A 230,686-nucleotide genomic window follows, 5' to 3' on the forward strand; every position below is an offset into this window, starting at 1 on the left:
AGCCGCCTGCGTTGCCAGTGGTTTGCATGCCCAGCTTGCGGGCCGAATAGCTGCTGAGGAAGTAGCCCTCGACACGGCCTGCATCCACCACGGTGCGGGCCTTGACGCGCACGCCTTCGTCGTCAAACGGCGAGCTGCCTTTGCCGCGCTTCACAAACGGGTCTTCCAGCAGGTTGATGTGCTTAGGGAAGATTTGCTGGCCCATCGAGTCCAGCAAAAACGTGCTCTTGCGGTACAGCGCACCGCCGCTCACGGCCTGCACAAAGCCGCCCAGCAGCCCGGCCGCCAGCGGCGACTCGAACAGCACCGGGCACTCTGTGGTGGGGATCTTGCGCGACTTCAGGCGGCTCAGGGCGCGCTGGGCGGCATAGCGGCCCACGGCCTCGGGCGAGGCCAAATCTTCGGCGCTGCGCATCGAGCTGTACCAGGAATCGCGCTGCATGCCGCTGCCCTTGCCGGCAATCGGCGCGACAGACAAGGAATGCCGCGAACTGGCATAACCGCCGCGAAAGCCGTTGGTGTGGGCGCTGAAGAAATGCGACTGCTGCGCCGACACGCCCGCGCCTTCGCTGTTGGTGATCTTCTTGCTGGTTTGCAGGGCTGCGGCCTCGCACTCCATCGCGATCTGTGCAGCCTCTTCGCTGGTGATGGCCCAGGGGTGGAACAGGTCCAGATCGTCATGGCGCTTGGCAATATTCTTGGCATCGGGCAAGCCGGCAAACGGGTCTTCGGCGGTGAAGCGGGCAATGTCATAAGCCGCTTTCACCGTTTGCTGGATGGCGGCTTTGGAGAAGTCGGAGGTGCTGGCGTTGCCCCGGCGCTTGCCCAGGTAGACGGTGATGCCGAGAGATTTGTCGCGGTTGCGTTCCACTGTTTCCAGCGCGCCCTTGCGGACTGAGACGCTCAGGCCGCAGCCCTCGGAAGCCTCGGCTCCGGCGTTGGTGGCACCGAGTTTTTTGGCATGCGCCAAGGCGCTATCGACCAGTTCTTCAAAGAAAGGGCGGCTATAGGCAAAGCCGCTGTCGGGGCCACGGTGGGCGCTGGTGACGGTGGAATCAGGTTTTTTCATGTTGGCGGCTATGATACTTGCCACGCAGCCCCCTCTGCTGCACCCCCATCGGATACCCCGCGCACCGCGCGCACAACTCTAAAAACCATGTCACGCAAACTCACTAAAGGCTACTACGTCCAGGGCAAATTCGTTGCCGAAGGTAGCGAACTGGACATCCAGCTTAAAGCCGAACTCAAGGGCACCGATGCCTCCAGCCGCACCGACCTGAAAAAAGAAAGCGACGAGCTGCAAGCCCTAGGCGAAAGCCTACTGACCCTGCGCCAAGACCTGTTTACCAAGCTGCAACTGGGCGAAAAGCTGCATGACGCAGTGGTCGAATCCAAGCGCATCACCAACTTTGAAGGCAAGCGCCGCCAGATGCAGTTCATCGGCAAACTCATGCGCAAGCAAGAACCCGAAAAGCTCGAAGAAATCCGCGCGGCGCTCAAAGTGCAGCAATTCGGCTCGGCGCAAGAAAACCTGGCCCTGCACAAGGCCGAGACCTGGCGCGACCGGCTGATCGCCGAAGACGCCGCTGTGGGCGAGTGGATCGCAGCCTTCCCGCAAACCGACTCCCAGCAACTGCGCGCCCTGGTCCGCCAGGCCCGCAAAGACCTGGTGCCCGAAAAGCCCGGTGCCCTGCCCCGCCACGGCCGCGCCTACCGCGACATCTTCCAACTGGTGCGCGAGCACCTGGCGGTCACCGATGGCCCCCTGAACGACGGCGCAGTGGAATCCGACGAAGAATGAGCGCATTCGACTCCGTCAAAATCGGCATCGTCTCCGTCAGCGACCGCGCCAGCAGCGGGGTCTACGAAGACAAAGGCCTGCCCGCCCTGCAAGACTGGTTGGCGCGGGCCTTGAAGAACCCCATCACCTTCGTCCCCCGCCTAATCCCCGACGAGCAAGCGGTCATCAGCGCCACCCTGGTCGAACTGGTCGATGCAGGCTGTAGCCTGGTCCTGACCACCGGTGGCACCGGCCCCGCCCTGCGCGACGTGACTCCCGAGGCCACGCTGGCCATCGCCCACAAAGAGATGCCCGGCTTCGGCGAGCAAATGCGCCAGATCAGCCTGCAGTTTGTGCCCACCGCCATCCTGTCGCGCCAAACCGCCGTCATCCGCGACCGCAGCCTCATCATCAACCTGCCCGGCCAGCCCAAAGCGATAGCAGAGACGCTGGAAGGCCTGCCCGCCCTGGGTAAGCCCGGCATCTTCGCGGCGGTGCCGTATTGCATAGATTTGATCGGCGGGCCGTATCTGGAGACGGATGAGGCAGTGTGCAAAGCGTTTCGGCCCAAGTCGGCGCTGCGGGTAGCAGGCTAAATGCACATCCAAAAAATCGCCGCCTTCTCCGACGGCAACACCGGCGGCAACCCGGCGGGTGTCGTGATTTCTGCCGCATTCCCGCCCGATGCCGACATGCAGCGCATCGCCGCCGAGGTGGGCTTTTCAGAAACCGTGTTTGCCACGCCAATAGCAAACGGTTTCCGTGTGCGCTACTTTTCACCCGAAACCGAAGTGCCGTTTTGCGGCCACGCCACGATTGCGCTGGGCGCGGCGCTGGCCTTGCAACAGGGCGACGGCGTGTTTGCCTTGGCGCTGAACCACGCCCAGATCACCGTCGAAGGCCGCCGCGATGGGCCTACCGTGGCCGCAGCACTGCAATCGCCACCCACCCGCAGCCAGCCTGCGCCCAGCGCGCTGGTGGATGCCGCGCTGGCCTTGTTCGGCTACGCGCACGCCGACCTCGACCCGCGCATCCCGCCCGCCCTGGCCCACGGCGGGGCCGACCATTTGGTGCTGGCACTGACCACCCGCGCCGCACTGGCCGCCATGCACTACGACCTGGCGGCGGGCCGCACGCTGATGCAGGCTGCGGGCTTGACGACCATCGTGTGGGTGTTTGCTGAAGCCGTACAGCGCCTGCACACCCGCAACGCCTTTGCCTCTGGCGGCGTGCTGGAAGACCCGGCCACAGGCGCTGCCACGGCCGCGCTGGCGGGCTATTTGCGCGACATCGGCTGGCCGCACGGCGGCGCGATCGACATCGTGCAAGGGGAAGACATGGGCATGCGCTCGCTGCTGCGGGCCGAGTTATCGAACACGCCAGGCGAATCGATCCGTGTGTCGGGGTCGGCGCGGGTAATGAGCAACTAATTTGCTATTAGAAAAATAGCTGCATGTGATGGAAGATCCCGCAGCGACTGCCCATTTCGGCTGTGGAGTTGCGGGGGCCATCCTCCACCACACCGGGTTACAGGCAGTCGGTGTATGTGTATGGCGTGGCTACAGGTCTATCGCTACAGCCCCTACTTGCCCACCAACTGCGTAAATTTCTCAGCCTCAAAACACTCGGTGCGGGCTGCATCGCAGGGCACGCAATCGGGTGGGGTTTGGTGGGTGGCCGACAGCTTCTCGATGGCCTGCCACAGCAGGGCAATCTGGTGCTCCTGGCTAGAGGCGTTGTCGATCAGGCCGCGCATGGCTTCGCCCAGAGGGTCGCCTTCGGGGGTGATGCCATAGGCCGAGAAGCTCGGGGTGGCCATCGCGGCATCGCCCATCGCACCATCCTTTGGACCGTCTTTGGGCAGGATGATGCGGGCCGGAATGCCCACCGCCGTGGCCCCGGCGGGCACGGGTTTGATGACCACCGCGTTGGAGCCGATCTTGGCCCCGTCGCCCACGGTAAAGCCGCCCAGCACCTTGGCCCCGGCGCTGACCACCACGTCGCGGCCCAGCGTGGGGTGGCGCTTGGTGCCCTTGTACAGAGAGGTGCCGCCCAGCGTAACGCCCTGGTAGATGGTGCAGCCGTCGCCGATTTCAGCGGTTTCGCCCACCACCACACCCATCGCGTGGTCGAAGAAAACCCGCTCGCCCAGCTTGGCGCCGGGGTGGATTTCAATGCCGGTAAACCAGCGTGCGCAGTGGGAAATAAAGCGCCCCAACCACTTGAGGCCGTGGTGCCAGCACCAGTGGGCCAGGCGGTGCAGCACCACCGCGTGCAGGCCGGGGTAGCAGGTCAATACCTCCCAGGTGCTGCGGGCAGCGGGGTCGCGGTCGAGGATGCAGCGGATGTCGGAGCGCAGGCGTGAAAACATGGTTGCAGTCTATTCGGTTGGTGCAGGTTTCGTTTTGTCCGCCAACTGGGTAATGGTTCTGGCGATGCCGCGCAGCAGCTGGATTTCTTCTTGTGCCAGTTGGGCGCGGTTGAACAGCTGGTTCAGGCGCGGCATCAGTTTTTTGGGTGCGGCGGGGTCTAAAAATCCGGCCTCGGTCAGGGCCTGCTCCCAGTGGCCCAGCATGCCGCCCATCTGCTGTGCATCGGCCAGCACCGGGGCGGTGGTAGCGGCCTCTACGCCGTAGCCGCCCAGGGCCATGCGCCACTCGTAGGCGATGAGCTGCACGGCGGCAGCCAGGTTCAGCGAGCCGAAGTTCGGGTTGGTCGGAATGCTCAGCGCCACGTGGCAGCGGTACACATCTTCGTTGGCCATGCCAAAGCGCTCGCAGCCAAACAAGAACGCAATGCCCTCGGGTCTTTTTAATGCCAAATCGGCCTCTAGCGCATATTCCACCTGCGCAGGCAGCTCTCTTTTTAAGAGTGACTCGAAATGCGGGCGCGGTGTGGTGGTGGGCGGGCCGAAGTCGCGCGGGGTCATCGCCGTGGCGCACAGGTGGTCTACGCCGTCGAGTGCTTCGTCCAGGGTGGCGACGATGCGGGCGTTGTCCAGCACGTCCAGAGCACCGCTGGCGCGCTGGATGGTTTCCAGCCGGCGCAGCACATTCGGCCAGCGCGGATCGACCAACACCAGGTCGTCAAAACCCATGACTTTCATGGCGCGGGCAGTAGCACCCACATTGCCAGCGTGGCTAGGTTGGATCAGAATAAAACGGGTTTTCATGGGCAGCAGGGCAGGCGGGTAAAATCCGTCGATTGTCGCTGCCCGCATCGTCTGGCTGCTCTTCATTTGCTCTTACTCACAATCTATGGCGCTCCCAAACTTACATCCGATGCTCAACGTGGCCGTCAAGGCCGCCCGTGCCGCTGGCAATATCATTAACCGTGCGGCACTGGATGTCGAAGCGGTGCGTATCAACCAGAAGCAGATCAACGATTTCGTCACCGAAGTCGATCACGCGGCTGAGAAAATCATCATCGAGACGCTGACCACGGCCTACCCCGGCCACGGCATCTTGGCGGAAGAATCGGGTACAGAGTTTGGCGCCAAAGATTCCGAGTTTGTGTGGATCATCGATCCGCTCGACGGCACCACCAATTTCATCCACGGCTTTCCGTTCTACTGCGTCAGCATCGCGCTGGCCGTGCAGGGCAAGATCGAACAAGCCGTCGTCTTCGACCCCACCCGCAACGATTTGTTTACCGCCACCAAGGGCCGTGGCGCGTACATGAACGAGCGCCGCATCCGTGTTTCAAAGCGCGTACGTTTGAACGAATGCCTGATCTCCACCGGCTTCCCGTTCCGCCCCGGTGACAACTTCAAAAACTACATGGGCATGATGGGCGACCTGATGCCCAAGCTGGCCGGCATCCGCCGCCCTGGCGCAGCGGCCCTCGACATGGCCTATGTGGCTGCCGGTTTTACCGATGGATTCTTCGAGTCCGGCCTGAACCCTTGGGATGTGGCCGCAGGCTCGCTGCTGATCACCGAAGCCGGTGGCCTGGTGGGCAACTTCACCGGTGAAGCCGACTTTTTGGAACAAAAGGAATGCATGGCCGGTAACCCCCGCGTGTACGGACAGCTGGTGTCGGTATTGGGCAAGTACAGCAAGTTTGCCAGCGCTGGCGAAAAGGCCACCCTGCGCCAAGCCGCAGCGGTGGATACGCCGGATGCCACTGAGCCCGTTGAATCCGTAGCGCCGGTCGCCCCCAAGAGCGAAGACGCGCCGTTTTAACCTTGATGTTTTAGGGCGGCCAAGGCGGCTTGCGTGCGCTGGGCCACCTCGCGCTCCATATAGCCGCTCTGGTCACGCAAGAAGTCGGCAAAGGCCTTGAGCGCCACATGCGCTTTCACCCGCGCCAGCACGATGGACGGGCTGATGGGCTTGGTAATGTAGTCGGCCGCACCCAGCGCCAGGCCCTTGGTTTCGTCTTCCACCTCGGACTTGGCGGTGAGAAAAATCACCGGAATATCGCGGGTAGCCGGCTCGGCCTTCAGGCGGCGGCAGACCTCGTAGCCATCCATGTCGGGCATCATGATGTCGAGCAAGATCAGATCGGGCGGCGCGTCTGAGTTGGCAATCCGCAAGCCTTTTTCGCCGTTGTTCGCCACCTTGACTTTGTAGTGGTCCTTGAGCAACGCGCTCATCAAGGACAAGTTGTCCGGGGTGTCGTCTACCACCAGGATGGTGGTGACCGGCTTGTCAACAAAAAGGCTTGGAGCGTCCTGGGGCATGGCAGATAAGGGCAGGTAGAAAAAAACAAAAGCATACCCGCGTTTGCAGGTTTGTAAGCTTATGTTTCAAACGCCCTGCCCTGCCAGCGATCACACCGGCTCTGGCAACCCGCTGTGCAGGGACCGGGTGATGGCCAGCCCGATGCGGGTGGCTTCCAGCGCGTCGGACAGGGTCAGGCTCAAAGGCTGCACGCCCCGGCAGGCGGCCACAAAAGCCGCCATCTCGGCCGCAAAGGCAGCTTCAAAACGCTCGTAAAAATCGCCCAGCACCGCATGCCGCACGCCCAGGCTGTCGCTGCGCACCACACGGTCACGGGCGGCATGCTCGCCCACCAGCAGCTTGCCTGCGGTGCCGATGATTTCGGTGCTGGTTTCGTGCCCATGCGCCATAGTGCGCGAGGCGTACAGCACGGCTTTGGCGCCGCCTTCAAATTCGACCACCGCCAGTCCGTTGTCTACATCGCCAAACTCGGCCAATGCCGGGTGCAGCGCGTTGGTGCCGGTGGCAAACGCCCGCAGCGCCTTGGGGCGACCCAGCATCCAGCGCGCCAGGTCGATGTCGTGCACGCTGCAGTCCATGAAGATACCGCCCGAGGTGGGCGCAAACCGCACAAAGAAACCCTCGGGGTCGTTCTGGTCGCAGGTTTGGCTGCGCACCAGAAACGGCTTGCCGATCTCGCCCGCCGCCACACTGGTCTGGGCGCTCACATAGCTCGGGTCAAAGCGCCGCACAAAGCCCACCATCGCCACCTGCGCCGGGTGTTGCTCGGCCACGGCCAGCACGCGTTCGCAGTCGTCCAGGTTCAGCGCCAGTGGCTTTTCTATAAACACATGCTTGCCAGCCTGCAAGGCCGCGATGGCCTGGTTGGCGTGCAAAGACGTGGGCGTGACCAGCACCACCGCATCGATGTCCGGGTCGGCGATGAAAGCATCAAAGTCTTCATACAACCGCCCCACCCCCAGTTGCTCGGCGGCAAAAGCCCGCTCGCTGGCGACCGGGCTGCAGGCCGCCAACAGCGTGCAATGGCGGGTGCGAAAAGCCAGGGCCTCCGCGTGCCGTTGGCCCAGCCGGCCCAGACCGGCAATGCCTATCCGCAATGGTGCAGCCATGGCTTAAAACAGAACGGGTTGGCCGCTCAGGCAGCTTTCAGCGGCCGCATCGGCCAGCTTCTGGGCCGCCACGCCATCAGCGATGGTGGTTTTGAAAGGCGCGCCAGTTTGCAGGCATTCAAAGAAATGCGCCATTTCCAGCTTGTAGGCTGCCGCGTAGCGTTGCAGGAAGAAGGCTTCTGGCTTGTCGGCACGGATGCCCGTGGCATCCCACTGCACGACTTCGGTTGGCGTGTGGTTGCCGCATTGCAGCAGACCGGCCGAGCCCAGCACTTCGAAGCGCTGGTCGTAGCCATAGGCGGCGCGGCGGCTGGTGTTGATCTGGCACAGGCGACCGGACTGGGTGCGGATGCTGACGGCGGTGCTGTCCACGTCGCCCAGGGCGGCAATGGCCGGGTCGGTCAGCACCGAGCCGGTGGCGCTGAGCCACACCGCTTCGTCGCCGTCGGCGCACAAGATCCAGCGGAACACGTCCAGATCATGGATCAGCATGTCGCGGAAGATGCCGCCAGAGGCCTTGATGTAGTCGGCCGGGGGCGCGCCGGGGTCGCGGCTGGTGATGATCAACATTTCGGGCTTGCCGATATCACCGGCGGCCAGGCGGCGGTGCGCGTCGTTAAAAGTAGGGTCGAAACGGCGCTGGAAACCAATCATGCAGGCCACACCGGCGGCCTTGACGGCTTCGGCGCAGGCAATGGCGCGGGGCACCGACAGATCAACCGGCTTTTCGCAAAAAATATGCTTGCCTGCGGCAGCGGCCCGGGTGATGAGGTCGCTGTGGGTAGACGTGGACGAGCAAATGGCCACGGCGTCAATGCTCTTGTCGGCCAGCACGGCTTCGATGGTGGACACATTCGCACCGTACTTTTGCGCCAGCTCATCGGCCGCAGCGGGCACCGGGTCGCACACGCTGTGCAGCTTGACACCGGTCAGTGCGGCGATGTTGGAAGAGTGGATACGGCCAATGCGGCCAGCACCGAAAACAGCAACGTTTTTCATAGGGTTTACAGACAAATTGGAAAAAGAAAATCGCACTATACGGGGATTTTCGATGGACGAAAATATTTTTCTAAAAAAATTAAAAATCGAATTTTGGTTCAAGGTAAACCCTAGGAATTGACCATAAATGGTCAAAAAATGCGCTGCCAACCGGCGCTGGCCTGTCTACAGTGGCACCCAGCAAATCCCCACCACCTCGGAGACACACCCCACCATGACATCCCACACCGCCATCCCTTTTTCGATCAACCGCATCAGCGCCCCCCGCATCCCCTTCGCCACATTCGCCGCAATGGCCAAGCGCCTGGGCGTGGGTGCGATTGAGATCCGCAACGACTTGCCCGAGGCTGAAATGGTCAACGGTGCCAAGGCCGCCGACATCGGTGCCGCAGCCAAAGCCCAGAGCCTGACCATCCGCTCCATCAACGCGCTGCAACGCTTCGAGCAGTTCGACGCCAAGCGCCTGACGGAGGCGCAAGACATGGTGGCTTACGCCGTAGCCTGCGGTGCCGAAGCCCTGGTGCTCTGCCCCACCAACGACCTGCGCGACCACCGCAGCGCCGACCAACGCCACCTCGATCTGGTGGACGCGCTGACCCAGCTCAAGCCGCTGCTCGACCAAGCCGGTCTGGTGGGTTTGGTGGAGCCGCTGGGCTTCGAGGAATGCGCCGTGCGCCGCAAATCGCAGGCCGTGCGCGCGATTGAGCAAATCGGCGGCAGCAAAACCTTCAAGCTGGTCCACGACACCTTCCACCACCATCTGGCGGGTGAAGGCCTGTTCTACCCCGAGCACACCGGCCTCATCCACATCTCCGGCGTGGAAGACACCGCCCTCGCTCCCTCCCAGATGCGCGACAGCCACCGCGTGCTGGTGGGCGCCAATGACCGGCTGGGCAACGCCACCCAGCTCAACACCTTGTTGAACGCGGGCTACACCGGTTTTGTGTCGTTTGAGCCGTTCGCCGAAGAAATCGCCGCCGCAACGGAAGCCGACATCGCGCAGCAACTGGCCGCCAGCATGGCCTACCTAACCCAAGCCGTAGCCGCCGAGCGCCAAAAAGAAGCGCAAGCCGCCTAATTGCATTTGCATGGCTCCTTCCCCCTCCGGGGGAAGGTTGGGATGGGGGCCGGGTTTAATTGCCAGCCCCCACCCCGCCCCTCCCCCGGGGGGGGGAGAGCGTAAAACCAGACCGCTCGCTTGCCTCTACAGTGCGGGCATGCCCGACATACCCGCCCCCCGTAAAAAATCCAGCGCCCGCTTCATCGACATTGCGGCGCTGGCCCAGGTCAGCCCGGCCACCGTCAACCGGGTGCTGAACGACCGGGGCAGCGTCTCCACCGCCACCCGCGAAAAGGTGGTCCGGGCGGCCCAGCAACTCGCCGTGCCGCGCCTGATGCCCGACATCCACCGGGGCCTGACCCGGCTGGATGTGGTGTTTGCACGCAGCCAAACCCCCTTCTTCCAGCGCATGGAACTGGCCTTGCAGCGCTTCATGCCCCTGCTGGACCGGCGCATCGTGGTGCACCGCCACAGCTTTGCCCCCGGCGACGACGCAAACACCGCGCAGTTCATCCGCCAGCCCCCGCACCCCCGCCACGGCCTGCTGCTGGCGGTGCACGACACGCCCGAGCTGCGCGCCGCTGTGCAATACGTCAGCCAGCAAGGCGTGCCGGTGGTGACGCTGATGAGCGACATCAGCGACCCGAGCGGAAGCAATAACGCCCCCCGTCTGCACTACGCGGGCATAGATAACCTGCACGCGGGCCGCACAGCCGGGCATTTCATGGGGCGGCTAGCCGGTAAAACAGGAAGGCTGCTGGTGCTGACCAACGACCTGCACTTCCGCGCCCACCGCGACCGCACCGCCGGATTTATGGACGTGGTGCAAGCCACGTTTGGGCAACTCAGCAGCACGCCCGCCATCCCCTGCCATGACGACCCCGACCAGGTCTACCAGGCCGTCGATGCCGCCCTCAGACTAGGCGATGTGGCGGGTATCTACCACAGCGGCGCGGGCTCCATCGGCATCCACCGCGCCTTGCTGCGCCACGGCCGCGCAGGCAGTGTGGTGTGGATTGGGCACGAACTCAGCGACGAACACCGCACCTGGCTGACCGAAGGCACGATGGACCTGGTGATCGACCAAGACCCCGACGGCCAGGTCTTATCCGGCATGCAGCACCTGCTGTTTCAAACCAAATGGCTGGCCCAAAAGCCCCCCGGTGGACCGAATGAATTTCGCCTGTTTTGTGCAGAAAACCTGCCCAACCAGCGGTATTTGCCTGCCAGCTAGACTCAAAGCCTCCCCAACATCAATAATAAAAAATCGTAAGCATTTGATTTATATGGATAAAGAAGAAAAACCACAACACACGCCGATGATGCAGCAGTACCTCGCCATCAAGGCCGAGCACCCCGATACGCTGGTCTTCTACCGCATGGGCGACTTCTACGAGCTGTTTTTTAGCGATGCCGAGCGCGCCACCGCCCTGCTCGACATCACCCTGACCAAGCGCGGCCACACCGCTGGCGTGCCGATTCCCATGTGCGGCGTGCCCTTCCATGCGTTGGAGGGCTATCTGGCCAAGCTGCTCAAGCTGGGCGAATCGGTGGCGATTTGCGAGCAAGTGGGCGAAGTCACCGGCAAGGGTCCGGTAGAGCGCAAGGTGGTGCGCGTGGTCACCCCCGGCACGCTGACCGATGCCGAGCTGCTGTCCGACAAAACCGAATCCGTGCTGCTGGCCATCCACCAAGGCCCGCGCAACACCTGCGGCCTGGCCTGGCTGAGCGTGACGCGCGCCGAAATCCACCTGGCCGAAGCAAGCAGCGACGAACTGGAAGCCTGGGTCACCCGCATCGCCCCTAGCGAACTGCTGCACAGCGCGGATGTCAGCACCAGCCTGGAGCAACGCATCCAGGCGCTGAAACGCGCTGCATCCGGCGTGGCCTTGTCCACCACCGCCCGCCCGGCGTGGCAGTTCGATGCCGCCCTGGGCCAGCGCAAGCTGCTGGAGCAACTGCACGCCGCCACCCTGGCCGCCTGGCAGGCGGACGATCTGCCCCAGGCCCACGCAGCGGCGGCCGCCTTATTGACCTTTGCCGAGCACACCCAGGGCCGCGCCCTGTCGCACGTGCAAACCCTGCGGGTGCAAAAGGGCGATGCCAGCATCCACCTGCCCCTGAGCACCCGGCGCAACCTGGAGCTGACGCAAACCCTGCGCGGCGAGGACAAACCCACACTGTTCTCGCTGCTCGACACCTGCAGCACCAGCATGGGCAGCCGGGCGCTGAAGCGCTGGCTGCTGGAACCCCAGCGCGACCGCAGCGAGGCGACATTGCGCCTCGAAGCCATCGCCACCCTGCGCGAAGCTGGGCACGGCCAGCGCCTGCGCGAGCAGCTCAAGGGCAGCGGCGACGTGGAGCGCATCAGCGCCCGCATCGCCCTGCGCCAGGTGCGCCCGCGTGAACTGGTGGCCTTGCAGTACACGCTACAAAAAGCAGAGCTACTTGTGCAGGCAGTACCTGCGCAATCGGCACTTTTGGCCCAAATTTCTGCGGCCCTGCACCCACCCATTGGCTGCGCCGCCCTGCTGCAACACGCCATCCTGGACGAGCCCGCCGCCTTGGTGCGCGACGGCGGCGTGATCAACCGGGGTTTTGATGCCGAGCTGGACGAGCTGCGCGACATCCAGACCAATTGCGATGCGTTTTTGCTGGACCTGGAAACCCGCGAAAAAGCCCGCACCGGCATTGCCAACCTGCGGGTGCAGTTCAACAAAGTGCACGGCTTCTACATCGAAGTCACCCAGGGCCAGATCGACAAAGTGCCCGCCGACTACCGCCGCCGCCAGACGCTTAAAAACGCCGAGCGCTTCATCACCCCCGAGCTCAAAGCCTTTGAAGACAAAGCCCTGAGCGCCCAAGAACGCGCCCTGGCCCGCGAGAAATGGCTGTTCGAGCAGGTGCTGGATGCCTTGCAGGCCTTTGTGCCGCGCCTGAGTCAACTGGCCTACGCGCTGGCCGCGCTGGACGTGCTGTGTACCCTGGCCGAGCGCTCGTTGACGCTGAACTGGTGCGCCCCGGTGTTTGTCAAAGAACCTTGCATCGCCATCGAAGGGGGCCGCCACCCGGTGGTGGAAGCCCGGCTGGCTGAGACCAGCAGCGCCAGCTTCATCGCCAACGACACCGCCCTGGGCCACCGCCAGCGCATGCAGATCATCACCGGGCCCAACATGGGCGGCAAATCGACCTACATGCGCCAGGTGGCCACCATCGTGCTGCTGGCCAGCATGGGCAGCTATGTGCCCGCCAGCGCCTGCCGCCTGGGCCCGATTGATGCCATCCACACCCGCATCGGCGCAGCGGACGACCTGGCCAACGCGCAATCCACCTTCATGGTGGAGATGACAGAGGCCGCGCAAATTCTGCACAGCGCCACATCCCACAGTCTGGTGCTGATGGACGAGATTGGCCGGGGCACCTCCACCTTTGACGGCTTGGCGCTGGCATCGGGAATTGCCGCGCATCTGCACGACAAGACCCAGGCTTTCTGCTTGTTTGCCACCCACTATTTCGAGCTGACCGAGTTCCCGGCCAGCCACTTTGGGGCGGTGAACATGCACGTCAGCGCCGCCGAGGCGGGCCGCGACATCGTCTTCCTGCACGAACTACAGCCCGGCCCCGCCAGCCGCAGCTACGGCATCCAGGTAGCCCGGCTGGCGGGGATGCCCGCAGCGGTGCTGAACCACGCCCGCCACACCCTGGCCGCGCTGGAAGACCACGCGCTAGGCAGCCAGGCGCAGGTGGATTTGTTTGCGCCGCCGCCCGCTGCGGAATTGGTAGCACTCAGCGCTGTGGAGACGGCGCTGGAGGCCATCAACCCCGATGCACTGAGCCCGCGTGAAGCGCTGGAGGCGTTGTATAGGTTGAAGAAGCTAAGCGAGGCTGGCGCAGCTTAAGAAGAAAAAAGGAATGTCCCTCTGACAAGGGATACTTACCGACACAAAAGCACTGCCTGGAAATCAGCAATAGCTCATAAATTCACCAGGCAAATCAAGCCACCAAACCGACAAATGCCATGCAAATCAGCTCATTGCGCTTAGAAAATTTTCGCTGTTTCGCCGCACTTGATGTCAAGCTGCATCCTCAAATGACCGTTCTGGTTGCTGAGAATGGCCAAGGTAAATCGACGTTACTGGATGCCATTCGCATCGGACTGTGGCCATTCGTCAGCAGCTTCGATTTGGCACGCAATGCTTTTAACGACCCCGGCAATTCAATTGCGATTGACGACGTTCATTTACTCCGGCTGGCTACTGGAGACATGGCACGCCAGTTACCTTCTCGTATTAACGTGACCGGAGACTTTGGTTCCGGGTCTGAAACAACTTGGGGGCGCTACAGGGATAGCGAGGGCAAACTGACTAAAACGAAGGATGAAGGCAAAACTAGCTTTATGAAACAGTGGGCAGGAGCCGTTCAAGAGCAAATTCGTGATCCCCAACAGCCTACGCTCGACCTTCCCGTATTCGGCTACTACGGCACGGGGCGGCTATGGGCGCAAAAGCGCCTTACTGAAAATTTAAAAGGCAAAGACGACACACAAGAATCCGATTTCTATGTGCGCACGTTTGCCTACCTCAATTGCCTCGATCCAGCATCCTCATACAAACATTTCAAAGAATGGTTTATCTGGGCGTTTACCAGCTACCGTGAACAGCAAATCAAACAACTAGAAAAACAGGCGATTTCGCCTGACTTACAAACAGCACAGCAACGCATTCAGGTGATTCAAAGGGCTATCGACGGCTTTCTGCGTACAGCCACTGGCTGGCACACGCTGGAATACAGCATCAGCCACGAAAAGTCTCTGGTCATGCACCACGACCAACAAGGCACGATGGAAGTTGACTTGTTGAGTGATGGAATTCGCAGCATGTTGGCCATGGTGGGCGACATTGCGTACCGTTGCATCAAGCTAAATCCACATTTAGGGGTTAACGCAGCCCTTCAGACCTACGGCATTGTGCTCATCGACGAAATAGACATGCACCTACACCCGCGATGGCAACAGATCGTCTTGGGCCAACTGCAAGAAATTTTTCCCAAAGTGCAGTTCATAGTAACAACACACAGCCCGCAAGTACTGACCAGTGTCGATGCATCTTGCATCCGTCTGCTGCAACAAGAAATTGCCCAAGACACCAGTAAAAAAACAACCGTTGTGAAGTCCATCACCCAGCAAACCAGAGGCGTTGCCAGCTCCGATGTGTTGGCCGCCATCATGGGGGTTGATCCCGTTCCCGATGTACCAGAAGCACGTCAACTTGCGGCATACCATGCCCTTATCCAGCAGAACCTCCACACATTGGAAGAAGGTCTAGAACTGCGGGAAAAACTGGATCAGCATTTCGGAAAAAGCCATCCCGCCATGCTCGATTGCGATCGCATGGTCCGTCTGCAAGCATTCAAGCAAAAACTGCCTTTGCCTAAAGGAGCCGATTGAATGCACAAGCTGCAACGAGACCCCAATCCACCGGCGTGTCTGGGTCGCTATCGCTACGGGGTTAACCACTGGGGAATGGAAAGCCCCACCCCTGCGGAACGCGGGGAAATATGGGAAAAACTCAATGCCATGCAAGGCCACCGATGCGCCTATTGCGAAGCCACCATTGATGTAGGCCATCACCACATAGAGCACTTCCGGCAACGCTCTAGGCATCAACAAGGCACGTTCAACTGGAGCAACTTGTTTGGTTCATGCGAGCGCCCCAACACCTGCGGCGACCACAAAGACACGTGTGGACCCTACCAGCACACAGACCTGATCAAGCCAGACATTGACGACCCGGATGACTTCTTTGTATTCACGCCAGATGGCTCTGTGAGTCCCAAGGCGAACCTATCAGCCGCACACCACCGACGGGCTACTGAAAGTATCCGCATCTTCAAACTCGACGGTGCACTACGCCAGATTCGCAAAGCTACAGTGATGGGCTATGTCCAAATATTAGAAGTCTGGGCCGAATATGAAAATTATTTCGAGTCATCCGAATGCCAGCCCTTGATCGAACTAGAACTGAAACAAGAACTTGCCGCCACAGAGAATCTGCCTTTTGCTACAGCCATACGGCATGTACTTACCCGACAAACTTGATGGCAAGTTGATGCCTAAAAATTACAACCTGCCGTACCGCGTGCCGCAAACCGCCTCGTTTTAAAACTCCCACAGAAAGCCCAAAATGACCTACTGCGTAGCCATCAAACTCAATGCCGGGCTGGTCTTCCTGTCCGATTCCCGCACCAACGCCGGGCTGGACCAGATCAGCACCTTCCGCAAGATGATCGTGTATGAGAAGCCGCAAGACCGCTTCATGGTGCTGCTGTCGGCGGGCAACCTGAGCATCTCGCAGTCGATCCGCGAGATCTTGCAGATCGAGCAAGTCAAAGAGCACGAGGACAGCGAACCCATCACCATCTGGAACGCCAAAAGCATGTTCGACGCAGCACGCGTGCTGGGTGCTGCGGTGCGCCATGTGTACGAACGCGACGCAGCGTCCTTGCGCCAGGCCGGGGTGGAGTTCAATGTGTCCATGGTCTTCGGCGGCCAGATCAAGGGCGAGGGCATGCGTTTGTTCCAGGTCTATTCGGCCGGCAACTTTATTGAGGCCACGCCCGAAACCCCGTACTTCCAGGTCGGCGAATCCAAGTACGGCAAGCCCGTGCTGGACCGCGTGATCACTCCCACCACCCCACTGGACGAGGCCGCCAAGTGCGCGCTGGTGTCGATGGATTCCACGCTGAAGTCCAACCTGTCCGTCGGCCTGCCGCTGGACCTGGTGGTCTACGAGGCAGACACCTTCCAGACCGACAAGATCGCCTGCATCGACGAGAACAACCCCTACATGAAGATGCTGCACGGCAGCTGGGGCCAGAAGCTGCGCGAGGTGTTTGACAGCATCGAAGATCCGATGTGGAACGGCGAACACACCGAAGTGCCGCTGATGGTGCAGTCCGCCAAAGGCAAGCCGCTGCGCAAGATCACCACGCCGCAAGAAAGACTGATTTGAGGCAACCTGGGTGACTGACCTCGGCCAGTCCGGCATCCACAATGCCCGCATGCCGCTGATCATCTTCACCCACGCCAACAGTTTCCCCGCCACCACCTACCGCGTGCTGCTTGAGAGCCTGCGCGAGCGGGGCTACACGGTGGAGGCGATCGACAAACTGGGCCACGACCCCCGCTACCCGGTGACCAACAACTGGCCGCACCTGGTGCAGCAGCTGGCCGACTTTGCCACCGAGGCCGTGGCGCGGCACGGAAAACCGGCGTTGCTGGTTGGCCATTCGCTGGGGGGATTCCTCAGCCTGATGGTGGCCGCCCGCCACCCGCAGCTGGCGCAGAGCGTATTGCTGCTGGATTCGCCCATCGTGGGCGGCTGGCGCGCCACCACGCTGGGGGCCTTCAAACGGGCCAAGATGGTGGAAGTGGTGTCGCCCGGCAAGATCAGCCGCAGCCGCCGCCAGCACTGGGCCGATGCCGCCGCTGCGCTGGCGCACTTCCAGGGTAAAAAAGCTTTTGCCCGCTGGGCGCCGCAGGTTTTGCAGGACTACATCACCTTTGGCACGCACAACACCGACGGCCAACGGGTGCTGGGCTTCGACCGGGCGGTAGAGACCGCCATCTACAACCACTTCCCCGACAACCTGGAGCGCCTGCTGCACCGCCGCCCGCTGCAATGCCCGGTGGCTTTTATTGGCGGTACCCATTCCGCCGAGATGCGCCAGATCGGCATGGCCCTGACCACCAAAATCACCAAAGGCCGCACCATGATGCTGGACGGCAGCCATCTGTTTCCGATGGAGAAGCCTCTGGCCACGGCGGCGGCGATCGAAGCGGCGCTGCGGAATATGGCGATTTAAGTGGCTTTGGGGGGCACGCAGCCTGCCTGGGCCTCACTGCTCCCCGCCAAAACCGGTTTTTGCGGTGCGGATGCAGGACCAGCGGGTGAAACTGGCACATAACCATCCCCCACAAGCTGCTTGTTTCTGAGGTTGATGTACGGATTGAAAAACTGGTTCGCCGCCAGTGCGTCGGTACCCACATTGACGTTCAGAGTAGACATCACATGGTCCATGCTCTCCAGGCCGCCCACTAGGCTGCACGCGCCGTGGTAGACCACCGCGTCGGCAATGGCACGCTCCACGGAATAGTCTTTTTCGTCGTACTTGCGGGCGCACTGCATGGCATCGGCAATCACCCGGCGCTTCAAGACAATGCCCTTGGCGATCACGTGGGCGGCCATGTCGGCGTAAAAATCCTGGTTATGTTCGGCGCGCACACCGCTGGCCGCACCAGATACCGCAGCCCAGTTGCCCGCAGCCCGGGCCCCGGCGGCCACACTGCCCGCCGCTCCGGCTAATACCGAAGTAAGCCCATAAAAAAAGTTGGCATTGGATTGCTTGCGCTTGAGTACGGTCTTGTACTCTTCGCACAGGTCGTTAGACACTATGATCAGCCGGTCCTGGATACGGTTGCGCTCGTACTTCAGGTCTTTGACCGGCACGCCCGATGTGCTGTCGAGTAAGCCTCGCATCTTGGCCAATGCGGCTTCAAACTCGTTGGGAAAATTCTCTTTTTTGAGTGCCTCGGTAGCAGCCGACTCTTGTTTGGACGCACCGTTGGTCACCAGTGAAATCAAATCCACCTGCTCAATCGGCTGCGTCACCAGCCCACCGGGGCCGAACTTCGACACCGTACTGTCTCGCATGTTGGGCACTAATTCCGCGCACCCGGTGAGCAAGCCCACCCCCAGCACGCAGCTTGAAAGCAAAGCGGTTTTCATGGCAACTCCTGGTTGAGATTAAATAAGACACAACACCGCCACAGCGGGTGCAGTCCAATTTCAATCCAATACCGGGGTTGCCGCATCCCCTAAACGATGGATGGTTCGTTCAACTCCGCGCCAGCAAAGGCCCCAGATCCGCCAAACCATCGATAAACGTCACCCGCTGCGCCACGTCCACCGCCATGCCCTCGCGCGGGTGCAGGCTGAACACCTGCATGCCCGCCGCCAACCCCGCCAGCACGCCGGGCAGGCTGTCTTCGACCACCGCGCAGTGGGCGGGTGCCACGCCCAGAGCCTGGGCGGCGTGCAGAAACAGGCCGGGGTGGGGTTTGAAATGGCCCACCTCGTAGGCGCAAAAAATACGCTCGCCCAGCAAGGGACGCAGGCCGGTCAGGCCCAGGGTCAGCTCGACCTTTTCACGCGGGCCGTTGGTGGCGACGCAAAACGGGATGTGCAAGCTTTGCAGCAAGGCCAGCGCGCCCGGCAGCGGCTGCAGGCCCTGGCGGAAACGGATCTCAGACTGCTGGCGCACCTGCGCCGTCAGGGCGGCTTCAAAACCCGGTGCCTGCGCGGGCAGCTGGGCCGTAATCCAGCCAATGCAGTCGGCCATGCGCGCACCGCGAAACCGCTGGTACGCCTCGGCACGGGTGAACTGCACGCCGTGGGCCGCCGCCAGCGTGTGCAGCACGTCCATGCCTGGCTCTTCGCTATCGACCAGCGTGCCATCGGCATCGAAAATAACGGCGTGGATGGGCATGGCTAGTCGGCCCACACCACCAGCCCGCTCCAGGCGGTGGCCAGCACCACGATGCCGAAGGCGATGCGGTACCAGGCGAAAGGCACAAAGTTGTGGGTGGAGATGTAGCGCAGCAGCCAGCGCACGCACAACCAGGCACTGAGGAAGGAAAACAGCAGGCCCACGGCGAACATGGGCGCGTCGGCCATCGACAGCAAGGCGCGCTCTTTATACAGACTGTAAGCCCCGGCCCCGACCAGCGTGGGGATGGCCAGAAAGAATGAAAAATCGGTGGCCGCCGTGCGCGACAAGCCCATCAGCATGCCGCCGATGATGGTGGAGCCGCTGCGGCTGGTGCCGGGGATCATGGCAAAGCACTGCACCAGGCCGACTTTGAGCGCATCCAGCGCCGTCATGTCGTCCACGCGGTGCACGCGGGTGGCCGAGGGTGCGCGCTTTTCTGCCCACAAAATGATGAAGCCGCCAATGATGAAGGTGCTGGCCACCACCACCGGGGTAAACAAATGCGCCTTGATGGCTTTGCCAAACAACAGGCCCAGCACCACGGCGGGCAAGAAGCCGATCAGCACGTTCAGCACCAGGCGGCGGGCGTTTGGCTGGGTGGGCAGGGCCAGCACGGTGTCGCGGATTTTTTGCCAGTACACCATGACCACCGCCAGGATGGCCCCGGTCTGGATGGCGATGTCGAACACCTTGGCCTTGGCGTCGTCCATCCCCAGCAAGGCCCCCGCCAAAATCAAATGCCCGGTGCTGGACACCGGTAAAAATTCGGTCAGCCCCTCGACGATGCCCATCACGGCCGCCTTGATCAGCAAAATGGTGTCCACGCGCTCTCCCTTAAATATAGTTCTAGAGATTATCCCTGTGCGGCATGGCAGTCCGGGCAGTGCTGGATGCAATCACGTATCTTCATAAAACCACGCACATTCCATACCTGCCCGCCATATGCGGCATGCAGAATTCAAGGCCGTCCACCGCCCCGCCCGCTGATCTTCAGATGAAATTTATTTTCCGCTCGCCGACCTTTTGGGTCCTGCCGGTCGTGTGCAGCCTAGGCTTGCCCACACCCGTCCATGCAGCCCCCCGCACGGCATCCAATCAGATCACGCTGGATTTTTACAACGCCGATATCGAGGGGGTTGCGCGGACCCTGGGTGTGATCACGCACCGCAACATCGTGGTGGACGCACGCGTCAAAGGCACGCTGTCGCTCAGCACCGAAACGCCGGTCACACCCGCACTGGCCTGGGAGCATTTCTTGGCCGCATTGCGCATCCAGGGTTACACCGTGGTGGCCACGGGCGGGCTGTACAAAGTCATTCCAGAGGCAGACGGCAAACTCCAGTCGGATACGCTGTGGGCCGATCCCGGCAAGCTGCGGGGCGAGCAGATCGTGACCGAGATCTTCAAGCTCAGCCATGAAAACGCCAACAACCTCGTGCCCGTGTTGCGGCCCTTGATCAGCCCGAACAATGTGATCAACGTCAACAGCGGCAACAACTCGCTGGTGATTACAGACTACGCCAACAACCTGGGGCGGCTGCGCACCATCATCACCACCCTGGATACGCCCAGCGCGACCGATGTGGAAGTCATGCCTTTGCAGCACGCGGTTGCGGCCGATATCGCATTGACGGTGCGCCGCCTCACGGAGTCCGCCAGCACAGCGCCCAGCGCCGCCACGGCCAATGCCGCCACGGGTGCGGCCACAGCAGCCCCCAGCACGGCCACCGGCAGCACGGCCTCCATCGTGGCCGATAGCCAAAGCAATAGCCTGCTGGTCCGGGCACAGAATCCGGTGCAACTGGGCTTCATCCGCGCGCTGGTGGCCCGGCTGGACCGCCCCCGGGAGAACGCCAACGTCCGGGTGGTCTACCTCAAAAATACGGATGCCACCCGGCTGGCCCAGGTTCTGCGGGCCGCATTCCCCACCGAAACCACCGGCAACAACAGTGCCAGTAGCGGCAGTTCCAGCCAGGCAAGTGCCGCCCGGAGCAGCAGCGACAGCAGCGCCAGCAGTAAGGAATCGGCCCAGTCAACCACCCCGGTGGTGGCCGCCGCGCAACCCTCTACCGGGGGCGGCATCCAGGCCGATCCGGCCAGCAACGCGCTCATCATTACCGCCCCCGAGCCCCGCTTCAAAGAGATGCGGCAGATCATTGAGCAGCTCGATACCCGCCGGGCGCAGCTGTATGTGGAGTCGCTGGTGGTGGAGGTAGATGCCAGCAAAAGTGTCGATTTGGGCATCCAGTGGGCCAAGATATTCGACATCAGCAGCACTACCACGCTCACGCTGGGCACGGTGGCAACCGCCTTGGAGTCGATGTCGGGAACCAATATTTTGTCTACCGCCAACGTGGTGACGCTGGACAACGAAGAGGCCAAGATCGTGGTGGGCCAGAACGTGCCGTTCATCACCGGCTCGTACACCAGCACCAGCAGTAGCAGTAGCAGCCCGTTTCAGACGGTAGAGCGCAAAGACGTGGGCATCACCCTGCGCATCAAGCCGCAAATTGGCCAAAACGGCAATATCCGTATGGCGATCTACCAGGAGTCGTCCTCGGTGGCCTCCACCAGCAGCACCCTGGGGCCGACCACCAACAAACGCTCGATTGAATCGTCGGTGATGGTCAACGACGGCAAAATTATTGTGCTGGGCGGACTGATCGAAGACAGCGCCACGGACGATGCCTCGCAGGTGCCCGGTGCGGCTGACCTCCCCTGGCTCGGGGCTTTGTTCCGCAGCCTGAGCCGGACCCGCAAAAAGACCAATCTGATTGTGTTTTTGCGCCCCCGGATCATGGCCGACGACACCGCCAGCAGCGCCGTCTCATGGGACCGGTATGACTACATGCGGGCCCAGCAACAGGCCTTGCCAGCGCAGATTCAGCAGCTATCGCTGGAACCCCAGCGCCCCTTGATGCCGCTATTGCAATCTATAGAAAAATAGCCACCAGCGCATATGGAGAAAGCGCAAGCAGCTATTTTTTAGATAGCACCCTTACCCATTACTTGGCAGCTGCCTTGGTGCAGGTGGTGGTGACTACCGGGGTGGTCGCGGTAAAGCTGGCGGTTACCGCCTTGGCCGCATCCATGCTCAAAGTGCAGGTACTGGTGCCGCTGCACACCCCGCCCCAGCCGCTGAAGCTGGAGCCCGTGGCGGGCGTGGCCGTCAGCGTGACGCTGCCATTGGTGGCAAACGGTGCCGTGCAACTGCTGCCGCAGCTGATGCCTGCGGGCGACGAGCTGACCGTGCCGGAGCCATTGCCCAGCATGCTGACCGACAGTGGCACCGAGACCACCGGGTTCAGCCAGGTGCTCAGTTTGGCGTTGTAGGCGGTGTCAAAACGGCCGTAAAAATTAGTCTCCGTCGGGGCCGTGCAACTGGAGCCGCCGCCATACAGCTGGCCGATCAGATAGTGGCTGCTGCCGCTGGTCTGGAACACTGGGGAGCCGCTGCTGCCCTCCTCGGTCACGCCGCTGGTGTAGCTCACGTTGATAAAGGTTCCGTTCGTGGCGGTGGCGGTATCACAGCTAAATTTGCGGGTCAGCGGGTTCAGCGCCGTGCATGTGCGGTAGTCGGCAACCGTCCCGGTGCTGATTTTCTGCAAATCGCCTTGCGGGTGGTGCAGACCTACCACCGCCGCACCCACTGTGGGTGCCGTCGCCCCCGCCGTGACCGACCAGCCCGCATACACCGCCCCGGTGGGCGGCATGGTGGCCAGCCGCATGAACGAGGTGTCGGTGTTCGAGCTGGCGTACAGCAGGGTGGCCCCGCCGGACAGGGTTTGGCTGCCGGTATTAAGAGTGCCGCTATTGCAGCTACTGGCGCGGTAGAACCAATGGCTCTCCAGGGTCGAGGCCACGGTTTGTGCGGAAATGCAGTGGTTGGCGCTCAAAAAATACGGGCTGCCGCTGGCAGCGGTATCGGCCACCAGCGCACCCGAACACAGGTATGAGTTGCCATCGGTCTCTACAAAGGTGATCTTGGCCACCGCATTGCTCTCGGCCGTGTGGCTGCTGGTACACGACACATCCACCTCGCAACTGCCCGCAGCGCCGATCCCCGTGGTGGCTTTGCCCGCATTGCCGGATGTGGGCGAGGCATAGATGTGCGCCAGACGTGGCACGGCGATTTGCACGCCGTCGGTGGGGGTATTGGCGGGTAATTCGATCTCCAGCGTGGCCTCGGTGCCCTCAACCATCGGGGTCCAGAACATGCGCGCGGCATCGCTGCTGTCGCCTGCGGCCAGATTGCGCTGCACCGTGGCCAGCACCTCTTGCGCGGCCACCGTGTAGGCCGTGCTACTACCCTGGGTATAGACCCGCAGCGTGGCCGTAGCGGGCAGGCTGCGCACCAGCACGCCCAACCGCAGCCCGACTGCGTCGCCAGCGTCGATGCTGATGGCGGCCACTTGGCCGCCCGATACGCTTGTCTGCCAATCCAGCACGGCCAGCGTGCCCGCCACGGTGGCCGTCTGTATCAAATCGCGGGCCAGGCCGATCTGGCGCGGCACGCCCACGGTGTCGGTTTGCGCGGCAGCGGCCCGGCTGGCGGCCAGCGAGAGGGCCCCCAGGCTGATACTGGCGGTGCGCACCTGCTGGCCCGGGCGCAACTGGATGGGCGACACCTCGGTGCCCGGCCCACGGCGCATGGACTCGGCATGTGCTGCCAGGCCATCGCCAGCGCCCAGCACGGCGGCCTTGGCCGCCACCGTGCTGGTATCGGCGGCGGAAGTTGCGCACGCGGTGGTGTCGGAACTGCCGCCATCACTGCCACCACCACACCCCGCGACCGCACCAGCCACCACCAACACGCTCCCAAATATTCGCAGCATAGATCCCTCACATTCACAGTTTTTCCACATCATATCCAGCCCTGGTGTTGCCCCGTCAGGCATGCCGCAAAGCGGTAATCGGCTGCAAACGCGCCGCCCGCCGCGCCGGGTAAAAGCCAAAAAACACGCCCACCGCTGCCGAGAAGCCCACCGCCAGCGCCACCGCTCCCCAGGTCATGCTGACCTGCCAGCCCGCCCACTGGCCCACGCCCCAGGTGGCGGCGGCCCCCAGCAGCACGCCCACCGCCCCGCCCAGCAGGCTTAAAGTAACCGCTTCGACCAGAAACTGCACCAGGATGTCGCGCCCGCGTGCGCCCACCGCCATGCGCAGGCCGATCTCGCGGGTGCGCTCGGTCACGCCCACCAGCATGATGTTCATGATGCCAATGCCGCCAATCAGCAGGCTGATACCCGCCACGGCGGCCAGCAGCAGGGTCATGGTGCGGCTGGACTGCTCTTGCGCCTCCAAGATTTCACTCAGGTTGCGCAGGGTGAAGGTGTCGTCGGCGCTGTCTTGCACCTTGAAGCGCTGGCGCAGCAGCTCGCGGATGTTTTCCTCTGCCACCTGCATGCTTTGGCCCTCGCGCACCTTGACGTTGATGGCCCAGACCCGCTTCACATTGCCCGGCGAGCCGCCTTGCAGCCGGTTGCGGAAGGTGGCAATCGGCAGCACCAGAATGTCGTCCTGGTCTTGCCCCATGGAGTTTTGCCCTTTGCGGGCCAGCACGCCGACGATCTGCACCGGCACGGTGCGTACCCGCACAAATTGGTCGATGGGATCGGCATCGCCAAACAGCTCTTGCGCCACGGTCTGGCCGATCAGCGCCACCTTGGCCGAGCCTTGCAGCTCGGCATCTTCAAACACCCTACCCGCCGCCAGCGGCCATTCGCGGGCCTCTAGATAGTCGTTGTTGGTGCCAAAGACGGTGGTGCTCCAGTTGGCGTTGTTGGCCACCACCTGGGCGGTGGTGCGCGAGGACGGTGCGGCCACCTGCACCTCGGGCACCTCGGTCTGGATGGCGGTGGCATCTTCTTCTGTGAGGCGGCTGCGGGTCTGCGCGCCCTGGCGCACGCCCGCCGCCGTGGCCCCACCGGGCAGCACCAGCATGATGTTGGAGCCCAAACCCTTCATCTGCTCTTGCACCCGGTCGGTGGCACCCCGCCCCACTGCCACCATCGTGATGACCGCTGCCACGCCGATGATGATGCCCAGCATGGTCAGCAGGCTGCGCAGCGCGTTAGAGGCCAGCGCCCGCCACGCACTGCGCAGCGCCGCCACCCCGTTCATCCGCGCGTGCCCCCTGTCTGGCTCCCTCCCCCGCCGGGGGAGGGTTGGGGTGGGGGCACTGCCCCCCGAATCCTCAACGATCTGCCCATCCTTAAACACCAGCTTGCGCCGCGCCCAGGCCGCCACATCCGCCTCGTGCGTGACCAGCACCACGGTGATGCCCTGCCCGTTCAATTCGGCCAGCAAATGCATGATTTCATCCGAGGTCTGGCTGTCCAGCGCGCCGGTGGGCTCATCGGCCAGGATCAGCTGCGGCTGGTTCACCAGGGCCCGCGCAATCGCCACCCGCTGCTGCTGCCCGCCAGACAGCTCGGCGGGCGTGTGGTTCATGCGCTCGCCCAAGCCCACGCGCTGCAAGGCGGCGCTGGCCCGCTCCCGGCGCTGGGCGGCGGGCACGCCAGCGTAGACCAGCGGCAGCTCCACGTTTTCCAGCGCGCTGGCACGGGGCAGCAGGTTGAACTGTTGGAACACAAAGCCGATGCGCTGGTTGCGGATATGGGCCAATGCATCGGCATCCAGGCCCTGCACAGCGGATCCGGCCAGGGTGTAGGAGCCGCTGGTGGGCGTATCCAGGCAGCCCAAAATATTCATCAGCGTGGACTTACCCGAGCCGGAGGTGCCCATGATGGCCACAAAGTCGCCCTCGGCCAGCTCCAGCGACACGCCGCGCAGGGCATGCACCACGTCACCGCCCATGGCGTAGCTTTTGCCCAGGTCAACCGACTGGATCAGCGCCATTAAAAGGGCGCCTTGGGCGCAGTGACACGGGGTGCACCGGTGGTTGGGTTGCCGGTGATGACGGCCGTGCCGTCTTTCAACGCCGCATCGGGATGGATCAACTCGGTGCTGCTGCCGTCGGTAATGCCCAGGCACACGGGGGTGGGCACGGGTTTGCCCGCAGCGTCCAGCAGGTAGACCCGACCCTTGCGCACCGGATTTATAGAAATAGTGCCGTTAGCGCAGGTAGCACCTGCGGTAGTAGCTACATTATTTATAGCATCTGTAATGCGCATGCGCAAAGCCGCATTGGGCACTTTGAGCACCTCTTGCCGGGTGTCGGTGACCACCCGCACATTGGCCGTCATGCCCGGCAGCAGGCGGCCGTCGGCATTGGCAAAGCGCACCACCGCCACGTAGGTGACCACATTGGCCACGTTCAGCGCGGCTTTGCGCACCTGGCGCACCTCGCCCTCAAAGGTCTGGCCGGGGAAGGCATCCACCGTGAAATTGGCTTTTTGCCCCAGCTGGATGCGGCCCACGTCGCTCTCGTCGATGCTGGCATCGACCTGCATGTCGCGCAGGTTTTGGGCGATGACGAACAGCTCGGGCGACTGCAAACTGGCCGCCACCGTCTGGCCGCGCTCGATGGCCCGTTTGATGACGATGCCGTTCACCGGCGAGGTGATGCGGGTGCGCCCCAGGTCGATGCGGGCCTGGCCCAGCACCGCCTCGCGCTGCGCCACGTTGGCCTGCACGGTCTTGGTTTGCGCCTCGGTCACGCTGAGCTGGGCCTGCGCCAGCTTGAGCAGTTCGCCGCTGGTGTTGACCAGGGCGCGGGTGCGGTCTACCTCGCTTTGGGCGATGAACTGCTTATCCGCCAAATCACGCTTGCGCTCGAAGTCGCGCTGGGCCTCGGCCAGATCAACCTGCGCCTTGGAGATGGCCGCCCGGCTGGCCGCCACATTGGCCTGGGCCATCAGCACGGCGGCGCGGGCCGCGTCCACATCGGCCTGGGCCGAGCGCACGCGGTACTCGAAGGTTTCGGGGTCCAGCATGGCGATGAGCTGCCCAGCCTTGACCTCGTCGTTGAAGTCGGCAAACAGCTCTTTGATCTGCCCCGACACCTGGGTGCCCACCGACACCTGGGTCACCGGGTTCACCGCCCCGCTGGCCGCCACCGTGGCCAGCAGCGGGCCGCGTGCCAAGTGGGCGGTGCGGTACACCGGCAGCTCTGCGGCCCGGTGCTGCCACCACCACCCGGCACCGCCGCCCACGGCCAATATGGCTGCCAATCCCCAAGCCCATGTAGTCATTTTTCGCATGGGGGCGATTGTAGAAACAGGTGGTTACAAAATGCCGCGTGGGGTTACCCCGGACATTTTCAAGGCCGCCGAAACACCGTGGGCTGCTTGGCCCAATACACCGATTCCAGCCGGTCCAGCCGCACCGTGCCGCCCGTGGAGGGCGCGTGCACAAACCGGCCCTCGCCCACGTAGATGCCCGCATGTGTGGCCGCGCCGCGCGGGGCAAACACCACCAGGTCGCCGGTGCGCACGGCATCCAGGGGCACGGCCTGGCCCCAGCTGACCAGCGATGCCACGGTACGCGGGGCGGCAATGCGGGCGCGGGCCTGGTAGACATGGCCAATCAGGCCGCTGCAATCAAAGCCCGAGGCAGGCGTATTGCCGCCAAAGCGGTACGGCGTGCCGACCAGGCTGATGGCGTACAGCGTCACGTCATTGGCCTCGTCGATAGACAAGCGCGCGGGGCCGACTGTGCTGGGCGGGGAGGTGCCCGATAGCGGCACGGTAGAACACCCCACCAGCGTGCACAACAGCGCCAGCACGGTGGCCGCCCGCACAACAGGGCGAGGCAATTTAAATAGCAAGGGCATGCTCCAGACAGTTACTTTTATGCATGTAGAGAGGGAGAAAACCGCGATGGAACGACTGCACCACCACAGGATGGTCAAGCCTCCAGCGACTTATGTCTTTTTAGCCATATCAGATAGCGAGATATTTAGTATTGTGATCGTTGCCCGAAGTGTAGAAACTTAACGCATAACAAACTAGGAGACATACAACATGATTAACAGGCGACATTTACTGGCCACGGGCACCTTGGGTGCGCTGCTTCCCACATTGGTGAAAGCACAGACTTTTCCATCCAAACCTATTCGTATCGTCGTTCCATTCGGAGCGGGTGGCATTGCGGATCTCACCGCGCGGGCTGTCGCAAGCAAACTGGGAGAAGCTCTGCACCAAGGCGTGATTATTGACAACAAGCCTGGTGCGGGCGGTGTGGTGGCCGGTGAAGCCGTGGCGAAGTCTGAGCCCGACGGGCATACGCTCCTGCTCATGAGCAACGGCACAGCGGTGAGTTCGGGGCTGTTCAAGTCCTTGCCGTTTGATGCGCAAAAAGATTTCGCACCGGTCATTACGCTGGGTTTTTTCGACCTCGCCGTGCTCATCGCTGCCAACAGCCGTTTCAAGTCGATGCAGGAAATGCTCGCCTACGCAAAAGCGAATCCAGGCAAATTGAATATCGCGACGATCAACATCGGCAGCACGCAGCATCTGGCTGCCGAGCTGCTCAAGACCAGTGCCGGGGTGGACTTCCAGGTCGTGCCGTTCAACGGCTCACCCGCTGTGCTCACCGCCTTACGCGGAGGGCAAGTGGATGCGGTAGTCGAGATTCTTGGGCCGATGATGGGCCAGATATCTTCCAAGGCGGTTCGCCCGCTGGCGGTCATGGGTACCAACCGCGCATCTTTGCTCGCAGATGTACCTACGATCGCAGAGAGCGGGGTGCGTGGGTTTGATGTTGCGTCGTGGAATGCGCTCGCTGCACCGGCCCGCACGCCCCCCACCGTGCTCGCACTGCTGAATCGCGAGGTCAACAAGGTGCTGGGCAATGCCGACCTGCGCAAGCAGTTGGCAGACCTGAACGTAGGCCCCGCAGGGGGTACCCCTGAGCAATTGCGCGACCTGCTGGCATCGGAAATCCGGCGCTGGTCCGAGGTCATTACGCGCGCCAACGTACCCCGCCTGTAGACCCATCCGCCCCATTCGATCTATACCGCGCTGCCAAGGCCCGCCAGATGAATTTTGCTACTTAATTTATAGCAAAAACAAAATCCCGGCCACCACCGTGGGCAGCGCCGCCCCGGCCAGCAAACCCAAAGCACCGATCGACTCGTCGTTGAAACCCTTGCGCAGCAGCGCCACCCCGGCCGGGTTGGGGGCGTTGGCAATCACCGTTAAGCCGCCGCCGGCCACAGCGCCAGCCACCAGCATGTACTTGGCCGGGTCGCTGATGCCCTCGATCAAGGACCCCAGATAGGTCAGCGCGGCGTTGTCGGTCACCGCCGTCAGGCCCAGCGCGCCAAAAAACAGTGCCGTGGGGGCCAGGCTGGAGACGATAGGCTGCAGCCACCACTGCTGCATGCCGCCCAGCACCACCAGCCCGGCCAGAAAAAAGCCGACTAGCAGGCCCTCTTTTAAAATCAGCGGGCTCTGGTGTAGTTTATAGGCCTCGGTGTAGCCGATAAAAAACAGAAACAGACCGATAAACACCACCGGATGGTGGGCAAACACCACCACCCCGGCCAAAAACCCCAGGTGGATCAGGCTCACCAGCAGCGGCACCGGCCGGGCTGCCACCGGCTCGGCCGCAGCCGTGGTGCGCAGGTGCGCACGCAGCAAAAACACCACCACGCTGGCGTTCACCAGCACCGCGATGCAGGCGCGCCAGCCAAAGGTGCGGGCCATGAAAGCGCTGTCCCAGCCCCACACCGTGGCCACCATCAGCACCGGCGGCGCGGCGTACGAAGTCAGCGTGCCGCCCACCGATACATTTACAAACAGCACGCCCAGGGCGGCGTATTTCAGCCACTCGGGCAGGCCAGGGCGGAACACCAGCGGGGCCAAAATCAGCGCCGCCAAGGTCATGGCCGCCGGTTCGGTGATCAGCGAACCCAGCAGCGGCACCAGCGCCAGCCCCAGCCAGGCCATCGCCAGCGGCGTGGGCAGCGGCAACGCGCCGGCCACAGCGGTCAACAGCTGCTGCACCAGCGCCAGCACCGGGCGCGAGGCGGCCACCACCATCACCACAAACACAAACAGCGGCTCGGTGTATTGGCGTGACTCGGCATAGGCCAGCGCCTCGGCCCCGCTGCCCAGCAGTGCCATCACCACAATCAGCACCAAGGCCCACAGGCCAAACACCACCTCCACCTCGCCCAGAATGTGGAACAAATCGGCATGGCGCGGATGCCGGTGGGCCAGGGTTTCAAACCACTTGGCGGCAAAGGTGTGCAGCAGCGCCAGCCCGAACAGGACAGCGGCGGCAAGTTGGACGGTGGTGGCGTGCATGGGATGTGGCAAAGAGTCAGCGGTGGCACATTGTCACGCACGCCGCGTACTCCCGGCAGACGCTGTATCTGCGGCCAGGGCAGGCCTAAGTCCAGAAAGACAAAGTACGGACTCCGCCACCATTGACAATCTTTCTGCCTGTATATTCCTCAGCCAGACCAAAGCTGCGTCTTCTGTGCCAGCCGAGGTCACGGTCAAAACAAAAAATACAAACAGACAACACAAAGCAATGACTTTAAAAAGATCCAAAACCCTGGATGTTTTTCGTGGCCTGCTGTTCGTACTTATGTCGAACACGCATGCCCTGTCGTTGGTCGGCATCAGCCCATCGCACTGGTTTTTTAGCGATATGTGGTTGCCCAACGGTTGGGCCACGGTGGTGTATGTGGTGCTCTCGGGATACGGCATTGGGTGGATCTTCTCGGTGCGGCATGCGCCCGCCATGTATGCGCCCCGATTACGCCATCGCAGCGGCGTAATTTTGGTGGTAATGCTGCTCTCCAATATCCTATTTGCCGCTATCAAACTGGCGCTGGACGGCGACATTTCGCCCATCTTCCATGGGAGCTGGTGGATCGGCTTCATCACGCTGGCATCGCCCTGGTCCATCTCTGGCGTGTTGCTGCCCACCGCGCTGGTCTTGCTGTGCGCACCGACCATGATCCAACTGTGCCGCACCTGGCCTTGGCAAACCTTGGCCGCATTGCTGCTGGCCCACCTGGCTGTCAGCGTCTGCGCGCTGTTACTGGGCACCTCGGCCTATGCCAGCAATTGGGCCGTGCGCGTCTTTTTGCGCGAAGGCCTGGGCGGGTTTCCGGTGCTGCCGTTCTTACTGACCGGCTGCATTGGCTGCTGGCTTGGCATCCAGCGCCACCGCAACGAAACGGTGTGGCTGGTCTGCATCGCCCTACTTTTGCTGCTTCAGCTTGGCGTGTATGCGTCTAGTTTTGCGCCGCCCTCCGACTACGCCAGCATTTTCCGCAGCACACTGGGACCGGTGGGCAAATTTGCCTGGCTTTTTCTGTGTGCAGGGCTGCTGGCACGCTCAGGCTTCAAGCCGCTGGTTTTGCCGATAGCTCTGATCGGAAAATTCGGTTTAACCACCTTTGTCATGCACCGCGTTTTTCTACAGGCACTCAGCACCACGATGGGGGGCTTAGAGCTGAACGCACTGCCCGCAGAGCTGCGCTACGCCACCATCTGGATCGGCACCATCGCCCTCACCTGTGCCATGTGCGTATTTTTACAGCGCCACCATAACCGGGCCGCGTCCCTGCGCCGCCCCCCAGCGCCCGTGCTGGAGCAAGACAACTATTTCACCCGCTGACTTGCACGGACTTGGGCAGCAGGAGTCTGTTCACACTGCCTACCTGTATGCGGGTGGGCAGTGAGCCACCCAGGCCGGTATCACACAGCCAACGAAGGCAGCAGAAACTTCTTCTTGAACACATCGGCAGGCACCGGTCGACTGAACAAAAAGCCCTGCATTTCATCGCAACCCATCAAGCGCAGCAGGCGGGATTGCTCCTCGGTTTCCACGCCTTCGGCGACCACCTTGAGTTTGAAAGCGTGGGCCAGGTTGATGATGGTGGACACCAGGGACAGCCCCTGCGGACCGGTGACCATGTCCACCACAAAGGTGCGGTCGATCTTCAGCGTATCCACCGGCAGGCGCGACAACTGGCCCAGCGACGAGTAGCCGGTACCAAAGTCGTCGATGGCAATCGTCAGCCCCATAGCGCGGATGGCCAGCAAGGTAGCGCTGCTGCGCTGCACGTCTTCCATGATCAGGCTCTCGGTGACCTCCAGCTCAAGGCCCTGCGCCACCAGCGGGTCGGTGCCAATCACCGCCTCCACGGCGGCGACGAAGTGGCGGTGGCGCAGTTGCAGCGGCGACACGTTGACGGCAATCCGCACCGGCTCCAGGCCCGCCGCGCGCCAGCCCTTGTAGTCCTCCATCGCCTTGCGCAAAGCCCACAGGCCGACTTCATAGATCAGGCCGGTCTCTTCCAGAATGGGGATGAAATGCCCCGGTGGCACCAAACCATTTTTCGGGTCATTCCAGCGGATCAGGGCTTCGGCGCTGGTGACTTTGCCGGTGACCAGATCCACCTTGGGCTGGTAATGCAGCACGAACTGCTCTAGGTCCAGAGCGGTGCGCAGGCGACTTTCCAGCTCCAGCGCGGCGGCCACCCGGGTGTCCATTTCCGGCGCATAAAACATCAGGTTCTCGGCCGATTCTTTGGCCCGTTTCAGGGCCGATTCGGCATTGCGCAGCAGGGTTTCGGCATCTTCGCCGTCCAGCGGGTACAGCACCACGCCCGCCTTGCCTGCGATGCGCAGGTCCGCACCCTGCAACCGGTAGGGCTGGGCGAAGCATTCGCGCAGCAGTTGCTCCAGCTCCAGTGCCACGCGCCCCACATCACGCGGCCCCTGCAATACCACGCCAAAGCAATTGACCCCCACACGCGCCGCAGCCTCCAGTGCCACACTGCTGGTGCGTATGCGCTGCGCCAGCTGCTTGAGCAAATCGTCGCCAACCGCGCGGCCCAGGGTGTCATTGATGGCCCGGAAGCGCTCGATATCGACCAAGGCCAGCGCTAGGCTGCTGCGGCCACCGTCGAACATGCGCACATGCTGGCTCACGTGTTCCAGAAACAGCGTGCGGTTGGGCAGGCCGGTGATTTCGTCGTAATAGGCCAGGTAGTTGAGCTTGTCGGCCTTTTCGATGTGGTCCAACGCAAAGCCGATGTCACCCGCCAGCTCGGTCAACAGCTTCATCTCCTCAGCGTCAAAAAACCCGGTCTCGTCGCTGTACAGGGCAAGCACACCCACCACCGTGCCGTTGACCAGCAGGGGCAATACGGCCATGGCACAAATCCCCTGGTCCATGTGCGCCTTCAGGTACTGGCTGCCGGAGAAGTCCTTCATGTCATTGAGCACCACAGGCTTCTTTCCCTTGATGGCCCGCACGGTCATGGAGTTGGCGTGCTTGGCACCGTCCTGCAACGAGAAGCTGTCTTTGATATAGGCCAGAAACTCCGGCGCCACCCCCGCCGAGGCGATGGGCAAAATCTGTAGCGCCTCCCAGTCGGTTACACCGATCCAGGCCATCTTGAACTGCCCCAGTTCAACAGCAATGCGGCAAGCGTCCGGGAACAGCTCGTCATGGTTGCGCACACGCACAATCAGGGCGTTGATGCCGCTGAGCACGGCGTACACGCGGTTGAGCCGCTTGATCCGCCGTTCGGCCGCCCTTTGGTCGGTAATGTCTTCCCCAATGCTGGCGGTGCCCACCACTTCGCCGGCCACCGAGCGCAGCAGCGTATGGTTCCAACGGATCAACCGGAGCACACCCTGGCGGGTCTGGATTTCGCTTTCAAAATGGGCCATGCCCGGCTGGTTGCCCAACAGAGCCGCAAACCGCTTGTGCGCGGCTTCCAGTCCGTGGGTTACAAAGATGCTGAAAAAATTGCGGCCCATAACCTCTTCGCGCTGCCAGCCGGTCAGCCGCAACAGGTAGTCGTTGCAGTAGGTGATGCGCCCCTCGCAGTCCAGCATTTGCGACACCAGTTCCAGGTGGCCCAGCATGTCGTTGAAGCGGCGGTTGCTCTCCACCAGCGCTTCCGCCGCACGCTTGCGCTCGACCACTTCCGCCTCCAGTCGCTCGGCATGCACCCGGGCCTCCATGTAGAGGCTGCCGTTCTCGAAGATCCGGCCGACTTGCGCCGCCAGAATGGTCACGATCTGCTCGTCTTCGTCACTGAAATCGACCGCCCCCAACTTATCCACCAGGCACATCCAGCCGTAGGCGTAAGACAAGGACACCACCGGCGCAACCAAGCTGGCATACAGCGCTGGATAGCCCGGTGGCAGCCCCACTGAGGTGGGGTCGCCTTCGGCACAACGGATGCGGCGGGCCCGGCGCTGGGCACGCACCTGGCCGAGCAGGCCCTCGTCGATACCGGGGCGCGGCAGCGCGTTCAGCAGTGCGGCATCAATGCCGCTGGTAAAAAACACGGCCTCGGCCTGGTCCTTGCCCTGCACGCACAGCAGCACGTACTTGGCCCCCATCAGGTCGCGCGCCCCCCGGCACACCTTGTCGAGCAGCACCAGCGGGTCGTGCTCCGAGGCTAGGTGCAAATTCAGATCGGTCAAAGCGGCCAGGCGCCGGTTGGTGCCGCGCAGGTCCTCCAGCTTTTCAGACAGCTTGTCGCTGACCAGCGCATGTGGGCACGGTCAAAATCTAGCGTGTCCGGCACCGTCAAAGGCGGGGGTGGGGGCATGTGCGCCAAAGCCTGGGCAATCGCCAGCAAAATCTCTTCGGGCTCGCAGGGTTTGACCAGCACCCGCAACACACCGCAGGACTTGGCCAGGTTGCGCGCCTCACGCTCGTGGTAATGCGCGCTGTAAAAAATTACCTCGGTGGCGGCGCACAGGGGGTCGGCACGCAGCTGGCGCACAAACTCGTAGCCGTCCATAGTGGGCATCAAAATGTCCGAAATCACCAGATCCGGGCGCGATGCACGCACCAGCGCCAAAGCCTGGGCACCGTCGGCGGCTTCCAGCGGCTGGTGGCCGCCATGGCGGATCAATGCCACCAGCAGCTCGCGGTTTTCAGCCAGATCATCCACAACCAGTATTTTTGCCATGAACCATTCCGTAGGAGTTAGGTGCCTGATGGGCCTAGGGCCCGGAGCCCAGGCGGCAGGAAGGCCGCGATCTGTTCTACAAAAATCTCGGGAGTGATGGGTTTTGTCAGATAGTCGTCGAATCCTGCAGCCAGCGCGATATCACGGTCGCCGGGCATGGAAAAGGCGGTCACAGCAACCACGGGCACCACACGCCACAGCGGGTTGCTGTGCAAGCGCTGCACCACTTCATAGCCATTGAGCACCGGCATCTGCAAATCGCAGAGCACCAGGTCCGGGTGTTCGCGCAAAGCTATTGCAACACCCGCGCCACCGTCTGCCGCTTCGAGCACGGTATAGCCCTGCCGGTCCAGCAGGTAACGCACCAGTTCACGGCTGAACTCATCGTCTTCTATCACCAGGATGCGTGTGGGCATACGCTACTCCAAGGGGAGTTCAAGGGTAAAAATACTGCCTTGCCCGACCATGCTGCGCACTGCGATGTCCCCGCCCAGCTCCTGGGCTAGCTTGCGGCTCAAATGCAGGCCCAGGCCGGTGCCTTCATATCGGCGCCGGTCGGCGGCTTCGAGCCTGGAAAAGGCCTCGAACAAATGGCCCTGGTCGGCCACGGGAATCCCGGGGCCGGTATCTTCCACGCTGATACGCAGTGCCTGGCCGTGCGCGCCCAGGCAGGGCTCCAGTTGCAGGCAGACCCGCCCATGCTCGGTAAATTTAATGGCATTGCCAAGCAGGTTGATAACGATCTGGCTCAATGCCCGGCGGTCGGTGTCCAGGGCCAGTTTTTGCGGTGCCAGCCGCAGCGTGAACTCCAGCCCTTTTTTCTCGGCCTCGGGCCGCAGGGTCGCGGCTATTTCTTCCAGCAGGCTCTGGCAATCCACCCGCTCCCGCGCGGGTTCAAACTTGCCAGCCCCCAGCTTGGACAGATCAAGCAGATCGTTGATCAAAGACAACAAGTGGCGGGCGCTGGTCTGGACGATGCCCAGCTGCTTGTCCTGCTCTTCGTTGAGCGGGCCAGGCAGCTTCATGCGCAAGGTGCCGGTGAAGCCGATGATGGAATTCAGGGGCGTGCGCAGCTCGTGCGACATGCTGGCAAAGAACCGGTCCTTGACCAGCGCGGCACTTTCCAGCTCGCGGTTTTTATCGTGCAAGGTTTGCTCGAAGCGCTTGCGCTCGGTCACGTCGCGGATGGCGCTGGACACAAACAGCCCGTCTTCCGTTTCCAACGGGCTCAGGCTGATCTCTACCGGGAACTCCGAACCGTCCTTGCGCTGCCCAAACAGCTCCAGCCCGGCCCCCATCGAGCGGGCGCGCGGCTGCGCAAAGAAGCCGTTGCGGTTGCCCGGGTGCCGGTGGCGAAAACGCGCGGGCACCAGAATTTCGATCTTCTCGCCCAGCAGTTCTTCCCGGCTCCAACCAAACAGTTGCACCGCCTGGGAGTTGACCAGCACCATAGTGCCGTCGCCGTTGACGATGACCATCGCATCCGGGGCCGACTCCAGCAGATCCTTGAACTTCTGGTCGGCCTTCTTGCGGTCGGTGATGTCGCGGATGGCGCTCATCACCATGGTGCCCTCTTCGGTGCTGATAGGGCTCAGGCTAATCTCGACCGGAAACTCTTCGCCCCCTTTGCGCAGGCCAAACAACTCCAGCCCGGCACCCATAGTGCGGGTGCGGGGCTGCTCAAAGAAATCGCTGCGGTGGCCCAGATGCGCACTGCGAAAGCGCTTGGGCAACAGCACCTCGATCGGCTGGCCCAGCAGTTCCGCCCGCCCATGTCCAAAGACCTTTTCCGCCTGGGAGTTGACCAGCACAATCCGCCCGGTCACGTTGACCATCACGATCGCGTCCGGCGTGGATTCCAGCAGATCGTGGAAACGGGCTTCCACCAGTTTGGCGTCGCGCAGCACCTTCAGGTGGGTTACGTCCTTTTTGTTAGACAAAAAGTACGCGAACTGGCCATCGGCATCCTTGACTACTTTGGTTGAAATGCTGGTGTGCACCAGCGCGCCGTCTTTGCGCCGACGCACGGCCTCATACACCACCATGCCCTGGCGCAACACCTCGGCTTGGACGCGCAATTCTTCGTCGGTACGGTCTTTGGGAACGATCAAATCGAAGATTGAGCACCCCACAGCCTCGGCCTCGGTGTAGCCAAAAATAGTTTCGGCCGCAGGATTCCAGTTCAAGACCAGCCCGGTCCGCGAAATGGCCAGCAGTGCATCCGGGTTAAGCGCCCACAGTGTGTCGGTAGAGGCGGGGGTCATGCGCTCACCTTGCACGGGCACGCCACCACGCTGAGCGGGGCGGTGCATACAACGCATACACACAGGGCAGGGGACGGAGTTTTGTGCTGGGGCATCAATATCTCCTGTAAGTGGCTGGCAATGATTTATACGCCTTTGCACGATCAAATCAATCGGCAACTACGTCGCAGTCCATCAGAACATACCGCACCCATTCTTGGTAGGGGTCGTGCCCCCCCCTCACACCACCCGCAGCCAAAACCAATACACCGCCAGCCCCACCAGCAGCGACGAGCCACCGCGCACCACCACGCTGCCATACCAAGGCTGGCGCACCACCAGCTGCGACAACAGCACCCAGGCCGCCACGGCGGTGAGCTGGCCTGCCTCCACCCCCAGGTTGAACCCGGCTAGCGCCCAGGGCAGCAGGCCTGCGGGGGCGGCGGCTTCGATCAGCAAACCGGCAAAGCCGTAGCCGTGGACCAGGCCAAACACCAGCGCCAGGCGCTCGGCACGCAGCAGCGGCACGGGGTAGATGTTGAGCAACGCGGTAAAGGCGATGGACGCAGCGATGACCGGCTCGACCCACGCCGGAGAGGCACTGGTAAAGCCCAGGGTGGCCAGCACCAGGGTGATGGAATGGCCGATGGTGAAGGCGGTGATGGTGCGCAGCAGCGGCCACCAGGGGTTCGCGTCGGGGCTTGGCACAGGCGCGGTGGGTGGCCGCCCGCCCCCACCCCGACCCTCCCCCTTGGAGGGAGGGAGTGAATGCATGACCCCCTCCCCCGCCGGGGGAGGGTTGGGGTGGGGGCTGCGTCCCAGACGCAGTTGCAGCGGCAACACCAGGGCCAGCAGAAAGGCCATGTGGTCGTAGCCCTCCAGCAGGTGGTGCATGCCGAGTTGCAGGTACTCCCACACCGTCTGCGCCCTGCCGCGCGGGGCGCTGGCCTGGCGCAGCAGCAGGGGCGTGGCTTGCTGCGGCGCTGCGGTGGCCAGCAGGTCGTGGCCATCCACCCGGCCGGTGACGATCAGGCGGTGGTTGCTGTCGGCGTTGGCGAACAGGCTGTAGCGCAGGGCCAGGGCTGTGCCGGGCGGGCAATGGGCCGGGCTGGTGGCGCGCAAGTACGCACCGTCGCTGCGGGTTTCCAGGCCATCAAACGTCCATTGCAATGTGCAGCCCTCCAGCGCCGCGTGGCTTTGCAGCTGGGCCAGGGCGGCGGGGGTGGCGGCCTGCACTTCGGCCCAGGTGAGGTTGCCGTCGGCGTTGGCATCCAGCGGGATCAGCAGGTCCAGGTCCTTCAGGGCCACCGAGAGTTGCACCGCTATGGCACTGCCCTGCTCGCGCACGTCCAGGTAGGCATCGCTGCCTTTGTGGGCCCAGGCGGGGGCGCTCACATAACAAGCCAACAGGATGGCGAACAGCTTCTTCATGGCTGACTCCGTGCATCTTTCATGCCAATTTTCTGCATTTGCGCATGCAATGCATCCACGGCAACCGGGTCTTTGGCGGCGCGGGCGCTTTGCAGGGCAATCCACCAGTCGATGGGTTCGCGTTGCAAATCCAGGTTGCGGCGGGCGATGGCCAGGGCAGCAGGGGCATCGCTGTCCAGCCACAGGGCGACCAGGGCTTGCTCGCGGCCATGCAGGGCCAGGTTGTCGCCCCTGCGGGCCAGCTCAGTGTTCCACTCGCGTAGGGTGGCGCGCAGGGTTTTCCAGTCGGGGTTGTCCAGGCGGCGCAAGGCGGTGGCTTGGCGCAGCAGCACGGCATCGGTGGGGGGCAGCGGCTGGAGCACGGCCAATGCCTGGGCGGGTTTACCGGTGCGCAGCAGCAGGTCGCTCAGGGCGATACTGGTGTAGAGGTCGGGCTCGGCTTGCAGGCTGCGCTGGTAGGCGACCAGGGCGGCGGCATCCCGGCCCGCGCGTTCTTCGCTCTCGGCCAGCAGCGATTGCAACCAGCTGGTTTGTGACGGGTCTTGCGTAGCGGCCAGCAGCTGGGTGAAGCCGGTGCGGGCGGCGGTGGTCTGGCCCTGGAGCGACTGGGTTTCCAGCTGGCAGGCCTGGGCGTACAGGGCCTGCCCGGCGCGGGCCACGGCGGCGCAGGCTTGCAGGGATGCGGCGTACTGGCCCGACAAACGCTCCAACGCCGCCAGGTTCAGCCAGCCCTGCGCGTGGCGGGGGTTGCGCTGCAAGGCGGCGGTGAGCACGCTGCGGGCGGCGGCAAAGTCGTGCCGCCCCTGCTGCACGGTGGCTTGCAGCACGGCCAAGTCCACCGGCGCGTCGGCCTGGTCCCACCACGGGGCCAGCGCGGCCTGGGCCCGGCCCCAGTAGCGGGTGTCGCCGGTTTGGCGGGCGGTGGCGATGTGGGCGCGGGCCTGGGTGGCAGCGGCCAGGGGGTCGGAGTTGACCACGGTGGCAGGCCGCACCCGGGTGATGGTGGGTAGGCGCTCGACCACCTCGTCGGCCCGGCTCGGGTGCAGCGGGGTGGCGGCAAAGGCGGGGCTGCACAGCAGGGCCATGATCAGAAAAGTGGTGCGCATGGGTTTGCTATTTAAATGAGAGCTACTTGCGCAGATGATATATGCGCTTGGGGCTGTTTTTACCTATAAGCGCTGTGCCCCCACCCCGGCCCTCCCCAGGCGGGGGAGGGAGCAAGGCAGGGGGGTTGCGTCAGATCTCCGCTGGCTCGTCCGAGTCGCTGGTGGCCAGTACCGTATCCGCCAGCTCCACCGGGTCGCGGCTGTCACTGGTGCTGGCGATCTGGGCCTGACCGAAGGCGATCACGTCGCCCACTTGGGTTTGCACGGCCAGCGGCACTTCGGTGGTGCCAGGTACAAGCTGGGCAACCGGCGTACCGTCTCCGCCACCACCGCACGCGGCCAACAAGACGAACACCAACGGCGTTGCTTTGTGAAAGTTCAACATGGTGCGTCCTTAGTAGGTGGCAGAGCCAGAGTTGGGGGTATTCAGGTACGGGAAGCGGCTGAGAAACGGCACCGTGGCCTGGTCCACGGCGTCGTGGATGTTGGCCGACTGGCCGCCCAGCGGCACGCTGGAGGCTTTGCAGGCCGAGGTCAGGCTGGGCACGCCGGGCACACCGTTCAGGCCCAAGCTGTTGTTGTCGCCGTTGATGACGCACAGGCCGCCCAGCACGGCCACCAGGGCGATATCCACCACGTCGTCTTTGGGGCGGCGGCCATTGGGGAAGCCCGCCAAATCTACCGCTTGCGCCAGGTTGGCCGTGCCGCCCACGCGCAGCACTTCACCGGCTACGCCCAGGCGGTTTTGGCTGGCAAACGGCACCGGGGCGATGGCGGTGTTCAGGCGCAGCACCTCAGACGGCGTGGCGCTGGTGGGCTTGTTGACCCCGGCAATGCCGGTCAAGAACACGGTGGCCAGGTCGGTGCGCGGCAGGTTGGTGGGGGCCACGGCGGTGGCATTGCCGGCCAGCACCACACCCAGCAGGGCGGGCAGCGTGGGGTTAGTGACGTAGGTCAAGAACTGGGCGTCGTCCTGCGGCTTGGAGGCGTTGAACTTGTCTTTGTCGGGCAGGCCGATGACCAGCTCGTTGACCAGCGGGTTGCCCAGGCGCGACACCTGCACCCAGGCGCCTCCGGCTTTTTCGCTGGCCTGGTGGCCCATGCCGGGCTTGCCGTTGAGCAAGCGCGCCTGGCGCAGGCTGGCAGTGGTCCAGCCGCCGATGACGGGGTCGCTGCCTGCGGTGAGGCAGTCTTTGTGTACTTCGAGCGAGATGGTGGTGATGTTGGCCTTTTGGATCACGTGCTGGCCGCCGTTGCCCGCTGCATCCTTGTTGGCCGGGTCTAGCAAGAAGGCGGTGGGCGCGTTGACCAGGTCAAACACCGTGCCCAGGTTGACGGCAAAGCCCTCTTGGCGTTGGCCCACAAACACCTTGCCTACATCTTTGCCCGCCGGGCAGCCGGGGATTTTGATGCTGTGGATGTGCTTTTGGGCGTAGGTTTCATACGCGGCGCTGTCACCCAGGGTTTTGCTGCCGATGTAGTCCACCGGCTTCTCAAAGGTCTTGCTGCCATCGGCCTTGGTCACGGCGGCCACGCTGCCTTTGCGGCGGTCGCCGCGCACCACGTTGACGGTGTAGCTCTCGTTGAGGTTCAGGTTGGCATCGTTCAGGTTGGCTACGGCACCGGCCTGGATCAGCGGAATCGCCACGCTGGCGCTGCCGATGGCCAGGGCCACGCTGTTGAGCTTGTTGTTGAAGCGGAACTGGAAGCTCAGGTCTTCTTTGGCATCGCCGTTGTTGTCGAGGTGGATCTCGTACAGCGCGTTGGGGTCCATCGCAAAGTAGTTGGGCCCGCCGTAGGGCGACTGCAGCGGCTGGTAGTTGGCGATCAGGGTCACGTAGTCGGATCGGCCGCCGCTGCCGTTGCTGGCCACGCCCTCGTAGCTGCGGAACATGTAGAAGTCGGTGCCGTCCACCTTCGGCGCGGTGGTGATGAACGGCGCCTCGCGGTGGCTGGAGGCAAAGGCCGCGCTGCTCAGCGCGAGTAACAGGCACGCGGCGGTGATGGGGTTGCGTTTGAAGTGCATGGTGATCTCCTGGTGGGGTTGTCCATTGGGTGCAATGGTTTGATGGATACGCAGGTGGCTTCACCGTAGATTCACATCCGCACAATATTTCTCAAAATTATGGGTAGTGCAACGGGTTGTTGCTATCATTTAAATAGCTATTCATGCATATTGAATATGCGCTAGGGTCACTTTTAGTTTGCTAAATTTAATTAAGCGCAGCATGAACGCCCTTCATGTACCCCCATCCGCAGCCCGACTGCACCGGGGTTGGCACACCACAGCGTATTTGACCTGGATCAAGCGAACGCCAACCAGCCCAGCCATAGCTTGAAACCCGCCACCAACTCCCGCCTAATTGGGACTTTTACCCAATGTAGTTACCACTACGAAGAAAAGTCTTATGCGATCCAACCTGCCCGTTACCCAGCAAGAGTACGACTACCCGTTGACCGAAATGCTGGTGTCCACCACCGACACCCGGGGCATCCTCACCCACTGCAATGGCGCATTTGTGCAGGTCAGCGGATTTACCTACGACGAGCTGATCGGTCAGCCGCACAACATGATCCGCCACCCCGACATGCCAGCCGAGGCATTCAAAGACATGTGGAGCACCATCGGCCACGGCCGCCCCTGGACCGGCATGGTGAAAAACCGGCGCAAGGACGGCAGCTTTTACTGGGTGCAGGCCAACGTCACCCCCATCATGGACGGCCGCAAGCCGCGCGGCTATATGTCGGTGCGCACCAAGCCCAGCCACCAGCAGGTGCAGGATGCCGAAGCCCTGTACGCCCGCATGCGCAGCGAACGGACCGCCAACCGCCCTACTTTTGCGCTGCGCGCCGGTGTGGTGCGCCCCTTGGGCTGGCGCGGTACGCTGAGCGGACTGGCCAGCGTCGGCATGACCCAGCGCTACATGCTGGTGCTGGCGGCCATGGTCGGCGTGGGTTTGTTGCCGCTGCTGCTGGGGGTGCAGGGCCAGATGGGGCTGCTGCTGCAAGTCGGCCTGCAACTGGCCTGCGCGGCGGTGATGGTGCTGTGGTTCAAGAGCCATGTGTCGGATGTGGTGCAAGAAGCCGAGCGCTTTGCCAGCGACCTGTCGGGCTGCAACCTCAACACCACGATTGCACTGAACTACCCTGCGCCACTGGGCTCGCTGGTACGCTGCCTGTGGCAAATCAAGATCAATATGCGGGCCGTGATTGGCGATGTAAACACCGAAATCAACGGCTTTACCCAGGTCGCCGCCGAAATCGCCTCGGGCAGCCTGGATTTATCGGAACGCACCGAGTCGCAGGCCAGCAGCCTGCAACAAACCGCAGCCAGCATGGAGCAACTGTCCGGCACGGTGCAGCAGACCGCCGACACCGCCCTACAGGTGGCGCAGCAAAGCGACAAGAGCACCCACGTGGCCACCCGGGGCGGTGAAGCCGTGCACCAGGTAGGCCTGGCAATGCAGAACATCGACGCATCGTCCAAAAAGGTGCAGGAAATCATTGGCGTGATCGAAAGCATTGCCTTTCAGACCAACATCCTGGCGCTCAACGCCGCCGTCGAAGCCGCCCGCGCGGGGGAACAAGGCCGGGGCTTTGCGGTAGTGGCTACCGAGGTCCGTGCCCTGGCGCAACGCAGCGCAGTGGCGGCCCGCGAGATCCGCACGCTGATTGCCCAATCGGCCGAGCAGATTGCGGCTGGCAGCCACCAGATGAGCGATGCCGGGCGCACCATCGACGAAGTGGTAGCGTCGGTCAAGGAGGTGGGCGCGCTGATCCGCCAGATCACCCGCGCCACCGTCGAACAGTCGGGCGGCATCGCCCAGGTGAACGAGGCGGTGAACCAGCTGGACGCCGTGACCCAGCAAAACGCCGCCCTGGTCGAACAGTCTGCTGCCTCCGCCGAGGGCCTGAGCGACAGCAGCCGTACGCTGGCCCGCTCGGTGCAAGTGTTTCACCTGGCGTGATTCACCCCAATACCTTGAAAACCGCCACCACCCCGCTGACCCGGCCGCACCGGGTCAGCAGACCGCTGCGCCACGCCAGCCAAATGACCGAGGTACTGGCAGCCACGCGCAATTGCCAGTTCGAGCCAGCACTGAACTCGCTGTGGAGCCAGATAGCCATCATTGACCAGCGCGGCGTAATCCACTATGTCAACCAGGACTGGATCGATTTCGGCACCCGCAACGGCATGGCCGAAGACCACCAGTGGATCGGCCGCAACTACCTGCGTGTGTGCCAAGCCTTCAACGCCGCCGGGGCTGACCAGGAAGCCCCTGTAGATGGCATCCGCAGAGTGCTCAACGGCATGGCCACTACTTTTGACGGCGAATACGCCTGCCACAGCCCTGACGAGAAACGCTGGTTCGTCATGCGGGTCATGCCTTTGCATACCCACCCGGGGCTGTACGTGGTGTCCCACCACAACGTCACGGGGCGCAAGGAGCAACTGTTAGCAGGCCAGACGGCGCTGGAAGAATCCGCCCTGCACAGCCAGGCCATTCTGGACAATATGGTGGATGGCGTTATCACCATCGATGTCCGGGGACGGATTCAAACCTTCAACCAGGCCGCCAGCCAGATTTTCAACTACACCCTGGGCGAAGTGCTGGAGCGCAATGTATCCATGCTGATGCCCGCGCCGCATCGCAGCCACCACGATGGCTATCTGCAGTACTTCCAGCGCACCGGCGAAGCCCGCATCATCGGCAAGCCGCGCGAGGTGGAGGGTGTGCGCAAGAATGGTGAAGTGTTCGCTATGAGCCTGTCGGTCTCGCAGATCACGCGCTCCGGGCAGCCCACGTTCATCGGCATCGTGCGCGACATCACTGAGCGCCGACTGCACGACGAGGAAATCCGCCGGCTGGCTTTTTACGATCCGCTGACTGGGCTGCCGAACCGGCGCCTGCTGATGGACCGCCTGCACAAAGCGACGGCTAGCTCCTGCCGCAGCCTACAGCATGGCGCGGTGATGCTTTTAGACCTGGACCATTTCAAGCAGCTCAATGACAGCTGGGGCCATGACATGGGCGACGAGCTACTGCAACAGGTCGCCACCCGCCTGAACGCCTGCGTGCGTGAAGCCGACAGCGTGGCCCGCCTGGGCGGCGATGAATTTGTGCTGTTGCTGGAGGCCTTGAGCCCGCATGCCCCCGAGGCGGTAACCCAGGCCGAAGCCATTGCCAACAAAATTCTTTACTCCCTAGGGCAAAGCTACAAACTGCGCGGCCTGATCTATGACAGCACGCCCAGCATCGGCATTGTGCTGTTCGCCCGGGACCAGGAAAGCATGGAGGATCTGCTGAAGAAAGCCGACGTAGCCATGTACCAGGCCAAATCGGCAGGCCGTAACACCGCCTGCTTTTACGACCCCGCCATGCAGGCCACCGCCATGGCCCGTACCGAGTTGGCGCGCGACATGCGCCAGGGTCTGAGCACCCAGCAATTTGTGTTGCACTACCAAATCCAGGTAGACAGCAATGGCGCACCCACCGGTGCCGAAGCCCTGGTGCGCTGGCAGCACCCCCTGCGTGGCCGCATCGCGCCGGGCGACTTCATCCCGCTGGCCGAGGAAACCGGCCTAATCCTGCCCCTGGGCCAATGGGTGCTGGAGACCGCCTGCGCCCAGTTGCAGACCTGGGCCCACAACCCCGCCACCGGCCACTGGAGCATGGCGGTCAACGTCAGCGCCGTGCAGTTCGCCCAGGCCGACTTCGTGGCCCACGTAACTGCGGCGCTGGCCAAGACCGGTGCCCGACCGCAGCTACTCAAGCTGGAGCTAACCGAAAGCATGCTGGTCAACGATGTGGATGACGTGATCGCCAAGATGAACGCCCTCAAGGCCTATGGCGTGAACTTTTCTCTGGACGACTTCGGCACCGGCTACTCATCGCTGTCGCACCTCAAAAGCCTGCCGCTGGACCAGTTGAAGATCGACCAGTCCTTCGTGCGCAATGTACTGACCGACCACAGCGATGCCGTGATCGCCCGCACCATCGTGGCGCTGGGCCACAACCTGGGCCTGAAAGTCATCGCCGAAGGGGTGGAAACCGCCGAGCAGCGCCACTTTCTGGTCGGCATTGGCTGTGACGCTTTCCAGGGCTACTACTTTGGGCGGCCGGAACCAGTGCCCCTGCTGGAGCAGCGGGCCCAGAGCGCCTGAAAGGTGGCAGCCAGACCCGGCTGAACCGGATTTACTGCCGCGCGGTGCGCACGTTGCCCGGCAACGCGCCGGGGTGGCTGGTGCGAAACGGGTTGATGTCCAGCCCGCCGCGCCGGGTGTAGCGGGCGTACACCGTGAGCTTGATGGGCTGGCAGCGGGTCCACAGCTCCATGAAGATGCGCTCCACGCACTGCTCGTGGAATTCGTTGTGGTTGCGGAAGCTGACCAGGTATTTCAACAGGCCGGCCTGGTCGATTTGCGGGCCGGTGTAGCTGATTTGCACGCTGCCCCAGTCGGGCTGGCCGGTGACCAGGCAGTTGCTTTTCAGCAGGTTGCTGGTCAGCACCTCGGTAACCGGGGCTTCGTCTGTGGTGGCGCTGAGCAGCGTGGGGTCGGGGCTGTAGGTGTCGAAATCCATGTCCAACCGGTCCAGGCTCAGGCCGTCCAGCTCGTGCACCGGCTCGCGGTCGAACATCTCGGGCAGCAGGATGCGCACGCCCACCGTGGCGGGGGTGGCACTGCCGCGCCAGGCGGCTTCGCTGATGTCGGTGCGGATGCGGGCCTGCACCATCGCGGCATCGGCAAAGCGGGTGTTGTTGAAGCTGTTCAGGTAGAGCTTGAACGACTTGCTCTCGATGATGTTGGGGGTTTCACACGGCACGGTGATGTGCGCCAGCGCCACCTGCGGCTTGCCGCGCAGGTTCAGCCAGCTCAGCTCAAACGCGGTCCACAAATCCGCCCCGAAGAACGGCGTGGTGACGTCGGCCAGACCGATTTCAGCGCGCTTGGTGGCACGCGGAATGGGGAACAGCAGCGATGCGTCGTACTGGTCGATGTAGGCAGAGGATTTGCCCAGCTGGGACTGGTCGGGGGTGTTCGGGTTGCTCATCGTAGGTTACTCATTTTTTGATAGCTACTAGCGCAAGTAGAACATGCGCCAGAGGCATATTTGGCTATATAAATTCGCGTTCCCGCAACCACTTGGTGGCAATCCACTTTTCACCTGCCCGCACCGGTGCGCCGCCGTGCAGGCTTTGGGTGCAGGGGTGGGGCCGGTCGTAGCTGAAGAACACGGCGTTACCGCGCTGCGGGGCCACCTCCAGCTGCACGTCGGGGAAGGTAGTGGCACCGCCCTGTTCGGGGGCTTGCAGGTAGATGATCAGTGTGGCCACGCGCTGGCCGCCGCGCTCCAGAATGCTGGGCGTGCCGGGCTCGGCCGGGTCAAAGTAGTCGTAGTGCGGCTTGTACTGCGCACCGGGCTGGTAGCGCAGCACCTGCAAGCCTTCGCCGTTTTCCACCGGCCAGTGCAGCAGGCGGGCGATGCGGGCTTCGATGCGCTGCACCAGCGGGTTCTCGCCCCGGGTAAAAAACATGCCGTCGCTGGTGCGGTCTACATGCACTTCTTCGCCGCCGCTCCGGGTTTCTACGGTCAGCGAGCGGCGCAAGTGCGGGCGGGCCAGCGCCACCAGCGCGCTGCATTCCGCATCGCTCAGCAGGCCACCCAACACCACCAGCCGGGGCTGGCGCATGACAGACAGCACGGCCACCTGGCGGTCGCCTGCGTCCAGCCACAGGGGTGCAGCGTCGAGCGCCGGGCTGGGCACGGGCACGGCGGCGGGCCGCTGGCGCTGGTCTTGCACATGCGCGGTCAGGGTGGCGTACACGGCGGCCTGGGCCACATCCGCGTCCCAGCCCGAGGCCTGCATGGACGCCAGCACCACATCGGGCGCAAACCCGGCCTCGGCCTGCGCCACGATCCATTGGCGCAGGGCGGGCGTGGCGGTTTGTGCGGCCGCACCGGGTTTAACGGGAAAGTCAGGCATGGAGCGCTGCGCTGCGGCGGAACACCAGCCGCTCGGGCTGCGACTCGGCCGCCGCATAGGCATAGCCCTCCAGGTTAAAGCCCTGCAACTGCTGCGGCAGGCTCAGTCGGTGCTCGGCGGCATAGCGGGCCATCAGGCCGCGCGCACGTTTGGCCATGAAGCTGATGATCTTGTACTGGCCGTTGCTGCGCAGCTCTTCAAACACGCATTCCACCACCTGGGCCTTGAGCGCCTTGCGGTCTACCGCCTTGAAATACTCAAGGGAGGCCAGATTCACCACCACCGGCGTGGCGTCGGCGCGCAGGCGCTGGTTCAGGTAGTCGGCAATCTGGCTGCCCCAGAACTTGTACAGCGTGGCCCCCTGCGGGTTGGCCAGCCGGATGCCCATCTCCAGCCGGTAGGGCTGCATATAGTCCAGCGGGCGCAGCACGCCGTACAGGCCGCTGAGGATGCACAGGTGCTCTTGCGTCCAAGCCAGCGCGTCGGCAGGCAGCGTGGCGGCGTTCAGCCCGCCGTAGACATCGCCATTGAAGGCCAGCACCGCTTGTTTGGAATTCACGGCGGTGAACTTCGGGCTCCAGGCTTGGTAGCGCGCCACGTTCAGGCCCGACAAGGCATCGCTGAGGTGCATCAGCTCGGAGATTTGCAGGGGCGACTTTTCACGCAGCAGCGCAATCAGTTCGGCCGACTGGGCGGTAAACAGCGGCTGGGTGTGGGGCTGGCCGGTAGCGGGGGTTTCAAAATCCAGGGCCTTGGCAGGCGACAACAAAAACAACATGGGCGGGCATCCTTTGGCGGCCATTATCGACAGGAGCACCGCCACCAACGGCTACCCGGCAAACCAGCCCAGGCGCTTGAGGTGGATATTGGTCCAGCCCACATCGAGCAAGCCGTTTTTGATCTCGCAGGCCGCCGCCTTGCTGGTGGTGCCGCCGTAGGAATTTTTGGCGTAGACGGTCATAGCCAGCACCGTGCCCTCTTTGCGCACATCGCGCGCAGAGGGCGATCCGGGGTCTTTCAGCATGGGCTGGATGAAGGCCAGGCAGGTTTGCGCCTCAGCGTCCAAGGGGTTGCCGGACGGGGCCACGGTGGCCACTGGCGCAGGTGCAAAGGAGTCCGACTGGTTCTGGGCCTTGATGGGCGAGAAGGTTTCCGGGTCGGGCACCACCACCACCCGGCGGCCGGGGTAGAGCACCGCGCCCGTGCCGGTGAAAGGGCAAGCCTGGGTTTGGTAGCTCACCTTGCCGTCGGGCGCAGTGCATTTGTACACCGCCCAAGCCGGTGCCATCGCACACACCACCAGCGCCCCGAGCACCACAGTATTTGCCGTTGTTTTCATGGAAATGCTTTCTAAATGCCTGTAACGCACCGCGACGGCAGCGTGTTGACCGGCCCGCTGTCACAGGGGATTCATCTACACATCCTAGGCTAACAGGCTGCATCCACTCCTACAAAGTTGTCTTCCATGTCCCGTTTTGCACTCTCTGCGCTGGCACTCGCCGCCGCCCTTGTCAGCACCGCCCAAGCCCAAACCGAAGTCACCGCCGTGCTGGCCGGCCACGCCGCCCTGCCCTCCAGCAGCACCGTGGCCGCGCCTGTCGAGGCCGGGCCGCTGTTTGCCACCGCAGGCAAGTTCAGCGCGGGTAACCGCCAGCGCAGCGAAGTGCTGGGCGCGGTGGCCGGGGTGACATTTGTGGGCGACCCCAAATACCCACGCAACTCGGGTGGCAGCCTGCCCATCCAGGGCCAGTCGGTGCAGGGCTTCTCGGGCATCGTGTCGCTGGGCAAAAACCAGTTTCTGGCCCTCACCGACAACGGTTTCGGCAGCAAAATCAATTCGCAAGATGCGCTGCTGATGGTCCACCACGTGCAGGCCGACTGGGCCAGCGGCACCGTGACCCGCCTGCACACCACCTTTTTGCACGACCCCGACCGCAAAGTGCCGTTCCACATCGGCAACGAAAACACCGCCACCCGCTACCTCACCGGCTCGGATTTCGACCCCGAGTCCATCCAGGTGGTGGGCGGCGAATGGTGGATTGGTGACGAGTTTGGCCCCTACATCCTGCGCGTCACGCCCCAGGGCAAGGTGCTGGGCGTGGTGGAAACCGTGGTCGGCGGCAAGCCTGCCCGGGGCCCCGACCACTATATGAACGCCCGCCTGCCCAATTACCCCGGCGATGCAGGCTTTGAAGTGCGCCGCTCGGGTGGTTTCGAGCCTATGGCCCAGTCCATCGACGGAAAAACCGTCTACCCGATGCTGGAATGGCCCATGTGGGATGCCCAAGCCAAAGCCCAAGAAGCCCGCAACGGCAAGCCCTTCACCCGCATTCTGGAGCTGGACGTGGCCAGCCAGCGCTACACCGAACGCCAGTGGAAATACCAGTTTGAAGCCGCCGGCAACGTGGCCGCCGACTTCCAGATGCTGACCACCAGCACCGGCCTGGTGATCGAGCGCGACGATGCCAGCGAAGGCGCAGGCCCCGGCTGCCCCAAGGCCCCGCGCACCGACTGCTTCACCCACCCAGCCAGCTTCAAGCGCGTCTACAAAATCGACTTCAGCCAGCTGGATGCCGATGGCTTTGTCAAGAAGGTGGCCTTCATCGACCTGACCAAAATCAGCAACCCCCAACTGCTGGCCAAGCGCGGCCCGAACGAAGCCAACTTTGTGCTGCCGCACCTGGGCCCCGAAGGCCTGACCGTGGTCGATGCCAAGCACATCGTGCTGGTCAACGACAACAACTTCCCGTTCTCTTCGGGCCGCACCATCGGCCAGCCCGACGACAACGAGCTGACGCTGCTGGACATCTCGGCTTTGGTGGATGCCAAGTAAACCCACTTAAACCCGCTACAGCCGCCCGGTAAAATCCGGGTCACCCTGTAACCCATTCAAACGGCATCCCCAGAGGATGCCGTTTTTCATTCCGCCGAGCAAAGAGCCCCCGATGACCGACACCCTGCAACAACCCGGCCTGAACAGCCTGTCCAAATCCTTTGAACCCGCCGCCCTGGAAGCGCATTGGGGGCCGGAATGGGAGCGCCGGGGCTACGGCGTAGCGGGCTACCGGGGCACGGGCCAGCCGAAAGACGGCGTGGAGGCATTCGCCATCCAGCTGCCACCCCCGAACGTGACCGGCACGCTGCACATGGGCCACGCGTTCAACCAGACCATCATGGACAGCCTGACCCGCTACCACCGCATGCAGGGCCACAACACCGTGTGGGTGCCCGGCACCGACCACGCCGGCATTGCCACCCAAATCGTGGTGGAGCGCCAGTTGCAAACCCAAAAGATCAGCCGCCATGACCTGGGCCGGAAGAACTTTGTGAGCAAGGTATGGGAGTGGAAAGAGGAAAGTGGCAACACCATCACCACCCAGATGCGCCGCATGGGCGACAGCGTGGACTGGAGCCGCGAATACTTCACGATGGACCCCAAGCTGTCCAAAACCGTCACCGAAACCTTTGTGCAGCTGTACGAGCAGGGCCTGATCTACCGGGGCAAGCGCTTGGTCAACTGGGACCCGATTTTGCAAAGCGCGGTGAGCGATCTGGAGGTGGAGAGCGAAGAGCGCGACAGCTTCATGTGGCACATCGAGTACCCGTTCAGCGACGGCCCCCAAACCGCCGCCGACGCCACGCCGATGCGCGGCATGCACATTGCCACCACCCGGCCGGAAACCATGCTGGCCGACGGCGCGCTGGCGGTCCACCCGGAGGACGAACGCTACAAGCACCTCATCGGCAAGATGGTCGATCTGCCGCTGTGCGATCGGCAGATTCCGGTCATCGCCGACGACTATGTAGACCCGACTTTCGGCAGTGGCTGCGTAAAAATCACCGGCGCCCACGACTTCAACGACTACCAGGTCGCCCAGCGCCATAAGCTGCCGTTGATCACCATCTTCACGCTGGACGCGAAGATCAACGAGAACGGCCCCGCGCAATACCGGGGCATGGACCGTTACGACTGCCGCAAAGCCGTGCTGAAAGACCTGGAAGCGCAAGGTTTTCTGCAAAAAGCAGTGCCGCACAAAAACATGGTGCCCGTGTGCGCCCGCACCGGCCAAGTCATCGAACCGATGCTGACCGACCAGTGGTTTGTCGCCATGAGCAAGGTCAGCCCGCAAGACCCCACCGGCAAGTCCATCACCCAAAAAGCCATCGACGCAGTGCAGTCTGGCGAGGTGCAGTTCGTGCCCGAAAACTGGGTCAACACCTACAACCAGTGGATGAACAACATCCAGGACTGGTGCATTTCCCGCCAGCTCTGGTGGGGCCACCAGATTCCGGCCTGGTACGACGAAGACGGCAAGGTCTACGTGGCGCGTGACGAGGCCGAAGCGCAAGCCCAAGCTCCGGGCAAAACCTTGACGCGCGACGCAGACGTGCTGGACACCTGGTACTCCTCCGCACTAGTCCCGTTCTCAACCATGGGCTGGCCCGAGAAGACGCAGGACTACGACCTGTACCTGCCCTCCTCCGTGCTGGTCACCGGCTACGACATCATCTTCTTCTGGGTGGCCCGGATGATCATGATGACCAAGCACTTCACCGGCCAGGTGCCGTTCAAACACGTCTACATCCACGGCCTGGTGCGCGACGCGCAGGGCAAGAAGATGAGCAAGTCCGAAGGCAATGTGCTGGACCCGGTGGACTTGATCGACGGCATTGCGCTGGCCCCCTTGCTGGACAAACGCTCGGTAGGCCTGCGCAAGCCCGAAACCGCGCCCGCCGTGCGCAAGAACACCGAGAAGGAATTCCCCGAGGGCATTCCCGCCTTTGGTGCCGACGCACTGCGCTTTACCTTTGCGTCGCTGGCCTCGCTGGGCCGCAGCATCAACTTCGACAGCAAGCGCTGCGAGGGCTATCGCAACTTCTGCAACAAGCTGTGGAACGCCACCCGCTTCGTGCTGATGCAGTGCGAGGGCCAGGACTGCGGCGTGCTGGAAGACCAGCCTGCCGACACCCTGGACCTGAGCCAGGCCGACCGCTGGATCGTCTCCAAACTACAGCAAGCCGAGGCCGAAGTCGCCAAGGGCTTTGCCGACTACCGCCTGGACAATGTAGCCAACACGATCTACGAATTCGCCTGGAACGAGTTCTGCGACTGGTATTTGGAAATCGCCAAGGTGCAGATCAACACCGGCAGCGATGCACAAAAACGCGCCACCCGCCGCACTCTGATCCGCACGTTAGAAACCCTGCTGCGTCTGGCGCACCCGCTGATCCCGTTCATCACCGAAGAGCTGTGGCAAAAAGTGGCTCCGGTGGCAGGCCGTGCGGGCGAGTCGATCAGCATCGCCGCCTACCCCGTCAGCCAGCCCGAACGCATTGACGAGGCGGCCATTGCGCACATTGCCAAGCTCAAGAGCTTGGTGGATGCCTGCCGCAATCTGCGCGGCGAAATGAGCGTATCCCCCGCCACCCGCATGCCGCTGTACTGCGTGGGCGATGCGACCTTCATGCAGAGCGTTGCACCGGTATTGCAGTCGCTGGCCAAGCTGAGCGAGGTCAAGCTGTTTGACGACGAAGCCGCCTGGCAAGCCGCCGCCCTTGCCGCGCCCACCGTGGTGGCCGGCGACGCACGCCTGTGCCTGCACATGGAGATTGACGTAGAAGCCGAAAAAGCCCGTCTGGGCAAAGAAGCTGCCCGGCTGGAAGGCGAGATCGCCAAGGCACACAACAAGCTGAGCAACGAAGCCTTTGTGGCCAAAGCCCCGCCCGCCGTGATCGCCCTGGAGCGCGGCCGCATCACCGACTTTGGCGCGACGCTGGAGCGCTTGAAAGAGCAGTTGGCCCGCCTGGGCTAAGCGCCTCCTGCCTTACGCCCGCCCCCTCCGGGGGAGGGTCGGGGTGGGGGCACGCCTAGCGCCGTCGCAGGACGTGGATGTAATCGGTCCCCGCCGTTTCCTGCCCCACCAGCTCGTTGCCGGTTTGCTTGGCAAACGCCTGGAAGTCGCGCACCGAACCCGCATCGGTAGACACCACCTTGAGCAACTGGCCGCTTTGCATGTCGGTCAGCGCTTTTTTGGCCTTCAGGATGGGCAGCGGGCAGTTCAGGCCGCGCGTGTCGATTTCTTTGTCTGTCTGCATGGGGCGTTTTCCTTGGGCTAACTACAGCCAATTATTACTACAAAAATTATAGCTACTGGCGCATATTAAATATGCGCTAGACAGCGATAACTCTACAACTTTAGTAGCTACTCAGCCCCCGACGCCGGCTGAACGCGCACATTCCAGAAACACCGCAGAACTGGCTTTACCAGGCTGCTGGTGTTGCCCCCTGCAAGGGGGTTGGCGGAAAGCGCTTGCGCTGTAGCCTGGGGGTGTTCCACATACTATGCCGGGAACACGCCGGTGGACAGGTAGCGATCGCCCCGGTCGCAGACGATGAACACCACGGTGGCATTCGTTTCGCGCTCGGCGATTTGCTGGGCCACCCAGCAGGCCCCGGCGGCAGAGATGCCCGCGAAGATGCCCTCCTCCCGCGCCAGGCGGCGGCACATTTCCTCGGCATCGTCCTGGCTCACGTAGGCCAGTTCGTCCACGTGCGCGGGGTCGTAAATCTTGGGCAAATACGCCTGCGGCCATTTGCGGATGCCGGGAATGCGCGAACCCTCACTGGGCTGGGCCCCGATGATCCGGATGGCGGGGTTCTTTTCTTTCAGGTACTTGGACACGCCGGTGATGGTGCCGGTGGTGCCCATGGCGCTGACAAAATGGGTAATCTGGCCGTGGGTGTCGGCCCAGATTTCCGGGCCGGTGGTCTCATAGTGGATGCGCGGATTGTCGGCATTGGCAAACTGGTCCAGCACCCGGCCCTTACCCTCGCGCTGCATCTGGTCGGCCAGGTCACGGGCGTATTCCATGCCGCCACTCTTGGGCGTAAGAATCAGCTCGGCGCCAAAGGCCTTCATGGTCTGGGCCCGCTCGATGGACAGGTCCTCCGGCATGATCAGCACCATGCGGTAACCCTTAACGGCGGCAGCCATCGCCAGCGCGATACCGGTGTTGCCTGAGGTGGCCTCGATCAGGGTGTCGCCGACGCTGATATCGCCGCGCTCCTGCGCCCGCTGGATCATCGACAAGGCAGGCCGATCCTTCACCGAACCGGCCGGGTTATTACCCTCCAGCTTGCCCAGCACCACGTTGCCACGCTCTGCATTGCCAGCTGCACCAATGCGTTGCAGCGCCACCAGCGGGGTTTTTCCGATCACATCTTCGATAGTTTGGTATTTCATACCCCACACTGTGCCATAATCTTGCTCTTGCTTCTGCATTGCCCGGGTGGTGAAATTGGTAGACGCAGGGGACTCAAAATCCCCCGCCGCAAGGCGTGCCGGTTCGATTCCGGCCTCGGGCACCATATGTTTTAAGCCTCTGCCGCTATGAAAATAGTAGCAGAGGCTTTTTACTTTGGTTCATGTAGCCACCATGTAGCCAGCGGTACATCGTTTTGCACCATGTAGCGCCATCACATCAATCTGATTTTGTGACGATCACGAAAACGGCATCAGGCGCTTGATTGACCTTAACCGTGGTGGTTGCACCCATCACTCGGTCGCGTGGCTCAGGGTGTCATTTAGGCGGCTCGTTGACGTACGCCATGCAGCCAAGGAAAACCGGCGCGGTGTAGTGCAGGTCGATAGTCAAAAACAATCAAAAATGCTTGGCATAGAACGTGCAACCCGCATATATCGTGCCTGATACATTAAAACTATAAGACGTCGCGCTACACTTTTTATAGCGCAGCCATTTGGGCGTAAAAAAGCCCGGCACAGTGGCCGGGTTGGTTGATCTGGTCGCTTAGGCCACTTACATGGCGGTACTTACGCGGGCATGGTGGCTAGATAGCGCGCTGTAAAAGTGCAGCACCTCCCGGCTTACCCTTACCGGCTCGGTGCTCAGTGGCGTGAATTGGTCGCTGTGCAGGCTGCATCCGATTTGCTTTGCCATCACCATGGCTTCAAAGAATGCCACGTCTAATTTTTGGGCTCGCACTTCATCGTAAGCAGCAAGATATGCAAGCCCGGCCTTTTCAAGTTTTCGAAGTCCTGCACGTACGGCTGTATCAGCCTGTTTAAAGTTGGCAATGCGGCGGGTGCGCTCTGTGTCCTGCTCGGCCTTAACTGCACCAACCAAGCCCCGGCACGCGGCATCGTGGGCGATCTGGGCGCGGTTCCCTGCTTTGTGAGCGGCGGCGATCTGGGCCTCCATGTCTTTAATGTCAGCTTCACACTTGCCACTTTCCACGGCCAGGCGGTGCGCGTCCAGCAGGTCAGTGTACAGACGGTCGGCGTTTTCAACATTCAAGCTAGCGCGGGAAACTGCCATCTCAAAATCGGCCACTGTTTTAGGCTGTTTGAATTCGTCTTGGTTGCGGCCAACGATCTCGGCGGCTTCGATCAGGTAGCTATGGTTTTGTGTAGTTGCATTCATAGAATTAAATTCGGGTTAGGAGTTGGTGAAACAATGCGCTCGGCATGGCCTTTTTAAGGGGCACTGGGCGCGTCTTGAATGGCTGGGTGGGTGTTGCCCTTGCATGCAGGGAAACGCGCTTGGACGCTCCAATTTGATCAAGCATCAGCGGCCATTGCCTGCGGATTTGCGGGCCTCAAGGCTGGCCTTAAAGGCAGCTTTTGCCGCGTTTTCACGCCCATATTTCAGATTCTCAAAATCGACCTGTGCCTGTGCCATCGTCTGCATGCTGTAGCCCTGCGCGATCTCTCGCGGTGTCCATGCACTACGGTCTGGGGTGGTGGGTGCATCTTGTCGCCATTGGTTAGATTTCATAAATTACTCGGATAAGGTTAAGAAAAGCCATCCTGTTATGTTGATTTATTTGCGTCAGATTTCGGCTTCGATCTTTGCCAACGTGTCTGCAATGCTTTCAGCCGTGACGATCTGGTATACGCAGTGCAGGGCTTCGCGTTGCACGGGTAGGGCAAGCCATGCATCAAGGGACTCGCGGTCGCTGTAGGCCACCTGCACATTACCGGCGCGATAACGATCTTCAACACGGTAAACACCAGCGGCCACTAGCTCGCCATGACTGTGCAACTTTGCGTGATATGGCACGCAAGTTATCCAGCTCTGTGGCTTCGTTGGGCGGGACTTTTCCAAGGTGGCAAGGCGATTAGATAGCGTTGCCATTGGCGGCCTCCAGTGCTTCGATACGGCTTTGCAGTTCGTCCAGCTCCACCAGGCGGGCCATGGATGCCAGCGCCTGCACTAGCTGGGTGCCGTGACTTACGGCAATGTCACCAGCCCCGATAGCGGCCAGCACAGCGCGGCCTTGCTCGCTCAGGGTGTTACCAGTCAAGGCCACCGGCTCGGGCAGGTCGGTCGGTCGCAAAGCGGGCAAACAGCGATCTAAAACCAGCTTTGCGGCGGCAACATCGCCATCTTTAGCGGCAGCAATCAGCGTTGCCAGAATGGCCGGTAATTTTTGCGCCAGTTCAGCGCGAAGTCGGGCGCCGGTTGTTTTGCCGTGTGGTCGTCCTTTGGGGTTACCTGACGTTCCTTTTACGAAACGGCTTTTAGTTTGTTTTTCCATATTTCAAAGTCCTGTTTTTTTTTGCAGAATGCAGGGGCGCGACATTGGTTTTTTAGGCTGTCGCACGACGCGACAACCGACACGACACCACACTCCCTTTATGGGAGTGGGGGGTGTCCTATGTCGTACGTGTAGTTTTCATGGGGTGTCGTGTGCTAATTGGATAAGGTCGTTTTCGACTTCAATCGAAAAATCATCTTGCAATGTCTCAAGGGCGCGACGGTAGGCGGTGCGCTGGGTGTCTGGCTTTTTGGTTGCCATCATTGGTAACGTGAAAAACAATCCGCGAAGTGCATCGTCGGCAATAGGGCCGTGCACTTCCACCAGCCCCAACAATAGGCCGGATGCAGTGGCCTTAACTGGCGCTGGCGCGACGATATGCGGCGCGGCTGTACTCAGTACAAGGTTGCACACTAACGTCGTGTAAGACGTGCCATCGGGCTTGGTAACGCCTTTGATTGTGTGCAGGTCTAGCGTTAGGTGAATGTCGGCAAACTTTGGCCCACTTCGTACCTTTTTGCAGTGCAGGATTCGCACGTTGCCACGCTCAATCAATCGCATACGGCAATCGACATCGGTCTCACTATTCACAGAACCCAAATAGTCGCCACTACTGCGGGCCTCATGGCTCAGGGTCAGAAAAGGCGTTCCATATTCCGCCCGTAGGGTTGCCATGCACTTATTTAGTAGCGAACTAGGAATCTCGCCAGTGCTTTCGATCATGGCTGTCTTTGTGTCCAGAATCACCAGCGGCGGACGGCCACCATAGAACCCGTGCCATGTAAAAATCTCGCCGGTATCGGGGTTCACCTGTGGGCGGCTCCAGTCAATCCACGGCACAGAATCCAAACCAGCGACAAATGCTTTGCCGTAGCTGGCGACTTGCGCATGGTGCATAAGTTGCAACATTTCAGACTCAAGGGCCTCGCGGTCTTCGGAGTCTGTGCATTTACATGATTCTTTTGCAAGTCGGTAATATTCGAGTTCTTGCTCCTTTGGTAGATTCTTAAGGCAGTCCCTAAAGCCAATCTGGCGTTTTGAATGTCTTGTAAAACCTTCAATTGCACCGGCTAAAAAATCTTGACCGTCTTTTGTGTCTAAACGTGGTGCAGCGTCCACTATGGAGATAATGCCGCCACTCCCTCCTTTATGTTCAGCAGCGGCGATCAGGCGCAGATTCGTATCGGCATAATTTTCAGCGCAGATATATAGAACCGGCCTTGCTGTGGTTTCATTCCCTAAAAATGACTGCCCACTTGCAAGTGATATTGCAAGTTCAATTGCAGTAAACGATTTACCAGTTTGGGACTGTCCGAACGCATCAATAATGCCAACGGGGATCATATTTTCAACCAGCCAATCGGGCGGACAAGTAACCATCTTTTTCAGCGGTGAAAAGCTGCCAAGGCATGAAAACGCATCATCCCACGCGATCATGCTGCAGCCTCCAGCAAGCCTTTAATCTCGCTCACATTCCAACCAAGGCGACCATTGATACGAACCGGGCGAAGCGGGCCATTCTCAAGGCAGGCCCAGCCGCGAAGCGTTTGCGGGCGGCGGTTTAGGTGAAACGCAGCCTCGGCAGTTGTCACTACTGCGCGGGTTTCATTTTCAAGATTTGGATACATCAATTAGCGCCTTAAAAAGTTTTTTAGGAAAACCCTGCAAAGGCGCTTTGCTTGCGCTACAATTCAAGTAAGGCCTCAACAACCTGCTTTATTGCAACCATACCCTGTTCATATTAAATGTTTCGGGGTATTATTCTTTTCAGAACGAAAACCATTTTCGTTGATTTGATTATCATAGAAATTGCATCTTGTGTATTGGGGTAAACCCTATGTTTTTGAAAATAACTAGCCATTTACTCAAAAAAACAACACAATTGATTTAAAACTTGGTTTTACTTATTTGGTTTGTTTTGTTTTGTTTTGTTGATATTCAGACAATAAAAAACCGGCTCAGTGGCCGGTCATGGTTATTTAATGGTGAATATCAGCCGTTTACTACGCGTAGTATTCCCGGCGCTTGTTAGGCAGCTTTCAACATCACCACGTTGTCACCTGTTGCCAGGTTGCCCTCAAGCTGATTTAGCAGCGTTTCGAGTGCATGGCGCTTTTCGTCAAGGTAATGGTGTCCGTCGTAGTGTTTGGCTTGAACGCCAGCTATTCCGTGACTTTGCAAACGGCCTCGGTAGTCCTGACTGATACGGGCGGCGGCCAGCATTGTTTCAACACCTGACCGAAGGCGCTTTGCCTTAAAGTCTGCAATGCCAGCCCCGGCAGCTTTCGCCCAACGGCTCAAGGTGTAGGCGCTTATGTGAGACTTGCCACCGTCAACCGATAAGGCATAGGCTCCTGTCGGGTTGCAACCATGCAGTGCAGCAGCAGCAAGGGGAATCAATGGCACCGTGTGCGGTCTGGCGGCCTTCCCGGGTCTGCCCTTGCTGTCCAGGATGGTTATCGAATCGGCTCCAACGTCGGCCACCAGCAAAGCCACCAACTGCTCCATTCTTTGCCCGCCAGTCAGCAAGTGCAGGCGCAACACTGACCCAATGAAGCCCGTCATTGGTTTGATGGTTTGCCAATAGGTGCGCATTTCGTCGGCATTAAACGGGTTCTTGTCGGGCTTGTTGGCGCTCTCGTCCGGCTCGGTGTCACTGGCCGGGTTTGACTTGACGTTGAACGCCTTGAACGCCAGCGGGATTGATGCTTTTGATTTTGCAGCTTTCGCCACCTGATAAGCGGCTCTGACATAAGAACGCAGCTTGTTTGACGTGCGGCCCTTGCCCTGCTCGATAACCATGCGCATCATGTCTGCAATTTGCTCGGCTGTAACCATGTTGGCAGGCAGCGCGGCAATTGCGGGCCACGGCTCAAGAACATGAACCTTGAAAATTGACCGGGCGGCCCCGTGGGATTTTCTGTCCAGTGACTTCAAATAATCGCAGTACGCGCCCAGCAGGTGTTCAAGTGTGTAGGTCTCGCGTTCGGTCTGGATTACCTTTTCAGCGGCTTTATCGGCCTGTTGCTGACGCTCCAGCTCGCGGGGGTCTGTGCCGGTGTCAAGCATCACAGCAAGGCGGCGGGCTTCACGTCGGGCGCTCTTTGCATCCTTGTCATCGTCTGGTGCATCAATCGACCAAACCTTCACGCTCCCAATGGTTCGTCGGATGGTCTGGCGGTTCAGCTTTGCCTCATAAACAAACGACTTTGCACCAGCAGCAGTTACTCGAACACGTAAGCCAGGCACTTTGGCATCTCTCAAGAACACCTGTTGTTTTCCAGGTGGGCAGGTTAGGCGCTCGATTAACCCGGCGGTCAGGTCTTGCGCTTCGTTTAAGTCTACCAACGCGTCTTTTTTAGGTCTTGCCATCATTCGCCCCCTTATTCCATGTAGCCACCATGTAGCCACTTTGCCGCTATTTTAGCGAATATCAATCAACGCCTATACTGTGGTTTTAATCAGTGTCTTGTGGCACAAAGCATTGATTTATAAGGGTTTTATCAACTTTTATCAACGTGGATGAATATATATGCAAGGGGACTCAAAATCCCCCGCCGCAAGGCGTGCCGGTTCGATTCCGGCCTCGGCACCACATCCTAAAAACCCTTTGACTCCACCGAGTCAAAGGGTTTTTTTATGCCCCTACATTGCTGTAGTTTCTGAATTTTCATAAAATACTGAAAATTCAGAAAGAACTGCACTATGAACCTGCCACCCCTCACCCAGCGCTTCGTTTTGCATTTTGGCGAAATGGGCAGCCGCTGGGGTATCAACCGCACCGTGGGGCAAATCTATGCCTTGTTGTTTGTGTCGGCCAAGCCGCTGAACGCTGACGAGATTGCCGAAGGGCTGGCATTTTCGCGCTCCAACGTCAGCATGGGGCTCAAAGAGCTGTCGTCCTGGAACCTTGTGCGCTTGCACCACTTACCCAATGACCGGCGCGAATACTTTGAGACCCCAGGCGACGTGTGGGCCATCTTTCGCACCTTGGCAGCCGAGCGGCGCAAGCGCGAGATCGACCCCACGCTAACCATGCTGCGCGACGCGCTGATGGAGCGGCCCGCGCTGGCCGAAGACATCCACGCCCAGTCGCGCATGAAGGAAATGCACGACCTGATCGAGCTGGGCACGTCCTGGCTGGACGATGTGCAAAAGATGGATTCCGCCTCGCTGGCCAGCCTGCTGAAGATGGGTTCCCAAGTGAAGAAGCTGCTGGAAGTCAAAGAGCGGGTCAAAAAAGTATTCAAAACCAGTAAACCAGAGGACATTGCATGATGGAAACACTCGACCCGGTCGTCCTGGCACGTATCCAGTTTGCGGCCAACATGACCTTTCACATTCTGTTCCCCACCATCAGCATTTCGATGGGCTGGGTGCTGTTTTATTTCAAGCTGCGGCACACGGCTACCCGCGCACCGCACTGGATGGCGGCCTACCAGTTTTGGGTGAAGATTTTTGCACTGACTTTTGCGCTGGGCGTGGTCAGCGGCATCACCATGAGCTTCCAGTTTGGTACCAACTGGCCGGGCTTCATGCTCAAGGTGGGCAATATCGCCGGGCCGCTACTGGCCTACGAGGTGCTAACGGCCTTCTTTTTAGAGGCCACCATGCTGGGCATCATGCTGTTTGGGCGCGACCGGGTCAGCGACCGTATGCACACCACGGCCACTTTCTTGGTGGCGGCGGGCACTACTTTGTCGGCGTTCTGGATTTTGGCCTTGAACTCGTGGATGCACACCCCGGCAGGTTTTGTGATGATCGACGGCAAGGCCCATGTAACCAGCTGGCTGGAGGTGATTTTCAACCCGTCCTTCCCCTACCGCTTCAGCCACATGCTGCTGGCCTCGGGACTGACATCGGCCTTTTTGCTGAGCGGCATCAGCGCCTACCGCTGGTTGAAAAACGACCGGGGGTTGGAGGTGATGGCCGGGTTGCGCACCGGTTTGACCATCGCCGCCTTTTTGATTCCGGTGCAAATCGTGGTGGGTGACATGCACGGCGTGAACACGCTGGAACACCAGCCGGCCAAGATTGCCGCCATGGAGGGCATCTGGAAGACCGAGCGTGGCACGGCTGCCGTGTTGTTTGGCATACCGGATGCGGCCACGCAGAGCAACAAGTTCGAGATCGCCATCCCCAAGCTGGCGTCGTTCTACCTTACCCACGACTGGAATGGCGAGGTCAAAGGTATAGACGCATTCGGCGACAAGCATCCGCCCGTAGCCCCGGTGTTCTTTGCGTTTCGGATCATGGTGGGTGTGGGCCTGCTGATGCTGGCAGCAAGCTGGACGGGCGTGTGGCAACTGCGCCGCCAAGGGCAACCCCGGCCCTGGCTGGCCAAGGGCCTGGTGGCCATGACATTTATCGGCTGGGTCGGGCTGATTGCGGGCTGGTACGTCACCGAAATAGGCCGCCAGCCCTGGCTGGTGCAGGGCGTAATGACGGCGGCCGAAGCCGCCTCCACCGTGCCCTCTGCCGCGATTGCCAGCACCCTGGTGGTCTACCTGCTGCTGTACCTGGTGCTGATCACCGCCTACATCTCGGTGGTGTTCCACATGGCCAAAAAGGCTACGCTGCACACCCAACCCGGCTACCCGCACATTGACCGCCGTATGGAGACCCAACATGCCTGACCTGATCAACAACCTGGGCCAACCTGAGGTTTGGCTGCCTATCGTGTTTGTACTGGTGATGGCCCTGGCCATGCTGGCCTACGTGATTCTGGACGGCTACGACCTGGGCGTGGGCATTCTGCTGCGCAAGCCCAACAACGCCCAACAAGACGCGATGGTTGCCAGCATCGGCCCGTTCTGGGATGCCAACGAGACCTGGCTGGTGCTGGGCGTGGGCGTGCTGCTGGTGGCTTTTCCGGTGGCACACGGCATGATTTTGGGCGCGCTGTACCTGCCAGTGGCCCTGATGCTGGTGGCGCTGATGCTGCGCGGCGTGGCGTTTGACTTCCGTGTTAAGGCGCGGGACGAGCACAAATGGCTCTGGAACATGGCCTTCCATGTGGGTTCGGTGCTGGCGGGCTGGTCGCAAGGCTACATGCTGGGGTCGATGATTACGGGCTTTGCCAACGACACCGCCAGCGTGCTGTTCAGCAGCCTGATCGGCCTGTGCCTGCTGGCGGCCTACGCGCTGCTGGGTGCGGGCTGGCTGATCATCAAGACCGACGGCGCGTTGCAACTGATGGCCGTGGGCTGGGCGCGGCGCAGCCTGTGGATGACGGCGCTGGGTGTGCTGGCCATTTCGGTGGCCACGCCCTGGGTGAGCCACAGTATTTTCCTGAAATGGTTCAGCTTTCCCAACGTGATCTTGCTGCTGCCTATTCCCCTGGCCACCCTGGTGCTGTTCTACACCATCTGGCGCAGCCTGGGCCGCCTGCCGGTGCGGTTGGCACAGGGCAACGAGTACGGCATCGGCGTGCCTTTTGGGGCCACGGTGGGTATCTTCTTGCTGGCGTTTTATGGCCTGGGCTACAGCATCTTCCCCTGGCTGATCATCGACCAGATCACCATCTGGCAGGCCGCCAGTTCGCCCGAGGCGCTGATGGTGATCTTCTACGGCGTAGCCGTGGTGCTGCCGGTGATCATTGCCTACACGGTGTTTGCGTACCGGATTTTCTGGGGCAAGTCCACCGCGCTGAAATATTAATGAAATTGACCTCTAGCGCATATATAACATGCGCTAGCAGCTATTTTATTGATAGCAATCCAGTTGTAACCGTCGGATACCGCAAGCGCAGCCCCAACGCGTTTTTCATCCGCGTGTTGTCCATGCGCCGTGACTCGGACATAAAGCTCAACAGCATCAGCGACAGTTGGCCCTGCGCCGCATTGCGCGGCACGCGGGGCGGGCGCGGCAGGCCGTAGAGGTCGGCGGCGAAGTCGAAGTAGTCGCCCATGCGCATGGCGCTGTCGTCGTTGATGTTGTAGATGCGCTGCGGCTGGCCGCGCCACAGGGCGGCCACGCAGGCCCGGGCCAGGTCGTCAGCGTGGATGTGGTTGGTGTACACGTCATCGGCGCGTTCCAGCACCGGCGTGCCTTTGCGCAGGCGGGCTTCGGGTGTGCCGCCCGCACGGTCAGGGGCGTAAATACCGGGGATACGCAAGATGCTGGTGCGCACCCGGCTGGCGCGGCGGCCCAGCAGGCGTACCGCAGCTTCGGCAGCCACCCGGCGCTGGGCACGGGGCGTGGTGGCGGCCAGCGCCCGGGTTTCATCCACCACCGCGCCCTGGCAGTCGCCGTACACGCCGCTGGTGGAGCCGTAGACCAGGGCCCGGGGCGGGCTGCGCAATTGCAGGGCCCGCAGCAGGTGGAGGGTACGCGGGTCGTCACGGCCTTCGCCCGGCGGCGGGGCCAGGTGCAGCACACGGTGGGCCAGGCCGGACAGGCGGAGCAGGCTGCGCGCATCGTCCAGGTTGCCGCACAGGGGGGTGATGCCTTGGCGGCGCAGTGCCGGGCGACGTTCGGGGGTGGAAGTCAGTGCCAGCACGCGCACCGCGCGCGGCAACTGACGGACCACGCGCTGGCCGACATCACCGCAGCCGATGATGAGTAGACGCTCACGGCGAAAGCGCGCAGGCAATGCACCAAGAGGGGATTGGTTTGAAGGCAAAATCGAGATCGCTAGAGACAGAATCCACTGAGCATACCGAATCCATGACCCATCCCGTCCCCACCCCGCAAGCGTTCACCGTTACCGTGCAACCCAGCGGCCGCAGCTTTGCCGCCACGGCCGACGAATCCATCCTGGCCGCAGGCATCCGCCAGGGCATTGGCCTGCCCTATGGGTGTAAGGATGGTGCTTGCGGTTCCTGCAAATGCAAAAAGCTGGAGGGCATGGTGTTCCACGGCCCGCACCAGAGCAAGGCGCTGAGCGCGGAAGAAGAAGCCGCCGGCCTGGTACTGACCTGCTGCGCCATGCCGCTGACCGACGTGGTGCTGGAGTCGCGCCAGGTCACCGACGAGAGCGCGTTCCCGGTCAAGAAAATGCCCTCGCGCGTAACCACGCTGGAGAAGGTCTCGGACGATGTGATGGTCATCAAGCTGCAATTACCCGCCAACGACACCTTGCGCTACCACCCCGGCCAGTACATCGAATTCATTCTGCGTGACGGGGCCCGGCGCTCTTACAGCATGGCCAACGCGCCGCACACCGGCCCGGCGGTAGAGCTGCATATCCGCCACATGCCCGGTGGCAAGTTCACCGACCATGTGTTCGGCACCATGAAGGAAAAAGAAATCCAGCGTATCGAAGGCCCCTATGGCAGCTTCTACCTGCGCGAAGACTCCGACAAACCCATCGTGCTGCTGGCCTCCGGCACCGGCTTTGCGCCCATCAAGGCCATCCTCGAACACATGCAGCACAAAGCCATCACCCGCCCCACCACGCTGTACTGGGGTGGCCGCCGGCCGGGCGATTTGTACCTGAACGACTGGGTGCAAGCCCAGTTGGCGGTGATGCCGAACCTGCGCTTTGTGCCGGTAATTTCCAACGCGCTGCCCGAGGACGGCTGGACCGGCCGCACCGGTTTCGTCCACCAGGCGGTGCTGCAAGACCTGCCGGATTTATCTGCCTATGAGGTCTATGCCTGCGGCGCCCCCATCGTGGTCGATTCGGCCCAAGCCGACTTCACCGCCCAGGCAGGCTTGCCCGCAGACGCATTTTTTGCCGATGCCTTCACCAGCGAGGCCGACAAAGCCCCCCACTGACAAAACCGGCAGCGCTCAGCCCGGCATGCAAAAAAGCCCACGGCATCACTGCGGTAGGCTTTTTTAATGGTCTTTTAGGCTTCTAGCGCAATAGAATCAAGCGCAATTAGCTACAAAAATAATAGCAATCATTCAAAGCTATTTCACCTGCACATCGGTCACGTCGGCCAGCTCCCGGCTGGCACTGGAACGCGCCCCGGCGGGTTTGGCCGCAGCTTGCCAGCGGTTGGCCGCTTTGGAGGCCCGGTTCCAGCCCGCGCTGGGATGCACCCGCATGACCCAAGGGGCCAGCGGCTGGCCGGTTAGCTTGGCCCACAGCGCACGCGCACCCCACAGCACGGCCAATGCACCCACCAGCAGCAACAGGCTGGCCGCAAATACCAAGCCCATCGCCAATACCAGCACCCGGACCAGCAACCGCACCATATTCGTTACAAAATCTGCCAAAAAAATCTCCCTCGCCTGATACATAGACGTTACTTGTAGATGGTGCAAGGGCAGATAGGTTCAAGGGCCGCACTTAAAAAACACTCTCCACGGATCGAGCAGGCAAAAAAAAGCCACCTTGCGGTGGCTTTTTGGAGCAAACAAGAATTACTTCTTGGTGGCTTCGGTAGCAGCAGTTGCAGCGGCAGCAGCAGCGTCTTTGGCAGCGTCCACAGCGGTGCCAACAGCAGCAGCAGCGCTGGTAGCAGCAGCAGCAGCGTCGGTTGCAGCAGAAGCAGCAACTTCAGCAGCAACTGGAGCAGCAGCAGGCGCTTCAACAGCAGCAGGAGCAGCCACTGGCTCTTCTTTTTTGCCGCAAGCAGCCAAAACAACAGCAGCCATCAGAGCCGCGAGTACAAGCGATTTGTTCATTAGAAAATTCCTTAAAGAGATAGGGAGTAAAAACAATTTCCGGAAATCGTCAGCATAACTAGAAGGTATATCTGACCGAGAGAAAGCACTCGAGTTCTTTCAACTCAGCCTTCGATTATAAGCTTCTTATTCTGCAATGCCTAAAAACCCTTAGCCGTAAATACGACAGGAAAACTACAAACCCAGCGTTGTTGATGGAAACGCCGGACTGCTTTTACGCAGCCATTCCGCCTGTGTCTGTTGCAGCAGCAGCCTGCGTTGCGGCTCCTCTATGCAGATGCCGCTGCTGTGCTCCAGATCCAGTCGGCGCAGGGCCCACACCGGGCCCACCAAGGCACTGGGCAGGTCTTGCGGGTCTGCGCTACGGCAGGCCCGGCAGTCGATCAGGTGCGACCAGGTGGTGCGCCAGGCCACAAACCTGGCATGGCGGCGCACCACTTGGTCGTAGGATGCGGCCAGCATGGTGAACTGGCGGCCCGGCCGGGCCCAGGCTTGTAAAGATGTGCAAATCTCGCGTTCACCCAGCGGCCAGTCCTCGAAGCTCGGGTCGCTCACGACTATCTCGCGCCAGCCCTCATGCGCTGCGCAGGCCAGGGCATCGCGCACCACCTGCTGGAACGCCACCCGCCCCAGAAAGCGGCCAACGGGGCGTGAAGGTGGCAGCAAGTCGTCCATGCAAGACCTTTCAGTGGGAATGCACCCAGCCATTGGCGCACCACGACAGCACCAGCGACTGGGCATCGGCGCTGGCGCGGGCCAGGTCCTTGGACCCCAGTGTGCGCGCATCGGCCAGACGGCGCATCAGCGTGGCATCGCGCCCGGCGGCACGAAAGCTTTCGCCGTTGATGAAGATGTGCTGCGCGTCATAGAACATGCGGCTGCGCGGGTCTAGCGTGACGGCCCCCAGCGGCTCGGACGGCTCACCGGCCTCAAACCACACCTGCGCCTTGGGTTCGGTGAGCACCTCGCCCAGCGCGCATTGCAGCGCCACCGGATCGTTCAGCAGCTCTTGCAGCGCGGACTGCGCAAAATCCTGCAAAGCCGCCGGAATCTCCCCTGGCGTATCGGTGGCGGGCTGGTCGGGGTCGCTGTACAAGGCCTCGCCTACCGCGTCTTCGGCCTCTTCGGCCATGCGCTGCATGAGTTCACGGACCAGCTCGGCGCGCTGCGGGGCGCGGAAACCCACCGAGTAGGTCATGCACTCGCCCACCGCCACGCCGTCATGGGCGTAGCGCGGTGGCAGGTAGAGCATGTCGCCGGGTTCCAGCACAAACTCTTGCTCGGCCACAAAGTTGGCCAGGATCTTCAGCGGTGCGCCGTCTACCAGGGTCAGGTCTTTTTGCCGCCCGATGCGCCAGCGGCGCTGGCCGTGGGCTTGCAGCAGGAACACGTCGTAGCTGTCAAAGTGCGGGCCCACACCGCCGCCGTCGGTGGCAAAGCTGACCATCAGGTCGTCCAGCCGCGCATCGGGCACAAACCGGAACTGTTGCAGCAACTCGTGCACCGTGGCGGCGTGGGTGTCCACGCCTTGCACCAGCAAGGTCCAGCCCGGGGTTTTCAGGGGCGGCAGGGCGCGGCGCGGCAGGGGGCCGTTTTTCATCTTCCAGCCGGTGTCGGACTGGGTGATTAAGCGGGATTCGACTTCGTCCTGCTCGGCCAGCGCAAACAGTGCGCTGCGGTCCAGCAGGGCCTGGAAGCCGGGAATCGCCTGGCGGATCAGCAAGGGCTTTTTTTGCCAGTAGTCGCGCATGAATTGCTGCGGGCTGATACCGCCCAGCAGCGGCAAAATTTGGGTGGTGTCCACGGAGTTCTTTCAAAGTGCCATTAGGACAGGTGCCTAAACTGCGACAATTCTCCTATGAAAATTACCCAACAATGCGTGGTCGCTCTGACCTGGACGCTCAAGGACACCCTGGGCGTGGAGCTGGACGTGCTCGACGAGCCGGTCGAACTTTTGGTGGGCGGCGGCGATCTGCTCAAGAAACTGGACGAAGAATTGCAGGGCCATGTGGTCGGCGATGTACTGGAAATGCAGCTGGAGCCAGAGGAGGCTTTTGGCGATTTCAACGACCAGTTGATCTTTCTGGAGGCGCGCAGCCTGTTTCCCGATGTGCTGGAAGAGGGCATGGGCTTTGACGGCGGCGCCCTGCCCGAAGGCATCAGCCCCGAAGTGCCGCGCCAGGGCCTGTACATCGTGTCCGAAATTTACCCCGAGCATGTGGTGCTGGACGGCAACCACCCGCTGGCCGGTATGGCGCTGCGCCTGAAGCTGCGCGTGGCCGGTGTGCGCGAAGCCACAGAAGAGGAGATTGGCCGGGGCACCACGGGCACGAGCTTTTTTAACGTCGCGTCCAACGCGACCGATGGCGATTACTTGCACTAAAGCCACGAACAATTAAGCATGGAATCAGTGCCCAGCGAATATTAAATAAGCGCATGTTGCTATAAAATATATAGCAACATGCGCTTTTTTCATTGTGCCAACCAAGCGCTAGCAGCCCCGCTCAGGGGACTGCCAGGTGGTTAGAACATGTGGCGCAATGCGGCCTCGTAGCCGGTGCCGCTGAAGTCGGTCTTGCTGGTTCCGTTGGCGTTGTAGCGCTTCTGGTTTTCGCGAACCAAAGACAAATTGACCGAGGTGCGCTTGCTCAAGGGGTAGGCATAGCCAATCGCGTAGCGGTTGGAATCGGCATCACTGCTGGCATCGCTGGCAGATTTGCGGGAGGTGTCGTCAATTTTGCGGAACGAAGTGCGGAACTCGCCAGGGCCCATCGGGATGCGGGCCCCCAGGGTGAGCACCGACTCTTTGCCCGTGTTGGCGAGGTTGGCACCGGTGGTGCGGGCGTAGGTGCCCATGATGCGAGCGACACCAAAGTCGTAGTACGCGGCGACGGTTTTGGTCTCCATCGTGTCGATCGCTGTGGTGACCAATTTGTCTTGTTCTTTTTGGTACGACACGGCCACCGATAGCGGACCGTTGGCGTACACCACATGCCCGCCCTGGCCGTTGGAGACCAGCTTCTCACCGGCTTGCCAGATAACGCCTGCGTTGAACCCGGCAAAGGTGGGGCTGGTGTAGTAGATAGAGTTGTTCCATTGGTTGGCTGACATGGCACCCCGTGTCCCCATAGACGCGTAGCTGTCGCCAAAGAAGGCTTCGTAGCGTCCGGCCACGCCAGTCCCGTATTGGGGTGAATGCAGGCGGCCGACTTTCACTTCCCCCCAGCTGGGGCCCGTGAGGCCGACCCAGGCCTTGTCTTTAAAAAGTACCGCGCTATCGCTTTGCACACCGGTGTCGGCGTTGAAGCGCATTTCCAGCATGAAAAAGGCGGTGGAACCATTGCCCATCTCTTCCCGGCCCGAGATATTCAAGCGGCCGTTCGAGCTTTCATTGACGGCGGTCATGCTGTCGGTGCTCTTGGTCAGATCGCTGGGAACGTGCTGCAAGCCCAGATCGACCCGCCCGGAAATGGTGGTGCTGGACTGGGCGATAGCGGTCGTCGCAACAATGGCAAGGGCAATGGGTAACAGGGCTAATTTCACATATTTCATGTCAAGTCTCCGGTAGTTTTGACGCAATGGTGGCTACGCAGCGAAGGGCGCATCGGTAAGAAGTCGTTCGCGCGGCAGGTGCAACGACTGAAAAAGAGCGGGCCGGGTGCTGGGCACTCCGGGGTTGGCCTCAGAGGTAGTCGTCGCGCGGCGGGGAGAACTGGTCGAGCAACATGCTGCCGGCCTCCAGTGCCACCACGCCATGCACGGTGTTGCGCGGCGCAACAAAGGCATCACCGACCTGCAAGGTGCGCGGCACGCCGCCCACATGGGCCTCAAACGAGCCCGCAATCACCAAGGCGATCTGGTCGTGCGCCGCATGGAAATGGGGCACGCCCACGGCCTGCGCATCGAATTGCACCAGCACCGACATTTGCGTCGGGGTGTGTCCCACGATCTTGCGCCGGATGCCCTCCCCCAGTTCCGTCCAGGGGGTTGTGGCGTTGTGAAAGTACGCGTTCATAGTCTCCTCCGATGGGGCCACACTGGGGATTACCCGGTGGCTATTCTGTTTTTAAAACAGTGATTTGTGTGTACTATATCCCCACAAACAAATTTTGAAACATCGGTTCATTCAATAAGAATCGTGATTTCGGGTAAATCCCTAGGGTCTTCGTGGCCCCTGCGCCACACCCGAAACCCGGTCTTAACGGAGATGCCGAATCCGCCAGGAGCCCCCATGGAAATCCGCCAACCTATCCACAGCGACCACGCCAAAACTTTGGACACCGCCGGTCTGCGAGCACAGTTTTTGATCGACGGCATTTTTTGCGCCGACGCGGTGACGCTGACCTACAGCCACATCGACCGGATCATCGTCGGCGGCATCATGCCGGTGACCCAGGCGGTGGGTTTTGCCCCCGAACTGGGGCGGCACACCGGCACCGATTACTTTTTGCAGCGCCGCGAGATCGGACTGATCAACATCGGTGGCCCAGCCAGCGTGCGGGTAGACGGCCAGACGTTTGAGGTGGCTGCCAAAGAGGCGCTGTACATCGGCCAGGGTGCCAAAGAGGTGGAGTTCCGCAGCCTGGATGCGGCGCAGCCGGCCAAGCTGTACTTCAACTCGGCCCCCGCCCACACCCACTACCCGCACAAGAAGATCACCCTGGCCGAGGCTTCTCCCGAAACCCTGGGCGATGCCGCTACCAGCAACCGCCGCACCATCCACAAATACATCGTGCCCGATGTGCTACCCACCTGCCAGCTGCTGATGGGCATGACCCAGCTAGAGCCCGGCAGCCTGTGGAACACCATGCCCTGCCACACCCACGAGCGCCGCATGGAGGTGTACTTCTACTTCAACATGGACCCGAACGCAGTGGTCTTCCACATGATGGCCCAGCCACAGGAAACCCGGCATCTGGTGGTGCGTAACGAGCAGGCCGTCATCAGCCCCAGCTGGTCGCTGCACGCTGGGGTGGGTACCCAGGCCTACACCTTCATCTGGGGCATGGTGGGCGAGAACCAGGTCTTCAAAGACATGGACCACGTGCCCATGACCACCTTGCGTTAACCGGAGCAGCCACACCATGGTTCTGAACCAATTTCAACTCCAGGGCAAGGTAGCCATCGTCACCGGCTGCAACACCGGGCTGGGCCAGGGCATGGCCCGGGCGCTGGCGCAGGCGGGGGCGGATATCGTGGGCATCAATGTCAGCGCCCCCACCGAAACGGCCGACCAGGTGCAGTCGCTGGGCCGCCAGTTTTTGGATCTGCGCGCCAATCTTGGGGATGTCGGCTGCATCGCCGGGCTGCTGGAGCAGGCGCTCGGGCTGGCCGGGCGTGTAGACATTCTGGTCAACAACGCCGGCATCATCCGCCGGGAAGACGCGCTCAAGTTCAGCGAGAAGGACTGGGACGATGTGATGGACATCAACCTCAAGTCGGTGTTCTTCTTCTCGCAGGCGGTAGCCCGCCAGTTCATCGCCCAAAGCAGTGGCGGCAAGATCATCAATGTGGCATCCATGCTGTCGTTCCAGGGCGGGGTGCGGGTGCCGTCCTATACCGCCTCCAAAAGTGGCGTGGTGGGCATCACCCGCCTGATGGCCAATGAGTGGGCCGCGCAGGGCATCAATGTGAACGCCATTGCCCCCGGCTATATGGCCACCAACAACACAACGGCCCTGCGTGCCGATGCCGGGCGCAACTCGGCCATTCTGGAGCGGATTCCGGCCGGTCGCTGGGGCGTGCCGGACGATCTGGCCGGACCGGTGGTGTTTTTGGCCTCGGCGGCATCGGACTACATCAACGGCTACACCGTGGCCGTAGACGGCGGCTGGCTGGCGCGCTAAGCCCGCATTTATCCAGCCTCCAGGAGACACCATCTATGTATGAAAACAAAAAAATCGGCTTTCTGTTCGTGCTGCCCTTTGTGCTGGGCGTGCTGGGCTTCAAGCTGTTCCCGTTCGTGATGAGTTTTGCGCTCAGCTTCACCCAGTACGACATCATCAACCCGCCGCAATTCATTGGGCTGGAGAACTACCAGGAGCTGTTTGGCAAAGACCCGTTGTTTCGCAAATCGCTGGGGGTGACGCTGAGTTTTGTGGCTTTTTCGGTGCCGCTGCGGGTGTTTTTTGCCCTGTTTGTGGCGCACGTGCTGAACTTCAAGCTGCGCGGCATCAACTTCTTTCGCTCGGCCTACTACCTGCCGTCCATCTTGGGCGGCTCCATCGCGGCAGCGGTGATGTGGCGCTTCATCTTTTCGCAAAACGGGCTGGTGAATATGGCGCTGGGCAAGATCGGCATCGAGCCCATCGCCTGGCTGGCCGACGAGCACTACGCGCTGTGGACGGTGATTTTGCTGTTCACCTGGCAGTTTGGCTCGGCCATGGTGATCTTCTTGGCGGCGCTGCAAAACGTGCCCACCTCGCTGTACGAGGCGGCAGAGATTGACGGTGCCAGCAAGACGCAGCAGTTCTTCAAGATCACCGTGCCGCTGATCACCCCGGTGATCTTCTTCAACATGATCATGCAGATGGTCCACGCCTTCCAGGAGTTCAACGGGCCTTACATGATCACCGAAGGCGGGCCGCTGCACTCGACCTACGTGCTGTCGCTGTACATCTACGACCAGAGCTTTAAGTACTTCAACCTGGGCTACGGCAGCGCGTTGTCGTGGGTGCTGTTTGCCCTGGTGGCTAGCCTGAGCGCCCTGTCCTTCTACACCTCGAAATACTGGGTTTTCTACTCCAGCGAAAAGGACCATAAATAATGAAAACAACCGAAAGCATGGCCGCACAAACCTTGGCCCTGGGTACGGAACGCAAAGAACGCCTCAGCGCAGCACTGCGTTACCTGGCGCTGGGCAGCATGGGGCTGGTGATGCTGTACCCCATGCTCTGGCTGGTGGGGGCATCGTTCAAAACCAATGCCGAGGTGTTTACCGAAATTGGTTTCTGGCCCTCGCATTTTGACTTTGGCGCGTATGCCAAGGGCTGGAAAACCAGCTCGGAATACACCTTTGCCACCTACTTTCTGAACTCGTTTCTGATCATCATTCCCAAGGTGATCGTGACCGTGATCTCGTGCGTGCTGGTGGCCTACGCGTTTGCGCGCTTCGAGTTCTGGGGCAAAAAGATGCTGTTCAGCGTGATGGTCGGCACCATGATGCTGCCGCTGATCATTTTGCGTTTGCCCCAGTACCTGATGTTCAAAGAGTTTGACTGGATCGATAGCTACCTGCCGCTGATCGTGCCGTCGGCCTTTGCCACCGACACCTTCTTTGTCTTCATGCTGGTGCAGTTCTTACGCGGCATCCCGCGCGACATGGAAGAAGCCGCCCAGATCGATGGCTGCAATCCCTTGCAACTGCTCTGGTACATCCTGGTGCCCATCCTCAAACCGGCGATTATTTCGGTGGTGGTGTTCCAGTTCATCTGGACCATGAACGACTTCATGGGGCCACTGATTTACCTGTCAACCGTCGAGAAATACCCGGTGTCGCTGGCGCTGAAGATGAGCATCGGCGCCACCGAAGAGGTCGAGTGGGCGAGTGTGATCGCCATCTCGGTCGTGGCCCTGGTGCCATCGCTGGTGGTTTTCTTTTTGGCACAACGCCACTTCATTGAAGGTGCCGCCAGCAGCGGTATCAAGGGATAAATAGGAGCACAACGTGGCAGAGCTGAAACTCAAAAAAATCGAAAAAATCTATCCCAACGGATTCAAGGCAGTACACGGAATCGACCTGGATATCCGGGACGGCGAATTCATGGTGTTTGTCGGCCCCTCGGGCTGTGCCAAAAGCACGGTTCTGCGCATGATTGCGGGGCTGGAAGGCATTAGCGGCGGCGAACTGCTAATTGGTGGCAACGTGGTCAACCACCTGGCACCCAAGCAGCGCGGCATCGCCATGGTGTTCCAAAACTACGCGCTCTACCCGCACATGAAGGTCTACGACAACCTGGCTTTTGGCCTGAAGCTGTCGGGGATGAAAAAGGCCGAGATCGACACCCGGGTGCGTGAAGCCGCCAAGCTGCTGGAGATGGACCACCTGCTGGAGCGCTTCCCCAAACAGCTCTCTGGCGGCCAGGCCCAGCGCGTGGCAGTGGGGCGCGCCATCGTCAAGCGGCCCGAGGTGTTTTTGTTTGACGAACCGCTGTCCAATCTGGATGCCAAGCTGCGGGCCTCCATGCGCGTGCGCCTGACCGAGCTGCACCGCACACTGCGCGAAAACGGCCAGCCCTCTACCGTGGTGTACGTCACCCACGACCAGGTAGAGGCCATGACGATGGGCGAGCGGATTTGCGTACTCAAAGACGGCACCATCCAGCAGGTGGACACGCCCACCGCCTTGTACGAACGCCCAGCCAATGCCTTTGTGGCCAGTTTCATCGGTTCGCCCGAAATGAACCTGCAAGAAGCCCGCGTGGAGGCCGATGGCGGCCAGTTGCTGCTGGGCGGGGTCTGTCTGCCGGTGCCCGCCCACCGCATCGAACGCTTGAAGGCCTATGCCGGGCGCAGCGTCAAATTCGGCATTCGCCCCGAGCACATCACGGCGGGCGGCCACTCTGAGGCGGCGGTGGTCACGGTAGAGGGCACGCTGCGCTTCATGGAGCACATGGGCAGCGAAGTGTTTGTGCACTTCACCCTGGGCAACACCCCTTTGACCTGCCGTGTGCCATCCGACCAGTTACAAGACCTGGCCCACAAAGGGCGGGGTGCAAGCCACCACTTTGGTCTGCAAATGCAAGCCTGCCACGCGTTTGACATGGACACCGGGAACAACCTGTTCCTGTAAACGCCCCCTTCCCAAAAAAACTACTGGAGACATCACATGCAAAGACGTATTGGTTTATTCGCCGCAGCCGCCGCCTTGGTGCTGGGTTTTATACCTGCAAGCCAGGCCCAAGAAGCCACCACACTGCGCTTCTCATGGTGGGGCGGAGGTGCCCGCCACGAAGCCACTCTGAAGGCGATTGCCGCGTTTGAAGGCAAGAACCCCGGCGTGAAAATCAAGGCCGAATACATGGGTTTTGCAGGTTATCTGGAGCGTCTGTCTACCCAGATCGCGGGGGGTGCCGAGCCCGACATCATGCAGATCAACTGGGCCTGGTTGTCGTCTTTCTCCAAAACCGGCGACGGCTTTGCCGACCTGAACAAACAAAAGTCGGTGCTGACCTTGAACCAGTTCAGCGACACCGACCTGAAAATGGGCATGGTGGGCGGCAAGCTCAATGCCCTACCCGCCTCGTACACCGCACGCGTGATGCTGTGGAACCGCGCCGCCTACGAACGCGCCGGTTTAAAAATGCCCAGCACCTGGGACGAGCTGTTTGCGGCCGGCCCGGTGTTCAAGCAAAAGCTGGGCGACAAGGCCTACGCGATGGACGGCGAGCTGTACGACATGATTCTGCTATCGCAGGCCTACATCATGCAAAAGTACGGCACGCCTTACGTCAGCCCCAGCAGCCCCAAAGTGGCCATGAGCGAAGCCGCCGCACTGGAGTGGGTGCAAACCTACAAGAAACTGGCCGCCAACAACATCGCTGTGCCCCTGCCCACCCGCGCCGCGCTGGGCGGGGCTGAAAAGCCCACCGAGCAACAACAAGACTGGGTGGTGGGCAACTGGGCTGGCAACTACACCTGGGACTCGGTGATTGGCCAGCGCAACAGTACGCTCAACAAAGAGCAAAAACTCGATGTGGGTGAGTTTTTAACCCTGCCCAACGCCAAAAATTCCGGCATGTTTGGCCGCCCTTCGCTGATGTTTGCGGTCAGCAAAAAAAGCAAAAATCCCGAAATCGCTGCCAAGTTCTTGAACTACCTGCTCACCGACCCGGAAGCCGCCGCCATTCTGGGGCTGACGCGCGGCGTGCCATCGTCCGACAGCCAGTTCCGGGCGCTGGCACGCACCGACACGTTGCAAGGCACCGAGCTGAAAGCTTTTTTGCAGATCAAAAAGCAAAAGGACGCGGGCAAGATCGACCTGCCCTCGCCGCTGTTTGAAAACGCCCGCTTCAACAAGTTCATGCGCGACGTTTTTGAAACCGTGGCCTACGGAAAAACCACCGACCAAGAAGCCGCCAAACGCCTGGTGGAAGAAGGCAACGCGTTGCTGCAACGTATCAAGTAATCCAGACATTCCGATGCATAAATCCACCATCCGCCCGCTTGCGTTTGTGTCGCACCAGGACCCCGACACCGGGGCCCGTGTGACCCGCCTCACGCCCACCGACGTGACCTGCCACCGCACATACTTCTACCAAAAGTGCTTCACCAACGACGGCCAAAAGCTGGTTTTTGGGGCCCAGTTTGGGGCCCACTGGAACTACCACCTGCTGGACCTGCAAGCCCAAACCGCCACCCAGCTCAGTGACCAGGCCGGTGAAAACACCTTCGGCGGTTTCTTGAGCCCCGACGACCAGCACCTTTACTTTGTGCGTGCCGAGCGCCAGCTGATTCGCCTGGAAGTCCACACCCAAAAAGAGGAAGTGGTCTACACCGTGCCGCCCGAATGGGTGGGCTACGGCACCTGGGTGGCCAACTCGGACTGCACCAAGATGGTCGGCATCGAGATACGGGCAACCGACTGGTTCCCCCTGACCGATTGGCAGAAGTTTGCCCAGATGTTCCACGCCAAGCCGCGCTGCCGCCTGATCCGCATCGACCTGACCAGTGGCGCGCGCGATGTGATCCACGAAGAAAATCTCTGGCTGGGCCACCCCCAGTACCGCCCGTTTGACGACAACACCGTGGCCTTTTGCCACGAGGGCACGCACGACCTGATCGATGCGCGCATGTGGTTCGTCAACGAAGACGGCAGCCACCTGCGCTGCGCCAAAGAGCATGACGCGGGCGAAAGCATTACCCATGAATTTTGGGTGCCCGATGGCTCGGCGATGGTCTATGTGTCTTACCTCAAAGGCCACAAGGAGCGCACCATCTGCACACTGGACCCGGTGACCCTGCACCACCGCAAGCTCACCACCATGCCGCCCTGCTCGCACCTGATGAGCAACTTCAACGGCAGCCTGATCGTGGGTGACGGCTCCAACACCCCGGTGGATGTGTCCGACAGCGCCAGCCACCAGATCGAAAACGACCCCTACCTGCACCTGTTTGACCTGAACGCAGGCAGCACCCGCCGCATCGCCCGGCACGACAGCTCATGGCGGGTCTACAAAGGCAACCGCCAGGTCACCCACCCGCACCCCTCGTTCGCCCCGGGCGAGAAGCAAGTGCTGTACACCTCCGACTTTGAAGGGGAACCGGCGCTGTACCTGGCCGACCTTTAACAACCCCAGATGCACCACCGCACAGCTCTCCACACGGGCCTGGTGCTGACTTTGCTGTCGGGCCTGGGCACAGCGGCCTGCGGCGATACGGGCAGCACCGCCATTGCGCCCCCCGCCAGCACCAGTACCCGACCACAGCTCACCGACCCCCAGGCGCTGGACTACAGCGTCGCCAAATACCTGGCGCAGGCGGGCACCCTGACCGGGGCGGGCGGTGCCGGACTGGTGGCCGACCACTGGGTTGCGCCCGCTGTGGGCGATGTCGCCAGCTTCACCGCCACCTACACCGTGGCCGCCAATGGCAGTGGCAGCCACACCACGCTACAAGCCGCCATCGACGCAGTACCGCTGGCCGCCTCCAGCAGCACGCGGGTCTACATCCGCATCCAGCCGGGCACCTACCGCGAACTGGTCTGCGCCAAAGACAAAGCCCCGATCACGCTCTACAGCACCGCCGCCGATGCCCGCCAGGTGGTTATCGTGAACGGTAACTACAACGGCAAGGCCAAAGTAGCCCACGTCGAATCAGCCAACCCCTGCAACCCCCATCTGGCAGGGGCCACATTCGGCACCAGCGGCAGCGCCTCTGTGGCTATTTACAGCACGGCATTCCACGCTAAAAACATCAGTTTTGCCAACGATGCCATGCAGGCGGTGGTGGCCGGTGTGGGCTACCCCGCAGGGGCCACAGGCTCCAGCGGCGCGCAGGCCGTGGCACTGATGACGCAGGCCGATCAGCTGGTGTTTGAAAACGTCCGCATCCTGGGCCACCAAGACACGCTGTATGTCAAAACACTGGGCAGCACCAGCGTGGCGCGGGCCTACTTCAAAGACAGCACGATCCAGGGCGACGTGGACTTCATCTTCGGCCGGGGCGCGCTGGTACTGGATGCCTGCACCATCCACTACCTCAGCACCCGTTTGCCCGCCGGGCAGGCCGCCACCATGCTGGCCCCCAGCACTGCCGCCAACAGCCCGTATGGCATCCTGGTCAACGCCGGACAGTTCACCGCCGATGCCGACACCCGCCCCGCCAGCATCTACCTGGGGCGCGCCTGGGACGAAAGCGCTACCACCGGTAGCTACTCCGCAGGCACTTCTCCCAATGGGCAACTTCTGGTGCGCAACAGCACATTGGGCCATCACATCCGCCCGCAAGACCCCTGGGGCACCTCTACCTCCAGCCGGGTCTACAGCGACACCGGCAACCGCTTTGCCGAACACCGCAACACCGCACACCCCGTGGCGGACACATCAACCCAGAGACTGGCCCCGGCCAGCGCAGGAAAACCATGAAACAGACCTCCCACTGGCGCTTCGCCGCCCCCCTCGTGGCCATCCCACTCTTGGCCCTCTTGGCAAGCTGCACCGCCCCCGCGCCCAGCCGCCCCACCGCATCCATCGACATCTCCCGCCAACCGCTGGCCACCAACGACGGCTGGGCCGCTGCCGAAGGCGGCACACGCGGCGGGGCCGATGCCCTGCCCGCCCATGTGTTCGATGTGCGCAACCGCACTGAACTGGTAGCCGCCCTGCAAAAGGCAGGCAGCGCGCCCAAAATCGTCCGGCTGCATGGCCGCATCGACCTGAGCGTGGACGATGCCAACCGCCCCCTGGTAGCCGCCGATTACCGCGACCCGGCATTTGACCTAGAGGCCTACCTGCACGCCTATGCCCCCGCCACCTGGGGCAAAAAACCCCTGACAGGTCCTCTGGAAGAAGCCCGCCAGCGCTCAGAAAAAAACCAGGCCGCGCGGGTAGTGGTGCGCGTGCCCTCCAACACCAGCCTGATCGGCATCGGCCGCGATGCCCAGGTGGTCCACGGCATGCTGCTGCTGGACAAAGTGGACAACGTCATCCTGCGCAACATCCACTTTGCCGACGCGTTCGACTATTTCCCGGCCTGGGACCCCAAAGACAACGCCAACGGCGAATGGAACTCGGAATACGACAACGTCAGCCTGCGCGGAGCCACCCACGTATGGGTAGACCATTGCAGTTTCAGCGACGGTACGCGCCCGGACCACACCGCCCGGGCCGCCCTGGGCCGCCCCATGCAACACCACGACGGACTGCTCGACATCACCTTGCAGTCCAACTTTGTCACCGTGTCCTACAACCACTTCCAGGACCATGACAAAACCAACCTGGTGGGATCTAGCGACAGCCAAAAGGCCGACGAAGGCACGCTCAAAGTCAGCTTTCACCACAACCTGTGGGAGCGCACCAAAGAGCGTTCCCCGCGCGTGCGCTTCGGCCAAGTCCACCTCTACAACAACCTCTACGTGGCCGAAACGGGCGTGGCCTATGCGCACGGCTACTCGCTGGGTGTGGGCTTGGGTTCGCGCATCTTCAGCGAAAACAACGTCTGGGAAACCGCCTCCAGCATCCCCACCAGCGCCCTGACCAAGCTCTGGAAAGGCAGCCAGTTTTTTGACCGGGGCAGCCTGCACAACGGCCAACCCGTCGATCTGCTGGGCGGACTGCGGGCCGCCAACCCCAGCGCCACCGTGGAGGCCAGCGTCGGCTGGAGCCCCACCCTGCATGGCCTGGTGGAACCCAGCGAGTCGGTCGCCCGCAGCGTGCGGGCTATGGCAGGGGCCGGACGCTGAAAACACAGGGTGACCACATCTAGATTTTGCACAGCGCCTGACCCCAAAGGCCCAACCATCCAAAGCGGGGCGATAATCGAGCACTGAAACACTGTCTCACTCAATTTAAAACGACTATGGATGATGACCTGATCGACTCCAAACAGCCCGAATCCGTGGCGGCTGTACTCAAGGTTTTTGCCATATTGCAATCGCTGGCCGACCGCAATGAATCCGGTGTCACCGACCTGTCGATGCGCCTGGCCATGCCCAAAGCCACGGTGTACCGTTTCTTGCAAACCATGCGCAGCCTGGGCTATGTGCAGCAAGAATCCGACAGCGAGCGCTACAGCCTGACCATGAAAATGTTCGAGCTAGGAGCCAAGGCTCCGCAAAACCCCGACCTGGTAGCCCTGGCTGGGCCCCACATGCGCGAGCTGTCCGACAAAACCGGCGAAACCATCCACCTGGGTATGCTGATCGACAGCGAAATCATCTACGTCCACAAAGTCGATTCACGCCACATGCTGGGCATGTACTCCAAGGTGGGGCGGCGTGCCCCCATCCACTGCACCGCCATTGGCAAAGTGCTGCTGGCCTGGGAATCCGAAGCGCACCGCGCCCACCTGCTGCAAGGCATGGACTTCAAGAAATTCCGCGAAAAAACCATCACCACGCCCGAAGACTTCGCCAGCGAACTCGAACGCACGCGCGAACAAGGCTTTGGCGAAGACCGCGAAGAATTCGACGACCACATCCGCTGCCTGGGCCTGCCGATCTTTGACCGGCTCAACCAACCCGTGGCGGGCCTGAGCATCTCGTTCCCCACCTTCCGCTACGACGAAGCCCGTCAGCCCGACATCGTGGCCATGCTGCACGCCGTGTGCCGCGACATCTCGCGCCAAATTGGCTGCACACACTACCCACTGGACGGCACACCCCCTCCCTCCCTCAAGAGGTAGTCCCGTGAACGACCTGTTTGCACACCGCGCTTTCATGCGCCTCTGGATTGCGCGCGTGGTGGGAGCCCTAGGCACGCAAATGCTGATGCTGGCCGTGGGCTGGCAGATGTACGACCTGACCGGCAGCGCCTGGGACCTGGGGCTGGTCGGGCTGCTGCAATTTTTACCCGCCCTGCTGCTCACCCTGGTGGCCGGGCACGTGGCCGACCGGGTCCACCGGGGCCGCATCGTGGCGGTCTGCGTGGGGCTGCAGGCGCTGGTGGCACTCAGCCTGCTGCTGGCCACGCACCAGCACTGGGTCAGCCGCGAATGGCTGTTGGGCATATCTCTGGTGCTGGGCGCAGCCCGCGCTTTCCAGATGCCCGCGCAGCAAGCCTTAACCCCCCTGCTCGTACCCGCCGCGCTGCTGCCCCGGGCGATGGCACTGAGCTCGGGCGGCATGCAAGCCGCCACCATCGGCGGCCCTGCGGTGGGCGGGGCGATTTTCATGGCCGGGGCCAGCGCGGTGTATGCCACGGGCGTGTTGCTGTTTGCTGCCAGCGTGCTGCTGCTCAGCGGCCTGCGCTACAACCATGTGCCGCCGCCGCGCGAACCCGTCACCTGGGGCAGCGTGCTAGCCGGGGTGCACTTCATCTGGGAGAAAAAAACCATTCTGGGTGCCGTGTCGCTGGACCTGTTTGCCGTGCTGCTGGGCGGGGCCACCGCCTTGCTACCCATGTTTGCCAAAGACATTCTGCACACCGGCCCCTGGGGCCTGGGCCTGCTGCGTGCCGCCCCGGCGGTGGGTGCGCTGCTGGTGTCCATCGTGCTCACGCGCTGGCCGCTGCAACACAAAGTGGGCCGCACCCTGCTGCTGGCGGTGGGCCTGTACGGGTTGTGCATGGTGGTGTTTGGCGCGTCCACGCACTTCGGCCTGTCGATGGCCGTGCTGGCGATTTCGGGCGGAGCCGACATGGTCAGCGTGGTGGTGCGCCAGACGTTGGTGCAACTGGAAACGCCCGACGCCATGCGCGGCCGGGTCAGCGCCGTCAACTCGGTGTTCATCGGCGCATCCAACCAACTGGGCGAATTTGAGTCCGGGGCCACCGCCGCTGTGCTGGGGCCGGTGGGCTCGGTGGTGCTGGGCGGCATTGGCACGCTGATCGTGGCCGCGCTGTGGCTGAAAATTTTCCCCAGCCTGGCACAACGGGACACTTTGCATGGATAAGGTCGATGCCGTGGTGATTGGCGCGGGCGTAGTCGGTCTGGCTGTGGCCCGGGCACTGGCCTTGCAGGGCCGCGAAGTGCTGGTGCTGGAAGCCGCCGAGGCCATCGGCACCGGCACCAGTGCACGCAACAGCGAAGTCATCCACGCAGGCATTTACTACACGCCGGGCTCGCTCAAGGCGCAGCTGTGCGTGCGGGGCAAGGCACTTTTGTACGCCTACTGCGCCGAGCGCGGCATTGGCCACCAGCGCTGCGGCAAACTGATCGTTGCCACCGATGCCGCCCAGCACGCCCCACTGGAAAACATCCGCACCCAAGCCGCCGCCAACGGCGTAGACGACCTGGTGTGGCTAGACCGCGCTAGCGCCCGCGCACTAGAGCCGCAGCTGGAGTGCACCGGCGCGCTGCTATCACCCAGCACCGGCATCATCGACAGCCACGCGCTCATGCTGGCGCTGCTGGGGGATATGGAAAACGCCGGTGGCGTTTTAGCACTCAATAGCCCTCTAGCGCATATGGAACGTGCGCAGGGCGCTATTATTTTGGAAGCAAAAGACGGTACCCGGCTACAGGCCCGCAGCGTCGTCAACGCCGCCGGACTGCACGCCCCCGCGCTGGCCCGCCGCTGCGCCGGGCTGGATACGCGCTGTGTGCCCACACCCTACTTTGCCAAGGGCAACTACTTCACCTTGAGCGGGCGTGCGCCGTTTACGCACCTCATTTACCCCGCCCCGCAGGCCGCCGGGCTGGGCGTACACCTCACGCTGGACCTGGGCGGCCAGGCCAAGTTCGGCCCCGATGTGCAGTGGGTGGACAGCCCCGACGACCTGGCCGTAGACCCGGCACGCGGCGAGGCCTTCTACGCCGAAGTGCGCAAGTACTGGCCCGGCCTCCCGAACAGCGCGCTACAACCTGGCTACGCCGGTATCCGCCCCAAAATCCAGGCCCCGCATGAGGCGGCCAAAGATTTTGTCATCCAGGGCCCGGCGGTGCACGGCGTGCCGGGGTTGGTGAACCTGTTTGGCATTGAATCGCCGGGGTTGACGAGCTGTTTGGCGCTGGGCGAATACGTCGCCCAAATGGTGTAAAGCAGCGCAGGCCCTTGATCTCCCTCACCGCAGATGGCGCCCAACGCCCCCAAGCCTGGACCTCTACCATCGTCGCGCAACTCGGCAGCACCCGCGTCAAGGTGCTCCGCATGGAGCAGCCGCCTACCCCCATGAGACGCACGACACCCCCGAAGGTTTGTTGGTGCTGGAGGGCTGCATGCAGCTCACCGTGCAAGGCGTACCGGTGACCGTCATGGCGGGCAATCTGTAAGTGGTGCCAGCAGGTGTGCCGCATGCCGTAGCACCGGGCAGTTTTGGTACGCTGGTGATTTTGGACATGCCATGACCCGCACCCACATCAGCTCAGGTTCCCCGTTTGAAGAACAGATCGGCTACTCCCGCGCCGTGGTGGCCGGGGACTGGGTGTTTGTGGCAGGCACCACTGGCTTTGACTACGCCGCAATGGCCATCTCGGATGACGTGGTAGCACAGGCCGAGCAGTGCTTTGTGAATATCGCGTCGGCCCTGGCACAGGCGGGGTCGAGTTTGGACGATGTCGTCCGGGTCAACTACGTGCTACCCGTGGGGGCCGACTTTGAGCCCTGCTGGGCCGTATTGCGCCGCTACCTGGGCAAGGCGCGGCCAGCGGCCATGGTGATCACGGCCGGGCTGCTAGACCCGCGCATGAAGATAGAAATTGAAGTAACCGCCCTCAAACGCAGGTAGCACTTGCGCAGGTAGCTATTATTTAAATAGCTACCTGCGGCGTGCATCAGGCCCCGATGTAAGCCGTCTTCACCGTGGTGAAGAACTCCTGCGCATAGCGGCCCTGCTCGCGCGAGCCATAGCTGCTGCCCTTGCGGCCACCAAACGGCACGTGGTAGTCCACACCCGCCGTGGGCAGGTTCACCATCACCATGCCGGCCTGGCTGTGGCGCTTGAAGTGCGTGGCGTACTTCAGGCTGGTGGTGGCGATGCCTGCAGACAGGCCAAACGGCGTGTTGTTCGACTCGGCTAGCGCCGCCTCGTAGTCTTTCACGCGGATGACGCTGGCCACCGGGCCAAAGACTTCTTCGCGGTTGATGCGCATGGCGGAGGTGGTGTCCAGCAGCAGGGCCGGGGCCATGTAGAAGCCCTCGGTGCTGCGCTCCAGGCGCGTGCCGCCCGCTGCGAGTTGTGCGCCTTCGGCCTGACCAATCGCCACGTAGTCCAAGTCTTGCTGGAGCTGCGACAGGGACGACACCGGGCCGATGTCGATACCGGCTTGCAGTGCATCGCCAATCTTTAGTGTGGCCATGCGGGCCTGCACGGCATCAATGAACTTGCCGTAGATGCCGTCGGTCACGATCAGGCGGCTGGATGCAGTGCAGCGCTGGCCGGTGCTGAAAAAGGCGCTTTGCACGCTGAGCTCCACCGCCTGGGCCAGGTCGGCATCGTCCAGGATGATTTGCGGGTTCTTGCCGCCCATTTCCAGCTGCACCTTTTTCAGGTTGACGGCGCACTGCTGGGCAATGCGGCTGCCCACGCCTTGCGAGCCGGTGAAGCTGATGCCGTTGATACCGGGGTGGTTGACCAGCGGGTCACCGATGACGGAGCCACGGCCCATCACCAGGTTGAACACACCAGCGGGGATGCCGCTGCGGCTGATGATCTCGGCCAGCGCCCAGGCGCAACCGGGCACCAGATCGGCGGGCTTCAAGACCACGCAGTTGCCGTAGGCCAGGGCCGGGGCAATCTTCCACGCGGGGATGGCGATGGGGAAGTTCCAGGGGGTGATCAAACCCACCACACCCAGCGGCTCGCGGGTGATTTCCACCGCCACGCCGGTGCGCACCGAGGGCACGATCTCACCCGTCAAACGCAGGCATTCACCAGCAAAAAACTTGAAGATATTCCCCGCACGGGTGGCTTCGCCAATGCCTTCGCCTTTGGTTTTGCCTTCTTCGCGGGCCAGCAGCGTGCCCAGCTCTTCGCGGCGGGCCAAAATTTCGGTGCCGATCTTGTCCAGCGCGTCGGCGCGGGCCTGCACGTTGCCGGTGGACCAGGCGGGGAAAGCCGCTTGCGCTGCCTGCACCGCAGCGTCAAGCTGGGCCGCGTCGCCCTGGGTGTATTCGCCGATCACGTCGCCCAGGTTGGACGGGTTGATATTGGGCGCGTAGCTGGCACCAGCGACCCATTGGCCGTTGATGAAGTTGTCAAATTTTTGCGTCATCGTGTGTACCAATTACTGGGGGCCAAGCTTGGCGATCAGCACGGCGAGTTCTTCCACCTCGGTGGGCTTGAGGTCGCTCAAAGGCGCGCGCACCGGGCCGCCGCTGTGGCCGACGATGGTGGCACCGGCCTTGATGATGCTCACGCCGTAGCCTTCCACACGGTTGCGGATGTCCAGGTAAGGCATGAAGAAGTCTTTCAGCAAACGGTGCTGGGTGGCCAGGTCATCGGCCGCCACGGCATGGTAGAAATCCATCGCGGTCTTGGGGATGAAGTTGAACACCGCCGACGAGTACACCGGTGTGCCCAGCGCCTTGTAGGCGGCTGCGTACACCTCGGCCGTGGGCAGGCCGCCCAGGTAGGCAAAGCGGTCGCCCATCTTCATGAAGATGGAGGACATGGTTTCGATATTGCCCACGCCGTCCTTGAAGCCGATCAGGTTGGGGCAGCGCTCGGCCAGGATGGCCAGCGAATTCGGGGTGAGCTTGGTGCGATCGCGGTTGTAGACGATGACGCCAAACTTCACGCTGTTGCAGACCTGGGCCACATGCTCGACCAGGCCCTCTTGGCCAGCTTCGGTCAGGTAGTGCGGCAGCAGCAGGATGCCGTGGGCACCCAGGCGTTCGGCTTCTTGCGCATGGGCAATGGCCATGCGGGTGGGGCCACCGGCACCGGCAATGATGGGCACTACGCCACGGCAGGTGTCCACGGCGGTCTTCACGACCTGGCTGTACTCGGCCCCAAACAGCGAGAAGTATTCGCCCGTGCCGCCCGCCGCAAACAGCGCCGATGCGCCGTAGGGGGCCAGCCATTCCAGGCGCTTCACATAGGTCTTGGCGTTGAACTCACCTTGGGCATCGAAGTCGGTGATGGGGAACGACAGCAGGCCGGAGCCCATGATGGTTTTGAGGTCTTGGGGATTCATGTTTTGCTCTCTGAAAAAAAGGGGCGGTAAGAGGGATAAGGCTTAGTCGAGCTGGATGCTGGCTTCTGCCACCACCTTGGCCCACCGGCTGCGTTCGCGGTTGAAAAATTGGTCTTGCTCGGCAGGCTGCATGGTCACCACCTCGGCCCCCTGGCCGGTCAGGCGGGCGCGGATGTCGGCGCTGCGGATGATCTTGATCAGCTCGGCGTTCAGGCGGGCCATCACGGCGGGCGGTGTGCCGTTGGCCACCAGCACGCCTTGCCAGGTGCCCGATTCAAAATCGGTCAGGCCCTGCTCGGCCAGCGTGGGCACATTGCCCACCAGCGGCATGCGGGTCTTTTTGGAGATACCCAGCACCTTGAGCTTGCCGCTTTGCACATGCGGCAAGGTGGCTAGCATGCCGTTCATCAGCACCTGGGTCTGTCCGCCGATGGTGTCCGAGATGGCTTGCACGCCGCCCTTATAGGGCACATACACCCACTTGGCACCGCTGGCACGCTCCACCGCCACGCCCGCCACGTGGGGCGCACTGCCCATCGCGGTCACGGCGAAGTTGAGGTCGGTCTTCTTCGATAGCGCTACCAATTCTTTCAAATTGTTGGCGGGCACCGATGGATGCACCACCAGCATGTGCGGCGAGTAGGCCAGCATGGTCACGCCACGCAAATCCTTGCTGGGGTCAAACGCCAGCTTGGTGTAGACCGACGGGCTGATAGCCAGAGCGCCCACGTCGCACAGCAGCAGGGTGTAGCCATCGGGTGTGGACTTGGCCACAAAGTCGGCCCCCAGGTTGCCATTGGCACCGGGCTTGTTTTCCACAATCACGGTTTGTTTGAGCGCCTCGGCCAGCAACTGGCTGATGGCGCGGGCAATGATGTCCGACGAGCCGCCGGGCGGGTACGGCACGATCAGCTTGATGGGCTTGGCTGGCCAGGCCTGGGCCTGGGTCAAGGTGGATGCACCGAGTGCCACAGCACCGGTGGCAGTGAATACCAACTGGCGGCGAGAAATGGACATTGCTATTCCTTTGATAGCATCCAGCGCAAGTGGAATATGCGCTAGGTAGCTATTTTTGTTTAAATTTCTAACGCGACTTATTTCAACAACAGGTTGGGCAACCACAAGGAGAAAGCAGGCACGTAGGTGACCAGCATCAGCGCGGCAATCAGTGCGCTGTAGAAGGGCAGGATGGACTTCATCACCTGCCCCACCGATATCTCCCCGATGGCACAGCCAACGAACTGCGTCGCCCCCACGGGTGGGGTGTTCAGGCCGAGTGCGCAGTTGATCAGCATCATCACGCCGAACTGGGTCGGGTCCATGCCGAACTGCTGGCAGATGGGCAGGAACACCGGGGTGCAGATCAGGATGGTGGCCGCCATGTCCAGGAAGGTGCCCAGCACGAACAGCAGCACGTTGACCATCAAGAAGATGACCCACGGCGTTTGCGTCATGGAGGCCATCATTTCGCCGGTCTTTTGCGGCACTTCGTACAGCGCCATGAAGTAGCCAAAAGCCGAAGAAATGCCGATCAGCAGCAGCACCACACCGGTGGTTTTGCAGGCCTTGGCGCAGGACTTGATGAAGTGCTCCCACGACAGCGAGCGGTACACAAACACGGTGACGATCAGCGCCCACAACACGGCGGTAGCCGCTGATTCGGTGGCGGTAAACACGCCCGACAAAATGCCCACCAGGATGATGGCAATGATCAGCAAGCCCGGAATGGCTGCAGCCAGCGAACGGGCTACTTCGCCCCAACCCGCGAACGGGCCGCGCACCGGGTAGCCGCGCTTCACCGCCACGCCGTAAGCCGCTGCCAGGTTGCACAGCGTCAAAATCAGCGCCGGTATCAGGCAGGCGACGATCAAACCCAGCACGCTGACCGAGGCCATGCCGGCCGTGGCCAGGGTAAAGATGATGATGTTGTGGCTGGTGGGCATGAGCGCCCCGACAAGAGACGCGTGGGTGGTGACGTTGACCGCGTAGTCGGCGTCGTAGCCCTCTTTCTTCATCAGCGGAATCATCACTGCGCCCATCGCCGACACGTCGGCCAGGGGCGAGCCCGCCACGCCGCCAAACAGCGTGCAGCCCACCACGTTACTCATACCCAGGCCGCCGCGCACATGGCCGACCAGGCTGTTGGCAAAGCGCACGATGCGGTCGGCAATGCCGCCGTGCAGCATCAGTTCACCCGCAAAAATGAAGAACGGAATGGCCAGAAAGGAGAACACCTGCATCCCCCCCACCATCTTCTGGAACACCACGGCCACCGGCAAACCGGCCACCAAAATGGTGCAAACCGAGGCTAGCCCGATCGAAAACGCCACCGGCACGCCGATGAGCAGCAGCAGCGAAAAGCTGATGCAAAGGACAGTTAGTTCCATGCTGGGATGACCTCTTTGCCTTGCAGCAAGGCAAGAATATGTTCAATAGAAAAAAGCACGATCAGCACACCGGCAATTACCAGCGGCAAGAAGTCCAAGCCCGAGGGCACAGCCAGCATGGGCTTTTGGTCGTTCCACTTCAGCGTGGTCCACAGGTAGCCGCTTTGCACCATCAGCACACCAAACAAGCCCACTAGCAGGTGGATCACGATCTCCAACTTCAGGCGAAAGCGCTCTGGCAGCAGGGTGATGATGGATTCCAGGCCAATATGGCCCGCATCTCGCACGCCCACGGCCACGCCCAGCGCGGTGACGTACAGCACTAGCAGCATGGCCAGCGCCTCGGCCCAGGTGGGCGTGTCGTTAAAAACATAGCGCCCCACCACCTGGTACTGGACGCAGACGATGATGGCGAGCAAACCCACGATGGCCAGCATCAGACTGAGCTTGGACAAGGTGGCACAAAAACGGGTGAACATGGGTGTCTCCGGTGGGGATCACGGGGCTAGGAATTCCAGGCGGCTACCCGCTTCCCCGCCAGAACACCGCAGAACTGGCTTTGCCAGGCTGCTGGTGTTGCCCCCTGCAAGGGGGTTGGCGAAAAGCGCTTGCGCTGTAGCCTGGGGGTGTACCTAGTTAATTGGAAGCGGTGTCTTGCACGGCTTTCACGAGGCGCTTCATGTCAGGCGTAGCGGCAAACTTGTCGTACACCGGCTGCATGGCGGCCTGGAAGGACTTTTTGTCCACTTCGACAAACTCGGTGCCCGCAGCCTTGACCAGGTCGTACTCTTTCTTCTCGTAGGCCGCCCAGGCAGCGCGGTTCACAGCAACCGACTCTTTGGCCGCAGCACGCACCATGTCTTGCTCAGCCTTGGGCAGCTTGTCCCAGCTGATCTTGGAGAACAACAGCACTTCAGGGGCCATCGAATGCTCGGTCTTGTTGTAGTACTTGGCCGCTTCAAAGTGGCGGAAGCCCGAACCGTACGAGGGGTAGTTGTTTTCTGCTGCGTCCACCAGGCCGGTTTTCAGCGCGGTGAGCACTTCGCCTGCGGGCATGGGGGTGGGGTTGGCACCCATCGCACCGGCCACAGCCACCCACAGGTCGGACTGCTGCACGCGGATCTTCATGCCCTTGGTGTCGGCAATCGACTTGACTGGTTTTTTGCTGTAGACCGAGCGCGAACCCGAGTCGTAGTAGGCCAGCAGCACAAAGCCCTTGTCTTCGCAGTCCTTGGCGATTTCTTCGCCGATGGGGCCGTCCAGCACCTTGTGCAGATGGTCTACCGAGCGGAACAGGAAGGGCAACACGGGGATGTTGGTCTTGCCGCAGATCGAGTTCATGGGGCTGATGTTGACGCGGGTCATGTCCAGTGCGCCAATCTTCACCTGGTCGATGGTTTCCTTTTCAGAACCCAGTGCGCCCTTGTTGAAGACCTTGATGCTGTGCTTGCCGCCGCTGGATTTTTTGAGCTGTTCGCTCATGAACTTGACTGCGGTGACCGTGGGGTAGTCGTCGCTGTTGTGTACGTCGGACGATTTGAATTCCGTGGCCTGGGCTATGCCGGTGGACAGGGCCATCAGGGCTGCAGCCATAGCCAACAGAGTTTTTTGCAATTTCATGGTGTCTCCAAATAATTTATAAAACAAAACAAACTGCCCAACGGGGTCCGCCGGGCACCTACAACTCACACGGGAAACTGGCTAAACACCGGCTCGGGCAAACCCCGCACACCCGGCTCCAGGGCAAACACCGCCCCGTTCAAACCCGGTGCAGCCGCATCCACGGTGCCCGGCAAAATCGACGCGACGTACAGCACATCCAGTTGCGGCCCGCCAAACGCGCACATCGACGGTTTGGCCACCGGCACGGGTAGCGAGCGCAGCAGCTGGCCTTGCGGATCAAAGCAGTGCACAACACCGGCATCGTTGCCGCAAATCCAATAGTTGCCCAGGGCATCCACCGCCGCGCCATCGGGGCGACCGGGCAGCGGGGCCATGTCTGCAAACACGCGCTGGCGGCTTAAAGCACCATCGGCATCCAGGTCAAACGCCCAAATCTTCTGCACGCTGGGGTGCGAATCCGACAGGTAGGCGGTACGGCCATCGGGGCTGAAGCCCAAGCCGTTGGGGGTAATCAGGCCGTCCGGCCCGGCCACCCGCAGGCCGTTGGTATCCAGGCAGTACAAACGCCCCAGCGGTGCGGCCAGTCCCATATCCATCACCATGCTGCCCACCCAAAAACGCCCCTGCGCATCGCAACGCCCGTCGTTAAACCGCATGCTGGCGGCGGGGTGGGTGATGGCAGCCAGGCATTCGAGCACCACCTCGGGGCTGTCTTGCAGGGTGACCGCAAAAATGCCGGTTTCCATCGCCGCCACCAGCACACCCGGCGTGGCCGTCAGGGCGATGCAGCCCACCCGCTCGGGCAGCGTCCAACTGTGTACCGCATCGGTTATCCAGGTCCAGCGGCGGATCTGCCGCCCCTCAATGTCTACCCAGTACAGCGCCTGCTCAACCACCGACCACACGGGGCTTTCGCCCACGCGGTCGCGGATGCTGGAGATAGCCGCCACGGTGCTCATGCCTCGTAGGGCCCCATAGACACAAACGGACCACCCTGGTGCAGCACCGCCGGGTCGCTGAAATCAGGCTCCGAGGTACGCGCGTAGACCGCTTCACGGAACACATCCGAGCTGTCTTGCGGCACATAGCCCACATGGCGGGCGCGGCTGTTGTCCCACCATGTCACAGCGTTGTTGGACATGCCAAAGATGATGCTGTAGCCCAGCACCGGCGTGGTCAGGCAGGCGGTAATCAGGCGGTGCAGATCGTCAAAGCTCAAAAACGTGGCCAGCATGCGGCGGTCGCGTGGCTCGGGGAAGGACGAACCAATGCGCACGCAGGCCGTCTCAATGCCGTAGCGGTCGAAGTAGTAGCGCGCCAGGTCTTCGCCAAAGGCTTTGCTCAGGCCGTAATTGCCGTCTGGCCGGGCCGGAGCATCGGCGGTGATCGTCACGTCTTGGCGGTAAAAACCCACCACATGGTTGGAACTGGCAAACACCACCCGCTTCACGCCATGCTTGCGTGCAGCCTCGTACAGGTTGTAGGTGCCCAAAATGTTGGCCATCATGATGGGCTCGAACGGGCCGTCCAGCGACTTGCCGCCCATGTGCACAATGGCATCCACACCCTGCACCATCGCGTCTACCGCAGCCGCATCGGCCAGATCGGCCAGCATGATTTCCTCGCCCTCTGTGGCCAAGCCAAAGTCCACTACATCGGACGAGCGCAAAGTGGTGCAGTTCTGCTTGAGGCTCTCGCGCAGTACCTTGCCCAGGCCACCTGCGGCGCCGGTCAATAAAATCTTTGCATGCAGCTTGATCGCCATATTTTTCCTGTTGAACCTGTAGAGCCTTTGCGGCCCACTTAAAAGGGTTGCTCCGCTAGACTTTTTGAAAAGCTTTGCTAAAGTGACAGCAGCCGAGTAAAACATCAGTCATGCGTTGTCAGACAACTAGGATTTTCATAAACACCCCACCCCGAGTCAAGGCTTTTTTGATGACCTCCGTACAAACCCCTAGTTCCACCTACGCCACGGCACACCTGTCCGCACTGGTGCCCGCTGCACGCACCCGCAGGCCGCGCGGCCTGGTGTCAGAGATCGTGGATGCGCTGGTACTGAACATTCGCCAAGGCCAGTTGCAGCCCGGCGACAAGCTCCCCACCGAGGCCGAATTCATGGCCCGCTTCGAGGTCAGCCGCACCGTGGTGCGCGAGGCCATCTCCAAACTGCAAGCCTCCGGGCTGGTGGAAACGCGGCACGGCATCGGCACCTTCGTGATCGAACCACCCGACACCCGCAACTTCAAAATTGCCGCCGAAGACTTCGCCACCGTGGCCGACGTGATCGCCCTGCTGGAGCTGCGCATCAGCTTGGAAACCGAGGCCGCCGGGCTGGCTGCCCAGCGCCGCACGCCCGCCAACCTGGCCCAGCTGGCGCAGACGTTGAAAAACTTCCAGGACGCAATTCCGCTCGCATCCGACGGCGTACCGGCCGACTTCCAGTTCCACATGGAAGTCGCCCGCGCCACCGGCAACCAGCACTTTGCCGATCTGATGACCTACCTGGGCACCATGATCATCCCGCGCACCCGTATCAAAACCCTGGAGAACGTGCCCGAAGGCCGTGTGGCCTACCTGAACAAGGTCCACGCCGAACACGAAAGCATCTACCACGCCATCCGCGACCAAGACAGCGATGCCGCCCGCGCCGCCATGCGCACCCACCTGTCCAACAGCCGCGAGCGCCTGCGCAAAAGCCAGCCGGTAGACGGCAGCCTCAACGCCTGAAACTCCACGCCATCCAAGGGTTAGTGCGAAGCAAAAATAATGCCTCAAGTTGTAGGATGTCTGGCCAAGTTTGAGCCAAAAATCGACAACAACCCGGAGACATTGCATGCCCAACCACCCCATTTCTCACTCTATTTCCCGCCGCACCGCCGCCCGTTATCTAGCTTTAGGCGCTGCCAGCCTGTGGACCGGCCGGGCGCTGGCCCAGGCCGCTGACTACCCCCAGCGCCCGATTGATCTGGTGGTGGCCTACGGCGCAGGCGGCGGCACCGATGTGCTGGCCCGCGCCTTCAGTGATTCCGCCCGCAAACACATCAGCCAGCCGCTTACCGTCATCAACAAGCCTGGCGCCAGCGGCTCCATCGGCCTGACCGACGTGCTAAACGCCAAACCCGACGGCTACAAAATTGCCATGCTGACGGTGGAGTTGACCACCCTGCCCCACGTGGGTGTCATCAAGTTCAGCCACGACGACTTCGCGCCCATCGTGCTGCTCAACGCCGACCCGGCCGCCATCACCGTCAAAGCCGATGCACCGTGGAACACCATCGAAGAATTTCTGGCCGCCGCCAAGAAAACCCCGGGCGAGTTCCGCGTGGGCAACTCGGGCGCGGCCTCTATCTGGCACCTGGCCGCCGCCGCACTGGGCGACAAAACCGGCACCAGCTTCAACCACATCCCCTACCCCGGCGCAGGCCCGGCCGTGCTGTCGCTGCTGGGTGGGCACATCGAAGCGGTATCGGTCAGCGCCGCCGAAGTCACAGCGCATGTGAATTCGGGCAAGCTGAAAATTTTGGCCACGATGGCCGACAAGCGGGTCAAGGGTTTTGAGTCGGCCCCCACGCTGAAAGAACGCGGCATTGACCTGTCCATCAGCTCCTGGCGCGGCCTGGGTGCCCCCAAGAACACCCCGCCTGACATTTTGGCCATCCTGAAAAGCACCGCCGTTAAAACCGTGGCCGAGCCCGCCTTCCGCGACATCATGGACAAGCAAAACATGGGTTTTGTGTTCGGCGACGAAGCCGCCTTCAAAGCCGTGATGGTGCGCGACAGCACCTACTTTAAAAACCTGATTACCAAGCTGAACATCAAATTGGTTTGAACCTATATGTCTTTTAGGCCACTAGCGCTTATAGAAACTGCGTGAGCAGCTATTTATTTGATAGTGGCGGGTATTTCTGGCCGTTCACCAGCATCTTCAGGCGTGCTGCCTCCAGCAGATCGATGTTGAGCTTGTCGCAGAGTTGCAGCAGGTACAGCAGCACGTCGGCCGCCTCGGCGGCGACTTCGGCTTTTTGGGGTTCGGGCAGGTTGCGGCTTTGGTCTTCGGTCAGCCATTGGAAATGCTCCAGCAGTTCGGCCACCTCCACGCTCAAGGCGCTGGCCAGGTTTTTGGGCGAGTGGAATTGCGCCCAGTCGCGTGCAGCAGCAAAGTCGCGCAGGGCTTGGGTGAGGGAGAGGATGGTGGTCATGGTTTTTTTTGGAGGGGTTATGGCCTTAACTTTCACGTTAAGGGGGCCAAGGTAGCAATGTGTTGGAGACGTTGTCGCACCTTCTGGCTTAGGGGAGTTGTGTATAACGAGATGGGTTGAGGCCCCTGCGACACGTCGGGTTGTACTTATGAAGTTAATTCTGCCGGGGTTCATACTGAATGCACGTGAAAATACAAGCCCTGCGGCTACTCCGATTAAAACAACACGCCTCCATGACAGACGAGCACATGCGCCTACCGCCTCAGACTTTGCGCCCCGCGTTGGGCACGCTGAATTTCCGTGCATCCTGAGTCCAAGCAATGAACACCACATCCGCCATTTCATACTCGGGTCTGCAAGCAGCACAGACCCGCCTGCTGGCATCTGCCCACAATGTGGCCAATAGCCAAACCTCTGGCTTTGAGCCCCTGGTGGTGCAGCAAGCGACCCAATCGGGTGGCGGTGTCAGTACCCGGGTTGAGCGACTCCCGTCAGATAGCCAAAATATGGAACGCGACATGGTCACCCAGTTGCAGGCCAAAAATGCGTTGCTTGCCAATCTGAGCGTCTTCAAAACCCATGAGCGCATGCTCGGATCGGTATTGGACGTACAGACCTGACACGTCTTGCGATCGCCAACAATCCAAGGAGCCACTTGAATCAACGCGCAGACGACCTCTCGACCTGTCAAGCCATGGTGATTGACAGCCACGCCACATCCCGCTCCATCCTGGTGGCGCAACTGCGCGACTTTGGGGTGGGCAAAGTAGTGCAATGTCTCAGCACCGCACACGCGCGCCGCATGCTGGAATACGAACGCTTCGACGTGGTTTTGTGCGAACACAATTTCGACAGCGGGGTGACTTCAGGGCAAGACTTAATCGACGACCTGCGGCGCAACCAGTGGTTACCTTTCTCCACCGTTTTCATCATGGTCACAGCCGAGGCCACCTATGTCAAAGTGGCAGAAGCTGCCGAGTCGGCGCTGGATGGATATTTGCTCAAACCACACAGTGCTAACAGCCTAGGCGAGCGTCTGTTCCAGGCGCGCGTACGCAAGATTTCTCTGTTGCCCATATTTGAAGCTATTGATGTCGGTGAATTTGAAAAAGCAGCCAAACTGTGTGTCGAGCGTTTTGAAACCAAAGGGGCCTATTGGTTATATGCCGCTCGGGTGGGTGCCGAGCTGTTGCTGCGCACCCACCAATACGACCAAGCGCAAAAATTGTACGAGGCCGTGATTGCCGCCAAAACCATGCCCTGGGCCAAGCTGGGCGTCGCCCGCTCGATGCTGGATGCGGGCCAAACCGCCAAAGCCACCAACACCATTGAAGGCCTGCTGGGCGAAAATCCCGAATACGCCGACGCCTATGATGTGCTGGCCAAAGCACAGTTCGAGCAGGGCAAGTATGAGCAGGCGATGGCCTCCTACCAGATGGCGGTCGATATGGCCCCCAACTCCATCAGCCGATCGCAAAATCTAGGCTTGATGATGTACTACGTGGGCGATCGCAAGCAGGCTGAAACAGTGCTAAACCGCACCGTCCGTCTCGGGTTGGACTCCAAAATGTTGGACTGCCAGACCCTCGTGCTGCTGGCATTTATGCGCCTGGAAGCCAAGGACCGCAAAGGACTACAACGCTGCCACGATGACTTCAAACGGGTCGTCGCACGCAGCACCGATGCCGCCCGCAACCAGCGCCTATCGGCCATCATCGTCGCGCTGGTAGAAATACAGGACCAGCAGGTGGGCCAAGCCGTGCAGTCGGTGCGCGCGCTTGCACAGACTGTCGGCCTGCCCGCATTTGATTTTGAATCGGCCTGCAACCTTCTGACCCTGACCAGCGTACTGGCACACAGAAGCATCCAGCTCGACGAAGTCAACCGAATGATTGATGCACTGGGTATGCGGTTCTCAACCACCCGCCCCTTAAGTGAGCTACTAGCGGGCTCGGCAGCCCTATTCCCGGCCTATGCGGAACGGATACGTGCTTGCCAACCGGACATTGCCAAAATCACCGAAAGCGCCATGGCCTTAAGCCTGCGCGGCGACCCCAAGGGCGCGGTAGAAAATCTACTCATGCACGGTAGCAACACACTGAATGCCAAACTGATAGAAACCGCCCACTTGGTGCTGCAACGCTATGGCAGCAAGATCGATGGCCATACTGAACTACAGGCCAATGTGCAAGATTTGCGCAACCGCTTTGCCCCGGCCAATAGCCGCTCGGTGCTGGGCGAGCCCAAGCGCAAAGCGGGTGAATTGCTATTGCGTACGGGTGGCTCGGCCGCACGTGCCCTGCCCGGCTTGCAGCCCGAAGAGCCCACACTGCCACGCCACGCTTTTTTGCCCGCCGGATAAAATTTTTAACATGACCTGGCACGCCCAACTTGACCTGACTTACCACCAAGAAGCCCACCGCTGTGTGGCCCGGCACAGCCACAACGGCCCGTTGCGTATTTTGCAAAGCCTGTACCCCGAGGGCGATGCCATCTGCCACAACGTGCTGGTACATCCACCCGGCGGATTGGTGGGCGGCGACACGCTGGACATCCGAGTGCAAGTGAATCCAGGGGCCCACGGCCTGATCACCACACCAGGAGCCACCCGGTTTTACCGCTCGGCGGGAGCGCAGGCACTGCAAAACACCCAGATCCATGTCGCCAACGGTGCCCGGCTGGAATGGCTACCCACCGAAGCGATTTGCTACGACCAGTGCCAGGCCGAAAACCGCGTGCGCTTCCAGATGGAACCCGGGGCCGAGTTGATCGGCTGGGACGTCACCGCATTCGGCCTGCCCCAAGCCCAACAGCCGTTTGCACAAGGCAGCTTTTGCCAACATCTCGAACTGCCCGGCGTATGGCTGGAACGTGGCCGCATCGATGCCCGCGACACCCGTTTGCTGGACAGCCCGCTGGGGCTGGCGGGCCACAAGTGCATGGCATCCATCTTCTTTTTAGCGGGAAGCAAGCTAGACAACCAACGCCGAGCCACTGCGTTGGATATCGCCCGGCAAGCAATTGACAGCCACAGCCTGCACCCCACCGCAGGTGCCACCAGCCCCAACGGCCAGGTGGTGGTGGTGCGCGTACTCGCCCCGCTGGTTGAGCCCGCAATGGACCTTGTCAAACAAGTATGGGCGGCATGGCGCACGCATTTTTGGAGTCTGCCGGCCACCCGCCCACGCATCTGGGCGATGTAGCCAAATTAGGCATCAAATCGCCATATAGCGCATATTCCACCTGCGCAAGAAGCTACATAAAATATAGCAACCTATCCCAAACTCCGGCATCTCCAGGGCGAGTGCAGCAAAGCCCCTTCGCGAACAGCACGGAACGGGCTTTGCCAGACCGCTGCTGTTGCCCCCTGCAAGCCTGGGGGGAGCCTAGTTAGCACCCACCAGCATCTGGACGAACATTTGCAGTTTGGTATTGGTTTCCGTACTCAGGGCCGTGAACTCCAGACCCGCCAGCAAGTGGCCTTCTTCGTACTTGGTTTTCATCACCCGGGCGTAAATGTCGGTCACCGGGTAATCCACCAGTGTCATGTCGAAATTCAGCTTCACGTCAAAGCCGATTTCCAAAGGCAGGTCCAGCTCCAGCAACACGCCGTGGTAACCAATATCAAGGATGTGCGCCTTCAGGGCATGCGGCAACGCCGTCGTACCCTCCATGACCTGCATATTGCATGGGATGCGCACCTCAGCCCGGTGGCTGCGGCGAAACTCCTGGCGCGGCACTTTCAGGTGCAGGGCCGGAATGGCGATCAACTCGCGCACCTTGACCGGCACCAGCTTGCCCGCCACAAACACTTCAACGGGCTCTGTGACAGATACCGAACCGTCACTGCGCTGGTAGGTGCTTTCGCTGATCAGCACCTGGCCACGCAGACTGAACGATTCAATGCGCGAAGCCAGGCTCACCTCGTTACCAATCACCGTGTACTGCGAAAACGCCTCTGAACCAAAACGCCCCGCCATCACCGAGCCGGTGTTCAGACCAATGCCCATAAACAACTCGGGCATGCGGCCACGTTGGTATTGGTCGTTCAGCAGGCGCATGGCAATCTGCATCTCCACCGCGCAGGCCAAGGCGCGCTGCACATCATCGGGGCGCTCCACGGGCGCACCAAACAGCACCGTCATTGACTCCCCGGTGAACTTATCGATCGTGCCCTGGTAACGGTAAATCACCGCACTCATGCGCTCCAGACAGAGGTTGAGCATGGTCACAATCGTGCCCGCAGGCTGGGTGGCCGTCAGGGCAATAAAGCCACGCAAATCGGCGACCAAGATGGTCACCTCGCGACTCACCACCACCAAATCTTGCCCACTTGGCGCAGCGTCACCCATGATGGCAGCCAGCTCAGCCTCCACAGCAGGCGACACCGGCGCTCCGGTTTCTCGCGCCAGCAGCGCCAGCAGGCGGCTCTGCACCTCCATCTTCAGATCAGTTTTCATGCGGTCAAAGTCCCATGTCGGTTGTGCGAATTGCTCTGTCTAGAGAATAGGGCTGGACCGTGAGATGGTCAAGATGCAACACCCTGTAACCAATAGGACTTGCGTGGGACTGGCACCTGGGGCTGCGTCGTTCATCTATGCGCTGAGGTTCACCAACTGCCCGGTGGCCTGCCCCTGCGTGTTGACCACGGGCGGCAGCAACAGCGATGCAGACGGTGGATCAGCGTACAGCCGGGACACCACGCCCGCGCCCAGCACCCGGGGCTCGTTGCTGGCACCGCGCTGGGTTTGTACGTAGTTGGCTACCAATTGGTTGCTGCGCTCGGCCAAGCTACGGGCGTTGTCTTGGCTGACCTGGGCGGTGCGGTCGGCGTTGTCGGCTTGGCGGCGCAGGTTATCGGCGGTGTTTTGGGCTTGCTCGGCATCGCGCCGGGCCTGGACAACCCGCGTTTTTTCCACCGTGGCCGCAAGTGACGGTGACGCGCTGCTGCTGGTGGTGATGCTGACCATAGCGGACCCTGCAAGCGCAGGCTCAGGCGGTGGTGTTGACGATGCGCCCGGTGGTTTGGCCCTGGCTATTCACCACGGGTTTGGGCGGCTGGGCCTCTTTGACCTCGGCGGCCTTTTTCTGATCGGCATCGTCTTGCCGAACCATGCGGCTTTGCGCCTGCTGGGCAGCTTCGTTACGCTGGGTGGCGGGGATCGGCTGTACGGTCTGCCGGTAGACTGAAGAGACATCCATGTCGGGCTCCTAGGGTTGGCTTTTCATTCTACGAGTGCACACGGCAGCATGCAACGACCAGCAAAAAGCACACACGTACCGCGCCAAATGACCCGCCCCACACTGCCACCCGACCCGCCTGACCGCCTTTTCGGCCTGCCCCTGCTGCGCCAGATGCGCCACGACTATCTGGGCTTGGCCCAGCAAATGCACGCCCGCTACGGCGATGCGGTGTATTTCCGCATCGTGCGGGAGCAGGCGTTTGAGTTCTTCCACCCCGACTGGGTACGCGAAGTGTTGCTGGACACTACCCACAGCTTCATCCGCTGGGAACGGGGCACCCAGGTGTTTGCCGAGGTGCATGGCCAAAGCGTGCTGGTGACCGAGGGGGCCACCTGGCAACGCCAGCGCCGCATGCTTCAGCCCGGCTTTGGCCCCAAGCGCATGGACGGCTACGCGCAGCACATGGTGGCCGCTGCGGCGCAGGCGCTGGAGGCCGTGCCGCCACAGGCCGCACAGACGGTGGATTTTGAGCATCTGGTGACCCAACTGACGATGGACGTGGTGCTGCGCACGCTGTTCAGCCAAGCCGTGGATGCCCACGGACGCACCGAAGCGCTGGCCGCCGAGCGGGCGGTGCAGGTCATCGGCCAAGCCGGTATGGAAGCTTTCTTCTGGCCCGTCAGCTTGCCGGATTGGTTGCCGCACAAATGGCCTATTCGGCACGCCCGGCAGACGCTGGATGCCCTGGTGTGGCGGCACATCCGCCAGCGCCGCCAAGCCAGCGCAGCAGAGCGAGATGACCTGCTGGGCATGCTGCTGGCCGTGCGCGACGATGCGGATGCCAGCGGGGATGGCCGTGGCTTGAGCGACACCGAGGTGCGCGACCAGTGCATGACCATTTTTCTGGCCGGGCACGAAACCACCGCCGCCGCCCTCACCTGGTGGGGCCACACGATGGCGAAAAATCCCGGCTGCGCCCAACGTGCCCAACAAGAGGTAGACCAGGTGCTGGGTGGTCGCTCGCCCCGCTACAGCGACCTGCCCGCCCTGCCCTATCTGGCGCAGACCTTGAAGGAAACCCTGCGCCTGTACCCGCCCGCCGCCTCGCTGATCAGCCGCCGTGCGCTGCGCCCGGTGCAGATCGGCCCCTGGCAACTACCCCAGGGTGCGTTGGTGCGCATCACGCCCTGGGTGTTGCAGCACGACGCACGCTGGTTTGCCGACCCCGAGCGCTTTGACCCGGAGCGGTTTTCCGACGCAGGCCAGGCCACCCAGACGCGCGGGGCCTACCTGCCATTTGGGGCCGGACCCCGGGTCTGCATTGGCAACCTGTTTGCCATGACCGAGATGGTGCTGGTGGCGGCGATGGTGTTGCAGCGCTTTCATCTGGCGCCCACCGGGACCGTCGCCGTCCGACCGGCATTGAACGTCACCTTGCGCCCCGCCGAGGGACTGCGGCTGCAATTACTGCGGCGGTAGATCGCCCCGACAATGGCCTCTTTGCCCTACAGCCAGCCATCCGATGTCCACCTCCTTGCCCCTGCGCCACTTCTTGCTCGCCTTAGCCGTTGTGGTGGTGTGGGGCAGTAATTTTGTTGTCATCAAGGTGGCTCTGGTGCATTTTCCACCACTGTTTTTGGCGGCTTTGCGGTTTGCCCTGGCGCTACTGCCTGCGGTGTTTTTTCTGCCACGTCCCGCCGTCCCGTGGCGCAATCTTGCGGCCTATGGGTTATTGATTGGGGTGGGGCAATTTGGCCTGCTGTACCTCGCCATGCAGGGGCATATTTCGCCGGGGCTGGCTTCGCTCGTGGTGCAGGTGCAGGTATTTTTCACGATCGGTCTGGCGATGCAGGCCACACACGAACGGGTACAAGCCTTCCAGTGGTGTGCACTGCTGCTGGCAATGGCGGGCATTGGCGTGATCGTGCTGCACACCGACGGCAGCACCACGCCGCTGGGGCTGGCCATGGTGGTGGGTGCAGCGCTGGCGTGGGCCGGCGGCAACACCGCCTCGCGCCAAGCGGGCAAGGTCAATATGTTGGCCTACGTTGTCTGGTCCAGCGCATTTGCGGTACCCCCTTTGCTGCTGCTGTCGCTGTTGCTAGAGGGCGGCAGCGCATGGCAGACCAGCCTGCGCCAAGCTGACGCTGCGGGCTGGTTGGCCGTGGTGTGGCAAGCCTGGGGTAACACCCTGTTTGGCTATGCCGCCTGGGGCTGGCTGCTGGCGCGCCACCCGGCAGCCACCATCACGCCAATGGCTTTGCTGGTGCCGGTATTTGGCATGGGCGCATCGGCCTGGTGGTTGGCCGAGCCGCTGCCCGCCTGGAAGCTGGCAGCCACGGCACTGGTCATGCTGGGGCTGGGGCTGAACCTGCTCTGGCCGCGTTGGCGCACAGCACATCCCCCTGGTAACGCTGAAAAATGAACGTAAAAAAACGCTGAAGCTGGTTTTCCCCATAGAGAAATCCAGCTTCAGCGTTTTTTTTCATGGGTGGGGGCGCTGCGCCCCGAACCCATAGCGATTAGCGCTTCAACAGCACCTTCAACACGGTCTGCATACGGCGCGCATTGCCTGCCTCGAAGCTGCTGGCCAGTACTTTGGCGGCGTCCTGCGTCCAGGTTTGGGCCGGTGGCGGGTCGTTGCGCTTGGTCAGCAGTTGCAGTTGCAGCATGCGGCGGGCGCTGATGTGCTCGGCGGGGGTCGGCGCTTCGGCGGCCATTTCCAGGCGCAGCAGGGCTTCGGCAGCGGCTACTTCGCTAGCCTTATCCGCTTTGGGCGCGGCGGTGATGCTTTGCGACCAGGCGGTGCGGGTGGCGGGGTTGACACCCTGGCCCAGGGCCTGGGCGGTGGGCAACTGCTCGACATCACGCTTTTCCCAGGCGGTCAGCAGGTCGGTGAGGACTTCGCCGTGGGCTTGGGCGGCCAGTTTCTTCAGGGCGTGCTGGGCGTTTTCCAGCGCGTCGCGCTGGGCGCGGAAGGCGGCATCGCCCAGGCGCGGGCCACGGTCTTCAAACGCGGGGCGGTCACCAAAGCGGCCTGCACCGTCGCGCGAAGGACGGTCACCGCGCTCAGTGCGGATCGGTTCAAACTTGTTGTCGCCAGGACGGGGCGCACCGCGTGGGCCGTCTTTGCGGTCACCAAACTTACCACCACGGCCTGCGGCTGCTGCGGGCTCGGCCTTCTTCATGCCGGGGCGGTCGTCGCCGCGCATGGCCACCACCGGCTTGCGCACGGGCTTGGGGGGTTCGACCGGAGCGGCTTCAACCACAGGCTGGTCATCTGCTACGGTTTCTGTAGCTTCTTGCGCAGGTGTATCTTGCGCTGGAGCCTGATTTTCTTCAGAAACTTCAGCCGCGTCAGCCACGGGCGCTGCAGCTTGGGCTTCGGCCTGCACGGCGGATTCGGCCACGGCTTCGGCCTTGTCGGCTTGCACCGCTGCCTGGGCCAGGGCCTGGCCACGCAGAGCGGCTTCCAGGCCGGACATGGCGGCGCGGATTTTTTGGGCATCGCCAGTGGCGTTGGCGGCATCCAGGGCCTTGGCAGCGTCCAGCACCATGCGGTCGCGGTCGCTCAGGGCCGAGGCGGATTTTTCGCGCTCTTCGGTCTTGCGGTTGAAGGCATCGTCCAGCGGCTTGCGGAACGCGTCCCACAGCTTTTGCTCGAACTTGCGGTCCATCGGCACGGCCTGGGCTTCGGCCTGCCAGCGTTGCTGCAAGGCCTTGACGGCATCGATGCGCAGCATTGGGGCCGCGCCCAGCAGCTTGGCTTCTTCAATCATGGCGTGGCGGCGGTCCACACTGGCTTTTTGCAGGTTTTCCAGCGGCGCGGCGGCCAGGCTGATGGCCTCTTTCCACAGCGGTTGCATTTCGGCAAAGGCTTTTTCGCCCAGGTGGCCAGCATCGCGCCAGCGGTCGCCAAATTGGTGCAGCAGGCGGGAGAAGCCCTTCCAGTCGCCGTCTTTGGCGGTCACATTCTCTGCAGCCCAGGCTTTGACTTCGTCGATCAGGGCGACGCGCTGGGCTTTGTGGGCCACGGCATCGGTCTTGACCTTGTCCAGCCAGGCCTCTACGACCTGGTAGGCCGCGTTGCAGGCTTCGTCGAAGCGCTTCCACAGCGCGTGGTTGGGCACGCCGCCTTGGTCGGTTTGCTTCCACTGCTCGCGCATTTGGCGCAGCGTGTCTTGCATCTTGCGGCCGCCCAGGGCGTGGCCTTCGGGGCGCTTGAGCAGGCCTTCGGCCTTGATCAGCAGTTCTTCGCGCAGTTGGTCGGCGCGCCAGCGCTGCCAGCCTTCCAGTTCACCGGCAGCCGCCAGAGCGGCTTGGGCGGCGTTGCCCAGCTTGTCATCGACCAGGCGGTTGTTTTCTTTGAGCGCGTTGCGCAGGGCGGCGGCAGCACCGGCGCTGGCTTTGCCGTGGCCTTCGGCGACTTCTTGCTCGACCTTGGTCAACGCGTCTTGCACGGCCTGGTTGGCGGCTTCGCGCAAAGCGGGGTCGATAGGGGCCTTGGGAGCGCGGGCAGGTTTGTCGGCCTTGGCAGCCTCCAGCGGGATACCACGGGCGACGCGAATTTCATTGGCCCATCCGTTCACCGGGGGCAGCGGTGCCGCCGCGTCGGCTTCGGCCGCCAAAGTCAGTGCCACGGCACCCTGGAAGGCATCCCACACCACCAGCAACTGGCCGCGCGAGGCATCCAGCATGGTGGGGTATTTGCCGTCTACGCTGGCCCAATTGGCATCGGCGGCCAAGGCGGTGGCCTGGTCTTGCCAGTGTTGGACGTCGTTGCGCAGCACTTCCAGGGCGGTCTGGGCATCGCGCCAGGGCTTGGTGGACAGCACTTCGATGCGCTGGGCCAGCAGCACGGCGGCTTCGCGCTGGACTTGCACGCGGTGTTGCAGGTCTTCAATGCCTTTGACGCGGTCGGCCAGCTGCACACGCAGGCCCGCCAGCGGCTCTTTGCTCAGGGGGGCACCGGCTTTGGCGGCATCGCGCTGCCAGGCCATCGCATCGGCCATGTTCAGGCGTGGCAATTCCAGCAGGGCCGTGGCTTTGCGGGCCCATTCGGCGGCGATCAGCTCCGCGCCCTTGGTGCGCTTGAGTTCGTCGAGCTTTTCGCGCAGGGGCTTGGCCGCGCCCCGGTCGCGCCCGTTCAGTTCCTGGAACACCTCGTGCATTTGCTCGTAGCTGGGGTTGGTGACCAGCCAGTCGCGGATGCGCTGGGCGCGCTCACCGGCAGTGTGGGCCGAGAAAGCGCCGCCGGTCAGGGTGTCGAGCGGATGCGGTTCATTGGATTTGGTGGTGGTCACGGCAGGCTTTTCTAACGGGGTTGCGGGCACGGTTGCGGGGTTGGAGAAACCAAACATGGATGGACTTATTCTGGGAGGTTAGCCAGCGGGCAGATACCGGTGGGTAAGTGCCTGCTCGGGGTAAATAAACAAGGGGCTTCAGCAGCCACAAGCGCCCTGCGGCACACGGGTCCGCATCAGGGCAAGAGGGCTATTTTCGCCGCTTTTCAAGTGGCGTTGTAAATAGCGCAGATTGGCTTCATGGCATGGCCAGTTGCAGGTCGGCTTGGGGCTTCCAATTCGGCTCGGCATCCACGGTTTTGGATGCCCCCAGAAACAGCCGCTCCAGTGGCAGTTTTTGCGCTGCCAGGTAGTCGCGCACGGCCACGCCGCGCTGCACGGCGAGCTGGTGGATGGCATCGTCGTCGGCGGACAGATTGGCCAGCAGCAGTTGCTCCATTTCGGGCACGGGCAGGTCTTTGACCAGACCCAGGGCGTTGCGCGGCTTGGGAAAGTTGGCGCGCTTGTAGAGGGCTTTGAGCAGGGCCGGGTATTCGGCATCGGCTACGGCGGCGGGCTCATCGGGCTCGTCCTCTTCCTTGGCTGCGGCCAAGGGCGTGCCTTGCAGCACGGTGTTGCGGCGCTTTTCGGCTTCGATGCGGCGGCGCAGTTTTTCGCGTTGCAGGGCATCGCGCTCGGCCTCCAGGCTGGCGCTGCCGACCACGGTGAGGCGCAGCGCGGGCCGGTCCAGCAGGGCTTTGGCCACCGTGTCCAGGCCCGCGCGGGCCTCGGGGGTGAGCGCCGCGCTGCCAGGGGCGAAGGGCACGGTGCTCAGCTCGCCGCTGCTGCTGCCCCCCAACGCATTGGCCAGCAGGCTGAACGGGGCGGTGATGGCCTTGGTGATGAGATTGCCCAAAATTTTGAAGATCACCGGGCCAATGCGGAACTGCGGGTCGTTCAGCGAGCCCGAGAGCGGCAGGTCGAGGTTGATCACGCCGTCGCTGTCGGCCAGCAGGGCCACCGCCAGCCGCACCGGCAGGCTGCTGGGTGCGCCCGGCACCGGTTCGCCAAAGGTGAGCTGGTTGAGGACGATTTTGTTGGTGGCGGTGAGCTGGCCGTTGGGCAGCACCACGTAATGCACGTCAATGCTGAGCTTGCCGCGCTCGATGCCGTGGCCCACGTAGAACACGCTGTAGGGCGACAGGCCGGGCAGTTCCAGGTCGGTGACCTTGCTTTTGATGTCTAGCGCCAGTGGCTTGGCCAGCGGGTTGAGCTTGCCCAAAATCTCCAGCACGGCGGAGTCGCCCACGCGGCCCCGCAGCTCCAGGTCGGCCATCTGCACCGCGCCATCCACCTGCGTGGAGGCAAACGCGCCCAGCCGCCCGGTGAGGGCGCTGAGGTTGGCGGTGTAGTTGGGTTTGATAAAGCGGTCGGAGAACAGCACCCGGCCATTCACCAGACTGATGCCGCCGAAGCGAACCACGGCCCCTCCGGTTTCGGGTTCTTTTTTAACATCTTTTGGGGCGCTAGCGCTGGTAGCTATTGCGCTAGCAGCTACTGTTTGTGTAGCAGATTCTGCGGGGCTGGGCTTGACCAAATCTTGCAGGTTCAGGCGGCCGTTTTCGTTCAGCACCAGGCGGGCGTAGAAGTCGCTGAGGGCGGTTTCTTTGACATCCACGGTGGTGGGGCGGGTGGGCGAGAGGGCGACGTCCAACCCGCGCAGGTTGAGCAGCTTCCAGCGCAGCAGGGCTTGCTCCGACGAGGCATCGGCCACGGCCGCAGCGGCGGCGGCGGTGCCCTGCGGTGCGGATGCGGCGGGCGCGCTGGCCTGGATGGCGACCATGCTGGCGCCGTTATTGGCGCGGAAGTCTTCCAGCGTGGCATCGCCCTGCACTTTCAGCACCGGGCCGGCCGGGCTGGCGGTGTAGGCCAGCTGGCCCTTGAAGCTGGTGTCGGCACGGACGATGTCCACGTTGAGCGACGCACCAAAGTACGGCTCCAGGGCGTGCAGCGGCAGGTGCAGCACATCAAGCTGGCCCACAGCGGCCAGCGGTTGCAGGGCCAGCGTGCCCTTGTAAGACAGCCGCCCCGGCTCGGTATTGCCTGCGCCGATGCGGGCGCTAATCGCCAGGGGCGAAGCTTTGGCGCTGCCCGGCACCAGGTCTTTGGCCTGCACGCTGAGGGCGCTGATATCCAGCGCCACCGGCAGGTAGGGAAGCTGGTCACGGTAGGACAGGGCCCCGCCGCTCAGCGCCAGGTCGGCGATGCTGACGGCCCAGGGCTTACCCGGTTTTGCGTCCGCCGGGGTGGCCGGGGCTTTTATCCAGCGCTCAAACATCCACTGGCCATCGCGGCTGCGCTCCACCTGGGTGCGCGGCTCGGTGAGCACCAGTTTGCCAATTTGCACCCGCTGCGCAGGCACATCGAGCACCGCCTGGCTGAGCTGCAACTGGCGCAGGCTGAGCAGGCTGGAGGCGGCGGTTTTGCCCTTGGCTGGGGTTTCGCCCAGCACCAGCCGGTCCAGCGTGAGCTGCTGGGCCGTGACTTGCAATGCGCCGGAGGCCTGCCAGTGGACTTGCAGATCAGCCCCCAACTGGCCACTGAGCCGGGGCTCCAGGGTGGTGGCCAGGTACGGCGCGGCGATGGCCAGCGGCAGGCCGCCCAGGGTGGCGTTAACCTGGGCCTCCATGTCGGTGGCCGTGCCGCTGAGCTTCAATTCGGCGGGCGATTCGGCAGGCGTTTTGGGGGCCGTGCCGCCATCGACCTGGGCCGAGGCGGTGAATTCCAGCGGCTGGGTGAAGGGCCAGGTGATGGCCGATGCGTCCACCGCCATGCCGCGCAACGCCACCTCGGCGGCGGGCCGGGTGCTGGCATCCCGCCAGCGCAGCGAGCCGTCTTGCAGAGCAAGCTTGGCGACGCTGACCTTCCAGCCCGCATCATTTTTTACGTCTTTTATGCCGCTAGCGCTTGATTTATCTGCGCCAGTAGCTATATTTTTTGTAGCATTTGCAGGGGCAGTGAATTGCAGCTGGCCCGCAGCGTTGCGGCGCAGTTCGGCCACCGGGGCGCTGAGGGCGATCTCGCGGATCTGCACGCTGCGTTCCAGCGGGCGCAGTTCGTCCAGCGTGACTTTGAGGCGGTCCAGCGCCAGCCATTTTTCGCCCTGGGGGTTGGCGATTTTCAGCTGCTCGGCCTGCACTGTGCCGCTCAGCGTTACGGACATTTTGGGGCTTTGTTCAAAGGCAAATTGCAGGTCCGCACTCAGCACCGCGCCTTGCAGTTGCACCGGCAGATCGGCAGGCAGATAGGCCAGGTACGGGGCCAGGTCCACCGGGTCGAGCCGGATGCGCGCGTGGGTTTTGCGGCTGGGGTCAAACGGGATGGACTGGGCGGCCGTGTCGAAGCGGCTGCCGTTGAGCAGGAAGGACAGGTGCGGCTCAGTCTGGATGGTCCGCTGGGAGTCCAGGTTGCTCAAAAACGGCAGGCTTAAGCGCAGGTCGCGCAGGGTGTGGGTGGTCTTAAAGGTTTGGTCGGTCAGGTCTACCGCGCCGCCGGTGAGGGCAATGTTGTAGATGGCGAAGCTGGGTGGGGCGCTGGGCGGTGTATCGGACGGGGCATTCAGCTTGGCCAGCACGTCGTCAAAGTCGTAGTGGCCATCGCCCAGGTAGGTGGCTTGGATGGTCGGCTGATCTACGGCAATTGCATCTACCACCGGCGCCAGCCGTCGCAGCGACTGCCACAGCGCGGCATCCAGCAGGATGCGCTGGATGTGGACTTGGGGGCGGGCATTCTGGGCGCTGGCGATGGACAGGTCATGCAACGTGAGCTGTAGCGTCCAGGGGTGAAAGTCGGCACGGCCCAAGGTGACTTTGCGGCCCAGCGTGTCGCTGCCGGCTTTTTCAACCGCGTATTGCACGATGTGCGGCACGGCCAGCCAGGTAACGGCCCACAAGCCAAGCACGCCCGCCACGGTCCATGCGGCACGGCGCAACCACTTGTTTGTAGAAAATGTCATAGCGCGCATTTTGCCGCCAGACCGGGGGGGGCCTGCAAGCGAATGTACCCCCGGGTACTGCCGGAAAGCCTTGACGCTCAAACCACCAACTGACACCACGGAAAGCGAAGACACCCTTTCCAAAGATCCCGCAGAACTGGCTCCGCTAGGCTGCTGGAATCGCCCCCAGCGTGTCGCATAGGTTTTTCAAACCCATGCGAGGGGGGTTGGCGAAAGACGCGCAGCGCTGAAGCCTGGGGGTGGGTCGTTCTTGGTCCGAAAACGAAAAACCCGGCGCTAGATTCACATCTAGCGCCGGGTTTGGCGGCGGACTTCGCAGACCATGCCGTCAGACTTGCAAGGGAGAGATTGATGTCCCCCATTGCGTAGGAGGCAAGAGATTGCCTCCATTAAGGACCGGGGCTGCTGCGCACCACCATCGCAAAATGTCAGGTGGCACTGGCTCCTACCGGTTAGTGCCTGTGTGTGCAGGCAGTGCTAATTTACTCCACGCTGGGCGGTAGGGCAAATGTGTCTTTCAATGCATTTTCAGCCCATGATTGAGCCAATGTGATTGACAACGAATCGTACTGAGAACAGCACATTACGCCTCTGACCGTAAAAAAGGCCGCTTGCGCGGCCCTCTTACCTACCACTCACCGCTAAATCAATAGCTACCCAGGGCCGATGGCAAACCGGCTTTGAAGGTATAGATGGTGATGGGGGCGGATTTCAAGTTGCCCTTGTCGTCGAACGCAAAAGTGCCCGACATACCCTTGTACGAGGTCTTGTAGATCTCGGCGCCGACTTTTTCGGCATCCACTGCGCCGACTTTCTGGATCGACTGGCCGATGAACATGGTTTGGTCGTAGAACGAAGGTGCGTAGGCATCGGGATCGACGTTGAAACGCTTCTTGTACTTGGCCTTGAAGGCCGGGCCTTCGGTGGTTTTTTCCAGCACCGCGCCGCCCTGGGCGCAATAAGCGGTGTCGGTGGCGGCTTCACCGGCCAGCTTGCCGAGTTCGGCGGTGCAGATGGCATCGCCACCCAGCAGCTTGGCGTTGAGGCCCAGCGACTTCATTTGGCGCAGCATGGGGCCGGCCTGGGGTGCGTAGCCACCGATCAGGATGACCTCGGGGTTTTTGGCTTTCAGGCTGGTCAGGATAGCGGAGAAGTCGGTGGCTTTGTCAGTGGTGAACTCATGGCCCACGATGTTCAGGCCCAGCTTCTTGGCTTCTTTGCTGAACTCGTCGGCCAGGCCCTGGCCGTAGGCGGTGCGGTCGTCGATGACGGCCACGTTCTTGGCCTTCATGATGTTGGCCGCGTAGAAGGCCAAACGGGCACCGATTTCGTTGTCGCCGGCCATGATGCGGAACAGGTTTTTGTAGCCGCCCATCGTGACCTTGGGGTTGCTGCCCACGGTGGACAGCACCACGCCGCCCTGGCTGTACACCCGCGATGCAGGGATGGCCACGCCGGAGCAGTACGGGCCCATCACGAACTTCACATTGCCGTCCACCAGCTTCTGCGCCACGCTGACACCGGCCTTGGGGTCGCACTGGTCGTCTTCGGATTCCAGTTCAAATTTCAGGGTCTTGCCGCCCACCACCATTTTCTTGGCGTTCAGGTCTTCCACGGCCAGGCGCACGCCGTTTTCGTTGTCTTTGCCGATGAAGGCATTGGGGCCAGACAAGGGGCCGGTGACACCGATTTTGACGACCTGCTCTTGGGCATAAGCGGTACCCGCCAAGGCCATAGCTGCGGCGCATGCGAGGGTGATTTTGGTGAAGGTGGCTTGCATTAACAATGTCCTAAAAAGGTTGTAAAACGTGAAATCGGTCACGGACGCACTGTATGCATGAACCACGCCTACAGGGAGGGGGTAATTCCTTCGTGAAGCGAGTATGGACAGGCAGAAGCAACGCTAATAGTGCAAATGCGTCAAAAACTCCTCCCAATCCGAAGCAGCAAGCGTGCCAATGTTCGCTCCTATTTTTTACTTCAAAAATAGGAGCTGCTTGCGCACATGCAATCTGCGCCACATGCCGATTTTGGGCCTAAAAATAGGTCTTTATTTTCAAAATCCCCCTGCCAGCGCCAGCCGCAGGTAGTGCACAAATGCGGTCACCGCACGCGGCACGTGGGCGGTGTAGGGGCGGATGGCGTAGAGCTGGTCGGCATAGCCGCCCACCAGTTGCCAGTCGGCCAGCACCGGCACCAGCTTGCTGGCGCGCAGGTTTGATGATCCAAAGTTTGGCAAGCTGAAATCGGGCAACAGCGCAATCCCCAGCCCGGCCACGGCGGCATCGCGCAGGGCCTCGCTGTTGTTGGCCGATAGCACGCCGGATACCGGCACGGTCACCCGCTCTTCCCCCTGCGCAAAGGTCCAGGCGGGCGTGTCTTGGGCACGCGGGTAGTGCAGGCAGCTGTGGCTGCGCAAATCCTCGGGCCGCAGCGGCGTGCCGCGTTTGCGCAGATAGGCCGGGCTGGCCACCAGCAGCGAGCGGGTGGCGCACAGGGTCCAGGCCACATGGGTATCCGGCGGCGCGGCGGTGTGGCGGATGGCCAGATCGAAGCCCTCGGTGGCCAGGCTGGACAGGCGGTCGGACAGCTCCAGTTCGAGGCGCACATCCGGGTATTCGCGCAAGAAATCGGCCAGGCGAGGCACCAACTGTTGGCGGGCGAAGGCCACCGGGGCGGTCACCCGCAAGAGCCCATGCGGCGCATCGGCCAGATCCCGCACCTGGGCGAAGCTTTGAGCGATCTGCTCGAACGGGGCCCGGGTGTCGTCCACCAGGCGCTGGCCCGCCTCAGTGAGGCGCACGCTGCGGGTAGTGCGGCGCACCAGCGGCACACCGGCCATGCGCTCGAGGTCGGCCATGCGCTGGCTCATCGCGGCCTTGCTCACGCCGAGGCGGGCGGCGGCGGCCGTGTAACTGCCCTGCTGGGCCAATACCGTTAGCCAATGCAGATGGCTCCAAAGCTCATTTATTTTTTGCTCGTTCATGCCGCCATTGTTCAGCATTTTGAACAATCAATTCAAAGTTTCGGCCTTGTTGCGCTGGCGGTGCGTGCCTACACTGCGGGCTCATTCCACACTTTGAGACACGTCCATGACCTCCCTCAGCCCAGGCAGCTCCACCGAAATCGCCCAGTACCTGCACGGCGTGCGCACCACCGGCCACGGCACCCGCACCCAGCCGGTCTACGACCCGGCCACCGGCAAGGTCAGCCGCAACGTGCGCCTGGGCAACCAGCAGGACGTGGATGCCGCCGTGGCATCGGCCCTGGCCGCCTTCCCCAAGTGGGCCGACACCCCGCCCATCCGCCGTGCCCGCGTGCTGTTCAAGTTTCTGGAGCTGCTGAACCTGCACAAGGACGAACTCGCCCACCTCATCACCGCCGAGCACGGCAAGGTGTTTACCGATGCCCAGGGCGAAGTAGCGCGCGGTATCGACATCGTGGAATTCTCCTGCGGCATTCCGCAATTGCTCAAGGGCGACTTCACCGACCAGGTGAGCACCGGCATCGACAACTGGACGCTGCGCCAGCCGCTGGGCGTGGTGGCAGGCATCACGCCGTTCAACTTCCCCGTGATGGTGCCGATGTGGATGTTCCCGGTGGCGATTGCGGCGGGCAACACCTTTGTGCTCAAGCCCAGCCCGATCGACCCCAGCGCCAGCCTGTTCATGGCCGACTTGCTTAAACAAGCTGGCCTGCCAGACGGCGTGTTCAACGTAGTGCAAGGCGACAAGGAAGCCGTGGACGCGCTGCTGGTACACCCCGATGTGAAGGCCGTGAGCTTCGTCGGCTCCACACCCATCGCCAACTACATCTATGAAACCGGCGCCCACCACGGCAAGCGCGTGCAAGCCCTAGGCGGCGCGAAGAACCACATGGTGGTGATGCCCGATGCCGACATCGACCAGGTGGTGGATGCGCTGATTGGCGCAGGCTACGGCTCCGCTGGCGAGCGCTGCATGGCGATCTCGGTGGCCGTGCTGGTGGGCGACGTGGCCGACAAGGTGATCCCCAAGCTGCTGGCCCGCACCAAAACGCTGAAGGTATTGAACGGCAGCAATCTGGCGGCTGAGATGGGCCCCATCGTGACCCCCGCTGCCCACGCCCGCATCACCGGCTACATCGCGCAAGGCATCCAAGAAGGCGCACAGCTACTGGCCGATGGCCGGGTCTTCAACGGCGCGGATGCGGGCGAGGGTTGCGAGGCAGGTTTCTGGATGGGCGGCACGCTGTTCGACCACGTGACCCCCGACATGCGCATCTACAAGGAAGAAATTTTTGGCCCGGTACTGGCCTGCGTGCGCGTGCCCGATCTGGCCACCTCGATCCAGCTGATCAACGACCACGAGTTTGGCAACGGCGTGGCCTGCTTCACCCGCGACGGCAACGTGGCCCGCGAATTCAGCCGCCGCATCCAGGTCGGCATGGTCGGCATCAACGTGCCGATTCCGGTGCCGATGGCCTGGCACGGTTTTGGCGGCTGGAAGAAGAGCCTATTTGGCGACATGCACGCCTATGGCGAGGAAGGCGTGCGCTTCTACACCAAGCAAAAGTCCATCATGCAGCGCTGGCCCGAGAGCATTGCCAAGGGCGCAGAGTTTGTGATGCCCACGGCTAAGTAGGCACACCCCCGGGCTACAGCGCAAGCGCTTTTTGCCAACCCCCTTGCAGGGGGCAACACCAGCAGCCTGGCGGAGCCAGTTCTGCGGTGTTTCTGGATGGCACACGTTCTACCTGCACGAGGGAGCAGAGTAATTGTCCACGCTACAAAGCTGTGCGCAGGGTCCAGATTTCGGGAAACAACACCACGTCCAGCATCTTGCGCAGGTAGCTCACGCCCCCCGTGCCGCCGGTGCCGCGCTTGAAGCCGATAACGCGCTCCACGGTGGTGACGTGGCGGAAGCGCCAGAGGCGAAAGCTGTCTTCGATGTCGGTGAGCTTTTCGCCGAGTTGGTACAGATCCCAGTGCTGGCGCGGGTCGCGGTAGGCGACCAGCCAGGCGGCTTCGACCTCGGGGCTGGCCACGTAGGGCTGGGTCCAGTCGCGCTGTAGATGGCTGGCGGGCACGGCCAGGCCGCGCCGGGCCATCAAGCGCAGGGCTTCGTCGTACAGCGACGGGGCTTCAAAAGCGGCCTGCACCAGCGCCAGCAGGTCGGGCCGGTGCGCGTGCGGTTGGAGCATGGCGGGGTTCTTGTTGCCCAGCGCAAACTCGATGCAGCGGTACTGCGCGCTCTGGAAGCCGCTAGAGCTGGCCAGATACGGGCGCATGGCGCTGTATTCGGGCGGGGTCATGGTCGCCAGCACGTCCCAGGCGTGGACCAGTTGGGCCATGATTTTGCTTACCCGGGCCAGCATCTTGAAGGCGCTGTGCAGGTCGTCGGTGGCCACGCAGCGGATGGCGGCATGCAGCTCGTGCAGCATCAGCTTCATCCACAGTTCGCTGGTCTGGTGCTGCACGATGAACAGCAGCTCGTCGTGTGCGGGCGACAGCGGTTTTTGCGCCGACAGGATGCTGTCGAGCTGCAAATAGTCGCCGTAGCCCATAGACTGGCTGAAGTCGAGCTGGGCTTTTTCTTCCTGGACGATTTTCTCGGTGGAGTGCATAGGGCAGCTCATGTCACCGCCTGTTTTTGGCCGTACTCGGGGCGCTGCCACTCTGCCGTTTCCAGCACCTCGCGCAGTTGCTCCACCGCGTGCCACACGTCTTCATAGCCCACATACAGCGGGGTGAAGCCGAAGCGCAGGATGTCCGGGTGGGCCGCGCCATCGCCCGCGCGGAAGTCGCCGATCACACCGCGTGCAATCAACGCCTGGACGATGGCGTACGCGCCTTCGGACTTGCTCAGCGACACCTGCGAGCCGCGCCGGGCGTGGTCGCGCGGGGTGGCCAATTCCAGGCCGAAACCGGCGCAGCGCTGCTCCACCAGTTCAATGAATAGATCGGTCAGGGCCAGCGACTTTTGCCGCAGGGTGTCCATCGCCGTCTGGTTGGGAATCAGCGTGCCCGCCGCCTTAAACACATCCAACCCGCACTCCAACGCCGACAGACTGATGATGGGCTGGGTGCCGCACAGGTAGCGCTGCACGCCGGGCGCGGGGCGGTAGTCGGGGTGGAAGGTGAACGGCGTGGCGTGGCCCCACCAACCGGCCAGCGGCTGCCAGAAGCGGTCGGCATGCACGGGATTCACCCACACAAAGGCCGGGGCCCCGGGGCCGCCGTTGAGGTATTTGTAGCCGCAGCCCACGGCAAAGTCGGCATCCGCGCCAGTTAAATCTACCGGCACCGCGCCCGCACTGTGCGCCAAGTCCCACAGCATCAACGCGCCTGCGGCATGGGCGGCGGCGGTGACTGCGGGCATGTCGTGCATCGCGCCGGTGCGGTAGTTCACGTGGGTCAGCATCAGCACCGCCACCTCAGCGGTGAGGGCAGCGGCGATCTCTTCGGGCTCCACCAGTTGCAGGGTAAAGCCGTGCTGGCGGCACAGCGATTCGGCGATGTACAGATCGGTGGGGAAGTTGCTGCGCTCGCTCACTATCAGCTTGCGCTGCGGTGCGTCGGCGCTGGCCATATGGATGGCTGCGGTGAGCACCTTGAAGAGGTTGACCGAGGTGCTGTCGGTGGCCACCACCTCTTCCGGTTGGGCGCCGATGAGGCGGGCGATCTGGTTGCCCAGGCGCTGCGGCAGGTCGAACCAACCGGCGGTGTTCCAAGCCTTGATGAGGTCGGTGCCCCATTCTTGCGTGACCACCTCGGCCACGCGGGCGGCAGTGGCGCGGGGCAGCGCACCCAGGGAGTTGCCATCGAGATAGATCACGCCCGGCGGCAGGCTGAAGTAGTCGCGCAGCGGGGCCAGGGGGTCGATCGCATCCAGGCGCAGGCAGTCGTGAAAGGTGGTCATGGTTTGGGTCACAGTTTTCGGAGTACAGCGCAGTCAAGGCAGTGCGCGCAGGATTGCGCGCACAGGCGAGGCATCGGCGGTCATCAGTTTGAGTGGCAGGGCAATCAGCTCGTAGTCGCCCTCGGGCACGTCGTCCAGCACCAGGTTTTCCAGCACGCGCAGGTTCAGGCGGCGGATGGCCTGGTGGCTTTCCAGCGTCTTGCTGCTGGCCGGGTCGATGCTGGCGGTATCGATGCCGATGAGGGTTACGCCCAGGGCGGCGAGGCGCTCTACAGTGTCGGGGGCGAAGGCGGCCAGATCGGCATCCCATTGGTCTACGGGCATGCGGACGTAAGTGCGCACCAACACCCGGGACGGCAGATCGGCCAGCGCGTGGGCCAGATGGCTCCAAAGCACCAACGGCCCGCAGCCTATGCAGTGGATGACGCGGCAGGGGCCGAGGTAGGGCGCCAGATCCACCGCGCCGATGGCCGCGCCTTGCGGGTCGTAGTGCAGCGGTGCATCGGCGTGCGCACCCACGTGGGGCGACAAGGTGATGGCGCTGACGTTGACCGGGCAATCGGCCGTGATGGTGGCCGACCAGTGCTGCTGGTAGGGCGTGTCGCCGGGGAACACCGGGCAGCCAGGGGAGATGGGGGGGGAGATGTCCCAAAGGTTTTGCATAGTGCCGGAAGGTAGCACCGCAAAAAAGAGCGTGGTGTCGGTTATTTCCAACGCTTTAGAAATTTACGCCATTTTTATAGCGTTAAATAAGGCTCCAGCGCATATAAAACCTGCGCTAGCAGCTATCAATTTCTTAGTCAAAAACAAGAGCATTAGACACCCCACGGCGCGTGCGGGCTTGCAGGCAGGCCGCGCTGCCCGCCTCGAATTCGCGGCACGGCGAGGGACGCCATTCGTAGATGCCGCAGGCCACGCGTTCGCCCAGCGTGCCCACCAGCGCGGCGCAGCGGGGTGGGCTGTGGTCGGTGCCACGCATGCGGCGCAGGCGGGCGTTGACCTCGACCACCAGGCCCTCGGGGACGCTGCCGCCCTCTTCTTGCGACTCTTCCACCGCAAAGTCCACCCGGAAGCTGGCGCAGCAGATGCCGCAGCTTTGGCAGACAGCAGACATTTAGTCCAGACGGCCCAGCATCAAATATTCCATCAATGCTTTTTGCACGTGCATGCGGTTCTCGGCCTCGTCCCAGACCACCGACTGCGGGCCGTCGATGACATCGGCGTCCACCTCTTCGCCCCGGTGGGCGGGCAGGCAGTGCATGAAGAGCGCGTCGGGCTTGGCGGCGGCCATCATGTCGGCATCGACGCGCCAGTCGGCAAAGGCGGTTTTGCGGACTTCGTTCTCGGCCTCATAGCCCATGCTGGTCCACACGTCGGTGGTGACAAGATCGGCCCCAACGCAGGCTTGCATCGGGTCTTTGAAAACTTTGTAGCTGTCGCCCGAACGGATGCCCGCCACCGACTGGTCCACCTCGTAGCCGCTGGGCGTGCTGACGTGCACGCTAAAGCCCAGCACTTCGCTGGCCTGCAGCCAGGTATTAGCCATGTTGTTGCCATCGCCCACCCAGGCCACGGTTTTGCCGGCCAGGAATGACGGGTCCGGCATTCCTTCCGAGTTCGTACCACGGTGCTCTAGGTAGGTGAAGATGTCGGCCAAAATTTGGCAGGGGTGGAATTCGTTGGTCAGGCCGTTGATGACCGGCACGCGCGAGTGGGCGGCAAAGCGCTCAATCTTGGTCTGCTCGAAGGTGCGGATCATCACCAGATCGACCATGCGGCTGATGACCTTGGCGCTGTCCTCAATCGGCTCGGCGCGGCCCAGCTGGCTGTCGCCCGTGGTCAGGTGCACCACGCTGCCGCCCAGCTGGTACATGCCCGCCTCAAAGCTGACGCGGGTGCGGGTGGAGGCCTTCTCGAAGATCATGGCCAGGGTGCGGTCCACAAGCGGGTGGTGCTTCTCGTAGGCTTTGAACTTCTTCTTGATCAGCGCGGCGCGCTGAAAGATATAGGCGTATTCATCGGCGCTGAGGTCGCTGAATTGCAGGTAGTGTTTCAGGGCGGGTTTCAGGGCTTGATTCATACCGGTTCTGCCAAAAATTGCTGAATGAGAGGGCAGAGTATGCCTACCAGTTCGTCGGCCTCGGCGGTGCTCAGAATCAGCGGCGGCACCAAACGGATGACGCTGTCGGCGGTCACGCTGATCAGCAGCCCGGCCTCCAGCGCACGCTGGGCCAGCACGCCACAGGGGCGGGTCAGCTCCACGCCAATCATCAGGCCCTGGCCGCGCACTTCCTTGAAGCCCGCCACGCCTTCGAGCGCATTGCGTAGACTCATCTGCAAGTGCGCACCGACCTTGGCAGCGTTTTCCAACAGGCCGTCTTCTTCCATGATGCGGATGGTTTCCACCCCGGCGCGCATGGCCAGCGGGTTGCCGCCAAAGGTGGTGCCGTGGTTGCCGGGCTGGAAGATGTGCGCGGCCTTGGGGCCCGCCACCACCGCGCCTACCGGCACGCCCGCGCCCAGGCCCTTGGCCAGCGGCATCACGTCGGGCTTAATGCCCGCCCATTGGTGGGCAAACCATTTACCGGTGCGGCCCATGCCGCACTGCACTTCGTCGATCATCAACAGCCAGTCGCGCTCGTCGCACAGTTGGCGCACCTGCTGCAAATACTCGATACGCATCGGGTTCACGCCGCCCTCGCCCTGGATGGTCTCGAAGAACACGGCAGTGACGTTGGGGTTGTGGGCGGTGGCCGCCTTGAGCGCTTCGATATCGTTCAGGGGCACGCGGATGAAGCCCTCGACCAGGGGGCCAAAGCCTTTTTGGATTTTCTCGTTGCCGGTGGCGCTCAGCGTGGCAATGCTGCGGCCGTGGAAGGCTTTTTCATAGACCACGATTTCGGGGCGCTCAATGCCCTTGTCGTGGCCAAACTTACGCGCCAGCTTCAGCGCGGCCTCGTTGGCCTCTAGCCCGGTGGAGCAGAAGAACACATTGGTCAGACCCGACAGCTCGACCAGCTTGGCGGCCAGCGCCTCCTGGAGGGGGATGTGGTAGTAGTTGCAGCTGTGGATGATCTTGCCGATCTGGTCTTGCAGGGCGGGCACCAGTTGGGGATGGTTGTGGCCCAGGGTGTTGACCGCGATGCCGCCCAGACCGTCCAGATACGACTTGCCATTCACGTCCCACACGCGGCAGCCTTGGCCATGCGACAGCGCAATCGGCAGGCGGCCATAGGTGTTCATGGTGTGGGGCGAGGAAGCCTCGATGTAAGCGGTCATGCAGTTCTCCAAAATGTGTAGAACTTACGCAGCGCTCTCTGTGTCGCCCGCCGGGCGCACAGAGGGGCTTGCATAAGTCCTGGTGTGCAAAAAATTCAGGGGCAACAGAACCGCTGAACAACAATTTTAGGCGCAGAGATTGCGTGGTTTTTTGACAATTGCGCATCACAGCAATGCATTTCCGCCCTCTCCAAGAGGCCAAGTTCGGACGCAGTCTTATATAAGATACAATTATTGTGCACTGCACCAAACCCACAAACCAGTGCCATTGGCGCTATCATTCCAGCACAAAGTGCGCTGCATACAGCCTCAACAAGGCGGTTTTTACGTCGCACCCAACCACCTTTGAAAAGCCCACCCGATGGTTTCCACCTCCGCCAAAGAAGTCTTTATCCAGGGTGTCACCAGCGACGGCAGAACCTTCCGCCCCAGCGACTGGGCCGAACGGCTAGCCGGAGTTCTCAGCCAATTTCGCCCGGGTGGCGCGCAACCCGGTAGCCACCTGAGCTACTCGCCGTGGTGCGTCCCCACCACCATCAACAACATCAAATGCGTGGTCCTGCACAGCGACCTGCGTGAGTACGATGTCATGGCCTGGGACTTCGCCATCAACTTCGCGCGCGACAACGGGCTGCAAGTGGTCGAGGCCTGCTTGCTGCCTGACTGATCGCCCTCTCCCCAGCAAGACCGCTTGGGGCGCAACGCAGCCCAGAAACGAAAAAACCACCAGAACCTAGGTTCTGGTGGTTTTTTGCTTTTTGCTGTGCTAGCAGCGCACCCTACAAAACGGCGGACTTGCTAACTTGCGTTAACCCGTCCGGGCGGTTTGCTTAAAAGATTTAAGCGGCGACAGGTGCGGCCACGAGTGCCTTCACCTTGGTGCTCAGACGGCTCTTATCGCGAGCAGCCTTGTTCTTGTGGAAGATGCCCTTGTCGGCAACCGTATCCACAACCGCTTGCATTTTGGCAAACAGTTCGGTGGCTTTGGCCTTGTCGCCAGTCAGAACGGCTTTTTCGACGTTCTTGACAGCGGTACGGTATTTGGAACGCAGCGAGGTGTTCGCAGCGTTGATCTTTACGTCTTGACGGACGCGCTTACGGCCCGACGCAAGGCGTGGGTTCTTTTTCTTTGGTTTGGTTGCCATAATAGTTTTCCTTGAAATTGTTAGAGGATGATGCCAGCAAAGCCCGCGAGTATAGCATTCGGGCGGCCAGCCATCCCATAGGGCTACACTGGATGGGTGAGCCTCTTCAAATCTGCATCCACCATCTCCCTGCTGACCCTGGCCTCCCGCGTGGCGGGTCTGGTCCGTGACCAGTTGTTTGCCGCCACCTTTGGCGCCAATGCCATGACCGACGCGTTCTACGTGGCGTTTCGCATCCCCAACCTGTTCCGCCGCCTGTTTGGCGAGGGCGCGTTCAGCCAGGCCTTTGTGCCTGTGCTGGCCGCCAGCAAGGCCCAACACGGGCCAGAAGCCACCAAGCTGCTGATCGACAGCGTAGCCACGGTGCTCACCTGGGTGCTGGTGCTGACCTGCGTGCTGGGCGTGCTGGGCGCGCCGCTGCTGGTCTGGGCGATGGCCGGGGGGTTGCAGCAAGAGCCGCAGGCCTACGGTGCGGCCATCACCATGACGCGCTGGATGTTCCCCTACATCTTGTTCATCTCGCTGGTGTCTATGGCCTCGGGCATTTTGAACACCTGGCGGGTATTTGCCGTGCCCGCCGCCACGCCGGTGCTGCTGAATGTGGCCATGATCTCGGCCACGGTGTTGTGCACGCCGTGGTTCCGCCAGCTGGGCATAGAGCCGATGTACGCCCAGGTGGTCGGCGTGATGCTGGGCGGCGTGCTGCAACTAGGCGTGCAGATTCCGGCGCTGAAGCGCTTGGGCCTGCTGCCAAAAATTGGTGCCAGTTGGACGGTAGTGCGCGCCGCATGGGCGGATGGAGCTACCAGAAACGTAGCAAAACTGATGGTGCCCGCGCTGCTGGGCGTGGGCGTGGCACAAATATCGCTGTTTATCAACACCCAGATCGCCTCGCGCCTGACCCCCGGCAGCGTGAGCTGGCTCAGCGGGGCCGACCGGCTGATGGAATTCCCCACCGCCATGCTGGGCGTGGCCCTGGGCGTGGTGCTGATGCCGCAACTGGCAGGGGCCAAGGCCGCCAACGACCCGGTCCGCTACTCTGCCATGCTCGACTGGGGTCTGCGCCTCGTCGTGCTCCTGGCCGTGCCGTGCTCGGTGGCGCTGCTGACCTTTGCCACCCCGCTGGTGGCGGTGATCTTCCACTACGGCGCATTCACCGCCCGCGACGTGGCCCAGACCGCGCTGGCCCTGATGGGCTGGGGCGTGGGCCTGTTGGGCGTAGTGGCCATCAAGGTGCTGGCCCCGGGCTTTTTCGCCAGCCAGAACATGAAAACCCCGGCCCGCATCGCCATCGCCGTGCTGGTGATCACCCAGTTGCTAAATCTGGCGCTGGTGCCGCTGTTCCAGCACGCGGCGCTGACGCTGTCGGTGGGCCTGGGCGCACTCATCAACGCGGCCTGGCTGCTGGTCGGCCTGCGCCAGCGCGGCAGCTACCTGCCGGTGCCCGGCTGGTGGAAGTTCAGCCTGCAAGTGGTGGCGGCCAGCGCTTTGCTGGCGGTGTTTTTGATCTGGGCCGCCAGTGCCCTGCCGTGGACCCGCTTTGAAGGCGCAAAATTAGAGCGTATTGGCTACCTAGCGCTTGTACTACTTGCGTCGGCAGCTATTTATTTTGTAGCATTATGGGCGACTGGCATGCAGTTGCGTAAATTGCTCCACCCCAGCGTCAAATCTGCTTGACGGTGCGCGGACAGTCCACTAGAAACAGGCCATGCACATTCCCTACCAAGCCCCCACCCCGCTGGAATATTTTGCGGCACTGGTGCAAAGCGACGAACACTTTCCGCTGCTAGAAGCGGTGGCCAGTCTGGCGCAAGACGAATACCCCGAGCTGGACATCGAACAGGTGTTGGGCGATATGGACCAGCTGCTGGCCCGCCTCAAACGCCGCCTGCCGCGCGACGCGGTGCCGCTGCAACGCCTGCGCTCCCTGAACCAGTTTTTCTACCGCGACCTGAACTTTGGCGGCAACGTCAACGACTACTACGACCCCGACAACAGCTACCTCAACGCCGTGCTGCGTACCCGCCGGGGCATCCCGATATCGCTGGCCGTGGTGTGGATGGAGCTGGCCCAGGGCATCGGCCTGGTGGTGCGCGGTGTGGCGTTTCCGGGGCATTTCATGGTCAAGATCAACCTGCCCAAGGGCCAGGTGGTGATGGACCCGCTGAACGGCCAGTCGCTCAGCCGCGAAGAGCTGTCCGAACGGCTGGAGCCCTACACCCGGCGCAACGTACTGGCCGACGACTTTGAAGTCCCGCTGGGCCTGTACCTGCAAGCCAGCCCACCGCGCGACGTCCTGGCCCGCATGCTGCGCAACCTCAAAGACATCTACACCGGTCACAGCGACTGGCCCCGCCTGATCAACGTACTGAGTCGCCTGCTGGTGCTGGTGCCCGATGCGTGGAGCGAGTACCGCGACCGGGGCCTGGCCCACGCCGCCCTGGGCCACACCCGGCCCGCCGTGATCGACCTGGAGAAGTACCTGCTGTGCTCGCAGGATGCGCTCGACCTAGATTCGATTTCCGAACGCCTCAGCAGCCTGCGCCGGGCAAAAAACTAAGCTTTTGGCTCGGCCAGAAACAGCGCCTGCAGATCACTCAAGAAATCAAAACCCCGCACGGTCGGTCGCACCCTGACCCCGTCGCGCTCTAGCAAACCCTTGCGCTCGCCCTCGGCCAGGCCTTTCTGGATGCTGGTCAGCGGCAGGCCGGTGCGTTCGGTGAACTTGGGTAGCTCAAAACCGTCGCGCAGACGCAGGGCGTTGAGCATGTACTCAAACGGCAGCTCGGCACGCGGCACATCGTCGTCTTGCGCCACGGCCTTGCCTGCCAGCGCGTTGGCCATGTACAGATTCGGCTCCCGATACCGCACCTGGCGGACGATGCGGTGGGCAAAGCTGAGCTTGCTGTGGGCCCCCGCGCCAATCCCCAGGTAGTCGCCAAACTGCCAGTAATTCTGGTTGTGCACGCAGGCGTGGCCGGGCAGTGCGTAGGCCGAGACTTCGTAGCGGTCCATACCTGCAGCCAAGGTCATCTCGGTAATTTTGTCCAGCATGTCGTAGCCCAGGTCTTCCTCGGGCACGGCGGGCGGGAACTTGGCGAAGTAGGTATTGGGCTCGATGGTCAGCTGGTAAATACTGATGTGTTTTGGCCATAGCGCAAGCGCTGTCTGCATATCTTGCTCTAAATTTTGTAGCGTCTGGCCGGGCAGCGCGTACATGATGTCGAGGTTGAAGGTGTCAAACGACTGGGCCGCCTCTTCCACTGCTGCGATGGCCTGGGCGCTGTCGTGCGCCCGGCCCAGGGCTTTCAGGTGTGCGTCGTTGAAGCTTTGCACGCCCACCGACAGGCGCGTTACCCCGGCGCTGCGGTAGGCGCGGAAGCGGTTCTTCTCGAAAGTGCCAGGGTTGGCTTCCAGCGTGATTTCGCAGTCGGGCTCCAGCTTGAGGCGGGCGCGGATGTCGCCGATCAGGCGGTCGATGGCCTGCGGCGAAAACAGGCTGGGCGTGCCGCCGCCGATGAAAATGCTGTGCACCGTGCGGCCCCAGACCAGTGGCAGCGCGGCCTCCAGGTCGGCCATCAGCGCGTCGATGTAACGCTGCTCGGGGACTTCGCTGGTGGGCGTGGGAGCGGCCAAGTTGGCGGCCGGATGCAGGGTCTGCGCGCCATCCGCCCGCAATTCGTGCGAATTGAAGTCGCAGTACGGGCATTTCTTCAGGCACCAGGGCAGGTGCACGTAGAGCGAGAGCGGCGGCAGCGCAGCCAGTTGCAGCAGGCCGGGGCGCATGTGGTGTTGCAAATCCTTCATGGCAGCCACCGCTCGCGCATTAGGGCCAGCATGGCGCGGGACGATTGACCCCGGTGGCTGTTGGCGTTCTTTTCCTCGGAGCTCAACTCGGCAAAGGTCTTGCCGAACTGCGGCAAAAACATCACAGGATCAAAACCAAAGCCATTGGCGCCCTGTGGCGCACGGGTGATGTCGCCCACCGCTCGGCCCACGGCGATCAGCGGCTCGGGGTCATTGGGTGAACGCACCGCTACCAAGGTGCTGACCAGCGCGGCACGGCGGTTGTCTATGCCCTGCATCTGCTCTAGCAGCGCCCGCACATTGTTGTCGTCGCTCTTGGGGTAACCGAACTGGGTGGCGTAGTAGGCGGTTTGCACGCCCGGCAGGCCGCCAAAGGCATCCACGCACAGGCCTGCGTCGTCGGCCACGGCGGGCAGGCCGCTGTGGGCGCTGGCGTGCCGGGCTTTGGCCAGGGCGTTTTCGACGAAGGTGTGGAAGGGTTCCTCGGCCTCCGGGATGCCCAGCGCGCCCTGCGCCACCAGTTCCATGCCCAGCGGGGCGAACAGGGCTTGCAGCTCAAACAGCTTGCCCGCGTTGTTGGATGCCAATACGATTTTCATAACAAATACACCTCTAGCGCTTATTCCATCTGCACAATAAGCTACAAATTAAATAGCAAGTAGTTTAACCAGACTCCTGCTCTCAACGACACGCACGGTCTCATCCAGAAATACCGCAGAACCGGCTCCGCCGGGCTGATGGTATTGCCCCCTGCAAGGGGGTTGGCGCAAGACGCGCAGCGCTAAAGCCTGGGGGTGTGCGTCATTTCAATAGCGCCTGCTGTTGCAGGGCCATCAGCTCGGTAATGCCTTGTTCGGCCAGCGCCAGCAGCGCGTCCATCTCGGCGCGGGTGAAGGCCACGCCCTCGGCCGTGCCCTGTACTTCGACGAAATGGCCGGCACCGGTCATCACCACGTTCATGTCGGTGTCGCAGGCGGAGTCTTCGGTGTACTCCAGGTCCAGCAACGGCGTGCCCTGCACGATGCCCACCGAGATGGCGGCCACGGGCTGGAGGATGGGGGTGGTGGTGATCTTGCCGGATTGGAGCAAGACGTTGACGGCATCTTGCGCGGCCACAAATGCGCCGGTGATGGCGGCGGTGCGGGTGCCGCCGTCGGCTTGCAACACGTCGCAATCGAGGTGGATGGTACGTTCGCCCAGCAGCTTCAAGTCGAACACCGCCCGCAATGATCGACCAATCAGGCGCTGGATTTCCTGCGTGCGACCGCTCTGCTTGCCACGGGTGGCCTCGCGGTCGCTGCGGGTATGGGTGGCGCGCGGCAGCATGCCGTATTCGGCGGTGACCCAGCCTTCGCCACTGCCCTTTTTGTGGCCAGGTACTTTTTCATCCACCGAAGCGGTGCACAGCACCTTGGTGTTACCAAACTCGATCAGCACCGAGCCCTCGGCATGGATGGTGTAGCCCCGGGTGATGCGCACCGGACGCAGTTGGTGGGCGGCACGGCCACCGCTACGGATGAATTCGGTCATGGTGTGGATTCTGAGTAAAGCCAGCATAAAAACTGGCAGGGTTAATTGCTTGTTTCCGCACAAAGGCAAGAGCGGCATTATTCAAGAACACCGCAGAGCTGGCTTTGCCAGGCTGCTGGTGTTGCCCCCTGCAAGGGGGGTGGCGGAAACACGCAGTGTGTAGCCTGCGGGTGTTACACACGCTTCGCGGCGGCGCGGCGGATGGCTTCGTTGATCTCGGCAATCGAGCGCTCGATGGCGGCATCGTCCAGGTCGTCGATCAGGCTGTCCGGCCCCTGCGGCTGGATGGACGAAGCAAATACGCCCTCCTGGATGGAGTCGGTTGAGATGCCCCGAGTTGACTCGAACAGGTCCGGGGTTTCCCACTCGATGGCCAGCACGGTGACGTTGTCGCTGCGGGCTCCCGCCTTGCGCAGCGCCTGCTCGACCAGATCGGGCACGGCCTGTGACACCGGCGCACCGGCCAATATCCGCACGATGGTGGCATCGTCCAGGCTGTCCCACAGGCCATCCGAGCAGAGCATGATTTTGTCGCCCTGGTGCAGCACGATGGGGCCCGTCAGATCGAATTGGGGTTTGACCGGCGAGCCCAGGCAGGTGTAGAGCACGTTGCGGTTGGTCGTGTGGGGCAGCTGCGGGCCGCCTTCGGAGCGGTGTTGCTCGGCATAGGAATGGTCGCGGGTGCGGGTCAGCAACAAACCGTCGCGCACCACGTACAGGCGGGAGTCGCCGCAATGCGCCCAGGTAGCGCTATTGCCCTGCACCACCGCCGCCACCAGGGTGGTGCGGGGGGTGTCCAGCATGCCGTTTTTGGCCGAGTAGCGCAGGATCTGGTCATGGGCCGACAGTAGCGCGCTGCTTAAAAAATGGGTCGCATGGGGCAGCAGCGGGCGGGCCTGCTTTTGGTACAGGGCCGACAGGCTTTGCAGCGCGATCTGCGCCGCCACCTCGCCCTCCGGGTGGCCGCCCATGCCGTCGGCCAGCAAAAACAAACCCGAGCCGCTGGTATAGCAGTAGCCCATACGGTCTTCGTTTTTTTCACGGCCGCCTTTGCGGCTGACCTGGAATACCGAGAACTTCACTTGGGGTTCGAGCCGATGCCAGTGGCTTCGCGCACGTTTTTCTTGGTATCAGACACCAGGGTGTCGAACTGCAAGCGCAGTTTCTCGGCCACGGTGAGCTTGGTGTAGCGGCGCTCGCCCTCGCGGCTCAGCTCTTTTTGCAGCGCAAACACCGACTGCGGGCGCGATAGCGGATCGATCGACATGCACCATTCGACCACCTCAATCAGGTTGTCCGAATAAATGCCGCGCAGCCGCGACAGGGCCAGGCCGATGCGGTCTTTTTCCAGCCGCTGCGGGGCTTCGTTGGGCGGAAAGCCCTGCATGCAGGCGTAGATGCAGGCGCCGATAGCGTAGATATCGGTCCACGGGCCCATAGACGCGTCGCGCCGGTACATCTCGGGGGCGGCAAAGCCGGGGGTGTACATGGGGCGGATGAAATTGCCCTCTTTGTTCAGCACTTCGCGGGCTGCACCGAAGTCGATCAGCACCGCCTTGTTATCGTCGGTGATGAAGATATTGGCGGGTTTGATGTCTAGGTGCAGCATCTTGTGCTGGTGGACGATGCGCAGGCCGCGCAAGATTTCGTCAAACAGGCTGCGGATGGTGGATTCGCGAAACACCTTTTGCTTGCGCTGGTCGCGCGAGGTGATGATGAAGTCTTGCAGGGTCGCGCCCTCCAGGTAGTTCATCACCATGTAGACGGTTTCGTTCTCGCGGAAGAAGTTGAGCACGCTGACCACCGACGGATGCGAAATTTGCGCCAGCGAGCGGCCTTCTTCAAAAAAGCTTTTCAGCCCCAGCCGGTACAGCGACAGCTTTTCGGGCTGCACCTGGGGCAGCAGCTCGCCGATTTCGCGGCTGGCCAAGGAGCTGGGCAAATATTCTTTTACCGCCACTTGGCCGCCATCGGCCCCCACCGCCAAGTACACCACGCCGAACCCACCGGAGGAGAGCCTGCGAACAATCTTGTAGCCCCCGATAGCGGTGCCGGGCGGAAGCGTAGCCGGTTTGGTTTTGGACATAAATTGGGTGGGGAGCGGGTCTGCTATGAAGCGGCGGAAGGCGATTGCAAGACTTGTTCGGAGTCCGGTGCACTGGCCAGGGGCATTTACATCGGATGCGGAACAGGTCGTCGGTTATTCTCAGGCCATTGCAACGAAATGTACCTTCTCAATGCCAGTTTACAGCATGACCGGCTATGCCAGTGCCCAGCACAGCAACGCCACCACCGCCTCTGATTCCGAATCCAAAAGCACGGCTGCACGCCGCCTGGGGATTGAAATCCGCTCCGTCAACAGCCGCTTTCTGGACCTCAGCTTTCGCCTGCCCGACGAGCTACGCAGCCATGAGCCTGCGCTGCGCGAGCGCGTCATGGCGCAGCTCAAGCGCGGCAAGGTGGAAGTGCGCGCCGCCATTGAAAGCACCTCCTCCAGCAGCTTGGCCGCGCCTTCGCCGCAGCTGTTGCAGCGCGTCAACTCGCTGCAAGATTCGGTCAAATCCTGGCTGCCCCAGGCCGCACCGCTGAGCGTGGCTGACATCCTGCGCATGGCCTCCAACGAGCAAGCTCCCACCAACGACTGGGCCGACGACGTGCTGCCGCTGGCCGACACGGTGCTGAAATCCCTGGTGGCCGCCCGCCAGCGCGAAGGCGAGCGCCTGACGACCATGCTGCTGGGCCACCTGAAGCAATTGCGCGCCCTGGCCGAGAAAGCCCTGCCGCTGGTGCCCCAGCTGGTGGAGCAGCAGCGCCAGCGCTTCATCGAGCGCTGGAAAGAAGCGATGGCCCTGGCCGACGGTGCCACCCTGCCCGAAGCCGCCCAAGACCGCGCACTGACCGAGGCCACCGCCTTCGCCATCCGCATCGACGTGGCCGAGGAGCTGACGCGCCTGCATTCGCACCTGGACGAGATGGAACGCATCCTCAAAAAAGGCGGCGAAGTCGGCAAACGCCTGGACTTCTTGATCCAGGAACTGCACCGCGAAGCCAACACGATGGGCAGCAAATCGGCGGCGCTGGAGCTGACCCGGATTTCGGTGGACATGAAGGTGCTGATCGAGCAGATGCGGGAGCAGGTCCAAAACGTGGAATGACTTGGCACACCCCTAGGCTACAGCGCAAGCGCTTTTCGCCCACCCCCTTGCAGGGGGCAACTACAGCAGTCTGGCGGAGCCAGTCCTGCGCAGTTCACGAAGGGGCGTTGCTGCGCTTGCCCTGGGGCGGGCAGGGGTCAGGGGTGCTTATTGCATCCCTTCTTTCTCCCTCCCCCGCCTGGGGAGGGTCGGGGTGGGGCTCTTCTGTAATTTATAAGAAATAAGCCTCTAGCGCAGGTAGCACCTGCGCAAGCAGCTACATAAATTAGAGCAAAACCTAGCACCGCCCTGGCGGCGCAAAGGCCAGATCCGGCAGCGACAGCGTGGCTTCGGCCACGTCTAGCAGGCGGCGGTTTTGGTCCATCGAGGTTTTTTGCAGCACCCGAAAGGCCGCCTCTTCGTTCATGCCTAGGCGGGCCATCAGTACGCCTTTGGCGCGTTCGATCACCTTGCGTTCGTGCAGGGCGCGGCGGGCGGCTTCCAGCTCGGCCTCCATGCTGGCCATGCGGGCGGATTGGGCCTGCAGCAGATCGAACAGTGCGGGCGATGCGCTACCGGGATGGGCCAAGGGTTCTGGCGCGGTGGCGGCCTCAGTGTCAAAAAATCGGTCTACCGCATGCGTGCGCTGCGGCGGGTTGTCGCGCAGGCGGCGCAGCAGGCCTTTGGAGTCTTGCAAATCTTGCTGGGCCTCCAGAATGCGCGCCGCGCAATCCTGGCGCAGGCTGGTGACCAGTTCCACCTGCAACTGCCACAGGGCGTTGATGCGGTCGGTGCATACGTCGAACCAGGGCTCGCTAAGCTTGCTGTCCAGTGCCGCGCCGGGCTTGGCAATGCACAGGGTGCGGCGCAGACGCTCCAGTTGCGCAATGCTGGGGGCCAGTTGCTGTTGCTCCCAGCGGGCACGCAATGCGGGTTCGGCAAATTCGGCAAACACCCGCAGGCTGCGCTCCTGTGCCTCGATCAAATGGACCACCCGCTGCTGCTGCACCTCGCCACCTTGGCCCGAGGCATACATCAACGCGCCCACGGCACGCTCCTGGCCCGCCTCTTCCTGGGCCTGCACCAGGTGCAGCAAGGCCACCAGCAGCCGCGAAACACTGGGCAACCCGGCCACATCGGCGACGTGAAACACCAGCTCAATCAAACCGGCGATCAGGTGGCTGAAGGCCGCAATCGCGTCGTGGGCACCCATCGCCTGGCGTTCGATCTGGCTGCGCAGCGCGGCCAACGCGTCCAAGCCCAACAGCGCCCAGGCCATCAGGGACAGAGCCTTGGCCGTAGCCCCCTGGGCCGGTTCCATATGGTCGGCAAACACCGTGCGCAGCTGGATTTCCAGGGGGATGACCTCACCGACGATGCTGCGGCGCATATCGGCAAAACGCTGCGCCTTGGACGCGAGGTAGATGCTGGACGCACCGCGCTCACGCTGCAAACCCTGGATCAGCTGGCCGATGGCATCCACCAGTTCCGCCCGGCGGGCGAGCTGGCGCACGGCATCGATTTCCACTTGCTTGGCCCGCAGCACCAAGGCCGCGACCGACAAGGGGGGTTGCGGATCAGGCATGCGGGCGGCCCCCTCCTCGCTTAAGCGATGGCGACGCTGACGCGTCCCGCAACCGCCCGCACGCTGTGGGCGCGCACCGACTGCTCGGGCGCTTCCAGGCACTCACCGGTGCGCAGGTCGAAGTGGTTCTTGTACAGCGGCGAGGCCACCACGGTACGGTCGCCCAAATTGCCCATCAGGCCGCGCGACAAGACGCTGGCACCGGATTTGGGGTCTACGTTGTCGATGGCGAAGAACTGGTCGCTTCCATCGACAGCGTTAAGGCGAAACACCGCCACGTGCCGGTTGTCCACCAAGGCGCACACGCCGGTGCTGGGCAGGATGTCATCGACCGCGCAGATGTCGGTCCAGGTTTGCAAGCTAGTCATGTGCGTGTCCTTATGCGGTTTCAACAGCCAAAACGGCAGATTCGCGCTCTTCTGCACTGGCGGGGCGGATCTGGCCGCGCTCTTCGACAAAGATCACGTGTTCGTCCTTTTTGTCGCTGTTCACGAAGGAGCGGAAACGCTTGCGGGTTTCGGGGTCGGACACGGCCGTTTTCCACTCGCACTGGTAGGTATCCGCCACGTGCTGCATCTGGGCTTCCAGCTCGGCACACAGGCCCAGGCTGTCGTGGATGAGCACATCCTTCAGGTAGTCCAGGCCACCTTCGAGGTTTTCGCGCCAGGTGCTGGTGCGTTGCAGGCGGTCGGCGGTGCGCACGTAGAACATCAGCACGCGGTCGATCATGCGGACCATGTCTTCCTTGGACATGTCGGAGCCAAACAGCTCGGCGTGGCGTGGCTTCATGCCGCCGTTGCCACAGATGTACAGGTTCCAGCCCTTTTCGGTGGCGATGATGCCGATGTCCTTGCCCTGGGCTTCGGCGCATTCGCGGGTGCAACCCGACACGCCAAACTTGATCTTGTGCGGCGAACGCAGGCCTTTGTAGCGGTGCTCCAGCTCCACGGCCAGGCCGACGCTGTCGCCCACGCCGTAGCGGCACCAGGTCGAACCCACGCAGCTCTTCACCGTGCGCAGCGACTTGCCGTAGGCGTGGCCCGACTCGAAGCCCGCGTCGATCAACTCTTCCCAGATGGGTGGCAACTGCTCGACGCGGGCGCCGAACAAATCGACCCGCTGGCCGCCGGTGATCTTGGTGTACAGGTTGTACTTCTTGGCCACCTGGCCCACGGCGATCAGGCCGTCGGGCGTGACCTCGCCACCCGGCATGCGCGGCACCACCGAGTAGGTGCCGTCTTTCTGGATGTTGCCCAGGTAGTAGTCGTTGCTGTCTTGCAGACCGGCCAGGTCTTTTTTCAGCACAAACTCGTTCCAGCAGGATGCCAGCACGCTGGCCGCCACCGGCTTGCAGATGTCGCAGCCCAGGCCGGTGCCGTGCTTGGCCATCAGCTCGTCAAAGCTATGGATGTTGCCCACGCGCACCAGGTGGTAGATCTCTTGGCGCGAGTACGCAAAGTGCTCGCAGATGTTGTTGTTGACGGCCATGCCCAGGCGTTTCATCTCGAACTTCATCACCTGGGTGACCAGGGGCACGCAGCCGCCACAGGTGGCACCGGCCTTGGTACAGGCCTTGATCTCGGCAATGGTGCAAGCACCCCCCCCCACGGCGGCACAGATGCCCGCCTTGCTGACGTTGTTGCAGGAGCAGATCTGGGCGGTGTCGGGCAGCGCCTCCACCCCCAGACCAGGCTTGGCTTTACCGTCGCTGGACGGGAAGATCAAAAATTCAGGATCAGCAGGCAGTGTGATGCCGTTCAGCGCCATTTGCAGCAGCGTGCCGTACTCGGTCGCGTCGCCAATCAGCACCGCGCCCAGCAGTTGCTTGCCGTCTTCGCTGATGACGATTTTTTTGTAGATCTGGCGCAGCTCGTCCACGTACTGGCAGCTGCGGCTCTTGGGGGTGCGGCCGTGGGCGTCGCCAATGCTGGCCACGTCCACGCCCATCAGCTTGAGCTTGGTGCTCATGTCGGCACCGGTAAAAGCGGCATCGGCATCGCCTGCAATCTGGCGGGCCACCACGCGGGCCATCTCGTAGCCTGGGGCTACCAGGCCAAAGGTCTGCTCGTTCCACGCAGCGCATTCGCCGATGGCGTAGACATCGTGGTCGCTGGTGCGGCAGGCGTTGTCGATCACCACGCCACCGCGTGGACCAATGGCCAGGGCGCATTGGCGGGCCAGGTCGTCACGCGGGCGGATACCGGCGGAGAACACGATCATGTCGGTCTCCAGGTGCGTGCCGTCGGCAAACACCATGCGGTGGCGGGCTGTGGCACCGTCGGTGATCTCTTGGGTGTTGCGCCCGGTGTGTACGTGCAAGCCCAGTTCTTCGATCTTGGCACGCAACACACGGCCACCGCCTTCGTCTACCTGCACGGTCATCAAGCGGGGGGCAAATTCAACCACGTGGGCTTCCAGGCCCATGTCGCACAAGGCCTTGGCGCATTCCAGGCCCAGCAGGCCGCCGCCCACCACCACGCCGGTTTTCGACTTTTTACCGGATGCCGTCATGGCCTCCAGGTCTTCGATGGTGCGGTAAACGTGGATGTGTTCGCGGTCGCGCCCGGGCAGCGGTGGCACGAAGGGGTTGGAGCCGGTGGCCAGCACCAGCTTGTCGTAGGCCAGCACTTCACCTTCCAGGGTGGTCACGGTTTTGGCGATACGGTCGACCGAGGCCGCACGTGCGGCCAGGCGCAATTGAAAGCCGGTGCGCTCGAAAAAGCCGGGTTCGACCAAAGACAGGTCGTCGGCCGTTTTGCCGCTAAAGAATTCGGAGAGGTGCACGCGGTCGTAAGCCGGACGGGGCTCTTCGCACAACACCGTGACCTCGACGTGGGTCATGCCGGTCTCGGCCAGACTCTCAAGGAACTTGTGGCCCACCATGCCGTGGCCAACTAAAACTATTTTCATCATGTTTGCTTATCCTGCAATTAGCCCGGGGCACGCCGCAGGATGCAGGTACGTCGCAGCGGGCCACGGCTTGGGCCGTAGACATACGCTGCAACGCACCCTCCGCGAAACCACGGGTGTGGGTTGGAACTACCTGGCGATCGGCCCCTAAAAGCAAAGGGCCTTGTATCGTTGGGGGGTTCCGCCTTCATTAGCGGAGGGAACTATCACTCCGCAGGCAGCTTTACCGGCGGACGATCAGTAACAAGCAGTATCCATGCCAGCCATTCACACGGCCTAGCGTGCGGCTTTTGGCGGCCCTAGGGTGGGCACACCCCATTGCGGTGCAAATCATCCCCAATTTGGGGCATGGAGCCCCAAAGCCTCCATTTACCGCAAAAAATGCAGTTGCTATTTTTTAGATAGCTACTAGCGCACAGCCTATATGCGCTAGAGTCGTATTTTCTTTAAGAAATGCGGACGGGGATGCCACGCTCGGCCATACGCGCTTTGGCCTGGCCCACGGTGTATTCGCCGTAGTGGAAGATGCTGGCGGCCAACACCGCGTCGGCACCGCCCAGGCTCACGCCGTCGGCCAGGTGGTCGAGGTTGCCAACGCCGCCAGAGGCAATCACCGGCACGCTGATGGCGTCACTCACGGCGCGGGTCAGGGCCAGGTCGAAGCCGGATTTGGTGCCGTCGCGGTCCATGCTGGTGAGCAAAATTTCGCCCGCACCGCGCCGCGCCATCTCGGTGGCCCAGACCACGGCATCCAGGCCGGTGTTTTTGCGGCCACCGTGGCTGTACACGTCCCAGCCGGGGCCAATGGGCACGCCCGCAGGCGTTAAGCGTTGCGCGTCTTCCGCGCTGCGGCGCTTGGCATCAATGGCGACCACGATGGCCTGCGCGCCGTATTTGGCGGACGCGGCCTCGATCACCTCCGGGTTGCTGATGGCCGCCGAGTTGAAGCTGACTTTGTCGGCCCCGGAGTTGAGCAACCGCCGCACGTCTTCCACGGTGCGCACGCCGCCGCCCACGGTCAGCGGGATGAAGACCTGCGAGGCCACGGCTTCGATGATGTGCAGGATCAGGTCGCGGCCATCGCTGGTGGCAGTGATGTCCAGAAAGGTCAGCTCGTCCGCGCCCTGGTCGTTGTAACGGGCGGCGATTTCTACCGGGTCACCGGCATCGCGCAGCTCGACAAAATTGATGCCTTTGACAACCCGGCCGCCGGTCACGTCCAGGCAAGGGATGATGCGTTTGGCCAGCATGGCGGTTTCCAAAAAGAAGAGATTAGTCGGCGGAAATTAATCGGGAATGACAACGATCAGGCGCTGCCAGCCGGTCCACTCGGCACCCGCTGCCAGGGTGATAGGCGTATTGACGTGCGCCGCCTCCACGCAGACCATGTGCTTGAAGCCATCAAACGGCATATCGGCAATGGCCGCGCATTTGGTCGGGCCGGGGTTCCACACCACCGTCTCGGCCAGCTCCAGGCCTTGGTCGATGCGCAGTTGCACGGGGCCATCTACCAAGGTCAGCGGCTCGGCTGCAGCTTGGTACACGCGGTCTACCTCGCCTTCAAAAATCACCACGTCGGTTTCCAGCCGATCGGTTTGGGCCACATCGTCCCAATAGGGCTGTCCGGCCAAGCCGCGCAGATCCAGGCCGGGCAGGTCTTGCACCCGCAAGTAGGTGTGCAAGGCCAGGGCGAAGTCCAGCGGCTGCTCGCCGGTGTTCTGCACCGTAAAGCCCAGCTCTAGTGCGGCGGGGGCCAGGTCGATGCGCAGAGTGGCGGTGAAAGCGTGCGGCCAGAGGGCCAGCGTGGCGGGGCTGCTGTGCAGTTGCAGCTCTAGCCAGCCTTCGCCGCTACCCGATTCCGTCCACGCCGACGTGCGGGCGAAGCCGTGTTTGGGCAAGGAGCCGCGCATATTGAACTGCGGAAAGCAAATCGGCACGCCGCCACGGATGGCGGTCTGGCCGTCGAACACGGCTTCGGGGCTGAGGTAGAGCCGCTCGACCCCGCCGCTAGTCCAGGACAGCACGTGCGCGCCATGCAGCGCGACCAGCACTGCGTCGCCATTGGCGAGTTGCAGGCGCAGGCAGGCTTGGTTTTGGAAGACTTCGGGGCGGGCCTGCAACTCAGACATCGCCATAGTTGTCGGCGCGCTCTTGGGCCGAGGTGAAGTCGAGGTCGCCGGTGTAGATGGCGCGGCCGCAGATCACGCCTTCAACGCCTTCGCCCTCCACCTCCAGCAGGCGCTCGATGTCGGCGATATTGCTGAGGCCACCCGAGGCGATGACCGGGGTGTGCAGTGCCTGGGCCAGCTTGACGGTGGCTTCGATGTTGATGCCGGTGAGCATGCCGTCGCGGCCAATGTCGGTGTAGATGAAGGATTCCACGCCGTAGTCCTGGAACCTCTTGGCCAGATCCACCACTTCGTGCCCAGTGATCTTGCTCCAGCCGTCGGTGGCCACCTTGCCGTCTTTGGCATCCAGGCCGACGATGATGTGGCCGCCGAATGCAGTGCACGCGTCTTGCAAAAAGCCGGGGTTTTTGACCGCTGCCGTGCCGATGATGACGTAGCGCAGGCCGGCGTCGAGGTAGCGCTCAATGGTGTCCAGGTCGCGGATACCGCCGCCGAGCTGCACGTCAATCTCGCCGCCCACCTCTTTGAGGATCTTGCGGATGGCCATTTCGTTTTTGGGCTTGCCCGCAAACGCGCCGTTCAGGTCCACCAGATGCAGGCGGCGCGCGCCCTTATCGACCCAGCTGCGGGCCATGGCGGCGGGGTCTTCGCCGAAGGTGGTGGATTGGTCCATGTCGCCTTGTTTGAGGCGGACGCAGAAGCCGTCTTTCAGATCGATCGCAGGAATGAGAAGCATGGTGCCGTGAACAGCGGGTTGGTAAATGAAGAAAAAATAGGTTCCGTCTTTAGTTCAATCCGAGATTAGGCGCAAAGCCGCAGGCAGTACAGAGGTACGACAAGGCGAAGCAACGACATATCGGATTGAAATAGAGACGGAATCAAGGAGACCAGTGCAAAAAGTTGCGGTAGAGGGCTAAGCCGTGCTCCGCGCTCTTCTCTGGGTGGAATTGTGTCGCAAAAATATTATCACGTGCAACCGCCGCGCTAAACGCTGCGCCGTACTCCGTCAAGCCCGCGCTGTGGCGCGCATCCGACGGATCAGCATAAAAGCTGTGCACAAAATAGAAGTAACTGTTGTCCGGCACCTCGCCCCACACCGGGTGGCGCTGGCCACCGTGGACTTGCTGCTGCACCTGGTTCCAGCCCATTTGCGGCACTTTGAAGCGGCTGCCGTCGGCTTGCAAGCGACCCGCCAGATCGAAACGGCGCACCGTGCCGGGGATCAAGCCCAGGCCAGGGGTGTCTTGCTCTTCGCTGTGGTCCAGCAGCATCTGCATGCCCACGCACACGCCCATCAGCGGCTTGTTGCGGGCGGCATCCAGCACGGCTTCTTTCAGGCCCGAATCGGCCAGCTCGCGCATGCAATCACGCATGGCACCTTGGCCGGGCAGCACCACGCGCTCGGCGGCGAACACGTCTTCAGGGTTAGAGGTGACGACCACGGTGTACCCGCTGGCAGCCGCCACGTGCTGCACTGCTTGCGATACCGAGAACAGGTTGCCCATGCCGTAGTCCACTACGGCGACGGTTTTATTTGCTATCAATTTAGTAGCTGCTTGCGCAGGTTTTATATGCGGTAGAGGCCAATTTTACTTAAAACTTTACAGAGAGCCTTTGGTCGATGGGATCATGCCCACCGAGCGCGGGTCCAGCTCCAGCGCAGAGCGCAGGGCGCGGGCGAAGGCCTTGAACACGGTCTCGGCCTGGTGGTGCGCGTTCACGCCCTTTAGGTTGTCGATGTGCAGGGTGACAAACGCGTGGTTGGCAAAGCCCTGGAAGAATTCGTAGGTGAGCTGGCTGTCGAAGCCGCCGATCATGCCGCTGGTGAAGGGCACGTGCATTTCCAGGCCGGGGCGGCCCGAGAAGTCGATCACCACGCGGCTCAGCGCCTCGTCCAGCGGCACGTAGGCGTGGCCATAGCGGCGGATGCCCTTTTTGTCGCCTACCGCCTTGTGTACGGCCTGGCCCAGGGTGATGCCCACGTCTTCCACGGTGTGGTGGCCGTCGATGTGCAGGTCGCCCAGGCAATGGATGTCCAGATCGATCAGGCCGTGGCGGGCGATCTGGTCCAGCATGTGGTCGAAGAAGCCGATGCCGGTGTGCAAGGTGGATTTGCCCGTGCCGTCCAGGTTGAGCTTGACGGTGATTTGGGTTTCGGCCGTATTGCGGCTGACTTCGGCGGTGCGTTGGGTCGTGGTCATAGTGATGTTTGAAAGGCGGCCAGCATGCGCAAATTCTCTTCGGCGGTGCCGATGGTGATGCGCACGCAGTTAAGCAGCAAGGGGTGCATTTTAGAAACGTTCTTAACCAGCACGCCCTGGGCTTGCATGCCTGCAAAAGTTTTGGCCGCATCGGGCACGCGCACCAGCAGCATATTTGCGTCGCTGGGCCACACCTTGACACCCGGCAACACCCCTATTGCTACCGAAACAATAGCACGCTGCGCACGTATATCCTGCGCCTGGGCCGCAAACTCCTCTAAATGCGCCAAGGCAAACAGCGCGCATTCGCAGTTCAGCACGCTGACGTTGTAGGGCGGGCGCACCTTGTCGATCTCGGCCACCAGCGCCTGCGGGCCGATCAAATAGCCCAGCCGTACACCGGCCAGGCCGAACTTGCTCAGCGTGCGCATCAGCAGCAAGTGGGGGTGGCGCGTCAATCTATCCAGGTAGGTTTTGCTGGAAAACGGCTGGTAAGCCTCGTCAATCACCACCAGGCCGGGCGCGGCATCGATGATCTGCTCGATGGCAGCGTCATCCCACAGATTCGCCGTGGGGTTGTTCGGGTAGGCCAGGTAGACGATGGCGGGCTGGTGCTGCTGGATGGCGGCCAGCATGGCGGGTGTGTCCAGCTCAAAATCGGCCGTCAATGGCACGCCGACGAAGTTCAGGCCCAGCAGCTGCGCGGCCATGCCATACATCACAAAGCCCGGCACGGGGGCCAGCACCGTAGCCCCCGGACGGTTACAGGCGATGGCCAGCAGGTTGATGATTTCGTCCGAGCCATTGCCCAAAATCAAGCCGTAGCCCTCGGGCAGACCGGTGTGCGCTGCCAGCACTTGGCGCAGGTAGTCGACGCGGCCATCGGGGTAGCGGTTCAGCGCCACGGCACCCAGCCGTTCGCCCAGTTCGGCCTGCAGGGCGATTGACAGCCGGTGCGGGTTCTCCATCGCGTCCAGCTTGACCATGCCGGTGGCATCCTGCACCACGTAGGAATGCATGGCGCGTACATCGGGGCGGAGGGTGTCTAAGGGGTTTCTCATGGGGCACGCTTTGCATATCGCTGCGCCAGCACGGCGCAGACCATTAGTTGGATTTGGTGGAAGATCATCAGCGGCAGCAGCATCACGCCCACGGTGGGCGCGGCAAACAGCACCTTGGCCATGGGCACGCCGCTGGCCAGGCTCTTTTTGGAGCCGCAAAAGACGATGGTGATCTGGTCCTCTTGCGAAAACCCGAGCAGGCGGCCCAGCCGGGTGGTCAGCACCAGCACCAGGGCCAGCAGCACGCAACAGGCGGCCACCACGCCCAGTAGCACCGGCAGCGGCACCTGCGTCCACAGGCCTTCGACCACCGCCGCGCTGAACGCGGTATAGACCACCAGCAGGATCGAGCCCTGGTCCACATATTTCAATTGGGCCGCGTGTTTTTTCACGAAGCCGCCCACCCAGGGCTGCAACAGCTGCCCAGCCACAAACGGCAACATCAGCTGCGCCATGATGCGGCCCACCGCCTCCAGCCCGCCCGCGCCCGACACGCCACCCGGCACCACCAGCCAACCCACCAGCAGCGGCGTGATGAACACCCCGATCAGGCTGGAGGCCGAGGCGCTGCACACGGCTGCCGACACATTGCCACGCGCCATGGCGGTAAACGCAATCGCCGACTGCACCGTGGCGGGCAAGGTGCATAAAAACAGCATGCCCAGCGCCAGATCGGGCGTGAGCACGGCAGAAAACAGCGGCTTGAGCAGCAGCCCCAGCGCCGGAAACAACGCGAACGTGCAGCCCAGCACCAGCAAATGCAGCCGCCAGTGGCTGATGCCCGCCACCACCGCCGCCCGCGACAGCTTGGCTCCGTGCAAAAAGAACAACAACGCAATCGCCGCTGTGGTGAGCCACTCAAACCCCTGCGCCACCCCGTCCTGGGCGGGCCACAGGCTGGCCAGGGTGACCACGGCGATGAGGAGCAGGGTGAAGTCGTCGGGAAGGAAGCGGGGGCGGGTCATGGTGCGGAGATAGGTACGCTATTTTTTAGATAGCTGCTTGCGCTTATGGAATGGGCGGTAGAGGCCAATTTTATAGTGTAAGAACGGTACAACCGGTGGTTTTGCGGGCTTCCAGGTCGCGGTGGGCTTGTTGCACGTCGGCCAGGGCATAGCGCTGGCCGATGTGGATCTTGACCTGGCCACTGGCCACCACGGCGAATAAATCGTCCGCCATCGCCTGGGTGCTCTCGCGGGTGGCGATGTGGCTGAACAGGGTGGCGCGGGTCAGGTACAGCGAGCCTTTGGCGCCGAGTATGCCGGGGGCAAAAGCTGCCACCGGGCCAGAGGCGTTGCCAAAGGATGCCAGTAGGCCAAAGGGGCGCAGGCAGTCCAGCGACTTCTCAAAGGTGTCTTTGCCCACCGAGTCGTAGACCACCTTGACACCTGCGCCGCCAGTGATGTCTTTCACCCGCGCAACAAAGTCTTCTGCTGCGTAATTAATAGCATATGCCGCACCATTGGCAAGCGCCAGGGCACATTTCTCCTCTGAACCTGCGGTGCCGATCAGCTGCAAACCCAGGGCTTTGGCCCACTGGCTGGCGATCAGGCCCACGCCCCCGGCGGCGGCGTGGAACAGCACAAAGTCGCCGGGCTGCAGGCCACCCTGGGGCAGGGTTTTCTTCAGCAGGTACTGCGCGGTCAGGCCCTTGAGCATCATGGCCGCACCGGTCTCAAAGCCGATGGCATCGGGCAGCTTGCAGACACAGGTGGCAGGCATCACGCGGCGCTCGCAGTAGCTGCCGGGCGGGTTGCTGGCGTAGGCGGCACGGTCGCCGACCCGCAGGTGGCTCACGCCCTCGCCCACCGCTTCGACGATCCCGGCGGCCTCCATGCCTAGCTGCACCGGCAGGTTCTGCGGATACAGGCCGCTGCGCTGGTAGACGTCGATAAAGTTCAGGCCAATGGCGTGGTGGCGGATGCGGATCTGGCCGGGGCCGGGGTCGCCCACCTCGACTTCGGTGAGGGCCAACACTTCGGGGCCGCCGTGTTGCTGGATCTGGATGGCTTGGCTGCGCATGGGGAATAGCTCCTGAAAATAGTTCTCCCCGATCCTGCCACGCTTGCGCAGGTACAGTGCGCGGCATGCAACAACGCCTTACATTTCGCACCGCTTTACTCCTCGCCTTTGGTCCGCTGATGTGGGCTGGGAATGCCGTGGTGGGCCGCATGGTGCACACCCTGGTGCCGCCCGTCACGCTGAACTTTATGCGCTGGGCGCTGGCGTTTGCCATTTTGCTGCCGCTGGGCGGCTGGGTGCTTAAACGCGGCAGCGGGCTGTGGTCGCACTGGCGGCGTTTTGCACTCTTGGGGCTGCTGGGCGTGGGGCTGTACAACGCTTTGCAGTACATGGCGCTGCAAACCTCCAGTCCGATCAACGTGACCCTGGTGGGGGCCAGTTTGCCGATGTGCATGCTGGCGGTGGGCGCACTGTTTTTTGGGGCCCGCGTGTCGCGCCCGCAAGTGCTAGGCGCGCTGCTGTCGCTGGCCGGGGTGCTGCTGGTGCTGAGCCGGGGCGAATGGCAGCAGCTGCTGGGCTTGCGGCTGGTGCTGGGCGACATCTTCATGCTGCTGGCCACGCTGGCCTGGGCGTTTTACAGCTGGCTGCTGACCCAGCCGAAAGACCCGCCGAGCATCCGCGCCGACTGGGCGGCTTTCTTGCTGGCGCAGATCACCTTCGGCCTGCTGTGGTCGGGCAGCATGACGGCGGTGGAGTGGAGCCTGGGCGCAGCCCCCATCCAATGGGGCTGGCCACTGGCTGCCGCACTGGTGTATGTAGCTGTGGGCCCAGCGGTGCTGGCCTACCGCGCCTGGGGTGCGGGCATGCAGCGCGTGGGGCCGAATGTGGCCGGGCTGTTCATCAACCTGACACCGCTGTTTGCCACCATCCTGTCCACCGCCTTTTTGGGCGAGTGGCCGCACCTGTACCACGGCTTGGCGTTTGGGTTGATCGTGGGCGGGATTTGGGTGTCAGCACAGCGCTCCTCCCAATCGGTGTGAATCGCTGGTTTTCAAACTCCACCTCTTGAAACGTCACAACTTGCCCTTATCATTAGCACTCGTAGGGGTTGAGTGCTAGCACTGGCCCCACACCCCTTTTTTTACCGTTCCATTTTTAGGAGACTCTATGAACCTACGTCCTCTCGGCGACCGCGTGATCGTCAAGCGTATCGACAGCGAAACCAAAACCGCTTCCGGCATCGTGATTCCTGATTCGGCCGCTGAAAAGCCCGACCAAGGTGAAGTCTTGGCTGTTGGCCCCGGCAAAAAGAACGACAAGGGCGAAATCCAGGCTCTGACCGTCAAGGTCGGCGACCGCGTTTTGTTCGGCAAGTACAGCGGCCAAACCGTCAAAGTTGACGGCGACGAACTGCTGGTCATGAAGGAAGACGACCTGTTCGCGGTCGTTGAATCCAAGTAATTTTGCGGGACTGACCGACTGACGCGCGCAGCGCCCGGTCGCTCTGTCCCCAACTAGATAAATTTTTCAGGAGAAATTCTCATGGCAGCAAAAGACGTAATTTTCGGCGGCGAAGCCCGCGCACGCATGGTTGAAGGCGTGAACATTTTGGCTAACGCAGTCAAGGTGACCCTGGGTCCTAAAGGCCGTAACGTAGTGCTGGAGCGCTCGTTTGGCGCCCCTACCGTGACCAAGGACGGTGTGTCCGTGGCCAAGGAAATCGAACTCAAAGACAAGCTGCAAAACATGGGTGCGCAGATGGTCAAGGAAGTTGCTTCCAAGACCTCCGACCTGGCTGGCGACGGCACCACCACCGCGACCGTGCTGGCACAAGCCATCATCCGCGAAGGCATGAAGTACGTGGCCGCCGGCATGAACCCGATGGATCTGAAGCGCGGCATCGACAAGGCAGTGACTGCTTTGGTCGCCGAGCTGAAGAAGGCTTCCAAGGCCACCACCACCTCCAAGGAAATCGCCCAAGTCGGTTCGATCTCCGCCAACTCCGATGAATCCATCGGCAAGATCATTGCAGACGCAATGGACAAGGTTGGTAAAGAAGGCGTTATCACCGTCGAAGACGGCAAGTCGCTGGACAGCGAGTTGGACGTCGTCGAAGGCATGCAATTCGACCGTGGCTACCTGTCGCCCTACTTCATCAACAACCCAGAAAAGCAAGCCGCTTTGCTGGACAACCCGTTTGTTCTGTTGTTCGACAAGAAGATCAGCAACATCCGTGACCTGCTGCCTACGCTGGAACAAGTTGCCAAGTCCGGCCGTCCATTGCTGATCATCGCTGAAGAAGTCGATGGCGAAGCCCTGGCAACGCTGGTGGTCAACACCATCCGTGGCATCTTGAAGGTTGTGGCTGTGAAGGCTCCTGGCTTCGGCGATCGCCGCAAAGCCATGCTGGAAGACATCGCCATCCTGACCGGCGGCAAGGTTATCGCTGAAGAAGTCGGCCTGACCCTGGAAAAGGTGACTCTGGCCGATCTGGGCCAAGCCAAGCGCATCGAAGTGGGCAAAGAAAACACCACCATCATTGATGGCGCTGGTGCTGCTGCCGACATCGAAGCCCGCGTCAAGCAAGTTCGCGTGCAAATCGAAGAAGCTTCCAGCGACTACGACCGCGAAAAGCTGCAAGAGCGCGTGGCCAAGCTGGCTGGCGGTGTTGCCGTGATCAAGGTGGGCGCTACCACCGAGATCGAAATGAAAGAAAAGAAGGCCCGCGTGGAAGACGCCCTGCACGCTACCCGCGCTGCGGTGGAAGAAGGCATTGTGGCTGGCGGCGGCGTGGCTCTGCTGCGCGCCAAGCAAGCTGCTGGCAAGATCGAAGGCGCTAACGCCGACCAAGACGCCGGCATCAAGCTGGTGTTGAAGGCCATCGAAGCCCCTCTGCGCGAAATCGTCTACAACGCAGGCGAAGAAGCTTCTGTGGTGGTGGCTGCTGTGTTGGCCGGCAAGGGCAACTACGGCTACAACGCTGCCAACGGCACCTACGGCGACATGATCGAAATGGGTATTCTGGACCCCACCAAAGTGACCCGCACCGCTCTGCAAAACGCAGCGTCTGTGGCCTCTTTGATGCTGACCACCGAGTGCATGATTGCCGAGTCTCCAAAAGACGAAGCCGGTGCAGGCGGCATGGGCGGCGGCATGGGTGGTGGTATGGGCGGCATGGGCGACATGGGCATGTAATTTCGCCGCGAAACGGGCCGCTGGGGGCGTTGCTGCGCCTGGTCGTGGCGATGCCACTGCCTGCGTTACAGCGCCTACCCAGCGGCCCGTTGCGCGACGAAATTCGTTCTCTCAATGTAAGTTGAGAATACCGAATGCAAAAAACCCCGCAGAGTGCGAACTCTGCGGGGTTTTTTTATGGGGCCGTGCTTATTTCCAGATTTGCGCCGCCAGTGGCAATGCATTCAACTCCGCGCGCGCCTCGCGCCATGTGGGGTAGTGCTGTTCCAGCAGGGCAACAAAGCGTGCGCTGTGGGTGGGTTCCAGCAGGTGCAGCATCTCATGCACCACCACGTATTCCAATAAATCTTTGGGCTTCTTGGCCAGCTCGGTGTTCAGGCGGATGTTGCCCACACGGTGGTTGCAGGCACCCCATTTGGTTTTCATGCGCTGCAAAAAATAACCGCGCACCTCCACCCCGAGCCGCGCCTCCCATTGTGCAATCAAGGTCGGCAGCGCCTGGTGCAGCAGTGTGCGGTGCCACGCATCCATCACCTCTTGCCGCTGCGCCAGCGTGCTGCCGGGGCGCACGGTGAGCGTGATGCGCCGATGGTCGTGTACCACGGCGGGCTTCGCATCCTGGGTGGTTACCGACAACAGATACGGCCGCCCCCACAGGATGTGCGTTTCCCGCGTGATGTACTGGCGCGGGGTCTCGCGCGCCTGCGCCAACAGTTGGGTTTGCTGCTCCCGTATCCAGCCCAGCTTGGAGATGGCATAGGCACGGGCCACCTCCAGGCGGGTGGCAGTGGGGGCCACCAGCGTGACGTGGCCCAGCGGCGGATGCACCGAAAGATGCACATTCTTCACCGCCTTGCGGGTCACGGCAATGCAGACATCGCCCAGCACTATGCTTTCGGGCACACCCACATCCACCGCCCCATTCATCCCCATATTACAGATACCCCGGCTGGTTTTTGATGATCTCGAACAGGGAGGCTGTCGCCTCGCGGTCGCGGTCCAGCAGCGGATACAAGGCATTGGACACCTGCGCCTCCCGCGCCTGGTCGCCCCGCCAACCCGCCGGTGCGTGCTCGCGCACCACACTATCGAGCCGCACGGCCAGCAAGGCCTTGTCTTCGTCACGGTCCGGGTATTGAAACTTGCTGCGTGGCAGGGCGTTGAGGTTGTTGTAGATCACCGTGGCCTCCCGCTTGCCATGCAACTGCGCCGGAATACCGTTTTGCGGCTGCTGGGCCGCCAGCCGCCGCACCAGCGCTTCGGCTTGGCGCAAAAACGCTTCATACGCCACCGTATCGGTACGGCTCTGCGCAATCAGGTCGTCCAGCAACTTGGACATCTGGGCATAAAACCGGGGGTCGGTGAGCTGATCGCGGATGATGGTTTTGCGCACGTTGTGGATGATGCCCTCGGCCACCGCGTTCTTGGAGAGCTTGCCCTTCTGGTTGAGCTTTTGGGCAATCGCATCGTGGATGCCGGTCTGGATAATCAGCTCCGTGAGCGACATCTCGCCCAGCGCCCCCAGCTCCGCCGCCGCGTCGGCCTGGATGTAGGTGTTGATAAGGTGGCGCATATCCGCCTCAAAAGGCTTGATGTCCAGCTCTTCGCCCGAATGCTTCTTGATGGCAGAACGCATTTCCGTATAGCGCTCCAGCTCTTTTTGAACCGCCTCGGCTTCGGCATCGCTGTAGCCCGCCTTGTCCAAATCCTGCGCAATGTCGGCATAAGCCCGCGTCAAAGTCGCCACCGCCTTGTAAAAAGCCACCCGCAGCGCCTCGGTCTCAGTCAACGCCTGCGGGTTGGCCGCATCACCACAAAAGTAATGCAGCATCTGCTCCACCCCACGCGGCAGCGGTACGGGCTCGCACAGGTAACCGATGGCTTGACGGGCCGTGTCGAGCTGCTTGCGGCCCTCTTCCAGCCAGTCCTTGAGGCGCACATTGTTGTCGCCACCATTGCCCGCGTCGATATCCAGAGCGTCCGAGCTGTACACCGCAATCGCCTGCTGCACGTCGCCAAACAGCTCTTTGAAATCAACGATGTAGCCGTAATCTTTATCGTCCCCGTCCAACCGGTTGGTACGGCAAATCGCCTGGAACAGGTTGTGGTCGCGCAGCTGGTTGTCCAGGTAAATGTAGGTGCAGCTGGGCGCATCAAAGCCGGTCAGCAGCTTGCTCACCACAATCAACAGCTTCAGATGGGCGGGCTCATGGATAAAGCGGCGCTTGGTCTCGTCTTCGTACTGCTTGGTGGTCTGCCCGTGTTGCAGCACATGCCGGGTGTAGGTATCAAACTTGTAGCGCTCGTCGCTGTTGGCAGGCTCGCGCGAGATCGCGTTATGGTTGGGCTCAAACGAGGTAATGATGCCGCAATGTGCCCCAAAGGTCTTGCCCTGGAACAGCCGAAAGTAATGGCAAGCGTCGTAAATACTGGCCGCCACCAGAATCGCCGTGCCCCGGTCGTTGTTCAGCCGGGGCAGCACACCAAAGTCGTGGATGATGCTGGCGGCAATACGTGCCTTGCGCTCCTCGGCGCTCATCAGCTCCTCCATCGTGGCCCAGCGCTTGCGCACCAGTGCTTTTTGGAAGTTATTCAGGTGCTTGGTGCGGCTCTCAAACCACTGGTCAATTGCCGCTTGCGATGTCAACCGCTGGGGCACCTCGCGGGCCTCGTATTTCAGGTCCAGCACCACCTTGTCAGCCACCGCCTGGTGGAACTTATAGGTGTGGATATAGGTGCCAAACACATCCCGCGTCAGCTTCTTGTCTTTGCGCAACAGCGGCGTACCGGTAAAGCCGATAAAAATCGCCCCCTCCAGCCAACGCTTCATCTGCAAATGCATGTCACCGCCCTGGCTGCGGTGGCACTCGTCCACAAACACATGCATGCGGCCATGCACCTTGGGCGGCGGGCCCTTAAGGTCGGCCACGTCAAACTTATGGATCAGTGCGCACATCAACCGCGTGGTGGTGGAGCGCAGCCGCTCCACCAGCTCCGCCCGCGACGTAATGCGCGGTGCGGGTGCGCCCTCGCCAATCACCCCGGCATTGCGCATGACCCCCTCGATCTGCTTGTCTAGCTCGTCACGGTCGGTCACCACCAAAATGCGCGCTTCGGGGTCGTGCTCCAGCAGCCACTTGGCCAGCAACACCATCAAAATGCTCTTGCCGCTGCCCTGGGTATGCCAAATCACCCCGCCCTCGCGCCGGGCCATCCGCGCCTGCGCCGCACGCACCCCGGCGTATTGGTGCGGGCGCGGCACCTTCTTTTGGCCCGCGTCAAAAATGATGAAGTTGCGCACCAAGTCCAGCAGCTGGGCCGGGTTGCACAGCTGCGCTAGCGGCCGGTCTAGCAGCGCGCCCGCAACGGGGGCCGCACCCTCGCCCAGCGGCAGACCATCCTTCCAATCGACAAAAAACTGCTCCTTGGTGCCCGTGGTGCCCACCCGCAAACCTTGTGCATCGCTGCCCGCCAGCACCAGTTGCACGGTGCTAAAAAAGCCCTGGTTGAAAATCTCCTCCTGGTTGGTGATGAGCTGGCGCACCCCGTCGGCCAGCTCCACCGAGCTGCGCTTGAGCTCCAGCACCACCAGGGCGATGCCGTTGGCGTACAGCACGATGTCGGGCCGCCGCTGGTGGCCTCCCTTCAGCGTCACCTCCTCGGCCAGGCTGAAGTCATTTTTCTCAGGCGCAGCCCAGTCGATCAAATGCACCTTGTCATGCACTTGGCCCGCCGCCACCTGCACATCCACGCCATAGCGCAGGCATTGGTAGGTGCGCAAATTGGCCTGGTACGGCGTGCTGCCCGTGGTGTCGGCAGCCGCTTCCAGCTGCAGCAGGGCAGCGGCGATATGGGCGGGGGAATAGCCGCGCGCGGCCAGGTTGGCACGCAGCAGATCCACCTCAATGGGGCGATTATTCTTGCGCTGGCTCCAATTGCCCAGGTGGCGGTAGCCCAGGCAGTCCGGCCGCGCCGGGTTGGTGAACAGATCAACAACGCGATTTTGCGTCTGGCGCTCAGAGCGGGCGGGTTCGGTCATACGGGTTGGCCTTTGGTTGCCTGGGCTTGCAAATGCGTGTGTCCGACTTCAGTCAGGCGGTATTGCTGCAGGCGGCTGGTCGGTTTGTCTGGAATCGTCATTTCATCCACAGCACAATTTTGTGCCCATAGACGCTAATCTGGATCGGAATGCCACTGCTGTAGTCGTCGCTCCAGGACTCTTTCCACTCGGTGTGTTGGTTTTCTTGCATTTTTTGCTCAGGCCAGGCGGATGCTACCGGTCAGCAGTGCCTGCGCCATGGCCTGCTTGAGGTCGCGGGTTTTGTCACGGCGGGCGACCAGGGCTGCTAGTTCGGTGTCTAGGTCGGAGAGGACGGTGGCGATGGCGGTTTGCTCGGCTTTGGTTGGCGGAACTCGGAGCTCGAAGACCTGAAAAGTCGGCAGCCGCAGCGAGTCCACAGTCGCCTTCACAGTGTTTTGTATCGCCCAAGCCCCAAAATACATTGCCATATAGAGATAAACAAATTTAGCCGACATACCCGGCTTGAACTGAGTGATCGCATAGACACGCTGATGCACATTGAATCGTCCGTTGATGTAGTGAAAGATGTCGCCAATTCGCCCTTCACCAGGAACGAGGATCGCCTCGCAATCGTGTGAATAGCTGTTAATCCGTTCGACGACCTCGGAACGCACGAAGAATGGATAGGCACCGTCCTCGGCTTTATCCTCGTTGTTTAGTTTGCCCGTCTTAATGTGGGCAATATCCCCCAACCGCTTCATCTCCCATTCCCCGCTAAACCCAGGCAGGCGGGTTTGACCGGTGAGGAGTTGCTGCATGGTGGCTACTTTGAGGTCCCGCTTCTTGGCGATGAGCCGCTCCAGCCCGTCCAGCAGCGCATCCATATCGCCCAACGTTGCCGCGATGGCACGTTGTTCGGAAAAAGAGGGGACGGGCAACAAATAAGGACGCAGCTTCTCCAGATTTATATTCAGCTGGGCTCCCGGAGATGCCAATTTCTCAAAGTCCTCTTTACGATGCGCTAGCTCATACAAAAGCCACGCCTTGTCTATCAACGGCGATGGAGAAATCGCCACCAAACTGTCTGGGCAAGCCGCCTCGAATTGCGCAATGCCAACATCCCCAATATTGGCGGCGATGGTGAAGAACAGCGTTCCTTTAGGGAAAAGCCGACTGACCAGAAGTCCCTCGCTGTTTAGCGTTTGCGTGAATGTGGTGATTGCTCGATTGGAGCGGGTCACATCCCCAGTCTGTATGAATGGAATATCACCACCGTAAAACTTGGGGTCATTACGTGGTCGCGCACTGAACTTACCCCGCTCAATAGATGCCAACCGCCCAAGTGCATCCACCCCCCACCCCTGCGGAATCACCCCCACCTCCGTCAGCTTGTACCCCGCCCGCACGCCCGCAGTCATGCCGCACCCCGCGTCGATGCATACAAATAATTCAAGTCAAATCGGCCTCTAGCGCAGGTACTACTTGCGCAAGTAGCTACTAAACCCATAGCAAATATAAACATCATGGCTGCGCGGCTTTGCGGCTTGGCACGTAGGGAATCAGCCCCTTGGCATAGGCCATGTCTTGCTCTTCCAGCGGCAGAGTGCGGGCATCGAGCACCAAGCCGTTGATGTTGAGCAGCCAGACCAGCGGGTTGGCATCCAGTTTGCTGGGCAGCGTCCATTCGGGGTCCATCTGGCGCATGTCCAGGGCATCCAGGTGCTGCGCGCAAAAGGCATCGGTGGCCTGCGCGATGCTGTCGAAGGTGTCTTGCAGGGCGGCGGGGACGCGGGGGGATGGGGTCATGGTGGCATCAATCAAGACTATGGGTTGGGGGATCTTCTTCGCTTGCCTCACGCAGTGTCAGCTCTAGTTCTCGGCGCAGTTCTTCGCGTTCGGGCAGGTAGAGCTGGTATTTCTGCACAAAAAGCTGGCTATTCATTTGGTAGGTGGCGTATTCGACCAGCAGCTCGTCTTTGTTGCGGCTCAGGATGATGCCGATGGGCGGGTTGTCGCCTTCGGTGTTTTCTTCAGCGGAAAAGTAGCCGAGGTACATGTTCATTTGGCCGATGTCGTGGTGCTGCACGTCGTTGATCTTGAGGTCAATCAGCACAAAGCAGCGCAGGATGCGGTGGTAGAAAACCAGGTCAACTTTGTAGTGGGAGTTGTTGAGCGTGACGCGGTATTGGCGGCCCACGAAGGTGAAGCCCTTGCCCAGCTCCAGCAGAAATTGCTGTAGGTGGTCGCAGAGCAGAGTTTCCAGTTGGGTTTCAGAGACCAGGTAGGGTTCGGGGATTTTCAGAAACTCGAACACGTAGGGCTCGCGCAGCAGGTCGGCGGGCTCCTCAATGATTTGGCCTTGGGCGGCTAGCTGCAATATGCGGGCTTTGTCTTTGCTGGCGGCCAGCCGCAGGAACAGGGCGCTTTCTTTCTGCCGGACCAACTCGCGCACCGACCAACGCTCGCGCAGGGTTTGCTGTTCGTAGAAGCTGCGTTCTAGTGGGTCGTTTATTTTTAACAGCTCCACGATGACCGACCAACCCAATTGGTGCGACAGCGTCGCACCAATTGGCCATGCGAGATACAACTGGCGAAATCGCACCAAATTGCTGCGGCTAAACCCCTTGCCGTGGCGCAGGCTGAGGTCGGTGGCCAGCTTGCTGATGAGGGCTTTGCCGTACTGGGCTTTGGCTTTGCCGCCCTGCTCAAACTCCACAATCTGCCGCCCCACCAGCCAGTAGGTTTGCGTGATCTGGGTGTTGATGGCCTGCACCGCCTGGGTACGGCCCAGGGTGTAGGTATCGGAGATGTGCTGCAGCAGGTCCAGATAGGCGGTGTCGGTAGCGGGTGGCACGGCAGATGGGTAATTTTTATTGGTCATATGGGCCTCTAGCGCTTATAGCACCAGCGCAAGCAGCTACTAAATACGTAGCAAAAAAAATCACCGGCCTTAACCCCACACCACCCCCATGCGCCGCAGGTGTGCGTCTACGCGGGCGGCCAGGGTGGCCACTTCTTGCGTTAGCTGGGGCAGCGGCGTGGCGTAGCGCTCGGTCAGTTGGCGCAGGCGGCTGGTGAGGGTTTGCGACACGCGGTCTAGTTCGCCTTGCACCGCAGCGGCCAGGTGGGCCATCCATTTGTCATGGACCACCAGGGTTTGGATCTCGGCCTGGCTGAGTTGGGCCAGCCTGTCAAAGGCGGCTTGGTCGAGTGCGGTCTCGGCGGTTTTGATGGCTTTTTTCAGGTCGGCGGCGTCGGTGCTGAGGTGCAGCCATTGCTGGAGCACGGCGCGTTCGTCGGCGGCATCCGGGTCGGCTTTGATTTCGCGCATGCGTTCCTTGATGGCAGCGGCGTTGATTTTGTCAAAACCACCGAACACCGCATCTTCGCCGCTGTGTTCCTCCTCCAGCGCTTCCAGCTGGCTGCTGCTGGCATCAAGCCGGGCCTGCTGGTCTGCCAGCGCGGCCTGGGCGGCGGCGCAGTAGCGGGCGATGACCAGGGCCTTGGGCAGCAGGTCGGACTTGAAGCGGCGCTTGCCTTGCAGGTAGTCGTGCGGCTCGGGCCAGACCCATTTGCTGTTTTTGTCTTTGACTTGCAAGATTTCGCGGGGCTGTGCGCCTTGCACCCAACCCTCGGCGGCAATCAGATAGGCATCGTCTTGCAGGGTGCTGGCGCAGTAGTCCATCAGGTGCTGGTAGATGTCGTAGGCATCGAGCAGCGGGGCTTGTTGGAAGGTGGTGAGCAGTGCCTCGGCGATGGTTTCCATCAGCAGCTTGGGGTGGCCCCCTTGGCCAAATTCCAAGAGCTGCGGCACGGTGGCGCTGCGCCAATCGGTAAAGCGCTGGGTGGCGGCATGGTTGAAGGCGGTGAATTCGGCGTGGCCCAGAATAGCGGGCTTGACCTCGGGCAGCGGCAGCGTCAGGCGGGCGTAGCCGGATCGGTCGGCGGTAAACAAGGCGGCACGCACGCCGGGCAGCACCTGCCAGTAGGCGGCCAGGGCGTTGTCGGGGGCATCGAAGTCGCGCGTGGGTATGCCGCCGCGCAGGTGGCCTTCGATGTCGTGCAGGTCCGGCGCTGCGCTGCTGTCGATGTAGCGCGGCAGGTTGAGGTTGTAGCCGTTCTTGGGGTCGGCTATTTCGCTGTGCGGCACCATGCGGGCGTAGCGTGGGGTGTCGATCTGGCGGGTAAAGGTGTCCACGATTTTGTGGATGTCTTGCTCGCGCAGGCGGTTTTTGTTGCCGTCTTTGGTGAAGGCTTTGGACGCATCCACCATGAAGATGCCGGTGCGGGCGGTGGCGTTTTCTTTGTCCAGCACCAAGATGCAAGCCGGGATGCCGGTGCCATAAAACAGGTTGGCCGGCAAGCCGATGATGCCTTTGAGGATGCCGGATCGCACCAGTTGGGTGCGGATCAGGCCCTCCGCATTGCCGCGAAACAGCACGCCGTGGGGCAGGATGCAGGCGGCTTTGCCGGTGCCGCTTTTCATGCTGCGGATGATGTGCAGCAGGTAGGCGTAGTCGCCCTGTTTGGTGGGGGGTACGCCCCAGGCGAATCTTTGGTGCGGGTCGTTAGCGGGTGTGAGGCCGGTGCTCCAGGTTTTGTCGGAAAACGGGGGGTTGGCGACCACGTAGTCGTAGCTGCGCAAGTTTTCACCATCTTTGAACTTGGGCGCGGCCAGGGTGTTGCCCGAGAGGATGTTGGCGGTGGGGAAGTCGTGCAGGATCATGTTCATGCGGGCCAGGCCCGCCGTGGTCACGTCTTTTTCTTGCCCTTCCAGGGTAATGTGCCTGCCCGGCCCGGCTTGGGCGGCCACTTTCAACAGCAACGAGCCCGAGCCGCAGGTGGGGTCGTAGGCGGTGGTCGCGGCGCTGGTGTTGGCAGGGCCAATGCCGATCACGCTGGCAATGATGCGGCTGACCTCCGATGGGGTGTAGAACTGGCCTTTGCTCTTGCCGCTTTCGCTGGCAAAGTGGCGCATCAAAAATTCGTAGGCATCGCCCAGGATGTCGTCGTGCTCGGCGCGGTTTTGCGAAAAATCGAGTGCCGGGTTTTGGAAGATGCCAATCAGGTTGCCCAGGCGCTCGACCAGCGCTGGGCCTTCGCCCAGCTTCTCGGGGTCGTTGAAATTGGGGAAGTCGCTGCGGGCCAGCTTTTGGTTGGCGTCGATCAGCGGCTGGATGATCTGGGTGTTGATCTTGTCGCCAATATCGCTCTTGCCTTTGAGGGCCACCATGTCTTGGAAACTGGCCCCTGGCGGAATGACCACGGGGGGCGAAAAGTCGTCGCTATGGGCGTATTTGTCGCTGATGTACTTGATGAACAGCAGGAACAGCACGTAGTCCTTGTACTGGCTGGCATCCATGCCGCCCCGCAGCTCGTCGCAAGAAGCCCAAAGGGAGGAGTAAAGGTCAGATTTCTTGGTAGCCATGGAGATTTTGGATGCGGTGTGGAGAGAGTCAGGCCGGGGCGGATGAGCTTACCCTACGGACTTGGGCTTACCAGGAGCTTGGAGAATTATCTAAATTCATGTCCCAAAATGATCGAAACTGGGCTGATCGTGAATGGCCAAAAATCCGCTTAAGCACAAGAATAGAGCGCTACCATCCACTACCTGCCAAGGCCTCACACCATGCAAACCTGTCTGATTTTGATCGATGTCCAAGAATCCTTTCGGCAGCGCCCGTACTTCACCCCGGCCACCCTGCCCGGCTATCTGGCCCGGCAAAACGCGCTGATCGAGGGCTGCGTGGCACGCGGCATTCCTATCGTGCGCATCTTCCATGTGGACGGGCCCAAGACGTCCGAGAACGCGTTTGCGGTCGAGTCTGGCCACATCCAGCCCATCGCGGGCCTGGCCACTTTCACGCCGGCCGCCACGTTTACCAAAAGCCGCCACAGCGCACTGGTGGGCACCGGGTTGGACGTGTGGTTGACCGAAAACGGTATCGGCAAAATCATCGTCAGCGGCATCCGCACCGAGCAATGCTGCGAAACCACCACCCGCCACGCCTCCGACCTGGGCTGGACGGTGGACTACTGCCTGGAGGCCACGCTGACCTGGGACATGCAGCACCTGGACGGTACGGTGCTGCCCGCCGCCGACATCATGGCCCGCACCGCCGCCGTGCTGACCGAGCGCTTCGCCCGCATCTGCACGGTGGAACAGGCCCTGGAAGGAGCTACGGCATGACGCACCACGTGGCGATTCTGGTGTTCGACGACGTAGAAGCGCTGGACTTTGCCGGACCGTACGAGGTCTTCACCACCGCCAGCCGCGTGCATGGCCGCAGCCACCCGAATGACGCGCCGCTGTTTGCTACACAATGCGTAGCACGTAGCGTAGACTCTATATGCGCTAGAGCCGGATTACGCGTTATGCCTGACAGCACGTTTGCAGCCTGCACCGCCACCGATGTGCTGATCGTCCCCGGCGGCGTGGTCGATGGGCCACTGGCCTGCCCGGAGACCACCGCCTGGATTGCCGCCACCGCAGCGACAGCCCGCACCGTGGCCTCGGTCTGCACGGGAGCCTTCTTGCTGGCACGCAGCGGCGTAGTCACCCACGGTCCGGTCACCACGCACTGGGAAGATGTGGAGGACTTGCAGCGCATGTTCCCGGCCTTGCAGGTGCAGACCGGCGTGCGCTGGGTACACAACGATGGACAAGGCCACATCACCACCTCGGCAGGCATCAGCGCAGGTATCGACATGTGCCTGCACCTGGTGGCGACGCTGGCAGGCCACGAACTGGCCGTGCGCACGGCCCGGCAAATGGACTACGCATGGCAGCACCAGCCGTAATCCAGGTTCTGTTCGTCCTGCTGCCGAACAGCCTGATCCTCGACTGGGCAGGCCCGGCAGAGGCTTTGCGCATTGCCAACCAATGCCTGCTGGCGCAGGGCCAGCCGGAGCGCTTTGCCCTGCAATTTACCGGGCCGGATGCCGACACCCCCTCTAGCGTCGGCGCGCAACTCACCGGGCTCCAGCCCCTGCCCAGCGCGCTGACCGCCCACCCGGCCACGCCGCACTGGGTGGTGCTGGTCGGCCTGCCCGGCACCACCATCGCGGTCGACAACGCCCCCGCCCGCGCCGTACTGCATTGGCTGCGCGGCCTGCGGCTGGTGAACGGGCAGCTGGAGCTGGTGACGGTGTGCGCGGGCACGCTGTTGGCGGCACACGCCGGGCTGCTCAAGGGCCGCCGCGTGACCACCCACCACCAGCATCTGGACGAGCTGCGTTTGGCCGAGCCGCAGTGCGAGGTGGTAGCCAACCGGGTGTTTGTGGAAGACGCCCCGGTTTACAGCAGCGCCGGCGTGACCACCGGCATCGACCTGGTGCTGCAACGCATAGCAGACACCTGCGGCGAACCCATCGCGGCGCAGGTGGCGCAGACCATGGTGGTGGCGCTGCGGCGCGGCCCGCACGACCCCGAGCTGTCGCCGTTTTTAAGCTACCGCAACCACCTGCACCCTGCCCTGCACCGGGTGCAGGATGCCGTCAGCCTGGAGCCGCGTGCGGGCTGGACCGTGCCGCGCATGGCCGACATCGCCCACACCTCGCCGCGCCACCTGACGCGTTTGTTCATGGAATATGCGCAGATTGCGCCCTTGCAGTACCTGCGCCGCATCCGCCTGGCGGTGGCGCAGACGGCGCTGCAATCGGGCCACAACGTCACCCATGCTGCCGCGCTGGCGGGTTTCAGCTCCGACACCCAGTTGCGCCGCGCCTGGCACCAACTCGGCTTGCCAGGTGCCCCGTCGCAGGCCCGGCCACGCTAGCAGCGCGTCTCATAGGTGACAAATTTGGCTGTGCAGGCCAGATTTCCGGGCGAAACCCCAAATATGTCTCGAACTAAAAAGTCACACCTTGTTACATCTAGACCAAAATTACCAGGCCAGCAAAGCCGCTGGTAATTTGTGAGAACAACTGCGTGAACCACCTGACGACGAATGCAAGCCATGCCAACCACCCGGTCCCACCCCAAAGGTCGGCACCTGAGGGCATTCTGGGCAAGCTCAGGCTGGACCCAGAGACCTCCGAGCCTTACTACCAGCAATTGAAACGTCAGATCCAAAACCTGATCGACAGCGGAGAACTGCCCCCGGGCAGCAATTTGCCGTCGGAACGGGTGCTGGCCGAAGCGCTACAGGTCAGCCGCACCACCATCAAACGCTGCTACAACGACCTGCGCCACGCCCAGTGGCTGAGTACCCACGGCCGGGGTGGAACCCAGGTGCAAGCACCACAAAAAGGCCGCATCGCCGTCGAAAAACTCAAAGGCTTTGCCGAAGACATGCGCGACCGGGGCATTGCCGCCAGCACCCAGCTGGTCACCCAAGACGTGGTGCAAGACAGCATGATCGCCGCCATCTTCGGGCAGCCATCGGTCAACAGCTTTGCCAAACTGGTCCGCATCCGCCTGGCCAACGGCCAACCCCTGGCCCGCGAAGTAGCCTGGTACGACCTGGCACGGGCTCCGTCTATGGCCCACTGGGACACCCGTGGCTCGGTCTACACCTATCTGCAAGAGCAGTGCGGCCTGGCCCTGGCGGCGGCCGAGCAAACCATTGAAGCCGTGATGAGCAGCGAGGTCGAAGCCCAAGCCTTCCACTACGCCACGCCCGCCCCCTGCCTGCTGCTGAAACGCAAGTCGTTCAACAGCGACAACCAGCTGGTCGAGTACGTGGAAACCACCTACCGGGGCGAGGCCTACGCCTACCGGCTGAACCTTACCAGCTGATCCTCAGCGCAGTTTGGCCAGCAGCCCGGCGGTCGATCCGTCCAGCCCAGCGGTGTCGCCCGACAGCAAACGCGGCTCGATGTCTTTGGCCAGCACCTTGCCCAGCTCCACACCCCACTGGTCAAAGCTGTTGATACCCCACAGCGCGCCGCTGACAAACACCCGGTGCTCTTGCAGCGCAATCAGCGCACCGAAGCTGGCAGGGGTCAGGTCGTCCAGCAGCAAGAAAGTGCTGGGGCGGTTGCCGGGGAAGTTGCGGTGGCCGCCTGCATCCACTTTGCCCAGCATCAGCGCCTGGGCCTGCGCCACCACGTTGGACAACAAGGTGTGGTGGTGGCCGGGCAGGCTGTGGCGGGCTTTTTTGACGGCGATAAATTCCACCGGCACAACATCTGTGCCCTGGTGCAGCATCTGAAAGTAGGCGTGCTGGCCGTTGGTACCGGCCTCGCCCCACAGCACGCACGAGGTGCCAAACGGCAGCCTCTGGCCCTGCATGTCCACCTGCTTGCCGTTGCTCTCCATGTCCAGCTGTTGCAGGTACGCGGGCAGACGGCGCAGCGCGCTGTGGTACGGGGCAATGCTGCGGCTGGTGAAGCCGTGGAAGTTGCGGTACCACAGGTCCAGCAGACCCAGACGCATGGGCAGGTTTTGCTCCAGCGGGGCGGTGCGAAAGTGCTCGTCCATCGCCTCGGCACCGGCCAGAAAGTCGCGGAAATGCGCCGCGCCGATGGCAATCGCCACCGGCAGGCCAATCGCCGACCACACCGAATAGCGCCCGCCCACCCAGTCCCAAAAACCAAAGGTGGTGCTGATGCCAAATGCGTTGGCAGCTGCCACGTTGGTGGTGAGTGCGGCAAAGTGGCGCGCCGTATCCACGCCGCCCTGCGCCTCGAACCAGGCCTTGGCCGAGCGGGCGTTGGTCATGGTCTCGGTGGTGGTGAAGGTCTTGGAGGCGATCAAAAACAGCGTGCTGTCCACCTGCAGGCGCGGCAGCAGCGCGGCCAGTTCATGGCCGTCCACGTTGGACACAAAGTGCATGCGCTTGGTCGGAGTGGCAAACGCGTCCAGCGCCAGCGTGGCCATCAGCGGGCCCAGGTCGGAGCCGCCAATGCCGATGTTGACCACGTCGGTGATGGCCGCATCGGCCCGCGTGGTTTCGGCAAAGGTCAGCATCGCATCCAGCGTGGCATGCACCTCGGCTAAATCATTTTTGATAGCAGCCTGCGCAGGTTCTATATGCGCTAGAGCACTTTTTCTTAACAAAAAGTGCATCACCGCCCGGTCTTCGGTGGTGTTGATCTTGGCACCCGAGAACATCGCGTCGCGCAGCACTTCCACGCCCGTCTGGCGGGCCAGATCGAACAGCAGGCTTTGCGTGGCTGCGTCAATACGGTTCTTCGACAGGTCGGCGAACACGTAGGGCGCGTCCTGGCTGAAGCGGGCAAAGCGGTCCGGGTCGGCGGCAAACGCCGCACGCACATCCAGCGCCACCCCGGTGGCAGCGTACTGGGCCTGCAATTGCGCCCAGGCGGGCACGGTGTCACAACGGGGGCGGTGGAGTGCGTCCATTTTTTGTCTTTCTTACGCGGCGAGTAACAAGTTGTCGAGCTTGATGGCGTCGGCCACGAAGCCACGGATACCTTCGGCCAGCTTTTCGGTGGCCATCGCGTCCTGGTTCAGGGAGAAGCGGAAAGCGGCCTCACTCAGCGTGACTTCTTGCATCTCCATGCCCAGGGCGGCTGTGGCGTCCAGCGCCTGGGTCAGCGGGGCGTTGCTGGCGGCCATCAGGGCCAGCAGGTCGGGGCTGATGGTCAGCAGATCGCAGCCTGCCAGCGCGGTGATCTGGCCCACGTTTCGAAAGCTCGCACCCATGACTTCGGTTTGGATGCCGAAGCGTTTGTAGTAGTTGTAGATCTGCGTGACCGACACCACGCCAGGGTCGTTGGCTTCGGCCATATCGGCTTCCACCCAGGCGGCACCGGCAGTCTTTTTGTACCAGTCGTAAATACGGCCGACAAACGGCGAGATCAGTTGCACCTTGGCCTGGCCGCAGGCTACCGCCTGGCAGAAGCTGAACAGCAGCGTGAGGTTGGTGCGGATGCCTGCGCGCTCCAACTCGGCCGCAGCCTGGATGCCTTCCCAGGTGGAGGCCACCTTGATCAGGATGCGCTCTTTGGCGATGCCTTCCGATGCGTACATCTCGATCAAACGCTTGCCACGGGCCACGGTGGCTGCCGTGTCAAAGCTCAGCCGCGCATCGACTTCGGTGGACACGCGGCCCGGCACGATGCTTAAGATCTCGCAGCCAAAACGCACGATCAGGCGGTCGGTGATCTCGTCCAGCGGGCGGCCACGGTATTGGGCTACGGCCTCGGCCAGCAGCGGCGCGTAGTCGGGTTTTTGCACGGCCTTGAGGATCAAAGAAGGGTTAGTGGTGGCATCGGTGGGCAGGAATACGCCCAACTGCTTAAAGTCGCCGGTGTCGGCCACCACGGTGGTGAACTGCTTGAGGGAGTCGAGTTGGGTCATGGTGTGTTGTCGCTTAATGCAGAACCCATGGGACGCGGGGTTCGTTCGCTGAGAAACTGAAAACCGGGCTGCGCCGGGTGTGGTAGTTCAGCCTTCGATGGTACAAACAAAAATACGGGAAATGCGGTTTTATGCAAGTCCCAAGCATCTTTCGGGTTACAAAAACACGGCCTGGACGGCACCCGCAAGTGTAGGAAATCCGGCTCCTCCAGGTGCATCCCCAGTGCGCCCATTCTGGTACTTTGCTGCGGTTTGCTGACAGGGAAATTCCCACCCCAAAAAAGCATGAAAGTACCAGTAGCCGCGTCCTAAGCGTTAGTGCAAAGCCTGTAGCCGTCGCACCATTGCGGCCTGACTATCCACAGGAGACAACACCATGGTTCTGAAACCCGCATTCGCTTTGACCCTGGCCTGCAGCGCGGCCCTTACCTGCATCACTGCCCACGCCACCGATCTGGTAGTGGCCACCGTCAATAACGGCCACATGATCGAGATGCAAAAGCACACCGCCGACTTTGAAAAGGCCAACCCCGGCATCCACCTCAAATGGGTCACGCTGGAAGAAGCCACGCTGCGTTCACGCGTTACCACCGACATCGCCACCAAGGGCGGCCAGTTCGACGTGATGACCATCGGCATGTACGAGACCCCGATCTGGGGCAAAAAAGGCTGGCTGAAAGAACTGACTCCCAACGCGGCCTACGACGTAGACGACATGCTGCCCGCCATGCGTAGCGGTCTGTCGGTAGGTGGCAAGCTGTTTGCAGCCCCGTTCTACGGCGAGAGCTCGATGCTGATGTACCGCAAAGACCTGACCGACAAAGCGGGCATCCAATTTGCCGAGCGCCCCACCTGGGAGCAAGTGCGCGATGCCGCCGCCAAAATCCATGACCCAAAAAATGGCGTGTACGGCATCTGCCTGCGCGGCAAGCCGGGCTGGGGCGACAACATGGGGCTGATTACCACCATGGTCAACAGCTACGGCGGCCAGTGGTTTGACATGGACTGGAAGCCCCAGCTCAATACCAAACCCTGGCACGATGCCGTCAGCTTCTACGCCGACCTGATGGCCAAATACGGCCCGCCCGGCTCCTCGGCCAACAGCTTCAACGAGATTTTGGCGCTGTACAACGAGGGCAAATGCGGCATGTGGGTGGATGCCACTATTGCCGCCTCGTTCATCAGCGACCCCAAGCAAAGCAAAGTAGCCGACAAGGTGGCCTTTGCCCAGGCACCCAGCGCCGTGACGGCCAAGGGTGCCAACTGGTTGTGGGCATGGGCGCTGGCGATCCCGAACAGCAGCAAAAACCCCGACGCGGCGCTGAAGTTCATTACCTGGGCCACCTCCAAGGACTACATCAACCTGATTGCCAAAGACAAGGGCTGGGCCGCTGTGCCCACCGGCACGCGCAAATCCACCTACGCCAACCCCGCGTTCCAAAAGGCCGCAAGCTTCGCCGAAGCCGAGAAAAAAGCCATCGACACCGCCGATGCCGTTAACAACACCCTGCCCAAGAGCCCGTACGTGGGAGTGCAGTTTGCCGCCATCCCCGAGTACCAGGCCATCGGCATCGCGGTGGGGCAGCAAATGGCCGCCATTCTGTCGGGCAAGGTCAGCGTGGACCAGGCCCTGGCCGCCAGCCAGATCGCCGCTGACCGCGAGATGAAAAAAGCCGGTTATTACAAGTAAGTAACCTGAGTAGCTATGCCCACCCAGCCACCGCCTGCACGCGAAGACCCGCTCCGCCGGGAAGCCACTCTGGGCTATAGCCCAGCGGCAGACGTGCACCGGCTGGTGCGGTGTGTGAGCCACGGTACACCCTCGCCACTGATCCGCTGGCACTACCACGCAGATTACGAACTGCATCTGGTGGTGGCCACCTCGGGCAAGTTCTTTGTGGGCGACTACATCGGACACTTTGCTCCTGGCAACCTGGTATTGACCGGCCCCAACCTGCCGCACAACTGGATCAGCACTGACGCTCCGCCCGAGGGCGTGCCGCTGCGTGACCACTGCATCGTGTTCCGGCGCGAACCCATCGCCCAGGCGGCCGGGCCGATCCCGGAGCTGACTGAGCTGCTACCGCTGCTGGACCAGGCGGCGCAGGGCATTGAGTTTTTTGGCCTGGAAGAGCGGGCGGCGGGCTATTTCGAGCGGGTGGCCGGGTGCCAGAACCTAGCCCGGCTGGTGGCCTTTCTGGACCTGCTGGGCGCGCTGCTGCGTTGTGGCGACTACCGCCTGCTGTCCAGCCAAGCCGCGCTGGGCGACCACACGGACAGCAACGACGGCTCGATGGCGCTGATCGATGCCGTCGTCAACTACCTCAGCGAACATTGCGCCCAGCCGCTGGCGATGGCCGATGTGGCCCGGCGCTTCCACCTCAGCGAAAGCCATTTCTCGCGTGTGTTCCGGCGCGGCACCGGCAACACCTTCACCGATTTTTTGATCCGCGTACGCATCTCCCGCGCCTGCCAGTTGCTGGCCCAGACCGACGACAAGATTGCCAGCGTCGGCTTTGACGCAGGCTTTCACAACCTGGCCAACTTCAACCGCCGCTTCCTGGAAGTCAAAGGCTGCACGCCCTCGGAATATCGCTTGCGGGGGCGGGCCAATTGAGCGGTTACGCATGCCGCAACACCACCTCGGTGCCCACCGGTAGTCCGCTGCGGTTGCCCCCTGCAAGGAGGGGGGGGTGCTGGCACCGTATTTGGCGTAGTCGTAGTTGATGAACTTGATCTTCTTGAAGTCGGGCATACGCTCGTCCAGCTTGGTGGATTTGTTGCTGGGCAGCTGGAACTGCTTGGCGGCAACACTCAGTTCCTGGGCGGTGGGGGTCAGCGCCCAGTCGTAAAACTTCTTGGCAGCCTCCTGGTTGCGGGCACCTTTGACGATGCTCATGGAGCCGATTTCGGCGGGGTTGACGGTTTCGAGCGGTAAGCCCTGCATGCGCTTGCCTGGTGCATCGTTTACAAAACTGATAAAAAAAGCGGTTTCGCCGCGTGCAAGGGCTTTGATGGGGTCAGTGCCCGAGCGGGTGTACTGGCTGACGTTCTTGTGCAGGCCATTGAGGTACTCAAACGCCTTGTCTTCGCCCATCAGCTGCACCAGGGTGGCGATCATGGTGTAGGCCGTGCCGCTGGAGGCGGGGTTGGCCACCTGGATTTCACCCTTGCATTCTGGCTTGAGCAAGTCGGCCCAGCTCTTGGGGATAGGCAGCTTCTTTTTGGCCACCAGTTCGGTGTTGTAGCAAAGCCCAGCAGGCCTGAATAGATGCCCACCGTCTTGTAGCCCGACTGCTGGGCCTGCTGCTGCGCCCAGGGGTAGAGCTGGGGCAGCATGGCGGATTTGTATTCGACGCTCAAATTTTTCTCGGCGGCTTGCATGTGCGGGTCGCATGGTGCCACCAAACCAGATGTCGGTTTTGGGGTTTTCCTTCTCGGCCATCAGCTGCGCCAACGCTTCGCCCGAGCCCTTGAGCGACATATTTACCTTGACCCAGTAATTCGGGTGTACACCGTGCTCAGCATGTTGCAGCCCTCGGCCTGGGCTGAACAAATGATGTTGATCTGGCCATCGGCCGTCGCGGCGGCGGCGGCGGCGGCGGCGGCCATTGATAAGGCCAATAGAAAAAATGGTGTGCATTTTTTTATTGGGTTTTTTGAGTAACAAGATTACCAACTCGACTCTTAACGCAGCTTTAAAGCGATGCAATCGGGAAAACACCGAGAAAAATCCAGGAAAAAAGTATTTTTTACCGCCATATTTTCAGAAACATGAAACTAAGTTACATTGGCGGCCAATCTTGGGGCCCGTGCACAGCACAGGTCGTGAACCCTTTTGGATGCAACCTATGAGCTTTGATCTAGTCCTGTTTGGCGGCACCGGCGACCTCGCCTGGCGCAAGTTGATGCCCGCCCTGTTCCAGTCGTTTCGCCACGGCTCCCTGCCCGAAGGCGGGCGCATTATTGGCGTGGGGCGTGACAACCTCAGTCACGACCAGTACCGCGCCCAAATCCAGTCCCGCTTCAATAGCGTAGACGGCTCCAAGCGCCCCAATGCCGAAGAATTTGCACGTTTTGCTGAGTTGCTGGAATTCCAGCGCATGGACCTGTCCAAGCCCGACGACTACGCCGCCCTGGCCGATATTTTGAAGGCCCGCAACGCCGACTCGGTAGTGATGTACGTGGCCACCGCGCCAGGCCTGTTCACCACCGTGTGCGAGCAACTGGCCGCCGCCGGGCTGAACACGCCGCACACCCGCATCGTGCTGGAAAAACCGCTGGGCCACGACCTGGCATCGAACCGCGCCATCAACGCCACGGTGGGCCGCTGCTTCCAGGAAAACCAGGTTTTCCGCATCGACCACTACCTGGGCAAGCCCTCGGTACAAAACCTGTTTGCGCTGCGTTTTGGCAATGCCTTGTTTGAACCCCTGTGGCGGCGTGAGCACATCGCCAACATCCAGATCACCATGGCCGAAGACCTGGGTGTGGAGTCACGTGGTGCGTTTTACGAGAACACCGGCGCACTGCGCGATATGGTGCAAAACCACGCACTGCAACTGCTGTGCGCCATAGCTATGGAGCCACCGATCAACGCGCACGCCGATGCCATTCGCGACGAAAAACTCAAGGTGCTGCGCAGCCTCAAGCCCTGGACGGCGGAAACCTTGTCGCAGCATGTGATCCGGGGCCAGTACTCTGCCGGTGTCTCGGGCGGTGCGGCCGTGCCCGGCTACCGCCAGGAAACCGGTGTCAGCCCCGAAAGCACCACCGAAACCTTTGTGGCCCTGCGCACCGAGATTGCCAACTGGCGCTGGGCCGGTGTGCCGTTCTACATCCGCACCGGCAAACGGCTGGCCGGGCGCGATGCCCGCATCGTCATCAACTTCCACCCCACCCCGCACGCCATTTTCAAGGCCCCGGTGGGCGCGGTGAACCGCCTGGTCATCAACCTGCAACCCAAAGACGGGCTGGAGCTGCACCTGCTGTCGCAAAGCCAGGGCAACCGCAAAGCCGCCAGCCAGACCCTGGCACCGGTGCAGCTAGACCTGGACTTTGATTCGCGCTTTGGCTCAGAACGCGTAGGCGCCTACGAACGCCTGCTGCTGGACGTGCTGGACGGCCGCCTGAACCTGTTTGTCCGCAGCGACGAGCAAGAAGAAGCCTGGCGCTGGGTCGAGCCCATCATCCAGCACTGGGAACACGACAGCACCGGCCCACGCCCCTACGCGGCAGGCACCTGGGGCCCCAGCGCTTCCAGCGCCATGATCGCCCGCGACGGTTTCTGCTGGAGCGAAGAGTCGTAAGCCATGCTAGACCGCATCAAAGCTTCCCTATCGTCGCTAGCACCGGCGGAGCAGCGCGTAGGCAAGCTGGTGCTAGCCGACCCACGCGCTTTTGCCAATCTGCCAGTCAGTGAACTGTCTGACCGGGCCCACGTCAGCAAGCCCACCGTGGTGCGGTTTTGCCGCAGCATGGGCTACGACGGCCTGAGTGACTTTAAGCTCAAGCTGGCAGGCAGCGTCAGTGAGGGCGTGCCCTTTATCCACCGCAGTGTGGACCTGGACGACAAAACCAGCGACGTCATGGTCAAGGTGATCGACAACACCGTCGCCGCCTTCCTCAAATACCGCAACGAAGCCAGCACCAGCGCGCTGGAAAAAGCTGCCGAAATTCTGGCCGAAACCTATAAAACCGGTAAACGCATCGAGTTCTACGGTGCGGGCAATTCCGGCATCGTGGCGCAGGACGCGCAACACAAGTTCTTCCGCCTGGGCGTGCATGCCATTGCCTATAGCGACGGCCACATGCAGGTGATGGGCGCCTCCATGCTTGGTCCAGGCGACTGCGTGGTGGTGATCTCCAACTCGGGCCGCACCCGCGACCTGATGGATGCCTGCGACATTGCGCGCAAAAACGGCGCTACCACCATCGTCATTACCACCAGCGGTTCGCCTCTGGCCTCTGCCGGGCACGTACACCTGGCGGCCAACCACCCCGAAGGCTACGACCGCTACAGCCCTATGGTGTCGCGCCTGTTGCATTTGATGGTGATCGACATCCTGGCCACCTGCGTCGCCCTGCGCATCGGCGGCACCACTTTGCAGCCTAAATTGCAAGAAATTAAAACCAATCTACGCAGTAAACGCTACACCTAAAGTGGATCCCGCCGTAAGGGCAACGTCTGGATAACTGCGCAGCGCCAATTGCTTTTCAACTCCGCCAATACGGTTTTTCAAGAACCATCGTTTTGATCCCGCCGGACTGACTTCAAGGTACAGCCCGCCTGCATCGCTGAACCGCGCCCGCCTTTTGTCATGTGGGCAAGTGGCGTTTCTGCATTAGGCGTCGGTCAGCATGGGGGCAACTCCGTTCAATGGTTAGGGGCAAAAATGAGGGGGCAAACAGGGCGTTTTCATTGGGGATTGGGGGGGTAACTCTCAAAAATTACCGAAAATCTCCGATTGCCCCCCATTTACCCCCCCAATTTATTTAGCTGCCACTGTACGCCACTGCACTGTAAGTACTTGATTCACCAATGAAAAAGGCCGCTAACTATCGCTAGTTAGCGGCCTTTGTCATGCGGTCTGGTGGAGCTGGGGGGATTTGAACCCCCGTCCGCAAGCCTTCTTCGAACAGTTCTACATGTGTAGCCGTCTGGTTTAAGTCTCGCCTTTTACATCGCGCAGTGGCACGCTATGCAAAACGCCAGCAACCTATTTTCTCGGAGAACACTAAGTTACCCAGTGAGCGCCCAGCCAAATGAAGTTACCCCGCAGCCTGGACGGTCAAGCCTTGCGGCTGTACCACCCTTGCCCAGCCTATTGGCTTGCTGTTGCGAGGCTCACGCGCAATTAAGCGGCGAGTGCGAAACGTTCGTCGTTTGCAGTTAGGTTTTTTCTGCTGTTTTACGAGGTGGCAGAACCTCGACATGCCCTGCTGCGCGTCCGAACCCACGTCGAAACCAGTGCAGCCCCAAGCCTCTATTTTAAATCACAAATAGAAGCAGGGTTTATGGCAACCAATGCAGCAGCTCAAGGGGAGACTGGATGGCCGCATGGGCCCCCCATTGGTGGACATCGATGTTGTTTCCGAGATAACCATAACCGGCTGCGACGGTCACCATACCTGCAGCCAAACCTGCAACCACATCGCGCTCGTCATCACCCACATATATGCAATGTGCCGGGGCCATACCCAAACGCCTAGCAGCCTCCAGCAAAGGTTCTGGATGCGGTTTAGCATGAGGGGTCGTATCGCCGCTAACTACAGTAACTGCCGTCGCAAACAAGGGCATAGCCCGGGTTAAAGGCAGGCTGAAGCGTTCGGATTTATTCGTCACCACGCCCCAGGGTATCTGGCGGGCAACCAGTTCGGCCAATAATTCAGGCACTCCACCAAACGCATAGGTTTCTTGCGTTAAACGGCGCTCATAGTTGGCAAAAAACTCTTCTTTCATGGCCGAAAAATCAAGATGGTCTGGCTGCATACCAAAAGCAACACCGAGCATTCCGCGCGCGCCAGCGCCTACCATGGGACGGTAGCTGTCGTGTGACAAGGATGACAAACCACGGTCTGTGCGCATTTTGTCTACCGCCCCAGCAAGATCAGGCGCGCTGTCAACCAAGGTTCCATCCAGATCAAAAAGCACGGCACGAATACTCAAAAATGCAGAATGCATACGTGGCTTCATGCTTTTTGCGTGGAAAACATGTAATTTACGCTGGTATCGCCACTCAACCAATAACGCTGCGTCAGGGGATTGAACTCCAATCCACACGTCTGTTGCAGCGTCAGGCCGGCACTCCGGCAATGTCCAGCCAATTCACTGGGTCGAATCATTTTTGCGTATTCGTGGGTACCACGAGGTAGCATATTGAGAAGGTATTCCGCTCCAACTACAGCCATCAAAAAAGCCTTGGTGCTTCGGTGGATGGTGGAAAAAAATACCTGGCCACCCGGTTTCACCAAGATAGCACACGCCTTTACAACAGAAGCGGGATCAGGTACGTGCTCCAACATTTCCATGCATGTCACCACATCAAAACTACCGGGTTGTTCGGCAGCAAGATGCTCCACACTGATTTCACGGTATTGCACGCGGGAAGTCTGGGCTTCCAAGGCATGTAGCTGGGCTACTTTGAGAGCCTTGGTCGACAAATCAATACCCAGTACATAGGCACCCCGGCGGGCCATTGAGTCTGACAAAATACCACCACCACAGCCAACATCCAGTACACGCAAACCGTCTAATGGCGCGATACCGCCAATCCAGTTCAACCGCAAGGGGTTGATTTGGTGCAACGGGCGAAACTCGCTGTCCAAATCCCACCAGCGGTGGGCTAATTCAGAGAATTTGGCCAATTCGGCAGGGTCGGCATTCAAACTTGGATTCATCCGAAGATTTTCACAGATTGTTTAAGCCGATCGAGTTGACCCAGAAAAAAATCCATAAAAAAAGCCCTGTGGGCGATTGCGCACAGGGCTTTTTTTTGGGAGGGGTAAACCTGACGGTCCCCCAAAGGCTGGACACTTGGAAAACCAAGTGACCAGTACCTCAATTACTTGTTACGCGTACCAACCACTTCGATTTCCACGCGGCGGTTCTTAGCACGGCCTTCGGCGGTTGCATTGTCAGCAACCGGTTGCTTTTCGCCCTTACCTTCTGTGTAGACACGGTTCTTTTCGATGCCGCTAGACACCAAGTACGCCTTCACAGACTCAGAACGGCGAACCGACAGCTTCTGGTTGTAAGCATCACCACCCACGGAGTCGGTATGACCCACGGCAATAATGACTTCCAGGTTGATGCCCTTGACTTTGCCAACCAGGTCATCCAGCTTGGCTTTGCCTTCGGGCTTCAGCACGGACTTGTTGAAGTCAAAGAATGCATCAGCTGCGTAAGTAACCTTTTCAGCAACCATGACAGGAGCAACAACAGCTGGCGTAGGTGCGACAACAGCTGGTGCAGCTGGTGCAGCAGCCATTGGAGCAGGAGCAGCAACAGCGGCTTTAGGAGCGACCAAAGCGCCATCACAACCTGGAGCTGCGGTAGCGGGTGTCCAGTTGGCATCACGCCAGCACAATTCGTTGGTACCGTTCTTCCAGACCAACTCGTTGGAGCCGTTTTTCCAGTTGTCAACGGTTTGTGCGCCCGCGGCGGTTACAAGCGCTGCGGAGGCAAACAACATTGCCACTTTATTCAATTTCTTCATGGTTCTCCTCTTGGGGAAAAAGCCGCAGCAGCGCTGCGAAAGGGGACGTCTACAGTGACCATCACTGCATACGTTCATTGAATTGTGCCACAGGGCTAAGGGGAAACGAGTAGGACAACAAGCTGGCGCAACGGTATGCGCAGCCATTGGTGAACATGTGTTGCTGTGTGGCTACAGTCACTTGGCCCTAAAATAGTTGACCTCCGCTGTATGACGTTTGCCTCTCTATGACCCAGTTCGCCAAAGAAACCTTGCCCATCAGTCTTGAAGAGGAAATGCGCCGGAGCTACCTTGATTACGCGATGAGTGTGATTGTGGGCCGCGCCCTCCCGGATGCGCGCGACGGCCTCAAGCCCGTGCACCGGCGCGTGCTGTTTGCCATGCACGAACTCAACAACGACTGGAACCGTGCTTATAAGAAGTCGGCCCGTATTGTGGGTGACGTGATTGGCAAGTACCACCCCCACGGCGACAGTGCGGTGTATGAAACCATCGTCCGTATGGCGCAGGATTTCTCCCTGCGCCACATGCTGGTCGATGGCCAGGGCAACTTCGGTTCGGTCGATGGCGACAACGCCGCCGCCATGCGTTACACCGAAATCCGCATGTCCAAGATCGCCCACGAGCTGCTGGCCGACCTGGACAAAGAAACCGTCGATTTCGGCCCAAACTACGACGGCAGCGAACAAGAACCGCTGGTCATGCCAGCGCGCTTCCCTAATCTATTAGTCAATGGCTCCTCCGGCATTGCCGTGGGTATGGCCACCAACATCCCGCCACACAACCTGAACGAAGTGGTCGATGGCTGCCTGCACCTGCTGCGCAACCCGCAAGCCACGGTGGACGAGTTAATGGAGATCATCCCTGCGCCTGACTTCCCCACGGCCGGCATCATCTACGGCATCAATGGCGTGAAAGACGGCTACCGCACCGGCCGGGGCCGCGTGGTGATGCGTGCCAAGGTGCACTTTGAAGACATCGACAAGGGCCAACGCCAAGCCATCATCGTTGACGAACTGCCTTACCAGTGCAACAAGAAGACCCTGCAAGAACGCATGGCCGAGCTGGTGCACGAGAAAAAAATCGACGGCATCAGCCACATCCAGGACGAATCCGACAAGTCCGGCATGCGTTTGGTGATCGAACTCAAGCGCGGCGAAGTGCCCGAGGTGGTGTTGAACAATCTGTACAAACAGACCCAGCTGCAAGATACCTTCGGCATGAACATGGTGGCGCTGGTCAACGGCCAGCCCAAGCTGTGCAACCTGAAGGACCTGATCGAGGTCTTCCTGGAGCACCGCCGCGAAGTCGTCACCCGCCGCACCATCTTCAACCTGCGCAAGGCCCGCGAACGCGGCCATGTACTGGAAGGCCTGGCGGTTGCGCTGGCGAATATTGACGACTTCATCGCCATCATCCGCAACGCCCCCACGCCCCCGGTCGCCAAGGTCGAGCTGATGGCCAAGCCTTGGGACAGCAAGCTGGTGCGCGAAATGCTCACCCGCACGCGTGCCGACGGCGGCATGGTGAATGTGGACGACTACCGCCCCGACGGCCTAGAAAAAGAACTCGGCATGGGCAGCGACGGCCTATACCGCCTGTCCGAAGTGCAAGCTCAAGAGATTTTGCAGATGCGTCTGCAACGCCTGACCGGGCTGGAGCAAGACAAGATCGTTGCCGAATACAAAGAGGTGATGTCCGAGATTGAAGACTTCCTGGACATCCTGGCCAAGCCCGAGCGCGTCTCCACCATCATTGGCGACGAGCTAACCTCTGTGAAACTGGAATTCGGCCAAACCAAGCTGGGCGCACGCCGCAGCCAGGTGGAATACAGCGCGTTCGACCTCAGCACCGAAGACCTGATTACGCCCACCGACATGGTGGTCACGCTCTCGCACAGTGGCTATATCAAGAGCCAGCCGCTCTCCGAATACCGGGCGCAAAAGCGCGGCGGGCGCGGCAAGCAAGCCACGGCCACCAAAGAAGACGACTGGGTGGACCAGCTTTTCATCGCCAACACGCACGACTACATCCTGTGCTTCAGCAACCGGGGCCGCCTGTACTGGCTCAAGGTCTGGGAAGTGCCGCAGGGTTCGCGTGGCTCGCGTGGCCGCCCCATCGTCAACATGTTCCCACTGCAAGAGGGCGAAAAAATCAACGTGGTGCTGGCCCTGACCGGTGAGAAGCGCAGCTTCCCCGCCGACCAGTATGTGTTCATGGCCACCAGCATGGGCACGGTCAAAAAGACCCCGCTGACCGACTTCAGCAACCCGCGCAAGGCCGGCATCATTTCGGTGGACCTGGACCCGGGCGACTTCCTGATTGGCGCAGCCCTCACCGACGGCAAGCACGACGTCATGTTGTTCAGCGACGGCGGCAAGGCCGTGCGCTTCGACGAAAACGATGTGCGCCCCATGGGCCGTAACGCCCGTGGCGTGCGCGGCATGATGCTGGAAGAAGGCCAGGGCGTGATCGCCATGCTGGTCGCCGAAGATGAGCAACAAAGCGTACTCACCGCCACGTTGAACGGCTACGGCAAACGCACCAACATTACCGAATACACCCGCCACGGCCGTGGCACAAAGGGCATGATCGCCATCCAGCAAAGCGAGCGCAATGGCCGCGTGGTGGCCGCCACCCTGGTGCATGCCGATGACGAAATCATGCTGATCACCGACAAGGGCGTATTGGTACGCACCCGCGTCAGCGAAATCCGCGAATTGGGCCGTGCCACCCAGGGCGTGACCCTGATCGCCCTGGACGAAGGCTCCAAACTCAGCGGCCTGCAACGGATTGTGGAGAACGATGCCATCGTGGCCGCTACCGAAGCGGATGAGGCCGGTGAAGCCGGTGACGATGCAGGCACCGACGACGCAACCCCCGGCACGCCGGAAGCATAAAACCGCTAGCACTATAAATTTAGTAGCACCTAGCGCAGATGGAATATGCGCTAGCGGCCTAAAAACCTTAAGAAATTGCATGACACGCCCCTACAATTTTTCTGCCGGTCCTGCGGCTATCCCTGAAGCCGTCCTGACCCAGGCCGCCGCCGAAATGCTGGACTGGCATGGCAGCGGCATGGGTGTGATGGAAATGAGCCACCGGGGCAAAGAATTCCTGTCGATCTACGCGCAGACCAAGGCCGACTTCCGCGCCCTGATGGCCGTGCCGCCCGAGTTCAAAATCCTGTTCATGCAAGGCGGTGGTTTGGGCGAAAACGCCATCGTGCCGCTGAATCTGTCGCGTGGCGGCAAGGTCGATTGCGTGGTCACCGGCAGCTGGAGCCAGAAGTCGCAAAAAGAGGCGCGCAAATACGCCGCCGTACACACTGCCGCCAGCACCGAAGCCACCGGCTACACCCGCCTGCCCGACCCGGCCAGCTGGGACCTGAGCACTGACGCCAGCTACGTGCACATCTGTGGCAATGAAACCATCGACGGCGTGGAGTTCCAAACCTTGCCCGACCTGCAAGCGCTGGGCTCAAAAGCCCCGCTGGTGGTGGACGTGTCGTCCCACATCGCCTCGCGCAGCGTGGACTGGTCCAAGATCGGCCTGGCCTTTGGCGGCGCGCAAAAGAACCTCGGCCCCGCCGGCCTCACCGTGGTGGTGGTGCGCGAAGACCTGCTGGGCCACGCCCTGGACATCTGCCCCAGCGCCTTCAACTACGAGACCGTGGCCGACAACCAGTCGATGTACAACACGCCGCCCACCTACGCCATCTACATCGCCGGGCTGACCTTCCAGTGGCTCAAGCACCAGACCGAAGGCAACCTGCACGGCATAGCCGCCATGGAACACCGCAACATCGCCAAGGCCGAGTTGCTGTACCGCGCCATCGACCAGTCGCAGCTCTACGTCAACAAGGTGGAGGTGGATTGCCGCTCGCGCATGAATGTGCCCTTCTTCCTGCGCGACGAGAGCCGCAACGACGCATTTTTAGAAGGTGCCAAGGCACGCGGCTTGCTTCAGCTCAAGGGCCACAAGTCGGTCGGCGGCATGCGGGCCAGCATTTACAACGCCATGCCTTTGGCGGGCGTACAGGCGCTGGTGGACTACATGCACGCATTTGAAAAGAGCCACGCCTAAGCTATGACTGCCTCCATCCCCATTAGCCCGCTGAACCCCGCCTCCGATCTGGCCGAGCTGCGCGTCAAGATCGACCAGATCGACCAAGACCTGCTCACCCTATTGAACCGCCGGGCCCACGTGGCCGAGCAGGTGGGCGACATCAAGCGCCGTGAAGGCTCGCCCTTCTTTCGGCCCGACCGGGTGGCCCAGGTCATTGAGAAGATCCAGCAGTCCAACACCGGCCCCTTGAAGAACCCGCATGTGGCCGCCGTGTGGCGCGAAATCATGTCAGCCTGCCTGGCCCTGGAAGCGCCCCAGCGCGTGGCGGTACTCGGCCCGGCAGGTACGTTTTGCGAGCAGGCCGCGATTGAGTTTTTTGGTAGCGCCGCCGAGCTGCTGTACTGCGCCAACTTCGACGAAGTTTTCCACACCACCGCTGCCGGCACCGTGCAGTACGGCGTGGTGGCACTAGAGAATTCGACCGAAGGCGTGGTCGCCCGTTCGCTGGACCTGTTCCTGCACTCGCCCGTGCACGTGGTCGGCGAAGTCAGCCTGCTGGTACGGCACAACCTGCTGCGCCAGACCAACTCCCGCGACAACATCGACGTGGTGATGGCCCACCCCCAAGCGCTGGCCCAGTGCCAGGGCTGGCTGACCCAGCACCTGCCAAACGCCGAGCGCCGCGCCGTGTCCAGCAACGCCGAAGGTGCGCGTCTGGCCGCCAGCAACCCCGGCTGGGCGGCGCTGGCCAGCGAACGTGCTGCCTCTCAGTTTGGCCTGCACATCGTGGCCCACGCGGTGCAAGACGAAGCCTACAACCGCACCCGCTTTGCCGTCATCTGCCTGCCGCAAACCCTGGCCACACCGCCCGCCTCGGGCAAAGATTGCACCAGCTTGGTGGTATCCGTGCCCAACAAGCCAGGTGCCATGCACGATTTGCTGGTGCCGCTGAAAACCAATGGCGTGTCCATGACCCGCTTCGAGTCGCGCCCGGCCCGTACCGGCCAGTGGGACTATTACTTCTACATCGACCTGGACGGCCACCCGTCACAACCCCATGTGGCCAAAGCGCTGCAAGAGCTGCGTGCGCTGTGCGCCTTCTTCAAGGTACTGGGCACCTACCCGGTCGGCTCCTGAAAGCAGCGCCCATGTTTGAACAACTCGGACTGATCGGCTGCGGCCTGATGGGCGGCTCGTTTGCCCTGGCACTGAAACAGGCCGGGCTGGTAAAACGCGTGGTGGGCTACAGCAAATCGCCTTCTACCACCAGCAAGGCCCGCCAACTAGGCGTGATCGACATCGAGGCCCCATCGGCCCTGCTGGCGGTGTCGGGAGCCGACATCGTGCTGCTGGCCGTGCCGGTGGCGGCGACGGAGGCCACCTTCAAGGCCATCAAGCACCTAATCACCCCCAACACTTTGGTGATGGATGTGGGCTCCACCAAGCGCGACGTGGTGGATGCCGCCCGCCGGGCGCTGCGCGAGCAGGTCGGCTCCTTCGTACCCGCCCACCCGATCACCGGCAAAGAGGTGTCCGGCGTGGAGTTTGCCGACCCGCACCTATACAACGGCAAAAACGTCATCCTGACCCCCATCGACCGCACCCTGCCCGCGCAACTGGCCCAGGCCCAAGCGGTGTGGGCAGCGCTGGGCTGCAATGTGCTGCAAATGACCCCCGAATCGCACGATGCGACGTTTGCCGCCGTCAGCCACTTGCCCCATTTGATCGCCTTTGCCATGATGCACGGGCTGGTCAGCCAGCCACAGGGGCAGGAATACCTGGCCTTGGCCGGTCCGGGCTTCCGCGACTTCACCCGCATCGCCGCGTCTGATCCGCACATGTGGCGTGACGTGTTATTGGCCAACAAAGAAGAAGTGCTGGCCCAATCGCAAATCTTCCAAAAGACACTACAGACTATGGAAACCATGCTCACCAGCAACAACGTGGACGGGCTGGTCGAAATGCTGGAGCACGCCAGCGACAGCCGCGCCGACTGGAGCATGGCCTCCTTGAAACCCAAGACCTGATGTCCACCTGAATTCCCCCAGATGTTCGCCACCCCTTTTCTCGACCTTCCTCCCCTCGATAGCGCCGTTGGTACCGTCGTACTGCCAGGCTCCAAAAGCATCTCCAACCGGGTTCTCTTGTTAGCCGCCCTGAGCGGTGGCACCACCCGCGTGCACGACCTGCTGGACTCCGACGACACCAAAGTCATGCTGGACGCACTGGGCCAACTGGGCTGCGGCATCCGCCACAACGGCAACACGGTAGAGATCGACGGGCTGGCCGGGCAATTGAAAGCTTCGCAGGCCGATCTGTTCATGGGCAATGCCGGCACGGCCATCCGCCCCCTGACGGCTGCGTTGGCCGTGCTGGGCGGCAACTTCAGCTTGCACGGCGTGCCGCGCATGCACGAGCGCCCGATTGGCGACCTGGTTGATGCTCTGCGCCAGCTCGGCTGCCAGATCGACTACACCGGGCAAGACGGCTACCCGCCCCTGCGCATCGGCCAGCCCACGCTGACGCTGGGTGCTCCCATCCGCGTGCGCGGCGATGTGTCCAGCCAGTTTTTAACCGCCCTGCTGATGGCACTGCCGCTGGTGGCACAGCAAGACGTGGTGATCGACGTGGTGGGCGAGCTCATCTCCAAGCCCTACATCGAAATCACGCTCAACCTGCTGGCGCGCTTTGGCATCCGCGTGCGGCGTGAGGGCTGGGCCCGCTTCACCATCCCCGCCGGTAGCCGCTACCAGTCGCCGGGCGACATCCATGTAGAGGCGGACGCCTCATCGGCTAGCTATTTCATAGCACTAGGCGCAATTAGTACATGCGCTAGCGGCACTTTTGATTCAAAGATTCGGATCGAAGGCGTGGGCGCAGCTTCGATCCAGGGCGACATCCGCTTCATCGAAGCTGCCGAGCAGATGGGCGCACAGGTCGCCAGCGGACCCAACTGGCTGGAAGTGCGCCGGGGCAGTTGGCCGCTCAAGGCCATCGACCTGGACTGCAACCACATTCCCGATGCCGCCATGACCCTGGCGGTGATGGCGCTGTACGCCAATGGTGTCACCACGCTGCGCAACATCGCCAGCTGGCGCGTCAAGGAAACCGACCGCATCGCGGCGATGGCGACCGAGTTGCGCAAGCTGGGGGCCACCGTGGAAGAAGGCGCGGATTTCATCCGCATCACCCCGCCTGCGTCAGTGGACGACTGGAAAGCCGCCAGCATCCACACCTACGACGACCACCGGGTGGCGATGTGCTTCTCGCTGGCAGCCTTCAACCCGGCTAGCCTGCCGATGCGTATCGAAGACCCGAAATGCGTCGCCAAGACCTTCCCCGATTACTTTGAGGCATTGCTGGCGTTGTCAAAAGCAGCGCCAGCACACATCCCCGTCATCTGCATCGACGGCCCCACCGCGTCGGGCAAAGGCACCGTCGCCGCCGCATTGGCCGAGCGCCTGGGCTACCACTTTCTGGACTCGGGCGCGATGTACCGCATCACCGCGCTGGCGGCCTTGCGCGCAGGTTTAACCATCGCTAGCGCCGACGAAGCCGCGATTGCCACCCTGGCCCAAACCCTGCCGGTGCGCTTTGTAGACGGCAAGGTCTGGCTCGGCGACTCCGACGTGTCGGATGCCATCCGCACCGAAGAAGCCGGCATGAACGCCTCCAAAGTCTCCGCCCTGCCCTCGGTACGGCTGGCTCTGGTAGACCTGCAACACAGCTTTCGCGCCTTGCCGGGGCTGGTGGCCGATGGGCGCGACATGGGCACCGTGATCTTCCCCGATGCCCCCCTGAAAGTATTCCTCACCGCCACCGCTGCCAAACGCGCCGAGCGGCGGCATAAGCAATTGATTTCAAAGGGCTTTTCGCCTATACTCGAAGACCTTCGCGCGGACTTGGAGGCGCGTGACGCACGGGATTCAACCCGTGTCGCTGCGCCCCTCAAGCCCGCACAAGATGCCTTGCTGCTAGACAACTCTGACATGTCGATCGAAACATCGGTAGACCAAGTTTTGGACTGGTGGCAAAGCAAGCAGCCATTTAGTAAAAACTAAATAGCAAACCCAAGAGCCCACTTTGCTGCTTCAGCCGAGTGGTTTTTAACCTTGTAACCCCGGTGGTCCCCCGACCGCCAAACCGCCACACCAGAACCTCACGCGAGTGCAATTCCGCACCCGCCAACCCTGTGCTGTGGACTAGGAAAACCATGTCAGAATCATTTGCAGACCTCTTTGCCGAATCGCTAACCCGCACGGAAACGCGCATTGGTGAAGTCGTCACCGCCGAAGTCATCCGTATCGAACACAGCTTTGTGGTCGTTAACGCTGGCCTCAAATCCGAAGCCTACGTGCCGCTGGAAGAGTTCAAAACCGACAAGGGCGAAGTTGAAGTCCAAGTTGGCGAATTCATCTCCGTCGCGATCGTCGCGATCGAAAACGGCTACGGCGACACCATCGTCAGCCGTGACACCGCCAAGCGCCTGGCTTCGTGGATGTCCCTGGAGAAATCCCTGGAATCCGGCGAATTCGTCACCGGCACCACCTCCGGCAAGGTCAAGGGCGGCCTGACCGTTCTGGTCAACGGCATCCGCGCATTCTTGCCCGGTTCGCTGATCGACACCCGCCCCATCAAGGACTTGTCTCCCTACGAGAACAAGACCATGGAATTCAAGGTCATCAAGCTGGACCGCAAGCGCAACAACGTCGTGTTGTCGCGCCGCGCTGTGGTCGAAGCCAGCATGGGCGAAGAACGCGCCAAGCTGATGGAAACCCTGAAAGAAGGCTCCGTGGTGCACGGTGTGGTCAAGAACATCACCGAATACGGTGCGTTCGTGGACCTGGGCGGCATTGACGGCCTGCTGCACATCACCGACATGGCATGGCGCCGCGTGCGTCACCCATCGGAAGTGGTGACGGCTGGTCAGGAAATCACCGCCAAGATCCTCAAGTTCGACACCGAAAAGAACCGTGTGTCCTTGGGTCTGAAGCAAATGGGCGACGACCCATGGATGGGCGTGAACCGCCGCTACCCACAATCGACCCGTCTGTTCGGCAAGATCACCAACATCGCCGACTACGGTGCATTTGTGGAACTCGAACCCGGTATCGAAGGCCTGGTGCACGTGTCTGAGATGGACTGGACCAACAAGAACATCGCTCCCGCCAAGCTGGTTTCGCTGGGCGACGAAGTCGAAGTCATGGTTCTGGAAATCGACGAAGACAAGCGCCGCATCAGCCTGGGCATGAAGCAGTGCAAGGCCAACCCATGGCAAGAATTCGCGCAAGACACCAAGCGTGGCGACCGCGTCAAGGGCCCGATCAAGTCGATCACCGACTTCGGCGTATTCGTGGGCTTGGCTGCCGGTATCGACGGCCTGGTGCATTTGTCTGACCTCTCGTGGAACGAAACCGGCGAAGCCGCCGTGCGTAACTACAAGAAGGGCCAAGAAGTCGAAGCCATCGTGTTGGCCGTGGACGTGGACCGCGAACGCATCTCTTTGGGTATCAAACAGCTCGACAGCGATCCGTTCACCACCTTCACCACCATCAACGACAAGGGCCAGATCGTGACCGGCAAGGTCAAGACCGTGGATGCCCGTGGCGCTGAAATCGACCTGGGCGAAGACATCATCGGCTACCTGCGCGCTTCCGAAATCAGCCGTGACCGCGTTGAAGACGCACGCAACGTGCTGAAAGAAGGCGACGAAGTCACCGCTGTGGTGGTCAATGTGGATCGCAAGACCCGCAACATCCAGCTGTCGATCAAGGCCAAGGACGCTGCCGACCAAGGTGAAGCCATGGCTGCACTGAGCCAAGCTTCGGCCCGCGAAAACGCTGGCACCACCAGCCTGGGTGCCCTGCTGCGCGCCAAGCTGGACAGCAACAATTAATTTGTTGTTGACATAGGCTAGTGCCAAGCCGATCCGACTCGCAGGGGCGAGCGGATCGGCTTTATTTACAACTGAACAGGGTTTACGCAATTTTCCCAACCCAACGGTGCATTGCGTAAATCCTATCCAAACCACACCCCTCCATGACCCGATCCGACCTTGTTGAAGAACTGGCCGCCCGATTCAGCCAGCTGACCCACCGCGATGCCGAGCACGCCGTCAAAACCATACTGGATGCCGTGGGGGATGCGCTGGTGCGGGGCCACCGCGTCGAGATACGGGGGTTTGGCAGCTTCTCCATCAACCGCCGCCCGCCACGCATGGGCCGCAACCCGCGCAGCGGCGAAAGCGTGGCCATTCCCGAAAAGCGCGTGCCCCACTTCAAACCCGGCAAAGCCCTGCGCGAAGCCGTGGACCAGCAAACCGCCGAAATCGAGGCCAGGGAACTACGCGAATCGCGCGAATAAGGCTTCGCCATCGCTAGAATATTCTGCTGATCAAGGACACCTATGAACAATCTGGTCCGGCTGCTTAAGTGGTTACTTAAGGCAGCCATTTTTTTTACCCTGTTTGCGTTTGCGCTGAACAACCAACAAGACGCCGTAGTGCACTTCTTCTTTGGCACGCAATGGCGTGCGCCCATGGTGCTGCTGATCCTGAGCGCGTTTGCCGCCGGACTGGCCCTGGGTATTCTGGGCATGGTGCCGCGCTGGTGGACGCACCGCGCTATGGCAAAAAAAGCCCAGCAGCCCGCGCCATCTACCGTTGACACCCCCCGCACGGAACCTACCCCCCCACTTCATGGACTTTGACCTCAGCTGGATTTTGCTCGGCCTGCCGGTGGCCTTTGTGCTCGGCTGGCTCGCCTCACGCTGGGACTTCCGGCAGCTGCGCCTGGACAACCGCCTGGCCCCCAAGGCCTATTTCAAAGGTCTGAACTACCTGCTCAACGAGCAGCAGGACAAGGCCATCGACGCCTTCATCGAAGCCGTGCAAAAAGACCCCGACACCTCGGAGCTGCACTTTGCGCTGGGCAACCTGTTCCGCCGCCGGGGCGAAACCGAGCGCGCCGTGCGGGTCCACGAGCACCTGCTGTCGCGTGGCGACCTGAGCGCCGCCGACCGCGACCGCTCCCAGCACGCGCTGGCGCAAGACTTTTTGAAAGCCGGTTTGCTCGACCGTGCCGAAGAGGCCCTGCGCAAGCTCGAAGGCACAGCCTATGAAGCCCAAAGCCGCCTGGCCCTGCTGTCGATTTTTGAGCGTTCGCGCGACTGGGCCGATGCGTCCGAAATCGCCCACAAGTTGGAGTCCGCTGGCCAGGGCAGCTTCAGCGGCCGCCAGTCACACTACCTGTGCGAACAGGCCGCCGCCCAGCCCGAAGCCGCCCAAGGTTTGCTGGAAAAAGCCATCGCCATCGCCCCCCAGGCCGCCCGCCCGCGTATCGACTTGGCCCTGTTGCAACAGCAGGCAGGCCAGCAAGATGAGGCATTAAAAACCCTTTTAGCGCTTGCAGAATATGCGCCAGCAGCTATACCTTTGGTAGCAGATCGCATCGCCACCATCGCTACCGTTGCCGAACGCACCGACAGTGCTCTGGCCTTGCTGGAAGCCAGCTACGCCCACAGCGCCTCGCTGGACGTACTGGAAGCCATCCTGACACTGCAACTGCGCTCCGGCACCCCTATGGCCGACGTGCGCATGCGCTACATCCAGCACCTGGAGCGCGAACAGTCGCTGGTGGCCGCCGCCCGCTGGATCGCCGGGGAAAAGCTGGAGCACGAAGAATTCCACCCCCAGATCCAGCGCGCCCTGGACCACGCCGCCAACCCCTTGAAGCGCTACCGCTGCGCCGCCTGCGGCTTCGAGGCGAAACAGCATTTTTGGCAATGCCCCGGCTGCCAAGCCTGGGACAGTTACCCCGCAAGAAGAGTCGAAGAACTATGACCAAACTTTCAACCCTTTCCCGCTCCAAACTAGCCCAGGCCCAGGTGCTGGTAGTCGGCGATGCCATGCTGGACCGCTACTGGTACGGCGCGGTAGACCGCATCAGCCCCGAAGCGCCGGTGCCGGTGGTGCGCGTGACCCGCGAAGAAGAGCGCATGGGCGCGTCGGCCAACGTGGCCTACAACATCGTGTCGCTGGGCGCGCAGGCTTCCCTTTTGACGGTTGTGGGCGACGACGATGCCAGCCACAAGCTGGAAAAGCTGGTCGCCCAGACCGGTATCCGCCCCTACTTTGGCCGCGATGCGGAGCTGCAAACAACCGTCAAACTGCGCGTGATTGGCCGCCAGCAGCAGTTGCTGCGGCTGGACTTCGAGAACACGCCCAAAAGCGAAATCCTGGCCTCGCAGTCCGCCACCTTCGCCACCCTGCTGCCCGCGCACCAGGCGGTGCTGTTTTCCGACTACGGCAAGGGCGGGCTGGCCCACGTGGGCGACATGATTGCCCTGGCCCTGGCCAGCGGTAAAAAGATTTTGATCGACCCCAAGGGCAGCGACTATTCGCGCTACAGCCAGGCCAGCGTCATCACCCCCAACCGCGCCGAGCTGCAGCAAGTGGTGGGCAGCTGGAGCAGCGAGGAACAGCTGCGCACCAAGGCGCAAAACCTGCGCAAGGAATTGAAGCTGGAAGCCCTGCTGGTGACCCGCAGCGAAGAAGGCATGACGCTGTATGACGACGCGGGCGAGCTGCACGCCAGCGCCCAGGCGCTGGAGGTGTTTGACGTGACCGGTGCCGGTGACACAGTGATCGCCACGATGGCCGCCCTGGTAGCTGCGGGACTGAGCCTGCGCGAAGCCATGCCGCTGGCCAACCGGGCGGGCAGCGTGGTGGTGGGCAAATTCGGCACCGCCACCGTCAGCTATGACGAACTTTTCACCAAGGAAACCCCATGACCCGCATCGTCGTCACCGGAGCCGCTGGCTTCATTGGCAGCAACCTCGTCAAAGGCTTGAACGCACGCGGCATCACCGACATCATCGCGGTGGACGACCTGACCCAGGGCGACAAATACCGCAACCTGGCCGACTTGCAAATTGCCGACTACGTGGATGCCCACAGCTTCTATGACCGCTTTGCCCAAGGCGGCTACGGCAAGGTCGAAGCCGTGTTCCACGAGGGCGCGTGCAGCGACACGATGGAGATGAACGGCAAGTACATGATGGACAACAACTACACGCTGTCCTGCCAACTGTTCGATGCCTGCCACGCCCAGGGCACGCGCCTGCTGTATGCATCCTCGGCGGCCACCTACGGCGGCTCGGCCAGCTTCGTGGAATCCCCCGAATTCGAGCGCCCGCTCAACGTCTACGGCTACTCCAAGCTGCTGTTCGACCAGCGCATGCGCCTGCTGTGCGGCAGCGGGTTTGACCGCAACCCGCACCAGGTGGTGGGGTTTCGCTATTTCAACGTCTACGGCCCGCGTGAGCAGCACAAGGGCCGCATGGCCAGCGTGGCGTTTCACCAGTTCCACCAGTTCAAGGCCGATGGCAAAGTCAAGCTGTTTGGCGAATACGGCGGTTACCCCCAAGGCGGGCAGCTGCGCGACTTTGTGTTCATTGACGACGTGGTGGCAGTGAACCTGTGGTTCTTCGACCACCCGGAACAATCCGGCATCTTCAACCTGGGCACCGGCCAGGCCCAGCCCTTCAACGACATCGCCCATGCCGTGGTCAATGCGCTGCAAACCCAGCCTGTCACCCTGGCAGAGGCGGCCAGCAGTGGCCTGATCGACTACGTACCCTTCCCCGACGCGCTGCGCGGCAAATACCAGTGCTACACCCAGGCCGACCTGACTGCCCTGCGCAGCACCGGCTGCGACCACGCATTTGCCGACGTTCACACCGGCGTATCGCGCTACGTGCAGACCTTGCTGCAAGGCTGAGCTGTGTACGCCGCCTCGGTCCCGGTCTTCCAGCGCTACCTGGGCCAACTGGCCAAGATGGTGGATGCGGGGGCGGCGTTTGGTGCGGACCTGCAAGCACGGCTGGCCCCCGACATGCTGCCGCTGGGGCTGCAAATCGACATCGCCGCGCAGTTCGCCCTGCGTGCCTGCGCCCCCTTGGCCGGGCTGGAGGTGCCCGCGTTTGGCGAAGCCAGCACCACGTGTACAGCACTACAGGCCCGCATCCAACGGACGCAGCAGTTTTTAGCCGGCCTCAGCCCGGCACAGATGGCCGATAGCGCCCAACGCCTGTATACAGACCAGGCCGGGCAGGCGGTGCTGGCTTTGCCGGGGGCAGAATTTTTATCCCAGTACGCCCTGCCCAACTTCTTCTTCCACCTGACCTGTGCCTACGCCCTGCTGCGGCAACAAGGCGTGCCGCTGGGCAAGGCGGATTTTGATGGCTGGCACGTGTATGGCTAACATAGCCATTGCTATATAAAATATAGCTACTCGCGCATATAGAACATGCGCTAGAGGCATATTTCTATCATTTCCTATAAAACCTTAGAAGCGTTTGAAAACCTTCTGTACCAGGTTTTTGATGTCGGCATAAAACGGCTTTGGATCGCGGGCATCCCACACGTAATAACCCACACCGGGCCGGAAGAAGTCCCGCGCAAAACGCCATAGCTCGGCCACGGGGCGCACGGGGAAAGTGCGGTCCACAATTTTCTCGGGTTGCAGGCAGATGCGCACCAGACGCTTGAGTTCGGTACTGACCATACGGCAGCGCTGGCCCCAGCGTACCGGCGGCAGCACAGGCAGCGCCAAACCGCTTTCCACTGCATACGACAGCACGCCAAAACCCACACCGCATTGCACCGCCAGCGGGTAGCTGCCCCAGTAGCGGCCGTTGATTTCCATCAGCACGGCGCGGTCGGTGGCGGCATCCCAGCGGTATTCGACCATCGCCACGCCCTCCCAGCCGATGTGGCGCAGCAGGGCAATCGACTGTTCTTGCAGGGCCACATGCTGGTCCAGCGGCACGGCATCGCAGACGCTGGAGAAGCCCCCTTCGGGCGGCCACTCCGCCACCCGAAGGTGCTGAAAACGGCGCAGCGCCTGGCCTTGGTGCATGTAGAAGAACTGGCCCAGGCCGGTGCCGGGGCAATAGGCCTGCACCATCGGCCATTCACCAATGGGCTGGTAGCGGGCAGCAGCGGCCAGAAATTCGGCCGGAGTGTAGACATACTCGGCCTTGTGCAGCTCCAGACCAGCCTGGCCCAGCTTGCGGGCCACGGCGTTGGGGTCTTTCCACTTCAACACAGCCGGAAAGCTAAAACGCGCAGCCAAGGCCTCGGCCTCGGCCATAGAGCGGGGTTCGGCCGTCTCGGGCACGAGAATGCCAACCTCGCGGGCGGCCTGCAAGGTGCGCTGTTTGTCGAGCACCATCGCCAGGGTGTCGGGGCTGGGCACGATAGGCCGTACACGGCCAAATGCGCCCTGGTGCTGGGCCAACCACCCCAGATTGGCTTCCGACACGGCCATCAAACAGCACGGCCCCAGCTCTTCCCCCAGAGCCACGATGGCCGCAATCAGCTCTGCACTGCGCGGTTGGGTCACCACCAGCTTGCGGGCCAGGTAACGGGACGACAGGCCAATGGCATCAGGTTCGCAGGCAATGCCCACCACCGATACGCCCGCACGCCCCAGTTCACGCACCAGGCCCAGGCCGATCTGGGTTTCAAGGCCGAGCACGATGCAGGGCGGGCGGGATTCAGATTTTTGCAGCATGGGATGGGAAAAAGTGCGCTTGCACGCGGATGAGCCGCTGCTCTAGCCAACGCTTGAGGACGTGGCGCTTGTTTTCAGTGATCCAGCCAATAGTCCAAACCGACACCGCCACCAGGGCCGTAGTCATCGCCCAGTAGGTGTAGCCGTTCGGGTCACCACGTAACACGGCGGCCCAAAACAAAAACAGGGGTTGGTGCAGTAGATACAAGGACAAGGTGTAGCCCGCCAGCCAGCGGATCGGACGCTCCAGGGGCAGCAACAGCGGTGCCAAGTGCTCGCTGACCCGGCGCATACCGGCGAAATTCAGAAACACCAAAATGCCCAGCAGGTAGTCACTGAGGAAGAACTTGGAAAAAGTCAGCTGTTTATGCCAGTCCGCGCCAATTAGGTCTTTGAAATAGGTCTCTACCAGTGCGGTAACGCCCACATGGTGGAACGCAACGATACCCGCACTCGACGCGGCCACCAACAGCCATCCCTGCAATGCTGATATATGCCGCAGCCGCTGCCAACGGTAGAGCAGCACACCCAGCATCCAGATAGGGGCCAATAGCACCACCTTGGGCCCCAACACCAGAGCGAGCATGGCAACCGCCAGCATGCCTAGGCGGCGTGGCAAAAACATGACAAAACCGAAAGCCACGTAGTACCACATCTCATAACCAATCGACCAGTACGGCACGTTGGAAAAGCTGGTGATTGAGACAAACCAGATTTCATTCAACAGCAGCAGACTGGCTGCCGAGCGCACCAGAAATTGGTCAAAGGGATAGTCGTACAGCGCCAGATACAGGTGGCGGCCTACGCCATCCAACGCGATGGTCAGAAACACCGCAGGAAGTGCGACTGAATAGACCCGGGAGATGCGGCTAGCCGCGTAGGCCGCCCAATGCCGCTCCTTGGTATCGGTGATAAACGCGATCACAAACCCGGAAAGTACGAAAAAAACCATCACTGCACTGTGACCAAAATTACTGGCAGGCAGGATGTCGTGTACCAACAAGCGCTGGTTAGAGTGGTACACATACACCAGACAAGCGGCGACAAAGCGCACCAGATCCAGGTAGATGGAAAAGCTTTTTCCCATAGCAGACGGGCTCACAGAATGCGCCGCAAGGCTTGTTCGGCATAGCGGCGAACGGTCGCCAGCCTATGTGCCCGTGGCTGGGACACCATAGGCGCCAACACGCCCTGTGCAGGGGCAAATGCGCCCACCGTAAAACTGTCGCGGTGCTGCCCCAAAAATGCGCACAGCTGGGCAAAGCGCTGCACCACCACCCAGTCGGGTTGCGCGCTACCGGGCTTGAGCATTTCAAAATTGTGCGACACCACCACAAAGTGCGCGGCCCCCGCCCGCTGGGCGCTCGTTAGTGCATCGCGCATCTCGGCAAAACTACAGGCCCCCACCTGGGCAGGCCGGTCTTTGCCAAAGCCGTCCTGGAATACCGTGACCGGGTAGGTCATAACACCGTTGACCTCAAACGCTGCGTCCAGATCGTGTCCGCGTAACACCTCCGGCGCACTGACCGCGTGGCAACGGTTCAGGCTGCTGTCTTGCAGGATGTGGTTGCGGCGCAGGGCTTCAAAGGTATCGACATTGGCGGCGAAGCTGCCCGAACGGAAGGCGCTGATGGGGCCACTGCCAGCCGCTTCGAGCAGGCGTTTGCCGTGGCCGATCAGGGCGGTTTGCTCGTCCAGCGTGTAGTAGCTCAGGTGCTGGCGTTTGCGGGCGCAGTCGGGGATGAGCGGCTCCAGGGCTTCGTCGGTCCACTCGGGGTGCAGGTGCAGCTGCACATCGTGCCCGGCGTTGCGAATCAGGCCGACGATGGTGTTTAGGTGTTGCTGGCCAAAGCGGGTGGCAAACAGGGGTTCGACGAAGAACACGCCTTGCAGCCCGTGCTGGTTCAGTAGTTCCAGGGTTTTGGGCAGGGCGTAGTCGCCGTGGGCTGAGTGGCCGTAGACGTAGCGCTCGAAGCTGGCGGGAAAAACGCGGTCGAGATCGTTCCAACCGTTGCACCAGACTTCGATGTCGAAGGTCAGGTAGACATTCATCGCCGGATGCACGGGCTGCCCGCAGCGCGCAAATCGGCCACCAGGCCCTGAACGGCAGACTGCAACAGGCTGAAACAGGTGCGAAAGTAGGCATCGGACAGCACATGCGGGTCGTGCAAATGGATGCGGTGCGGCGCGGCCCAGTGCCCGAGCAAGGCGATGGAGGCGGCCGGGTAACCGGCTGCACGCAGCTGCTGCGCATGGCGAATTTCCATCACCAGCAGCAGATCGGTGGGGCGAAACTGGTAATCGCTAAGATCGGTGGCGGTGTGGGCCGCCAGGTCCAGCCCCAGCGCCTGGGCGGTGGCGACGGCTTTGTGGAAAGCCGGGTGTCCGGTGGTGGTGGACAGGCCGATGGAGCAGGTATGCACCCCCTGCCCACGCGCCACAGCTTCCGAAAAGGCGCTGCGGTTGATGTTGCCCAGGCAGACGAAGACCAGCCGGTCCACCGCGTGCATGCGGGGGTGCAGATAGGGTTCGGTACGGCCCAGCACGTATTCCATTTGCCCCAAGAGCACCCGCACCAGGCCACGCAGAGTGCCATAGTTGGTGTCTACCAGTTGCCGAATACGGGAGAGAAAACTACGCATGGATGGGGTAGGCTCAGGTGTGCCACAAGTTACCGGCAAAACGCGCACCAAAGCGCAGTTTGCTACGGTCCCAGGGGGTGAAACGGGGGATTTGGAAGGGGTCGGTGCCACTGCGTGCGGCACCCCAGGTGGTAGACACTGCGGCATCAAAGCCTAGCTCGCGCACGATCTGTACGCTCTCGGGCGAGTAGTCGGTGCCGGGCTTCCCGTTGGGGTAGGCAAACAGGCCCACCCGCTCGCCCAGCAGTTGCTCCAGGCACAACCGGCTCTCGGCAATCTCGGCCCGCGCGGCATCGGCGCTGAGGGTGGCCAGGATGGGGTGGCTGCGGGTGTGGGCTCCGATTTGCATGCCCGACTGGCGCAGTTCGCGCACCTGCCTTGATGTCATCATCAGGTCGGTGGGCGCTTGCACGCCCGCGCAGTCGGCAATCTGCACGGTGAGGGCGTGGCGCTGAGCGACAGGCAGGTATTTGATCTGGCCGATGATGGCGCCGATGGCGCTGCGCTTGTCGGTAGCGCTGGCGATGGAGTGCAGGCCCAGGTCCCCACTGCCATCCGGCTTGGCGATGCGGCGCAGGTCGAGCTGGGGGGCGTGGCACAGGCGCACGGATTCGATCACGGTGTCGTTCCACATGCGGCCACCATCCAGAAAATCGGTGGCAATGAAGAAGGTGGCGGGCAGACCGTGGCGCGCCAGGATCGGCTGGGCCTGGGTGCGGTTGTCGGCGTAGCCGTCATCAAAGGTGATGGCCACCGCCCGCTCGGGCAGCGTGCGGTCTTGCAACTGCCGGGTGGCTACATCCAGCGGCAGCACATTGCACCAAGATTTGATCCATTGGCAAATGGCATTAAACGTAGCGGCATCGACCTCACCCGGAAAGATCGGGTCGGGCTGGGGCAGTACGCGGTGGAAGATCAAGACCGACAAACGCCCCCGTTCTCCGGCAGGCGAGAGCTGCTTCAATAGTGTTTTAAACATACTTCTTCTTTACCACGGTGGGTGGGCGCAGAGGTGCCATACCGGGAATATTCTTCCAGCCTGGCACATACACAGGCTCACGCAGCCATCCTTTGGTATGTACCCAAACGCGGGTCAAAATAACCAATGCCATGACGTTATAGGGTAGATCGAAATAGGCCAGGCTCAAAAATGCGCCCCCTACCGCATAGCCCAATAAGCACACTTGGCACATGGCCCCCAGATCGGCGCACCATGCGGCCTCGGGCATTTTGGCGCAGTGCACGCGCAGCCATCCCGCCGAGCGCCAAGTGCTGATCCAGATGCCCAAAAACAAAAACAAGCCCACAAAACCGTGGTTGCCGAGTACCTGAAAATAAATACTGTGTGCCGCGTGGACCTTCTCGGGATAAGGAGAAAACCGGGCAAACAGCTCGGGGCGCGCGGCATCAAAACCGACGCCCAACGGATAGTGAAAGGCGATATTCCACGCGTTCCACCATGCGGAGATACGCCCCATCGAAGAAGAGTCCTCCTGGTATTCACCCATTGAGGACATCCGCCCCATCCAGGCATCGGGCATCAAGGTAATCACCAGCGGCACCGCCAGCACGAGCACCAGGCCCACCACCATTTTGTTCTTGCCGTTCCACCACAAAAAGACGGCCATGGCGCTGATGGCGAGCAGCGCACCGCGCGAATAGCTGCCAAGCGAAGCCACCGCGCACAGGAGCATGGTGGCGCTCATGGCATGTTTTCCCCAGCGGTTGGTCAGTTGTAGCTGTAAAAATCGCAGCAACGGAATCGCCATCACCAAGGACAAGGCAAATTCGTTGTTGTCTTCAATGAACGAACCCGGTGGCCCCCACACACGGTAGTTGCCCCCTGTCGTCAAGGTGAAAATGCCGCCTTTGGCCCCCAGCAATGCCAAGGAACCCGCCGCCACCCATGCCAGAGCCAGAATATGCTTCTTGCTGTGCAGCAGCATCAAGGACACCACAATCATCAGGTTCACCTTCATGACCTTGTTCCACTGCCAGTAGTCGCCCTCCGGGTCGAGCCCAAACAGGGTAGAGAGTGAAATCCACACGATGAACACCACAAAGAAAGTCACGGCCCCGCCTTTGAACGGAGAACTCCGTTCTTTGGTGGCCAGCAAACCCACCACCGTGGCCGCAAAAGCAATCGCAGCCAAAGGCGCACTGTAGGTAAAACCGTAGCTGTAGCGGTGCGGATTCATGATGCTCAACCAGGTCCACAACATGACCCCGATCCAGGGCTTCCGCAATGCACCTATCGAGGCGGCTAGCACGATAGCCATGAGAAGAATGTCACGCATGGGAAAGGCTGGCGAGGTTCATGGGGTCAAACGGCATGGCTAATGATGTAGCGGAATTTACCCGACTTCTCGGCGGCAATCGACTCCACCAGCGCCACCTCCACCACCACGCTGGCACCTAAGCGGCGCTGGAATCCGGCGATGATCTGGTCCACCATGTGCAGCTGGAATTCAGGCCCCGTCACCAGCAGCACGCGGGTTTTTTCGCGTGACTCTTGCACCACTTTGAAGGACTGCACCCCGGCCAGATCGCGCAGGATGTAGATCAGCGACAGGCCGTGCATGACCGTGCCGTCGGCGGCAATCACAAAGTCGGTGCTGCGGCCCTGGATTTCTTTCAGCACGGGCAGGCCCCGGCCGCAGCTGCACGGCGCACTACCCTGCACTCCGATGTCACCAGTGCGGTAGCGGATAAATGGAAAGTCGTTGGTGGCCAGGTGCGTGACGACGATCTCGCCCGCCACGCCGGGTGGCTGCACCTCACCGGCTTCGTTGACGATTTCTACCACCAGGTCATCGGCCGTGATGTGCATGCTGCCCGCCGGGCATTCGTGGGCGATAAAGCCCGCATCGCGCCCGCCGTAGCCGTTGGCCACCGGGCAGCCAAACGTCTGGCTGATGGTGGCGCGCTGGTTGTCGTACAGGCGCTCTGAGGTGACGAAGGCCACCTTGATGCCCAGGTCGTCCATCGCCACGCCGCGTTTTTGCGCATGCTGGGCGATGTGCGTCAGCGCCGAGGGGTAGCCAAACAGCATCTTGGGGCGGGTGCTGCGGATGGTGGCGATAAAGCCGTCGAGCTTGGCCTCGGACATCTCGAACGCGGGCAGCAGCTGGGTGCGCAGCATCTGGTCGCGCAGGTGTTTGATGCGGTCTTGCCCGCCGAGCTCGATGGGCGAACCCCAGACCACGATTTCCGGGTCGCCAATATCCACGCCCCACCAGCGGGTGGCCCGCCACTTGGCCGCCACGTCGTGGCTAACGCGCTTTTTGCCGATGAAGAACACCAGCGGTTCACCCGACGAGCCGCCGGTGTTGAAGCGGGCCAGTCCGTCGGCGTGGGCATGGCGCAGTGCGTCGGTGTGGGTTTTGATGACCGCCTTGGTCAGGAACGGCAGGCGGGCCAGGTCGGCCACCGACTGCACTTGCGCAGGGTCGAACCCGGTACGGGCAAACAGGTCGCGGTAGTACGGCACATGCTGGCCCACATCCACCAGCAAAGCCCGCAGCTGCTGCAACTGGTAGGCCGCCACCTGGTCTGGCGACCACCACTGCGCGGCCTCCATGTGGCGGCGCGTGGCCACCGTGCTGTGGCGCTTGAGGCGCTCGTGCAGCGGAAATAGCAAACCAGAGACTAAGGAGGTGTACATGTCAATACTACAAAATATATAGCTACTAGCGCAGGTGGTATATGCGCAAAATGGCTATTTTGCTTGAATAATTTGCCGGTATTGCGCCGCCAGCAAGGGGGCCACCCGGCCCCAGGTATAGCGCTGCACCTCGGCCAGACCCGCCTGCTGCAAACGCGTCCACAGGCCTGCATCGTCCAGCAGCCGCAGGCAGGCCGCTGCCATCGCCTGCGGGTCGCCCGGTGGCACCAGCAGCGCCGTCACGCCGTCTTGCACTATGTAGGGTACGCCGCCCACATCGGTGCTGACCACCGGCACGCCGCTGGCCATAGATTCCAGCACCGAGTTGGGCATGTTGTCGGCCAGGCTGGGGTTGAGCATGGCATCGGCCTCGCGGTACAGGGCGGCCATGTCATCGCGGTCTAGCCGCCCGGTGAAGTGCACGCGGGCCTGTAAACCCAGGTCGGTGACCAACTGGCGCAATTCGGCTTCTTGCGGGCCGCTGCCAGCGATGGTCAGGCGTGCCTCGGGCCACTGCGCTTGCACGATTTGGAAGGCGCGGATGGCGGTGGTGTTGTCATACAGCGGCTCCAGATTGCGCGCCACCAAGATGTGCGCCGAGTGCGCGAGCTTGGCTCCACGCGGGCGGAAGCGGGCCAGGTCGATGATGTTGGGCACGATGGCTGCCTGCATGCCGAAGCGGGCAAATACTTCCTGCAAAAAAGCCGATGGCACCAGCAAACCGGCGCTGGCCGCCATAGATGTGCGCACCACAGCCTGTGCGCCCTGTAAGAATTCCGCCGCCTCGCCGCCCCGGTAATTGACCACGCTGGGCACGCCGCGCAGGCGCGCAATCCAGATGGCCGGCGCAGCAAACAAATGCCAAGACCAGCCCGAGTTGGCCATGATGTGCAGCACATCGCTGCGGCCCGCCGCACGCCACAGGGCCAGGGCATAAGGTAGTAAGCGGAACACCGCCCGGATACCCGGCACGCGCCCGGCCCATTGGGGGCGGTAGGGTGCGTTGGTTTGCACCAGGGTTACCTGGGCCTGGGCTTTTTCTAGCAGTTCGGCCAGCTGCCGGGTCTGGTTGGCCATGCCGCCTGCAGGCGGTGGCAAGGGGCCGACCAGGCCCACCCGGATGCCCGCAAATGCCATCAGGCCACGCCGCCAGTGAGGGCAGCGTAGGGGTGGCGGTAATGGGCGATGCTAGCCGTCCAGTTGCGCTCGGATTCAACGAACTGGCGGCCCGCTGCGCGCAACTGCGGCCAGCGCTCGGGGGTGGCCAGCACATCCAGCACCGCCTGGGCCAGCGCGGGCGCACTGCCCGCCTCGAACAGCAGGCCGGTGTCGCCGTGGCGAATCAGCTCCTTGTGGCCGCCCACGTCGGACGCCACCAGCAAACGGCCTTGCGCCATGGCCTCCAGAGGCTTGAGCGGCGTGACCAGTTCGGTCAAGCGCATGGAATGGCGCGGGTAGGCCAGCACGTCCACCAGGTCGTAATAGCGCTGCACCTCAGAATGCGGCACGCGACCGGTAAACACCACTTTGTCTTGGATACCCAGGGCCAGGGCCTGGGCTTTGAGGGCCGCATCCTGCGGGCCACCGCCGACCAGCAACAGCCGCACAGCGGGTTCCTGGGCCAGCATCTGGGGCATGGCGGCCAACAGCAAATCAAGACCTTCGTAGGCGTAGAAAGAACCGATGAAGCCTACGACCTTGCAGTCGGACAGGCCCAGGCGGCTTTTGAGCGCGGCATCGGGCACGCCACCGACATCGAACGAATCGATATCGACTGCGTTGGGGATGACCGTGACTTTGGATTCCGGGATGCCGCGCGCCACGATGTCGGAGCGCAGGCCTTCGCAGATGGTGAATACGTGGCTGGCTTGCTGGAAGGCCCGGGTTTCCAGCCGGCGCGTGAGGCGGTAGCGCAGGCTGCCCTCAGCCGTGGTGCCGTGGTCTACGGCAGCATCTTCCCAAAAGGCCCGCACTTCGTACACCACCGGGATACCCAGGCGCTTGCCGACGCGCAGGGCGGGCATGGCGTTGAGCACCGGGGAATGGGCGTGCAGGATGTCAGGGCGGACCCGCTCGGCCACCTCTTGCAGGCGGCGCTCGACCTGCCGCATCATGGCCCATTCACCCAGACCTGGTAAGGAACTGCCCTGCCCCGCCGCTGGCGTGCGGTAGAAGTGCCAGCCGTCCACATCCTCTTCCAGCGCGTCGCCGTGGGTGTTGCCCTGGATGTGTTTGGGCGTGGTGAGGTGGAATGTCTCCCAGCCCAATTTGCGTTGCTCGCGCAGGATGGACAGGGTGCGAAAGGTATAGCCACTGTGCAGGGGGATGGAATGGTCCAGCACATGCAGGATGCGCGTCATACGGGCACGGCCTCGGTAACAACCTCGGTACCGGCGGGCATGTGCACTTCGGGCTGCATCACATTGCGCAAAAATGCCTCGAACATCAGCAGGGTCCACAAAGGCGCGCTGTAGTCACGGGCGCCAGAATCATGCGCGTCCACCAAATGCTCCAGGTACTGGCGGTTGAACCAGCCGGTTTCAGCCAAGCGTGGGCCCAGCACCGCATCGCGCACACGCTGGCGCAAGGGGCCACGGAACCAGCGGGCCAGCGGCACCGAGAAGCCCATTTTGGGGCGGTACAAAATATCATGCGGCAAGCGCGGCTCCATAGATTTCTTGAGTAAATACTTGCCCTCTTGGCCCTGGATTTTCAGAGAGGACGGCAGAGTCGCCATCCATTCGACCAGCTCGTGGTCCATCAAGGGTTCGCGCACCTCAAGCGAATGGGCCATGCTGGCACGGTCCACCTTGGTGTTGATGTCACCGACCAAATAGGTCTTAAGGTCTAGGTACTGGATCAGGGCCAGCGGATCCTCGGTATTGGCTTTACTGGCGTGGTAGTCGAATACCTCTTGGGCGTTGTACCCGGCCAGCTCGGTTTTGAAACGCGGGCTAAACAGCTGGTCGCGCATGGGACCGCGCAGAATCGACACCGAATGGAAATAGGCCTCCACGGAGTTGCGGGCCATGCCCTCGAACGTGGTTTTAGCGCGGAACATGCGCGGTGCCCAATCGGCCTTGGGGTAAATACGGCCCAGGGTTTTGAACAAAGGCTGGCGCAGCGCTGCGGGCATGGAGGAACGCATCTTTTCTTCCATCAGATGCATGCGGTAGCGCCGGTAGCCGCCAAAGGTTTCATCGCCACCATCGCCGGACAAAGCCACCGTGACATGCTTGCGCGCCAACTCGCACACCCGGTAGGTGGGAATGGCCGAGCTATCGGCATAGGGCTCGTCGTACAGGCGGGCCAGCGTGTCGATCAGGTCAAAGTCATCGCTCTTCACCATTTCCACATGGTGGTTGGTGTGGTAACGGTCGGCCACGGTTTGGGCGAATGCGGCCTCATTGAACGCGGGGTCGTCAAAAGCGATGGAACAGGTGTTGACCGGTTCCTTTGAGATCTCGGCCATTTCTGCCACCACCGCACTGGAGTCCACGCCCCCCGACAGAAAGGCACCGAGTGGCACGTCCGCAATCATGCGCAACCGCACCGACTCTTTTAACTTTTCATCCAGTTGGGCGCACGCCTCGTCTGCCCCGATCTTGCTGTCCAGCGTAAAGTGCACATCCCAGTACGGCTCGGGCTCTGCCAGCGGTTGGCCACAGCGCAGCGTCAGGGTGTGGGCGGGCGATAGTTTTTTAGCCTGCCGAAAAATCGTACGCGGCTCAGCCACATAGCCCAGCGCGAAATACTCTTCAACCGCCAACGGGTCCATATCGCGCTTCAATCCGCCGTGCGCCAGCAGCGATTTCAACTCGGAACCAAATACCAGCATGCCATCATCCAAAATGGCGTAGTACATGGGTTTAACGGCTAAACGGTCACGCGCCATGAAGAAGGTTTGCTGGTTGCGGTCCCACAGGGCAAACGCAAACATGCCCCGGAAACGCTGGACGCAATCCTTGCCCCAAGCCTCCCACGCATGGACGATCACCTCGGTATCACTGCGCGTATGGAACACATGCCCCAGCGCTTGCAATTCGGGAATCAGCTGCTGGTAGTTATAAATCTCGCCATTGAATACCACCACCACAGAACCATCTTCGTTAAATAGCGGTTGCTGGCCTGTGGCCAAATCAATGACTGATAGTCGTCGATGCCCAAAACCCACGCCAGGTTCCAAGTGCAAACCACCCTCCACCGGGCCTCTGTGGCGTTGCGATTCGTTCATGCGGTGCAACACAGCACGGTCTATATCGCACCCACCCCGGGTATCAAAAATGCCGACAATTCCACACATGGTATTTATCTGATGGTTATCTGTTGGTGGGAGGTGACTGCACACTGCTGCCGCCTATACCTAAAAGTCGATCGTACAAGCCCTGGTAGGTCGTAACCATCGCATCGAGGCTAAATTTCTCAAGAATACGTTGCCGCCCCTCGCGCCCCATCTTTTGCGCCAATTCAGGGGATCTCGCCCATTGCACCAAGCATTGTGCAATCGCATTCACATCACCGGCTGGCACGATATGCCCCGTAATGCCATGCAGTACCAAATCGGCATTTCCCCCCACATCGGTTGCAATCACCGGCAAACCGCTGGCCATGGCCTCTAATATCGTATTGGAAATACCCTCCGCCAAAGAGGGCAGCACAAAACAGTCCAGTCCACGCATGATGCAGGACACATCATTACGCTCGCCAGGCAACCAAGCTAAATGCGCCACACCCGCAGCATCCAGCAATTGCAGGCACTGTGCCCGCAATGGCCCGTCCCCAATTAGCGCAAGGCGCAGGTGGGTGTTGAGTTCTGGGGCAATTTCGAGTGCACGTATAAAGGCACGCGCTAACGTCATCTGGTCCTTCACAATCTGCATGCGCCCAACCGTACCCACCATCCATGAGCCAGTATCTGTAAATGGCGATCCCCGAATAGCGGAATGTTCTGCCGCGTTAGCCGGGTAAAAGCGTACAGAATCAACCCCGTTATAAATCTGCGTTATACGCCGACCAGAAATAAAAACCTTCTCACTCAAATACTGAGCCAAATCACGGGACAAGGCCACATAGTGGCCTACAAATGGTGCGTAAATACGGCGCATCCATTGGTATTTTTTATTATTACCCTCTAGATCACCAACATCACGACCATGCTCACCATGAATGCGAACGGAAACACCAGCAGCCCATGCAGGAATCAAAACTTCAAGGGCAGCAAGATTTCTAGTATGAACAATAGCCGGGCGTAATTTCTTAAATAAACGAAATAGACGTGGATACAACCAAAATGAATGACCCAAGGGTTTATTTAAAGCATAAAACTCTACATCGTCGCGAACTATTCGTTTTTTAAAATCAGTAATATCGGTCAATGCAAGCACAAAATGACGGTATTTTTGTGCATCCATGCTGTTAATTAAATTAACAACTCCATTCTCTAACCCTCCCATATCAAAGCGGTACACAACATGCACCACCAAAGGACGGTTATCTTTTACAGCCGCCACAAGTTGTAGCCAGCAGCCTCAATCGCCACACGATCGAATGAGGATTTAACATCAATAAAAGCACCGCCTTTAACCAATTTTTTTCCAAAATCTTCCACCGACAATGCTGCATATTCGTCATGCGCCACGGCGGCCACAATTGCATCAGCACGGGGCAAATCATCCCAAGCAAGTAGTCGAACACCATACTCGTGCATAGCTTCTTCAACCTCAGCCTGCGGGTCCGTTACAAAAACCTCAACACCGTAAGATTTGAGCTCTTTAATAATATCGATCACCTTGGAATTCCGAAGATCTCCACAGTTCTCTTTAAAAGTAAGGCCAAGCACATTTACCCTAGCGCCTTTAATGTAGCTACCCGAAGCGATCATACGCTTAATGGTTTGCTCCGCAATAAATTTACCCATACTGTCGTTGATACGCCGACCAGCCAAAATAACTTCTGGTTGGTAGCCCAACATAGCCGCCTTATGCGTCAAATAATAAGGATCGACACCAATGCAATGCCCACCAACCAATCCCGGTTTAAACTTCAAGAAATTCCATTTAGTACCGGCGGCCTCTAAAACCTCAGTGGTATCAATACCAATTTTGTCGAAAATAATAGCCAATTCATTCATCAATGCAATATTCAGATCTCTCTGCGTATTTTCAATAACCTTAGCAGCCTCAGCCGCCTTAATTGAAGAAGCACGATGAACGCCAGGAATAATAATTTTCTCATAAAGCTGGGCAACTTTTTCCAAAGTTTCGGCAGTGTCTCCAGATACGATCTTTAAAATTTTTGTGAGCGTATGCTCTTTATCACCAGGATTTATGCGCTCTGGCGAGTAGCCGATGAAAAAGTCCTGTTTCCATTTCATCCCAGATTCCCGCTCTAAGACTGGAATGCAAACTTCTTCGGTTGCACCTGGATATACGGTTGATTCGTAAACCACAATCGCACCAGACTTCATATTGCGACCAACACTTGTACTAGCGCCAATCAAGGGGCGAAAATCAGGAATATGGGCATCATCAACCGGTGTTGGAACAGCAACGACAACAATATCAGCTTCCGCTAACTTTGATGCATCATAGGTATAAAAAGCATGCGGGGCCGATAGCATCTCTTCGTTAGATAATTCTCGAGAAGGATCTATGCCTTTAATACAAGATTCAACTTTTGAAACGGAAATATCAAAACCAATAGTTTTAAAATGTTTACCGAATTCAATAACTAATGGAAGTCCAACATATCCCAAACCAATTACAGCAACAACAGGCATATCAATTCCTTCGACAAAATTCATAAAATAAACAATAAATTACAATTAGTTAGCACGAGTTCTCTCAAGAAGAAATTTAATTTCAGAAGAATTATCTTTCAAAAACTCTTTCAATGATTCATTAGCCGAGTTACTATCAATCTCATATGCATAAACAATAACAACAGCAGAATCATCACCCGCGCCAAATAATCGTTGAATAGCACCATATATTTTAGCCTTATAGTCACTTTCAACAAATGATCCATTGACCCAATAAAATTGCCAAGCTTGCAAACGGTTATCCCGCACATGCTGACCAAAATCCACGCTTCGCCAAGTTCCAGTGCGTACAGGAAAAACATCCTCACCATCATGAATAACAGCATTGCCTGTATTCAACTTAAGCCAGTTTTTGTTTTTATTATCAAAAACTCCATCACCAAAATTTATCAATTTATTATTATAATTTTGATTTCTATAATAAGCTACATACAGGCCAATTTTTGAAAATTCTTTACTGTAAAAACTATTAATTTCAACTGCCGACCCATGAAAATTTGGTTTCAAAATAATTTCAGCATCTGGAATACGGCTCCAACCGGCAGAAAAATAAGCGGGGGAATTTAACAAAGGATAATTCAAATTATTTTTTGAATAAATAAAATCTCCCCAAAACCGAGGAACCGCAAATGCTAAAAAAACAAAAAACACAAAACGTGAATATACAGTAACATTAAAACTATATACGGCAGTATTTATATTTACAATCTTAATATCTGGAATCGAATTCTCAGCCCATCTTCCACCAATAAGAAACATAAGCACAATGACTAAACCGAAAAACAACCATCCATATATAAGGTGATCAAACCCAACGGCAAGTTTATTTCCGGAAAGGTGACCTAGCATCACAATGAAATAGGCTCGAAACCAATTTGCTAATATAGGTACAACAATAGATACGCCAATAAATATAAACCGCTTTTTTAGTGACTTATAGCTAAGATAGGCATATAGCGTACCAATCATCAGCGACGAAATTAAATAACGGACACCGCTACAGGCTTCAACCACAGACCAGCTACCGGATGAAATAACAAATTGCAATCCCTCTTGATAAACAGGCACACCACTTAACCGTATGGCAAATACAGTAAATTTTGCAGTCCACTCCATAAGAAAAGGCAAAAGAAACTCGCCCAACGGAACACCGAAAAATAAAAACAACAATGGAAAAATTATTATTCGCGCTATAGCCCATCCAAATACGGAAAGTACTATAAGAGGAATAAGTGCAGTAACCGCCAACTGAGTTACAGAATTTACTGCAACGAGATCACCCAAAAGCCACACTATAGCCGTTAGAAATATGGGAATCATTGCCCAATAAAACGGCTGGGGGGTTTCAGTGACTATTAAATCCTTCTTTCTCCAGATCAACCAAGTGACAATTGGAAGAACAAGGAATCCATGCGTAAATGTTTCAGACCGCATCCATATAAATACAATACCGGAAAATGTTCCCCAAAACAAAAATAACAAAGATGAAAATAAAATCACAAATGAAATTATTGACAGCAACCATTTTTTATAAAAATTTTTCATCAATTAAAATAAAAAAACTAATCAGAATTATTGGAATCAAGATGTCTATCTATTATCTTTAAATGAGTTTTCCAACTATATTTCTCTACGACATTAAATCTCGCAGCGCAACCAATTGATTTTGCTTTAACAGTATTTTCAGAAATAAACTCAATACTTTGAACAAAATCATCGGGTGAAACTGCGGAAATTAACTCAATGCCATCAATCGCATCTATTGCGCTAACACAATCCAGAGATGCAACCACAGGTTTTTCCATTGACATAGCTTCAAGAATTTTATTCTGAATTCCTCTCGCTATTCTCAATGGAGCAACCACAACAGTAGCATGTTGCAAATAAGGTCGAACATCTTTTACAGTACCAGTAACAATAATAAATTGAGAATTCAATTTAACAATCGCCAATGTTGGATTTCGACCTACGACATAAAATCTATAACAAGGATTTTTTTTAATTAAAATTGGAAAAACATTTTCAATGAAAAAAAGTACCGCATCTATATTGGGCCAATAATCCATTGCACCAGTAAAAACAATCGGAATTATTGATTCCCCCTCGTCACCAGAAGAAAATGGAGATAAAAATACCTGCGCATTAGAAAAATAATCTGAATCAACGCCATTGTTAAGAGCGCTTGTTTTGAAAGAACTTTCAGGAGCAAGTTGTGTGAAAAGATTTTTTTCTTTTTCCGTAACAAAAAAAGAGTGTTTTGCTTTTATGGCAATATTTCGCTCATATTTTAAAAGATAGGAGGACTCTCTTTTATAAATCCATGATAATGGCCAAGATTTTTTATCGGCATAATCACGCCATTTTTGCGAGTCAACATCAACAAAATCAATTAAGGTGCGCGAATATAAATTTTCATTCACATACTGCGCCATAGCCGAAGAAAAAACAATGACCGCATCAATTTTATTACTATTTACTACAGAATTAATCCAATTATGGAATTCACTATTATTGTAATAATCCAACGTTAAAGCAGTGTTTTTAAAAAATCCAAGTAGGCTTTTTGCTGTAGCTATTTTTTTATTAATATCTTTATAATAAAATTCTTTGCAAAATTTTTTTACCACTGGAATGTATTGATGATCATCAGCATCATCAATAAAAGTTCCTAAAAAAATATTATTTTCCAATGAAATATTTTTTAGTATGTTAAAAGAACGCACCTTGTCTCCTTTATTTGGAGGATAAGGTAATCTATGGACTAAATAAAGAATATTACGCAAGAATTTAACCCAAGCTGCGAACAACAAAAGGACCAATAAAATTGGCCACGCAAATTGGCAATTTCTTCCAGGTTGAAATTAATAAACTATATTTCACATTCGATGGGTTATTTTGCGGAATCGAATTTCTTTTATATAAACAGTATTCATAACTTAATGGGCTAGGCAAAAAACCCCAATTTTTTTTAAAAGCAAAAGATCCCGTATTAATTTTACTTCGGCCAAAATCAAATATTTTAATACCATTAAAACATGATCTCCGAATTAATTCCCAGTATTTAAAATCATTTGCAGCCAGATCACGGGCCAAAACATCGTCACCCGCATAATATGGGAGTACTTCATTTTTAAAGTAAAAACTTAGTACACTGCTTAATGGTTTTCCATCAGTTGAGAATATTGTTAACACTTCACAATCCAAATCAAAAACTTTCTTTAGCATCAAAAAATATTTTTTAGACATCGCGGGAGTTCCGTGTCTATGAACATTATCAGCATAAAGTTTGAAAAAGTTTTCAATATTATTCTCTACCTGACTGATCAAGCCATTTTTTATTCCTTTACGTACCATTGCACGTTGTTTTCTAGGAATAGCCAATAAATTAGCGTCATCATTTTCTAAAATTTCTTTTCGAAAAGTCACATAAATATCTTGCTTTGGCCAATCAGAATGATGCGAAGATAAATTACGAAACTCTAGATGGTCCACATCCAAACTACTAGCTAACTCCTGAGCACTGCTCTCAAGTAAAAAAGCAATACTTTCACTCTCCGCAACAACTCCTCCATAAACGGCAAAAGGTAGACTCACCAGTGAGTTTCCAAAAAGGATACTTTTTACGTGTGCTAATGGAAGAATTCCTTTAATTTGGCCAGCTTCGACAGCATACAAAAAATATGTTTTGTGACTAAAAATATCATTTATTATTTTTTGCCATCCAGCTCTATGAAAAAAAGTAGCATTAAAATTAGAAAAAACAAAAGAATCCCAAAGAATATTTTGTTCGACATCATTTATTGATAGTCTTTTTATTTCAATTTTAAATTTCATAAAATCATATTGAAAAAACTTTATCTACTCGATCCCAACTAAAATCATTTAGCAATTTTTTTATCTTTTTCTCCATGTGCTTTATATTGACATAGTGTCTAAATTTAGTTTTAAAATCAATACCAGGAACTTTAGGTTGATTTACATCAATTTCCCAAGGATGAAAATAAAAAATAGCTGGCTTCTGATCCATCGATAATACCTTTGTGATCATTAATTTAGATAATGAATAAGGAAGCAATCTAAAATAACCACCTCCACTGGAGGGGAAATTCTTACCGCATAGACGTAAGGTCGTTATGGGAATCTCAATTAATCCATCTCGAACTGAATAAATATGTCTTGGTGATTCAGGCATTCCATAATGATCGTGCTTAATAGGATAAATACTTGAGCTATATTTATAACCAGCATCTAGCAAACAGTCAAAAGCCCAGAGATTATTAGGCCCTATCGAAAAGCTAGGAGCTCTATAACCCTTTATAGCTGCGCCAGAAATATCTTCTAATAGAATTTTAGAGGATTTAACATCATTCAGAAAATCATGCTTAGAAAGATTGCTGGCACGTTCATGCCCATAGCCATGGCTAGCTAATTCATGGCCTTCTTCAACAATTTTTCGAACCAACTGAGGATATCGTTCAGCAATCCATCCTAATGTAAAAAAAGTGGCTTTGGTACCACTTGAATTTAGAATATTTAAAATAATATTAATATTATTTTCAATTCGACACTCTCTCGAATCCCAGCTACTTCGATTGATATATGGAGAAAATGCAGAAACTTGAAAATAATCTTCTACATCAATGGTAAAAGCATTAACAATATTTTTTTTAATCATTTGATAAAAGTTATAAATTCAACCATTTTTTCAAATCATCGACTATTCTTATAGCTGTGGCACCATCCCATAATTCCGGAATTCGTCCAGATTTACCTTTCCCGCTTAAAATTGCATCAACACACGAGAGGATATATTCACGATTATTTCCGACAATTGTATTTGTTCCCTGATCAACGGTAATTGGTCGCTCTGTGTTATCTCTTAAAGTAAGGCAAGGAATCCCTAAAGCAGTTGACTCTTCTTGAAGACCACCTGAATCAGTTAAGATCATAGTAGCTCCCGATAATAATCCCAACATTTCCAAGTAACCTTGTGGGGGCAATAAAATTATTCGCTCATTATCCAAAAGATAATTAAGTTTAAATTTATCTATGTTGTTTTTTGTTCTAGGATGTAATGCAAAAACCAAAGGTAATTTATTTGATATTTCACCTAAAATTTCAAGCATCGTACGAAGTTTACCGGCTTCATCAACATTCGAAGGCCGATGCAAAGTTACGGCACAGTAAGCTTTTGAACCATCAAAAATAGATGAACTAATATTACATAACCGAAGAATTTCAGATATGTTCGGTGCACTCTGTTGACCGTGCACTAACGAATCAATCATCACATTTCCAACAAAACGAATTCGGTCAGAAGATATACCCTCTTTATTTAAATTATCTTCCGCAGAGCGCTCCGTCGTATAAAGCCGATCGGCAATCTGATCGGTCAAAATTCTATTGATCTCTTCAGGCATAGTTTTATCATAACTACGCAATCCAGCCTCAACATGAGCAACAGGAACGCCCTTTTTGACGGCAACAAGAGTACATGCAAGAGTCGAATTGACATCACCGACCACAACTACACAATGTGGATTGTATAAATCAATAATTGGTTCAAACCGTTGCATAACATCTGCTGTTTGAACAGCATGGCTAGCAGAACCAACTTCAAGATTAATATCTGGTCGAGGTAGTTTTAAATCATCAAAGAGTTTATCACTCATGTCTTTATCATAATGCTGTCCAGTATGAACTAGCAGAATAGGGATCAATGGAACTTGATTTGATAAGGCCCTCAGAATTGGAGCCATTTTCATAAAGTTTGGACGCGCCCCAACAACACAAATAATAGGACGAGTATTTATATTATTCATATATTCCATCGACTTTTGGAAGTTTATTAATTGTGAAATGTCTCTTCAAAATTGATATTATTTCAGAATTGCTTTTCTCTAACCTCAACATACTTTCCTCAATTCGATCAATCCGATTCCGCAAATGGAAATCTTCAAGATCGTCTATTTCAGCCAAAGAGCGTTGATAATTAATGTTATTTAAATTTTCACTACTTTCAAAAAATCCCGCGTCGCTTTTAGCATTGTCAAAAGAAACATGACCAGATTCTTCGAGAATTTCTTTTGATATATTCAAAACATCTTCAACTTGAAAAGTATTTTTATTTTCAAGAAAACCCAATAACAATAATCTATCGCAGACGGAGTTAATCCTCCGTGGAATGCCGCCACTTACATTAAAAATGGATTCGTATGTATCAAGATTAAATAGAGGATTATTATTCCATCCTGCACAATTTAATCTATGCTCGATATAACCTTGCGTTTCTTCTATATCCATTGGTCCAATATGACAAGCAGCAATAACTCTTTGCCTTAATTGCTGCATACTAGGATTTTGTAAGATTTCACGGAATTCAGGTTGTCCAATCAAAAAGCTTTGCAGCAACGATTGCTTTCCAAATTGGAAATTTGATAACATTCTGAGCTCTTCAACAGCACGAGGAGTTAAATTTTGAGCTTCATCAATAATTAGCAAACACCGCTTACCCAAACTCGTTTGGCTAACGAAAAATGCTTCTAATGCCATTAATAAATCAGCCTTACTCGCATTCTTAGTCCGTACACCAAATGCTGCACCCACCATTCGCAATGTGTCTTCAGCATCTAACTGGGTAGTAACAAGGTTACCAGCAACTACTTCATCTGCATCAAGGCCATCCAATAAACTACGTACAATTGTAGTTTTACCTGCACCGACCTCACCGGTAATAATAATAAATCCTTCATTCCGAAGAACTCCATATTCCAAATATGCTTTGGCCCTTCTATGCTGCTTACTCGCGAAATAGAATGAGGGATCTGGATTGAGTTGAAAAGGTTTAACTTTTAACCCATAAAATGATTCATACATAAATTAAAATTGCACCATTAATTTACCAACAATAGCATTTTCTTTATACGGGGATGTACTGGCCGAGTAAATAACATGGCGCAAACTCATTGTGGCGAAAATTTTTGATGCCAGCCTAGAAGAATAAGTAATATTAAAAATCTTCATTAATGAATTTTGTGAGTCGAATTCTGCTTTTGTTTTTTGAAGGGAGAACTGTGTACTGACAACTGAATCTGGCGTAGTTTTATGAGAATAAATTATACCGAATCCATTTTGCTGGATTACAGATGACTTGGAAAAATCATCTGTACTGGATAATGAATTATTAACATTAGATCCTGTATTTTTTGATGCCGAGAAAGTAATTGTATCTCTAAGCCCCAGTAACGCAAAAGATAAATCTTGCGAGCGCTGAACAGATGTTCCAGATGCTAAGTAACCATTTAACGATGTAGAGTTTAGACTAATACCATTAGTAGCCATGTATTCCCTAACAAGTTTATCGAGCTTAACTGGGTCAGGTTCTTTTGTGGAAAATAAGTTGTAAATTAAGTAATAATTACTACCTATACCTTCAGCTAAATTTTTATTATTTGATGAAGAAATACTTTTATTATCTCGAAAAATCCAACTTGTCCTAGGTGTACGATGCTCAAAGCTAAATTTATGCATATTTCCCAACTGATGTTTATTCATATCAGCTGAGAATTTCGTTCTTTCTGAAGCTGTCCAGTTAACGCCAACACCACTGGTTGAGTAACTACTTCTCCCAGAGTATGCGTAGTTTCCAACTTCGCGACTCAAAGTTCCGTAGAAATTTAAATTGTTATTAATTAAATAAGTAGCTGTAATTCCAAAATTATCAGTTTGAATGTCAGGGGTTATTTCATTATTTATTAACTGCTCACGTACATCAGCAGACCAAAGAAATCTGTCAAAAAGTAGATCCCCACTAAATTTCAGCGAAAGTAGACTTTGATTAGAATTAATTTCTGAAATATTTTTGGATCGAATACTATGTAAACTGTATCGGCCTTCATAATTTATATAATTTGAAAAATTGCCTTTAACATAAGGAGTAATACCAATCGAAGAAACCTCCGACTTATTCGAATTATTTAAATCACTAGCTACAACTTGTTTTCCAAAGGCTGATATGGTTCTTTGTGAAATATTTGCATCTGCCTCAAAAAAAAGATGCTTTTCAATCGCCTCCAGAAAAAACAAAGAGCTCAATATATTCTGCAATGAACTACCAGACCCACTATTTTTATTAATGAATTTATGTAATGAATAATCAACATTAAACTTGATTTTCTTCGAAACGCCATTGATAACGATCCCAGGAGATACTTCGCTAATCCATCCGGCATTTCTACTAGAATTTTCAAGATTTACATTGTCACTCCAAGTCTCAGTCAAAGAGATACTAGGCACAAAACTTGTAGTTCCGTCGAAACTAGGGGTTAAAAAAAATTTTGAACTTTTTTCGTCAGCTTTAGTAAAGTTTGAGAAAATTAAAGAAAAAACTACTAAAGATAACTTAATATTAGATATATTAATTACCCTAGATGAATTTTTATTATTTAAATTCATTCTAATAAAATGAAAAATTTCACTGACCATAGCCATAGCCATAGCCGCCATAACCGCCGTATTCACCCTGCGTAGAAGTTTTGGCTTGATTCAAAACCATCATTTTTACAGGACAAGCATTAATTGATGCTAGCGCGTGCTGGACATCAGCCTGTAAGGTCTTTTCAGCATGAACGACCATGACTATTTGCCCCATGTGCGTAGCTAATACACGAGATTCAGTTGTCAAAAGCAGTGGTGGTGAATCAAAAATTATGATTCGATCTGCATATCTATTTGCAATATTTCGAATAAGTTGACTCATAGCATCACTGGCCAGCAGTTCGGTGGCACGAAGATGCGGTGTTCCACTAGGTAAAATCGTAAGTTTATCTATATTAGTTTTTAATAAGACTTCAGATAAATCTTCTACATCGCCTACGAGTAAGTCTAATAATCCCGGGCTAGCTGGCAGGCCAAGCATCCTTAATATAGAAGGACGAGCAACATCGGCATCAACGAGCATAACCGTGTTATCTAGCTCAGTTGCAATACTCATAGCTAAATTAACGGCAGAAAAGCTCTTCCCCTCCCCAGCTAAAGCGCTAGTGACCATTATAAGATTGCCATTTTTTATAATAGATGCGCCCTTCCCCATTGCATTCATTATTAGAGGGCGCTTAATTACTCTATATTGATCAGCTATTTGTGACCTAGGTGCATTTGGACTTACTATTCCTATATTTATTAATGCATCTAAGTCTAAATTTACACTCTTTGATCTAATATTTTTATTTATTTTATTACTAAAATCCAAGTTAGCCGAGCTATTTTTAGCTACAGAAATATCTTCAGATACTAAAATAGTATTTTTTTGCGAACCTTCAATATTTTCACTAAAATCAACCCCTGCGCGCTTTAACTCTTCCAATCGCTTTGTTGCCAATTCAATTAAAGTACTCATTCAACTAACCTGCCTGTCCAGAAATATAAGCCATAGCAAGAATAGAAACTGCAAATAAACCAACAAATCCCCCAGAGGCAGCTAGAAATCTCTTTAAATCAGATCTTTCTTTACGTTTTTCAGTTTCATTCATAACCAACGTAACAACACCCAGAAGAGGAAGGTCGATTACGTTTCGCAGTGAACGGGCATCATGGAAAACGGGCCGTAGTTGACTTGCTACAAAAGATGAGAACCCACCAGTTCCAATTGCGACAACCAAAACTAGCAATAAAAGTAATAGCCTATTTGGGGCAACTGGCTTAGGCGATACACGAGGTGGATCAATCAAGCGAAAATCAGCGACGCCTGCAGCAGATTCCAAATCACCGGAAAGTGAAGCAGATTCACGACGACTTACCAGATCTTCATAATTTTTCTTATTAATTGCGTAATCACGATTTAACTGCGCATATTCAGCTTCAGTTTGCGGCGCCGTTTTCATAAATTCGCGCGCCTTTTCGTATCGTGACGAATACTCTGCGACCCTTGCACGCAATGATGCGACCTGAACTTCAGACGCTGCGAGGAGGCGACCTAATTCTTGTGCAGCTAAACTATTGGTATTTGTGCTTCTTGGGAGCGTCATCGCAGTCTTGCGTAATTCTTGAACTTCTTTTCTTTTCTGTTCATCTAACTCTTTTATTAGCCTCCGTGCGCCTACAACATCCGGGTGTTGGTCTGTAAATCGTTGCAGTAAACCATCTAAATTACGTTTTTGAGCATCTATTCGTGAATCTATTTCAGGCGTTGCAAAGGTTTGCGCTGATTCTTGTAAGAGACTTCCCGAAGTAAGGCTTGAATTTTGCGATTTTTCATTTTGTAACTGAGCTTTAGCTGCGTCACGGGCATTTTCGGATTCTCTTAACTCTAACTTAGCTTGATTCAATTGAGTGCTAATTTCTGATAATCTTCCTGCTATATCAGTTCCACCATCAGCTGTTTGAACATCTATATTTTTTAATTTAAATTCTTTTAGTCTTGCTTCAGCTGCTTCAAGTTTTGATTCGTATGTTTTTATTTGGTCTGTAATGAATTTTTTTGCAGCATCTGTATCTTTTCTGTTATCGCCTAAACTTGATTCCACAAATATAGATACGAGAGACTGAATAACACGTTTAGCTTTTTCGGGATTTTGATCCTGAAATGAAAGTGTATAAAGGTTATCACGTGCAGTACTTTTTATTTGAAGCGTAGTCATCAACCTTTCGGTTAGTCCCTCTTGAACATTTTTAGAAGTTACGCCTAAATCAAGATCAGCCATGCGAATTAACTTCTCTACATTCGGACGCGTTATTAATGTGCGGCTTAACATACCAACTTGTTGGTCAACATTAGGCTGGACTGCCAAACCAGACATTAATGGCTTTAATATCGATTGTGTATCCACATAAATTCGTGCAGAGGCTTCATATTTATCGGGCACTCTTAATACGACACCAGCACCAATTGCACCGACAACCCAAGAAACAACTAAGCCCAGCCAACGATGTTTCCATGCGCCTTTAGAAATTGTCAGTAGTTGATTAATTAATTCATCCATTTTATAAAAGTTACTCTATACCAACAAAATTTAGATTATATGAAAGACCTTTAAAACCAACCTTGTGGTATTATTAATATATCACCAGGTTTCATTTCCACATTCCCAGAAATATCACCTCGTTTTATTAGATCTTTCAGCCGTACAGAGTAGCGCTTATCGCCTTCAGAGGTTCTCAAAATAGTTGATCCATTTCCATCAGCAAAATCCGTCAGGCCACCAACGGCGATCATGACATCCAACACTGTCATTTTGTTCTTGTAAGGCAATATTTGTGGTTTTGCCGCTTCACCTACAACCCGAATTTGTTCACTATAGGGTCCCACAAAACTAGTCACGATGACCGTTACAACGGGATCGCGTACAAACTTGGCTAACTGTTTTTCCACCTCACGGGCTACTTCTATGGAAGTTTTCCCCTGGACAACCAACTCGTCCACTAAGGGTGTTGTGAGTTTCCCATCTGGTCGAACCGGGACGGACATTGACAGTTCAGGATTACGCCAAACAATCACATTGAGCGTATCGCCAGGCCCAATGATGTAGTTGTAATCCGCTGATTTTATGATTTTGGGTGCATCAGGAAATTCGGGATTAAACAATGAGCATGCTGAAATAAATCCAAACAGCAAGCCCAAAAATACCCATTTAAAAACCGCCGAAACCAGTATCATTAGATTATTCAAAGTTCTCTCCATTATCAAACCGCTCAATTCTTCGACCTATTTTTTGGCTGTAGACAAACTTAACCATTTTTCAGCCAAACACTTGACCTAGGGCGCAATTGTCTGGAATGGTAAGTGCATACGCACTCTTTGGCGCATGAGAGCAAAAAAATATTGACGCCCATCATCATCAGTCGGAAAAGTTTACAGTTTCACCACTGAGATTGCAGTTTTTTTTGCAAGTTGTTGATTTGTAAGATTAAATTTGCATGGCACATGACTTGCTTATCAATTTATGTATTCAGTACTTTTCTAACCTAGGAGTTCTCATGAAAAATGTCTTTCAAACCCTGGCCCTTGCAGCAACTGTTGCAACAGCTGGTTTTTCTTTGCCCGCTCTGGCCGCCGTTTCGCCAACATTTAGTGTTGACACCACTCTTTTCCAAGGAGCCGCTGGCACAACTTTTGATGCAAATTTCATCAATGGCTCAGCGACCACCCAATTGACGATCACGGGTGCAAGCAGCACATCCGGTATCGGTTACACTCAATTTGCGTCTTTCTCCAGCAGTTCTGGCGTGGTGTCGGATACTTTTCTGTCCACCAATAGTTCTGGCGGCTACCACCTTTGGGCTGAGTACAGCTATACAACCAGCGGTTCACTTGCTTCGTCCGCAGTAACCAGCCTGACTTTCACTATCTACGGTGAATCGGCAAATGGTTTAGCTAACAATAGCGTCTTCGCCCTTGCAAACCTTGCGGGCACAGGGGGCACTGTGGCGCACTCTGCTGATACGGTAGCGCTTGCAAGCGGTACATTGGGAAGCCATTCCGGTGTTGCAACCATCAATGCACTTCTTGGGACAACTCTTAACGCCACATTGGATGTTGTGCTGACTTCGGATGGCGAAAGCTTTTTCTACGATCCAGCTCCGTTTTACCAGTTCATCGCATCCAGCTTCACCAATACGAGCAGTGGTTTTTCCACAAACGGAAATATTATTGCAATCACCAATGCCAGCGGTGGCATTGACTTCAACAGTGTTCCTGAGCCTACCAGTTTGGCACTTTTCGGCTTGGGTTTGGTAGGTTTGGCGGCTTCGCGTCGTCGTTCCGCCAAGTAATTTAGCCTACATTTTGGCTCTATAAAAAGGACCCTTCGGGGTCCTTTTTATTTGTCTGAAAATATGCTTGTAGAGCACCGTCGACTGGTTTTCGGTAACACTATGTCGCATGTTTTACCAACCTAGGAGACTTGCCATGAGCCATCACGCCCCTCTTCCCAGAGTCACATCTACAAACACAACGGGACATAGTCAAGCAGTTTTAGCCGTACACAGACCAACATCCATCAAAGAGATTCAACACCTCGTACGACAGGCTAGGCAAGACAAAAGTCCGCTTTATCCCGTTTCCTGCGGTTTGAATTGGGGTTATGGGTCGGCATCGCCACCCACGGCAGGCTGCACACTGGTGGATCTCAGCGGGATGAATCGCATTTTGAATGCGGACAAAATTTCACTTTCTAACCCTGTGGCCGTAGTTGAGGCCGGAGTAACACAAGGGCAGCTATACGATTTTTTGCAGTCCCACTGCCCTGAACTAACCTTCAATGTCACAGGATCGGCAAGAAACACGAGCCTGATCGGCAATGCGCTCGACCGTGGTGTCGGCTATTTTGGGCCACGTAAAGATGACTTATTCGGGTTAGAGGTGGTGTGTGGATCGGGTCAGATCATTAAGACCGGGTTTCGACGTCTAGGAGAAGACTCACCACTGGCGCACAGCCACCCATTTGGATTGGGTCCCATGCTGGATGGTCTTTTTTTCCAGGGTAATTTTGGCATTGTGAGCAGCGCATGCTTTCGGCTCATGCCACGCCGCCCCAAAGAAGTGGCAATATCACTCGCTTTGCGTAACGATTCAGAGTTAGGCGCATTTATTGATGAGCTGGCCCATCTCAAGCGTGAGGGCTTAATGACATCGGTGACGCACATCGCCAACAAAGCCCGAAGCCAAGCATCCATGATGCATGGCATGACACAGTATCTTGAAAAATATTGTCATTTCAGCCCTGCCGAAGCTCTGGTGGAGGCTGAGAAAGCGTTTCGTGTTGTGGCACCCAATGAGTGGACGAGCTTAGGTGCGATTACCGGTAATACGGGACAGGTGGCCGCCGCGATCAAAGAAGTCAAGCAGCGCATGAAGCGCCTAGCCCGTGTTACGGTCATTACAGACGGCTTGCTTGATGTTGGATACGCCGTTATGCATCCGTTGCGGTTTTGGTCATTCGCACGCGCCAATGCCGCCGCTATTTCGGCGGTCAGGCCCTTGCATACCTTGGCACTGGGTGTTCCCACAGATGTAGCCATAGACAACTTGCTATGGAAATACGGGCGAAGTGATTTGAAGGCTGTTCAGCTGGATGCATCCAATTGCGGGTTGATGTTTATCAGCCCTGCGTTGCCTCCAGACGGGAAAGTGGTCGCCCATTTGATAGAGGGTATGCGGCAAGTAGCAGCCAAGCACGGACACACGTTGTACATGACTGTCAACATCGAAACGCCCACGTCTCTAGTGGCCGTTATTAACCTTTTGTTTGATCGAAGTAAGCCCGATGAAGTGGCCAATGCACATACCTGTGCGGATGCGCTGCTAAACCATATCCACGCACAAGGCTTGGAAATCTACCGGGCTCGCGCGGATACCATGCCCGATATTGTTTCCCGTGACCCTCAGTACTGGCAAACTGTACGCTCACTCAAACAAACGTTGGATCCCGACAATATCATTGCCCCTGGCAGATACAACCTCCCGGATTGAAGCCTTGATAGCGACTTTAGGGGCTTGCACTACTGGCAAAAATTTATGACCCAGGTTTTACTCGTTTGCATGGGCAACATTTGCCGCTCCCCTATGGCCGAGGTGGTGGCTACGAAGCTGGCTCAGGCACGGGGACTTTCGCATAGCTTGCAATTTGCATCGGCCGGTACGCATACGCAGCCACAGCGTGTGGATCCTCGTACCCAAACTATTCTGAAGCAATTCGGTTACCCCGAAAGTAAAAAGCGGGCGGTCCAGGTGCGCGCACAAGATTTTGAACGCTTCGATCTCATCTTGGCGATGGATAGCGACAATGTGCGGGCCTTGCAAAAAATCTGTCCGCTGGAGCAGACGCATAAATTACGTCTGTTTCTAGAATGTGCCGAAGGCCTGGAAACAGACCAGGTTCCAGACCCGTATTACGGCAATCTTGCGGGTTTCGAGCGGGTTTTGGGTTTATGCGAAGCGGGTGCTCAGGCTTGGATCAAGCACCTCGCAGCCCCTCTTCACACGCGGTAGTAATCTCGGTACCACGCCACAAAGTTGCCGATGCCAGTCTGGATGCTGGTGCCAGGCACAAAGCCGACCCATTCGTGCAAGGCATCGGTGTTGGCATAGGTAGCAGGCACATCGCCATCTTGCAGTGGCAATAGCCGTTTTTCGGCCTTTTTACCCAAGGCATCTTCAATGCATGCGACGAAGTCGAGCAAGGGGACTGGGTTGTTGTTGCCAATATTAAACACCCGGTATGGCGCGTTGCTGGTGGCGGGATCGGCCAGGGTGGCATCGTATTGGGGGTCAGGGGCGGCTACACGGTCCAATACGCGGATCACGCCTTCGACAATATCGTCTACGTAGGTGAAGTCACGCTGCATATTGCCGTAGTTGTATACGTCAATCGGACGCCCTTCCATGATGGCTTTGGTGAATAAAAACAGGGCCATGTCGGGCCGTCCCCACGGGCCATACACGGTGAAGAAGCGCAACCCTGTTGTGGGTAGCTGGTACAGATGGCTGTAGGTGTGGGCCATGAGTTCGTTGGCCTTTTTGGTTGCGGCATACAAACTCACCGGATGGTCCACACTGTCGTGCTCAGAAAACGGCATTTTGGTGTTGCCGCCGTAGACGCTCGAACTGGACGCGTACACCAGGTGCTGCACCTGGCTGTGGCGGCAGCCCTCCAAAATATTCACAAACCCCACGAGATTGCTATCTACATAGGCATGCGGATTTTGCAGTGAATAGCGCACGCCGGCTTGCGCGGCGAGATGGATGACGCGGTCAAACTTTTCAGCCGCAAACAATGCGGCCATACCGGGCCGGTCGCTCACATCTAACTGCACGAAACGGAAATTGGCATGGGGTGTCAAGCGCTTGAGGCGGTTGTACTTGAGATTGACATCGTAGTAGTCGTTCAGGTTGTCCAACCCGACCACTTCATCGCCACGCGCCAACAGCTTTAACGTTGCTGTCATGCCTATGAAGCCCGCAGCTCCCGTCACCAAAATCTTCATGACCCTGTCCTTTGTCTGTTGCAATAGGGGTCGATCTTAACTGGCCTAGAGCGTAGGATGGTGTGGCGTCTCAACCGGCAAAAATGGAAGAAAAACCATGCTTCGCAAGATATGGTTCGTGGCGATCGCGCTGTACACCGGCACTGCTTGGGCCGGTGTAGAAATCAACCAAGCGGATGTCGCTGCGTTAGACAGCATTCGGGGTGTTGGTCCGAGTTTGTCCCGCAAAATTTTGGCTGAACGCGAAAATGGAAATTTCAAAAACTGGAATGATTTAATGGCCAGAGTTCCCGGCATGAAAGACAAAACAGCAGCCAAGTTCTCCACCCAAGGCTTGACGGTGGACGGCCACAGTTTTTCTGAACCACTTCCAACGCGGCCTTTGTCGCCTCATGGCCTGTAAAGGAGTTCTTATGCGAATGCGCCCGGCTGTTCTGCTCACTATCCTCGTCTCTGGCTACGCTCTCTCGGCCTGCGCCAGCAAAACAGAAACATCTGCCACGCTGTCAGATGCCCCGCTGGAAAGTCGTCTCACCAGCATGCAATGGACGCTGCAATCAGCGACAGATAGCCAAGGGCAGTCCATCCGCAGCTTGTTTCCGCGTGCGGACCCGCGCTTCACGGTGGAATTCAAAGAAGGCCGCGTGGGCATACGGGGTGGCTGTAACGCTATGGGCGGGAGCTACCAGATCAACGCGGAAAACCGCTTGCAAGTGGGGCAGATGATGGCTACGCGCAAGGCCTGCATGGGTGGATTGATGGAGGCCGACAACGCACTCAGTGCCTTGCTCGCACAGAGCCTACAGCTCCGGCTAGACGATGGCCCGGCGCCCACATTGCGGCTGGTATCTGCCGCCGGGCAAACATTGGTATGGATGGGAACATCCTCGCCCTCCATCAGGCCGTAACGGGCACCGGCTCCATCCGACGGTGGTTGACCACTAGCCGATCGGGCGACAGGTACTGCGGCAGGTAGATGTCGAAAGGCATGGTGTCGGCGGCTTCGATGGCTTTTTGGGCCGCAACCGACGCGGTGCTCATGGCCTCAAAGCGGGTTTGCTGTGCAGCGCTGAACGGCAGGTCCAGCAGGTGCTGGCGGGTTTGCAGCGACTGGTGGGCGATGAAGGGTACGAACGATCCGCACGCAGTGCCCTGCATGGCGGTCAGCACCCGGGCCGACGACAGCAGGCTAGGGTCGGCCAGGGCGGAGTCGGCGGCGGCCAGCGCGTCGCTGTACAAGGTGCCCCCGTGGACGGCATCCAGCGCAGCGGCAATGGGGCGGCACTGGGCCACCAGGTCGCCACCCCACTCCACCAACGGCACTTCCTGGCCAGCGCGCTCCAGCGTCAGGCCGGGCTCGCGGCCCCGTGCGGCTACGCGGTGCTGGTTGTGTGCCAGCTCGATGATCTCTTGCGGGCTGTCGGGCGGGCTGTCGCTGAGCAGGCAGTGCAGCAAAAACACGTCGATAAAGCGCATAGTCTGGGCGGTGATACCCACCGGTACAAACGGGTCCAGGTCCAGTAGGCGCACTTCCACGTATTCCACACCGCGCTCGCGCAGAGCGTGCAGCGGGCGCTCGCCGGAGTGGATCACGCGCTTGGGGCGGATGGTGCCGTAGAACTCGTTCTCGATTTGCAGCAGGCTGGTGGCCAGCTGGTTGTAGTCGCCACCGGTGCCGCGCACGCCTACGGCCTTGTAGGCCGGGTACGGACGGGTCAGCGCGTCTTGCAGCGACGCGCCATAGCCTTCCAGGCTGTTGTAGCTCACGGCCAGGGAGGCCTGGGCATCGCTTTGGTAACCCAGCGGCCCCATGCGCAAGGACGTTCCGTGCGGCATGTACATAGTGCGGTCATTCAGTTGCTGTAGTTCGTGCTGGCGACCGGCCACAAAGCTAGAGCACACGGCGGGCGATGCACCAAACAGGTACAGCAGCAAAAACGCGTGGCGGCGGAAGTTGCGGATCAGGCCAAAGTACTCTTCGCTGCTCACCCCCGGCATCGACCAGTTGTAGTGGATGCCCGAGATGGTCTGCATGCGGCGGCCATAGCGGTGGCCCAGGCCCATGCGGTAGACGCTCTTGGCGCGGCCCACATTCGAAGAACCGTAACGGCCAATCGGTATCGTCTCGTCGGTGGGCAGGCCGCAGGGCATGCTGGACACCCAGAGCATTTCATCGTCGCCCTGGGCTTGCAGGGTGCGGTAGGTGTATTGGTGGACTTCGGTCAGCTCGTCCAGGCAAGCCTCCACACCCTGGTGTACGCCGGTGATCAGCTCGACCTGGGATTCGCTGAAGTCGGTGGTGATGTGCGGGTGCGTCAGGGCCGAGCCGAGTGCCGCCGGGTGGGGTGTCAAGGCCAGGCTACCGCTGGGCTGGGAGCGCAGGCTTTCTTTCTCCAGACCACGGCGGATGCCCTGTAGCCGGTCGGGTGCAAGGGCTTGCAGGCGGTCTAGCAAAGCGGTGGGGGTGGGCGAGCTGCGCATCGTAGGGGTATCCATAAATCTTGACCGGGCGTGGAAGGTAGCACAGGCACGCCGCGCGTGCTGGAGAAGGCAAAACGCCCCCAGCCGCAGGGCGTGGGGGCGTCGAGGGAGTGACGTGAACTACGGTTTTGTGCTCTGTGCCACCACACTGCCCGCATCCCAGCCGCCGCCCAGCGCCTTGTACAGGCTGACCACGGCGGCCAGCTGGCTGCGTTGGGTGTCGATCAGGCCGGATTCGGCCTGGGCCAGGTCGCGCTGGGCGTTCAGTACTTCCAGGTAGCTGGAATAGCCGTTTTTGTAGCGCAGGTCGGCCAGCCGCAGGGTGCTGCGCAGGGCGGCGATGCGCTGGGCGGTGGTGGCGGTGATGTCGCGCCCGGCGGCCACGTTGTTCAGCGCGTCATGCACGTCGCGGAAGGCGTTTTGCACCGTCTGGGTATAGGTGGCCACGGCCTGCTGTTGGCGGGCGTTGGACGCGGCCACCACGGCATCAATCGCCCCGGCGCGGAAGATCGGCTGGGTCAGGTTGCCCACCAGGTTCCACAGCAGCGAGGCCGGGTCGAACAGGTCTTTCAGCTCCCGGGACTGGTAGCCCAGGCCCGCCGTGAGGCTGAGCTTGGGGAAGTAGGCGGCGCGGGCCTGGCCGATATCGGCGTTGGCCGCGATCAGGCTTTGCTCGGCAGCCACCACGTCGGGGCGGCGGGCCAGCACGTCAGAGGGCAGGTCGGCCGGAATCACCTGCGCGGCATACAAGGCCCCCAGGCTGGCGCCCCGGGCCAGCACCGGCCGGGCGATGTCGCTGGGCTTGCGGCCCAGTAGCACGGCCAGGGCCGATTCGGCATTGCTGCGGTTTTGGCGGGTCTGTTGCAGCGTGGCCTGGATGCCAGCGGCTTCGGATTCTGCTTGGCGCAGGTCCATCTCGCCAATCACCCCGGCCGTGAAGCGGCGGTTTTGCAAGCGCAGGTTTTCTACCCGGGTGGCCTGGGTTTGCTCGGCCAACACCAGCTGCGCATCCAGCGCACGCAGGGCGAAATAACTTTGCGCCACATTGGCGTACAGCGTGGTCAGCACCGTGCCCCGGCTGGCGGCCTGGGCCAGCAGGCGGGCACGGGCGGCTTCGTCGGCACGGGCGTATTTGCCCCAGAAATCCAGCTCGTAGCTGGCGCTCAGGCCCAACTGGCGGTCGTTGGAGTACGGGTTGCTGCCCGAACTGAAGCTGGCCGCATTTTCACTGGCGCGGCGGCGGGTGGCGCTGGCATTCAAATCTACCGTGGGGGAGAAGTTGGACGCGTTTTGGTCCAGCGTGGCGCGGGCCTCGGCAATCCGGGCGGTGGCCAGGGCCAGGTCTTGGCTGTTGCTGGCGGCTTCGTTCAGCAGGCCGTCAAGCACTGGGTCGTTAAAGCCCTTCCACCACACCAGCCAGTCCACATGGGCGGCGGTGCCGGTGCTGCTCAGGCTACTGGGCAGGTCCAGCGCCGGGCGCTCGTAATTTGGACCAATTGGGGCTATACCGCAGGCGGATAATGCGCAAGCAGCTATCAAAGTAATAGCAAATGATTTCAGTGTGCGCTTAGACATGGTGCGCTCCTTGGCCGTGGGCAGGTTTGTTCAGACTTTTAAAGTCTTCTGGCGTGCTGCGGAAATGCCAGTCATTGACCAATTTAAAGAACAGCGGCACCAAAAACACCGCCAGGAAGGTCGCCGCCAACATGCCACCCAGCACACCGGTGCCGATGGACTTGCGCGCTGCCGCACCCGCACCGCTAGAGAAGGCCAAGGGCACCACGCCCAAGATGAAGGCCAGCGAAGTCATCAGAATCGGGCGGAAGCGCAGGCGAGCAGCCTCCAGCGCGGCGGCCACGGGGGACAAGCCCTCCTCCACCTTCATCATGGCGAACTCGACGATCAAAATCGCATTCTTGGCCGACAAGCCCAGCAGCGTGACCAGACCAATCTGGAAGTACACGTCGTTGGTGTAGTTGCGCAGGTACACCGCCACCAGGGCCCCAAAGATGCCGAACGGCAGTGCCAGCAGCACCGACAGAGGCAGGGTCCACTTTTCGTACTGCGCGGCCAAGATCAAGAAGATCATCACAAAGCCCGCGCCGATGGCCAGGCCGCTGGAGCCGCTGCTGCGCTTTTCCTGGAAGGCGGTGCCGCCCCAGTCGTAGCCCATGTCGGTGGGCAGCACTTTGGCGGCCGCGCGTTCCATGGCGGCAATCGCCTGGCCCGAGCTGTAGCCGGGTTTCGGGTCGCCCAGAATCTGGATGCTGGGCAGCGCGTTGAAATGCTGCACCGAATCCGGGCCGGCGACGAACTTCACATCGGCCACGGTGCGGATCTGCACCATCTTGCCGGTGTTGGTACGCACGTACATATTGCCGATGTCGTCTGGCTTGGAGCGGTACTGGCCCTCGGCCTGCATCAGCACCTGGTAGATACGGCCGCTTTTGTTGAAGTCGTTTACGTAGTAGCTGCCCAGGGTGGCCGCCAGGGTGTTGTAGATGTCGGCCACGGCGATGCCCATAGAACGGGCTTTTTCGGTGTCCACACTCACATACAACTGGGGCGAGTTGGCTTGCCAGAGGGTTTGCACACCTTGCAGCTCGGGCTGCTTGTTGGCCTCTTCCAGCAGCGCGGGCAGGATTTGCGCCAGGCGGCGCACACCGCCTTCGCCCTTGTTTTGCAGGTTGAATTCAAAGCCGCCGGTTTGGCCCAGGCCTTGGATGGACGGGGGGGTGAAGGCCAGGGGCAAGCCCTCCTTGATGCCGCCGGTCTTCATATAGAACTCGCCCACCAGCTCTTTGGCCGACTGGGTGCGCTGCTCCCACGGAATCAACGGGAAGAACATGGTCGCTGCCGACGATTTCAAGCCGCCACCGCCCAGAAAGTTCAGGCCCACCAGGCTAAAGGTGGAGTCGATGTTTTTATTCGACGACTCGATGGCCTCGATCTGCTTGACCACCGCATTGGTGCGGTCCAGCGACGCGCCTTCGGGCAGGATGGCGGCGGCAATGAAGTAACCCTGGTCTTCGTCGGGCACCAGGCCGCCAGGAACGATCTTGAACAGCAGCCCGGTCAACCCGGCCATGCAGACAAACAAAATCACGCCCATAAAGCCACGCTTCAAGAAGAAAGCCACGCCTTTGGTGTAGCGCAGGGTCAGCTTCTCAAAGCTGCGGTTGAACCAGGTGAAGAACGGGTTTTTGCGCTCGGCACCGGGCTTGAGTAGCACCGCGCACAGGGCCGGGGTCAGCGTTAGCGCGACGATGCCGGAGAGCACCACAGCAATGGTGATGGTGACCGAGAACTGGCGGTACAGCTCGCCCGCCAAGCCGCCCAAAAAGGCCACCGGGATAAAGGCGGCACACAGCACCAACACAATGGCGACCACCGGACCGGTGACTTCGCGCATGGCTTCAATAGAGGCTTCACGCGGACCCATGCCCTCCTCGTGCATCAGGCGCTCGACGTTCTCCAGCACCACAATCGCGTCATCCACCACGATACCAATCGCCAGCACCATGCCGAACAGGGTCAGGGTGTTGATGCTGTAGCCCAGCAGGTGCAGGCCCGCCATGGTGCCGATCAGCGACACCGGCACGGCCAGCGTGGGGATGATGGTGGCGCGCCAGCTTTGCAGAAACAAATACACCACGATGAACACCAGCACCATCGCCTCGGCCAGGGTTTTCAGCACCTCGTAGATGGACTCGGTGACGAAGGGCGTGGTGTCGTAGGGGGTGGAGTAGGTCAGGCCTTCCGGGAACTTGGCCTTCAGCTCGACCAGGGTTTTCTCCAGTGCTTCACGGGTTTCCAGTGCGTTGGCACCGGTCTGCAAAAACACGCCCACAGGCACAGTAGGGTGGCCGTTGATGCGGCCATAGAAGTTGTAGTCTTTGGAGCCCAACTCGACCCGGGCCACGTCTTTGAGACGCACGATGGCCCCCTTGTCACCGGTGCGCACAACGATATTGGCAAAGTCGGCGGGCTCTAGCAGGCGGCCCTTGGCGGTAACGGTCAGGGTCAGCTCTTCGCTATTGCCCGGCGGCGCGCCGATCTTGCCCGCAGCGTACTGGGCGTTTTGCTCGGTGATGGCGCTGGAGATATCGCCCACGGTGATGCCCATTGCCGCCATGCGGTCAGGGCGCAGCCAGATGCGCATGGCGTAGTCTTTGGCACCAAAAATTTGCACATTGGTGGTGCCGGGCACGCGCTTGATGGCATCCAGCACGTTTTGCGTCACGTAGTTGGAGATGAACAGCGCGTCATAGCGGTCGTCGGGCGAGTAGATGGCCGCCACCGTCATGAAGCTGGACGAGCTTTTGGCCACGGTGACACCCTGGCGCTGCACCTCTTGGGGCAGCTTGTTGAGCACCTGGTTGACGCGGTTGTTGACGTTCACCGCCGCGATGTCCAGGTCGGTGCCCACATCAAACGTGATGTCGATACTGACAGCACCGTCGCCCGACGAGGTGGAGCTCATGTAGAGCATTTTTTCCACGCCGTTGATGGACTGCTCGATGGGTGCTGCCACGGTGGTTTCCAACACTTCGGCCGAAGCACCCGGATACACCGCCCGCACATTCACGACCGGTGGCGAAATTTCCGGGTAGCGCGAGATCGGCAGCACGCGCATAGCGGCCAACCCGGCCAGCACCAGGAACAGAGAGAGCACCGTCGCGAAGATCGGACGGTCGATAAAAAACTTGGAGAACATGGGGGTGTTGCTCCTTATTTCGCAGCTTGTGCAGCAGCACTAGCGGGCGCAGAAGACGGTTTTTCTGCGGACGGTGCGCCACCGGGTGCGGCAGCCACATAGGGCACCGGTTTGACGGTCATGCCCGGCTCATGGGCCTTGATGAAGCCCTCCACCAGCACGCGGTCGCCGCTTTGCACGCCCTTGGTGACGATCCACTCGCCCTTGGTCCAGCCATCCAACTCCACCGGGCGCGGGGCCAGCTTGTTGTCGGGGGTGACCAGAAACACAATCTTGCCCATAGGGCTGTCGATCACCGCACGCTGCGGCACGCTGATGGAATTAGGACGGCTGGCTCCGCCCAGCAACACGCGCACAAACTGGCCGGGGCGCAGGCTGCCATCGGGGTTGGGGATTTCGGCCCGGGCATCGAAACTGCCGGTGGCGGGGTTGAGCTTTTCGCCGGTGAAGTTGAGCTTGCCCGCACGCGGGTAGATGCTGCCATCGGCCAGTTTCACGTTGACGCTGAAACCCAGGCTGCCATTGGCCGACTTCTTGCCGGGTACGGCCAGTTGGCCCGCGCCGACTTGCTTGTTGATGCGCAGCAGGTCGGCTTCGGACACACTGAAGTTCACATACATCGGGTTGGTTTGCACAATGGTGGTGAGCAGGCTGTCAGTGGCCGACACCAAGCTGCCGTCGGACTTGGCCGCCGTGCCAGTGGTGCCACTGATGGGGGCCAGCACGGTGGTGTACCCCAGGTTCAGGCGGGCCTCATTGGCCTGGGCTTGGGCTTGCTTCAGAGATGCAGCGGCGGATTCGGCGGCCGACTTCGCATCGTCAAATTCTTTTTGGCTGATGGCTTTCTCGGCCACCAGCGGGGCCAGACGGGCCTGGTCGCGCTGGGCCTGGTTGACCTTGGCCTGGGCCACGGCCACATTGGCATCGGCGGAGGCGGCCTGGGTCTGGAAATTGGCCGGGTCGATCTGGAACAGTGCCGTACCGGCCTTGACCGTGGAGCCCTCTTCAAACATGCGCTTGCTCAAAATGCCGGCCACCCGGGCCCGCACCTCGGTTTCGCGCGAACCGGCAGTTTGGCCCACATACTCCAGCTCGACCGCATGGTCCTGGGCGGTCACGGTGACCACCGACACCTCGGGTGGCGGCATGGCACCACCGGGGGCACCGGCCTGGCCCGCAGACTTACCGCAGGCCACCAACGCCAACGGCAGTGCGGCCAATAAAAAGGGAGCCAACCACCGCTGGCGCGCAGTGCGTTCAGTGCGTGTAGGGGAGTGGCCGAGGGATGGAGCGCGAGGCGTTGCGATGGACATAAACATATTGAGGTTTAATGAGGTTGATGTAGTATCACATACATTCATGTATGTTTATTTTTGTAAGCCAGTAACCCGGAAACAGCACCTCGCCATGGTCAGAAAAACCAAAGAAGACACTCAGCATACCTATGACGCGTTGCTGGATGCCGCCGAGCGCGAGTTTTTCGACAAGGGCGTGGCCCAAACCACACTCGCCAACATCGCCGCCGCTGCGGGTATGACACGAGGCGCCATCTACTGGCACTTTAAAGATAAGGCCGCTTTGCTACAAGCTCTGTTCCAACAGGCCATGCTGCCGATGGAGTCCATGCTAGTGGAGCTATCGACCTGCACCGCCAACGACCCACTGGGGGCCTTGCGCTACCTGTGCGTGCACGCACTGACCACCCTGGCCGAATCCCCCAAACAGCAGCGAATTTTTAGCATTCTGTTCCTCAAGTGCGAAAACATCGGCGAAGTGGCCGATGTGCTGGAGGACGACCTGGCCTGCCGTGACGAATGCCAGGCGCGGGTGGAAACTATCTTGCAGCAAGCCATGGCCCAAGGCCTCTTGCCGGCCGACACCGACACATTCCTCTGCCAGCAAGCCGTCAGCAACTTTATCGTTGGCACCATGCGCGAATGGCTGCTTGCGCCCCAGCGCTACCCGCTGGCCAGCGCCGCTCCGGCCCTGGTGGACATGCTGATCGCCGGTCTGCGCGCCTGCCCGCCCCGGCTGCCCAAACCACCCACCGCCTGAGCGGATGCAAGGCCTGCACCTCACTGCCGACCTGCATGGCTGCCGCTGTGCCGCCGTCTGGCTGCTGGATGCGCCCCTGCTGGGCGTGGCCTGCCGCGATGCCGTACACGCCGCCGGTTTGCAAGCAGTGGGCGAGTTGTTTCATACATTTCCAGCCACAGCGCATGGCCCCGGTGGGGTTACAGCTACTATTTTGCTAGCAGAGTCGCACCTGTGCGTACACACCTGGCCCGAGCAGCGCGGCGTGACGCTGGATGTGTACGTGTGCAACTTTGGTGCCGACCATTCCGCCAAGGCCCAGGCGCTGCTGGACGCGCTCATCAGTCTATTTGCGCCAACGCAGGTGCAACGGCAGAGTTTGCAGCGCGGCGCGCCCATTTAATAGTGACCCGGACTTCGCGCACAGCTGTTTAAATTTTCAAGCCTTTTAGGCCTCTAGCGCATATAAAACATGCGCAGACAGCTATTATTAATGTAGCAAAAAAATTCTTGGCTACAGTAGCGCCCATGCCCCACCTGCCGCACCCGAACCTTCGCCAACGCATCCTCACCCTGGTATGGGCCCGCCGTGGTTTGCTGTGGGTACTGCTGCCCTTGGCGGTTTGGGGTCTGACGCAGCGCCAGTGGTGGTGGCTGCTGGTGCTGGGTATGGGGGTGTTGCTGCGGGCGGCCTTGACATCCATGGAGCTGGGCCTGCGCAGGCAGTTCATCCGCGATGCTGCGCTGCCGCGCTTTTTGACCACCCACATTCTGGCCGCCCACCCCGGCCTGCATGCGCGCGATGCCGAACTGGTGCTGCGCGGGCTGCGGCAGTTCTTTATGGCGCATTTGCGCAGCGGGCGGCAGTTTGTGGGCATGCCGTCCAAGGTGGTGGATACCGCCTGGCACGCCTACATCCTGCACACCCAAGGCTATGCACGCTGGTGCCAAAGCGCCTTTGGCAGCATGCTGCACCACACCCCGGCCGAGGTGATGGGCCGCAACCCGCAACACAACAACGGCCTGCGCCGCACCTGGTTTTGGGCCTGCAAGGAAGAAAGCATCCACCCCCGCCAACCCAGCCGCCTGCCGCTGCTGTTTGCGCTGGATGCCAAATTCGGCATTGAAGGCGGCTACCGCTACACGCCCGACTGCAAAGACATCGGCGCCCAAAGCGACACCGGGGCCTACTGCGGCGGCGACTTTGGTGGTGGTGGTGGGGATGGCGGCAGCGGCGACTTTGGCGGCTCTGACAGCAGCTCGGACGGTGGTTCAGACGGCGGCAACTGCGGTGGTGGTGGCTGCGGTGGCGGAGGGGATTAACCCGCACTGCGTCGGATACCATGCCTCACCCTTTCTGCAACAGGAGCACCGCATGGCCTTGATGGACTTCATTCGCAAACAGTTCATAGACATCATCCAATGGACCGAAGACGACGACGGCACCCTGGCCTGGCGCTTCCCCGTGGCGGACATGGAGATCCAAAACGGTGCCTCGCTCACCGTGCGGGCCTCGCAGGTGGCCATATTTGTCAACGAAGGCCAGGTGGCCGACGTATTTGGCCCCGGCATCTACAAGCTGACCACCCAGACCCTGCCGGTGCTCACCTACCTCAAAAACTGGGACAAGCTGTTCGCCTCGCCGTTCAAGAGCGACGTGTACTTCTTCAGCACCCGCCAGCAGATCGACCAAAAGTGGGGTACGCCCCAGCCCATCACCATCCGCGATGCCGACTTTGGTGCGGTGCGCCTGCGCGCCTTTGGCAACTACAGCTTCCGCGTGGCCGACCCCAAACTGTTCCACACCGAAATCTCCGGCACGCGCGATGTGTACAGCGTGGCCGATGTGGACGGCCAACTGCGCGGCCTGGTGCTGCAAAACATCAGCACGGCGATTGCCAGCAGCGGCATCCCGTTTCTGGACCTGGCCGCCAACCAGCAGGTATTTGCCCAGGCGCTCAGCACCCAGTTGGCCCCGGAATTTGCCAAGCTCGGCCTGCAACTGGACGGCATGACGGTGCAAAACCTGTCGCTGCCCGAAGACCTGCAAAAAGTGCTGGACCAAAAAATCGGCATGGGCATGGTGGGCAACGACATGGGCAAGTTCATGCAGTACCAAACCGCCCAGGCGATCCCCAAGTTCGCCGAAGGCGCGGGCGGTGGCGGTGGCATTGCGGGCGACGCGATGGGCCTGGGCGCGGGCGTGGCGCTGGGCCAGGTGCTGGCGCAAAACCTGCAAGCCGGTTTGCAGGGCCACACAGCAGCAGCCCCCGCCGCTGTGGGCATGAAGCCCGAGGAGGTGATGGCCATGCTGGAGAAGCTGGGCGGCCTCTTGGCCAAAGGCATCCTGACGCAGGAAGAGTTCGACTCCAAGAAGGCTGAGCTGCTGAAAAAACTGGTTTAAGCCTTTCGATTCGTGGCGACCCCGTCCCCCCAACGCGCCTACCGCGCACCCTGCCCTGGCTGCGGTGCGCCGGTAGACTTTGTCAGCGCCCAGTCCAGCCACGCCATCTGCGCCTACTGCCAGAGCACGGTAGTGCGCAGCGGCGAGGTGCTGTCGCGCATCGGCAAAATGGCCGAGCTGTTTGACGACCACAGCCCCCTGCAACTGCACGCCAGCGGCAGCTACAAAACCCAAGGCTTTACCCTGGTGGGCCGCCTGCAATACAAATACGGCGAGGGCACCTGGACCGAATGGCATGCGGTGCTGGCCGACGGCAGCAGCGCTTTTTTAAGCGAAGACAACGGGGCGTATGTGTTCACCACGCCCTTGCTGGCCCAGCGCGAAATTCCAGCCGCCGAGCACTTCCGCGTGGGGGCGACCACCGCCATCAACGGCAAAACCTTCAGCGTCGCGTCCAACCACAGCGTGGCGCTGCTATCGGCCCAAGGCGAGTTGCCGCACCTGCCCGCGCTGGGCGTGCCCTTCGCCATGGTCGAGCTGCGCAGTGCGGCAGGCGAAGTGCTCAGCGTGGACTACGGCGCGCAGCCGCCCAGCCTGTCCATCGGCTCGGCGGTGCTGCTGGACGATTTAAAGCTGGTCGGCCTGCGCGCCGAGTCAGCCAAAGAAGAAAAAGGCCGCCAGTTCGACTGCCCCAGTTGCGGCGCACCGGTGGCCGTGGCGCTGGCTAGCAGCAAAAGCATCACCTGCGGGGCCTGCCACAGCCTGATCGACCTGACCGGAGGCATCGGCGGCGAACTCCAGCACACCGCGCAAGACGAGCCCGTGCAACCGCTGATTCCGCTGGGCAGCCAAGGCACGCTGCAAGGCGTGGTCTGGCAGGTGGTGGGCTTCCAGCACCGCATGGGCAGCGTGCCGGGCGACGATGAACAATTTGGCTGGGAGGAATATTTACTCTTCAACGCCAAGCGCGGCTTTACGTTTTTGGTAGACAGCCTTGACGGCTGGAGCCTGGTAAAGCCCACCACCGGCGCACCCGAGATGGCGGTCAGCGGCCAGAGCGCCACCTACCTGGGCAGCCGCTATGCGCTCAAGGAAAGCTACAACGCCGAAACCAGCTACGTGCTGGGCGAGTTTTACTGGCAGGTGCAGCGCGGCCAAAAAACCAGCAACCGCGACTTCGCCAGCGGCAAAAGCCTGCTTTCCCGAGAGCAAACCGCGCAAGAAGTCACTTGGTCGGTCGGCAGCCAAATCAACAGCGCGCTGGTGGCCACGGCCTTCAAGCTGGAGGGTAAAAAAGACCTGCTCCAGCGCAGCGATGCCACGCCGCTGGGACTGGGCAGCGGCAACATCGACCCGAAAACCGTGCTGTGGATCATCGTGATCGTGGTGCTGGTGGTGGTTCTCAGCACCCGCCGGAACTGCAACCCGAATGTGGAGAACTGCAATTCCAGCACCCGCACGTCCGGTGGTTCGTTTGGCGGCTACAGCAGCGGCGGCGGACACAAGTAATTTTTTAAGGAGTAACCAATATGGTTGTCGAATGGCTGCGGCCCGAGGTGTTTTTAGGTTCCATCGTGTTTGCGCTGGTGGGCGTGGCGGTGTTTGCGCTGTGCTTTGTGCTGATGGACAAGCTCACGCCCTACAAGCTGTGGGAAGAGATCATTGAAAAGCAGAACCTGGCGCTGGCCCTGGTGGTGGCGGCCATGTCGCTGGGCATCTGCATCATCGTGGCGGCCGCTATCCATTGATGCGGACTGAGAACGCCGGGCCGCGCCCGGTCGAGGTGGCGCTGCTGGCCAGCGTGTTTGTGGTGTCTGCCTGCGGGCTGGTGTATGAGCTGGCAGCGGGGGCACTGGCGTCTTACCTGCTGGGCGACTCGGTGTTGCAGTTTTCCACCGTTATCGGCACGTATTTGTTTGCGATGGGCGTGGGCTCGTATTTGTCGCGGTTTTTTGAGCGCCAGTTGCCCGCGCATTTTTTACGCATAGAACTGCTGGTGGCGCTTATCGGTGGTGCGTTACCAGCTCTTCTTTTTATAGCAAATGCGTATCTGCCGGGTGCTTTCCGCCCGCTGCTGTACAGCCTGGTGCTGCTGGTCGGCACACTGGTGGGGCTGGAGATTCCGCTGGTCATGCGCATCCTGCAACGCAACGTGGCGCTGAAGGATTTGGTGTCGCAGGTGCTGACCTTCGACTACCTGGGCGCGTTGGCGGTGTCGCTGGCGTTCCCGCTGCTGCTGGTGCCGCACCTGGGCCTGATCCGCACGGGGCTGCTGTTTGGCCTGATGAACGCCGCCGTGGCGCTGTGGGCGCTGTGGCTGTTTCGGCACGATCTGCGCCAGTTCCGCGCCCATGCGCTGGCCTGCTTACTCACGCTGGCCGCGCTGGCGCTGGGCATGGCCGGGGCCGACCGCATCACCACCTGGGCCGAAGACAAGCTCTACCAAGACCGCGTGGTACTGGCCAGCACCTCGCCCTACCAGCGCATCGTGGTGACACACGGCGTGGGCGAGGGCAAGGCGGGTTACCGGCTGTTCTTGAACGGCAACCTGCAATTCGCCCAGCGCGACGAATACCGCTACCACGAGGCCCTGGTGCATCCGGTAATGGCGGCCCACGGAGCCCCCAAAAAGATAGCCGTGCTGGGCGGTGGCGACGGCATGGCGGTGCGCGAAATTTTGAAATACCCCGGCGTGGAAAGCATCACCCTGGTCGAGCTAGACCCGGCCATGACCACGCTGTTTAGCCAGCAGCCCGCGCTGGTGCAGCTCAACGGCGGCGCGCTGCGCTCTCCCAAGGTGCACACCGTCAACACCGACGCATTCCACTGGCTGCAAACCACCACAGACACCTTCGACGTGATCGTGGTGGACTTCCCCGACCCGACCAACTTCGCCATTGGCAAGCTCTACACCAATTCGTTCTACAGCCTGCTGGACCAGCGCCTGGCGGCCAGCGGCTATGCCGTTATCCAGACCACCTCGCCCCTGGTGGCCCGCAAAAGCTTCTGGACCGTGGCCACCACCATCGAATCCGTGGGCCTGACCGCCACGCCCTACCACGCCCATGTACCCAGCTTTGGCGAATGGGGCTTCACCATCGCCAGCCGCCGCCCCTACCGCCTGCCCAGCGCCCTGCCCGATGGTTTGCGCTTTTTAAGCCCGCACAGCCTGCCCGCCCTGTTCGACTTCCCACTGGACATGGCCCGCGTGCCCACCGAGGTGAACCGCCTGTCGAACCAGGTGCTGGTGACCACCTACGAGGCCGAATGGGGACAGGTGGCGGGGCGGTGATGGCAGCCCGTAGCCTGCGCAACCCCTGGGTCGATGCCTTGCGCGCACTGGCGCTGCTGGGGGTGTTTATCGTCAACGCGGTGGGCTACGCCCAGGCCCCCGACTACCCCCAGCCCGTGGGCGGGCCGCTGCCTGCCGATTCGCCACTGGCGCTGGTCTTGCACGGCCTGCTGCTGGCCTTGGTGCAGGGCAAAGCCTGGTCGGTGCTGTGTTTTTTGTTCGGCTTCAGCCTGGGCGATCTGGCACTGCGGCTGCGCGCCACGGGCCTGGATGTGCGGCTGGGGCTGCGTGCGCGTTACCGCAAATTGCTGCTGGTCGGCGTGCTCCACGGGGCGCTGCTGTACTTTGGCGACATCCTGACCATGTACGCCCTGTGCGGCTGGCTGGCAGCACGCTGGGCCACCGCCCGACCAGCCCAATTGCTGCGCATAGGGCGGCGCATTGCGGTACTGGTGGCGGTGCTGCTGGTGCTTGTGGCGGGCATCTTGTGGTTGGCGCCATCCGCCGATGCGGAACTACGGGCACAGCCGCTCATGCACGCGCCCACGCTGTGGGCCTTCATGGCGGGCAATGCGGCGGCCTACCTGTGGGCGCAAATCAACTCAGTACTGTTTTTTCTGCCCATGCTGCTGTGGCTGACGGTGGCCGGCATGCTGGCGCGGCGGTTCGGGCTGCTGGGCCCACGGCGATTTGCCCGCCAATTTTGGAGCCGCCACCTGGGCACTGGGCAACTGGTGCTGGCCTTGGCGCTGAACCTGGGCATTGCCCTGGCCGCCGTGCGGCTGCATGCGCTGGGCCAACCTGACTCCACGCAACTGGGCGGCTACACGTTGCTGGCGGCCCTGCCCGGCATGTGGCTTGCCGCTACGGCCATAGGCTGCTGCATGCGCTACCAACACCGCCACCCCACACCCCCGCGCTGGGTGGTATGGCTGGCCCCGGCGGGTCAGCACACGCTGGTGATGTACCTGCTGCTGTCTCTGGCGCTGGTGCTGGGCCGCACGGCCTTGCACCGCCTGGACGGCGGCACGGCACCCAGCTTGGCACTGGCGATGTCCGCCTGGCTGGCAGCGGTATGCGCCGCCCGCTGGGCCACCCGGCAGGGGCTGCGCGACCCGGTCAGCCGGTGGTTGTCGCAGCGGCCCGCAAGCGCTGTTTTAAACAAGGGCTAACGCGCATGCAGCGCCGCCACTTCCTCGCCACCCCCGCCCTGCCCCTGCTGGGCTGCACGCCCACCCGCGAGATTACCGGTGGCTTCACCGGCATCGCCTTCGAGCGCGGCCACCTGCTGCGGGGTGCGCGCACCGGGCCTGCCCCCAGCGTGACGCGGACAACCGACGTACTGATTGCCGGAGGCGGTGTGGCCGGGCTGGCGGCGGCGCGGGGCTTGCGGCTGAAGGGCGTGGAAGACTTTGCCCTGCTGGAGCTGGAAGACAGCGCGGGCGGCAACAGCCGGGCTGGCGCTATCGGTGGCATCGCCTGCCCGCTGGGCGCGCACTACCTGCCGGTGCCGGGCGACGACGCACCGGATGTGCAGAATTTTCTGGAAGAACTGGGCCTGCGCCAGCGCGTGGCGGGGCGCTGGCAAATAGACGAGCGCCACCTGTGCCACAGCCCGCAAGAGCGTTTGTTTCTCTTTGGTGCATGGCAAGACGGCCTGCTGCCGGTGCAGGGCGTGGGCGCAGCCACACAGGCGCAGTACCAAAAATTTGCCACGCTGGTGGCGCAGCTGCGGCGGCAGGCCCGCTGGACGATTCCTATATCAAATCAACCTCTAGCGCAG

General features: G+C 60.3%; 205 protein-coding genes, 1 tRNA gene, 1 other RNA gene and 3 pseudogenes (2 of these 210 running past the window's edge). 87 read left to right on the forward strand and 123 right to left on the reverse strand.

Annotated elements, in window-relative coordinates; translation table 11 throughout:
- Positions 1-1,069 carry the 5' portion of a metalloprotease PmbA gene (pmbA, locus tag AC0969_RS00840; protein WP_479622229.1) on the reverse strand. Its footprint begins 323 nt before the window's first position, so 1,069 of the gene's 1,392 nt are visible here — the first part of the coding sequence; it begins with the start codon at positions 1,067-1,069; the stop codon falls past the left edge of the window.
- Between the two features lie 87 nt (positions 1,070-1,156).
- Here pmbA and yjgA point away from each other — a divergent pair, with 87 nt between their 5' ends.
- From yjgA to AC0969_RS00855, 3 genes are read left to right on the forward strand one after another with little or no spacing between them, the layout of a single operon-like run.
- On the forward strand, positions 1,157-1,801 hold the full coding sequence (gene yjgA / locus AC0969_RS00845) for a ribosome biogenesis factor YjgA (protein ID WP_479622230.1): 645 nt from the start codon (positions 1,157-1,159) through the stop codon (positions 1,799-1,801).
- Entirely contained in the window at positions 1,798-2,376 is a 579-nt protein-coding gene (gene mog / locus AC0969_RS00850) for a molybdopterin adenylyltransferase (protein ID WP_479622231.1), read from the forward strand. The genes yjgA and mog overlap by 4 nt, the downstream gene beginning before the upstream one ends.
- Positions 2,377-3,210 carry a PhzF family phenazine biosynthesis protein gene (locus AC0969_RS00855; protein WP_479622232.1) on the forward strand — a complete coding sequence of 278 codons (834 nt, stop codon included), beginning with the start codon at positions 2,377-2,379 and terminating at the stop codon, positions 3,208-3,210.
- Between the two features lie 152 nt (positions 3,211-3,362).
- Here the strand turns inward: AC0969_RS00855 and cysE are convergent, their stop codons facing one another.
- Both cysE and AC0969_RS00865 read right to left on the reverse strand, forming a co-directional pair.
- Positions 3,363-4,151, reverse strand: a complete 789-nt coding sequence (gene cysE, locus AC0969_RS00860) for a serine O-acetyltransferase (protein WP_479622233.1) — start codon at positions 4,149-4,151, stop codon at positions 3,363-3,365.
- 9 nt (positions 4,152-4,160) lie between these two features.
- On the reverse strand, positions 4,161-4,952 hold the full coding sequence (locus tag AC0969_RS00865) for an RNA methyltransferase (RefSeq protein ID WP_479622234.1): 792 nt from the start codon (positions 4,950-4,952) through the stop codon (positions 4,161-4,163).
- An 85-nt stretch (positions 4,953-5,037) separates the two neighbouring features.
- Between AC0969_RS00865 and AC0969_RS00870 the strand changes: the two genes are divergently transcribed.
- On the forward strand, positions 5,038-5,964 hold the full coding sequence (locus AC0969_RS00870) for an inositol monophosphatase family protein (protein ID WP_479622235.1): 927 nt from the start codon (positions 5,038-5,040) through the stop codon (positions 5,962-5,964).
- Between the two features lie 32 nt (positions 5,965-5,996).
- On the opposite strand, the pseudogene AC0969_RS00875 reads toward AC0969_RS00870, so the two are convergent.
- The 3 genes and pseudogenes from AC0969_RS00875 to iolG all read right to left on the reverse strand — a co-directional run.
- Positions 5,997-6,464, reverse strand: a pseudogene (locus AC0969_RS00875) (response regulator); the annotation flags it as partial.
- A 90-nt stretch (positions 6,465-6,554) separates the two neighbouring features.
- Positions 6,555-7,574 (reverse strand): Gfo/Idh/MocA family oxidoreductase, encoded by a 1,020-nt coding sequence (locus tag AC0969_RS00880; RefSeq protein WP_479622236.1) that lies wholly within the window; start codon positions 7,572-7,574, stop codon positions 6,555-6,557.
- Between the two features lie 3 nt (positions 7,575-7,577).
- Positions 7,578-8,573: an inositol 2-dehydrogenase gene (gene iolG / locus AC0969_RS00885; RefSeq protein WP_479622237.1), complete on the reverse strand. Its 996-nt coding sequence runs from the start codon at positions 8,571-8,573 to the stop codon at positions 7,578-7,580.
- 214 nt (positions 8,574-8,787) lie between these two features.
- On the opposite strand from iolG, the gene AC0969_RS00890 reads away from it, so the two are divergent.
- The 7 genes from AC0969_RS00890 (at position 8,788) to AC0969_RS00920 (ending at position 17,496) form a co-directional block, all read left to right on the forward strand.
- Positions 8,788-9,651 (forward strand): TIM barrel protein, encoded by an 864-nt coding sequence (locus AC0969_RS00890; RefSeq protein WP_479622238.1) that lies wholly within the window; start codon positions 8,788-8,790, stop codon positions 9,649-9,651.
- Between the two features lie 139 nt (positions 9,652-9,790).
- Entirely contained in the window at positions 9,791-10,867 is a 1,077-nt protein-coding gene (locus AC0969_RS00895; RefSeq protein WP_479622239.1) for a LacI family DNA-binding transcriptional regulator, read from the forward strand.
- A 52-nt stretch (positions 10,868-10,919) separates the two neighbouring features.
- Complete coding sequence (gene mutS, locus AC0969_RS00900) at positions 10,920-13,532, forward strand: DNA mismatch repair protein MutS (protein WP_479622240.1); 2,613 nt, start codon at positions 10,920-10,922, stop codon at positions 13,530-13,532.
- Positions 13,533-13,651: 119 nt separating this feature from the next.
- A complete protein-coding gene (locus AC0969_RS00905) occupies positions 13,652-15,079 on the forward strand; it encodes an AAA family ATPase (protein WP_479622241.1) in 1,428 nt (475 codons plus the stop codon).
- On the forward strand, positions 15,080-15,730 hold the full coding sequence (gene ptuB, locus AC0969_RS00910) for a retron Ec78 anti-phage system effector HNH endonuclease PtuB (RefSeq protein WP_479622242.1): 651 nt from the start codon (positions 15,080-15,082) through the stop codon (positions 15,728-15,730). It begins immediately after the preceding gene.
- A gap of 85 nt (positions 15,731-15,815) precedes the next feature.
- Positions 15,816-16,643, forward strand: a complete 828-nt coding sequence (locus tag AC0969_RS00915; protein WP_479622243.1) for a proteasome-type protease — start codon at positions 15,816-15,818, stop codon at positions 16,641-16,643.
- A 49-nt stretch (positions 16,644-16,692) separates the two neighbouring features.
- A complete protein-coding gene (locus AC0969_RS00920; protein WP_479622817.1) occupies positions 16,693-17,496 on the forward strand; it encodes an alpha/beta hydrolase in 804 nt (267 codons plus the stop codon).
- Here the strand turns inward: AC0969_RS00920 and AC0969_RS00925 are convergent.
- The 3 genes from AC0969_RS00925 to AC0969_RS00935 all read right to left on the reverse strand — a co-directional run bounded on the left by AC0969_RS00925 (position 17,493) and on the right by AC0969_RS00935 (position 20,006).
- A complete protein-coding gene (locus tag AC0969_RS00925) occupies positions 17,493-18,419 on the reverse strand; it encodes a hypothetical protein (RefSeq protein ID WP_479622244.1) in 927 nt (308 codons plus the stop codon). The two genes, AC0969_RS00920 and AC0969_RS00925, sit on opposite strands and share 4 nt — an antisense overlap.
- Positions 18,420-18,528: 109 nt before the next feature.
- Positions 18,529-19,179 (reverse strand): HAD family hydrolase, encoded by a 651-nt coding sequence (locus AC0969_RS00930; RefSeq protein WP_479622245.1) that lies wholly within the window; start codon positions 19,177-19,179, stop codon positions 18,529-18,531.
- Positions 19,180-19,181: 2 nt separating this feature from the next.
- Positions 19,182-20,006 carry an undecaprenyl-diphosphate phosphatase gene (locus AC0969_RS00935; protein WP_479622246.1) on the reverse strand — a complete coding sequence of 275 codons (825 nt, stop codon included), beginning with the start codon at positions 20,004-20,006 and terminating at the stop codon, positions 19,182-19,184.
- Between the two features lie 230 nt (positions 20,007-20,236).
- On the opposite strand from AC0969_RS00935, the gene AC0969_RS00940 reads away from it, so the two are divergent.
- Positions 20,237-22,129, forward strand: coding sequence for a secretin N-terminal domain-containing protein (locus AC0969_RS00940; protein WP_479622247.1), 1,893 nt, complete (start codon positions 20,237-20,239; stop codon positions 22,127-22,129).
- Positions 22,130-22,187: 58 nt separating this feature from the next.
- On the opposite strand, the gene AC0969_RS00945 is transcribed toward AC0969_RS00940, so the two are convergent.
- From AC0969_RS00945 to AC0969_RS00960, 4 genes are read right to left on the reverse strand one after another with little or no spacing between them, the layout of a single operon-like run.
- Positions 22,188-24,017: an InlB B-repeat-containing protein gene (locus AC0969_RS00945; protein WP_479622248.1), complete on the reverse strand. Its 1,830-nt coding sequence runs from the start codon at positions 24,015-24,017 to the stop codon at positions 22,188-22,190.
- Between the two features lie 55 nt (positions 24,018-24,072).
- Positions 24,073-26,043, reverse strand: coding sequence for an ABC transporter permease (locus AC0969_RS00950; RefSeq protein ID WP_479622249.1), 1,971 nt, complete (start codon positions 26,041-26,043; stop codon positions 24,073-24,075).
- Positions 26,043-27,347 carry an efflux RND transporter periplasmic adaptor subunit gene (locus tag AC0969_RS00955; RefSeq protein WP_479622250.1) on the reverse strand — a complete coding sequence of 435 codons (1,305 nt, stop codon included), beginning with the start codon at positions 27,345-27,347 and terminating at the stop codon, positions 26,043-26,045. Before AC0969_RS00955 ends, AC0969_RS00950 begins: the two co-directional genes overlap by 1 nt.
- Before the next feature lie 59 nt (positions 27,348-27,406).
- Positions 27,407-27,919 (reverse strand): C40 family peptidase, encoded by a 513-nt coding sequence (locus AC0969_RS00960; protein WP_479622251.1) that lies wholly within the window; start codon positions 27,917-27,919, stop codon positions 27,407-27,409.
- A gap of 190 nt (positions 27,920-28,109) precedes the next feature.
- On the opposite strand from AC0969_RS00960, the gene AC0969_RS00965 reads away from it, so the two are divergent.
- Positions 28,110-29,078 carry a Bug family tripartite tricarboxylate transporter substrate binding protein gene (locus AC0969_RS00965; protein WP_479622252.1) on the forward strand — a complete coding sequence of 323 codons (969 nt, stop codon included), beginning with the start codon at positions 28,110-28,112 and terminating at the stop codon, positions 29,076-29,078.
- Between the two features lie 66 nt (positions 29,079-29,144).
- On the opposite strand, the gene AC0969_RS00970 is transcribed toward AC0969_RS00965, so the two are convergent.
- Entirely contained in the window at positions 29,145-30,398 is a 1,254-nt protein-coding gene (locus AC0969_RS00970) for a putative Na+/H+ antiporter (RefSeq protein WP_479622253.1), read from the reverse strand.
- A 229-nt stretch (positions 30,399-30,627) separates the two neighbouring features.
- Here AC0969_RS00970 and AC0969_RS00975 point away from each other — a divergent pair, with 229 nt between their 5' ends.
- Positions 30,628-31,725, forward strand: a complete 1,098-nt coding sequence (locus AC0969_RS00975) for an acyltransferase family protein (protein WP_479622254.1) — start codon at positions 30,628-30,630, stop codon at positions 31,723-31,725.
- 80 nt (positions 31,726-31,805) lie between these two features.
- Here the strand turns inward: AC0969_RS00975 and AC0969_RS00980 are convergent, their stop codons facing one another.
- The 8 genes from AC0969_RS00980 to AC0969_RS01015 all read right to left on the reverse strand — a co-directional run bounded on the left by AC0969_RS00980 (position 31,806) and on the right by AC0969_RS01015 (position 41,856).
- On the reverse strand, positions 31,806-34,556 hold the full coding sequence (locus AC0969_RS00980; protein ID WP_479622255.1) for an EAL domain-containing protein: 2,751 nt from the start codon (positions 34,554-34,556) through the stop codon (positions 31,806-31,808).
- The gene (locus tag AC0969_RS00985) at positions 34,553-35,050 is read right to left on the reverse strand and encodes a response regulator (protein WP_479622256.1); all 498 of its coding nucleotides are present in this window, start codon (positions 35,048-35,050) and stop codon (positions 34,553-34,555) included. Before AC0969_RS00985 ends, AC0969_RS00980 begins: the two co-directional genes overlap by 4 nt.
- A gap of 17 nt (positions 35,051-35,067) precedes the next feature.
- Positions 35,068-35,466 (reverse strand): response regulator, encoded by a 399-nt coding sequence (locus AC0969_RS00990; RefSeq protein ID WP_479622257.1) that lies wholly within the window; start codon positions 35,464-35,466, stop codon positions 35,068-35,070.
- A 3-nt stretch (positions 35,467-35,469) separates the two neighbouring features.
- The gene (locus AC0969_RS00995; RefSeq protein WP_479622258.1) at positions 35,470-37,362 is read right to left on the reverse strand and encodes a PAS domain S-box protein; all 1,893 of its coding nucleotides are present in this window, start codon (positions 37,360-37,362) and stop codon (positions 35,470-35,472) included.
- Between the two features lie 171 nt (positions 37,363-37,533).
- Positions 37,534-38,724: a HupE/UreJ family protein gene (locus tag AC0969_RS01000; RefSeq protein WP_479622259.1), complete on the reverse strand. Its 1,191-nt coding sequence runs from the start codon at positions 38,722-38,724 to the stop codon at positions 37,534-37,536.
- Complete coding sequence (locus AC0969_RS01005; RefSeq protein ID WP_479622260.1) at positions 38,721-39,830, reverse strand: tetratricopeptide repeat protein; 1,110 nt, start codon at positions 39,828-39,830, stop codon at positions 38,721-38,723. The genes AC0969_RS01000 and AC0969_RS01005 overlap by 4 nt, the downstream gene beginning before the upstream one ends.
- Before the next feature lie 130 nt (positions 39,831-39,960).
- A complete protein-coding gene (locus AC0969_RS01010; protein ID WP_479622261.1) occupies positions 39,961-40,215 on the reverse strand; it encodes a hypothetical protein in 255 nt (84 codons plus the stop codon).
- Positions 40,216-40,224: 9 nt separating this feature from the next.
- Complete coding sequence (locus tag AC0969_RS01015; RefSeq protein WP_479622262.1) at positions 40,225-41,856, reverse strand: DUF4331 domain-containing protein; 1,632 nt, start codon at positions 41,854-41,856, stop codon at positions 40,225-40,227.
- Between the two features lie 382 nt (positions 41,857-42,238).
- Here AC0969_RS01015 and AC0969_RS01020 point away from each other — a divergent pair, with 382 nt between their 5' ends.
- Both AC0969_RS01020 and AC0969_RS01025 read left to right on the forward strand, forming a co-directional pair.
- On the forward strand, positions 42,239-43,798 hold the full coding sequence (locus AC0969_RS01020; protein WP_479622263.1) for a methyl-accepting chemotaxis protein: 1,560 nt from the start codon (positions 42,239-42,241) through the stop codon (positions 43,796-43,798).
- A 14-nt stretch (positions 43,799-43,812) separates the two neighbouring features.
- Complete coding sequence (locus tag AC0969_RS01025) at positions 43,813-45,996, forward strand: putative bifunctional diguanylate cyclase/phosphodiesterase (RefSeq protein WP_479622264.1); 2,184 nt, start codon at positions 43,813-43,815, stop codon at positions 45,994-45,996.
- A gap of 31 nt (positions 45,997-46,027) precedes the next feature.
- Here the strand turns inward: AC0969_RS01025 and queF are convergent, their stop codons facing one another.
- From queF to AC0969_RS01045, 4 genes are all read right to left on the reverse strand, one after another.
- Complete coding sequence (gene queF / locus AC0969_RS01030; protein ID WP_479622265.1) at positions 46,028-46,885, reverse strand: NADPH-dependent 7-cyano-7-deazaguanine reductase QueF; 858 nt, start codon at positions 46,883-46,885, stop codon at positions 46,028-46,030.
- Positions 46,886-46,949: 64 nt separating this feature from the next.
- A complete protein-coding gene (locus tag AC0969_RS01035; RefSeq protein ID WP_479622266.1) occupies positions 46,950-47,819 on the reverse strand; it encodes a 2OG-Fe(II) oxygenase in 870 nt (289 codons plus the stop codon).
- The gene (gene yaaA, locus AC0969_RS01040) at positions 47,812-48,597 is read right to left on the reverse strand and encodes a peroxide stress protein YaaA (protein WP_479622267.1); all 786 of its coding nucleotides are present in this window, start codon (positions 48,595-48,597) and stop codon (positions 47,812-47,814) included. The genes AC0969_RS01035 and yaaA overlap by 8 nt, the downstream gene beginning before the upstream one ends.
- 51 nt (positions 48,598-48,648) lie before the next feature.
- On the reverse strand, positions 48,649-49,158 hold the full coding sequence (locus AC0969_RS01045; RefSeq protein WP_479622268.1) for a hypothetical protein: 510 nt from the start codon (positions 49,156-49,158) through the stop codon (positions 48,649-48,651).
- 126 nt (positions 49,159-49,284) lie between these two features.
- On the opposite strand from AC0969_RS01045, the gene AC0969_RS01050 reads away from it, so the two are divergent.
- Together AC0969_RS01050 and AC0969_RS01055 are read left to right on the forward strand one after the other, a co-directional pair.
- Positions 49,285-50,652 carry an esterase-like activity of phytase family protein gene (locus AC0969_RS01050; RefSeq protein WP_479622269.1) on the forward strand — a complete coding sequence of 456 codons (1,368 nt, stop codon included), beginning with the start codon at positions 49,285-49,287 and terminating at the stop codon, positions 50,650-50,652.
- Positions 50,653-50,764: 112 nt separating this feature from the next.
- On the forward strand, positions 50,765-53,632 hold the full coding sequence (locus tag AC0969_RS01055) for a valine--tRNA ligase (protein ID WP_479622270.1): 2,868 nt from the start codon (positions 50,765-50,767) through the stop codon (positions 53,630-53,632).
- 55 nt (positions 53,633-53,687) lie between these two features.
- Here AC0969_RS01055 and AC0969_RS01060 read toward each other — a convergent pair whose 3' ends face one another.
- On the reverse strand, positions 53,688-53,915 hold the full coding sequence (locus AC0969_RS01060) for a sulfurtransferase TusA family protein (RefSeq protein ID WP_479622271.1): 228 nt from the start codon (positions 53,913-53,915) through the stop codon (positions 53,688-53,690).
- A 245-nt stretch (positions 53,916-54,160) separates the two neighbouring features.
- On the reverse strand, positions 54,161-55,063 hold the full coding sequence (gene cysM, locus AC0969_RS01065; RefSeq protein ID WP_479622272.1) for a cysteine synthase CysM: 903 nt from the start codon (positions 55,061-55,063) through the stop codon (positions 54,161-54,163).
- Between the two features lie 40 nt (positions 55,064-55,103).
- Between cysM and AC0969_RS01070 the strand changes: the two genes are divergently transcribed.
- A tRNA-Leu gene (locus tag AC0969_RS01070) sits at positions 55,104-55,188 on the forward strand.
- 449 nt (positions 55,189-55,637) lie between these two features.
- On the opposite strand, the gene AC0969_RS01075 is transcribed toward AC0969_RS01070, so the two are convergent.
- The 7 genes from AC0969_RS01075 to AC0969_RS01105 all read right to left on the reverse strand — a co-directional run bounded on the left by AC0969_RS01075 (position 55,638) and on the right by AC0969_RS01105 (position 60,753).
- Complete coding sequence (locus tag AC0969_RS01075; RefSeq protein WP_479622273.1) at positions 55,638-56,261, reverse strand: hypothetical protein; 624 nt, start codon at positions 56,259-56,261, stop codon at positions 55,638-55,640.
- A 144-nt stretch (positions 56,262-56,405) separates the two neighbouring features.
- Entirely contained in the window at positions 56,406-56,615 is a 210-nt protein-coding gene (locus AC0969_RS01080; protein ID WP_479622274.1) for a hypothetical protein, read from the reverse strand.
- A gap of 54 nt (positions 56,616-56,669) precedes the next feature.
- Complete coding sequence (locus AC0969_RS01085) at positions 56,670-56,975, reverse strand: hypothetical protein (protein ID WP_479622275.1); 306 nt, start codon at positions 56,973-56,975, stop codon at positions 56,670-56,672.
- On the reverse strand, positions 56,959-57,378 hold the full coding sequence (locus AC0969_RS01090; RefSeq protein WP_479622276.1) for a DUF5681 domain-containing protein: 420 nt from the start codon (positions 57,376-57,378) through the stop codon (positions 56,959-56,961). Before AC0969_RS01090 ends, AC0969_RS01085 begins: the two co-directional genes overlap by 17 nt.
- Positions 57,379-57,516: 138 nt before the next feature.
- Positions 57,517-58,815 carry an AAA family ATPase gene (locus AC0969_RS01095; RefSeq protein ID WP_479622277.1) on the reverse strand — a complete coding sequence of 433 codons (1,299 nt, stop codon included), beginning with the start codon at positions 58,813-58,815 and terminating at the stop codon, positions 57,517-57,519.
- Positions 58,812-59,006: a DNA-binding protein gene (locus tag AC0969_RS01100; RefSeq protein ID WP_479622278.1), complete on the reverse strand. Its 195-nt coding sequence runs from the start codon at positions 59,004-59,006 to the stop codon at positions 58,812-58,814. The genes AC0969_RS01095 and AC0969_RS01100 overlap by 4 nt, the downstream gene beginning before the upstream one ends.
- A 400-nt stretch (positions 59,007-59,406) precedes the next feature.
- A complete protein-coding gene (locus tag AC0969_RS01105) occupies positions 59,407-60,753 on the reverse strand; it encodes a tyrosine-type recombinase/integrase (RefSeq protein ID WP_479622279.1) in 1,347 nt (448 codons plus the stop codon).
- Positions 60,754-61,083: 330 nt separating this feature from the next.
- Between AC0969_RS01105 and AC0969_RS01110 the strand changes: the two genes are divergently transcribed.
- From AC0969_RS01110 to AC0969_RS01120, 3 genes are read left to right on the forward strand one after another with little or no spacing between them, the layout of a single operon-like run.
- Positions 61,084-61,656, forward strand: coding sequence for a GbsR/MarR family transcriptional regulator (locus AC0969_RS01110; RefSeq protein ID WP_479622280.1), 573 nt, complete (start codon positions 61,084-61,086; stop codon positions 61,654-61,656).
- Entirely contained in the window at positions 61,653-63,014 is a 1,362-nt protein-coding gene (locus AC0969_RS01115) for a cytochrome ubiquinol oxidase subunit I (RefSeq protein ID WP_479622281.1), read from the forward strand. The genes AC0969_RS01110 and AC0969_RS01115 overlap by 4 nt, the downstream gene beginning before the upstream one ends.
- Positions 63,007-64,038 (forward strand): cytochrome d ubiquinol oxidase subunit II, encoded by a 1,032-nt coding sequence (locus AC0969_RS01120; RefSeq protein WP_479622282.1) that lies wholly within the window; start codon positions 63,007-63,009, stop codon positions 64,036-64,038. The genes AC0969_RS01115 and AC0969_RS01120 overlap by 8 nt, the downstream gene beginning before the upstream one ends.
- A 40-nt stretch (positions 64,039-64,078) precedes the next feature.
- Here AC0969_RS01120 and AC0969_RS01125 read toward each other — a convergent pair whose 3' ends face one another.
- Entirely contained in the window at positions 64,079-65,002 is a 924-nt protein-coding gene (locus AC0969_RS01125) for an SDR family oxidoreductase (protein ID WP_479622283.1), read from the reverse strand.
- Positions 65,003-65,046: 44 nt separating this feature from the next.
- Here AC0969_RS01125 and AC0969_RS01130 point away from each other — a divergent pair, with 44 nt between their 5' ends.
- A complete protein-coding gene (locus AC0969_RS01130) occupies positions 65,047-66,099 on the forward strand; it encodes a CDP-6-deoxy-delta-3,4-glucoseen reductase (protein WP_479622284.1) in 1,053 nt (350 codons plus the stop codon).
- A 138-nt stretch (positions 66,100-66,237) separates the two neighbouring features.
- On the opposite strand, the gene AC0969_RS01135 is transcribed toward AC0969_RS01130, so the two are convergent.
- From AC0969_RS01135 to AC0969_RS01150, 4 genes are all read right to left on the reverse strand, one after another.
- The gene (locus AC0969_RS01135) at positions 66,238-66,546 is read right to left on the reverse strand and encodes a hypothetical protein (RefSeq protein WP_479622285.1); all 309 of its coding nucleotides are present in this window, start codon (positions 66,544-66,546) and stop codon (positions 66,238-66,240) included.
- A 29-nt stretch (positions 66,547-66,575) separates the two neighbouring features.
- Positions 66,576-66,917: a hypothetical protein gene (locus tag AC0969_RS01140; RefSeq protein WP_479622286.1), complete on the reverse strand. Its 342-nt coding sequence runs from the start codon at positions 66,915-66,917 to the stop codon at positions 66,576-66,578.
- Between the two features lie 214 nt (positions 66,918-67,131).
- Positions 67,132-67,632: a hypothetical protein gene (locus tag AC0969_RS01145; protein WP_479622287.1), complete on the reverse strand. Its 501-nt coding sequence runs from the start codon at positions 67,630-67,632 to the stop codon at positions 67,132-67,134.
- Positions 67,633-67,642: 10 nt separating this feature from the next.
- On the reverse strand, positions 67,643-68,761 hold the full coding sequence (locus AC0969_RS01150) for a JmjC domain-containing protein (RefSeq protein WP_479622288.1): 1,119 nt from the start codon (positions 68,759-68,761) through the stop codon (positions 67,643-67,645).
- 54 nt (positions 68,762-68,815) lie between these two features.
- Between AC0969_RS01150 and AC0969_RS01155 the strand changes: the two genes are divergently transcribed.
- On the forward strand, positions 68,816-69,340 hold the full coding sequence (locus tag AC0969_RS01155) for an FKBP-type peptidyl-prolyl cis-trans isomerase (protein ID WP_479622289.1): 525 nt from the start codon (positions 68,816-68,818) through the stop codon (positions 69,338-69,340).
- 140 nt (positions 69,341-69,480) lie between these two features.
- Here the strand turns inward: AC0969_RS01155 and AC0969_RS01160 are convergent, their stop codons facing one another.
- A complete protein-coding gene (locus AC0969_RS01160) occupies positions 69,481-70,509 on the reverse strand; it encodes a porin (RefSeq protein WP_479622290.1) in 1,029 nt (342 codons plus the stop codon).
- Between the two features lie 130 nt (positions 70,510-70,639).
- Positions 70,640-70,972: a cupin domain-containing protein gene (locus tag AC0969_RS01165; protein ID WP_479622291.1), complete on the reverse strand. Its 333-nt coding sequence runs from the start codon at positions 70,970-70,972 to the stop codon at positions 70,640-70,642.
- A 216-nt stretch (positions 70,973-71,188) separates the two neighbouring features.
- Between AC0969_RS01165 and kduI the strand changes: the two genes are divergently transcribed.
- From kduI to AC0969_RS01230, 13 genes are all read left to right on the forward strand, one after another.
- Positions 71,189-72,025, forward strand: a complete 837-nt coding sequence (gene kduI / locus AC0969_RS01170; protein ID WP_479622292.1) for a 5-dehydro-4-deoxy-D-glucuronate isomerase — start codon at positions 71,189-71,191, stop codon at positions 72,023-72,025.
- 16 nt (positions 72,026-72,041) lie between these two features.
- Positions 72,042-72,803, forward strand: a complete 762-nt coding sequence (gene kduD / locus AC0969_RS01175; RefSeq protein ID WP_479622293.1) for a 2-dehydro-3-deoxy-D-gluconate 5-dehydrogenase KduD — start codon at positions 72,042-72,044, stop codon at positions 72,801-72,803.
- 35 nt (positions 72,804-72,838) lie between these two features.
- Positions 72,839-73,723 (forward strand): carbohydrate ABC transporter permease, encoded by an 885-nt coding sequence (locus tag AC0969_RS01180; protein WP_479622294.1) that lies wholly within the window; start codon positions 72,839-72,841, stop codon positions 73,721-73,723.
- Entirely contained in the window at positions 73,723-74,610 is an 888-nt protein-coding gene (locus AC0969_RS01185) for a carbohydrate ABC transporter permease (RefSeq protein WP_479622295.1), read from the forward strand. Before AC0969_RS01180 ends, AC0969_RS01185 begins: the two co-directional genes overlap by 1 nt.
- Positions 74,611-74,623: 13 nt before the next feature.
- A complete protein-coding gene (locus tag AC0969_RS01190) occupies positions 74,624-75,748 on the forward strand; it encodes an ABC transporter ATP-binding protein (RefSeq protein WP_479622296.1) in 1,125 nt (374 codons plus the stop codon).
- Between the two features lie 36 nt (positions 75,749-75,784).
- A complete protein-coding gene (locus AC0969_RS01195; RefSeq protein WP_479622297.1) occupies positions 75,785-77,083 on the forward strand; it encodes an ABC transporter substrate-binding protein in 1,299 nt (432 codons plus the stop codon).
- Between the two features lie 13 nt (positions 77,084-77,096).
- Positions 77,097-78,245 carry an oligogalacturonate lyase family protein gene (locus AC0969_RS01200; RefSeq protein ID WP_479622298.1) on the forward strand — a complete coding sequence of 383 codons (1,149 nt, stop codon included), beginning with the start codon at positions 77,097-77,099 and terminating at the stop codon, positions 78,243-78,245.
- 9 nt (positions 78,246-78,254) lie between these two features.
- Complete coding sequence (locus AC0969_RS01205; protein WP_479622299.1) at positions 78,255-79,541, forward strand: pectinesterase family protein; 1,287 nt, start codon at positions 78,255-78,257, stop codon at positions 79,539-79,541.
- Positions 79,538-80,857, forward strand: a complete 1,320-nt coding sequence (locus tag AC0969_RS01210) for a pectate lyase family protein (RefSeq protein ID WP_479622300.1) — start codon at positions 79,538-79,540, stop codon at positions 80,855-80,857. Before AC0969_RS01205 ends, AC0969_RS01210 begins: the two co-directional genes overlap by 4 nt.
- Before the next feature lie 116 nt (positions 80,858-80,973).
- Complete coding sequence (gene kdgR / locus AC0969_RS01215) at positions 80,974-81,798, forward strand: DNA-binding transcriptional regulator KdgR (protein ID WP_479622301.1); 825 nt, start codon at positions 80,974-80,976, stop codon at positions 81,796-81,798.
- A 4-nt stretch (positions 81,799-81,802) separates the two neighbouring features.
- Complete coding sequence (locus AC0969_RS01220) at positions 81,803-83,005, forward strand: MFS transporter (RefSeq protein WP_479622302.1); 1,203 nt, start codon at positions 81,803-81,805, stop codon at positions 83,003-83,005.
- Entirely contained in the window at positions 82,998-84,092 is a 1,095-nt protein-coding gene (locus tag AC0969_RS01225) for an NAD(P)/FAD-dependent oxidoreductase (protein ID WP_479622303.1), read from the forward strand. Before AC0969_RS01220 ends, AC0969_RS01225 begins: the two co-directional genes overlap by 8 nt.
- A 303-nt stretch (positions 84,093-84,395) precedes the next feature.
- Positions 84,396-84,779 carry a RidA family protein gene (locus AC0969_RS01230; RefSeq protein WP_479622304.1) on the forward strand — a complete coding sequence of 128 codons (384 nt, stop codon included), beginning with the start codon at positions 84,396-84,398 and terminating at the stop codon, positions 84,777-84,779.
- Positions 84,780-84,825: 46 nt separating this feature from the next.
- Here AC0969_RS01230 and AC0969_RS01235 read toward each other — a convergent pair whose 3' ends face one another.
- The 8 genes from AC0969_RS01235 to AC0969_RS01270 form a co-directional block, all read right to left on the reverse strand.
- Positions 84,826-86,265 carry an aldehyde dehydrogenase family protein gene (locus AC0969_RS01235; RefSeq protein WP_479622305.1) on the reverse strand — a complete coding sequence of 480 codons (1,440 nt, stop codon included), beginning with the start codon at positions 86,263-86,265 and terminating at the stop codon, positions 84,826-84,828.
- Positions 86,266-86,277: 12 nt separating this feature from the next.
- On the reverse strand, positions 86,278-87,189 hold the full coding sequence (kdgD, locus tag AC0969_RS01240) for a 5-dehydro-4-deoxyglucarate dehydratase (RefSeq protein WP_479622306.1): 912 nt from the start codon (positions 87,187-87,189) through the stop codon (positions 86,278-86,280).
- A gap of 42 nt (positions 87,190-87,231) precedes the next feature.
- Positions 87,232-88,206 carry a Bug family tripartite tricarboxylate transporter substrate binding protein gene (locus AC0969_RS01245; RefSeq protein ID WP_479622307.1) on the reverse strand — a complete coding sequence of 325 codons (975 nt, stop codon included), beginning with the start codon at positions 88,204-88,206 and terminating at the stop codon, positions 87,232-87,234.
- Positions 88,207-88,283: 77 nt separating this feature from the next.
- Positions 88,284-89,576 carry a TRAP transporter large permease gene (locus tag AC0969_RS01250; RefSeq protein WP_479622308.1) on the reverse strand — a complete coding sequence of 431 codons (1,293 nt, stop codon included), beginning with the start codon at positions 89,574-89,576 and terminating at the stop codon, positions 88,284-88,286.
- Entirely contained in the window at positions 89,567-90,055 is a 489-nt protein-coding gene (locus tag AC0969_RS01255) for a TRAP transporter small permease (protein ID WP_479622309.1), read from the reverse strand. Before AC0969_RS01255 ends, AC0969_RS01250 begins: the two co-directional genes overlap by 10 nt.
- A 157-nt stretch (positions 90,056-90,212) precedes the next feature.
- The gene (locus AC0969_RS01260) at positions 90,213-91,196 is read right to left on the reverse strand and encodes a TRAP transporter substrate-binding protein (RefSeq protein WP_479622310.1); all 984 of its coding nucleotides are present in this window, start codon (positions 91,194-91,196) and stop codon (positions 90,213-90,215) included.
- Positions 91,197-91,261: 65 nt separating this feature from the next.
- Positions 91,262-92,158, reverse strand: a complete 897-nt coding sequence (locus tag AC0969_RS01265) for an SMP-30/gluconolactonase/LRE family protein (protein WP_479622311.1) — start codon at positions 92,156-92,158, stop codon at positions 91,262-91,264.
- On the reverse strand, positions 92,155-92,964 hold the full coding sequence (locus AC0969_RS01270; protein ID WP_479622312.1) for an NAD-dependent epimerase/dehydratase family protein: 810 nt from the start codon (positions 92,962-92,964) through the stop codon (positions 92,155-92,157). Before AC0969_RS01270 ends, AC0969_RS01265 begins: the two co-directional genes overlap by 4 nt.
- A 170-nt stretch (positions 92,965-93,134) precedes the next feature.
- Here AC0969_RS01270 and AC0969_RS01275 point away from each other — a divergent pair, with 170 nt between their 5' ends.
- Positions 93,135-93,926: a FadR/GntR family transcriptional regulator gene (locus AC0969_RS01275; RefSeq protein WP_479622313.1), complete on the forward strand. Its 792-nt coding sequence runs from the start codon at positions 93,135-93,137 to the stop codon at positions 93,924-93,926.
- A gap of 106 nt (positions 93,927-94,032) precedes the next feature.
- Positions 94,033-95,028 (forward strand): Bug family tripartite tricarboxylate transporter substrate binding protein, encoded by a 996-nt coding sequence (locus AC0969_RS01280; protein ID WP_479622314.1) that lies wholly within the window; start codon positions 94,033-94,035, stop codon positions 95,026-95,028.
- A 49-nt stretch (positions 95,029-95,077) separates the two neighbouring features.
- Here AC0969_RS01280 and AC0969_RS01285 read toward each other — a convergent pair whose 3' ends face one another.
- A complete protein-coding gene (locus tag AC0969_RS01285) occupies positions 95,078-95,398 on the reverse strand; it encodes a nucleotide pyrophosphohydrolase (RefSeq protein ID WP_479622315.1) in 321 nt (106 codons plus the stop codon).
- 320 nt (positions 95,399-95,718) lie between these two features.
- Between AC0969_RS01285 and AC0969_RS01290 the strand changes: the two genes are divergently transcribed.
- The 3 genes from AC0969_RS01290 to AC0969_RS01300 are packed head-to-tail and all read left to right on the forward strand — an operon-like array spanning position 95,719 to position 98,601.
- Complete coding sequence (locus AC0969_RS01290) at positions 95,719-96,018, forward strand: flagellar basal body rod protein (protein ID WP_479622316.1); 300 nt, start codon at positions 95,719-95,721, stop codon at positions 96,016-96,018.
- Between the two features lie 35 nt (positions 96,019-96,053).
- A complete protein-coding gene (locus AC0969_RS01295; protein WP_479622317.1) occupies positions 96,054-97,760 on the forward strand; it encodes a tetratricopeptide repeat protein in 1,707 nt (568 codons plus the stop codon).
- A 10-nt stretch (positions 97,761-97,770) separates the two neighbouring features.
- Positions 97,771-98,601: an urease accessory protein UreD gene (locus AC0969_RS01300; protein ID WP_479622318.1), complete on the forward strand. Its 831-nt coding sequence runs from the start codon at positions 97,771-97,773 to the stop codon at positions 98,599-98,601.
- Positions 98,602-98,784: 183 nt separating this feature from the next.
- On the opposite strand, the gene AC0969_RS01305 is transcribed toward AC0969_RS01300, so the two are convergent.
- The 3 genes from AC0969_RS01305 to AC0969_RS01315 all read right to left on the reverse strand — a co-directional run bounded on the left by AC0969_RS01305 (position 98,785) and on the right by AC0969_RS01315 (position 100,600).
- Positions 98,785-99,858: an adenylate/guanylate cyclase domain-containing protein gene (locus tag AC0969_RS01305; RefSeq protein ID WP_479622319.1), complete on the reverse strand. Its 1,074-nt coding sequence runs from the start codon at positions 99,856-99,858 to the stop codon at positions 98,785-98,787.
- 135 nt (positions 99,859-99,993) lie between these two features.
- Positions 99,994-100,368: a hypothetical protein gene (locus AC0969_RS01310; protein WP_479622320.1), complete on the reverse strand. Its 375-nt coding sequence runs from the start codon at positions 100,366-100,368 to the stop codon at positions 99,994-99,996.
- A 22-nt stretch (positions 100,369-100,390) separates the two neighbouring features.
- Positions 100,391-100,600, reverse strand: a complete 210-nt coding sequence (locus tag AC0969_RS01315) for a hypothetical protein (RefSeq protein WP_479622321.1) — start codon at positions 100,598-100,600, stop codon at positions 100,391-100,393.
- Positions 100,601-100,687: 87 nt separating this feature from the next.
- On the opposite strand from AC0969_RS01315, the gene AC0969_RS01320 reads away from it, so the two are divergent.
- Together AC0969_RS01320 and AC0969_RS01325 are read left to right on the forward strand one after the other, a co-directional pair.
- Positions 100,688-102,061 carry a cytochrome P450 gene (locus tag AC0969_RS01320; RefSeq protein WP_479622322.1) on the forward strand — a complete coding sequence of 458 codons (1,374 nt, stop codon included), beginning with the start codon at positions 100,688-100,690 and terminating at the stop codon, positions 102,059-102,061.
- A 43-nt stretch (positions 102,062-102,104) separates the two neighbouring features.
- On the forward strand, positions 102,105-103,007 hold the full coding sequence (locus tag AC0969_RS01325) for an EamA family transporter (protein WP_479622323.1): 903 nt from the start codon (positions 102,105-102,107) through the stop codon (positions 103,005-103,007).
- 97 nt (positions 103,008-103,104) lie between these two features.
- Here AC0969_RS01325 and AC0969_RS01330 read toward each other — a convergent pair whose 3' ends face one another.
- From AC0969_RS01330 to AC0969_RS01345, 4 genes are all read right to left on the reverse strand, one after another.
- Complete coding sequence (locus tag AC0969_RS01330) at positions 103,105-105,942, reverse strand: DUF349 domain-containing protein (protein WP_479622324.1); 2,838 nt, start codon at positions 105,940-105,942, stop codon at positions 103,105-103,107.
- Positions 105,943-106,123: 181 nt separating this feature from the next.
- Positions 106,124-109,879: a DUF748 domain-containing protein gene (locus tag AC0969_RS01335; protein ID WP_479622325.1), complete on the reverse strand. Its 3,756-nt coding sequence runs from the start codon at positions 109,877-109,879 to the stop codon at positions 106,124-106,126.
- A gap of 646 nt (positions 109,880-110,525) precedes the next feature.
- Positions 110,526-111,659 (reverse strand): branched-chain amino acid ABC transporter substrate-binding protein, encoded by a 1,134-nt coding sequence (locus tag AC0969_RS01340; RefSeq protein ID WP_479622326.1) that lies wholly within the window; start codon positions 111,657-111,659, stop codon positions 110,526-110,528.
- A gap of 276 nt (positions 111,660-111,935) precedes the next feature.
- Complete coding sequence (locus AC0969_RS01345) at positions 111,936-112,865, reverse strand: LysR family transcriptional regulator (protein ID WP_479622818.1); 930 nt, start codon at positions 112,863-112,865, stop codon at positions 111,936-111,938.
- A gap of 106 nt (positions 112,866-112,971) precedes the next feature.
- Here AC0969_RS01345 and AC0969_RS01350 point away from each other — a divergent pair, with 106 nt between their 5' ends.
- Positions 112,972-114,501, forward strand: a complete 1,530-nt coding sequence (locus tag AC0969_RS01350; protein ID WP_479622327.1) for a CoA-acylating methylmalonate-semialdehyde dehydrogenase — start codon at positions 112,972-112,974, stop codon at positions 114,499-114,501.
- Positions 114,502-114,643: 142 nt separating this feature from the next.
- Here the strand turns inward: AC0969_RS01350 and kynA are convergent, their stop codons facing one another.
- From kynA to AC0969_RS01380, 6 genes are all read right to left on the reverse strand, one after another.
- A complete protein-coding gene (gene kynA, locus AC0969_RS01355) occupies positions 114,644-115,483 on the reverse strand; it encodes a tryptophan 2,3-dioxygenase (RefSeq protein ID WP_479622328.1) in 840 nt (279 codons plus the stop codon).
- A gap of 8 nt (positions 115,484-115,491) precedes the next feature.
- Complete coding sequence (kynU, locus tag AC0969_RS01360) at positions 115,492-116,778, reverse strand: kynureninase (RefSeq protein ID WP_479622329.1); 1,287 nt, start codon at positions 116,776-116,778, stop codon at positions 115,492-115,494.
- A gap of 33 nt (positions 116,779-116,811) precedes the next feature.
- Positions 116,812-117,441: an arylformamidase gene (gene kynB, locus AC0969_RS01365; RefSeq protein WP_479622330.1), complete on the reverse strand. Its 630-nt coding sequence runs from the start codon at positions 117,439-117,441 to the stop codon at positions 116,812-116,814.
- 133 nt (positions 117,442-117,574) lie between these two features.
- Complete coding sequence (locus AC0969_RS01370; protein WP_479622331.1) at positions 117,575-117,892, reverse strand: YkgJ family cysteine cluster protein; 318 nt, start codon at positions 117,890-117,892, stop codon at positions 117,575-117,577.
- A complete protein-coding gene (gene argF, locus AC0969_RS01375) occupies positions 117,893-118,858 on the reverse strand; it encodes an ornithine carbamoyltransferase (RefSeq protein ID WP_479622332.1) in 966 nt (321 codons plus the stop codon).
- Positions 118,855-120,057 (reverse strand): acetylornithine/succinylornithine family transaminase, encoded by a 1,203-nt coding sequence (locus AC0969_RS01380; RefSeq protein ID WP_479622333.1) that lies wholly within the window; start codon positions 120,055-120,057, stop codon positions 118,855-118,857. Before AC0969_RS01380 ends, argF begins: the two co-directional genes overlap by 4 nt.
- A gap of 361 nt (positions 120,058-120,418) precedes the next feature.
- Between AC0969_RS01380 and AC0969_RS01385 the strand changes: the two genes are divergently transcribed.
- Positions 120,419-120,724, forward strand: coding sequence for a DUF3579 domain-containing protein (locus tag AC0969_RS01385; protein WP_479622334.1), 306 nt, complete (start codon positions 120,419-120,421; stop codon positions 120,722-120,724).
- 172 nt (positions 120,725-120,896) lie between these two features.
- Here the strand turns inward: AC0969_RS01385 and rpsT are convergent, their stop codons facing one another.
- Positions 120,897-121,205 (reverse strand): 30S ribosomal protein S20, encoded by a 309-nt coding sequence (rpsT, locus tag AC0969_RS01390; RefSeq protein ID WP_295957209.1) that lies wholly within the window; start codon positions 121,203-121,205, stop codon positions 120,897-120,899.
- 93 nt (positions 121,206-121,298) lie between these two features.
- Between rpsT and murJ the strand changes: the two genes are divergently transcribed.
- Together murJ and AC0969_RS01400 are read left to right on the forward strand one after the other, a co-directional pair.
- Complete coding sequence (gene murJ / locus AC0969_RS01395; RefSeq protein WP_479622335.1) at positions 121,299-122,879, forward strand: murein biosynthesis integral membrane protein MurJ; 1,581 nt, start codon at positions 121,299-121,301, stop codon at positions 122,877-122,879.
- 31 nt (positions 122,880-122,910) lie between these two features.
- A complete protein-coding gene (locus AC0969_RS01400; protein WP_479622336.1) occupies positions 122,911-123,762 on the forward strand; it encodes a SirB1 family protein in 852 nt (283 codons plus the stop codon).
- Here the strand turns inward: AC0969_RS01400 and hemW are convergent.
- The 5 genes from hemW to AC0969_RS01425 all read right to left on the reverse strand — a co-directional run bounded on the left by hemW (position 123,759) and on the right by AC0969_RS01425 (position 128,625).
- On the reverse strand, positions 123,759-125,009 hold the full coding sequence (gene hemW, locus AC0969_RS01405; protein ID WP_479622337.1) for a radical SAM family heme chaperone HemW: 1,251 nt from the start codon (positions 125,007-125,009) through the stop codon (positions 123,759-123,761). The genes AC0969_RS01400 and hemW overlap by 4 nt on opposite strands.
- The gene (gene rdgB, locus AC0969_RS01410; RefSeq protein WP_479622338.1) at positions 125,006-125,608 is read right to left on the reverse strand and encodes an RdgB/HAM1 family non-canonical purine NTP pyrophosphatase; all 603 of its coding nucleotides are present in this window, start codon (positions 125,606-125,608) and stop codon (positions 125,006-125,008) included. Before rdgB ends, hemW begins: the two co-directional genes overlap by 4 nt.
- Before the next feature lie 202 nt (positions 125,609-125,810).
- A complete protein-coding gene (gene rph, locus AC0969_RS01415; protein WP_479622339.1) occupies positions 125,811-126,539 on the reverse strand; it encodes a ribonuclease PH in 729 nt (242 codons plus the stop codon).
- A 173-nt stretch (positions 126,540-126,712) separates the two neighbouring features.
- Positions 126,713-127,621 (reverse strand): PP2C family protein-serine/threonine phosphatase, encoded by a 909-nt coding sequence (locus tag AC0969_RS01420; protein ID WP_479622340.1) that lies wholly within the window; start codon positions 127,619-127,621, stop codon positions 126,713-126,715.
- Complete coding sequence (locus AC0969_RS01425; protein WP_479622341.1) at positions 127,618-128,625, reverse strand: serine/threonine protein kinase; 1,008 nt, start codon at positions 128,623-128,625, stop codon at positions 127,618-127,620. Before AC0969_RS01425 ends, AC0969_RS01420 begins: the two co-directional genes overlap by 4 nt.
- 151 nt (positions 128,626-128,776) lie before the next feature.
- Here AC0969_RS01425 and AC0969_RS01430 point away from each other — a divergent pair, with 151 nt between their 5' ends.
- On the forward strand, positions 128,777-129,694 hold the full coding sequence (locus AC0969_RS01430; protein WP_479622342.1) for a YicC/YloC family endoribonuclease: 918 nt from the start codon (positions 128,777-128,779) through the stop codon (positions 129,692-129,694).
- Between the two features lie 277 nt (positions 129,695-129,971).
- Here the strand turns inward: AC0969_RS01430 and AC0969_RS01435 are convergent, their stop codons facing one another.
- The 11 genes from AC0969_RS01435 to AC0969_RS01485 form a co-directional block, all read right to left on the reverse strand.
- A complete protein-coding gene (locus AC0969_RS01435) occupies positions 129,972-131,258 on the reverse strand; it encodes a nitrate- and nitrite sensing domain-containing protein (RefSeq protein ID WP_479622343.1) in 1,287 nt (428 codons plus the stop codon).
- A gap of 20 nt (positions 131,259-131,278) precedes the next feature.
- Positions 131,279-131,626: a nitrite reductase small subunit NirD gene (gene nirD / locus AC0969_RS01440; protein ID WP_479622344.1), complete on the reverse strand. Its 348-nt coding sequence runs from the start codon at positions 131,624-131,626 to the stop codon at positions 131,279-131,281.
- Positions 131,627-131,636: 10 nt separating this feature from the next.
- Positions 131,637-134,168, reverse strand: coding sequence for a nitrite reductase large subunit NirB (nirB, locus tag AC0969_RS01445; protein WP_479622819.1), 2,532 nt, complete (start codon positions 134,166-134,168; stop codon positions 131,637-131,639).
- Between the two features lie 446 nt (positions 134,169-134,614).
- Positions 134,615-135,418 (reverse strand): imidazole glycerol phosphate synthase subunit HisF, encoded by an 804-nt coding sequence (gene hisF, locus AC0969_RS01450; protein ID WP_479622345.1) that lies wholly within the window; start codon positions 135,416-135,418, stop codon positions 134,615-134,617.
- A gap of 36 nt (positions 135,419-135,454) precedes the next feature.
- The gene (locus AC0969_RS01455; protein ID WP_479622346.1) at positions 135,455-136,303 is read right to left on the reverse strand and encodes a D-hexose-6-phosphate mutarotase; all 849 of its coding nucleotides are present in this window, start codon (positions 136,301-136,303) and stop codon (positions 135,455-135,457) included.
- Positions 136,290-137,033: a 1-(5-phosphoribosyl)-5-[(5-phosphoribosylamino)methylideneamino]imidazole-4-carboxamide isomerase gene (gene hisA, locus AC0969_RS01460; RefSeq protein WP_479622347.1), complete on the reverse strand. Its 744-nt coding sequence runs from the start codon at positions 137,031-137,033 to the stop codon at positions 136,290-136,292. Before hisA ends, AC0969_RS01455 begins: the two co-directional genes overlap by 14 nt.
- A 142-nt stretch (positions 137,034-137,175) precedes the next feature.
- Entirely contained in the window at positions 137,176-137,838 is a 663-nt protein-coding gene (gene hisH / locus AC0969_RS01465) for an imidazole glycerol phosphate synthase subunit HisH (protein WP_479622820.1), read from the reverse strand.
- A gap of 60 nt (positions 137,839-137,898) precedes the next feature.
- Entirely contained in the window at positions 137,899-138,498 is a 600-nt protein-coding gene (gene hisB, locus AC0969_RS01470) for an imidazoleglycerol-phosphate dehydratase HisB (protein ID WP_479622348.1), read from the reverse strand.
- On the reverse strand, positions 138,495-139,559 hold the full coding sequence (gene hisC / locus AC0969_RS01475; protein ID WP_479622349.1) for a histidinol-phosphate transaminase: 1,065 nt from the start codon (positions 139,557-139,559) through the stop codon (positions 138,495-138,497). The genes hisB and hisC overlap by 4 nt, the downstream gene beginning before the upstream one ends.
- Positions 139,556-140,524, reverse strand: coding sequence for a bile acid:sodium symporter family protein (locus AC0969_RS01480; RefSeq protein ID WP_479622350.1), 969 nt, complete (start codon positions 140,522-140,524; stop codon positions 139,556-139,558). Before AC0969_RS01480 ends, hisC begins: the two co-directional genes overlap by 4 nt.
- Before the next feature lie 70 nt (positions 140,525-140,594).
- Positions 140,595-141,581 carry a quinone oxidoreductase family protein gene (locus AC0969_RS01485; RefSeq protein ID WP_479622351.1) on the reverse strand — a complete coding sequence of 329 codons (987 nt, stop codon included), beginning with the start codon at positions 141,579-141,581 and terminating at the stop codon, positions 140,595-140,597.
- A 65-nt stretch (positions 141,582-141,646) separates the two neighbouring features.
- Between AC0969_RS01485 and AC0969_RS01490 the strand changes: the two genes are divergently transcribed.
- The 3 genes from AC0969_RS01490 (at position 141,647) to groL (ending at position 144,716) form a co-directional block, all read left to right on the forward strand.
- A complete protein-coding gene (locus tag AC0969_RS01490; protein WP_479622352.1) occupies positions 141,647-142,561 on the forward strand; it encodes a DMT family transporter in 915 nt (304 codons plus the stop codon).
- Between the two features lie 127 nt (positions 142,562-142,688).
- Entirely contained in the window at positions 142,689-142,982 is a 294-nt protein-coding gene (gene groES / locus AC0969_RS01495; RefSeq protein WP_479622353.1) for a co-chaperone GroES, read from the forward strand.
- Between the two features lie 81 nt (positions 142,983-143,063).
- Positions 143,064-144,716 carry a chaperonin GroEL gene (gene groL, locus AC0969_RS01500; RefSeq protein WP_479622354.1) on the forward strand — a complete coding sequence of 551 codons (1,653 nt, stop codon included), beginning with the start codon at positions 143,064-143,066 and terminating at the stop codon, positions 144,714-144,716.
- A 189-nt stretch (positions 144,717-144,905) separates the two neighbouring features.
- Here groL and AC0969_RS01505 read toward each other — a convergent pair whose 3' ends face one another.
- The 7 genes from AC0969_RS01505 to AC0969_RS01535 all read right to left on the reverse strand — a co-directional run bounded on the left by AC0969_RS01505 (position 144,906) and on the right by AC0969_RS01535 (position 154,165).
- A complete protein-coding gene (locus tag AC0969_RS01505; protein ID WP_479622355.1) occupies positions 144,906-145,619 on the reverse strand; it encodes a M48 family metallopeptidase in 714 nt (237 codons plus the stop codon).
- 31 nt (positions 145,620-145,650) lie between these two features.
- Complete coding sequence (locus AC0969_RS01510; RefSeq protein ID WP_479622356.1) at positions 145,651-148,755, reverse strand: type I restriction endonuclease subunit R; 3,105 nt, start codon at positions 148,753-148,755, stop codon at positions 145,651-145,653.
- On the reverse strand, positions 148,752-148,856 hold the full coding sequence (locus tag AC0969_RS01515; protein WP_479622357.1) for a hypothetical protein: 105 nt from the start codon (positions 148,854-148,856) through the stop codon (positions 148,752-148,754). Before AC0969_RS01515 ends, AC0969_RS01510 begins: the two co-directional genes overlap by 4 nt.
- Before the next feature lie 117 nt (positions 148,857-148,973).
- Positions 148,974-150,155 (reverse strand): restriction endonuclease subunit S, encoded by a 1,182-nt coding sequence (locus AC0969_RS01520; RefSeq protein WP_479622358.1) that lies wholly within the window; start codon positions 150,153-150,155, stop codon positions 148,974-148,976.
- A gap of 103 nt (positions 150,156-150,258) precedes the next feature.
- Positions 150,259-150,543, reverse strand: a complete 285-nt coding sequence (locus tag AC0969_RS01525) for a hypothetical protein (RefSeq protein ID WP_479622359.1) — start codon at positions 150,541-150,543, stop codon at positions 150,259-150,261.
- A 7-nt stretch (positions 150,544-150,550) separates the two neighbouring features.
- Positions 150,551-151,618 (reverse strand): PDDEXK nuclease domain-containing protein, encoded by a 1,068-nt coding sequence (locus AC0969_RS01530; protein WP_479622360.1) that lies wholly within the window; start codon positions 151,616-151,618, stop codon positions 150,551-150,553.
- Positions 151,619-151,687: 69 nt separating this feature from the next.
- A complete protein-coding gene (locus AC0969_RS01535) occupies positions 151,688-154,165 on the reverse strand; it encodes a type I restriction-modification system subunit M (protein WP_479622361.1) in 2,478 nt (825 codons plus the stop codon).
- Between the two features lie 201 nt (positions 154,166-154,366).
- Here AC0969_RS01535 and AC0969_RS01540 point away from each other — a divergent pair, with 201 nt between their 5' ends.
- The 4 genes from AC0969_RS01540 to AC0969_RS01555 all read left to right on the forward strand — a co-directional run bounded on the left by AC0969_RS01540 (position 154,367) and on the right by AC0969_RS01555 (position 157,477).
- Positions 154,367-154,927 (forward strand): isochorismatase family protein, encoded by a 561-nt coding sequence (locus tag AC0969_RS01540; RefSeq protein WP_479622362.1) that lies wholly within the window; start codon positions 154,367-154,369, stop codon positions 154,925-154,927.
- Positions 154,924-155,538, forward strand: a complete 615-nt coding sequence (locus AC0969_RS01545; RefSeq protein WP_479622363.1) for a DJ-1/PfpI family protein — start codon at positions 154,924-154,926, stop codon at positions 155,536-155,538. The genes AC0969_RS01540 and AC0969_RS01545 overlap by 4 nt, the downstream gene beginning before the upstream one ends.
- On the forward strand, positions 155,520-156,515 hold the full coding sequence (locus AC0969_RS01550; protein WP_479622364.1) for a GlxA family transcriptional regulator: 996 nt from the start codon (positions 155,520-155,522) through the stop codon (positions 156,513-156,515). The genes AC0969_RS01545 and AC0969_RS01550 overlap by 19 nt, the downstream gene beginning before the upstream one ends.
- A gap of 278 nt (positions 156,516-156,793) precedes the next feature.
- Positions 156,794-157,477, forward strand: coding sequence for a GntR family transcriptional regulator (locus AC0969_RS01555; protein ID WP_479622365.1), 684 nt, complete (start codon positions 156,794-156,796; stop codon positions 157,475-157,477).
- 3 nt (positions 157,478-157,480) lie between these two features.
- On the opposite strand, the gene pgi is transcribed toward AC0969_RS01555, so the two are convergent.
- Together pgi and tal are read right to left on the reverse strand one after the other, a co-directional pair.
- Positions 157,481-159,046, reverse strand: a complete 1,566-nt coding sequence (gene pgi / locus AC0969_RS01560; RefSeq protein ID WP_479622366.1) for a glucose-6-phosphate isomerase — start codon at positions 159,044-159,046, stop codon at positions 157,481-157,483.
- A gap of 12 nt (positions 159,047-159,058) precedes the next feature.
- Positions 159,059-160,006 carry a transaldolase gene (gene tal / locus AC0969_RS01565; protein ID WP_479622367.1) on the reverse strand — a complete coding sequence of 316 codons (948 nt, stop codon included), beginning with the start codon at positions 160,004-160,006 and terminating at the stop codon, positions 159,059-159,061.
- Positions 160,007-160,382: 376 nt separating this feature from the next.
- Here tal and AC0969_RS01570 point away from each other — a divergent pair, with 376 nt between their 5' ends.
- On the forward strand, positions 160,383-161,696 hold the full coding sequence (locus AC0969_RS01570) for an ABC transporter substrate-binding protein (RefSeq protein ID WP_479622368.1): 1,314 nt from the start codon (positions 160,383-160,385) through the stop codon (positions 161,694-161,696).
- A gap of 15 nt (positions 161,697-161,711) precedes the next feature.
- A complete protein-coding gene (locus AC0969_RS01575) occupies positions 161,712-162,623 on the forward strand; it encodes a cupin domain-containing protein (protein ID WP_479622369.1) in 912 nt (303 codons plus the stop codon).
- Positions 162,624-162,773: 150 nt separating this feature from the next.
- On the opposite strand, the pseudogene AC0969_RS01580 reads toward AC0969_RS01575, so the two are convergent.
- A pseudogene (locus AC0969_RS01580) lies at positions 162,774-163,451 on the reverse strand (extracellular solute-binding protein); the annotation flags it as partial.
- On the opposite strand from AC0969_RS01580, the gene AC0969_RS01585 reads away from it, so the two are divergent.
- The 3 genes from AC0969_RS01585 (at position 163,344) to AC0969_RS01595 (ending at position 166,167) form a co-directional block, all read left to right on the forward strand.
- The gene (locus AC0969_RS01585; RefSeq protein ID WP_479622837.1) at positions 163,344-163,673 is read left to right on the forward strand and encodes a hypothetical protein; all 330 of its coding nucleotides are present in this window, start codon (positions 163,344-163,346) and stop codon (positions 163,671-163,673) included. The pseudogene AC0969_RS01580 and the gene AC0969_RS01585 overlap by 108 nt on opposite strands.
- A gap of 184 nt (positions 163,674-163,857) precedes the next feature.
- On the forward strand, positions 163,858-165,315 hold the full coding sequence (gene zwf / locus AC0969_RS01590) for a glucose-6-phosphate dehydrogenase (protein WP_479622370.1): 1,458 nt from the start codon (positions 163,858-163,860) through the stop codon (positions 165,313-165,315).
- 3 nt (positions 165,316-165,318) lie between these two features.
- Positions 165,319-166,167, forward strand: coding sequence for a MurR/RpiR family transcriptional regulator (locus tag AC0969_RS01595; protein WP_479622371.1), 849 nt, complete (start codon positions 165,319-165,321; stop codon positions 166,165-166,167).
- Here the strand turns inward: AC0969_RS01595 and AC0969_RS01600 are convergent.
- The 5 genes and pseudogenes from AC0969_RS01600 to ompA all read right to left on the reverse strand — a co-directional run.
- A pseudogene (locus tag AC0969_RS01600) lies at positions 166,144-166,332 on the reverse strand (Arm DNA-binding domain-containing protein); the annotation flags it as partial. The gene AC0969_RS01595 and the pseudogene AC0969_RS01600 sit on opposite strands and share 24 nt — an antisense overlap.
- A gap of 265 nt (positions 166,333-166,597) precedes the next feature.
- Positions 166,598-166,986, reverse strand: a transfer-messenger RNA (tmRNA) gene (ssrA, locus tag AC0969_RS01605).
- A gap of 35 nt (positions 166,987-167,021) precedes the next feature.
- Positions 167,022-167,690 (reverse strand): HAD family hydrolase, encoded by a 669-nt coding sequence (locus tag AC0969_RS01610; protein WP_479622372.1) that lies wholly within the window; start codon positions 167,688-167,690, stop codon positions 167,022-167,024.
- Positions 167,691-167,698: 8 nt separating this feature from the next.
- Positions 167,699-168,406 (reverse strand): bifunctional 2-polyprenyl-6-hydroxyphenol methylase/3-demethylubiquinol 3-O-methyltransferase UbiG, encoded by a 708-nt coding sequence (gene ubiG, locus AC0969_RS01615; RefSeq protein ID WP_479622373.1) that lies wholly within the window; start codon positions 168,404-168,406, stop codon positions 167,699-167,701.
- A 164-nt stretch (positions 168,407-168,570) separates the two neighbouring features.
- Complete coding sequence (gene ompA, locus AC0969_RS01620; protein WP_479622374.1) at positions 168,571-169,224, reverse strand: outer membrane protein OmpA; 654 nt, start codon at positions 169,222-169,224, stop codon at positions 168,571-168,573.
- A gap of 227 nt (positions 169,225-169,451) precedes the next feature.
- Here ompA and gyrA point away from each other — a divergent pair, with 227 nt between their 5' ends.
- The 12 genes from gyrA to AC0969_RS01680 all read left to right on the forward strand — a co-directional run bounded on the left by gyrA (position 169,452) and on the right by AC0969_RS01680 (position 183,554).
- A complete protein-coding gene (gene gyrA / locus AC0969_RS01625; RefSeq protein WP_479622375.1) occupies positions 169,452-172,124 on the forward strand; it encodes a DNA gyrase subunit A in 2,673 nt (890 codons plus the stop codon).
- A 79-nt stretch (positions 172,125-172,203) separates the two neighbouring features.
- Positions 172,204-173,310, forward strand: a complete 1,107-nt coding sequence (gene serC, locus AC0969_RS01630) for a 3-phosphoserine/phosphohydroxythreonine transaminase (protein ID WP_479622376.1) — start codon at positions 172,204-172,206, stop codon at positions 173,308-173,310.
- 3 nt (positions 173,311-173,313) lie between these two features.
- A complete protein-coding gene (gene pheA, locus AC0969_RS01635; protein ID WP_479622377.1) occupies positions 173,314-174,429 on the forward strand; it encodes a prephenate dehydratase in 1,116 nt (371 codons plus the stop codon).
- Between the two features lie 11 nt (positions 174,430-174,440).
- The gene (locus tag AC0969_RS01640; protein ID WP_479622378.1) at positions 174,441-175,319 is read left to right on the forward strand and encodes a prephenate dehydrogenase; all 879 of its coding nucleotides are present in this window, start codon (positions 174,441-174,443) and stop codon (positions 175,317-175,319) included.
- A 21-nt stretch (positions 175,320-175,340) separates the two neighbouring features.
- The gene (locus AC0969_RS01645; protein ID WP_479622379.1) at positions 175,341-177,353 is read left to right on the forward strand and encodes a bifunctional 3-phosphoshikimate 1-carboxyvinyltransferase/cytidylate kinase; all 2,013 of its coding nucleotides are present in this window, start codon (positions 175,341-175,343) and stop codon (positions 177,351-177,353) included.
- 152 nt (positions 177,354-177,505) lie between these two features.
- Positions 177,506-179,188 carry a 30S ribosomal protein S1 gene (gene rpsA, locus AC0969_RS01650; RefSeq protein ID WP_479622380.1) on the forward strand — a complete coding sequence of 561 codons (1,683 nt, stop codon included), beginning with the start codon at positions 177,506-177,508 and terminating at the stop codon, positions 179,186-179,188.
- A gap of 143 nt (positions 179,189-179,331) precedes the next feature.
- Positions 179,332-179,655, forward strand: coding sequence for an integration host factor subunit beta (locus AC0969_RS01655; RefSeq protein ID WP_479622381.1), 324 nt, complete (start codon positions 179,332-179,334; stop codon positions 179,653-179,655).
- 42 nt (positions 179,656-179,697) lie between these two features.
- Positions 179,698-180,000 (forward strand): LapA family protein, encoded by a 303-nt coding sequence (locus AC0969_RS01660; RefSeq protein WP_479622382.1) that lies wholly within the window; start codon positions 179,698-179,700, stop codon positions 179,998-180,000.
- Positions 179,990-181,132 carry a lipopolysaccharide assembly protein LapB gene (gene lapB, locus AC0969_RS01665; RefSeq protein WP_479622383.1) on the forward strand — a complete coding sequence of 381 codons (1,143 nt, stop codon included), beginning with the start codon at positions 179,990-179,992 and terminating at the stop codon, positions 181,130-181,132. The genes AC0969_RS01660 and lapB overlap by 11 nt, the downstream gene beginning before the upstream one ends.
- Positions 181,129-182,082 carry a D-glycero-beta-D-manno-heptose-7-phosphate kinase gene (gene rfaE1, locus AC0969_RS01670; RefSeq protein WP_479622384.1) on the forward strand — a complete coding sequence of 318 codons (954 nt, stop codon included), beginning with the start codon at positions 181,129-181,131 and terminating at the stop codon, positions 182,080-182,082. Before lapB ends, rfaE1 begins: the two co-directional genes overlap by 4 nt.
- Positions 182,079-183,071: an ADP-glyceromanno-heptose 6-epimerase gene (rfaD, locus tag AC0969_RS01675; RefSeq protein ID WP_479622385.1), complete on the forward strand. Its 993-nt coding sequence runs from the start codon at positions 182,079-182,081 to the stop codon at positions 183,069-183,071. The genes rfaE1 and rfaD overlap by 4 nt, the downstream gene beginning before the upstream one ends.
- A gap of 3 nt (positions 183,072-183,074) precedes the next feature.
- Complete coding sequence (locus tag AC0969_RS01680) at positions 183,075-183,554, forward strand: DUF1993 domain-containing protein (RefSeq protein ID WP_479622386.1); 480 nt, start codon at positions 183,075-183,077, stop codon at positions 183,552-183,554.
- An 84-nt stretch (positions 183,555-183,638) separates the two neighbouring features.
- Here AC0969_RS01680 and AC0969_RS01685 read toward each other — a convergent pair whose 3' ends face one another.
- The 22 genes from AC0969_RS01685 to AC0969_RS01790 all read right to left on the reverse strand — a co-directional run bounded on the left by AC0969_RS01685 (position 183,639) and on the right by AC0969_RS01790 (position 209,659).
- Positions 183,639-184,868, reverse strand: coding sequence for a carboxylate--amine ligase (locus AC0969_RS01685; protein WP_479622387.1), 1,230 nt, complete (start codon positions 184,866-184,868; stop codon positions 183,639-183,641).
- Positions 184,852-185,955 (reverse strand): acyltransferase family protein, encoded by a 1,104-nt coding sequence (locus tag AC0969_RS01690; RefSeq protein ID WP_479622388.1) that lies wholly within the window; start codon positions 185,953-185,955, stop codon positions 184,852-184,854. Before AC0969_RS01690 ends, AC0969_RS01685 begins: the two co-directional genes overlap by 17 nt.
- 11 nt (positions 185,956-185,966) lie before the next feature.
- Positions 185,967-186,920 carry a polysaccharide deacetylase family protein gene (locus AC0969_RS01695; RefSeq protein ID WP_479622389.1) on the reverse strand — a complete coding sequence of 318 codons (954 nt, stop codon included), beginning with the start codon at positions 186,918-186,920 and terminating at the stop codon, positions 185,967-185,969.
- Positions 186,917-187,510: an arsenate-mycothiol transferase ArsC gene (locus AC0969_RS01700; protein WP_479622390.1), complete on the reverse strand. Its 594-nt coding sequence runs from the start codon at positions 187,508-187,510 to the stop codon at positions 186,917-186,919. Before AC0969_RS01700 ends, AC0969_RS01695 begins: the two co-directional genes overlap by 4 nt.
- 13 nt (positions 187,511-187,523) lie before the next feature.
- The gene (locus tag AC0969_RS01705) at positions 187,524-188,489 is read right to left on the reverse strand and encodes a polysaccharide deacetylase family protein (protein ID WP_479622391.1); all 966 of its coding nucleotides are present in this window, start codon (positions 188,487-188,489) and stop codon (positions 187,524-187,526) included.
- On the reverse strand, positions 188,482-189,807 hold the full coding sequence (locus AC0969_RS01710) for a putative O-glycosylation ligase, exosortase A system-associated (protein ID WP_479622392.1): 1,326 nt from the start codon (positions 189,805-189,807) through the stop codon (positions 188,482-188,484). The genes AC0969_RS01705 and AC0969_RS01710 overlap by 8 nt, the downstream gene beginning before the upstream one ends.
- Before the next feature lie 26 nt (positions 189,808-189,833).
- On the reverse strand, positions 189,834-191,174 hold the full coding sequence (locus AC0969_RS01715) for a phenylacetate--CoA ligase family protein (RefSeq protein WP_479622393.1): 1,341 nt from the start codon (positions 191,172-191,174) through the stop codon (positions 189,834-189,836).
- A 54-nt stretch (positions 191,175-191,228) separates the two neighbouring features.
- Entirely contained in the window at positions 191,229-192,311 is a 1,083-nt protein-coding gene (locus AC0969_RS01720) for a glycosyltransferase family 4 protein (RefSeq protein WP_479622394.1), read from the reverse strand.
- Positions 192,311-193,534, reverse strand: a complete 1,224-nt coding sequence (locus tag AC0969_RS01725; protein ID WP_479622395.1) for a TIGR04063 family PEP-CTERM/XrtA system glycosyltransferase — start codon at positions 193,532-193,534, stop codon at positions 192,311-192,313. The genes AC0969_RS01720 and AC0969_RS01725 overlap by 1 nt, the downstream gene beginning before the upstream one ends.
- Positions 193,531-195,477, reverse strand: coding sequence for an XrtA/PEP-CTERM system amidotransferase (locus AC0969_RS01730; protein ID WP_479622396.1), 1,947 nt, complete (start codon positions 195,475-195,477; stop codon positions 193,531-193,533). Before AC0969_RS01730 ends, AC0969_RS01725 begins: the two co-directional genes overlap by 4 nt.
- 16 nt (positions 195,478-195,493) lie before the next feature.
- Positions 195,494-196,684: a TIGR03088 family PEP-CTERM/XrtA system glycosyltransferase gene (locus AC0969_RS01735; RefSeq protein WP_479622397.1), complete on the reverse strand. Its 1,191-nt coding sequence runs from the start codon at positions 196,682-196,684 to the stop codon at positions 195,494-195,496.
- Positions 196,672-197,952, reverse strand: a complete 1,281-nt coding sequence (locus tag AC0969_RS01740) for a nucleotide sugar dehydrogenase (RefSeq protein ID WP_479622821.1) — start codon at positions 197,950-197,952, stop codon at positions 196,672-196,674. The genes AC0969_RS01735 and AC0969_RS01740 overlap by 13 nt, the downstream gene beginning before the upstream one ends.
- Positions 197,953-197,997: 45 nt before the next feature.
- The gene (gene xrtA, locus AC0969_RS01745) at positions 197,998-199,539 is read right to left on the reverse strand and encodes an exosortase A (RefSeq protein ID WP_479622398.1); all 1,542 of its coding nucleotides are present in this window, start codon (positions 199,537-199,539) and stop codon (positions 197,998-198,000) included.
- A gap of 17 nt (positions 199,540-199,556) precedes the next feature.
- Complete coding sequence (locus AC0969_RS01750; protein WP_479622399.1) at positions 199,557-200,717, reverse strand: TIGR03087 family PEP-CTERM/XrtA system glycosyltransferase; 1,161 nt, start codon at positions 200,715-200,717, stop codon at positions 199,557-199,559.
- 64 nt (positions 200,718-200,781) lie between these two features.
- Complete coding sequence (locus AC0969_RS01755; RefSeq protein ID WP_479622400.1) at positions 200,782-201,828, reverse strand: FemAB family XrtA/PEP-CTERM system-associated protein; 1,047 nt, start codon at positions 201,826-201,828, stop codon at positions 200,782-200,784.
- 4 nt (positions 201,829-201,832) lie between these two features.
- On the reverse strand, positions 201,833-202,669 hold the full coding sequence (locus AC0969_RS01760) for an XrtA system polysaccharide deacetylase (protein WP_479622401.1): 837 nt from the start codon (positions 202,667-202,669) through the stop codon (positions 201,833-201,835).
- 10 nt (positions 202,670-202,679) lie between these two features.
- Complete coding sequence (gene wecB, locus AC0969_RS01765) at positions 202,680-203,816, reverse strand: non-hydrolyzing UDP-N-acetylglucosamine 2-epimerase (RefSeq protein ID WP_479622402.1); 1,137 nt, start codon at positions 203,814-203,816, stop codon at positions 202,680-202,682.
- A complete protein-coding gene (locus tag AC0969_RS01770; RefSeq protein WP_479622403.1) occupies positions 203,809-204,870 on the reverse strand; it encodes an XrtA/PEP-CTERM system-associated ATPase in 1,062 nt (353 codons plus the stop codon). Before AC0969_RS01770 ends, wecB begins: the two co-directional genes overlap by 8 nt.
- Before the next feature lie 3 nt (positions 204,871-204,873).
- The gene (locus AC0969_RS01775) at positions 204,874-206,499 is read right to left on the reverse strand and encodes a TIGR03016 family PEP-CTERM system-associated outer membrane protein (RefSeq protein WP_479622404.1); all 1,626 of its coding nucleotides are present in this window, start codon (positions 206,497-206,499) and stop codon (positions 204,874-204,876) included.
- The gene (locus AC0969_RS01780) at positions 206,468-207,391 is read right to left on the reverse strand and encodes an XrtA-associated tyrosine autokinase (protein WP_479622405.1); all 924 of its coding nucleotides are present in this window, start codon (positions 207,389-207,391) and stop codon (positions 206,468-206,470) included. The genes AC0969_RS01775 and AC0969_RS01780 overlap by 32 nt, the downstream gene beginning before the upstream one ends.
- Positions 207,392-207,395: 4 nt before the next feature.
- Positions 207,396-208,973: an XrtA system polysaccharide chain length determinant gene (locus tag AC0969_RS01785; protein ID WP_479622406.1), complete on the reverse strand. Its 1,578-nt coding sequence runs from the start codon at positions 208,971-208,973 to the stop codon at positions 207,396-207,398.
- 50 nt (positions 208,974-209,023) lie between these two features.
- Positions 209,024-209,659, reverse strand: a complete 636-nt coding sequence (locus AC0969_RS01790) for an XrtA/PEP-CTERM system exopolysaccharide export protein (protein ID WP_479622407.1) — start codon at positions 209,657-209,659, stop codon at positions 209,024-209,026.
- A 308-nt stretch (positions 209,660-209,967) separates the two neighbouring features.
- Between AC0969_RS01790 and pepA the strand changes: the two genes are divergently transcribed.
- The 3 genes from pepA to AC0969_RS01805 all read left to right on the forward strand — a co-directional run bounded on the left by pepA (position 209,968) and on the right by AC0969_RS01805 (position 212,980).
- The gene (pepA, locus tag AC0969_RS01795; RefSeq protein WP_479622408.1) at positions 209,968-210,762 is read left to right on the forward strand and encodes a flocculation-associated PEP-CTERM protein PepA; all 795 of its coding nucleotides are present in this window, start codon (positions 209,968-209,970) and stop codon (positions 210,760-210,762) included.
- Between the two features lie 136 nt (positions 210,763-210,898).
- Positions 210,899-212,461: an FAD-binding oxidoreductase gene (locus AC0969_RS01800; protein ID WP_479622409.1), complete on the forward strand. Its 1,563-nt coding sequence runs from the start codon at positions 210,899-210,901 to the stop codon at positions 212,459-212,461.
- 45 nt (positions 212,462-212,506) lie between these two features.
- On the forward strand, positions 212,507-212,980 hold the full coding sequence (locus AC0969_RS01805; protein WP_479622410.1) for a low molecular weight protein-tyrosine-phosphatase: 474 nt from the start codon (positions 212,507-212,509) through the stop codon (positions 212,978-212,980).
- Here AC0969_RS01805 and AC0969_RS01810 read toward each other — a convergent pair.
- Positions 212,968-213,975 carry an NAD-dependent epimerase gene (locus tag AC0969_RS01810; protein ID WP_479622411.1) on the reverse strand — a complete coding sequence of 336 codons (1,008 nt, stop codon included), beginning with the start codon at positions 213,973-213,975 and terminating at the stop codon, positions 212,968-212,970. The two genes, AC0969_RS01805 and AC0969_RS01810, sit on opposite strands and share 13 nt — an antisense overlap.
- 97 nt (positions 213,976-214,072) lie before the next feature.
- Between AC0969_RS01810 and AC0969_RS01815 the strand changes: the two genes are divergently transcribed.
- Both AC0969_RS01815 and AC0969_RS01820 read left to right on the forward strand, forming a co-directional pair.
- Positions 214,073-214,378 carry a ComEA family DNA-binding protein gene (locus AC0969_RS01815; RefSeq protein WP_479622412.1) on the forward strand — a complete coding sequence of 102 codons (306 nt, stop codon included), beginning with the start codon at positions 214,073-214,075 and terminating at the stop codon, positions 214,376-214,378.
- 16 nt (positions 214,379-214,394) lie between these two features.
- Entirely contained in the window at positions 214,395-214,883 is a 489-nt protein-coding gene (locus AC0969_RS01820; RefSeq protein WP_479622413.1) for an META domain-containing protein, read from the forward strand.
- Here the strand turns inward: AC0969_RS01820 and gshA are convergent.
- The 4 genes from gshA to AC0969_RS01840 all read right to left on the reverse strand — a co-directional run bounded on the left by gshA (position 214,873) and on the right by AC0969_RS01840 (position 222,393).
- Positions 214,873-216,471: a glutamate--cysteine ligase gene (gene gshA, locus AC0969_RS01825; protein WP_479622414.1), complete on the reverse strand. Its 1,599-nt coding sequence runs from the start codon at positions 216,469-216,471 to the stop codon at positions 214,873-214,875. The two genes, AC0969_RS01820 and gshA, sit on opposite strands and share 11 nt — an antisense overlap.
- Before the next feature lie 105 nt (positions 216,472-216,576).
- Complete coding sequence (locus AC0969_RS01830; RefSeq protein WP_479622415.1) at positions 216,577-218,031, reverse strand: efflux transporter outer membrane subunit; 1,455 nt, start codon at positions 218,029-218,031, stop codon at positions 216,577-216,579.
- Positions 218,024-221,173 (reverse strand): efflux RND transporter permease subunit, encoded by a 3,150-nt coding sequence (locus AC0969_RS01835; RefSeq protein WP_479622416.1) that lies wholly within the window; start codon positions 221,171-221,173, stop codon positions 218,024-218,026. The genes AC0969_RS01830 and AC0969_RS01835 overlap by 8 nt, the downstream gene beginning before the upstream one ends.
- Positions 221,174-221,187: 14 nt before the next feature.
- Positions 221,188-222,393: an efflux RND transporter periplasmic adaptor subunit gene (locus AC0969_RS01840; protein ID WP_479622417.1), complete on the reverse strand. Its 1,206-nt coding sequence runs from the start codon at positions 222,391-222,393 to the stop codon at positions 221,188-221,190.
- A 187-nt stretch (positions 222,394-222,580) separates the two neighbouring features.
- Here AC0969_RS01840 and AC0969_RS01845 point away from each other — a divergent pair, with 187 nt between their 5' ends.
- From AC0969_RS01845 to AC0969_RS01885, 9 genes are all read left to right on the forward strand, one after another.
- Complete coding sequence (locus AC0969_RS01845) at positions 222,581-223,228, forward strand: TetR family transcriptional regulator (protein WP_479622418.1); 648 nt, start codon at positions 222,581-222,583, stop codon at positions 223,226-223,228.
- 4 nt (positions 223,229-223,232) lie between these two features.
- The gene (locus AC0969_RS01850) at positions 223,233-223,610 is read left to right on the forward strand and encodes an S-adenosylmethionine decarboxylase family protein (protein ID WP_479622419.1); all 378 of its coding nucleotides are present in this window, start codon (positions 223,233-223,235) and stop codon (positions 223,608-223,610) included.
- Between the two features lie 125 nt (positions 223,611-223,735).
- On the forward strand, positions 223,736-224,530 hold the full coding sequence (locus AC0969_RS01855; protein ID WP_479622420.1) for a glycine-rich domain-containing protein: 795 nt from the start codon (positions 223,736-223,738) through the stop codon (positions 224,528-224,530).
- Positions 224,531-224,582: 52 nt separating this feature from the next.
- A complete protein-coding gene (locus AC0969_RS01860; protein ID WP_479622421.1) occupies positions 224,583-225,611 on the forward strand; it encodes an SPFH domain-containing protein in 1,029 nt (342 codons plus the stop codon).
- A gap of 12 nt (positions 225,612-225,623) precedes the next feature.
- Complete coding sequence (locus tag AC0969_RS01865; protein WP_479622422.1) at positions 225,624-227,120, forward strand: DUF4178 domain-containing protein; 1,497 nt, start codon at positions 225,624-225,626, stop codon at positions 227,118-227,120.
- A gap of 20 nt (positions 227,121-227,140) precedes the next feature.
- Positions 227,141-227,359, forward strand: coding sequence for a DUF350 domain-containing protein (locus tag AC0969_RS01870; protein WP_479622423.1), 219 nt, complete (start codon positions 227,141-227,143; stop codon positions 227,357-227,359).
- The gene (locus tag AC0969_RS01875) at positions 227,359-228,903 is read left to right on the forward strand and encodes a polyamine aminopropyltransferase (protein WP_479622424.1); all 1,545 of its coding nucleotides are present in this window, start codon (positions 227,359-227,361) and stop codon (positions 228,901-228,903) included. Before AC0969_RS01870 ends, AC0969_RS01875 begins: the two co-directional genes overlap by 1 nt.
- Positions 228,903-230,075: a DUF418 domain-containing protein gene (locus AC0969_RS01880; protein ID WP_479622425.1), complete on the forward strand. Its 1,173-nt coding sequence runs from the start codon at positions 228,903-228,905 to the stop codon at positions 230,073-230,075. Before AC0969_RS01875 ends, AC0969_RS01880 begins: the two co-directional genes overlap by 1 nt.
- Positions 230,076-230,080: 5 nt before the next feature.
- Positions 230,081-230,686: the 5' end (the start) of an NAD(P)-binding protein gene (locus AC0969_RS01885; RefSeq protein WP_479622426.1), read on the forward strand. 960 nt of this gene lie beyond the right edge of the window; 606 of the gene's 1,566 nt are visible here — the first part of the coding sequence; it begins with the start codon at positions 230,081-230,083; its stop codon lies off the right edge, out of view.

It is taken from the genome of Rhodoferax sp. LB1P47, assembly GCF_056521445.1.

Coding starts and splice junctions, on each gene's coding strand:
- yjgA (WP_479622230.1), top strand. CDS start 1,157: ATGTCACGCAAACTCACTAAAGGCTACTACGTCCAGGGCAAATTCGTT.
- mog (WP_479622231.1), top strand. CDS start 1,798: ATGAGCGCATTCGACTCCGTCAAAATCGGCATCGTCTCCGTCAGCGAC.
- AC0969_RS00855 (WP_479622232.1), top strand. CDS start 2,377: ATGCACATCCAAAAAATCGCCGCCTTCTCCGACGGCAACACCGGCGGC.
- cysE (WP_479622233.1), bottom strand. CDS start 4,151: ATGTTTTCACGCCTGCGCTCCGACATCCGCTGCATCCTCGACCGCGAC.
- AC0969_RS00865 (WP_479622234.1), bottom strand. CDS start 4,952: ATGAAAACCCGTTTTATTCTGATCCAACCTAGCCACGCTGGCAATGTG.
- AC0969_RS00870 (WP_479622235.1), top strand. CDS start 5,038: ATGGCGCTCCCAAACTTACATCCGATGCTCAACGTGGCCGTCAAGGCC.
- AC0969_RS00880 (WP_479622236.1), bottom strand. CDS start 7,574: ATGGCTGCACCATTGCGGATAGGCATTGCCGGTCTGGGCCGGCTGGGC.
- iolG (WP_479622237.1), bottom strand. CDS start 8,573: ATGAAAAACGTTGCTGTTTTCGGTGCTGGCCGCATTGGCCGTATCCAC.
- AC0969_RS00890 (WP_479622238.1), top strand. CDS start 8,788: ATGACATCCCACACCGCCATCCCTTTTTCGATCAACCGCATCAGCGCC.
- AC0969_RS00895 (WP_479622239.1), top strand. CDS start 9,791: ATGCCCGACATACCCGCCCCCCGTAAAAAATCCAGCGCCCGCTTCATC.
- mutS (WP_479622240.1), top strand. CDS start 10,920: ATGGATAAAGAAGAAAAACCACAACACACGCCGATGATGCAGCAGTAC.
- AC0969_RS00905 (WP_479622241.1), top strand. CDS start 13,652: ATGCAAATCAGCTCATTGCGCTTAGAAAATTTTCGCTGTTTCGCCGCA.
- ptuB (WP_479622242.1), top strand. CDS start 15,080: ATGCACAAGCTGCAACGAGACCCCAATCCACCGGCGTGTCTGGGTCGC.
- AC0969_RS00915 (WP_479622243.1), top strand. CDS start 15,816: ATGACCTACTGCGTAGCCATCAAACTCAATGCCGGGCTGGTCTTCCTG.
- AC0969_RS00920 (WP_479622817.1), top strand. CDS start 16,693: ATGCCGCTGATCATCTTCACCCACGCCAACAGTTTCCCCGCCACCACC.
- AC0969_RS00925 (WP_479622244.1), bottom strand. CDS start 18,419: ATGAAAACCGCTTTGCTTTCAAGCTGCGTGCTGGGGGTGGGCTTGCTC.
- AC0969_RS00930 (WP_479622245.1), bottom strand. CDS start 19,179: ATGCCCATCCACGCCGTTATTTTCGATGCCGATGGCACGCTGGTCGAT.
- AC0969_RS00945 (WP_479622248.1), bottom strand. CDS start 24,017: ATGCTGCGAATATTTGGGAGCGTGTTGGTGGTGGCTGGTGCGGTCGCG.
- AC0969_RS00950 (WP_479622249.1), bottom strand. CDS start 26,043: ATGGCGCTGATCCAGTCGGTTGACCTGGGCAAAAGCTACGCCATGGGC.
- AC0969_RS00955 (WP_479622250.1), bottom strand. CDS start 27,347: ATGCGAAAAATGACTACATGGGCTTGGGGATTGGCAGCCATATTGGCC.
- AC0969_RS00960 (WP_479622251.1), bottom strand. CDS start 27,919: ATGCCCTTGCTATTTAAATTGCCTCGCCCTGTTGTGCGGGCGGCCACC.
- AC0969_RS00965 (WP_479622252.1), top strand. CDS start 28,110: ATGATTAACAGGCGACATTTACTGGCCACGGGCACCTTGGGTGCGCTG.
- AC0969_RS00970 (WP_479622253.1), bottom strand. CDS start 30,398: ATGCACGCCACCACCGTCCAACTTGCCGCCGCTGTCCTGTTCGGGCTG.
- AC0969_RS00975 (WP_479622254.1), top strand. CDS start 30,628: ATGACTTTAAAAAGATCCAAAACCCTGGATGTTTTTCGTGGCCTGCTG.
- AC0969_RS00985 (WP_479622256.1), bottom strand. CDS start 35,050: ATGGCAAAAATACTGGTTGTGGATGATCTGGCTGAAAACCGCGAGCTG.
- AC0969_RS00990 (WP_479622257.1), bottom strand. CDS start 35,466: ATGCCCACACGCATCCTGGTGATAGAAGACGATGAGTTCAGCCGTGAA.
- AC0969_RS00995 (WP_479622258.1), bottom strand. CDS start 37,362: ATGCACCGCCCCGCTCAGCGTGGTGGCGTGCCCGTGCAAGGTGAGCGC.
- AC0969_RS01000 (WP_479622259.1), bottom strand. CDS start 38,724: ATGAAGAAGCTGTTCGCCATCCTGTTGGCTTGTTATGTGAGCGCCCCC.
- AC0969_RS01005 (WP_479622260.1), bottom strand. CDS start 39,830: ATGCGCACCACTTTTCTGATCATGGCCCTGCTGTGCAGCCCCGCCTTT.
- AC0969_RS01010 (WP_479622261.1), bottom strand. CDS start 40,215: ATGTTGAACTTTCACAAAGCAACGCCGTTGGTGTTCGTCTTGTTGGCC.
- AC0969_RS01015 (WP_479622262.1), bottom strand. CDS start 41,856: ATGCACTTCAAACGCAACCCCATCACCGCCGCGTGCCTGTTACTCGCG.
- AC0969_RS01020 (WP_479622263.1), top strand. CDS start 42,239: ATGCGATCCAACCTGCCCGTTACCCAGCAAGAGTACGACTACCCGTTG.
- queF (WP_479622265.1), bottom strand. CDS start 46,885: ATGAGCAACCCGAACACCCCCGACCAGTCCCAGCTGGGCAAATCCTCT.
- AC0969_RS01035 (WP_479622266.1), bottom strand. CDS start 47,819: ATGCCTGACTTTCCCGTTAAACCCGGTGCGGCCGCACAAACCGCCACG.
- yaaA (WP_479622267.1), bottom strand. CDS start 48,597: ATGTTGTTTTTGTTGTCGCCTGCCAAGGCCCTGGATTTTGAAACCCCC.
- AC0969_RS01045 (WP_479622268.1), bottom strand. CDS start 49,158: ATGAAAACAACGGCAAATACTGTGGTGCTCGGGGCGCTGGTGGTGTGT.
- AC0969_RS01050 (WP_479622269.1), top strand. CDS start 49,285: ATGTCCCGTTTTGCACTCTCTGCGCTGGCACTCGCCGCCGCCCTTGTC.
- AC0969_RS01055 (WP_479622270.1), top strand. CDS start 50,765: ATGACCGACACCCTGCAACAACCCGGCCTGAACAGCCTGTCCAAATCC.
- AC0969_RS01060 (WP_479622271.1), bottom strand. CDS start 53,915: ATGCAGACAGACAAAGAAATCGACACGCGCGGCCTGAACTGCCCGCTG.
- cysM (WP_479622272.1), bottom strand. CDS start 55,063: ATGAAATACCAAACTATCGAAGATGTGATCGGAAAAACCCCGCTGGTG.
- AC0969_RS01075 (WP_479622273.1), bottom strand. CDS start 56,261: ATGAATGCAACTACACAAAACCATAGCTACCTGATCGAAGCCGCCGAG.
- AC0969_RS01080 (WP_479622274.1), bottom strand. CDS start 56,615: ATGAAATCTAACCAATGGCGACAAGATGCACCCACCACCCCAGACCGT.
- AC0969_RS01085 (WP_479622275.1), bottom strand. CDS start 56,975: ATGGCAACGCTATCTAATCGCCTTGCCACCTTGGAAAAGTCCCGCCCA.
- AC0969_RS01090 (WP_479622276.1), bottom strand. CDS start 57,378: ATGGAAAAACAAACTAAAAGCCGTTTCGTAAAAGGAACGTCAGGTAAC.
- AC0969_RS01095 (WP_479622277.1), bottom strand. CDS start 58,815: ATGATCGCGTGGGATGATGCGTTTTCATGCCTTGGCAGCTTTTCACCG.
- AC0969_RS01100 (WP_479622278.1), bottom strand. CDS start 59,006: ATGTATCCAAATCTTGAAAATGAAACCCGCGCAGTAGTGACAACTGCC.
- AC0969_RS01105 (WP_479622279.1), bottom strand. CDS start 60,753: ATGATGGCAAGACCTAAAAAAGACGCGTTGGTAGACTTAAACGAAGCG.
- AC0969_RS01110 (WP_479622280.1), top strand. CDS start 61,084: ATGAACCTGCCACCCCTCACCCAGCGCTTCGTTTTGCATTTTGGCGAA.
- AC0969_RS01115 (WP_479622281.1), top strand. CDS start 61,653: ATGATGGAAACACTCGACCCGGTCGTCCTGGCACGTATCCAGTTTGCG.
- AC0969_RS01120 (WP_479622282.1), top strand. CDS start 63,007: ATGCCTGACCTGATCAACAACCTGGGCCAACCTGAGGTTTGGCTGCCT.
- AC0969_RS01130 (WP_479622284.1), top strand. CDS start 65,047: ATGACCCATCCCGTCCCCACCCCGCAAGCGTTCACCGTTACCGTGCAA.
- AC0969_RS01145 (WP_479622287.1), bottom strand. CDS start 67,632: ATGGACGACTTGCTGCCACCTTCACGCCCCGTTGGCCGCTTTCTGGGG.
- AC0969_RS01155 (WP_479622289.1), top strand. CDS start 68,816: ATGAAAATTACCCAACAATGCGTGGTCGCTCTGACCTGGACGCTCAAG.
- AC0969_RS01160 (WP_479622290.1), bottom strand. CDS start 70,509: ATGAAATATGTGAAATTAGCCCTGTTACCCATTGCCCTTGCCATTGTT.
- AC0969_RS01165 (WP_479622291.1), bottom strand. CDS start 70,972: ATGAACGCGTACTTTCACAACGCCACAACCCCCTGGACGGAACTGGGG.
- kduI (WP_479622292.1), top strand. CDS start 71,189: ATGGAAATCCGCCAACCTATCCACAGCGACCACGCCAAAACTTTGGAC.
- kduD (WP_479622293.1), top strand. CDS start 72,042: ATGGTTCTGAACCAATTTCAACTCCAGGGCAAGGTAGCCATCGTCACC.
- AC0969_RS01180 (WP_479622294.1), top strand. CDS start 72,839: ATGTATGAAAACAAAAAAATCGGCTTTCTGTTCGTGCTGCCCTTTGTG.
- AC0969_RS01185 (WP_479622295.1), top strand. CDS start 73,723: ATGAAAACAACCGAAAGCATGGCCGCACAAACCTTGGCCCTGGGTACG.
- AC0969_RS01195 (WP_479622297.1), top strand. CDS start 75,785: ATGCAAAGACGTATTGGTTTATTCGCCGCAGCCGCCGCCTTGGTGCTG.
- AC0969_RS01200 (WP_479622298.1), top strand. CDS start 77,097: ATGCATAAATCCACCATCCGCCCGCTTGCGTTTGTGTCGCACCAGGAC.
- AC0969_RS01205 (WP_479622299.1), top strand. CDS start 78,255: ATGCACCACCGCACAGCTCTCCACACGGGCCTGGTGCTGACTTTGCTG.
- AC0969_RS01210 (WP_479622300.1), top strand. CDS start 79,538: ATGAAACAGACCTCCCACTGGCGCTTCGCCGCCCCCCTCGTGGCCATC.
- kdgR (WP_479622301.1), top strand. CDS start 80,974: ATGGATGATGACCTGATCGACTCCAAACAGCCCGAATCCGTGGCGGCT.
- AC0969_RS01225 (WP_479622303.1), top strand. CDS start 82,998: ATGGATAAGGTCGATGCCGTGGTGATTGGCGCGGGCGTAGTCGGTCTG.
- AC0969_RS01230 (WP_479622304.1), top strand. CDS start 84,396: ATGACCCGCACCCACATCAGCTCAGGTTCCCCGTTTGAAGAACAGATC.
- AC0969_RS01235 (WP_479622305.1), bottom strand. CDS start 86,265: ATGACGCAAAAATTTGACAACTTCATCAACGGCCAATGGGTCGCTGGT.
- kdgD (WP_479622306.1), bottom strand. CDS start 87,189: ATGAATCCCCAAGACCTCAAAACCATCATGGGCTCCGGCCTGCTGTCG.
- AC0969_RS01245 (WP_479622307.1), bottom strand. CDS start 88,206: ATGTCCATTTCTCGCCGCCAGTTGGTATTCACTGCCACCGGTGCTGTG.
- AC0969_RS01250 (WP_479622308.1), bottom strand. CDS start 89,576: ATGGAACTAACTGTCCTTTGCATCAGCTTTTCGCTGCTGCTGCTCATC.
- AC0969_RS01255 (WP_479622309.1), bottom strand. CDS start 90,055: ATGTTCACCCGTTTTTGTGCCACCTTGTCCAAGCTCAGTCTGATGCTG.
- AC0969_RS01260 (WP_479622310.1), bottom strand. CDS start 91,196: ATGAAATTGCAAAAAACTCTGTTGGCTATGGCTGCAGCCCTGATGGCC.
- AC0969_RS01265 (WP_479622311.1), bottom strand. CDS start 92,158: ATGAGCACCGTGGCGGCTATCTCCAGCATCCGCGACCGCGTGGGCGAA.
- AC0969_RS01270 (WP_479622312.1), bottom strand. CDS start 92,964: ATGGCGATCAAGCTGCATGCAAAGATTTTATTGACCGGCGCCGCAGGT.
- AC0969_RS01275 (WP_479622313.1), top strand. CDS start 93,135: ATGACCTCCGTACAAACCCCTAGTTCCACCTACGCCACGGCACACCTG.
- AC0969_RS01280 (WP_479622314.1), top strand. CDS start 94,033: ATGCCCAACCACCCCATTTCTCACTCTATTTCCCGCCGCACCGCCGCC.
- AC0969_RS01285 (WP_479622315.1), bottom strand. CDS start 95,398: ATGACCACCATCCTCTCCCTCACCCAAGCCCTGCGCGACTTTGCTGCT.
- AC0969_RS01290 (WP_479622316.1), top strand. CDS start 95,719: ATGAACACCACATCCGCCATTTCATACTCGGGTCTGCAAGCAGCACAG.
- AC0969_RS01300 (WP_479622318.1), top strand. CDS start 97,771: ATGACCTGGCACGCCCAACTTGACCTGACTTACCACCAAGAAGCCCAC.
- AC0969_RS01305 (WP_479622319.1), bottom strand. CDS start 99,858: ATGAAAACTGATCTGAAGATGGAGGTGCAGAGCCGCCTGCTGGCGCTG.
- AC0969_RS01310 (WP_479622320.1), bottom strand. CDS start 100,368: ATGGTCAGCATCACCACCAGCAGCAGCGCGTCACCGTCACTTGCGGCC.
- AC0969_RS01315 (WP_479622321.1), bottom strand. CDS start 100,600: ATGGATGTCTCTTCAGTCTACCGGCAGACCGTACAGCCGATCCCCGCC.
- AC0969_RS01320 (WP_479622322.1), top strand. CDS start 100,688: ATGACCCGCCCCACACTGCCACCCGACCCGCCTGACCGCCTTTTCGGC.
- AC0969_RS01325 (WP_479622323.1), top strand. CDS start 102,105: ATGTCCACCTCCTTGCCCCTGCGCCACTTCTTGCTCGCCTTAGCCGTT.
- AC0969_RS01330 (WP_479622324.1), bottom strand. CDS start 105,942: ATGTTTGGTTTCTCCAACCCCGCAACCGTGCCCGCAACCCCGTTAGAA.
- AC0969_RS01335 (WP_479622325.1), bottom strand. CDS start 109,879: ATGACATTTTCTACAAACAAGTGGTTGCGCCGTGCCGCATGGACCGTG.
- AC0969_RS01340 (WP_479622326.1), bottom strand. CDS start 111,659: ATGCAAGCCACCTTCACCAAAATCACCCTCGCATGCGCCGCAGCTATG.
- AC0969_RS01345 (WP_479622818.1), bottom strand. CDS start 112,865: ATGAACGAGCAAAAAATAAATGAGCTTTGGAGCCATCTGCATTGGCTA.
- AC0969_RS01350 (WP_479622327.1), top strand. CDS start 112,972: ATGACCTCCCTCAGCCCAGGCAGCTCCACCGAAATCGCCCAGTACCTG.
- kynA (WP_479622328.1), bottom strand. CDS start 115,483: ATGCACTCCACCGAGAAAATCGTCCAGGAAGAAAAAGCCCAGCTCGAC.
- kynU (WP_479622329.1), bottom strand. CDS start 116,778: ATGACCACCTTTCACGACTGCCTGCGCCTGGATGCGATCGACCCCCTG.
- kynB (WP_479622330.1), bottom strand. CDS start 117,441: ATGCAAAACCTTTGGGACATCTCCCCCCCCATCTCCCCTGGCTGCCCG.
- AC0969_RS01370 (WP_479622331.1), bottom strand. CDS start 117,892: ATGTCTGCTGTCTGCCAAAGCTGCGGCATCTGCTGCGCCAGCTTCCGG.
- argF (WP_479622332.1), bottom strand. CDS start 118,858: ATGAATCAAGCCCTGAAACCCGCCCTGAAACACTACCTGCAATTCAGC.
- AC0969_RS01380 (WP_479622333.1), bottom strand. CDS start 120,057: ATGACCGCTTACATCGAGGCTTCCTCGCCCCACACCATGAACACCTAT.
- AC0969_RS01385 (WP_479622334.1), top strand. CDS start 120,419: ATGGTTTCCACCTCCGCCAAAGAAGTCTTTATCCAGGGTGTCACCAGC.
- AC0969_RS01400 (WP_479622336.1), top strand. CDS start 122,911: ATGCACATTCCCTACCAAGCCCCCACCCCGCTGGAATATTTTGCGGCA.
- hemW (WP_479622337.1), bottom strand. CDS start 125,009: ATGAAGGATTTGCAACACCACATGCGCCCCGGCCTGCTGCAACTGGCT.
- rdgB (WP_479622338.1), bottom strand. CDS start 125,608: ATGAAAATCGTATTGGCATCCAACAACGCGGGCAAGCTGTTTGAGCTG.
- rph (WP_479622339.1), bottom strand. CDS start 126,539: ATGACCGAATTCATCCGTAGCGGTGGCCGTGCCGCCCACCAACTGCGT.
- AC0969_RS01425 (WP_479622341.1), bottom strand. CDS start 128,625: ATGTCCAAAACCAAACCGGCTACGCTTCCGCCCGGCACCGCTATCGGG.
- AC0969_RS01430 (WP_479622342.1), top strand. CDS start 128,777: ATGCCAGTTTACAGCATGACCGGCTATGCCAGTGCCCAGCACAGCAAC.
- AC0969_RS01435 (WP_479622343.1), bottom strand. CDS start 131,258: ATGCCTGATCCGCAACCCCCCTTGTCGGTCGCGGCCTTGGTGCTGCGG.
- nirD (WP_479622344.1), bottom strand. CDS start 131,626: ATGACTAGCTTGCAAACCTGGACCGACATCTGCGCGGTCGATGACATC.
- nirB (WP_479622819.1), bottom strand. CDS start 134,168: ATGAAAATAGTTTTAGTTGGCCACGGCATGGTGGGCCACAAGTTCCTT.
- hisF (WP_479622345.1), bottom strand. CDS start 135,418: ATGCTGGCCAAACGCATCATCCCTTGCCTGGACGTGACCGGCGGCCGG.
- AC0969_RS01455 (WP_479622346.1), bottom strand. CDS start 136,303: ATGGCGATGTCTGAGTTGCAGGCCCGCCCCGAAGTCTTCCAAAACCAA.
- hisA (WP_479622347.1), bottom strand. CDS start 137,033: ATGCTTCTCATTCCTGCGATCGATCTGAAAGACGGCTTCTGCGTCCGC.
- hisB (WP_479622348.1), bottom strand. CDS start 138,498: ATGACCACGACCCAACGCACCGCCGAAGTCAGCCGCAATACGGCCGAA.
- hisC (WP_479622349.1), bottom strand. CDS start 139,559: ATGAGAAACCCCTTAGACACCCTCCGCCCCGATGTACGCGCCATGCAT.
- AC0969_RS01480 (WP_479622350.1), bottom strand. CDS start 140,524: ATGACCCGCCCCCGCTTCCTTCCCGACGACTTCACCCTGCTCCTCATC.
- AC0969_RS01485 (WP_479622351.1), bottom strand. CDS start 141,581: ATGCGCAGCCAAGCCATCCAGATCCAGCAACACGGCGGCCCCGAAGTG.
- AC0969_RS01490 (WP_479622352.1), top strand. CDS start 141,647: ATGCAACAACGCCTTACATTTCGCACCGCTTTACTCCTCGCCTTTGGT.
- groES (WP_479622353.1), top strand. CDS start 142,689: ATGAACCTACGTCCTCTCGGCGACCGCGTGATCGTCAAGCGTATCGAC.
- groL (WP_479622354.1), top strand. CDS start 143,064: ATGGCAGCAAAAGACGTAATTTTCGGCGGCGAAGCCCGCGCACGCATG.
- AC0969_RS01510 (WP_479622356.1), bottom strand. CDS start 148,755: ATGACCGAACCCGCCCGCTCTGAGCGCCAGACGCAAAATCGCGTTGTT.
- AC0969_RS01515 (WP_479622357.1), bottom strand. CDS start 148,856: ATGACGATTCCAGACAAACCGACCAGCCGCCTGCAGCAATACCGCCTG.
- AC0969_RS01520 (WP_479622358.1), bottom strand. CDS start 150,155: ATGACTGCGGGCGTGCGGGCGGGGTACAAGCTGACGGAGGTGGGGGTG.
- AC0969_RS01525 (WP_479622359.1), bottom strand. CDS start 150,543: ATGACCCCATCCCCCCGCGTCCCCGCCGCCCTGCAAGACACCTTCGAC.
- AC0969_RS01530 (WP_479622360.1), bottom strand. CDS start 151,618: ATGACCAATAAAAATTACCCATCTGCCGTGCCACCCGCTACCGACACC.
- AC0969_RS01535 (WP_479622361.1), bottom strand. CDS start 154,165: ATGGCTACCAAGAAATCTGACCTTTACTCCTCCCTTTGGGCTTCTTGC.
- AC0969_RS01540 (WP_479622362.1), top strand. CDS start 154,367: ATGCAAACCTGTCTGATTTTGATCGATGTCCAAGAATCCTTTCGGCAG.
- AC0969_RS01545 (WP_479622363.1), top strand. CDS start 154,924: ATGACGCACCACGTGGCGATTCTGGTGTTCGACGACGTAGAAGCGCTG.
- AC0969_RS01550 (WP_479622364.1), top strand. CDS start 155,520: ATGGCAGCACCAGCCGTAATCCAGGTTCTGTTCGTCCTGCTGCCGAAC.
- pgi (WP_479622366.1), bottom strand. CDS start 159,046: ATGGACGCACTCCACCGCCCCCGTTGTGACACCGTGCCCGCCTGGGCG.
- tal (WP_479622367.1), bottom strand. CDS start 160,006: ATGACCCAACTCGACTCCCTCAAGCAGTTCACCACCGTGGTGGCCGAC.
- AC0969_RS01570 (WP_479622368.1), top strand. CDS start 160,383: ATGGTTCTGAAACCCGCATTCGCTTTGACCCTGGCCTGCAGCGCGGCC.
- AC0969_RS01575 (WP_479622369.1), top strand. CDS start 161,712: ATGCCCACCCAGCCACCGCCTGCACGCGAAGACCCGCTCCGCCGGGAA.
- AC0969_RS01585 (WP_479622837.1), top strand. CDS start 163,344: ATGGCGGATTTGTATTCGACGCTCAAATTTTTCTCGGCGGCTTGCATG.
- zwf (WP_479622370.1), top strand. CDS start 163,858: ATGAGCTTTGATCTAGTCCTGTTTGGCGGCACCGGCGACCTCGCCTGG.
- AC0969_RS01595 (WP_479622371.1), top strand. CDS start 165,319: ATGCTAGACCGCATCAAAGCTTCCCTATCGTCGCTAGCACCGGCGGAG.
- AC0969_RS01610 (WP_479622372.1), bottom strand. CDS start 167,690: ATGCATTCTGCATTTTTGAGTATTCGTGCCGTGCTTTTTGATCTGGAT.
- ubiG (WP_479622373.1), bottom strand. CDS start 168,406: ATGAATCCAAGTTTGAATGCCGACCCTGCCGAATTGGCCAAATTCTCT.
- ompA (WP_479622374.1), bottom strand. CDS start 169,224: ATGAAGAAATTGAATAAAGTGGCAATGTTGTTTGCCTCCGCAGCGCTT.
- gyrA (WP_479622375.1), top strand. CDS start 169,452: ATGACCCAGTTCGCCAAAGAAACCTTGCCCATCAGTCTTGAAGAGGAA.
- serC (WP_479622376.1), top strand. CDS start 172,204: ATGACACGCCCCTACAATTTTTCTGCCGGTCCTGCGGCTATCCCTGAA.
- pheA (WP_479622377.1), top strand. CDS start 173,314: ATGACTGCCTCCATCCCCATTAGCCCGCTGAACCCCGCCTCCGATCTG.
- AC0969_RS01640 (WP_479622378.1), top strand. CDS start 174,441: ATGTTTGAACAACTCGGACTGATCGGCTGCGGCCTGATGGGCGGCTCG.
- AC0969_RS01645 (WP_479622379.1), top strand. CDS start 175,341: ATGTTCGCCACCCCTTTTCTCGACCTTCCTCCCCTCGATAGCGCCGTT.
- rpsA (WP_479622380.1), top strand. CDS start 177,506: ATGTCAGAATCATTTGCAGACCTCTTTGCCGAATCGCTAACCCGCACG.
- AC0969_RS01655 (WP_479622381.1), top strand. CDS start 179,332: ATGACCCGATCCGACCTTGTTGAAGAACTGGCCGCCCGATTCAGCCAG.
- AC0969_RS01660 (WP_479622382.1), top strand. CDS start 179,698: ATGAACAATCTGGTCCGGCTGCTTAAGTGGTTACTTAAGGCAGCCATT.
- lapB (WP_479622383.1), top strand. CDS start 179,990: ATGGACTTTGACCTCAGCTGGATTTTGCTCGGCCTGCCGGTGGCCTTT.
- rfaE1 (WP_479622384.1), top strand. CDS start 181,129: ATGACCAAACTTTCAACCCTTTCCCGCTCCAAACTAGCCCAGGCCCAG.
- rfaD (WP_479622385.1), top strand. CDS start 182,079: ATGACCCGCATCGTCGTCACCGGAGCCGCTGGCTTCATTGGCAGCAAC.
- AC0969_RS01685 (WP_479622387.1), bottom strand. CDS start 184,868: ATGCTGCAAAAATCTGAATCCCGCCCGCCCTGCATCGTGCTCGGCCTT.
- AC0969_RS01690 (WP_479622388.1), bottom strand. CDS start 185,955: ATGGGAAAAAGCTTTTCCATCTACCTGGATCTGGTGCGCTTTGTCGCC.
- AC0969_RS01695 (WP_479622389.1), bottom strand. CDS start 186,920: ATGAATGTCTACCTGACCTTCGACATCGAAGTCTGGTGCAACGGTTGG.
- AC0969_RS01700 (WP_479622390.1), bottom strand. CDS start 187,510: ATGCGTAGTTTTCTCTCCCGTATTCGGCAACTGGTAGACACCAACTAT.
- AC0969_RS01705 (WP_479622391.1), bottom strand. CDS start 188,489: ATGTTTAAAACACTATTGAAGCAGCTCTCGCCTGCCGGAGAACGGGGG.
- AC0969_RS01710 (WP_479622392.1), bottom strand. CDS start 189,807: ATGCGTGACATTCTTCTCATGGCTATCGTGCTAGCCGCCTCGATAGGT.
- AC0969_RS01715 (WP_479622393.1), bottom strand. CDS start 191,174: ATGTACACCTCCTTAGTCTCTGGTTTGCTATTTCCGCTGCACGAGCGC.
- AC0969_RS01720 (WP_479622394.1), bottom strand. CDS start 192,311: ATGGCATTTGCGGGCATCCGGGTGGGCCTGGTCGGCCCCTTGCCACCG.
- AC0969_RS01725 (WP_479622395.1), bottom strand. CDS start 193,534: ATGACGCGCATCCTGCATGTGCTGGACCATTCCATCCCCCTGCACAGT.
- AC0969_RS01730 (WP_479622396.1), bottom strand. CDS start 195,477: ATGTGTGGAATTGTCGGCATTTTTGATACCCGGGGTGGGTGCGATATA.
- AC0969_RS01740 (WP_479622821.1), bottom strand. CDS start 197,952: ATGCCTGTTGTTGCTGTAATTGGTTTGGGATATGTTGGACTTCCATTA.
- xrtA (WP_479622398.1), bottom strand. CDS start 199,539: ATGAAAAATTTTTATAAAAAATGGTTGCTGTCAATAATTTCATTTGTG.
- AC0969_RS01755 (WP_479622400.1), bottom strand. CDS start 201,828: ATGAAATTTAAAATTGAAATAAAAAGACTATCAATAAATGATGTCGAA.
- AC0969_RS01760 (WP_479622401.1), bottom strand. CDS start 202,669: ATGATTAAAAAAAATATTGTTAATGCTTTTACCATTGATGTAGAAGAT.
- wecB (WP_479622402.1), bottom strand. CDS start 203,816: ATGAATAATATAAATACTCGTCCTATTATTTGTGTTGTTGGGGCGCGT.
- AC0969_RS01770 (WP_479622403.1), bottom strand. CDS start 204,870: ATGTATGAATCATTTTATGGGTTAAAAGTTAAACCTTTTCAACTCAAT.
- AC0969_RS01775 (WP_479622404.1), bottom strand. CDS start 206,499: ATGGCGGCTATGGCTATGGCTATGGTCAGTGAAATTTTTCATTTTATT.
- AC0969_RS01780 (WP_479622405.1), bottom strand. CDS start 207,391: ATGAGTACTTTAATTGAATTGGCAACAAAGCGATTGGAAGAGTTAAAG.
- AC0969_RS01785 (WP_479622406.1), bottom strand. CDS start 208,973: ATGGATGAATTAATTAATCAACTACTGACAATTTCTAAAGGCGCATGG.
- pepA (WP_479622408.1), top strand. CDS start 209,968: ATGAAAAATGTCTTTCAAACCCTGGCCCTTGCAGCAACTGTTGCAACA.
- AC0969_RS01800 (WP_479622409.1), top strand. CDS start 210,899: ATGAGCCATCACGCCCCTCTTCCCAGAGTCACATCTACAAACACAACG.
- AC0969_RS01805 (WP_479622410.1), top strand. CDS start 212,507: ATGACCCAGGTTTTACTCGTTTGCATGGGCAACATTTGCCGCTCCCCT.
- AC0969_RS01810 (WP_479622411.1), bottom strand. CDS start 213,975: ATGAAGATTTTGGTGACGGGAGCTGCGGGCTTCATAGGCATGACAGCA.
- AC0969_RS01815 (WP_479622412.1), top strand. CDS start 214,073: ATGCTTCGCAAGATATGGTTCGTGGCGATCGCGCTGTACACCGGCACT.
- AC0969_RS01820 (WP_479622413.1), top strand. CDS start 214,395: ATGCGCCCGGCTGTTCTGCTCACTATCCTCGTCTCTGGCTACGCTCTC.
- gshA (WP_479622414.1), bottom strand. CDS start 216,471: ATGGATACCCCTACGATGCGCAGCTCGCCCACCCCCACCGCTTTGCTA.
- AC0969_RS01830 (WP_479622415.1), bottom strand. CDS start 218,031: ATGTCTAAGCGCACACTGAAATCATTTGCTATTACTTTGATAGCTGCT.
- AC0969_RS01835 (WP_479622416.1), bottom strand. CDS start 221,173: ATGTTCTCCAAGTTTTTTATCGACCGTCCGATCTTCGCGACGGTGCTC.
- AC0969_RS01845 (WP_479622418.1), top strand. CDS start 222,581: ATGGTCAGAAAAACCAAAGAAGACACTCAGCATACCTATGACGCGTTG.
- AC0969_RS01850 (WP_479622419.1), top strand. CDS start 223,233: ATGCAAGGCCTGCACCTCACTGCCGACCTGCATGGCTGCCGCTGTGCC.
- AC0969_RS01855 (WP_479622420.1), top strand. CDS start 223,736: ATGCCCCACCTGCCGCACCCGAACCTTCGCCAACGCATCCTCACCCTG.
- AC0969_RS01860 (WP_479622421.1), top strand. CDS start 224,583: ATGGCCTTGATGGACTTCATTCGCAAACAGTTCATAGACATCATCCAA.
- AC0969_RS01870 (WP_479622423.1), top strand. CDS start 227,141: ATGGTTGTCGAATGGCTGCGGCCCGAGGTGTTTTTAGGTTCCATCGTG.
- AC0969_RS01875 (WP_479622424.1), top strand. CDS start 227,359: ATGCGGACTGAGAACGCCGGGCCGCGCCCGGTCGAGGTGGCGCTGCTG.
- AC0969_RS01880 (WP_479622425.1), top strand. CDS start 228,903: ATGGCAGCCCGTAGCCTGCGCAACCCCTGGGTCGATGCCTTGCGCGCA.